We start from the raw sequence: 169855 nt of genomic DNA, 5'->3' as shown, positions 1-169855 counted from the left end.
GCGTAGGTGAGCCCGAGCCGGCGCCGTCCCCGGCTGATCGAGCCGCGGCGGCGGGGGGGGGGGGGGGGGGGGGGGGGCGGCGCCCCCCCCCCCCCCCCCCCCCCCCCCCCCACAAGTCTGGGCCTACGAAGCCGCGGCGTGCCGGTGCGCCGTGGTGGCCACGCCCAGCAGCTCCTCGATCGCCGCCACCGCCAGCACCGCCGCATTGCCTTCGCCGTAAGGGTTTCCCACCTGGGCCGGCCGCAGGTCGCCGTTCAGCAGCCGTGCCGCCGTGTCGGCGATCCGCTCGGTGTCCGTGCCGACCAGCCACGCGCAGCCGGCCGCGATCACCTCGGCCCGCTCGGTGACGTCGCGCAGCACCAGCACCGGGGTGCCGAACGTCGGCGCCTCCTCCTGGATGCCGCCGGAGTCCGTCAGCACCAGTGACGCCAGCCGCAGCGCGCGCACCAGGTCCGGGTACTCCAGCGGATCCGTGACCGTCACCCGCGGCACACCCGCCAACGCGGCCTCCACCTGAGCGCGGACCTGCGGGTTCGGGTGCGCCGGGAACAGCACCTGCACGTCCGGGTGCTCGGCGACGATCAGCTGCACCGCGGCCAGCGTCCGCGCCAGCGGCTCGCCCCAGGACTCCCGGCGGTGGGACGTGACGAGCACCAGCCGCTCGCCCGCCTCCGCGATCTCCATCTCCAGCAACGCCAGCGCCGTGTCCCGGGCCGGCAGGTCCCGCGCCGCGATCTCCAGCACCGCGTCGACGACCGTGTTGCCCGTGACGGCGATGCGTTGCCGCGCAACACCTTCCGAGCGCAACGCGGCCGCCGCGCCGAGCGTCGGCGCCAGGTGCAGCGCGGCCAGCCGCGACACCATCTGCCGCGCGCCCTCCTCCGGGAACGGCGCGGCGAGGTCGTGCGTGCGCAGCCCGGCTTCCAGGTGCACCACCGGGATGCCCAGCCAGAACGCGGCGAGCGCGCCGGCGAGCGCCGTCGTGGTGTCACCCTGGACGACGAGCGCGGCCGGGGCGTGCCGGCGCAGGACGTCGTCGAGCGCGGGCAGCAGGCCGGCCACGAGCTCCGCCTGCCCGCCGGTGACCCGCGGCGGCACGTCCAGCCACACGTCCGCGACCAGGCCGAACGGCGACAGGGCCTGCTCGACCATGCCCGCGTGCTGGCCGCTGTGGACCAGGACCGGCCGCAGGGCCGGGTGTGCGTCCAGCGCCAGTGCCAGCGGCGCGAGCTTCAGCGCTTCCGGGCGAGTCCCGGCCAGCAACATCACGTCCAACGCGCGGTACCCCTTCTCCACGAAGTCCAGTGTCCAGGAAATTTCCCTCTGCGGAGCCGGCGCATCGTCCAGTGTCCAGACTCTGCAATTTCTGTCAGAAGGCCGCCGGCGTGCGAGGGGCACACGCCGACGGCCTCCTTTCTCAGTCCCGCGCCCGGGAGAGGCGGCGGTTGCGGCGGTGGACGGCGATCAGCGCGACGGTCCCGAGCAGGACCAGCAGCACACCGACGGCCAGCCACCACCCGACGTCGGCGCCGGTGGCGGCGAGGGTGCCCACGCCACCCCCGGCCACGCCGACGCCCGCGCCCGGCATCTTGTACATCCGGGCCTCACTCAGGCCGTGCGGCGGTTGCGGAAGATGCGCGTGCCGACCGGTACCGCGATGGCCCCGAGCAGCCCGAGCCCGATCCACAGGCCGGCCCCGGAGGCCAGCGGCATCGGCGGCGCGGCCGGGCCGCAGGTCGCGGACGACACGATCACGTCACCCGAGCCGAGCGCGCCGACCACCCCGCCGAGCAGCTTCACGTGGAGGGCGTTGACCGTGAGGCTGCCGTCCTTGTTCTGGATCTGCTCGTTGAGGATGATCGTCGCGACGTTGACCAGGCCGATGGCCACCTTGACCTGGGTGTTCGGCGCCGGGTTGGCGTCGACCGCGCCGATGCTGCCGAGCTTCGCGTCGGCCAGCGTGCTGCTGCCCTTCACCCCTTCCTGGGTGGCGGTGCAGACGGCTTCGACGGTCTTGACGCCGACGTTGCCGAGCGCCGCCTTGAGCAGCGGCAGGCCGACGTCGGCGGTGGTCGCCTTCGCCGTCACCGCGCCGGAGTTGTCGTCACGCTTGGCCTCGGTGGTGATCACGCCGGCGGTCAGGATGCCGGCCGCGGTCGCACTGGCCAGGGTGTTCGTGGTCGGGCCCGTGGTGCTCGCGGCCGCGAGCGGGCCGACCTTCACCGCGGGCTGGCCGAGCAGCGTCACGTTGACGTCGACGCCGTACGCGGACCCGTCGCCGGGGGCCGCCGAAGCGGGGGCCGCGCCGGCGAGCACAACGCTCGCCACGACCGCGGCGAGCAGTCCGCCACGGCGCACGAGGGAGCTCTTCATCAACTGATCCTCCGAATTCAGTGAGGTTCCCGGGTATTTCGCAAATCGACTATCGCCAAGAGCGGCCCGAATAGCACACAAAATTTCGCGGATCACCGGATCGGGTAGTGCTCGGCGCTGTTTTCGCAGGTCGCTTTCGAGGTCACCCGGACGGCCTAGCAAGTTCGCCGTCCACCCTGCCGAATGGCCGCTTGAACCACGTTCGAAGAATCGACTCCGAGAGGAACGTCGTGGCCGTAGCGAGCGCTCCGAACTCAGGTGCCACCCGGTTGCCACTGGTCATCGCGCTGGGTGCGCTGGCCGCCGCGGGCGCGGTGATCGTGCTGGCCGAGCGGTTCTACCGCGAACTGGAGGTACACCTTGCCGGCGCGATCCTCAACGTCGTCACCTCATCGGGTGTTTATGTTGCAGGTGATCGGGAGTCCGTCTACTTTGGGTTGAGCGGTGCTGCTCCATTCGGGTTGAGAATGACTCCGGAATGCTCTTCGGCGTTTCTTTTGCTCCCTTTGCTCGTTGTGACGATGGCCATGCTCTACTTCCGGCCCGCGAATGCCCGCCGGCTGTTCTTTTCCCTCGGCATTTCCGCACTCGTCGTGGTGCTGGTGAACCAGCTGCGCATTCTCACGATCGTCGGGCTCGTGCACTGGTTCGGCACCGACGAGGGGTACTACTGGGGCCACACGCTGCTCGGCTCGATGGTCAGCGTGTTCGGCGGCGCGGTGTCACTCGTCCTGTTCGTCTGGCTCGCCACGCGGAAGAAGAACGCATGAGCGTCAAGGTCCTGCTGGCGATCACCCAGGCGTTCGCGCTCACGATGAGCGTGGCGTTCCTCGTCTACGTCGTGGTGATCGTGGTGCCGTACCTGCGCCGCAAACCGGGCCCGGTCGGTGATCCGGCGGACTTCACGTGGCACTTCTTCGTGCCGTGCCGCGACGAAGAGTCCGTCATCCGCGAGACCGTCCGCTACCTGCGCACGACGTTCCGCAAGGCGCACGTCTGGGTGGTCGACGACGACTCCGACGACCGCACCGCCCGCGTCGTCCGGATGCTGTGGCGGCGCCACGGCGGGTACGACCCGTACCTGCACCTGGTGCCGCGCGTGCGGCCCGAGGCCAGGACCGGCAAGGGGGACGCGCTCAACGCCGCCTACCGGGCGCTGAACGACTGGATGGGCCCGGAGGCGCGCCGCGACGACGTGGTGGTCGTGGTGGTCGACGCCGACGGCCGCCCGGCGCCGAACTGCCTGGAGGTCTGCGCCGCGGAGCACCTCTTCGGCGACCCGGAGATCGGCGCGGTCCAGCTGGACGTCCGGATGAGCAACGTCGAAACGCCGCCGCCGTCAGGCAACCCGGCCGGCCGGTGGTTCGGCCTCAAGCTCGCGCAGCTGCAGGACCTGGAGTTCCGGACGGCGATCGCGGCGATCCAGACGTCCCGCGGCTTCACCGGCACGATTTCGATGGGCGGCAACGGCCAGTTCACCCGGCTCACCGCACTCGACTCGATCGCGGGCGACGCCGAAGAGCCGTGGCGCGGCTCGCTACTGGAGGACTTCGAACTCGGCGTGCACCTGCTCACCGAGGGCTGGCGCACCGGCTTCACGCCGGATTCCCATGTGGCGCAGGAAGGTCTGTACAGCCTGCGGCGGTTCCTGGTGCAGCGCACGAGGTGGGGGCAGGGCACCATGCAGTGCGCGCGCTACCTGCGGCGGATCTGGGACTCGCCGCACGTCAGCACGCTCGGCGCGGCGGAGATGATGTACTACCTCGCCCAGCCGTGGCTGCAGCTGCTCGGGTCGCTGCTGTACCCGATCCCGTTCATCCTGCTGGTGGTGAGCACCGCGGGTGACCCGGCGCAGATGTGGACGTGGTTCACCGGCGGCGCCTGGATCCTGTTCGCCATCTACGGCTCGTTCGGGCTGCTGCCGTTCCTCGTCTGGGGCCCGGTCTACCAGCTGAAGTGCTTGCGCAGCAGGAACTTCCTGCGCGGGGTGGGGATGGGCTTCGCGTACGCGGCGTACATCTACACGTTCTACGTGACGTCGTGGCGCGCGCTGTTCCGGCTGATCCGCGGCCGCAACGGCTGGGCGAAAACGCGTCGCAACACCGAGCAGTCCGCCGGGGCGAAGGTCGCGCTCGACGCTTGAGCGCGACCTTCGCTTCCGGTCAGAACGCGGGCAGGAACCGGACGTCGTCCGCCTTGACGAAGGCGATCCGGTGCCCGAACTGGATCTGGACGTACTTGAGCTTGCCCTTCACCACCACGTGGTCGGCCACGTCGAACGTGGTCGCCGAGTAGTACTCCGAGCCGACCGTCCCGGCCGAGGAGTACTTCTGCCCGGCGGACAGCGTGTACGGCAGCGGCGTGATCGCCTGCACCGTCACGTTCGCCGGGTAGGCCTCGGGTTCGGGGTAGGCGCGGCCGTACACCGGAATCGTGGCGAGGCCGGGCTTCGGCGTCACGACCAGGCCGATCGCGGGCTTCGCGACGCTCGCCTGGCGCGGGTTGTGGAACCAGCCCTTCTGCCCGAGGTACCAGATCGCCGTCCAGTCGCCGCGCACCTCGGCGACGGCGTACCGCTGCCCGGTGGCGACCCGGCTGCCGACGTCGGAGACGGCCATCGTGGACGGCGAGCCGTCCGGGTGCAGGCCGACGTCCTTCAGCAGCGGCGAAGCGTCATTCGGTTCCGAGTGGAGCACAACGGCTTCGGAACCCCTTGGCGCACAAGGTGTTCCGGCGGTGTCGCAGCCGGTGAAGATCGGCTGGTTCTTCGCGAAGTCCGGGTTGATGGTGACCAGCGACGAGTTCGGCAGCCCGAACCCGCCGAGCGGCGCGCCCAGCAGGTCGAAGTAGTGCGACCAGTCCCAGTAGGGGCCCGGGTCCCAGTGCATGCCGGCGATCGTCGACGGGACGGTGCCCGGCACGTTGTCGTGGCCGATGATGTGCGCCCGGTCGAGCGGGATGTCGTACTTCCGCGCGAGGTAACCGACGAGCTTCGAGCTTGACCGGTACATCGCTTCGGTGTACCAGGTGCCCTTCGCGGCGAAGCCCTCGTGCTCGATGCCGATCGACTTCGCGTTGACGTACCAGTTGCCCGCGTGCCAGGCGACGTCCTTGGTCGGCACGTGCTGCGCGATCAGGCCGTCGTTGGAGCGGATGGTGTAGTGCCAGCTCACGTACGTCGGGTCCTGGGCGAGCTTGAGGACGCTGTCCCAGTAGCCCTCGGTGTCGTGGATGACGATGTGGTCGATCTTCTGGCTGACCGGCCGGTCGGCGAGGTCGTGGTTGCCGTAGTCGTCGTTCGGCAGCTCCTGGTAGGGCGCCGGGACCGACTCGCAGGCGACGGTCCGGGGGCACTCGACGTCCGCCGGGTTCTGCGCGCGCTGCGGGGTCTTCACGTCGGGCGACGCGGCGAGGCTGACCTGCTGGCCGTCGTCGGTCGTCCGGGCGACCCCGGTCTTGATGGTGTCGAAGACTTCGTCGGCGAAGGTCTGCGCGGCGTCTCCGGTGGACCCGCTGTACCGCGCGACGGCGTCGTACCAGCCGGACTGCCCGGCGTGGTACTTCGCGAGCAGCGCGGCCCCGCCCCGGATGTTCTGGGTGGGATCGGTGCGGAGGGTCTCGGCGTTCTGGCCGGTGAGCTGCGCGGCCTCGTCGACGGTCTCCAGCCCCTGCGGCGGCGTGGCGGGCCCGGCCTGCGGGTGCAGCGCGGGGCGGGCGTCGTCACCGCGCGGGTCCTCGGTGCCTTCGTCGTGGTGGGAAGTGGCGACGCCGGCCTCACGCACGTCGGTGAGGTGCATCGGCCCGTACCCGGCGGCGGTGCTGGGCGTCCCGCCGTTGAAGTCCCACCGGGACTCGAGGTAGGAGACGCCGAGCAGGATGTTTTCCGGGACGCCGAACTCGGCGGCGGCCGCGGCGAAGTCCCGCTGGCGTTGACTGGTGGTGTCGGCTTGGGCCGGGGTGGCCAGGCCGGTGAGGAGCGTGACGGCGGCGAGGAGCGCGGCCGCTCTCGGGAGGGAACGGGAAGGCATGGGCATAAACCCCCAGGGTTCAGGTGCCAGACGGTGAGAACCTAACCAGAAACTCACGCCGGGGGTAAGGGGCGGTGACGGCTCCTCGTCTCCGGTGCTGACTGCGGCTGCGACGAGGGGCGGGGCAGGTCCAGGGCGCTCGGTCGGGCGGTGTCCTCGCCTGGTGCGTCCGGCTCCGCAAAGCGGCCGGTCAGAGCGTCGCCGGGGGCATTCCACACGCCAGGGACCACCCTCCTTGCACGACTGGCACTCACGTGGCTAGAGTGCTAATCGCACGGCCCGACAGCCCCGGCACCCGCGACGGCGGGGGTGGTAGAGCCGTAACCACATCCTGCCAACGCTTTCGACGACCGTGGAGGTCAACCCGGTGAGCGTGAACATCAAGCCGCTCGAGGACAAGATCGTTGTCCAGACGAGCGAGGCCGAGGAGACGACCGCTTCCGGCCTCGTCATCCCCGACACCGCCAAGGAGAAGCCCCAGGAGGGCAAGGTTCTGGCCGTGGGCCCGGGCCGGATCGACGACAAGGGCAACCGCGTCCCGCTGGACGTGAACGTCGGCGACGTCGTCATCTACTCGAAGTACGGCGGCACCGAGGTCAAGTACAACGGTGAGGACTACCTGATCCTGTCCGCCCGCGACGTGCTGGCCGTCATCAACTGACGTCCGCTCGCAGCGCATGACGCCCCGGGCCCCGCAAACGCCGGGGAGCGGGGCGTTCTTGCGTTCAACGAAAGGTAAGCGGAACACGCTATGCCCAAGCAGATCAAGTTCGACGAGGACGCTCGTCGCGCGCTGGAGCGCGGGGTGAACAAGCTCGCCGACGCGGTCAAGGTCACCCTCGGCCCGCGCGGTCGCCACGTCGTGCTCGACAAGAAGTTCGGCGGACCGACCATCACCCTCGACGGCGTGACCGTCGCCCGGGAGATCGAGCTCGACGACCCGTTCGAGAACCTCGGCGCCCAGCTCGCCAAGAGCGTCGCCACCAAGACCAACGACGTCGCCGGTGACGGCACCACGACCGCGACCGTGCTCGCGCAGTCGCTGGTGAAGGTCGGCCTGCGCAACGTCGCGGCGGGCGCCAACCCGTCCTCGATCGGCCGTGGCATCGAAGCCGCCGCGGAAAAGGTCATCGAGGTCCTCAAGAGCAAGGCCACCCCGGTCAAGGGCCGCGAGAGCATCGCCCAGGTCGGCACCGTGACCTCGCGTGACGCCAACATCGGCGCCCTGCTCGGCGAAGCCGTCGAGAAGGTCGGCGAGGACGGCGTCATCACCATCGAGGAGTCGTCGACCCTGGCGACCGAGCTGGTGATCACCGAGGGTGTCCAGTTCGACAAGGGCTTCCTCTCGGCGCACTTCGCGACCAACCCGGAGGAGCAGAAGGCGATCCTCGAGGACGCCTACATCCTGCTGGTCCGCGAGAAGATCTCGTCGCTGGCGGACCTGCTGCCGGTGCTCGAGAAGGTCGTCGAGGCCAAGAAGCCGCTGCTCATCATCGCCGAGGACGTCGACGGCGAGGCGCTGTCCACCCTCGTGGTGAACTCGCTGCGCAAGACGATCACCGCCGTCGCGGTCAAGGCGCCGTTCTTCGGCGACCGCCGCAAGGCGTTCCTGGACGACCTCGCGGTCGTCACCGGGGGCGAGGTCATCTCCACCGAGATCGGCATGAAGCTGGCCGACGCGGACCTCGGCTCGCTCGGCAGTGCGCGGCGGATCGTCGTCACCAAGGACGACACCACCATCGTGGACGGCGCCGGCACCAAGGACGCCACCCAGGCGCGGATCGCCCAGATCCGCAAGGAGATCGAGAGCACCGACTCCGACTGGGACCGCGAGAAGCTGCAGGAGCGGCTCGCGAAGCTCGGCGGCGGCGTTGCGGTCATCAAGGTCGGCGCGGCCACCGAGACCGAGCTGAACGAGCGCAAGCACCGCATCGAGGACGCCGTGGCGGCGACCAAGGCGGCCGTCGAAGAGGGCATCCTGCCCGGCGGTGGCTCGGCGCTGGTGCACGCGGTCAAGGAGCTCGAGGGCTTCCTCGGCCTCGAGGGTGACGAAGCGACCGGCGTCAAGATCGTCCGTGACGCGCTGTCCGCCCCGCTGTTCTGGATCGCGACCAACGCGGGCCACGAGGGCGCGGTCATCGTCAACAAGGTGCGCGAGCAGAGCTGGGGGCAGGGCTTCAACGCCGCCACCGGCGAGCTGACCGACCTGCTGGCCGCCGGCATCGTCGACCCGGTCAAGGTGACCCGGTCCGCGGTGGCGAACGCCGCCTCGATCGCGCGTCTCGTGCTGACGACGGAGTCGTCGGTCGTCGAGAAGCCGGCCGAGGAAGAGCCCGCCGCGGCGGGCCACGGCCACTCGCACTGACGCAAGTTCCTGAACGAAGCCGGGCGGCACTCCTGCTGGAGTGCCGCCCGGTTCTTCGTCCGGAGAGCACGGAGGGCGGCACCCCACCCGGTGCCGCCCTCCGATGTTCGTGGGGCGCTCAGCCGCCGGACATGCTGAGCGCGCGCTTGTCGGACTTGATGAGGTGCTCGCGTTCGGACTCCGAGAGCCCGCCCCAGATGCCGTAGGGCTCGTGCACCGCCAGCGCGTGGCTGCGGCACATCTCCAGGACGGGGCAGCTCAGGCAGACCGCCTTCGCCCTGGCCTCCCGCCGTGCCCGCGCCGGGCCGCGCTCGCCGTCCGGGTGAAAGAAGGACGCACTGTCCATCCCCCGGCACGACCCCTCCAGCTGCCAGTCCCACATATCGGCGTTGGGGCCCGGGAGCCTGCGCGTGTCTGCCATCGTGACCCGCCTCCGTCATTCGGTCGATGCCGCTAGCTGCTCTGCTGTGGTGCCGATACTCCATTCGGTGCAACGGCGGTAACGTTAGAAGCGCGCCAATAGTTGTTCAAGCGATTCGGGTCGATTCAGCCGTTAGGCATCCCCCGGATGTGTGAGCAGGGCTTTCGCCTCCGGTTGCCGACGCCGCTGAGTGCCTGGATATTGAGGCTCGTGGGAGCTGGGTCGGGTACCGAAGAACCCACCCTGCCGGTGGCCTCGGTCGCTCGCCGGCTCGGGGTCGCGCCGTCCACCCTCCGAACCTGGGACCGCCGCTACGGCCTCGGCCCCAGCCGGCACACCGACGGCCGCCACCGCCGCTACGGCAGCTCCGACATCGGCCGGCTCGAACTGATGCAGCGGGCCCTCCTCAGCGGCGCGTCGACGGCCGAGGCCGCGCGGTACGCGCTCGAGCAGATCCCGCGCTCCGGCCCGCCCCAGCCGGAAGAGCCCGAGGAGCCTCCCGGGGCCTCGCCCGCCGACGACGGTCACGAAGTCCGCTCCCGCCTCGCCCGCCGGCTGAGCACGGCCGCCCTCGCCATGGACGTCGGCGCGGTGCAGCGCATGCTCGCCGACACGATCGCCGAGCTCGGCGTGCTCCCCGCCTGGACGGGCGTGATCGAGCCGGTGCTTTCGGCGCTCGGAGCCCGCTGGCGCGGCGCCAGCGCGGGCGCGGAGGTCGAGTACCTGCTCGCCGAGTGCGTGTTCGCGGCGCTGGTGCGCGCGACCCCGGTGCTCGACGAGCCGCGCAACACCCGTCCGGTGCTGCTGGGGTGCGTCCCGGAGGAACGGGACACGATGCCGATGTACGCGCTGGCGGCGTCGCTGGCCGGCCGGCGGATCGGGGCGCAGCTGTTCGGCGTCGCGCTGCCGGCCGAGGTGCTGGCGGTCGCGGTGCGCCGGAGCGCGCCGGCGGCGGTGGTGCTGTGGGCCAACCGGCGCGGGGTGGCGGACACGCGGCTGTTCGCCCGGGTGTCGCGGGGCAGGCAGCGGAGCCGGCTGTTCGCCTGCGGGCCGGGCTGGGATCCGGCGGGGCTGCCGGACAAGGTCGAGCTGCTGACGGATCTGCCGGGAGCGGCGGACCGCATCGAGCACGTCCTGGTCGGCGGGCGGGGCTGAGCTTTCCCCGCCGATCAGGCCGGTCGCCGTCAGCGTCATGTCGCCGGCCGCGCGCGAGATGCCGAAGTCGGTGATCTTCGCGGTGCCGGTCGCGTTGTCCACAGCCCGCGCCCGATGTGGACAACTCCGGCGCTCGGGCCGCGATCCGCCGGTCTTGTCGGGCCTCGCCGATACGCTGGAGCGGGGACGCCCCCCAGGGAAGGGCGGGGCGCGCCCGGCCCCAGTTCTTCGAAGGTCCTGATCTTGTCGGGGGTACCCGCTAGAAAGGACGGGTGCACGAACCCGCCCTCCGGGCCGCCGCGTTCGGGAGTGACCCGCTGCCCGATCCCGCCGTCACGCGTGGCTACGGCGGTCCCAGGGCGTGCCTGCTGGCCGCCGTCGTGCTCGGCGCCCAGGGCCGCTACGCCGCCGCCGCGTCCCTCCTGGACGCGCTCAGGCGGCAACCCGACCCCCTCCTCGCCTCGCTCGCCGCGAGCACCCTCGGCGCGCACCGGCGGCAGCTGGGCGGGCACCGGCAGGCCCGCGCCCTCGACGGCGAGGCCTTCGCGAAAGCGGCCGGCCTGAACAGCGATCAAGACCCGGATGGTCTGGACGCCCCGGGCGCCCGCGCCGACGCCCTTCTCGGCCTGGCCGCCGACAACCTCGCCCTCGGGCGGCTGCGAGCCGCGCGAAGGCTCGCCGAGCGGGCTGCCGCCGAGGACGCTGGGTGGCGGGCGGCGGTCCGCAGCGGGTGGGTCGGCGCCGAGATCGAGCTCGCCGCTGGTCAGGGCGCTGCCGCGGTGCCGCACGCCGAGCGCGCATTCGAAACGGCGGTCGCGCGGGGTGCGCGGCGGCACGCGGTGAAATCCGGGATTGTGCTGGCCGTCGCCCTGCGGGCGGCCGGGGCTCCCGATCACCAGAACATTTCGGACGGCCTTGTCGGAAAGGCAATGGCGACGGCCGAGGAATGCGAACTGCTTTCACTTTTGTGGCCGGCTGCCCTCGTCGCGGCCGACCTGCGCCCAGGACACGCCGAGGAGTATCGATTCAGAGTCGCGCAGGTGTTGCACGCAGTGTTACGAAGCGCAGATCCTTGCGGGAGGAGGATCGCGGGGGAATCACCATGGGTCCCGGCCCCGGGTGGTTGAGCCGTCGGAATGGGGTGTTCCGGCATCCGGGCTAAGAAGTTTCAAAAAAAGCCACCGGATCGTGTCAAGGTTCGGGCTAAAGCGTCCGATAGGGGAAGTGGAATGTCACCCGGCTGCAGGAAGGAAACCCCGTGACGACGGTCTTGATCTGCGACGACCGACGCAGTGTCCGTGAAGGGCTCACCCGAGTGATGTCCGCGGTCCCTGGGGTCAGTCGCATCGACTGCGTAGCGCACGGTGACGAGCTGCTGGCCCGGTACTCCCGTCAGCCCGTCGACGTCGTGCTGGTCGGGACGCAACGCGCGGTCCCGACAGGTGTCGAAGCCACTCGGCGGCTCGTCTCCGCGAACCCCCAGGCGAACGTCATCGTGTTCGGCGCCCCGGACGACGCGGGCAGCATCGCCGCGGCGATCGCCGGCGGCGCCCGCGGCTACCTCCGCTGGGACGCGTCCCGGCCGGAGCTGGTCGCCGCACTGGCCCACACCCTCGCGAGCACTTCGGTGCCCGCGCCCCGTCAGCCGTCCGACCCGGGCGTCCAGCTGACCGAGCGCGAGCTTCAGGTGCTCCGCGGGATGAGCCAGGGCAAGAGCAACGGCCAGATCGGCCGCGAGCTGTACCTGTCCGAGGACACGGTCAAGACCCACGCCCGGCGGCTGTTCCGCAAGCTCGGCGTGCGCGACCGCGCGCAGGCCGTGGCGCACGGCTTCCGCCGCGGCCTGGTCAGCTGACCTGCGCCACGGCACTCTCCCCGATCCTGACACGGCCGGAATACAGGTGACAGCGGGCCAGGGCGACGTTTCGCCCTGGCCCGCACCTGTGTGGTCCCCATCACATTCCGGCGCCCTCTGAGGCAGCCCCCGGGGCGGACGACCCGCCCCGGCACCGCCCCTCCGGCGGATCACGTACCCGCGGCCCCGCTCGCTCGTTGGATCGACGAACGTCGACCGCGGGTCCGCAGGACAATCCGTACTTTCGCGGCTCGAGCGGCCGCGGCGCGCCGGGAAACACCGCGCGCGCCGTCCGCTTGCCGGCCGAAGGTACGGTAGCGGTCACCGGCGCGCGGTGGAGGGCAACCACGAACCGGACTCTTTGCACGCCTACACGTAACACTGGGACTGTTGTCTGCGATGGCCAATGTGGGGGATGGACTGGATGAACCGGTCGCCGCTGCTGTCGAGGGAGATCCCCAGGCAGTCGAGCGGCTGCTGGCTGCTATCCGTCCACTGGTAGTGCGGTATTGCCGCGCTCGGGTTGGCAGGCAGGAGCGATCCTTCGCTTCGGCGGACGACGTTGCGCAGGAGGTGTGTCTCGCGGTGCTAACGGCATTGCCCTCGTACCGCGACCAAGGCCGCCCGTTTCTGGCGTTCGTCTACGGGATCGCCCAGCACAAGGTGGCCGACGCGCACCGCGCGGCGGCGCGCAACCGGGCCGAACCGGTGGCCGAGATCCCCGACGAAGTCGAAGTCGGGGTGGGCCCCGAGCAGCGGGCGCTGCAAGGTGAGCTCAACGAGCGAATGTCCCAGTTGTTGCAGGTGCTGCCGGACAAGCAGCGGGAGATCGTGGTGTTGCGCGTGGTCGTCGGCCTGTCGGCGGAGGAGACCGCTGACGCGGTCGGCTCCACGCCCGGTGCCGTCCGCGTCGCCCAGCACCGCGCCCTCGCGCGGCTGAGAAAGGTCCTGGCCGCGGAGGAGGTGATCTGAGTGACTGGTCACGAGAAGGGCTTCGACCCGGACGAGGTGTTCGGCGGTGGCTTGTCGTCGGAGGCGGAGTTCGCTGCCGACCTGTCGGCCGTGCAGGCCGACGACGCGCTGCTCGACGCGCTCGGCGGGTCCGACCCGGCGCTGGCCGACGGCTTCGGCGACCAGGAGCTCAACGCGTTGCTGGTGGCGTGGCGAAGAGACATCGACAGTGAGCCCCTGGCCGAACTTGTCGACGTCGACACCGCCGTGCGCACCGTCACCACCGCCTCGCTCGCGAAGCGGCATTCTTCGAGCGGACGCCGCCGCAGGCTGCTCGTCCCCGTCGCCGTCGCCGCCGCCGTGCTGGCGATCGCGTTCACCGGGACCGGGCTGGCCGCGCGCTCCGCGGAACCCGGCGACACCCTGTGGGGTCTCGCGAAAGTCCTCTACTCCGATCACACCCGCTCGGTCGAGGCGGCCGCGAACGCGAAGCTCGACCTCGAGAAGGCGAACCTCGCCATCGCCGGCGGCAACCTCGACGCCGCCCGCCAGGCCCTCCAGGACGCGCAGACCGCGTTGTCGCAGGTCTCCGACGAGGACAACCGCGACCAGCTGATGGAGCAGCACCGGCAGCTCGCCGCCCAGCTGCAGAACCCGGAAGCGCCGGTCCAGGGCCCGATCCAGACCGCCCAGCCGCAGGTGCCGCCCGGCGTGTCGTCGACGCAGGTGCCGCCGGCCGGCTCGGCGACGTCCATCCCGGGCAGCGGCAGCGGCACCACCAGCCTGCCGGGCAGCGGGACGCCGACCCCGACACCCCCGCCGCCGACCACCGAGACGACGCCGCCGCCGCCGCCGCCGACCACGCCGACCAGCACGGCGGCCAGCGGCAACGACCCGGGCACGAACACCGGGCGCAGCGAGTCCGCGATCGGTGAGCAGAGCGTCGGCGAAGGCCCGTAACCAGACCACGAAAAAGCCCTGGTGAGCAAACTCACCAGGGCTTTTTCGTTGTCTCAGGAGCCTCAGTAGGCGCTTTCGTTGGCCGTCACGCCGTCGGCGAAGCCTCGGCAGTAGTCCCAGCTCACGTAGTCGCCGGGGTTCGGGTCGAAGGCCGGCTCGTGCGGGCGCATCCGCCCGTCGGCCAGCAGCTGCTCCAGGCTGGCCCGCAGCAGGTGCCAGTCGTGGTAGTGCGGCTCGTCGCACTCACCGCAGTCCACGACGATCCCGCGGACCCCGCGGGGCTCGAGGAGTGCCTGGTAGACGGCCAGATCCGAGAGGTCGGCCAGCAGTTCGGTGCGTTCCTGGTCGCTGATCGGCTCGTCCAGCCGGTCTTCGTCGTCACCGAAGGCCCGGGCCGGGTCGTCCGGGTCGTCCGCGAACGGGTCCGGAGGCAATACATCATGCGCCACGGCCAGCACGGTACCGGGCGGTCCCGGCGGCTCGCCCACCGCCCGGGGCGCGGGCCGGACCCGGATATCATGAGGGGAAGGCTCCGAGTCGCCACAGCGACCCCGCTCATCCCGCGCCAGGAAGGCCCTTCACCCGCTATGACCAGCGACGGCATCACCGCCCCCGTGCCGGCCAAGTTCGCCATGCTCGGCCTGACCTTCGACGACGTGCTGCTGCTGCCGGCCGAATCGGACGTCGTGCCCAGCGCGGTGGACACCAGCACGCGGCTGACCCGGAACATCACCCTCGGCATCCCGCTGGTCTCCGCCGCGATGGACACCGTCACCGAAGCGCGGATGGCGATCGCCATGGCCCGCCAGGGCGGCATCGGCGTGCTCCAGCGCAACCTGCCGATCGACGAGCAGGCCGCCGCGGTCGAGGTGGTGAAGCGGTCCGAGGCGGGCATGGTCACCGACCCGGTCACCTGCGCGCCCGACGCCACGCTGGCCGAGGTCGACGCGCTCTGCGCGAAGTTCCGCATCTCCGGGGTCCCGGTGACCGACGCGTCCGGCGCGCTGGTGGGCATCATCACCAACCGCGACATGCGGTTCGAGGTCGACCACAGCCGCCCGGTGTCCGAGGTGATGACCAAGCCGCCGCTGGTCACCGCCCAGGTCGGCGTGTCCGCGGACGCCGCGCTCGGCCTGCTGCGCCGGCACAAGATCGAGAAGCTGCCGATCGTGGACGGCGCGGGCAAGCTGCGCGGGCTGATCACGGTCAAGGACTTCGTGAAGACCGAGCAGTACCCGAAGGCGACGAAGGACCCGGACGGCCGCCTGATCGTCGGCGCCGCGGTCGGCGTCGGCCCGGACGGCCACAAGCGCGCGATGGCGCTGGCGGACGCGGGTGTCGACGTCCTGATGGTCGACACTGCGCACGGGCACTCCCGCGCGGTCGTCGAGACGGTCTCGCTGCTGAAGAAGGAGCTCGGCGAAGCGGTCGACATCGTCGGCGGCAACGTCGCGACCCGCGCGGGCGCGCAGGCCCTGGTCGACGCGGGTGCGGACGGTGTCAAGGTCGGCGTCGGCCCGGGCTCGATCTGCACCACCCGGATCGTCGCGGGGGTCGGCGTCCCGCAGATCTCCGCGATCTTCGAGGCCGACCAGGCGTGCCGCCCGGCGGGCGTCCCGGTGATCGGCGACGGCGGCATCCAGTACTCCGGCGACATCGCGAAGGCGATCGCGTCCGGCGCGTCCACGGTGATGCTGGGCAGCCTGCTGGCCGGCACCGCCGAGTCGCCCGGCGACCTGATCCTGGTCAACGGCAAGCAGTTCAAGGTCTACCGCGGGATGGGCTCGCTCGGCGCGATGCAGTCGCGTGGCCAGGCGAAGTCGTACTCGAAGGACCGCTACGCCCAGGACGACGTGCTGAGCGAGGACAAGCTGGTCCCCGAGGGCATCGAAGGCCGGATCCCGTTCCGCGGGCCGCTGGCCAACGTCGTGCACCAGCTCGTCGGCGGCCTGCGCTCCGGCATGGGGTACGCGGGCGCGAACACGATCGCCGAGCTGCAGGACGCGCAGCTGGTACGGATCACCGCGGCGGGCCTCAAGGAGAGCCACCCGCACGACATCACGATGACCGTCGAGGCCCCGAACTACACAACGCGGTAACTCCGCCGACTACCGGAAGCAGCGGAACCCGCACCTCGGACCGGTCCGAAGTGCGGGTTTCCCGCTGTGTCACGGTGACCCACAGTGCTTACGGTAATCGGCCTATCGCCTTGCGTGGCTGTCGTGGTGTGCACTGAACGGCATGACGGTCAGCCGCTTCACGCGCGTGCTGCGCAAGGTCTTCTTCACGGCCGTCGCGCTCGTGTCCCTGTTCCTCGGCGGAGTCGTCTGCCTGATGTGCCAGGTGCTGGCCGGCCGGGACGCGCCCACCTACCGGGTAGACGGCCACGTCGTGGCCCACGAGCAGGGTGAGCTCCCGGTCGGCGGCGAGGACGCCGTCCGGCACACCGTCGCCGTGGACGCGGCCGACGGGCGCCAGTACCGGATCACCGCCGTCGGCGACGGTCTCGACCTGCCGGCCGGGCAGCCGGTTGTGCTCGACGTGTCAACGGCGGACGGCAGCATCGCCTACCTGCTGGCCGGCGGGAGCGTGGTCGACCTGCGCCCGGGTGTGGTGCGGCCGGTGCTGCTGATCGCCGCCGCCCTGCTCGCGCTGGGCGCGGTGTACTTCGGCGCCGTCCGGCTGAACGTCTATCCACCGGTGGCGACCTGGCTCGCCGTCGCGCTGGGCGCGCTGCTGTCGCCGGTCGCCGTGTTCGTGCGGGTGTGAGCCGTGGACGTCAGACCCGCGCTGTGGGCGGTCGTCGCCGGAGCCGCCCTGACCCTCGGGATGTTCTGGCTGCTCGAGTCGGTCGGTCCGGTCGAACGGGAAGAAGCCACCGTCGAGGCGACAGACCCCAAGCAATGGCCGGTGAGCGACGAGCCGGGCGCGCGTGAGAGTGAGACCAAGCACCTCGTCCTCCGCACGGCATCGGGTGAGCGCTTCGAGGCCTGGGGCAAGGACCGGCACCTCAGCCTGTCGCGGGGGACGTGGCTCCAGGTGGAGATCTCCGTCGTCGGACGAGAGGTCCAGGCCATCGAGGTCTACGGCAGGCGGACCACCGTCGACTCGGGCGGTCTCGGGGCCTTCGTGGCGGGGTTGGTCGGGTTCGGAATGCTGATGACCGCCGGCGCCGCGGCGGTCGAGACGGACCGTCCGGCCCTGGCGGGGCTGAGCGTGCTGGCCGGGCTGGCGGCCGGCGTGGCGCCGGTGTTGCTCCTCTTCTAACCCCCGTGCGCGGGTCACCCACGCGGACTAGCGACAATGGGGCACGGCAGATTGTCGTCGTCGGAGGAGGCTTACGTGCGGGACCTGGTCGAGATCGGGATGGGCCGCACCGCGCGGCGGGCGTATGACCTCGACGACGTCGAGATCGTGCCGTCGCGGCGGACCCGGTCGTCTTCGGTGGTGTCCACCTCCTGGCAGATCGACGCCTACCGCTTCGACCTGCCGCTGGTCACGCACCCGACCGACGCGATCGTCTCGCCCGGCACCGCGGTCGCCGTCGGCGAGCTGGGCGGGCTGGGTGTGCTCAACGCCGAAGGTCTCTGGGCGCGGCACGCGAACGTCGAGGACGCCATCTTCCAGCTGGTCCGCGCGGCCGAGGACCTCGAGGACCCGACCGCGGTCGGCCGGGTGCTGCAGGAGCTGCACGCCGCGCCGATCCGGCTCGACCTGCTGACCGAGGCGATCAAGACGGTCCGCGAATCCGGCGTCACGGTGGCCGCGCGCGTCAGCCCGCAGCACGCCGCCGAGCTGACCCCGGACCTGATCGCGGCCGGTGTCGAAATCCTGGTCGTGCAGGGCACGATCATCTCCGCCGAGCACGTGGTGCGCGACGCGGAACCGCTGAACCTCAAGGACTTCATCGGCCGCCTCGACGTGCCGGTGATCGCCGGCGGTGTCAGCGACTACCGCACGGCGATGCACCTCATGCGCACCGGCGCGGCCGGTGTCATCGTCGGCCACGGCTACACCCCGGGCGTGACGAGCACCGACCGCGTGCTCGGCATCGGCGTCCCGATGGCCACCGCCATCATCGACGCCGCGGCCGCCCGCCGCGACTACCTCGACGAGACGGGCGGCCGTTACGTGCACGTCCTCGCCGACGGCGGCATGACGGTCTCCGGTGACATCGCGAAGGCCATCGCGTGCGGCGCGGACGCCGTCATGCTCGGCTCCCCGCTGGCCGCCGCGTCGGACGCGCCCGGCCAGGGCCTGTACTGGACGGCGGCGGCCGCGCACCCGTCACTGCCGCGCTCGCGCGTGGCAGCCGGGCCGGACTACGCCGTCGACCTGAAGACCCTGCTGTTCGGGCCGTCGTCCGACGCGGAAGGCGTGGTGAACCTCTTCGGGGCGCTTCGCCGGGCAATGGCGAAAACGGGTTACTCGGACCTCAAGGAGTTCCAGCGGGTGGGGCTCACCGTCCGTCGGTGAGCTGCGCGAGGAACGCGCTGAAGGCCTCTTCGGAGTAGACGAGGATCGGGCGGGGCACCGGCTGTTTGGTGTCCCGCACCCCGACGGCGCCCGGCGCGGAACCGATCTCCACGCAGGCGTTCTCCTCGAAGTGGCTGTGGCTCGACTTGCGCCAACCGGTGAGCTGCTGGGGGATCATCGTGGTCCCTCCCGGAAAATCGTGTCCCGCCGGCGGATCTCGCCGACGTGGACATCGAGCACTTTGATAATTACCCACAAACGTCTTGTTGGATGCGCCAGAACGGGTGACTGGTCAGTAACTTACCTCTGGTCAGGACGCGTACCCCGGGTTACGCTCAAGGTGTGACTGCCAGTAACACCACCACCAGCGCAGGTGGCCCCGACTACGACGTCGTCGTGGTGGGGTCGGGGTTCGGCGGCAGCGTCGCGGCGCTGCGGCTCACGGAGAAGGGGTACCGGGTAGCCGTCGTCGAAGCGGGCCGAAGGTTCGCCGACGACGAGTTCGCGAAGACGTCGTGGGACCTCAAGCGGTACCTCTGGGCACCGCAGGTCGGCTGCTACGGCATCCAGCGCATCCACATGCTCAACGACGTCATGGTGCTCGCGGGCGCCGGCGTCGGCGGCGGGTCGCTCGTCTACGCGAACACGCTGTACCGGCCGCTGAAGCCGTTCTACGCGGATCAGCAGTGGTCGCACATCACCGACTGGGAGTCCGAGCTCGCGCCGCACTACGACCAGGCCAGCCGCATGCTCGGCGTGGTCACGAACCCGAGCGTCACCCCGTCCGACGTCGTGATGCGTGACGTCGCGAAGGACATGGGCGTCGCCGAGTCCTTCCACCCGACCCCCGTCGGCGTCTACTTCGGCAAGCCCGGCGCGAAGGCGGCCGACCCGTACTTCGGCGGCGCCGGCCCCGAGCGCGTCGGCTGCACCGAGTGCGGCGCCTGCATGACCGGCTGCCGCGTCGGCGCGAAGAACACGCTGGTCAAGAACTACCTCTACCTCGCGGAGCAGGACGGCGCGAAGGTCATCCCGCTGACCACGGTGACGTCCGTGCGGCCGGTCGACGGCGGTTACGAGGTCGACCTGAAGAAGACCGGGACGACGTCTCGCCGGTTCCGGACCACGATCACGGCCGAGAAGGTCGTCTTCGCCGCCGGCACCTGGGGCACGCAGAACCTGCTGCACAAGATGAAGGACACGGGCACGCTGCCCGCGCTTTCGCGGCGCCTGGGCGAGCTGACCCGGACGAACTCCGAGGCGATCATCGGCGCGGCCCGCACCGACGTCGACGAGAGCCGCAACTTCAGCCGCGGCGTCGCGATCACGTCGTCGATCCACCCGGACGAGAACACCCACATCGAGCCGGTTCGCTACGGCAAGGGCAGCAACGCGATGAGCCTGCTGCAGACCATCGCGACGGACGGCGCTTCGCCGGTGCCGCGCTGGCGGCAGGCCGTCAGCTTCATGGTCAAGCACCCGGTCCAGACGGCGAAGCTGCTCAACGGCTACCGCTGGAGCGAGCGCACGGTGATCCTGCTGGTGATGCAGAGCCTCGACAATTCGATCACGACGTACACGAAGCGCGGCCTGTTCGGCCGGCGCAAGTACACGTCGAAGCAGGGCCACGGCGAGCCGAACCCGAGCTTCATCCCGGCCGGCCACGAAGCCAACGAGCGCACGGCCGACCGCATCGGCGGCATCGCGGGCGGCACGTGGGGCGAGATCTTCGACATCCCGCTGACGGCCCACTTCATCGGCGGCGTCCCGATCGGCGCTTCCGCCGACGAAGGCGTGATCGACCCGTACCACCGGGTGTTCGGTTACCCGGGCCTGTCGGTGGTGGACGGCGCGGCGATCACGGCGAACCTGGGTGTGAACCCGTCGCTGACGATCACGGCCCAGGCGGAGCGGGCGTTCTCACTCTGGCCGAACAAGGGCGAGGCCGACCTACGGCCGGCGCAGGACGCGTCGTATGCGCGGCTCGAGCCGATCGCACCGAAGAACCCAGCGGTCCCGGCGGACGCCCCGGCGGCCCTGCGCCGGTCCTCCTGACCGTCGCCCGTGCCGCGACGGACGACACGCGTACTCGGATGGACGACACGCGTACCTGGGCGGACGACACGGCACCCTGACCCCGGTCCCGTCGTGTCGTCCCCCGGGGTACGCGTGTCGTCCGGCTGGGCACGCGTGTCATCCGGAGCGGTACGCGAGTCGTTCCTGCCGTGAGGGCGGACCTCCTAGACTCGGGGCCGTGACGGCATCCGAGAAGGCACACGCGCTGCTCGACGGGGTACGGAAGCTCGACGACGAATGGGCCCGGGCCATCGGGGGCCTCGGGGAACCCGAACTGCGCGCGCCCAGTGCGTTGCCCGGGTGGACGCGGGCGCACGTCCTGGCCCACATCGCCCGCAACGCCGATGGCCTGCGCAACCTGCTGACCTGGGCGAACACCGGTGTTGAGACGCCGATGTACCCCAGCCCCGAGGCGCGTGACGCCGACATCGAGGCGTCCGCTCAGCACGGGGCCGCCGACCTCCTCGCGGACTTCGTCTCGTCGGCCACTCGCTTCGAGAAGTACGCCGCCGGGATGCCGGACGAAGCCTGGGCGCGGGAGGCTCGCAACCGGCAGGGTGCGCTGGTCACCGGGGCCGTCGTGGCGCGGATGCGGCTGTCCGAGCTGACCATCCACCTCGCCGACCTCGACCGCGGTTACGACCTCGACCGGGCGCTCGGCCTGCTCGGCCCGCTCACCGAGGACATCGTCCAGCACGCGATCACCTCCCGGAGCGCGCACCTTCCGGCGCTGCGGCTGGTCGGCGACGGTTTCGAATGGACAATGGGCGCCGCACCGGGCGAAACGGTCAGTGGCTCCTGCGGTGCGCTGCTGGCCTGGCTCAGCGGCCGGTCCGACGGCTCCGCGCTCGACGGTGACGTCCCGCGGATCCCCGCCTGGTCCTGAACGCCACGCCGCCCGCCGCCGTGTAGATCGTGGGCCCGTCGAGGTGTTGCCGGCGGCCCGCGGACCTAGACTGGGCGTCCCCGGCAGCGAGGAGTCCGATGTGGACAACGTGAGCAGGCCGGCCCGATGACCGGGCAACCCACCGGACGGCCGCACGTCCACGACGGCATGGACCTGGGCAGACGGGCGTTCCTGCGGCTCGCGGGGGTTTCGGCGGCCGGTGCCGTCGTCGCCGCGTGCGGGCCGGACGGCCCTGCGGCGCCCGCCGCCTCGAGCGAGGCTTCGGTCCCGGAGACGTCCGCGGCGCCCATCTCCCGGCCGCCCACCGGGCCGCCGAACTGGGACGACCTGCGCACGAAGCTGGCCGGCGGCCTGCTGCGCCCGGGCGACGACGAGTACGACGCGGCCAAGCGCGGGTTCAACCCGCTCTTCGACGGCAGGAACCCGGTCGCCGTGGCGACGGCGTCGACGCCCCAGGACGTGCAGGCCTGCGTCCAGGCCACCGCCGGGCGCCTGACCCTCGCCGCGCGCAGCGGCGGCCACAGCTACGCCGGCTACTCGGCGCCCGAGGGCGGGCTGGTCGTCGACCTGTCCGCGCTGAAGAAAGTGGAGATCCAGGGCACCCAGGCCGTGATCGGCGCCGGCGCCAAGCTTGCGGACGTCTACGCCGCGCTCGGGGCGGCCGGGCGCGCGCTGCCCGCCGGGTCGTGCCCGACGGTCGGGATCGCCGGGCTGACCCTCGGCGGCGGGATCGGCGTGCTCGCCCGCAAGTACGGCCTGACCTGCGACCACCTCAGTTCCGCGCGGGTCGTCACGGCCGACGGCAAGCTGCTCACCGCGTCCGCGACGTCCGAACCCGACCTGTTCTGGGCCCTGCGCGGCGGGGGCGGCGGCAACTTCGGCATCGTCACCGAGTTCACCTTCGACACCGATCCGGCGCCGAACCTGACGGTGTTCTCGCTGCACTTCCCGGCCGGCTCCGCGGCCAACGTGCTCAACGCGTGGCAGCAGTGGATCGCCGCGATGCCGCCGGAGCTCTGGGCGAACCTGGTGCTGTCGGGCGGTTCGCCGGTGCAGTGCCGGGTCAGCGGCTGTTACGTCGGCAACGCGCCCGCGTTGAACACCTTGCTGAACAACCTGACCACGAACGCCGGCGCGCGGCCGACCCAGCGGACCGTGAAGAGCCTGGACTTCCTCGGCGCCATGAAGTTCTTCGAGGGCAGCTCGGCCCGCCAGACGTTCCTCGGGTCGTCGCGGATCATCACGACCCCGGTCGACGCGGGGAAGATCGTCGCGCTGGCCGAGGGCCGCGCCGGCACGGACCTGCTCATCGACGGCCTCGGCGGGAAGGTCGCCGAACCGGCGAAGAACGCGACGGCGTTCTGGCACCGCGACGCGCTGGCGAGCGTGCAGGTCTACACCCAGGCGACGGCGAAGACCCGGGCCAAGGCGGCCAAGTCGGTCGCCGAAGTGGTCGCCGGGCTCGCCGCGGCCGGCGCGGGCGGCGGGTACGTCAACTACATCGACCCGGGCCTGCCCGACTGGAAGGCCGCCTACTACGGCGACAACGCCAAGCGCCTGCAGGACGTCGCGAAGAAGTACGACCCCTTTAACGTCTTCCGGTTCGGGCAGAGCGTCGTCGCTTAAAGGTCGATGCCCGTGAAGACCGTGACGCGTTCCTCGGTCAGGTCGTGCATCGCCGCGAGCACCCCTTCGCGGCCGACGCCGGAGCCCTTGACGCCGCCGTAGGGCATCTGGTCCGCGCGGTACGACGGCACGTCGCCGATGATCACGCCGCCGACCTCCAGCTCCGCCGACGCGTGGAACGCCAGCTGGACGTCGGTGGTGAAGACGCCGGCCTGCAGGCCGTACGCGGATTCGTTGACCGAGCGGAAGGCCTCGTCGACACCGTCCACAACGGACACCGCGAGCACCGGCCCGAAAATCTCCTCGGACCAGGCCTTCGTGTCCGGCGGGACGTGGGTGAGCAGAGTCGGGGCGACGGTCGCGCCGTCCCGCGTGCCGCCGGTGAGCAGCTTCGCGCCCGCCTCGACGGCCTCGTCGACCCACTTGACGATCCGCTCGGCGGCGGCCTCGTCGACAACCGGGCCGACGTCGGTGTTGCGGTCGTACGGGTCGCCGGTCCGCTGCGACTGCACGGCTTCCAGCAGCTCGGGGACGAACTCGCCGGCGACGGCGGCGTCCACGATCACCCGCTGGACGGCGATGCAGGACTGTCCGGCCTGGTAGTTGCCGAAGGTCGCGATGCGGTGCGCGGCGCCTTCGGGGTCCGGCCAGTCGCGCAGCACGACCGCCGCCGCGTTGCCGCCGAGCTCCAGCACGACGTGCTTGCGCGGTGCCGCATCCTTCAGCGACCAGCCGACCGGGCCGGACCCGGTGAACGACACCACCGGCAGCCGCGGGTCGGCGACCAGCGCCTGCGTCTGTTCGTTCCCCAGCGGCAGCACGGAAAACGCGCCTTCGGGCAGGTCGGTCTCGGCCAGGATCTCGCCGAGGATCAGCGCGGACAACGGCGTTCGCGGCGCCGGCTTGACGATGATCGGCGCACCGATCGCCAGTGCTGGCGCGACCTTGTGCGCCACCAGGTTGAGCGGGAAGTTGAACGGCGCGATGCCGAGCACCGGCCCGCGCGGCACGCGGCGGGTCAGCGCCAGCCGCGCCTCGCCCGCCGGGTCGGTGTCCAGGCGCTGGACGTCGCCGCTGAAGCGGCGGGCCTCCTCGGCGGCGATGCGGAACACCGAAACCGCGCGGTTGACCTCGGCCTCGGACCACTTGAGCGGCTTGCCGTTCTCCGCCGTGATCACCTCGGCGATCTCGTCGGCGCGCGCGGCGAGCACCCGGGAGACGTGCTCGAGCGCGCCGGCGCGGACGTGCGAGGGGGTGCCGCGCAGCTCCTTCGCGACCGACACCGCGGCGGTGACCGCGCGTTCGACCTGCTCCGGCCCGGGCACGGCGACCGTGGCGACCTCGCTGCCGTCGTACGGGTGGTGCACGACGAGGGTGGTGGCGCCCTGCTCCGGGCGGCCGGCGATCCAGGCGGGGCGCGGCTCGGGGGTGATCATGTCCATGTGTACCAACGTAATCCGGGTGGGTGGCTCGCCGTGGGACCCCCACCCGGACGGGTCACGGCTTGATGAGCACCTTCAGCGCCTCGCGGCCGGCCATCGCGCGGTAGCCGTCCGGCACGCCGTCGACGTCGATCGTGCGGTCGAAGACCCGACCGGGCCGGTACTTGCCGTCGAGGACGTCCGGCAGCAGCTCGGGGATGTAGTGCCGCGCCGGGGCGACCCCGCCGGTGACGGTGACGTTGCGGCGGAACACCGACACGCCGACGGGCGCGTCTTCGTACTGCGGCAGGCCGACCCGGCTGACCGCGCCGCCCGGGCGCACGACCCCGAGGCCCATCTCGAAGGCGCCCTTCGTGCCGACGCACTCGAGGACGGCGTGCGTCCCGTGGCCGCCGGTCAGGTCACGCACCTTCTCGATGCCCTCTTCGCCACGCTCGGCGACGACGTCGGTCGCGCCGAACTCGCGGCCGAGGTCGGTGCGGACCTGGTGGCGTCCCATCAGGACGATCCGGTCGGCGCCGAGCCGCTTCGCCGCGAGGACGGCGGAAAGGCCGACGGCGCCGTCGCCGATCACGGTGACGTTCTGGCCCTCGCTCACCCGGGCTTTCACCGCGGCGTGGTGGCCGGTGGAGAAGACGTCCGACAGCGTGAGCATCGACGCGAGCAGGGCGTCGTCCTCGGTGTGGGGCAGCTTGACCAGGGTGCCGTCGGCCTGCGGCACGCGCACGGCCTCGCCCTGACCGCCGTCCACGCCCTTCGCGCCCCAGCCGCCGCCGTGCAGGCAGGACGTCTGGAGGCCCTCGCGGCAGAACTCGCAAGTGTTGTCGGACCAGACGAACGGCGCGACGGCGAGGTCACCCTTCTTGACGGTCGTGACGTCGGCGCCGGTCTCCTCGACGATCCCGAGGAACTCGTGCCCGATCCGGCGGCCGTGCTCGCTGGGCTTCATGTCGGCGTACGGCCAGAGGTCGCTGCCGCAGATGCAGGACCGCGTCACGCGCAGGATGACGTCGGTCGGCTCCACCAGCTTCGGGTCGGGGACGGTCTCCACCCGCACGTCGCCGGCGCCGTAGATGACTGTCGCTCGCATGGCAGGGCCTTCCCGTGGTGGATCGTGACAAACGTCGGGGGTGCGACGGCACCGTCGCGCCTAGATTTTCGGTCATGAGCACTCGCGCCGCAGCCCGCAACCCGTTCGGGGCACTCGCCACCGGCCAGCGGCTGCCGCTGGTCACCGTCACGGTCTTCGTGGTGACACTGGCGTGCGGCATCGCGCAGCTGGCCCACCGGCCGCTGTACGACGCGGTCGTCCGCGACGCCGCGCGCATCACCGACGGCGAGTGGTACCGCCTGGTGACGGGCATGTTCTTCCAGGACGCCTGGGCGTTCGGCCTGGTCTCGAACCTGCTCTGGCTGGCGGTGTTCGGCACGCTCGCCGAGCAGGTCTTCGGTCGCGCGAAGTGGCTGTTGCTCTACTTCGGCTGCGGGCTCTTCGGGCAGTTCATGAGCTACGTCTGGCTCAACCCGGTGGGCGCGGGCAACTCGATGTGCGTCACCGGCCTGATCGGCGGGCTGGCGACGGTGGTCATCGTGGCTTCGCGCCGCTACGGCGTTGTGCTGCCGGCGCAGTTCCGGGTCATGGCGTTCGCGGTGCCGGTGCTGGCCGTGGTCGACACGGTCTTCCACGACAACCACGGCCTGCCGTGCCTGTTGGGTATGGCGCTCGGCTTCCTGCTGCTCCCGCCGCGCCCGTCCGCCGCTCAGTCCGGGTAACGCCCGCCGAGCCGCCGCCAGTGCTCGACCAGGTGCGGCTGCACGGGCACCGCGAGGAGCTCGGCGAGATCCGCTTCGGCCTCGCGAGCCGCTTCCTCGGCGCGTTCCCACTCCTGGTCCGCCGGCCGGGCGGCCGGGCCGGGCACCCCCACCGGCTGCCCGCGCAGCTCCGCCTGGGCCTGGGCGGCGGCGATCCGGTCGCACCGCAGCTCGTCGGCCCGGCCCAGGTCCTCGGTGTGCCGGGCGTCGAGGACGATCCCGCCGCCCGACTGCGCGCCGTAACGCACGGCGATCCGCAGGAGGTCGTTGCTGAACGCACGCGCTTCGGCGGGCAGCCAGGACAGCCGTTCCCAGTCGGGCGGCGGCTGGTCGTCGCGGTGGCAGACCGCGTATCCGGGCACGTCGCACCAGGTCAGGCGGCCTGGCGGGCGGAGTCGGTAGAGCATGCGCGGGTCCCCCTCGGCGGCGGCGGGCTCCCGGTCGGAGCCGCCCTCCATACCCGTTGAGTCGGACCGACGATGACTCGGTGTTACAAGGATCTTCGGTCACCGGCTCCGGTAAAGATCGCGCAGCACGAGGATCTCGGCGCAGTGGTGGATCATCTCCCGGTTGATGTGCAGCACCAGCGTCGCCATCGACTCCTTGGCGTACGGCCCTTCCGCCGGCCCGCACGCCCGCGCCAAACCGTCCGCGTCGAGCGACCGCACCCCGGCGATCCACCGCGCGTAGTACTCGTCGAGCAAGCCCAGCGCTTCGGCGGCCGTCCCCGGGTACGGGTAATCGTCGTAGGTCATCGCCGGGCCACCGAAGTGCGACGCGCTCCGCATGCCCAGGACGCCGACCAGGACGTGGTTGAGCCGCCACGCGATCGTCGTGACCGGCGGCGGGGTCGGCTCCGGGAAGGCGAAGTCGATGGTGAACGGGCCCGTGCCGGGTTCGTCGTCCGACTTCCTGGGCCGCACGGTCCAGCAGCCCGCGACCGGCTCCCACCGGTACTCGTCGTCGGTGAGCCCCTCGAGCTTCGGGCGTGTGTGCACGTTCCAGTGGAAGTCGAGCTGGTCGGTCAGTTCCTTCGTCCAGTTCACAGCCATGCCCCGGACCGTAGAACCCCTCGCGGACAACCGCGGTCCTGAATCGCAGCCGGGGCCGGGGCCCGGGTGACCCGGCCCACCTGGGACGATGGTGGGGAATCCCACCGCTCGCCAGGAGGTTCCCAGGTGCCCAGTCCCACCGGTCCGGTTCTCGTCGTGGACTTCGGGGCGCAGTACGCGCAGCTGATCGCCCGGCGCGTCCGCGAGGCACAGATCTACTCGGAGGTCGTGCCGCACAGCGCGTCCGTCGAGGAGATGCTCGCGAAGAACCCCGCGGCGATCATCCTCTCCGGCGGCCCCTCGAGCGTGTACGCCGAAGGCGCCCCGAGCATGGACCCGAAGCTCACCGAAGCGGGCGTGCCGATCTTCGGCATCTGCTACGGCCACCAGCTGCTCGCCAGCGCGCTCGGCGGTGTGGTCGAGCCGACCGGTGTCCGCGAGTTCGGCCGCACCGAGGTCCGCGTGACCGGTGACGGCGGGGTGCTGCACGCCGGCCTGCCCGCGCACCAGCCCGCCTGGATGAGCCACAACGACAGCGTCACCAAGGCCCCGGAGGGCTCGGTCGTCACGGCCTCCTCCGACGGCGCCGAGGTTGCCGGCTTCGAAGACGTCGAGCGGCGCTTCGCCGGCGTCCAGTACCACCCCGAGGTCGCGCACTCGCCGCACGGCCAGGAGGTGCTGCGCCGCTTCCTGCACGACATCGCCGGCATCAAGCCGCAGTGGACGACGTCGTCGATCGTCGAAGAGCAGGTCAAGCGGATCACCGAGCAGGTCGGTGACGGCCGCGCGATCTGCGGCCTCTCCGGCGGTGTCGACTCCGCCGTCGCGGCCGCGCTGGTGCAGCGCGCCATCGGGGACAGGCTGACCTGTGTGTTCGTCGACCACGGCCTGCTGCGGGCGGGGGAGCGCACCCAGGTCGAGCGCGACTTCGTCGCCGCCACCGGCGTCAACCTGGTCACCGTCGACGCGCGGGACAGGTTCCTCGACGCGCTCGCCGGCGTCACCGACCCGGAGCAGAAGCGCAAGATCATCGGCCGCGAGTTCATCCGCGTCTTCGAGCAGGCCGAGCGTGACCTCAAGGCCGAGGGTGACTACCGCTTCCTCGTCCAGGGCACGCTGTACCCGGACGTCGTCGAGTCCGGCGGCGGCGAGGGCGCGGCCAACATCAAGAGCCACCACAACGTCGGCGGCCTACCGGACGACCTGCAGTTCGAGCTGGTCGAGCCGCTGCGGCTGCTGTTCAAGGACGAGGTCCGGAAGGTCGGCACCGAGCTGGGCCTGCCCGAGACGATCGTGCAGCGCCAGCCGTTCCCCGGCCCCGGCCTGGGCATCCGCATCATCGGCGCGGTCGACGCCGAGCGCCTCGAAACTCTGCGCGCGGCCGACCTGATCGCCCGCGAGGAGCTGACGGCGGCCGGGCTGGACCGCAGCATCTGGCAGTGCCCGGTGGTGCTGCTGGCGGACGTCCGCAGTGTCGGCGTCCAGGGTGACGGCCGCACGTACGGCCACCCGATCGTCTTGCGGCCGGTGTCGTCCGAGGACGCGATGACCGCGGACTGGACACGCCTGCCGTACGAGGTCCTGGAGCGGATCTCGACCCGCATCACCAACGAGGTGGCGGAGGTCAACCGAGTGGTCCTGGACGTCACGTCCAAGCCGCCGGGCACCATCGAGTGGGAGTAAGTCCTTAGACAGGACTCGAGGCCCTGGCGTGGGATCCAGGGCCTCGAGAGTGAGTGGTGGTTGCCGGGTTATCGCCGGCGTTTGCCGAACGACGCGCCCAGGAGCATCAGCCCCACGAACACCGCGCCGCCGGCGACCACCCAGCGGAAGTCGATGTGCGGCAGCCAGCTCGCGCCGTCCGAGAGGACGTAGGCGGAGATCAGCAGCGTCGCGACCCCGACGATCAGGGTGAAGACGTCCACACCGCCGCGCTTGGCGGGCGGGCTGTCGGCCGGGTTGTCGTAGGCGTAAGGGTTCTGGTCAGTCACGCCGCACCTCCACGTTGCCCACACTGTTCGAGACGTGCAGGGTGATCTTCTGGCCGCCGACGCCGTCGGTGCCGTAGTCGGTCCCGGTCAGCGCTTCCTGGCTGATGCCGTCGGTCGAGCGGTCGAAGCACTCGGCCGAGCCGGCGCCGGTGTGGCAGTCGTAGGTCACGTCCGCCGTCTCCGGGACGGTGATCGTGGTGTCGCCGGCGCCGTTGACCACGTTGGTGGTGATCGGCAACCCGGCCGGCAGCTTGGTCAGGTCGAGGTCGATGTCACCTGCCGCGTGCTGGTAGAGCGGCTTCAGGTCGGTCACCGCGCGGGGGGTCTCGTTGAGGTCGCCGACGCCGCCGCGGACGTCGAAGTTCTGGAACGGCACGGTCGTCAGGATCATCCCGGCGATCGCCAGCGGCACCGCGAGCCCGATCAGGCCGCGCCCGCCCCGGACGAACGCGCCGGTGACCAGCCCGATCCCGACCACGCCGAGGACCAGGCCGATGATGTGCTGCGCGGAGAACCACTCGGCGCCGTTGAGGTTCGCCAGCACGCCGCCGCCGGCGGTCAGCACGGCGAGCGCGAAGGTCACCGAGCCCACCTTCGACCGGGGACGCCGGCCGTGGTGCTGCGGCGGCCCGTAGGCGGGCCGCGTGGTGGGCGGCGGCTCGTGCGCCGAGGGCGCCTCGGGCAGGTCCCAGCCGGCCGGGTCGGCGGCGAGGGGGTCCCAGCCCTGCGCCGGCGACTTCGCCTCGGCGGTCGCGGTGTCGGTCATGGTGAAGGCTCCGTTCCCGGTGGAAGCGCCGGACCGCGACCTCGTGACGACCGGCGCGGGCCGGTTCAGGTGGCCGCGGTTGCGGTGCAGCAGGTAGAGGGCGGTGGCGATGAGCGCGAAGCCGATCAGCCCGCCGCCGTCGAACCAGGTGGCGCTGAACGTCCCCCCGGCGCTGACCACGGTGAGGACCGCGAGCACCACGGCGAACGCCGGCGAAACCGACGACCGGCCGCGCCCGACGAGGCCCTCGAAGCCGGACACGTCGTCGCTCTCACCCGGCAGGAACAGCCAGGCGAGCAGGTAGAAGGTCAGGCCGAAGCCGCCGAAGATGGTCGTGACCACCAGCGCGATCCGCACCACGACGGGGTCGATGCCGTACCGGTGGCCGATCCCCGCGGCCACCCCGGCGACCTTCCGCCCGGCGTGCGGCCGCCGCGGCCGGCTGGCCCAGAAGTCCTTGACGGTCTCCTCGAAGCCGTTCAGGGCACCCGGCTTCGGTGCCCGTGTCTCACTCGCACCACTCATACCGAAAATCATGCGGGACGGCCGTCGCCGGGACATCCGGGATGGTCCCTGAGGTTTCCCGGAGGCGGGTGCCGCGGCCACTCGTCCACTGGATCAGGGGTTTCCCCGATGGAACCCCGCGCCCCTGCGTGTGACCATGGACGGCGTGCAGGACTCCCTCGACCACGTCACCACCGAACAGCAGGTGGTACCGGCCGACCAGGCCGCGCCCAAGATGTTCCGGCGCCGGTCCGGCCGGGCGATCGCCGGTGTTGCCGGTGGTCTCGCCGACCACCTCGGTGTGCCGGTCGTCTGGGTGCGGACGGCCTTCGCGCTGCTGGCCGCGCTCAACGGCGCCGGCCTGCTCGCCTACGGCCTCCTCTGGGTGTTCGTCCAGCAGCAGTCCGAAGAGCCCGCGGAAGCGCCGACGCCGAAGGAGCGCCAGCAGGCGTTCGGCCTGATCGCGCTGGGGGTCGGCCTCGCCGTCGCCAGCGGGACGCTCACCGGGTTCATCAGCGGCTGGGTCGCCGTGCCGCTCGCGATCGCCATGATCGGTGCCGCCGTCGTCTGGCGGGAGGCCGACGAGTCGCAGCGCCGCCGCTGGAAGGTCGGCGCGAAGGACGGCTTCGCGGGCGCGTTCCTCGGGGGTGGCGGCTGGTCGGCGGCGATCCGGATCGTCGCCGGTGTCGCGCTGGTGATCGCCGGTGTCGGCGTCGTCGTGCTCCGCAGCGGCAGTCTCGACCAGGTCCAGTTCGCGCTGATCGCCGTCATCGCGACCCTCATCGGGGTCGCCGTGCTGACCGTCCCGTTCTGGCTGCGGCTGGTCCGGGACCTCTCCGACGAGCGCAAGGCCCGCATCCGCACCGACGAGCGCGCCGAGATCGCCGCGCACCTGCACGACTCCGTGCTGCAGACGCTGGCGCTGATCCAGAAGCAGAGTGAGCAGCCGCGCGAGGTCGCGCGGCTGGCCCGCAGCCAGGAACGCGAGCTGCGCGGCTGGCTCTACGGCCCCAACGGGTACGGCAAGCCCGTCGAGAAGACCGAGGAAACCCAGGCCGCCGGGCAGCTGTCCGAAGCGCTCGCGACGGCGTGCGGCGAGGTCGAGGACACCTTCGCGATCTCGGTCGGCCAGGTGGTCGTCGGGGACGCCGAGCTGGACGAAGCGCTGGTCGCGCTGGTCCAGGCCGCCCGCGAGGCGATCGTCAACGCCGCCAAGCACGCCGGGGTCGAAGAGGTCAGCGTCTTCGCCGAGGTCGAGCCGACGTCGGTCACGGTGTTCGTCCGCGACCGCGGCAAGGGCTTCGACCCCGACGTCGTCCCGGAGGACCGCCACGGGCTCGCCGACTCGATCCGCGGCCGGATGACCCGGCACGGCGGCACGTGCAAGGTGCGCACCGCGCCGGGGGAGGGCACCGAAGTGCAGCTCGCCATGCCGGTGAAAGCGGGCAAGGGCGCCGCGTGAGCGGGCTATGCTCGGGGTTCAGGGCTAGCGAGGGAGAGTCGTGACGGAGAACCAGCGGGAACCGGTCAAGGTGTTCCTCGTCGACGACCACGCGCTGTTCCGCGCGGGCGTCCGCACCGAGCTCGACTCGATCACCGACGAAGTCCGCGTGGTCGGCGAGGCCGGTTCGGTCGCCGAGGCGGTCGCCGGGATCGCCCGGACGAAGCCCCAGGTCGTGCTGCTCGACGTCCACATGCCCGACGGCGGCGGCGCCGAGGTGCTGCGCCGCGTCCGCCCGGACCTGCCGGACGTCGTGTTCCTGGCGCTCTCGGTCTCCGACGCGGCCGAGGACGTCATCGCGGTCATCCGCGCCGGCGCACGCGGCTACGTGACGAAGACGATCTCGTCGAAGGAGCTGGTCCGCGCGGTCGTCCGCGTCTCGGACGGCGACGCGGTGTTCTCCCCGCGGCTGGCCGGGTTCGTGCTGGACGCGTTCGCCGACCGCCCCGGCTCGGCCCCGATCAACGACCCCGAGCTGGACCTGCTGACCCCGCGCGAGCGCGACGTCCTGCGGCTCCTGGCGCGCGGGTACGCCTACAAGGAGATCGCGTCGGAGCTGTTCATCTCGGTGAAGACGGTCGAGACGCACGTGTCGAGCGTCCTGCGGAAGACCCAGCTGTCGAACCGCTACGAGCTCTCCCGCTGGGCCTCCGACCGCCGTCTCGTCTAGACGCGCTCGTCCACCAGGGGTGCAGGGGGCGCGGTGACCGCCGCCTTCTGAAGGCGGGTCAGCGCGACCCCGCCGAGCACGACCACCATGCCCGCGATCACCCGCGCGTTCAGCTGCTCACCGAGGAACACCGCGCCCAGCAGCACCGAAACCACCGGCAGCAGATACCCGACGACCGAAGCCGCGACCGCGCCTTCGCTCGCCAGCAGCTGGTAGTTCAGGGCGAACGCGATGCCGGTCGAGCCGATGCCGAGCACCAGGATCGCCAGCAGCGGCCCGAGCTGGAAGTGCACCGGCGTGAACCCGCCCGCCGGCAGCGCCAGCACCAGGAACCCGCTGGCCACCAGCATCTGCCCGGCCGAAAGCGAATACGGCGACAGCGAAGTCCCGGACAGGTACTTGCCCTCGTAGACGAACGCGAAGCCGTAGCTCGCCGCCGCCGCGAGACAGGCCAGCGCGCCCCAGCTCAGCAGCCCCGACGCCTGCCACGGCGCGAAGATCAGCAGGATGCCGCCGAGGCCGACGAGCAGGCCCGCCAGCCGGGTCCCGGTCATCCGCGACGACGTCCCCATCATCGGCGCCGCGAGCAGCACCCACAGCGGCGTGGTCGAGTTCAGCACCCCGGTGATCCCCGAGTCGACGGTCGTCTCGCCGACCGCGAACAGCAGGAACGGCAGCGCGTTGTGGAAGAACGCCGCGACGGTCAGGTGTCCCCACAGCCGCCGGTCACGCGGGAGCCGCGCCCGCTGGATGCGGCACAGGAGCAGCAGCATGGCCGCGCCGAGCACGAGCCGTGCCAGGACCAGCTGCACCGGCGAGAACATCCCCAGCCCCAGCTTGATCCAGAAGAAGCTCGAACCCCACATCAGCGCCAGCGCGGCAATCCTGAGCAGGGTCTTCGTCTCGCCCACCAGTCCTCCTTCGATGATCGAGGCCAGCTTCGCCCCGGAAAGACGTAAGGACAAGCGAAATTAACTGCAGGAACCCTTAAGCTCAGCTGTACAATCGGGGCATGCTCGACGTCCGCCGCATGCAGGTCCTCCGCGCCGTGATCACCAGCGGGTCGATCACCGCCGCCGCCCGCAACCTGGGGTACACGCCGTCCGCGATCAGCCAGCAGCTCTCCGCGCTGGAACGCGAAGCCGGCACCGCGCTGCTCGAACGGGTCGGCCGCGGGGTCCGGGCGACCCCGGCCGGCGCCCTGCTGTCCGAGCACGCCGAGACGCTGAGCACCGAGCTCGCGAAGGCCGAGGCCGCGCTGACGGAGCTCAAGGAGGGCCGCATCGGCCGGGTCGCCATCCGCTACTTCGCGACGGCGGGCGCGTCACTGGTCCCGCCCGCCATCGCCGCGGTCCGGCGTGAGCACCCCGGCGTCCGCCTCGACCTCAAGCTCGTCGAACCCGACGACCCGATGATGGACGTCGAAGCGGGCAACGCCGACGTCGCGATCACCGTCTTCCCGCGCCGGACCCCGCCCGCGAAGGGTGTGGAGCTGGTGCACCTGCTCGACGACCCGTACCGCGCCGTGCTGCCGAAGACCCACCCGCTGGCCCGCAAGCGCGTGCTCGACCTGACGGACTTCGCCGAGGAGCCCTGGGTCGGCGTCGACGGCCTGCCGGGCATCTGCCGCGACATCCTCGACAGCGCCTGCGCGTCCGCCGGGTTCGCGCCGAACATCGTGGTCGAGTCCGAGGACTACCAGACGGCGCAGGGATTTGTCGCCGCCGGCATCGGCGTCGGCCTGATCCCGGAGCTCGGGCTCGGCGCGCAGCACCCCGGCGTGGTCGTCCGCAAGATCCGCAACCCGGAGCCGGCCCGGGCGATCCACGCCGCGATCGCGTCCCGCGCGGCGGGCCACCCGGCCGTCCGCACGCTGCTCGAGGCCATGCGCGCGGCGACCGCCAAGGTGGCCTAGACGAAGAACAGCTCCGAGACCAGGATGCCGACCAGCACCGCCGCGAGGATCGCGGCCACGGTGACCAGCGTCTTCTTCGACACCGGCAGGTTCCACGCGTCGGCCGGCGGCTGGGGGCCCGGCGCGGGCGGCGGCGCGTACTGCGCCGGCGGCGGCACCGGCTGCATCCGCTGGGTCGCCTCCGCCGGACCGTAGCCGGGCGCTCCGATCGGCAGCTGCTGCTGGAACTGCGGTCCCGACGGCGGCATCGGCGGCCCCGCGGGCGCCAGCCCGGGGTTGAAGGGCGGCGGGGGCGGGGGCGGCAGCCCGGGCGCGGTCGGCGGGATGAACGCCGTCTCGCGGCCTTCGGTGATCGCGCTCAGCGAGCGGACCGTGTCGGCCATCGTCGGCCGGGTGGTCGGGTCCGAGCGCAGCATCTTGCTCAGCGCCGCGGTCAGCACTCCCGCGTTCTGCGCCGGCCGCTCGGACGACTGCCCGTCGTCCCCGAACGGCGGCACGCCTTCGACGGAGGTGTAAAGCGTCGCGCCTAGCGAGAAGACGTCGGCGGCCGGCGTCGGCGGCAGCCCGCGCGCGACCTCAGGCGCCACGTACGCCGCGTGGGGCCCGCCGCCGCTGATGCCGATGTCGGTGAGCTTCACCCCGCCGTCGTCGGCCAGCAGCACGGTGCCCGGCTCGAGGGTGCGGTGCACGAACCCGGCCGCGTGGATCGCGGCGAGCGCGTTCCCGAGCTGGATCCCCAGCGCCGCCGCCTGGTCGGGGGTGAGCCGGCCGTGCTCGGCGAGGAACGTCGCCATGCTGCGCGACGGGATGTACTCCATCACCAGCCAGACGTCCTGGCCGTCGGGCAGCACGTCGAACACCTTGATCGCGCTCGGGTGCTCGATCCGCGCCGCGTCCTTGCCCTCCTGCATGGCGGCCGCGCGCGCCTGCTCGGCGCGGTCACCGGCGCCGACGGGCAGGTACATCCGCTTCATCGCGACGGTGCGGAACAGCCGCGTGTCGAACGCCAGCCACACGATGCCCGCGCGGCCACGGCCGATCGGCTGGTCCAGCCGGAACCGGCCGCCGACGATGGTGCCTTCAGAACTCAAAGCTGATCCTCGGTCATCCACCCTGCGCCGAACTGGTCGGCGGATCAGGTGTGGTCTCAGGCACGGAACTTGTCGTCGGAGTCGTTGTCTTCGGAGTCGTCGTCTTGGGCGTCGTAGTCTGCTCCGGCTGAGTCTGCCGCGGCGTCGTGCGCTTCGACGACGACGTGGTCTCCTCCACCGGCGGCGGCACCTCGGCCGTGGTGGTCGGCTCCTCCGTCGTCGACGGCAGCGACTCCGACGTCGCGGCGGGTGTCGGCCGGTTGCTCGACACCGGGGACGCGGGCGCCTCCGGGTTGTTCGGGCTCAGCAGCCAGACGGCCAGCGCGACCAGGCCCACCACCACAACACCGCCGATGATCGCCGGGCGCTTCCAGGCGCCGGGCCGGCCGTCGTCGTCCTCGTCGACCGGGCTGGTCTGCGGACGCCGCGGCGGAGGCGGCGGGGCCGGCTCGTCGTCGTAATCGTCGTAGTCGTCGTCCGCGTACGGGCCTTGCCCGTGCCCCGGCACCGGGACGGCGCGGGTCGCGGCCAGGCCGGGCGGCACACCGTCGGGGTAGTTCCGGTCGTCGTCGGGGTAGCGGTTGTACCCGTCGTAGTCGTCTTCCGGGTAGCCGGTGCCTTCCGGGTAGTCGTCCTCGTCGTAGTACGGCACGGCCTGGGTCGGCGCCGCGTCACCGAGCAGCGTGCCCGAGTGGCCGACGGGGACCTCGTCGAACATCTGGGTCGCGTTCGGGTCGGCGAGGGCGGCCGCGCCGAGGACACCGGCGGACGGCGCCAGCATCGTCTCTTCCGCGGGGGCGCCGAGCGGCGTTTCACCCCGGGCGACGGCGGCGAGCAGCTCTTCGCACTCCTCGGCGGTCGGCCGGTGGTTCGTGTCCGGGTGCAGGAGCACGGCCAGCACGCTCGCCAGCGGCCCGGACTGGCGCGGCGGGATGATCTGCCCGGCCGCGACCGCGTGCAGCAGGCTCAGCGTGTTCTCGGACAGCCCGAACGGCGGCTGGCCTTCGCAGGCCGCGTAGAGGGTGGACCCGAGGGAGAACACGTCGGACTCCGGACCGGGATCACCCCCGATGGCGACCTCGGGGGCCAGGTAGGCGGGGGTGCCGGCGATCATCCCGGTCTTGGTGACCGTGACGTCGTCCTTGGCCCGGGAGATGCCGAAGTCGGTGATCTTCACGGTGCCGTTGCCGGCGAGCAGGATGTTGCCCGGCTTGATGTCGCGGTGCACGATGCCGACCGCGTGCGCCTCGCGCAGCGCCGCGGCGACCTGGGCGCCGATGCGCGCCACCTCGGTCGGCGGCAGCGTGCGGCGTTCCTGCAGCACGGCGGCCAGGCTGGTGGAGTTGAGGTACTCCATGATCAGGCACGGCTGCCCGTTGTCGTCGGTGACGACGTCGAAGACGGAGATCGCGTTCGGGTGGTGCAGCCGGGCCGCGATCCGGCCCTCGCGCATCGTCCGCTGCCGGGCGTCCTCGGCGTCGTGCTCGTCCAGGTGCGAATGGAGCAGGAGCTGCTTGATGGCCACGGTGCGGCCCAGGACTTCGTCGTGCGCCTGCCAGACGGCCCCCATCGCGCCCGTGCCGATCCGGCCGACGATGCGGTATCGATCGGCGACCAGGCGACCCTCGTCGCTCACGCGACCTCCCTTTGGGCTCCGACTTCACCAGGGCGTGAGGATCGGTGCCTGGTGACGCGGCCACGCGCACGCCGCTTCGCTGGAGCGTATGCACATGTCGTGGGCTGTGTGCCGGCTTTTCCGAGACCGACGCGTGACAAGGCTAGGCGCTCACTCTGCGCACACGAATCCGGTACGGGCACTTGAACCACGGGTGAAGGTGTGATCGCCCTGGGCTACATGTACTGGGCCGAGACGAGCTCGGCTTCGGTGATCAGCCCGCCGGTGTCGGCGACCCGGAACAGCTGGGTGACGCGCACCAGGCCGCCGTCCGGCCGGCGCAGTGTCGCGACCGCGAGGATCGAGCCGTCCGGCTTGATCTGCGTGTCGGCCTCCTGGACGTCGATGGCGTCCATCGAGCTCCAGGTGCGGACCAGCTCACCGGCGGCGCCGTCGGCCAGCGACGGGCTCAGCTGGGCCAGCGCACCGGACGGGTTCCGGGCGATCGCGGCGTAGAAGTCCTTGACGGCCTGGATCTTGCGGGCCGCGCTGCGTGCGTCGGCCGCGGCGTCCGGGACCGCGTTCGCCGGGCTCGGCTCCGCCTTGGGCGAGGTGCTGCCGCCGGACGGCTCTTCGGCCGACGGCGTGCCACCGGAGGACAGCGTGCCCGGTGTGGTCGTCCCGTGCTGCTCCGGCGCGCCGCCACCGGCCTGGTGCTGCGGCACGGCGAGGCCGCCGAGCTCCGCGGCCCCGCTGAAGCCCGCCGGGGTCGACTGGCCGCCGGCGGACGCGGCGCGGTGCGCGCTGGTCAGCATCGGCGCGGCGACCACCGCGCCGGCGACGAGCGCACCCGCGGCGACGAGCCCGGCCAGCTTGGCGCGGCGGGCGAACCGGCTCTCCGGCTCACCGTCGTCGTCGGCCAGGTCCGGCTCGCGGACCGGCTCCGGCCGCGGCGGCAGGAACTTCTGCGGGTCCCGGAAAACCTGCTCGAGATAGTCGCGGTCGGCGTCGCCGACGTCGTCGAGCATCTCGGCCGGGATGACGTCCTCGACGCGGACGGCATGAGGTGTCTCACGCCGTGTGCGCTGCCGATCAAGCACGAAAGTCCTCGCTCTGGGGGTCCGGGGCGGTCACTCGGCCGTTCGGCCGGGCTCCCGTTGGTCCGGATGGCCGACTCGTGGCCGGTTCCGGATCCGCTGTCGTCAGGTAACCCTGTGCGGGCGGCCACCACCAGGCTCTGTCGCCGGAATGCCGTCGCGATACGACGAGCGGCAGCTTATGTCACCCACCCGGACCAGGCATAACCGCTCGGCGCACCGCACGTGCATCGGAACGGTCGAACCGCACGTGCAGGCTTGGTTACCGGCCGTCAGAAGCGATCTTGTCGCCGTCCCCGAAGGTCAGCGTGCGCTCTTCGATCGTCTTGGTCCCGTCCGTGTGGGTGACCTCGACGGTGTTCACCGTGACGCCGCGCTCCTGGTCGATGCTGACCTTCTTGACCTCGAAGTACGCGATGCCGGCGTACCGCTCGGAGAGCGCCTGCGGCCCCTGGTCGTGCAGGTCGCCGGTGGTCACCGACGACGCCGTGCCGGGGTCGGTGGTGACGGTGTTGAAGAACTTCTCGGAGTTGTCCCCCATGGTCTGGGCGTCCGGCGGGAAGGAGTACCACCACGGCGCCTTGGCCGGGGTTTCGCGCTGGGCGGGCGTGACCGGCGGCTTCCGCGGCGCGCCGCCCGGCGTGGTCGTGCCGGTCGGCTGCGGGCCGGTGGTGCCGGTGCCGGGTCCGGTGCTCGTGTCCGGGCCGGCGGCGGGCGGCCGGGCGGCACTGTCGACCGGGCCGCCGCCGTCGCTGGTCGTCCCGGCGGAGTTCTCCGGGTGGGCCGAGGTGTCCGGTCCCGCGGCGCCGCCGCCCTCCGAGGGGGGCGGCTCGACGGTCGGGTCGATGACGGCAGGCGCGCCCTGGTAACCGGGCCACGAACCCTGGACGGCCTGGTCCATCGGCGGTTTCCCGACCAGGAACGAGCCCGCGCACAGCAGGCCGACGACCACGGCGCCGGACGCGCCGGTGGCGAACCAGGCCGCCTTCCGCCACGTCTTCGGCGGGGTCACCGACGCCGGCACCGAGCCGATGGTGAAGCCGCCCAGCCCGTCGATGGGGGGCATGGCGTAAACGCGGACGTCGTCGTCCTCCTCGTCGGCGCCGCGCGGCTTCGGGGTGGCCAGCGAAACGCGGGTGCGCCGGGCGGCCTGCTCGGCGCGGGATTCGGGGCCCGGCGGCTCGGCCGGGCCCGGTTCCAGGCCGGCGTCGTCCAGGTCGTCGTCGAAGTCGTCGGCGGGGCCGTCGTCGAGGCCGTTGTCGAGGGGGAGGCTGCCGTGCGCGGCGGGGAACAGCGGCGGCGCGGGCCGCCGGTCGCGCGGCTGGGGCAGCGAAGGCTGGGGCAGGGCGCCGGCCGGCAGCCGCGGCGAAGACGGCTGGGGGAGCAGGAGCGAGCCGGAGACGGGCGGGTCGACCGGCGGCGCCCCGGCCGCGTGGTGCCGCGGCGGGCGGTGCTGCGGCAGGGGCGGGGTCCAGCTTTCCGCGCCACCACGCCGGTGCCGTCCGGGGTGCGCGGGCGCGCCGCCGCGGAACTCCATGCCGTTGCTCATGTGGGATCGACCACCAGGCTGTCCGGTCCTGACGCCGTCCGGCGCCGGATCAACCCGATCGGAGCACCATCCTCACGAGCGAAATCCTGTTCGGAATCCTGCGCAGATGCACGCGCATGCGAGACTGGACGCGCAGGGCCGGTGCCCCCGCGCGTCTCCCGGGCTCCGCCCGACCCAGACGCAAGGGTCCTCACGGCCTCAACCCTAGGAGCATCCGGCGTAGAAAGTCGCCCCCAAACCTGCAAGTTGCAGAGGTTTCACTCGGTCGGGCGCGACCGATCGGGCGAAAGTGACGCTGCGCGATTTCACGCAGCGCCATCAGCCCAGCTCAGCGGGGGTCAGCCGCCGGTGCGATAACGGTCACGTGTGGACTGCAGCGCCTTTGCCGCCACCGCACCGCTACCCGCCGCGACGATGATCGCGAAGATGTCCAGCGTCGGTCCCCCGGCCGTGAGCAACCAGGCGAACAGCGACGCCGCGGTGGTACCGCCGGCAACAGCCCAGCGGCTGCGGACGTACTGCGCGACCGGAGCACCGCCGGCACGTTTACCCGCTGCGTTGTTCAACAGCGCCAGATAACCCACATGGCCCAGCGCGGCCAGCACGCTCACGAGCGCGACGATGACGGCGATGAGGTTCACGAGCCAGTCCATGGACCCAGTCTGCCCTTCCCCGGGGTGCCGGTGCCTCGGGGAAGACCCCGAATTCGGCCAACCGTTACCGGCCGAGCCGCCCGCGCCCCAGGTTCAGCAGCGCCATGGCCAGCTGGCGGCCGTCGGGGCCGAGTTCGCGGTAGCGCGCGAGCACGTCCATCTCGCGGTTGTAGACGATGCGCGTGCCGCCGGCGGCCATCCGCGCGGCCCCGATCGTCTTGGACACCTCGACCCGGCGTTTCACGAGCCGCAGGATCTCCTTGTCCAGCCAGTCGATCTCCTCGCGGAGCGAGGAGATGTCGTCACCCGCGGGGGTGTCCTCGGCGGGCTGGCCGTCGGCGTTGGTCGTCTGCGCGTTCATCGGGACCTCTTCCTCGAAGCCCGGACCCGGCCCCAGGGACGGCGACAGCCCCGGGTCCGTGGACTCCGGGGCTGGCGTGATGGCGGTTCGGGCACTACGCGATCACGGGAGCCGGAGTCCGGATCCCGTAGAAAAATCGCTCTGCGTGGTGCCGCATGTGCTCAGTATGGCACAGCGGTGCGGGCGCTCCCACGGAATGAACGCACCCGCGCGTGGACGAGCAGGCTCACCGCGAGCCAGAACATCGGGAACGCCGGCCAGAAGAACCCGGCGCCCAGCACCGCCCAGCGGACGATCACCAGCACCGCCACCGCGACCACCACGGCGAGGTGGACGCGCAGTGCGGGGTGCTGCCGCAGCGCCGCCCGCGTCAGCGGGAAACCGGGCCGGGGCGGCGCCGGCCGCGGCAGGTCGGCGGTGAGGGCGGTCAGCTCGTCGGTGAACTTCGCGGCGTAGACGTGGGTGAGGCGCTCTTCGACCTCGTCGAGGGTGAGCCGGCCTTCGGAGCCGGCGGTCTGGACGGTGGTGGCGACGCGTTCGCGATCGGCGTCGGCGGCCCGGATGCGGGCGGGGCGGATGTCTTCCATGTCCGTCGATACTCCGCGCGGCGGGCCCCCGGCGCGTCGGGCGCCAGGCGACATCTCCCGCTACGCCTGGCGCGGTAGCCCACCTGCCCGGGGTAGCGTGGACAGACGATGGACACCCTCTTCGATCTCCCCGCCGAGACCCCCGCGCGCAAGCCCGCTTCCGGCGGGCAGGCCGATCTGCTCGAGGACCTCAACCCCGCCCAGCGCGAAGCCGTCACCCACGCCGGTGGCCCGCTGCTGGTGGTCGCGGGTGCCGGCTCGGGCAAGACCCGGGTGCTGACCCGCCGGATCGCCTACCTGCTCGGGCAACGCCGCGTGCACCCGGGCGAAGTCATGGCGATCACCTTCACGAACAAGGCCGCCGCCGAGATGCGCGACCGCGTCGCCGCGCTCGTCGGGCGCCGCGCCAACGCGATGTGGGTGTCCACGTTCCACTCGATGTGCGTGCGGATCCTGCGCCGGGAAGCCAAGACGCTGGACATGTCGTCGAGCTTCTCCATCTACGACTCGGACGACACCAAGCGGCTGATCACGTTGGTGGCGCGGGATCTCGACATCGACCCGAAGCGCTACCCGGCCCGCACGCTCGCCATCCACATCTCGAACCTGAAGAACGAGCTCGTCGACCCGGACGAGGCGTCGGCCAACGCGGCCAACGACCTCGAGCGCCGCGTCGCCGAGGTCTACGTCGAGTACCAGCGGCGGCTGAACCAGGCCAACGCGTTCGACTTCGACGACCTGATCATGCGCACTGTTTCGCTCCTGCAGGCGTTCCCGGCCGTCGCCGAGTACTACCGGCGGCGCTTCCGGCACGTGCTGGTCGACGAGTACCAGGACACGAACCACGCGCAGTACACGCTGGTCCGCGAGCTGGCCGGGACCGCGCCGAACGAGTCCGGCGTCGAGCCGGCCGAGCTGGTCGTCGTCGGTGACGCGGACCAGTCGATCTACGCCTTCCGCGGTGCGACGATCCGCAACATCGAGGAATTCGAGCGGGACTTCCCGAACGCGCACACCATCCTGCTGGAGCAGAACTACCGCTCCACACAGACGATCCTGTCCGCGGCCAACGCCGTCATCGAGCGGAACCCCAACCGCCGCGCGAAGCGGCTGTGGACCGACTCGGGCGACGGCGAGAAGATCGTCGGCTACGTCTCGGACAACGACCACGACGAAGCCGCGTTCGTCGCGAACGAGATCGACGCGCTGGCGGAGAAGGGCGAAGCCGACTACTCCGACGTCGCCGTCTTCTACCGCACCAACAACCAGTCCCGTGTCTTCGAAGAGATCTTCATCCGGCTCGGCCTGCCGTACAAGGTCGTCGGCGGCGTGCGGTTCTACGAGCGGCGCGAAGTCCGCGACATGATCGCTTACCTGCGCGTGCTGGCGAACCCGGAGGACACGGTCAGCCTGCGGCGCGTGCTGAACGTGCCCAAGCGCGGCATCGGCGACCGCGCGGAAGCCGTCGTGGCGACGCACGCCGAGCGTGAGCGGATCTCGTTCGCGGCCGCGCTGCGGGACGCCGTCGAAGGCAAGGTGCCGCTGCTGAACCCGCGCTCGGTCAAGGCGATCGGCGGGTTCGTCGGGATGCTCGACGAGCTCGGCGACCTGATCACCGCCGGCGCCGAGGTGCACGACGTCCTCGAAGCCGTGCTGGAGAAGACCGGCTACCGCGTCGAGCTCGAGGAGTCCGAGGACCCCCAGGACCACACGCGCGTGGAGAACCTGGACGAGCTCATCACGGTGGCCCGGGAGTTCACCGAGATCACCGCCGAGATCGTCGCGGACGAGAACGCCGAGCTGGTCGTGGACGAAGGTGTCCCGGCGCCGGGTTCGCTGCCGGCGTTCCTCGAGCGCGTGTCGCTGGTCGCGGACGCCGACTCGGTGCCCTCACCCGACGGCGGCGAGGACGGCGACGGCGGCGCGGGCGTGGTCACGCTGATGACCGTGCACACCGCGAAGGGCCTGGAGTACCCGGTGGTGTTCTGCACCGGCTGGGAGGACGGCGTCTTCCCGCACATGCGTGCTTTGGGCGACCCGACGGAACTGGCGGAGGAGCGGCGCCTCGCGTACGTCGCGATCACGCGGGCCCGCAAGCGGTTGTACGTCTCGCGCGCGATCACGCGCTCGGCGTGGGGCCAGCCGTCGATGAACCCGGCTTCGCGGTTCCTCGACGAGCTGCCGCCGGACCTCGTCGACTGGCGGCGCCTGGAGCCGTCCAACCGCGGCTTCGGTTCCTTCGGCAGCGGTTCCCGCGGCACGCCGCGCGCGGCGACCACTTGGGGGAGCCGGTCTTCGTCGACTTCTTCGTCTCCTGGCGTGAGCGCCTTCGGCAAGGGCTGGAAGGACACGGTGGCGCTGAAGCTGGACGTCGGCGACCGCGTCAGCCACGACAAGTACGGCCTGGGCACGGTGATTTCGTGCGACGGCGTCGGCCCTCGCGCCACGGCGACGATCGACTTCGGCGCGGCCGGCAAGGTCCGGCTGATGCTGATCGGCAGCGTCCCGATGGTGAAGCTCTAACACCCGTCCGAGTGAACCCGGCGGCGATCTCCCGGATCGCCGCCGGAATCGTCGTACCCCACCGGTAGAACTGACCCCGTAATCGAACACGAGTTCGACCGAGGGGGTAGTGTGGTGTGGACGCGGTGCTGTTTCACCTGTTGGCCGAAGGGGTACAAAAACACTTGCGAGGAGTCCTGGGGACCACGGTTCCGGATCGGGGTCCGGAGCCTTCGGGGGCTTCAGGAAATCCTTCGCGTGCGGGAGCGGAGGCGTGCCGGCTGGCCGCCGCCTGGCGAGCGCTGCTCAGGCAGCACGAGCTCGGCGCGGACGGGCGTTGTGTCACCTGCGGCCGGGGACGCCGCTGGACGACCAGAGCCCGGAGTGCCGCGCGTGTCCGCTCCGCGGGGGGCGCACGGGGCCGCGTCCCGTGGGGCTGGCTGCCGATGCGCCGGTCCGCGGAGCTGTGCACGGTGTGGCAGGTCGCGGTGGCTTACTTCATTCGCCGGCTGCCCGGTGGGCAGCGATAGCCGGTTCCGGGCGCTGAGGGGCTTTTGGACGGCCTTGGCGGGGTCGAGAGTGGTCTCGGGTGCCCTTGCGTGGTGGCGGCGTCCTGGGGAGCTGTCGGCGGGTTGTGATCCGGTGCCCGAGGAGCGTCGTCGGTCCTCGGCGGCGGAACACGGCGCTACGGCCGGGTTCCCGGTGCCGACGGCCGATCACGTGACCGGCGTTGTGGTGCAGCTGGGCGGAGTCGGGCCGGCAGGGTCAGATGACGATGCCGCGCTGGGCCAGCCAGGGGCGGGGGTCGATCTTCTTCGTGCCGTCCTGCCAGACCTCGAAGTGCAGGTGCGGGCCGGTGCTCTGGCCGCGGTTGCCGATCTCGGCGATCTGCTGGCCGCACTTGACCTTCTGGCCCTCCTTGACGGAGAAGCTGTTCATGTGGCCGTAGACCTGGATGGTGCCGTCGTCGAGCTGGACGCGGACCCACAGGCCGAAGCCGCTGGCCGGGCCGGCGTCGATCACGGTGCCGTCGGAGGCGGCGTAGATCGGGGTGCCGATCGAGTTGGCGATGTCGATGCCGAGGTGGCTCGTGCCCCACCGGGCGCCGAAGCCCGAGGTGAAGGTGCCGTGGGCCGGCAGGCAGGTCTTGGGGCGAGCGGCTTCTTCGGCGGCCTTCTTGGCGGCGTCGGCTTCACGCTGCTCGCGGGCCTGCGTGATCGAGGCGCTGTCGGAAAGCTTGGCGGCCTCCGCGGAGGCATCGACGGTCCGGCCGGTCGGCAGGAGCTCCGGGGCGCCCCCGGTGCCCGCACCTCCCGCGGTGAGCGATGCGCTGGCGTCCTGGCTGTTGGCCAGCGGCGTCACGGCCGCGTCGGAGTCGGTGACTGTCTTGAGGGTCGAGCCCGCAGCAGCAGCGGCAAACGCACCGGCCGCAACAGCGGCCACCACGACCCGGCCACGAAGGGCCGAAGAGGGCGGGGCGATGCGGTGCGCACCCCGGACACGAACGACCGCACCTTGCAGTGCGTCCTTCAATGCCGGGGAAGGAGCTTGGCCGCCGGGGGAGCGGTGTGAAGCCAAGACAGGGCCTTCCATCGTCGGGGAGCCGGGCCTAGGACGGCGGGCGGGGGAACCCGGTGAGCCAACCTCGGGGGTGGTTTGCTCGGTGTCCTACTTCGTGACCTGACTGTAATGGGGACCGGGGGACGATAACGAAGGGGCACCGCAGTAAGCAAGATTTGCCCCGCGCGTCGGCCGATCGGGTGGCACCGATCTCGCGCTCACCAGTAACAATTACCCAAAGTTAGAGGGGGTTTACTGCGTTTGGTGTGACTTGGCTTACAGGGTGCAGGGCCGGTGAAGGACCACCGAGGCCGTCTCGGGCCCGGAAGGCCCGGAATAAGGGTTTGCGACGTGATGTTGAAGGACCTTCGACACCTCGCGCGCAGCCTTCTGGGGCCGATTCGGCCCCTCACGGCCGCCTTCCCGCCACTCTTCGGCAGCCACTTCCCATCACGACCGTTGGCCAGGCCGTGCCCGCAGACGCTCGCGGCCTTCGGCGACTCGTGCCGTCAACGATGACCTGCCCAGCTTCCGGCACCGCCAATCGCGGCGAGGGCGCTCTCACGCGATTCGGTGATGGCCCGCCAGCCGTGCCACGGGCGCCCGTTCTGGTGTCTGGTCCCGCCAGTCGCGGAGCGGGTACGACCGATGCCGACATCGCGGTCGGCGGATGCTTCATGCCGCTCGGCGACGGGTGCCGCCGAGCCGAACCCGGCCGTGACCTGCCTCGGCGACCGATGCGGAGTTGCGTGCCGGCCGCTTGCGGCGCCAGCGGCTTGCACCGGCAGCCGCGCATCGGTCACGACCTGCCCGGCGACCATGCCGCCAGCGGCGTCACCAAGTCGCGCGCCGTCTCCTGCGCCGGTGTTCGGCATCGCCAGCCGCGCATCGGTCACGGCCTGCCCGGCGACCATGCCGCCAGCCCCGCCGACGATCTCCCGCCGCTCGACGACCGGCGTCACCAAGTCGCGCGCCACCTCCTGCGCCGGCGGTCGGCATCGTCGGCCGCGCGCCGACCACGATCCCGTCCCAGCGACCTGCGGCAGGCCGCGCCCGCCGACGATCTCCCGCCGCTCGGCGACCTCGCACCCGGATGGCGGGCCTCGGCCGCCCGGGCTTGCTAGCGTCGCGGGCAATGCCCCCACGCTCAGATTCCCCCACCGGGAGCGCCCCCGGCTCCCCGCAGCACCCCGCGGCCCCCCGTTCCACCGGCAAGCGGCAGTCCACCCACGCCTCGGCGGTCCAAGACGACTGGCCCGACACGGACACCGGCAAAAGCCCGCTCCGCGCAGCCCTGGCGCTCGCCGCCCTGGCCGCCGTCGCGCTCACCGCCGCCGCGTTCGTCCCCGTCTCGCCCGCCGCGGAGCCCGGCTTCGCGAGCTGGCCGTGGCTGGCCGTCCTCGCGCTCGCTCCCGCCGTCGCCGCGATCTGGGCCGCGGCCGCCGGGAAGTCCGGGGTCGCCGGCGGGATCGTGCTCGGCCTCGCCGCCCTGGCGCCCGGCCGGCTGGTGCTCGACCTGCAGTTCGCCGTCAACGGCCCGCTCACCATCCGGCCCGAGCTCTACCTGCCCGGCCGGTTCGTCGGCGGTTCGGCCGTGGGCGCCGGGTTCTGGCTGCTCGTCGCCGGGGACGTGCTCTCCGTGGCCGCCGGCGTTGCGGCCTGGCGGGCGAACCGGCAGGACGAGGAACCCGAGCGCCGTCGCTGGCGGCTGCTCGTGCCGCTGCTCGCCGTCACGGCCTCGGTCGGTCTCCTGACCGCTCCCGTCCTGTCCGACAACGGCTTCCTGCTCGCGCGCTCGGCCTTCGAAGGGCCCTGGCCCGCCCTCGGCGGCTACCTGCTGCTCGCCGCCGCGCTGCCGCTGGCCGCCTCGCTCGCGCTCGCCGCGCCGTCCGAACACGTCGCCCGCGGTGCGCTGCTCGGCCTGACCGCCGCCACCTTCGGGATCGCCGCGCCGCCCGTGCTCGCCGGGCTTTACCGCGAAGACCTCCACGTCACCTGGGGGCCGGTCCTCGTGCTCGTCGCGACGGCGATCACCGGCGGCCTCGCCTTCACGCGGCTCGCCGAAAAACCCGCGGAGACCGAAGCCGACCTCAAGCTGCCCGGCCTCTTCTGGTGGCGGCTCACCACCGGCCTGCTCGGCCTCCTCACCGCGCTCGCCGCCGTGATCGGCAGCTTTGCGCCGCAGGTCGCGGTCACCGCGCTGAACCCGGGCGCCGCCGCGCCGGTCAGCGCGGCCGCCGAAAGCCCCGCCCGGTGGTTCCTGCTCACCGCCGCGGTGGTGCTCGCCGTGCTCGCGCTCGGCACCCTCGTGCCGAAGACCGCCGCCGTCGCGCGGCCGGTCCTCGGGCTCGGCTGGGCCGGGATCGTGCTGGCCGGCACCGCCGTCCTCAACACCGCCCTCACCGCCACCCAGGCCGGCAACCTCGCCGGCTTCGGCGGCACCGGCGCCGCCCCGACGTTCACCTACGACCTCGGCGCCGGCGCCGGCTGGACGTTCGCCGCCCTCGTGCTCGCCGTCTTAGCCGCGCTCGCCGCCGCCGGGACCGGGGTCGTCGAACGCGAGGACGCCGGGGACGGCACCCGGCCGGCCGGCAGTGTGCTGACCCCGATCGTCGCCGGTGCGGTGCTGGCCGTCGCCGCGTTCGGGCTGCCGGTCTTCACCACGCCCGGTTACGTCGCGCCCGGGCTCTGGTCGAACTTCGACACCCCGTCGTGGGGCCTGCTCACCGCCGCCGTGGTCGTCCTCGGCGCGGCCGCCCTTGCCCTGCGCTCACGGCCGAAGCCGGCCGCCGCTCTGCTGACCGGCGCCGCCCTGCTCGCCGGCCTTCACGCCGCGGAGCTGCCGCTCGTCGGCGGCACGCTCGGCGGCGCGAGCCCGGCCACCGGCTTCTGGGTAGCGCTCGCCGCGGTGGCCGCGCTGCTCGTCGCGGCGGGCATGTCGGCCGCGGGCGGACGCCGTGCCGCGTGACCGCCTCCGGGTGCTCCTCGTCGAGTTCGCCCGCCCGGATCCCGCCGCCGTCGCGCTGGGCCGGGTCCTGCGCGACGAAGGCATGGAGGTCGTCCACGCCGGCCCGCTGGACACCGTCGAGCAGCTCGTCCGCACCGCCGAGCAGGAGGACCCGGACGCCGTCGGCGTGCTCGGCGAGACGCCGCCACCCGACCTGAAAGCCGAACTGAACGACGTTCGGGTGTTCACGGCAGCCGACTTCGGCACCCCCGAAGAAGCCGCGAAATGGTTGGCCGGTGGGCGGTCTCACACCGCCGGCGCACCGCCTGACCGCGCACGGTGACCGACTTCACCAGGTGCGGAGTCCCCGCCGTTCGCGCAGGTCGCTAACCTCGACTGGTCCGACAGCGCGGTCCGGGTTTACGCGGACCACCACAGTGGCGTGTCGTCAGGAGACTGGAGTAGTGGACCTCTACGAGTACCAGGCGAGGGATCTCTTCGCCGCCCACGGAGTACCGGTTCTGCCGGGCTCGGTGGCTAGCACCCCCGAAGAAGCCAAGGCCGCCGCGGAGCAGATCGGTAACCAGGTCGTCGTCAAGGCGCAGGTGAAGGTCGGCGGCCGCGGTAAGGCGGGCGGCGTCAAGCTGGCCCAGACGCCGGACGAGGCGAAGGAGAAGGCGGAAGCCATCCTCGGCCTCGACATCAAGGGCCACATCACGCGTCGCGTGCTGGTGGCCGAAGCCTCGGACATCTCGTCCGAGTACTACTTCTCCTTCCTGCTGGACCGGTCCAACCGGACCTTCCTGGCGATGGCGTCGTCCGAGGGCGGCATGGAGATCGAGCAGCTCGCCGTCGAGCGCCCCGAGGCGCTCGCCAAGATCCCGGTCGACTCGATCGCCGGCGTTGACAAGGCGAAGGCGCTCGAGATCCTGAAGACCGGCAACTTCCCGGCCGACATCATCGACGAGGCCGCCGACGTCGTCGTGAAGCTCTGGGAGACCTTCGTCTCCGAGGACGCCACCCTGGTCGAGGTCAACCCGCTGGTCCGCGACCCGCAGGACAAGATCATCGCCCTCGACGGCAAGGTCACCCTCGACGAGAACGCGGACTTCCGCCAGCCGGGCCACGAGGCCCTGGTGGACAAGGACGCGGAGAACCCGCTCGAGGCGAAGGCCAAGGCCAAGAACCTCAACTACGTCAAGCTCGACGGCCAGGTCGGCATCATCGGCAACGGCGCGGGCCTCGTGATGTCCACTTTGGACGTCGTGGCGTACGCGGGTGAGAAGCACGGCGGCGTGAAGCCGGCGAACTTCCTCGACATCGGCGGCGGCGCGTCGGCCGAGGTCATGGCGGCCGGGCTGGACGTCATCCTCAACGACACCGACGTGAAGAGCGTCTTCGTCAACGTCTTCGGCGGTATCACCGCCTGCGACGCGGTGGCGACCGGCATCGTCGAGGCCCTGAAGATCCTGGGCGACGAGGCCAGCAAGCCGCTGGTCGTCCGGCTGGACGGCAACAACGTCGTGGAGGGTCGCAAGATCCTGGCCGACGCGAACCACCCGCTGGTCACCGTGGTGGACACAATGGACAACGCGGCCGACAAGGCTGCCGAGCTCGCCGCGGCAGGTGCGTGAGATGTCGATCTTCCTGAACGAGAACAGCAAGGTCATCGTGCAGGGGCTCACCGGCTCCGAGGGCATGAAGCACGCGACCAAGATGCTGAAGTCCGGCACGAACATCGTGGGTGGCGTCAACGCCCGCAAGGCCGGCCAGACCGTCACCATCGAGGGCAAGGACCTCAAGGTCTTCGGCACGGTCGAAGAGGCGATCAAGGAGACCGGCGCCGACGTGTCGGTCATCTTCGTGCCGCCGAAGTTCGCGAAGGACGCGGTCGTCGAGGCGATCGACGCCGAGATCCCGCTGGCCGTCGTCATCACCGAGGGCATCCCGGTGCACGACTCGGCCTACTTCTGGGCGCACGCGGTCGCGAAGGGCGGCACGACCCGGATCATCGGGCCGAACTGCCCCGGCGTGATCAGCCCCGGCAAGTCGAACGCCGGCATCATCCCGGCCGACATCTCCGGCCCGGGCCAGATCGGCCTGGTGTCGAAGTCCGGCACGCTGACCTACCAGATGATGTACGAGCTGCGGGACATCGGCTTCTCCACCGCGGTCGGCATCGGCGGTGACCCCATCATCGGCACCACGCACATCGACGCCCTCGAGGCGTTCGAGGCGGACCCCGAGACCAAGGTCATCGTGATGATCGGCGAGATCGGCGGCGACGCCGAAGAGCGCGCCGCGGCGTACATCAAGGAAAACGTGACGAAGCCGGTCGTCGGTTACGTCGCGGGCTTCACCGCGCCCGAGGGCAAGACCATGGGCCACGCGGGCGCCATCGTGTCGGGCTCCTCCGGCACGGCCGCCGCGAAGAAGGAGGCCCTCGAGGCCGCCGGCGTCAAGGTCGGCAAGACCCCGAGCGAGACCGCCGTCCTCGCGCGTGAGCTGTACAACAACCTCGGCTGAGCACAGCGAGTAACCGCAGGTAGAGCCGGGCGCCAGACAGGTGCCCGGCTCTCTTGCGTTTCACGACGAAACCTCCCGAGGTATTCACACGTCTGATGGGCTGGCGGCCTTGGAGTGCGCTAGCGTTCTGCGCACACAAGCCGCCTCGTCTTCCCCCCGGGTGTCCCTCGTACCCCGGAGTGCCGGTCGAACCGACAGGAGTGCATCCGATGACCTTCCCCAGCGGCGGGCCCGGCTACCCCCAGCAGGGTGGCGGCCAGCAGCCCCCCGGACCGCCGCCCACCGGCGGCTTCCCGCAGCAGCAACACTCGCACCAGGCGCCGTCGGGAGCCGCGGGCCTGCCGCAGAACCTGCCGCTGCTGCTCGCCCTGGTCGTCGCGGTCTTCGGCGTCGTGCAGTACTTCCTCGGTTTCGCCGACAGCGGTGACGTGGGTTTCGGCACGACGTTCCTGCTCGGCGCCGGCCTGCTCGCCGGGCTGCACGCGCTGCCGAAGGGCCCGAAGACGCTGCCGTTCGCCGCGCTGTTCAGCGTGCTCGGCGCGCTCGACGTGCTGGACACGCTGGTCTCGCTGCAGACGACGCCGGGCATCGTCACCGTCATCCTGATCCTGGCGATCCTGCAGATGATCGTCGCGGTCGGCGCGCTGCTGATCGAGCACGACGTCATCAAGCCGCCGGCGCCGAAGCCGGCCGCCGCGCCGCAGTACGGCGCCCAGTACGGCCAGGGCCAGCAGGGTCAGCAGGGCCAGCAGCAGTACGGCCAGCCGGGGCAGCAGTTCGGGCAGCCGGGCCAGCCGGGGCACGGGCCGGGGCCGGTTTCCCAGACGGGAGAGCCGTCGGGGGCGCCGTTCTCGCAGGGCCAGTACGGCTCGCCGAACCCGCCGTCGACCACGCCGCCGCCGGGGCAGCAGGCCACGACGTACGCGCCGCAGCAGGGCTCGTTCTTCCAGCAGCCGCCGTCGGACAACCCGGGCACGCCGCCCGGCGGGTTCGGCAAGTCGAGCTGACGTAGCCGCTCCGCAACACCCGCTGTGACGCTCCGTGTCACGGCGGGTGTTTTGCATGGGGGCGTTACCCGTCCGGGTGGGTTAGCTTCCCCACGCCGGCCGGCGGCGGCGTGGCTCACCCGGACGGACCAGCGCGGATGTCAGGGTGCGGATCATGGACCTGCTCACCGACTCCCCTGAGGAGCCGGTGGGCGACCTCGAACCCGACGTCGAACTCTCCCGGGCGGCGCGGGTGCGGGTGTTGCTCGCCGCCGCCCTCGGCCCGCTGGTCACCGGTTACGCCGTCGTGACCGTGCTGATCCTGGTCACCCTGACCGCCGGCCGCACCGCCTTCTCCGGCGGCGGGGTGCTGCTGGCCGCCGGGCCCGGCTGGCTCGCCGCGCACCAGGTGCAGCTCGGCCTCGGCGGGCACCCGCTCGGCGTCCTGCCGCTGCTGCCGACGCTGGGCGCGGTCGCGCTGGCCGCGCGGACGGCGTCCGGCGCCGCCCAGCGCCTCGGCTGCCGGTCGCCCCGCCAAGCGCTGCCGGTGTTCACCACGATCACCGGCGCGCACGCGCTGTTCGGGCTGGTCATCGCGCTCTGCGCGCAGGGCTCGCCGGTGACGGTGAACCCGCTGCTCGCCTTCGCCATGCCGGGACTGCTGGCCGCGCCGGCCTCGGCCGTCGGCATCTTCCGCACGTGCGGGCTCCCCGTCGTCGTCGCCGAGCGCCTCGACCCGCTGGCACTGCGCGGGGTTCGCGCGGGTGCGGCGGCTCTCGCGGTGCTGGTGGCCTGCGGCGCCGCGGTCTTCACCATCGCGACGGCGCTGTCGTGGTCGACGGTGGCCGACATGTACGAGCCCGCGTTCGGCAGCAGCTTCGGGCTCTTCCTGCTTTCCGTGCTGTACCTGCCGAACGCCGTGACGGCCGCGCTGTCGTTCGTCACCGGGCCCGGCTTCTCGGTCGGCGACCTGAACGTCGGGATGTTCGGCTACCGCGGCGGCGCGGTGCCCGGCATCCCGCTGCTCGGCGGCCTGCCCGAGCACCACTCGGCGTGGTGGCCGGCGCTGCTGATGCTGCCCGCCGCGACCGGGGTGCTGGTCGGCTGGACGCTGCGCAAGGTCGACGCCGACCCGGCGCAGCGCATCCGCACGGTCGCGGTGGCCGGCGTGGTGGTCGCGCTGGGCTGCGTCGTGCTGGGCACGCTGGCCGGCGGACGGCTCGGTGACGGCCCGTTCGACCCGGTGAGCGTCCCGGTCGGGGTCGCCTCGGTGGTCGCCTTCTGCTGGATCGTCATCCCAGGTTCGTTCGTCGCGTTCTTCGCGGGTGAGCACGAGCCGCCCGCGCCGCCGCCCGAAGCGCTCGAAGACAACCAGGCCTTCGAAGACGCCGACGAGGTCGACGCCGAAGAAGCGGCCGAAGCCGTCGAGGAGCTCGAAGAGTCCGAAGAGGACGAAGAGCCTTCGGAGGAAGAACCCGACGAGGACGCGGAGTTCGAAGCCGAGGCCGACGCCGAACTCGGCCTCGACGAAGACGTCCCGCCCGAGGACGAAGCTGTGACCGGAGGCACCGAGACCTGCGGCGACGTCGAGCCGGGCGAGGCCGACCGTTAGGGTTGTCGTGACCTGGTGAAGCGCCGTGCGCACCGGCTGCGCACCGCCCGCGGCAAGGAGCCCGCTCTGTCTCAACGGTTGGAGCTGCCCACTCCGGTGAAGCTCGTCGTGCTCGCGTCGGGCTCCGGCACCCTCCTGCAGGCGGTGCTCGACGCCGCCGGGAAGCCCGGCTTCCCGGCCAAGGTGGTCGCCGTCGGCGCCGACCGCACCGGCATCGAGGCCCTCACCCGCGCCGAGCGGCTGAGCATCCCCGCGTTCACCGTCCGCGTCGCCGACCACCCCGACCGCGCCGCCTGGGACAAGGCGCTGACCGAGGCCGTCGCGGCGTACCAGCCCGACCTCGTCGTCTCGGCCGGGTTCATGAAGATCCTCGGTGCGCAGTTCCTCGGCCGCTTCACGGTGGTCAACACGCACCCGGCGCTGCTCCCGTCGTTCCCCGGGATGCACGCGGTCCGCGACGCGCTCGCGGCCGGGGTCAAGGTCACCGGCTCGACCGTGCACTTCGCGGACGCCGGGGTCGACACCGGGCCGATCATCGCCCAGGAGGCGGTCGTCGTGGAAAGCGACGACGACGAGAACGTCCTGCACGAACGGATCAAGGCCGTCGAACGCAGGCTGCTGGTGGAAACGATCGAGCGACTCGGCCGCGGTGGCTGCACCGTGGACGGACGAAAGGTGACATTTCGTGAGCACTGACCTGGGCCGGCGCCCGGTCCGCCGGGCGCTGATCGGCGTCTCGGACAAGGCGGGCCTCCTGGACCTCGCGACCGGCCTGCACGCGGCCGGCGTCGAGATCGTCTCCACCGGCGGCACGGCGAAGGTCATCGCCGACGCCGGGGTCCCGGTCACGCCGGTCGAAGAGGTCACGGGCTTCCCCGAGTCGCTCGACGGCCGCGTCAAGACGCTGCACCCGCGCGTGCACGCCGGCCTGCTGGCCGACCAGGGCAACCCGGACCACGTCGAGCAGCTGCGGAACCTGGACATCGCGGCGTTCGACCTGCTCGTGGTCAACTTGTACCCGTTCACGCAGACCGTCGCGTCCGGCGCGAGCCCCGAGGACTGCGTCGAGAACATCGACATCGGCGGCCCGGCGATGGTCCGCGGCGCGGCGAAGAACCACGGCAGTGTCGCGGTCGTCGTCGACCCGGCCCGCTACGGCTGGGTGCTCGAGCGCGTCGCCGACGGCGGCTTCGACCTCGCCGACCGCAAGCGCCTCGCCGCGCAGGCGTACGCGCACACGGCGTCGTACGACATCGCCGTCGCGTCGTGGTTCTCCAACGTCTACGCCCCCGATGAGGACGCTGTCGACTCCGGCTTCCCCGAGTTCTCCGGCATCAGCTGGGAGCGCGGTGAGGTGCTGCGCTACGGCGAGAACCCGCACCAGAAGGCCGCGCTGTACCAGGGGCACCGGGCCGGCCTGGCGCACGCCGAGCAGCTGCACGGCAAGGCCATGTCCTACAACAACTACGTCGACACCGACGCCGCCCGCCGCGCCGCGTTCGACTTCGCCGAGCCGGCCGTCGCGATCATCAAGCACGCCAACCCGTGCGGCATCGCGGTCGGCACGGACATCGCCGAGGCGCACCGCAAGGCGCACGCGTGCGACCCGGTTTCGGCCTACGGCGGTGTCATCGCGACGAACCGGCCGGTCAGCCGCGAGGCCGCCGAGCAGATCGCCGAGGTCTTCACCGAGGTCGTGCTGGCGCCGGACTTCGACGCCGAGGCGCTGGAGATCCTGCAGCGCAAGAAGAACATCCGGCTGCTGAAGCTCCCCGAGATCGCGCCGTCGCCGATCGAGTTCCGCCAGATCTCCGGCGGGGTGCTCGTGCAGACCGTCGACGCGATCGACGCTCCCGGCGACGACCCGGCCAACTGGCAGCTGGCCACCGGCACCCCGGCCGACGAGCAGACCCTGCGTGACCTCGAGTTCGCGTGGCGCTCGCTGCGCGCGGTCAAGTCGAACGCGATCCTGCTCGCCGCGGACGGCGCGACCGTCGGCGTCGGCATGGGCCAGGTCAACCGCGTCGACTCCTCGCGGCTGGCGGTCTCGCGCGCAGGGGACCGGGCCAAGGGCTCGGTCGGCGCGTCGGACGCGTTCTTCCCCTTCCCGGACGGCCTGGAAGTGCTGGTCGAGGCGGGCGTGCGGGCTATCGTGCAACCCGGCGGCTCGGTCCGCGACCCCGAGGTGATCGCGGCGGCGGAGAAGGCCGGCGTCACGATGTACCTGACGGGGACGCGCCACTTCGCGCACTGACCGCTTTCGGGGGCTCCGGGTGGCGGAGCCCCCGGCCCCGGGGCGAAGCCCCGGAATGTCACTGACCCGCGCTTCGAGAGGGAGGGCTCGATGCAGCAACCGCCTTACGGCCACGGTCAGCAGGGGTACCCGGGCTACCAGCAGCAGCCCGGGTACCCGCCGCAGCAGGGTCATCCGCAGCACCAGGGGTATCCGCCGCCGGGTTACCCGCCGCCCGGGTACGGCGCGCCGATGCAGCCGCCGAAGAAGAAGCGCACCGGGCTGATCCTCGGCATCGTCGGCGGAGTTGTCGTGCTGCTCGGCGCGGGCATCCCGCTGGGGATCTTCGCGAGCGACTACTTCGCGAGCACCGGCGCGGACCCGGTGTCGTCACCGGCGCCGGCCGAGTGCCAGATCCCGGCGCAGGCGCTGGAGAAGGCCGGGTTCCCCAGCTTCGCCGGCAGCAACCCGGGCGGCGCGGCGTCGTTGCCCGGCCTGAAGCAGATCGGCTGCGGCTTCAAACCGGGGCCCGACGAGAACGTCCGCGACGCCACCATGAACATCCGGGTGGTCGAGTACTCCGGCGAAGACGCCCTGCAGCAGGCGAAGAAGAACTTCATGCCGACAAAGCCGGAAGTGGCCCCGACCGACGTGCCCGGCATCGGTGACAAGGCGGCGCTGGTCCGGCTGGTCACCAAGAGCGCGTTCAGCGGCGCCGAGCTGTACGTGCTCAAGGGGAAGAACGTCTTCACGGTCGAGGTCTCCGGCTGGGACAAGGGGTTCTTCTCGAACTCCCCGATCCCGCAGCAGGAAGCCGACGACGCCGTGAAGACGGTCGGCGCCGAGATCGTCAAGAAGCTGCCGCGCTAGCTCACGCCGGCGCCGGCAGCGTCTTGCAGAGCGCGGCCGGGAACTTCGGCTCGGCCGCCCGGATGTCCGCGCAGCCGGCCGTCTTGACCTGCGCGAACGCCGTCCAGCCCGCGTCACTCCAGCGGAAGACGCTGCGGGACGGCGGCTCGGTCTGGTGCAGCAGCAGGTCGAGGACCAGCCAGTTCGGGTCGCAGGCGCGGGTGGTGCCGGCGCTTTCGGCGCCCGTCGCGGACACCGCCGCGCCGATCCACGCGGGGTCGCAGTGGTCGGCGGGCGGGGCGCAGGTGCCCTGCGGGGCGCAGTGGCCCCAGCCGGCGCCGAGCTTGTGCCAGGCGTTGCCGCCGTCGGCGTTGAGGATCACGGTCCGGTCCGCGATCGGCGCGGTCGTGGTCAGCCGCAGTTCGGCGGGCACCTTGTCCTGGCAGCCGCCGGCCGCGGGCCGCGTCGAGTAGACGACGTCGGCGCGGATGTCGGTCTTCGACTCCACGATCTGCTCGATCCGCGGCTCGCGAACGCAGCCCGGGTCCTTGCCGGGCAGTGCGACCTGCACGAACAGGCCGGTCTCACCGCCGGGCCGGATCCCGGTGACCTCGGCGCGGAACGAGCGCCACTCGGCGCCCATGGTCGTCGGCGCCGGGGCCGCGGCCTTCGCGCCGGGCACCCCGCCGCCGGAGGTGAGCACCACGGTGAGCACGGCGCCCGCCGCGACCAGCGCACCGGCGATCCACAGGACCGGCCGTTTCCGCCCTTCGGTCATCGTCATCCCCCTGGAGTCCACCGGGCAATCTAGCCGACCCCGCAGCGTCAGGCGGGCGGACCGGGGTTTTCGCGCTGTGTGACGTCCTTCTCGAGGTAAACGGCGCCGCGGATGTGGCCGTCGACGGCCGGGGCGTCGACGAGCCGGTAGCCGGCCCGCTGGTACATCGTGATGTTGCGCGTGCTGCGGGCCCCGGTGAACAGCGCGAACCGGCGCACGTCGGCGGGCGCGTGTGCTTCGGCGTGCGCGAGCAGCCGGCGGCCCAGCCCACGCCCGGCGAGATCCGGCGCGACCATCAGCCGGCCGACCTCCCAGCAGTCCCCGTCGAGCCGGGCGCGCACCGCGCCGACCAGCCGGTGCTCCTGCCGCAGCACCCACACCGACCAGGTCTTCGTCCAGTCGCGCAGGTCCTCCAGGGTTTCGTGCAGGGCCGGGATGTCGAGGGTGTTGTTGAGGACGGCCTCCTGGACCCAGCAGCAGCGCTGCAGGACCAGCAGTTCGGGGCAGTCTTCGGGCCGGACTTCGGTGAGCTCCACGCCGGACTGTTTATCGACGGGCCGGGTGCGCGGGCAACTTCATTACCTTGGCGGGGTGACCGATCTGCTTCGCAGTGCTTTCGACGCCCCGGGTTTCCGCCCGCTCCCGCCGCGAGCGCGGGCCCTGCTGGAGTCGCTGGGCGCGCCGCCGCGGCTGGCCGCGCACCTGCGGGTGGTGCACGACGTCGCCGTCACCCTGACCGGCTGGGCCCGTCCGCTGGCCGAGTTCGACGTCACGGCGGTGCTGTTCGGCGCGGCCACGCACGACATCGGGAAGATCCGGCACCCCGCGGAGCTGTCCGGGCCGGGTTCGGCGCACGAGGTCGCGGGTTACCGGCTGCTGGTGGAGCACGGCGTCGAGGAGGCTTCGGCCCGCTTCGCGCGGACGCACGGTTCTTGGGACGCTCCCGGCGTCACGCTCGAAGACCTGCTCGTCAGCCTGGCGGACAAGGTGTGGAAGGCCAAGCGGGTGCCGGATCTGGAAGAGCGGGCCGCGTCGTCCCTGGCCGCCGGCCGGCCGCTCTGGGAGGCGTTCATGTCCCTGGACGACGAGCTCGAGCGCATCGCCGCGGGCGCCGACGCGCGGCTGGCTTTCCAGGCGTCGTACCCCACTACCGGGTGACTTGACACCTCGGGTGGTTCGCGGTTGACTGGTCTTCGTCGAACAAGTGTTCGACGTGGAACCGCCGCCTTCCCCGCGGCGAACAAGCGCTGTCGGTCGCGTTCTTTGGGAGAGGCTCGACCGCCGGCCTGGTCCGTGGTGGGGAGGTGCGTGCGGTGACCGCTGTGGTGGAGCCGCCGGTGGCCCGGCTGGCGGCCCTGCCCGGGGTCAGCACGGCGAGCCGGGTGGCGGCCCAGGCCGACCAGGCGCGGGTGACGGGAAGGGTGCTCCCGGTCGCTCCGGCGCTGGCCGGGCTGCTGCCCGCCGCCGGGCTCCGCCGCGGCAGCACGGTGGCGGTCCACGGCGCGACGTCACTGGTGCTCGCCCTGCTCGCGGAGGCCACCGCCGCCGGGTCGTGGGCAGCCGTGGTCGGCATGCCGTCGCTGGGGCTGGCGGCGGCGGCCGAGTACGGCGTCGACCTCGCCCGGGTGGCGCTGGTCCCGCGTCCGGGCCCGGAGCTGCCGGCGGTCGTCGCGGCGTTGCTCGACGGCGTCGACGTGGTGGCGGTCCACTCGGAGACGGTGCAGGCAGCCGTGGCGCGGCGGCTGTCGGCCCGGGCCCGGCACCGCGGAACGGTCCTGCTGGCGTCCGGCGCCTGGCCGGGCGCGGACGTCGAGCTGTCGTGCAGCCCGTCGTCGTGGTCGGGTCCGTCCGACGGGTACGGGCACCTCCGCGAGCGCCGGGTCGTGGTGCGCGCCCGCGGCCGCGGTGCGGCGGCCCGTCCGGTCTCGGCGCAGCTCTGCCTCCCCGGCCCGTCCGGCAAGGTCACTTCCGCCGCCACCTCCACCTCCGCGGCACCGAACCTGGCCCTCCACAAGGAGGCCACAGCATGACCCCAACACCCCCACCCACCCGCACCCCGCTCACCCGCCACCCGCGCCCCGCCGAACGCGCGTGTCGTCCATCCAGGCATACGTGTCGTCCAGCTGAGTACGCGTGTCGTCCGGCCGGGTGCGTGTGTCGTCCGTTCAATCACGCGAGTCGACCCTCGGATCACGTGAGCCGACCCTCTGGGTACGCGAGCCGACCCTCTGGGTACGCGAGCCGACCCTCCAGGTACACCAGCCGACTCCTTGGGTACGCGAGCCGACCTTCCGGCGGCGCGAGTCGAACTCTCGGGTGCGCGGGCCGACGCTCCAGGTACGCGAGCCGACCCTCTGGGTACGCCAGCCGACTCTCTGGGTGCGCGAGCCGACCCTGCGGGTACGCGAGTCGACCCTCTGGGTGCGCGAGCCGACCCTGCGGGTACGCGAGTCGACCCTCTGGGTACGTGAGCCGACCCTCTGGGTACGCGTGTCGACCCTCGGATCACGCGAGTCGACCTCTCTGTCACCTCGGCCCCGCCCGCGCCCGGCTGCGGGAGGCGACATGACCGTCCCCGCCCAACGCACCACCCCCGACGGCCCCACCCGGATGCTGGTCCTGTGGTGCCCGGACTGGCCCGTGGTCGCCGCGTCGGCTGTTGGTGGGGTTCCCGTGGTCCAGCCTGCCGCCGTCTTCACCGCGAACCGGGTTGTCGCCTGCAACGCCGGGGCGCGGCGGGACGGGGTCCGGCGGGGCATGCGGCGGCGGGAGGCGCAGTCGCGCTGTCCGGACCTGGCCGTCTTCGCCGCCGATGACGGGCGGGACGCTCGGCTCTTCGAAGCCGTCGCGCGGGCGGTCGAGGCACTTGTTGTCGGGGTCGAGGTGGTGCGGCCCGGGCTTGTCGCGGTGCCCGTCGCCGGCGCCGCGGGCTACTTCGGCGGTGAGCACGTCCTCGTCGAGCGGCTCGTCGACGAGGTGTCGGCCGCGGCGGGCGTGGAGTGCCAGGTCGGCGTCGCCGAAGGGCTCTTCGCCGCGACGCTCGCCGCCCGGTGCGGTGAGTTCGTCGAACCCGGGCGCGTTGCCGACTTCCTCGCTCCGCTGCCGGTCACCGAGCTCGACCAGCCCGGCGCCGACCGCGCGGAGCTCGTCGACCTGCTGCGCCGGCTCGGGCTGAAGACGCTCGGCGCGTTCGCTGCGCTGTCGGAACGCGATGTTGTCAACCGCTTCGGCGCGGACGGCGTGCTCGCCCACCGGCTGGCGCGGGGCCGGTCCGAACGGCCGCCACTGCGCCGACGCCCACCGCCGGAACTGACGCTGACCGAGGAGTTCGACCCGGTTGTCGAGCGGGTCGACGTCGCGGCGTTCCTCGCCAAGGGCCTCGCGACGCGCTTCTGCACGGACCTCGCCGGGCACGGCCTGGCCTGCACGCGGCTCGGCATCTACGCGGTCACCGAAGAGGGTGAGCACCTCGGCCGGGTCTGGCGGTGCGCCGAACCGCTGACGCCCGCCGGCGTCGCCGACCGCGTGCGCTGGCAGTTCGAAGGCTGGCTGCGCGCGGCGCCGGGTGCGCGCCCGACGTCCGGCGTGGTGCGGCTGCGGCTGGAGCCGGAGGAGATCGTCGAAGGCCGGTCGCTGCAGCTCGACCTGTGGCAGAGCGGCCGTTCGGAAGAGGACGACGAACGCGCGGCGCGGGCGTTCGTGCGGGTCCAGGGCCTGCTCGGCCCGGAGGGTGTGCTCACCCCGCTGCTCGACGGCGGCCGCGACCCCGCCGGCCGGATCCGCCTGGTGCCCTGGGGTGACCCGCGCGACCGGACGACGCCGGCGGACGCGACCTGGCCGGGACGGCTACCGGCACCGTCCCCGGCGACGGTCCTCGATCGCCCGGTGCCCGCGCAGGTTTTCGACGCCGAGGGCCGGGCGGTGGGCATCACGGCCCGCGCGCAGGTGTCGGGCACCCCACGACGGCTGAGCATCGCCGGCGGTGTGCGCCGGGAGATCGTCGGCTGGGCGGGGCCGTGGCCCCTGGCGGGCGATCGCCGGCGGCCGGGCCCGCAGCGCGCGCGGCTGCAGCTGGTGCTCGCCGGCGAGGGGGACGAGCCACCCGAGGCGGTGCTGGTGCACTGCGCGGGTACGGAAAATCCACTGTGGACGGTCGAGGGAGTGTACGACTGAGCATGGACAAGCACTACGCACGACGGATGCGAGCCTGGCTACGCGCCGACTTCGACCCCACCCGCCACCCGGCCGCCGAAGAGGAACGGCCGCCTGCCTCGGACGAGGTCAGGCCACCCCGCCGACACCCGGCGCCCAACGCCGGGCGGCCGGTTCACGAACGCGCCCCGGAGGTTCCGATGCGACGGGAGGACTCGGGCGAGGTATGGCCGATTGGTCAGCGACGTCCGGCGCCGCAGGCCGAGTTCGACGAAGCCTGGACGGTTCGCCGCGGTGAGCTGATCATCCCGGTGCCCGACGAAGCTCAACTCCCGGACGTACTCATGCCGATTCCTCGCTCCTCCCGGGAGAACGGGGTCCGCATGAGTCCGGCCGAGGAACGCAGCCGCCGGAATCACCCTTCCAACTGGCACCGCCTGCGCCGTGAAGAGGCAGCAGAACAGCGGCGCCGGGACCAGCCCGGGGGCCGGTGAATGGGCTGGAGCAACCCACCCGTCCGCTGGAAGGACCTCGCCCGCACGCTCGCCGGCGACCTCCCGCCCGGTGATCACGGTGACAGTCCCGCCTGGGGCCGGCACCGCGAGAGCTACCAGCGGCCCGAAGACCTCCCCGCGCGCGGCAGTGACGACGGCGGTGAAGCCGTCCGCGTGCCCTACGCCGAACTGCACTGCCACTCCAACTTCAGCTTTCTCGACGGCGCCAGCCACCCCGAGGAGCTGGTCGAGGAGGCCGCGAGGCTCAAGCTGGACGCCATCGCGCTCACCGATCACGACGGCATGTACGGCGTTGTGCGCTTTGCCGAGGCCGCGCGGGAACTCGGCGTCAGCACCGTCTTCGGCACCGAGCTCAGCTTCGGCCTGAACGCCCCGCAGAACGGCGTCGCCGACCCCGAAGGTGAGCACCTCCTGCTGCTCGCCCGTGGTGATCAGGGCTACCGCGCCCTGTGCCGCGCCATCACCGCCGGGCAGCTGCACGGCTTCGACAACCAGGACAAGACCAAAGCCCAGAAGGGCCGGCCGATCTACGACCTCGGTGCGGTTGCCGAGGAGGTCGCCGGGCAGTGTGTGGTGCTGACGGGCTGCCGCAAGGGCGCGGTGCGCTCCGCCCTCGTCACGCGTGGCCCGGCGGCCGCCGCGGAGGAGATCCAGCTCCTCGTCGACCGCTTCGGGCGGGACAACGTCTACGTCGAGCTGACCGACCACCGGCAGCCGCTCGACAGCACGCACAACGACCTGCTGACAAGAATCGCGGAAGAGCTGAAGCTGCCGACCGTGGCCACCACCGCCGCGCACTACGCGCGGCCCGAACGCGCCCCGCTGGCCGACGCGCTCGCCGCGATCCGCGCGCGGCGGGGGATCGACGAGCTGGAGGGCTGGCTGCCCGCCGCCGGGACGGCGTTCCTGCGCAGTGGCGCCGAAATGGACGTGCTGTTCCGGCGCTTTCCCGGTGCGGTGCGGCGAAGTGCGTTGCTGGGTATGGAATGCGCGTTCCCGCTCAAGCTGATCGCCCCGAAACTGCCGCCCTTCGACGTCCCCGAGGGCCACAACGAGACGACCTACCTGCGAGAACTCACGAAGAAAGGCGCCGAGGAGCGTTTCGGCGGCAAGGAGCACGAAGAAAAGGCGAACGAACAGATCAACCACGAACTCGCCATCATCGAGGAGCTCGGCTTCCCCGGTTATTTCCTGATCGTGTGGGACATCGTGCGGTTCTGCAACGACAACAAGATCCTCTGCCAGGGCCGCGGCTCGGCCGCAAACTCCGCCGTCTGTTACGCCCTCGGCATCACGAAGGTCGACTCGGTGGCCAACAAGCTGCTCTTCGAACGTTTCCTCGCCCCGGACCGCGACGGTTATCCCGACATCGACCTCGACATCGAGTCCGACCGCCGCGAAGAGGCCATCCAGTACGTCTTCGAAAAGCACGGCCGCCTCCGGACCGCCCAGGTTGCGAACGTGATCACCTACCGCGCGCGCTCGGCGGTCCGTGACGCCGCACGGGCGCTGGGCTATTCGCCGGGTCAGCAGGACGCCTGGAGCAAGCAGATCGACCGCTGGGGTTCCTTGCGCAGCACCGAAAAGGACCACGACCACGACATCCCGGACGACGTGGTGCAGCTCGCGTTCGCGCTCGAGGACTTCCCGCGGCACCTGGGCATCCACTCCGGCGGGATGGTCATGTGCCACGAGCCGGTGAGCCAGGTCGTGCCGGTCGAGTGGGCGCGGATGGCCGATCGCAGCGTGATCCAGTGGGAGAAGGAGGACTGCGCGGCCGCCGGGCTCGTCAAGTTCGACCTGCTCGGCCTCGGCATGCTTTCGGCGCTGCACTACATGCTCGACCTCGTCGCGGACCACAAGGACGAGAAGATCGACCTCGCGGAGCTGGACCTCACCGACCAGAACATCTACGGCATGCTCTGCCGCGCCGACGCGATCGGCGTGTTCCAGGTCGAGAGCCGCGCGCAGCTGGCCACGCTGCCGCGGCTGCGGCCCACGGAGTTCTACGACCTCGCGGTCGAGGTGGCGCTGATCCGGCCCGGCCCGATCCAGGGCGGTTCGGTGCACCCGTACATCCGCCGCAAGCAGGGGATCGAGGAGTGGGACTACGACCACCCGCTGCTGAAGAACGCGCTGCGCAAGACCAAGGGTGTGCCGCTGTTCCAGGAGCAGATGATGCAGATCGCGCTGGACGTCGCGAACTTCACCGCCGCGGAGGCCGACCAGCTGCGGCACGCGATGGGGTCGAAGCGGTCGGACCGGAAGATGAACCGGCTGCGGGAGCGGTTCCTCGAAGGCGCCGCCGCGAACGGCGTCGAGGAGGAACTCGCGGAGAAGATCTTCCTGAAGCTCAAGGCCTTTGCGAACTTCGGCTTCCCGGAGAGCCACGCGCTGAGCTTCGCGCACCTGGTGTTTTCCAGCGCCTACTTCAAGTACTACCACCCGGACGCGTTCCTGGCCGGCTTGCTGCGCGCGCAGCCGATGGGCTTCTATTCACCGCAGTCGCTGGTCGCCGACGCCCGCCGCCACGGCGTCACCGTGCACGGCCCGGACATCAACCGCAGCCTGCCCCACGCCACCCTGGAACCCTTGCCGGACAAGGGAGATCTCCACGCTGTACGCACCGGGCTGAGCACCGTCCGGATGATCGGGGAGGACCTGGCGAAACGGATCGTCGCCGAGCGAGAGGCGAACGGCGCCTTCACCGACATGGCCGACGTCGCCCGCCGGGTCCGGCTGAAGACACCACAGATCGAGGCATTGGCCACGGCCGGCGCGTTTGCCGGTTTCGGCGGCGACCGGCGGCAGGCGTTGTGGACCGCGGGCGCGGTCGCCGGGGAGCGGGCGGAGAAGCTGCCGGGCCTGACCCTCGCGCAGGCCCCGGTGCTGCCCGGGATGGACGGCCTCGACGTCGCGGCGGCGGACGTCTGGGCGACCGGGGTGTCACCCGACAGCTACCCGACCGAGTTCATCCGCGACCGCCTCGACGCGCTCGGCGTGGTGCCGGCGAGCGGGCTGGCCGACCTCGAAGACGGCGCCCGCGTGCTGATCGGCGGCGCCGTCACCCATCGCCAGCGGCCGGCGACCGCGGGCGGGGTCACCTTCCTGAACATCGAGGACGAAACGGGGATGGTCAACGTGATCTGCACGCTCGGCCTGTGGCAGCGCTACCACCGTGTGGCGCGCGCCAGCTCGGCGCTGCTGATCCGCGGAGTCGTGGAGAAGTACGACGGCGTGGTCAGCGTCCTCGCCGACCGCGTCGAGGCGCTTCCCATGCGCATCAAGGCGAAGTCCCGCGACTTCCAGTGAGTCAGGGACGACGCACGATCGTGATGATCTCGGGGCTGGTCGCCGTCACCGGGCTGCGGTCCCAGTAGCCGTACTGCTCGTCGACGGCCAACCCGGCCTCGGACACGAATGCGCCGAGCGAAGGAACATCGAGGAACCGCAGCGTGCTCCGGCTGAACTTCGGTGCGTCCCAGTCCGGGCTTTCGTACGTGGTCTTGAAGGTGACGTACCCGTTCTCGAACGGCCCGCCGTCGTTCCACGTCCGCACGGCGCCGACTTCCCGCACGTTCTGCGGGGTCCAGCGCTCCCAGCCGCGAGCCGCGGGGTTGCGGGTGTCGAACCCGAACCGGCCGCCCGGGCGCAACGCGCGCCGGATCGCCGCGAAGGCCGTCCGCAGCTCGTCGTCGGTCAGCAGCACCTGGAACGCGTGCCCGGTCATCACCGCGAAGTCGAACTCGTCTTCCCACGAAACAGTCGACAAATCGCCGAGCACCCATTCGACGTCGTCGCGCCGCCGGGCCTGGGCGAGCATGCCTTCGGCCGGGTCGAGTCCGACGAGCCGTCCCTCGTGGCCGGACTCGCGCGCCCAGTGCAGCAGCGACCCCGTGCCGCAGCCGACGTCGAGCACCGATTCCGCGGCCATGATCATCGGGAGGTAGAAGTTGTGGTCGCCACTGCTCTCCCGTGGGTTCAGGGCGTCGTACAGCGCGGCGAGCTCATGGTCGGCAAAAGCGTGGTCCGGCACGGGCGCCACCGTAGTGGGCGGCCGCGGAAAGATCACGGGGTTTTCGGCGCCAGCCCCAGCAATTCCGGGTGGCTCGCCAGCTCCTGCCAGTACGCGCCGGGGTCGGGCAGCAGCCGCCGGCGGTCCAGGTCCAGCAGGCCGGACACGCTCGAAACCTCGGCGACCAGGGTGCCGTCCGGCACGCGGAACTCCTGCACCACCCGGGAAGTCTTGCCCGTGCCCCAGTGGAACACGCAGCTGACTTCGACCTCGCCGCGCCGGAGCTCGTGGTGGAACCGCACCGTCGTCTCCAGGTTCACCGGGCCGATCCGGCGGGTGGTCAGCTCGGCCGGGTCGATCCCGGCGGCCTGCACGCACGACCAGCGCGCGTGATCGGCGTAGGCGAGGTAGGCCGGGCCGCGGACGTGCCCGTTGGTGTCGATGTCGTCAGCGCGCACCACGATGGTGACTCGGAACATGCGGCCGATCATGGCGCGGGGAAACGGCGGCCGTCTGGAACTTTTCGGCCACCCGGACGAGCGCCGCGGGGGAGGAGCCGGACAGGCGGCGGCATTCACGGCCGAGGTGGGACTGGTCGGCGTACCCGAGGTCGGCGGCAACACCGGCCAGCGACGCCTGCCCGGCCGCGAGCGTCTCCAACGAACGCAGGAACCGCTGGAACCGCCGGACGCGGTGCAGCTGCTTCGGCCCGGCGCCGACCGCGTGGACGAAGTGCCGCCGCAACGTGCGTTCGCTGATCCCCACGGCGACCTCGGACGTCCGCGTGGTCACGCCGAGAGCTTGAACGGCAGCCAGCACCCGCCGGTCCGGCGTCGCGCTCCGGCGGGCGACGAGCGTCTCGAGGATTCCGCGCTGGGCCTCGGGATCCGCGGTCGCCGCCAGGACTTCCTCGGCGCGGCGGGCGTCCGCGCCCCAGAGGTCGCTCAGCCTCGTCACGGCCGGCAGTTCCGGCATTGCCGTGCCCAGGACGGCGGCCGCGGCGCCGCACCGCAGCCGCACGCCGACACGCGAGGCCGACGCCGGCACCCACAGTCGCAGCGGCGCGCCGACGGTGACGACCACTGTGAGCGTGTCGCCGTCCCAGACCAGGTCCGCGCAGCCGTCCGGGAGCACGCGCAGCGGCCGCGCCCAGCCCGTGTGCCCGTGCCAGCCGCACGCCAGGACTCCGGTCAACGCGGCGGGCGGCGGGACTTCGCGGTACACCGACCGCGCCCCGGCGACCGCCAGCGGCCGCAGCGGAACTCCCATGCGCCCAGTATGCAGCGGTCAGGACCTGTCCTATTTCGATCTTATGGTCGTGGCCACACCGACCGAGGAGGAAACATGGTTCCCGAGGGCTACACGACGGTCACCCCGTGGATCATCGGCCACCACACCGCCGGTCTGCTCGACTTCCTGAAGCGCGCGTTCGACGCCGAGGAGCTCGGCCGGGTCGTCGGCGAGGACGGGAAGATCGGCCACGCGGAGGTCCGCATCGGCGACGCGGTCGTGATGGCGTTCGACTCGCCCGGCGACTGGGCCGCGACTCCGGCGTTCCTGCGGCTTTACGTGCCGGACAGCGAAGAAACCCAGCGACGCGCGATCGAAGCGGGAGCGAGCGAGGTGACCCGCCAGACGGTCTTGTTCTTCGGCGACCGCGTCGGGCGCGTGCGTGACCCCTTCGGCAACCTGTGGTGGATCCAGACCCGCCTGGAGAACCTGGACGAAGCCGAAATGACACGGCGCGCGCAGCTGCCCGAGTACATCGAGGCGATGAACTACGTCCAGGGTGCGAAGCTCTAGCCGCCGGCGTGTGTGGCACCCTGGGGCCGTGCTGGAGACGGGGGAGGACTACCGCGAAGCGGTGTTGTCCGGGCAGTGGTGGGAAAAACGGCAGTTCACCGGCTGCGACTTCACCGGGGCGGACCTGAGCGGGCTGCGAACCCGCGGCTGCACCTTCGACGACTGCGTGTTCAGCAAGGCCGATCTGTCCCGTTCGCGGCACGACGCGTCCGCCTTCCGCTCCTGCACCTTCGACCGCACAGTGCTCGCCGAGAGCCGCTGGACGGGGTGCTCGCTGCTCGGCACGTCGTTCGCCGACAGCGGGTTCGGCGGCATCGCGCTCACCGACTGCGACCTTTCGCTGGCGTCCCTGGCGAAGGCGCGGCTGCGCCGGCTCGGGCTGTCCGGGCTCCGGCTGCGCGAAGCCAACCTGATGGAGGCCGACCTCACCGGCGCCGACCTCCGCGGCAGTGACCTGACCGGCGCCCGCCTCCAGGGCGCGAAGTTCGACGGCGCGGACCTGCGCGGTGCGCGTCTCGACGCGAACGCGCTCGTCCAGGCCGATCTGCGGGGCGCCGAGGTCGACGTCGAGACGGCCATCGCCTTCGCCGCCGCCCACGGGCTCGTCATCCGCTAGAACGCAAAACCGGCGGCGGGCCCGAAGGCCTGCCGCCGGTCCGCGAACACCGTCAGTCGATCGGCGGTTCGCCCGGGTCGAGCTCGATCAGGTCGCCCTCGGCGACCAGTTCCTCGATCGACGCCGGCAGCAGGTACGCCGACCCGCCGCCCGGCTGGTTGAACCACGGGATCGCGACACCGGCCAGCGCCTCGAGCGGCCGCTGCACGCGGTAGACGTGGTACGGGCGGTTCACCCACTCCGGCACCAGCGAGCGCTCGGCGAACGGCGTGCCCGCCGCGTACGTCAGGTTGCCGTTCGGGCCGCCGAAGCGGTCCAGCTCGCTGCCCGCCGGCAGCTCCCGCAGCTCCTTGCCGCGGAACAGCGTCAGCGGCGGCTCACCGGCCATCGGCCCGATCGGCCACTGCTGCTGGCCACCGCCACCACCGCCGTTGACGGCCGGCCGCACCGGCTCCTCACGACGCGGCGGCGCCGGTGGCGCCGGCGGCTGGACCGGCGGAGCGGCCTGTACCGCGGGAGCCAGGACGGTCGGCGCGGACGGCGGCGGCTCACGACGCGGCGGCGCCGGGGCGACCGGCGGCGGGCCGGCCTGCTGCTGCGCCGACTGGGGCCCGGGTCCGGCCGGCACCGGGGCCGGCGGGGCGGGCTGGCGCGGCGGGGCCGGCGGCTCGTCGTCATCGAGGTCGCCGAACAGCTCGTCGGCGCTGGTGAACGCCGTCTGCTCCTGGGCGGGCACCGGCTCCGGCTTGCGGACCGGGTACGACCCGGTCGCGACCTCCGGCGACAGCGTGACCCGCTGCGGCGCCGGCTCGGGCTCAGGCTCGGGTTCCGGTTCGGGTTCCGGCGCGGGCGGCTCCTCCGGCACGTGGCCTTCCGGGTTGAGCAGCAGCTTGCCGAGCATGAACGCGGCCGCGTCCTCGGCGTCGCCGAAGACCGCCGGGTTGCTGAGCTTGCCGTCATACCAGCCGACCCGCCAGCCGTCGTCGACCTGCTCGACGCTCCAGCCGTGTTCGGCGGGCTCGCCCAGCTTGTAGCCGCTTTCCGGCACTTCGAGCTCGTCCAGCTTCTCCTGCAGCCCGGCGAGCACCGGGTGGTCCGGCGTCTCGCGGCGCAGCGCCCGGCGGCCCGATCGGGGCGGCTCGGCCGGGGCCGCGGGCTGGGGCGCCGGGGCCGGCGGCTCCGGCACCGGCAGCACGCCGGGCACCTCGGGCTGGGTGATCATGGTCGGCGGCCCGGGGTCGAACGCGGGCGGCTCCTCGTGCCGGGGCGGCTGCGGCGGCTCGAACGCGTGCGCGGGCTCGGCGTCCTCCTCGTCGTGGCGGGGCTGGAACGCGGAGTGCGCCGGCTCGTCCTCGTGCCGCGGCTCGAACCCGGCGTGCGCCGGCTCGGCGGGCTGGAAGCTCTGCGCCGGTTCGTCGTCGTGGAGGCCGGCGAAGGGCTCGCCGTCCCGCGGCGGCTCCGCCTCGTGCCCGATCGGCTGGTCGGGGACGTACTCCGCGGTCTCGTCGAGGTCGGGCACCCGGCCCGGCTCCGGCGACGAGCCGTTCGAGCCCGCGGCGTGCTCGGCCGGCTGGTCGTACTCCTCCTCGGCGTACTGGTCCTCTTCGGCGAAGCGGTCGTCGAACTCCTGGTCGTCGTAGCCGTCCTCGGGGTACTCGGCCTCTTCGACGTACTCGTGCTCCTCCGCCGGGGCTTCCGGCTCGGCGGGGGTGTGCACCGAAAGCGGGGCCTCGACCGGCGCAGGCGGCTCCTGGTGCTGCGGCGGGAGGACGGGCGGGGCCACGGCGGCCGCGCCCGGTGGCGGGCCCACCGGGGCCTGCTGCGGCGGCACCTGCTGCTGGGGCGGCGGGCCCTGCGGCGGCGGCCCCTGCGGGGGCGGCCCGGCGGGGCGCTGCTGCGGCGGCTGGTTGCCCCGGGTCAGGTACGCGGCGGCGGCCTGCAGCGTCGGCTCGTCGACCGGCGGCAGCTTGAAGCCGACCGCGCGGACGTGCTCGACCAGGTCCGGCTCCGGCGAGACGCCGTACTTGTGCAGGTAGAAGTTGACGGCGGCGGGCCAGACCCACTGGCCGTCACTGTGGAAGGCGACCGGGACGGTGGCCTCCGGCGTCGCGGCCAGCCGGTCGATGTCGTACCCGCGTTCGGGCACGACCAGCGGCGCCTGCCCCAGGTACTCCAGGAGCCGGTCCTGCTCGTCGACCTCGAGGTCGGGGCGGTTGATCACCGGGCGGCCCGCCGGGCCGACGGTGTCGAAGATCCGGGCGATCCGGAAGTGCGGCCCCGGCTGCTCCGGGCCGAGCCCGGACATCCGCCGGATCAGCCATTCGGGGACGTTGTCCTCGGTCCGCGGGAACATCCGCAGCTCGTCGGAGTAGGCCTGCGGCGGCGGCGCGAGGTTCCACACGGGTTCGTCGCGGTTGTACTCGAGGTTGTAGCTGGACGGGTGGTCGAGCTGGTAGCGCGCGTTGAACCAGGTGCCCCGGCCGTCGCGGTACATGCCCCCGCGCAGCCTGCCGAACAACGTGGCGATGTCGTGCGTGGCCAGCCACTCGTGCACCGTGCCGTCCTCGGTGACGATCTCGCCGGTCAGCTCGTGGTACCTCCCGACGGCTCGGTACTCCGCGGAGACCTTGCGCCAGTCGCGAGGGGCGGCACGGAGCAGGGCAAGTCCGATCTGCTTGACCAGGGTGTCCTGCTCGGTCGCGTTCAGCTGCGTCGTCGGTTGTGCCACGGGGACATTTTGACTGTTCGCGCGCGCGAGTGCACCCCGCATGTGGGTTTTGCCGCTCGGCCACCCGATGGCACCCGGTCTGACCTCGTGTGATGCAACGTGCGGTAGATCACAGCTTGATCGCGGCCAACGTCGCGAATGGACCGTGTGGGGGTGACGAACACTCTACGGGCTGCGACGACCCGCGCCTGGAAGCGACGCGCAGGGGCCGCTTTGCCAGAATGGGGTGCGTGACGGCGAAGATTCTCGACGGCAAGGCCACCAAGAACGCCATTTTTGCGGAGCTCGAGCCACGCGTCGCGGCGCTGGCCGCGAAGGGGGTGACGCCGGGTCTCGGCACCGTCCTGGTGGGAGACGACCCCGGGTCGCATTCATACGTGCGGATGAAGCACGCCGACAGCGGCAAGATCGGGGTCAACTCGATTCGCCGCGACCTGCCGGCCGACATCACCCAGGAGAAGCTCGAGGCCGTCGTCGACGACCTCAACGCCGACCCGGCCTGCCACGGCTACATCGTGCAGCTGCCGCTGCCGAAGCACCTGGACGCGAACCGTGTGCTCGAGCGGATCGACCCGGAGAAGGACGCCGACGGCCTCGCGCCGGTCAGCCTCGGCCGGCTCGTGCTCGGCCAGCGGGGCGCGCTGCCGTGCACGCCGTACGGGATCATCGAGCTGCTCAAGCGCCACGGCGTCGAGCTGAACGGCGCGCAGGTCACCGTCGTCGGCCGCGGCATCACCGTCGGCCGCACGCTCGGCCTGCTGCTGACCCGCCGCAGCGAGAACGCCACCGTCACCCTGTGCCACACCGGCACCCGCGACCTCGCCGCCGAGGTCCGCCGCGCCGACATCGTGATCGCCGCGGCGGGGGTGCCCGGGATCATCACGCCGGACATGGTCGCGCCGGGCGCGGCGGTGCTCGACGTCGGCGTGTCCCACGTGGACGGCAAACTCACCGGCGATGTTCACCCGGACGTGGCCGAGGTGGCCGGCTGGATCTCGCCGAATCCCGGCGGTGTCGGCCCGATGACCCGGGCGATGCTGGTGAGCAACGTCGTCGAAGCGGCGGAACGCTCGGTACAGGGCCGATGACGATGACCGAGGACCGGCGGGACGTCCACGACCGCCGGGGCCGGCCGGCGCGGTTCACCCAGCTCCCGTTCGCGGTGGTGCTGCTGGTGGTGGCCGTCGCCGTGCTGCGGATCGTCCAGTACCACTGGCGTGAGGGCGCGGCGCTGATCGGCGCCGCGCTCCTCCTCGCCGGGGTGCTGCGGGCGGTGCTGCCGACGGAGCGCGCCGGCCTGCTGGCGATCCGCGGCAAGGTCGTCGACATCGTGACGTACGCCGCCCTCGCCGTGGCCGTGCTCTACGTGGCGTTGACCATCATCGGCGGCCCGCTCAGCTCCTCTTAGGACGCCATCGCGAGTTCACGCCGTTCGGCGCGAGCTTCGCGACGGTCCAATGTGCCCGAGACGATCGCGAGCGAGAGCCCGAAGACGGCCAGGAGCGCGCCGACCCAGTTGGGGGCGACCAGGCCGAGGCCGCCGGCGATGACCAGGCCGCCGAGGTACGCCCCGATCGAGTTGGCGATGTTGAACGCCGACTGCACCGCGGCCGACACCAGCGACGGGGTGCCGCCGGCCTTCTCCATGATCCGCGCCTGCATCATCGGGCCGATCATGAACCCGGCGACGCCGACGAAGAAGATCGTGATCGCGGCGCCGACCTTGCCCTGCGCGGTGATCGTGAAGATCCCCAGCACGCAGGCCAGCGACAGCAGCGCGGCGTACAGGCCCGGCATCAGCGCGCGGTCGGCCAGGCGGCCGCCGAGCAGGTTGCCGATGGTCATGCCGACCCCGGCCAGCGACAGCAGCAGGGTGACGTTCGACGGCGAGTAGCCGGCGACGTCGGTCAGCATCGGCGTGATGTACGACAGGCAGGCGAACACGCCGCCCAGCCCGAACGTGACGATCGCCAGCGCCAGGTGCACCTGCGGCCGCTTGAACGCGCCGAGCTCGGTGCGCAGCGACGCCTCGGCGGGCTTGCCCTGGTGCGGGACGAGCTTGGCGATGGCGGCCGCGGCGACCAGGCCGATGACCGCGACGACGCCGAAGGTGGCGCGCCAGCCGACCTGTTGGCCGAGCAGCGTCCCGAGCGGCACGCCGATGACGTTCGCCAGGGTCAGCCCCAGGAACATCATCGACACGGCCTTGGCGCGCTGGCCGGGGCCGACGAGGCTGGACGCGACCACCGCGCCGGCGCCGAAGAACGCGCCGTGGGGCAGCCCGGCGAGGAACCGGAACGCGACGCCGAACTCCTGGTTGGGCGACAGCGCGAAGAGGGCGTTGCCCAGCGTGAACAGGCCCATCATGGCCAGCAGCATGGTCTTGCGCGGCAGCCGCACGGCGGCCGCGGTGAGCAGGGGGGCGCCGATGACGACGCCGAGGGCGTAACCGGAGATGAGGTAGCCGGCGGTCGGGATGTCGACGCCGAAGTCGGCGGCCGCCTGGGGCAGCACGCCCATCATGACGAACTCGGTGGTCCCGATGCCGAAAGCTCCGATGGCGAGCGCGAGCAGCGCGACGGGCACGGCACTCCTTCCAGGGTGGGTAAACGATTACTTGGCCGAACTCAGCGTTGGTTACTGGATCGGTTCAGTCAGGGGACAAAAAGGAAGACAGCCATCCGGCCCCAGCGCCGTGAGCTGTCCTACGCACAGTCCAACCGACGAGGGGGGTCGTTGTCATCCCGATATCGGGTGACGATCCACACCCGTGCCGCGGTGATCAGCGCGGAGCGGCGAGGACGCCGTCCAGGAGGCCCGGGAAGAGGGCGTCAAGATCCTTGCGGCGCAACGAGTTGAACCGGGTCGTGCCCTCCTGCCGGCCGGCCACGACCCCGGCCTGGCGCAGGATGCTCAGGTGGTGGGTGATTGTGGACTTCGTCACCGGCACGGTCAGCCCGCCGCAGGCGATCTCGCACCCGGCCGCCGCGAGCTGGCGCACGATGCCCAGCCGCACCGGGTCGGCCAGTGCGCGGAGCACGCCTTCGACGGTGATCTCGTCCCGCGTCGGGTGGACGATCGGCGGCAGCGCAGCGGTCTTCGGCATGGCTCCATAGTACGACGGCGGTCGAAATTGTCAGACCGGCGTAGTACGGTGACTGTCGAACTACGACGTTCGTCGAACCAATCCTCTGTTCCGCTTGGGGGCTCCACCCATGTCCGCACCCTCGTCCTCGAGGATCTCCGTGCTCGCCTTCGGCGCGTTCGGCGTCGGGACCAGCGGCTACATCGTCGCCGGGCTGCTGCCCGCGCTGACCGGTGAGCTGCACGTCTCGGCCACCGCCGCGGCGCAGCTCGTGACCGCCTTCGCCATCGCGTACGCGATCGGCTCGCCGCTCTTCGCCGCCGTCACCGGCACCTGGGAACGCCGGACGCTGCTGGTCGCGGCGCTCGTCGTGACCGCCGCCGGCAACCTGTTCGCCGCGCTCGCGCCCGGCTACGGCACGCTCCTGCTGGCCCGGGTGGTGACCGCGATCGGCGCCGCGGTGTTCACCCCCGCGGCGAGTGCCGTGGCGGCCCAGCTGACCGCCCCGGAACGCCGGGGCCGCGCGATCGCGCTCGTGTTCGGCGGCCTGACCGTCGCGCTCATCTTCGGCGTGCCGCTGGGCAGTCTCATCTCGCAGCACCTGGGCTACCGGGCGGCGTTCGCACTGGTCGCCGTGTTCTCGCTGGCGAGCGCGCTGGCCGTGCGGATGGCGCTGCCGTCGGTCGAGGCACCGCCGCGGGTCAGCCTGGCCGAACGGTTCGCCGCCGGCCGCGACCCGCGTGTGCTCGTCATGCTGGCCGTGACGGTCCTCGGCTGCCTCGCCGCGTTCATGGTCTACACGTTCGTGTCGCCGCTGCTGGCCGCGACCGCGGGTGTGCACGGCACGACCGTGACGATCCTGCTGTTCTGCTACGGCGTCGGCGGCGCGGTCGGCAACTTCGCCGGCGGCCGGGCGGCCGACCGCTGGGGTTCGCGCGCGCCGCTGCTCGTCGTGACGGCCTCGATCACCGTGATCATGGCGCTCCTGCCGATCGCGACGGCGACCCCGATCGCGGCCGGCGTCGCGCTGTTCGTGTGGGGCATGGCGACGTGGTCGTTCAGCCCGCCGGTGCAGCACCGGCTGATCGAGCTGGCCCCGGGCCACGCGGGCCTGGTGCTCTCGCTCAACGCGTCGGCGATCTACCTCGGCGTCGGCCTGTCCGGCGTGGTCGGCGGCGCGGTGCTCGACTCCGGCGGCCCGCTGCTGCTGCCGGAGGTCGCGGCCGGGCTGACCCTGCTCGCCCTGCTGCTCGTGGGAGCGGCGTGGGGCCGGGTCCGCGCCCCGCGGGAAGAGGTCGCCGTCTAGTCGGTGCGGGCCTGGACTTCGCAGTCGGGCCCGGGATGGACGAGGCCTTCGTGCCCGTCGGCGAACCGCACGAGGTAGGGCGGTGCGCCGTCGGGCCCGCGGACCTCGAGGATCTCGCCCCGCTGTCCGGCCGAGCCGACGGTACGGCCGTGCACCTGGATTTTGTCCCCGACGACTGCGCGCATGGGACTTCACCTCCGTGTCCAGAGTAGGAGCACGAACCGGCCCGCGGTCCCGGCGAACGGCGGGAATCGGCGGTAAGAAGGTCCACTATGGACGGAATCGGCCGCGCCGCGGTCGCGGAGAACGCCGCCTGGTGCGCACTCGTCGCCGGCGGCGGGCGGTTCGGCCCGCGCGCCTGGACGAGCCCGCGCCGCACCCCGCAGTACTACCCGGACGCCGTGACGCTCGACCCGCGCGCCACGGTGTCCGACGTGCTCCCGTTCGTCGACGGATCGGCGGGCTGCTCGGTGAAAGACAGCTTCGCGACGCTGGAACTGCCGGGCTTCTCGGTGCTGTTCGAAGCGACGTGGATCGGGTGCGGGCCGGGCATTCCCGAGCCGGGCTGGCAGCGCGCCGCGTCACCGCTGGGGGACTCGGTGGCGTTGCTGTCCCGCGGCGAGAACCAGGTCGTCGCCCACCGCGGTGACGGTGTGGTCGGCCTGTCCAACTTCACTGGCCCGGACGTGGGCTGGCCGGGCGCGGTCGCGGCGGTGTCAGCCGCGTTCCCCGGCGTCCCGGTCGTCGGTTACGAACACGGCGGCGCGCTGGACAACGCCCTCGAACACGGCGCGGAGCCGCTCGGCCCGCTGCGCGTCTGGGTGCGTTAGCTCGACGCGGCCGCGGCCTTGGCGGCCTTCTTGAACGCGCGGACCTCGGCGAGGGTCTCGCCGTTGGTGACGTCGGCGATCGACCGGCGGGAGCCGCGGTCGCCGTAGGAGCCGGCGGTTTCGCGCCAGCCTTTCGGCTGGACGCCGCGCTGCTTGCCAAGCAGCGCCAGGAAGATCTTCGCCTTCTGCTCGCCGAAGCCAGGCAAGGCGCGAAGGCGCTTTAGGACTTCCGGGCCGTCGGGCTTGGGGCGGCCGTCGAGCCAGATGCCCTCGGTGCGGCCGTCGTAGTTCTCGATGATGTGCAGCGCGAGCGCGTGGACGCGGCGGGCCATCGAACCGCCGTAGCGGTGGATGGCCGGCGGCACCACGCACATCTCGACGAACGTTTCGACGTCGGTCGCGGCGATCTTCGCCAGGGAGAAGCCGTCCATCCGGTCGGCGATCTTGCGCGGGCCGGCGAACGCGTGCTCCATCGGGTACTGCTGGTCCAGGAGCATCCCGACGAGCAGGGCGAACGGGTCGTCGTTCAGCAGCTTGTCGGCGGCCGGGTCGCCGGTCAGGTGCAGTTCGCGCAGCATGCCGTCATCTTGACACAGCTTCCTTCGCCGGGAGATGGGCGATGACCAGCGCGACCGTTGCGATGAGGAAGTTCTGCAGCGCCGGCTGGAGGCCGTTCCACTTGTCCGACTGCCACATCTGGAACCACTCACCGCCGATGGCGAGGAAGCCGACCCCGAACAGCAGCACCCACATCACCCAGCCGAGCGTCGAGAGCCGGCGAGCCGTCTCGGTGCGGGCGCGCAGCCACGCGACGAACGCCGCGATCAGCACCAGCGCGGTCAGCGTCTCCCAGACGATGATCACGACGTAGGCGGTGTTCTGCAGGCCCGGGCTGGTGATCGCGCGCCACATCATGTCCGGCGAGCGGAACGTCGTGTCCATCGCGAGCACGTGCTGCACGAACGCCTGGTTGGTGCCGAAGTCGGTGATGTTGCCGAACGCGATGAGCGCCATCTGGAGCGCGGTCATGGCGGTGAGGACGACGACCACGAACCGCAGGCCGCCGATCCTGGCGAGAAACCCCATGTGCGGATCGTAACGACGCTGTCACCGGGTTTTCGAGTACCTCGACGGCGTTGTGCCCAGGTACCGCTTGAAGTGCCGCGTCAGGTGGGCCTGGTCGGTGAACCCGGCGACGGCGGCGACCTCCGCGGCCGGGGAGCCGTCGAGCAGCAGCCGGCGGGCGCGGTCGACCCGGCGGCCGGTCAGGTAGCGGTGCGGGGGCAGCCCGAACCGCGCGCCGAAGCAGCGGACGAGGTACGCGGGGTGCGCGCCGAGCGTCTCGGCGGCTTCGGCCAGCGTCAGCGCCTCGGGCAGGCGAGCGTCGAGAAGGTCGCGCAGGTCGTCCGCGAGGCCGCGCTTCGGCTCGTGGGCCGCCGGCCGGCCGAGGTGGGTGTGCAGCCGTTCGGCGACGAGCGCGAGCCGGCTCTCGGCCTCGAGCGCGTCAGCGGAGTCGGCGAGGGATTCGTGCAGCTGGTGGATGCGGGTGCGCAGCAGCCCGTCGGCGAGGCTCGGCCGGTCGACCGCCGCGCCGATGAGGTCCTCGCCCAGCACCGACGTGTCCAGGTAGAGCACGCGCTTGCGGAAGCCGTGGCTGGTCGCGGCCCGCCCGTCGTGCGCGACGTTCGGCGGCAGCAGCGTCACGGCCGGCCCGAGCGCGCCGTGGTGGTGGCGGTCGAGGTCGTAGCGGATGACACCGTCGTCGACGATCAGCAGCGTCCACGTGTCGTGGGTGTGCAGCGGGTAGGCGTGCGTGATGAACCGCGCGTGGAAGACCTCGGCGATCCCCGGGACCGCCGGCCGCCAAGCCGAGACGCGCGCCTCCATGTCAAGAACGTACAAGACGCGAACGTGGCCGGCGGGTGAGTCTTTCCGGCATGACTTCCTTCGACACGAAGATCGCCGTCCTGCTCCGCGACGACCTGGCGTCCTGGCAGCGGCTCAACGTGACCGCGTTCCTGGTCAGCGGCATCGCCCACGTGACGCCGGAGCTGATGGGCGAGCCCTACTTCGACGCCGACGAGACGGAGTACCTGCCGATGTTCGGCCAGCCCGTGCTGGTGTTCTCGGGCACCGCGGACGTCCTGACCGCGGCGCACACCCGCGCCCTCGGCCGTGGCCTGCGTATTTCGATCTTCACCGACGAGCTGTTCCACACCGGCAACGACGTCGACAACCGCGCGGCGGTGCGCGCGGTGCCGGGGGAGAAGCTGGCCTTGGCGGGCCTGGCGGTGCACGGGCCGAAGAACGCGGTGGACAAGATCCTCAAGGGCGCGTCCCTGCACCGTTGAGGTCAGGGGGCCGTCGCGTGCACCACGAAGACGCTCCGCACCCGGTCCTCGCCGGTCACCGTGAAAGTCCGGGCCGAAACGTCCACGAACCCGGCCGACGAAGCCAGCGCGGCCGCCTCGGTGTTGTCGGTCGGGAACGTGATGTCCCTCGGCACGAACTCCGCGAAGGCCCCTGAAGGCCGGAACCGCGCGCCCGACACCACCGAGAACGCCAGCCGCCCGCCCGGCCGCAGCACGCGCAGCCAGTCCGCGAACGCGACCGCTCCCAGGAAGTGCAGCGAGGACGCGCACAGCACGACGTCGGCGGACCCGTCCGGCGACGGCATCGGCACCGCCGGCGCGACCTGCCACGTGATCAGTCCCGACGGATCCAGCGACGACGCCTTCGCCTCGGCCTTCGCGACCATCGCCGGCGACAGATCGACGGCCAGCACTCGGGAAGGCTTCAGCCGCAAAGCCGCGTACGCCGCGAAGCCCGTTCCGGTCGCGACGTCCAGCACGAGCCCCGGGCCGGTCGGCAGGGGCGCGACCAGCGCGTCCGCCACCTGGGCGTGGAAGGTGTCTTCGTCGTAGTGTTCGGCCGTGCCGTCGAAGACGGCGGCCCGCGCGTCGTGGTCCACGGACCCCAACCTAACCGGGGCCACCAGCGGTTTTCAGCGGACGGCGCCCCGCGAACCCCAGGTCGGCGCGGTGGTACCAGCCCAGCTCCCGGTCACCTTCGAGCCAGCACAGCAGCACGTCGGTGCCGTCGAGTTCGGCCGGGAAGTCGACCAGCAGCGGCGCGAACCCCTTGAGCTCGGCGCCGGTGCGCTGGACCGTCGTCATCAGGTCGTCGAGCCGGGCCTGCGCGGCCTTCCACTCGGGCAGGCCGCCCAGCTCGGTGGCGCGGCCGCCCGGGCGCAGCGACGCCGCGAGCTCGGCCGCGTCGGCGCGCACCCGCACCAGTTCGGCGAGGACCGGCCGCAGCCGCGCCAGTTCGTCTCGGGCTTCGGCGACGGTGAACAGTCCCATCCGCCGATTTTGCCATCGGCCCGCGTCAGGCTTCGCGCCGCCGCCGCACCAGCGCGTTGGCCAGTCCGCTCCCGACGAGCAGGAAGCCCACGCCGAGCAGCCCGCCGATGAAGAGGAAGTCCATGACGCCGTACGCGATGTCGCTCTTCGGCATCAGGTTCACCAGCCGGAAGCCCCATTCCGGCATGGCCATCGCGGCGACGCCCGGCAGCACGCCGTAGATCAGCCCGCCCAGGATCGGGCCGACCGCCGACAGCGCCCCGAGCGCGGCGACCACCAGCAGCAGGATCGCGCCGCCGGCCAGCAGCGCGATGCCCAGCGCGTCGCGGTTGGTGCTGAGCGTGGCCTGGATCAGCTGTTGCTGGCGCAGCCCGCCCCAGCTCAGGAGGCCCAGCGCGACCGGGGTGAGCACGAGCCCGCCCAGCGCGCTGACGACGTGGGCGCCACCTCTGCGCGGCCGCTCGTCGAGCACGTCCGGAGTGTCGTCGTAGTCCTCGTAATCGTCTTCGTATTCGGTGTACCGATGGGTCGACATGGCCGTCACCTCCCGCATGATGAGTTCACGGGTGGCATCGTGCCTTGGTTCACCCGCCGAGCGCGACGCTCGCTCGGCGAGCGGTCGGATCGGCCGAACGGCAGGTCGTGCCCGGTGAGCCGCGCCACATTCCGCGGGTGGAGACTTGATACCGACCACTACTGGAACCATCCAGCTCGGTCAAGCAGTACGCTTGTACCGCTACCGGCGAGACTTAAAAGAAGAACGCGAAGATCCGCGGAAGGAGCACCGCTGCTCATGGCCAAGATCAAGGTCCAGGGCACCGTCGTCGAACTCGACGGCGATGAGATGACCCGCATCATCTGGCAGTTCATCAAGGACAAGCTGATCCACCCGTACCTGGACGTGAACCTGGACTACTACGACCTGGGTATCGAGGAGCGGGACCGCACCGACGACCAGGTCACGGTCGACTCCGCGAACGCGATCAAGCGGCACGGCGTGGGCGTCAAGTGCGCCACGATCACCCCCGACGAGGCCCGCGTCGAAGAGTTCGGCCTGAAGAAGATGTGGCTGTCCCCGAACGGGACGATCCGCAACATCCTCGGCGGCGTGATCTTCCGCGAGCCGATCGTCATTCAGAACATCCCGCGGCTGGTGCCGACGTGGACCAAGCCGATCATCATCGGCCGCCACGCCCACGGCGACCAGTACAAGGCGACCAACTTCAAGGTCCCCGGCCCGGGCACGCTGACCATCAGCTACACCCCGGACGACGGCTCCGAGCCGATGGAGTTCGAGGTCGCGAAGTTCCCCGAGGGCGGCGGCGTCGCGATGGGGATGTACAACTTCAAGAAGTCCATCGAGGACTTCGCGCGCGCCTCGCTCCAGTACGGCCTCGACCGCGGCCTGCCGGTGTACCTCTCCACCAAGAACACCATCCTCAAGGCCTACGACGGCCAGTTCAAGGACGTGTTCGAGGAGATCTTCCAGGCCGAGTTCAAGGCCGACTTCGACGCCAAGGGCATCTCCTACGAGCACCGCCTGATCGACGACATGGTCGCCGCGGCGATGAAGTGGGAGGGCGGCTACGTCTGGGCGTGCAAGAACTACGACGGTGACGTCCAGTCCGACACGGTCGCGCAGGGCTTCGGCTCGCTCGGCCTGATGACGTCGGTCCTGCGCACCCCGGACGGCAAGACCGTCGAGGCCGAGGCCGCGCACGGCACGGTCACCCGGCACTACCGCCAGCACCAGCAGGGCAAGCCGACGTCGACGAACCCGATCGCGTCGATCTACGCCTGGACCCGCGGCCTCGAGCACCGCGGCAAGCTGGACGGCAACTCCGAGCTCATCGGCTTCGCCAACAAGCTGGAAGAGGTCGTCGTCGAGACGGTCGAGTCCGGTCAGATGACGAAGGACCTGGCGCTGCTCATCAGCAAGGACCAGCCGTTCCAGACGACCGAGGAGTTCCTCGCGACGCTGGACGACAACCTGGCCAAGAAGATCGCCCAGGGCTGATCCGGTCGTGAAGCCCCCTTCCCGGAATGCCGGGAAGGGGGCTTTCGCGTGTTCACGGCGAGTGACCGCACTGGCGCCTCCGGGTGGTTGCGGCGTACGGCGCTGTCCGACCGGGTAAAGGATTGCCTACCCTTGGCGTGGGACGGGCTCGCGGTTGGAGGAAGGCATGTCGAAGAAGACTCTGCTCATCTTGGGCGCCATCGTCCTGGTCGTCATCGTCTACGTGATGAACACGGACAAGCAGGCTTCGGGGGCTTCGGCGACCGGCTGCAAGGTGACCGTGACCGCGGACGTCCTCAACGCCCGCGAGACCGCCGACGGCAACGCGAAGGTCGTCGGCAAGTACCTGCGCGACGCCCAGTTTGACGCGCTGCCAGGCGTGCAGAACGGCTTCCGCAAGGTGGCCGACGACAAGTGGGTGGCCGCCGCGTTCACCGAGCCGGTCGCCGGGTCCGCCTGCTGATCAGACTCCCAGCAGGTCGGTGCCGAGGGTGATGATGCCGCACAGCGCGGCGGTCAGCCCGAGCAGCCGCGCGCGTTTCGGGTCGCGCTTCGCCGCTGCGCGCCAGTAGAGGCCGATGCCGATCACCAACATGAGCAGTTCGACAACGGCCGAGACGGCGGGCAGTCGCCAGAGCCCGAAGCCGAACGTCGGCAGGTCGCCGGCGTTGCCGGGCAGGATCGGCAGGTCGGCGCGGTGCACGACGAGGTCGAGCAGCCAGTGTGAGAACACGACGCCGCCGAGGATGAGCCCGGCTTCGCGGCCTAGCCAATGACTCGCGACCGCGCCGAACAGGGCGGCGAGGACAAGCGCGCCGACGAGCGAGTGCGTGTAGTCGGCGTGGATGACGCCGCCGCCGTAGCCCGCGCCGTCGACCGTCTCGATGCCGCTGAGGTAGAGCGGGACGAAGACGACGTCGAGCCAGGCCGTGGCCAGCATGAGCGTCCAGATCGGGATGGCCGGCCGGCCCGCCTTGACGGCGGCCGCGAGCCCGAAGTGCCCGGCGATCATCTGCGCGCCTCCGTCCAGGGGAAGCGGGCGTCGAGCACACCGAGCCCGACGGTGAAGAGGAGGACGGCGAGGATGAAGCTCATGGTTTCTCCGCGTAGTTCGTGAGGCCTTGGACGAGCATGGTTTTGAGGACTTCGAAGCTCTGGGCGACGTCTTCGGGGCGCCCGAAGCCCCCGGACGCTTCGAGCCCGGCGAAGCCGTGGACGGCCGCGCGGATGCAGCGGGTCGCGTGCACGGCCTGGACGTGGTCGAAGCCGAACGGCCTGAGCGCGGCGAAGACGACTTCCGCGACGGCGTGGGTGGCGGTGCTGAGCTCGGTGTCCGTTTCGTCGGGGGCGGTGGACAGGGCGTTGGTGCGGTGCGGGTGGCGCCGCAGGTAGGCGCGGTAGGCGTCGGCGAGGGCGCTGACCGCTGCTGCGCCTTCGCGTCCGGTGGCGGCGGTTCTCAGTGCGTCGGCCATCTCCTGGACGACTTTGAGGTCGATGAGCCGGCGCAGGTCGGCGAGGCTCTTGACGTGCTTGTAGAGCGAGGGGGCGGCAACCCCGGCGCGTGCGGCGACCTTGGCGAGGGTGAGGGCGTCGGCGCCTTCGTCGTCGACGATCTCGAGGGCCAGGTCGACCACCGCTGGGGCGGTCAGCCCCGCTCTAGGGGACATCGAGTTGGCTACTTGGCATAGCTTTAAAGCTAATGGTCGTAGCTTCGGGCGTCAAGGAGCCGTTTTTGTCGGTGGTCGCTGATAGAACTCGGTGCGTCCGAAAACGCAGGTGAGCGGAGGTGTGGTGACGTCCCGGGGGCGGGCGACAACTGAATGCGGCTGAGGCGAGGTGTCCGCGGGGTCTCCAGGGGGAGTTCCGCGGGCGCGAGGGCCGAGGGTGTGCGGCTTGGCGGGGGCCGGAGGAGTGGAGCCCGGGGACCGCGCTCGGACGGGGGTCGGAGCGCGGCGGCGAGATTCCTCCGGGCTGCCGGACGGCGGGCGGCAGCGCGGCAGGCGGATGTGCTCGGCCGTGGGCTGCGGGCGGCGGGCGGGTGTGCTCGGCCGTGGGCTGCGGGCGGCGGGCGGGTGTGCTCGGCCGTGGGCTGAGGCCGGGTTTCGTCGGGCTGCACTCGGGCGCGAGGTCCGAGCGCGAAGGCGAGTCTCTTCCGGACCCCGCGGCCGTCAGAGTGCGACCGTGAGGTCCTCTTCCGCGACCAGCACCTCACCGCCGAACTCGGCACGTGCCTCGGCGGCCGCTGCCGCGCGGTCGGTGCCGGGCCAGAAGTGGGTCAGCATGAGCCGGCGCGCGCCGGCCCGCTCGGCCCAGTGGCCCGCCTCCGCCGCGGTCATCAGAAAGCGGGGCTCTCCCTCCGCCGGTGGGGTGCGGAGGGTGGCGTCGCAGATGAACAGGTCCGCGTCACGGCCGAGGTCCGCCAACACCGGCGACGGTCCCGTGTCCCCGGTGTACGCCACCGTGAGCCCGGGCGCGCTGAGGCGCACGCCGAAGTTCGGCAGGTAGTGCGGCAGCTCGTAGGTCTTGAGCCGGAACGGCCCGAGGTCGGCCGGTGCGCCGAGGTCGTGCACGTCGAACAGCTCCGCCGGGTGCGGCCGCGGCTCCATCGCCGCCAGGCGCCGGAGGGTGCCGGGCGTGCAGTGCAGCGGCAGCCGCGGCCGGTCCCGCGACGGCTCCTGGACCGTGTAGTACCAGGCCCGTCCGAGCGCGCTCACGTCCGCGCAGTGGTCGGGGTGCTCGTGCGTCACCACCACGGCGTCGGGCAGCCCATGCGCGAACAGGCGCGACGCCGCGCCGTACCCGAGGTCGAGGACGACGCGGAACCCGTTGTGCGACAACAGGAATCCCGCGCACGCTCGCCCGGGCTCGGGAAACGCGCCGCAGCTGCCGAGCACTGTCAGCTCACCCATGCCCGGCAGTCTGGCAGAGCGGCCACCGGTCCGGCAGACACGAGCCGGTAGCGTGCAGCGAGTGCTGACCGTCTCCACCGTGAACGTCAACGGCCTCCGCGCCGCCGCCAAAAAAGGTTTCGTCGAGTGGCTCGCCGCCACGAAGGCCGACGTCGTCTGCTGCCAGGAGGTGCGCGCCACCGCCGAACAGCTGCCCGCGGAGGTTGTCGAACCCGACGGGTGGTTCGCGGTGCACGCCCCCTCGGTGGTCAAGGGGCGCAACGGCGTCGCCGTCTACAGCCGCGTCGAGCCCGAAGAGGTCCGCATCGGCTTCGGGGAGCCCGAGTTCGAAGACAGCGGGCGGTACCTCGAAGTGCACCTGCCGAACGTCGTCGTCGCGAGCCTCTACCTGCCCAGCGGTGACGTCGGCACCGAACGCCAGGCCGAAAAGGAACGCTTCATGGCCGCGTTCCTGCCCTACCTCGTCGAGCTGCGGGCGAAGGCCGCCGCGGCCGGGCGAGAGGTCGTCGTGGTGGGGGACTGGAACATCGCCTACGACAACGTCGACCTCAAGAACTGGCGCGGCAACCGCAAGAACTCCGGCTTCCTGCCCGAAGAGCGCGAGTGGCTCGGCCGCGTCTACACCGAGGCCGGCTACACCGACGTCCAGCGCCGCCTCGACCCCGAAGGCCCCGGCCCGTACACCTGGTGGTCCTACCGCGGCCAGGCCTTCGACAACGACTCCGGCTGGCGCATCGACTGCCAGCTCGCCACCCCCGGCCTCGCCGAGAAGGTCGTCGACGTCGTGGTCGAGCGCGCCGCCGCCTACGACCAGCGCTGGTCCGACCACGCACCGGTCACCGCCACCTACGACATCTAGGCGGCCCGGGCGGCGCGCCAGGCTGCGCTGTCCACGAAGTGGTTGTCGTAGCGCTCCTGCGTCGCCAGGATCTCCGCCGGCGCCGCCTCGCCACGCCGGATCCGGTCGATCATCCGGAAGTACTCGAAGCGCTCGACGCCGGGTGTGAACACGATCAGCACGTCCGCGCCGGACCGTGCCGTCGCGCCGAACGCGTGGGTCGTCCGCGGCGGCACGAACAGCATGTCGCCCGTCCGCACGGTCACGACCTCCTCGCCGGTCAGCACCTCCAGCTCGCCGTCGAGCATGAAGAACATCTCCGCCGACGCCGTGTGGAAGTGCGGCGTCGCGCCGTCGTGCCCGCGGCCCAGCGACGCGCGGTTGGTGCTCAGGTGCCCGCCGGTCTGGGAGACGTCGGCGAGCAGGGTCATCGTGTCCGGCGTCGAGCCGAGCTGCTCGGCTTCGTCGTGGTGTACCAGCAAAGTTGTCATGCCAGAGATGGTTCCACGCCTGATAGTTCGCTGTCAAACTATCTGGCGACGAATAGTGCTGCCGTCGAATAGACTCGGGACGTGACTGACGAAGACGCCGTCGACACCGTCGTGTCGGCCTGGCGGCGCGAACGCCCCGATCTCGACCTCACCGCCATCGGCGTCGCCGGCCGACTCGGCCGGCTGAGCCTGGTGCTCGGGCCCGCCCAGGAGCGCGTTTTTGACAAGTTCGGCCTGCAACGCGGGGAGTTCGACGTCCTGGCCGCGCTTCGCCGGTCCGGGCCGCCCTACACGCTGATCCCGTCCGAGCTGTCCGCGACGCTGATGATGTCCCGCGCCGGCATGACGAGCCGCCTCGACCGGCTGGAGAACGCCGGGTTCGTCGAGCGCACACTCGACCCGAACGACCGCCGCAGCTTCCGCATCCGCCTGACCGACCAGGGTTTCGAGGCGGTCGACGCCGCGATGACCGAGCACACCGCGAACGTCAGCGAACTGCTGTCCTCGCTGGAGAAAACCGAAATCGGCCTGCTCGACGACGTCCTGCGCAAGCTGCTCCGGATGCTCGACACCCCGTAGGACGCACTCTGCAGGACCAAAAAGGGCCTTCCCGCACCGGATGCCGGGAAGGCCCTTCTCGCCGCGCCTGGCTCAGCAGGACAGGTTGTCACCCGTCGGGACCCCGAGGATCCCGGTGATCTGCGTGTACTTGTCGATCCGGCTCTGCACCTGCGCCGGGTTGCCGCCGTTGCACTCGATCGAGCCGTTGATGCTGCGGATCGTCTCGCCGAAGCCGCGCTGGTTCACCATCGCGTCGTGCGGCGTCATCGTGCCCGGGCCGGTCTGGGTGTTCCAGTACCAGAGGCCGGTCTTCCAGGCGACGGCCGCGTCCTGCTCGACCAGGTACGGGTTGTTGAGCAGGTCGATGCCGAGGTTGTCACCGGCGGCCTTGTAGTTGAAGTTCCAGCTCAGCTGGATCGGCCCGCGCCCGTAGTAGGCGGCCTGGCCGGCGGGGCAGCCGTAGGACTGGCCGGCGTCGCAGTAGTGCGGGTAGTTCGCGGTGTTCTGCTCGACGATGTAGACGAGGCCGCCGGTCTCGTGGTTGACGTTGGCCAGGAAGGCCGCGGCTTCCTGCTTCTTCACCGTGTCGTCACCGGTGTTCGCGAACCCGGGGTACGCGTCGAGGGCCGCGGTCAGGCCGCTGTAGGTGTAGAAGCTGTTGCGGCCCGGGAAGATCTGGTCGAACTGCGCTTCGCTGACGACGAAGGACGCATCGGGCGCGGCGGACGCGGTCGTGGCGGGGAGCACGATGGCGCCGGCAGCGGCCGCGAGTGCGCTCACCGCCACTCCGGCGCGCTTCAGGAACCGGGGGATCGACATGCGGGACTCCTCTGGGGTCATGCCGGTCGTGCGCGGTCCGACCAAGCCGTGAATTTCTTTCGGAGTTACGCCAAGAGGTATAGACCAATCACCAACGAGTGAAACAGGGCTGAGCGGAAGTGGCCGCGATCGGAGCAGTGTGAACTGCGACGAATGGCAGAGCGTGTGCCGGTCTTGGGGTCAACGGGTGACGAACGGCCGGACACGAATCGGTCACGCTCTACTCTGGGTACGAGCGTTCCGCCTTGCGCAACACCCACTCGGGTGGCGCACTGAACCGTGGGGGTGCCCGGATCGTGTTCCTGGTTGGGCGCTAGTCTCGGCCCCCGAGCCGATCGGACCGACAGGTCTTGACACGCTCGGTAGTTTTTTGACCAGTAGCACGCAGCGTCTCACTCGTATGGGTGAGACCTTGGGTGAAGACACTGCGCTCGTCACTCGCGGGAGGCACTCCGGTGCGCAACCCAGGTCAAACCCTGATGCGGTCCTCGCTGCGCGTTTTTCGCGCGGCGGCGGTGGTCGCCCTCGTCCCGGCCGGCCTCCTGCTGGCCGGCGGCGCGAGCGCGTTCGCCGACGTCACGACGACCGCACAGGCCGACACCAACGCGGAGAGCTTCGGCGTGCTGGGCCCGGTCGGGCTGGTCGCCGTCGCGCTCGGCATCGTCGGGATGACGCTGGGCGTGCTGCGCCAGCGCCGCAAGACCCGCGTCGCCGAGGCTGCCCCGGCCGTGCCGGAGGTCCCCGACCCGGTCACGGCGATGGCCGAAGCCGTTCTCGGCGAGCCCGACGCCACGCCGACCCGCCCGTTCCTCACCCAGCGCCCGCACGCCTGAGGGCCCTCGCGCCCGCTGCGCGTCCCGGCCTGAAAGAATCCTGACGTGTCCGAAGAGCAGACCGTCGCCGCGCGCCGTCCGCGGGTCCTGTCCGGGATCCAGCCCACCGCCGACTCGTTCCACCTCGGCAACTACCTCGGCGCGCTGCGCCAGTGGGTGCGGATGCAGGACACGCACGAGACGTTCTACTGCGTGGTCGACCTGCACGCGATCACCGTCGAGCAGGATCCGAAGGTGCTGCGGCAGCGCACCCGCGTCTCGGCCGCGCAGCTGCTGGCCATCGGCATCGACCCGAGCCGCAGCGCCCTGTTCGTGCAGAGCCACGTGCCGGAGCACGCCCAGCTGAGCTGGGTCCTGGAGTGCCAGACCGGCTTCGGCGAGGCCGGCCGGATGACGCAGTTCAAGGACAAGTCCGCGAAGCAGGGCTCCGACCGCTCCAGCGTCGGCCTGTTCACCTACCCGATCCTGCAGGCCGCGGACATCCTGCTCTACCAGGCCGACGCCGTCCCGGTCGGCGAGGACCAGCGCCAGCACCTGGAGCTGACGCGCGACCTCGCGCAGCGCTTCAACAACCGGCTGGGCAAGACGTTCGTCGTCCCCGAGCCGTACATCATCAAGGACACGGCGAAGATCTACGACCTGCAGGACCCGACGAGCAAGATGAGCAAGTCGGCGTCCGCCGCGAACGGCCTCGTGGAGTTGCTGGAGGACCCGAAGCGTTCGGCGAAGAAGATCCGCTCGGCGGTCACCGACACCGGCCGCGAGGTCGTGTTCGACGCCGAAAACAAGGCGGGCGTCTCGAACCTGCTGACGATCTTCTCGGCGCTCACCGAGCGCACGATCCCCGACCTCGAAGCCGCGTACGAGGGCAAGGGTTACGGCGACCTGAAGAAGGACCTCGGCGAGGCGTTCATCGAGTGGGTCACCCCGATCCAGGACCGCGTCAAGTCCTATTTGGACGACGTGACCGAGCTGGACAAGGTCCTCGCGGCGGGTGCCGAGCGCGCGCGTGAGGTGGCGTCGAAGACGCTGGCCAAGACGTACCAGCGGATCGGGTTCCTGCCGCCCGTCCGCTGACGCGTGAAGCTGATCCTGCTCAACGGCCCGCCGGGCAGCGGCAAGTCGACGCTCGCCCGGCGCTACACCGCGGACCACCCACCGGCGCTGGCCCTGGACATCGACCACCTCCGCGCGATGATCGGCGGCTGGCGCGCGGCGCCGGGTGCGGCCGGCTTGCTGGCCCGGGACCTCGCGGTGGCGGCGGCCCGGACGCACCTGACCGCCGGGCACGACGTCGTGGTGCCGCAGCTGCTGGCCCGGCCGGGGTTCGCCGAGCGGCTCGAAGCGCTGGCTCGTGAATGCGGCGCGAGCTTCCACGAGGTTGTGCTCCTGCCCGGCCGCGAAGTGGCGCGACGCCGCTTCGCCGAGCGTGGACCGTCCGAGGTGGAGACGGTCGCGCCGCTCACCGACGCCGAGTTGACGACGGCGTATGACCGCGTGGCGGCGTCCGCCGCCGCACGGCCGGAGGTCCCGATCGTCTCGGACGGGACGCTCGAAGAGACCTACCGGGCGCTCCTCGCCGCGCTCGGCTGAGGCGCCCGGGTGCCTGAGCCCGAACCGGCAACAACCGCAGCGCTGCCGGATCCTTCGCGATCCACCGGCAACCCCACCCCCGCCCTCTCCTGGGGGGCTGCCCCTGTCCAGTTTATCGGTGGGCACCGACGGTTCGGGTTTTCGTGGCCGGTGCACGCCCGGTTGTCCACAAGTGGCGAGGGCTGTGGATGACTTCGCGGAAGCGGCCACCTGGTGAGTCCGCGAACGGTTGCGGAGGGTAGACGTGCGGACGGGCGCGTCCCCCGCACAGGCCGCTCGCGTTGCGGGAGTCACCCGGCGTGGTTAGCGTTTCACAGTGGCGAACGAAGAAGAGAAGGAAAAGCTCCTGCCGCGGCTGCGGCGGAAGTACCCGTGGCTCGATCACCTGATCCGGGCGAACGAGGCCTTCACCGAGCGGTACGGCAACCACTACGCGGCCGCCATCACCTACTTCAGCGTGCTGTCCGTCATCCCGATCCTGATGGTCGCCTTCGCCGTGGTCGGGCTGGTCGTCAACCACGACCCGAACGTCATCGGTCAGATCAAGGACAGCATCAACAACTCCGTGCCCTCGGGCCTGCGCAGCCTCGTCCAGGGCATCGTGGACGCCGCGATCGGCGCCGGCAGCGGCATCGGGATCTTCGGTCTGCTCATCGCCCTCTACTCCGGCATCGGCTGGATGGCGAACCTGCGTGACGCGCTCACCGCGCAGTGGGGCCAGGAGAAACAGCCGCAGCCGTTCGTCAAGCAGACGCTCAAGGACCTCGTTGCGCTGGTCGGGCTGGGTGTTGCGCTCGTCGTCTCGTTCGCGCTGACCGCGATCGGCGGCGGTGTCGGGAACTTCCTCCTCGGGCTCGTCGGGCTGGCGGACGAGACCTGGGCGAAGGTCCTGCTCCGCATCGCGACCATCGTGCTCGGCCTGGCCGCCAACACCCTCGTCTTCCTCTGGGTCATCGCGCGCCTGCCGCGCGAACGCGTCGCGCTGCGCAGCGCCGTCAAGGGTGCGGTGTTCGCTTCCATCGGGTTTGTCATCCTGCAGCAAGCCGCCACGTTCTACCTGGCCAGCGTCACGAAGTCGCCGGCGTTCGCGCTGTTCGGCCCGGTCATCGGCCTGCTCGTGTTCGCCAACTTCGTCTCGCGCTTCCTCCTGCTCGTCACGGCCTGGACCGCGACAGCCAAGGAGAACCAGCGCAAGGTCATCGCGCCGCCGGTGCCGGTGCGGCTGGAGCAGAACGTCACCGTGCAGCGTGGGCCGGGCTTCGGCGCCGTCGCCGGTGCCTTCAGCGCCGGGGCGCTGCTCGCCTGGCTGGGTGGCCGCCGCAAGTCTTGACAGCGGGCGGGTCGGTAAAGAAACTGAACCGGTAAGAATTCTGAACCGGAGGTTTCATGCTGGACGCCGCCCGCGAGTGTGCCGCCCTCGCCAAGACGCTCGCGCCGGTCACCGAGCAGAACCGTGCGCTGCCGGCCGAGCTCGTCGCGAAGCTGACCGACGCCCAGCTCCTGCGCAGCGGCGTCCCCGGTTACCTCGGCGGCCCCGAAGCGTCGCCCGCCGTCAGCCTCGAGACCGCCGAGACGGTCGCGCGCGGGGACGCGTCGGCCGGCTGGTGCGTCTCGATCGCCGTGACGAGCAGCCTGCTTTCGGCCTATGCCCCGCGGAAGTGCGCCGAGGAGGTCTTCGGCGACCCTCGAACCGTGGCCGCAGGCGTCTGGGCGCCGCGCGGGACCGGCCGAAAGGTCGACGGCGGGTACGTGGTCTCCGGCCGCTGGCCGTTCTGCAGCGGAATTCCGCACTGTGACTGGCTTTTTGCCGGGTTCGTGCACGAGAGCGAGCTGTACGTCGCCGCGTTGCCAAAGGCCGAGATCGAGGTGCTCGACACCTGGCACACGAACGGCCTCCGCGGCACCGGCAGCCACGACTGCGTCGCCGAGAACCTGTTCGTCCCGGACCACCGCGTCTTCTCGGTCATGGGCGGGCCACCCGAGGAAGCCGTTGCGCTGCACCGGTTCCCGCTCTTCGGCTACTTCGCGTTGTCCGTCGCGGCGGCCGCGATGGGCAACGCGCGCGGCGCGATCGACGACCTCGTCGAGCTGGCCTCGACGCGCAAGCCGCTCGGCTCCAGCCGCTCGCTGGCCGAGCGGTCGCAGACCCAGGGCGCCGTCGCGGAGGCCGAAGCCGCCCTGCGCGCGGCGCGCCTGTTCTACTACGCGAGCATCAACGACGCCTGGCAAGCCGCGCAGGGCACCGAACCGGTGTCCGACCAGCTCAAACTCGGTCTCCGGCTGGCCGCCACACACGCGACGCGCACGGCCGCGAAGGTCGCCGACAGCATGTACGACCTCGCCGGCGGCGCGGCGATCTACGAGACGTCGCCGCTGCAGCGCCGGTTCCGCGACGCGCACACGGCCACCGCGCACTTCCAGGTCAACCCGGCCAGTTACGAGCTGTCCGGCAAGCTGCTGCTGGGCGTCCCGGCCCGCACCGAACAGTTCTGAGGAGACCCGTGCCCGTCAACGCCCAGTACCGCCTCGCCGCCCGGCCGTCCGGCCTGCCGAAGGACTCGGACTGGCAGTACACCGAGGACGCCGTGCCGTCGCCCGGCGAAGGGGAGTTCCTCGTCGAGGTCCAGTACCTTTCGCTGGACCCGGCCATGCGCACGTGGATGAACCCGGGCCGCTCCTACGTGCCGCCGGTCGGGATCGGCGAGGTCATGCGCGCCGGCGGGATCGGCCAGGTCGTCGAGTCGCGCCACCCCGGGTTCACGGCCGGCCAGAGCGTGTTCGGAACCTTCGGCGTGCAGAACTACGCCGTCTCGGACGGCAAGGACGTCCAGGTCGTCGACACGGCCCTCGCCCCGGCGCCGGTCTTCCTCGGGACGCTCGGGATCAGCGGGATCACCGCGTACTTCGGGCTGTTCGACGTCGGCAGGCCGGAGCCGGGCCAGACCGTGGTGGTGTCCGCCGCGGCCGGGTCGGTCGGCATCGTCGTCGGCCAGCTCGCGAAGATCCACGGCTGCCGCGTCGTCGGCATCGCCGGCGGGACGGAGAAGTGCCGGACCCTGGTCGAGGAGTACGGCTTCGACGCCGCCGTCGACCACCGCGCCGGGAACCTCCGCGCGGACCTGAAGGAGCACGCGCCGGACGGGATCGACGTCTTCTTCGACAACGTCGGCGGCGACGTCCTCGAAGCGGCGCTCGCCCGGCTCGCGCGCGGCGCCCGGATCGTGCTGAGCGGCGCCGTTTCGCAGTACAACAGCACCGAGGGCCCGCGCGGCCCGGCCAACTACATGCAGCTGCTGGTGCGGCGCGCGTCGATGACCGGGTTCGTCTTCTCCGACTACGCCGACCGGTACCCGGAGGCGATCAAGGCGCTCGCGGGCTGGGTGGGCGACGGCTCGCTGAAGCCCCGCGAAGACGTTGTCCCGGGCGGGATCTCGAAGTTCCCGGAGACGCTGCTCAAGCTGTTCCGCGGTGAGAACACCGGCAAGCTGGTGCTGGCGCTGTGACCGACCTGCGGCACCGGTTCACGGCGGACTCGGTCGGCCGGGCGCTCGACCTGGTCGGGGAGCGGTGGAGCCTGCTCATCCTGCGCGAATCGTTCTTCGGTGTGCGGCGCTACGGCGAGTTCGCGCGCAACCTGTCGATCCCGCGCCCGACGCTGTCCGCGCGCCTGAAAACGCTGGTCGACGCGGGTGTGCTCACCCGCGTCGAGGTCGCCCCCGACCGGCCCGAATACCAGCTGACGCAGGCCGGGCGGGACCTCTTCGGCGCCGTCGTAACGCTCATGCAGTGGGGTGACAAGCACCTGGCCGGGCCGGCCGGGCCGCCGATCCTGTTGCGGCACAAGGACTGCGGCGAGATCGCCGAGACCTACGTCGCGTGTGGACACTGCGGTGGCACGATGACCACCGACAAGGTGACCCCGGAGCCCGGTCCCGCCTTCCGCTAGTTCGCGGCCTTCTTGCGCTGGTGCCCGACGACGAAGGCGCCGACGATGATCAGGAACACGATCAACGTGATGATCCAGCCGGTGACGCCGAACGGGTCATCCTTGGCGGCGGCTGCGGTGGACGTTCCGCTGCTGACACTGCCGTCGGGGAGCACGGTCGGCGTGCTGCCGGTGTCCGTTGCGGCCGGCGCCTGGTAGGTGATCTGGCCGACCGGCTCGGCGCGGTCGGCTTCCAGCGCGAAGCCGTAGTCGAGCAGCTTCGCCGCCTGGTCGACGACCTTCGTCGGCTTCTGCTCGGCGCGCAGCATGACCACCGCGAGCCGCTTGCCCTTGCGCTGCGCCGCGCCGACGTAGGTGTGGCGGGCGTCGTCGGTGAAGCCGGTCTTGCCGCCGAGGAAGCCGGGGTAGACGCCGAGCAGCTTGTTGTCGTTGTAGACCGGGATCGCCGGCTTGCCGCCGGTCGCCGGGATCTCGAAGTTCTTCGTCGAGACGGTCTTCGCGAACTCAGGCTGCTTCATCGCGTAGTGGAAGATCAGGCTGAGGTCGTAGGCCGAGGTCGACATGCCCGGCCCGTCCAGCCCCGACGGCGTCGCGGCGCGGGTGTCGAGCGCGCCGATGCGGGCCGCCAGCGCGTTCATCTTCGCGACCGCGGAGTCGACCCCGCCGAGGACCGTGGCGAACGCGTGCGCGACGTCGTTGCCCGAGTGCATCAGCAGGCCGTGCAGCAGCTGGTCGACGGTGTAGCTGCCGCCGGCGACGAGGCCGACGCAGGTGCACTCCTGCTCGGCGTCCTCCTTCGTCGCGATGATCACCTGCTGCGGGTCCAGCTGGGTGACGGCGACGAGCGCGAGCAGTGTCTTGATCAGCGACGCGGGCCGCTGCCGGGCGTGCGGGTCCTTCGCCGCGACGATCGCGCCGCTGTCGAGGTCCTGCACCACCCACGACGCGGCGGTGTTGCCGTCCGGCGGGTTGAGCGCGCCCGCCGGGGTGACCAGGCCGCACTCGGCCATCCGCGGGCCGCCGACCGGGACCGCGGGCACGGCCAGCGGAGCCGGGGCCTGCGCGCCCGGCGCGGGCCTCTCCGACGTGTCGACCGGGGCCGGCGGGGCCTGGCGGTTCGCGCACTGGCCCGGCTGCGGCGCCGCGGCCGCGAGGACCGGGGTGCTCAGGGCCAGGAGGGCGGCGGCGAGCGTCGTCGTGAGGACCTTGAGCGACCGGGAGACAGCGGAGTGCACCCACGCAATCTAGCGCCGCGGCCCGCGTCGCATACTCAGGGGCATGCGCATTTCGCGAGGCACCTCGCTGTTCCTGCTGGCCTTCGGCGTGTGGTCGTGGATCATCTGGATCACGTTCGCCAAGAACCTCTGGGCGAGCGACCAGGCCTGGACCCCCGACGGCTCGCCGACCGCGTACTTCATCGTGCACGCGGTGCTCACGGTCGTGTCGTTCGTGCTGGGCACGATCATCGGCGTGCTGGGCTGGCGTGGGTTCCGCGCGTCCCGGGTGGCCTCCTGACTTTGGTCGGTGGCGCGGTCTCCGGGGCCGGTTTAGGTTGACGCCACTGACTCTGGAGGTGGAATGTCCCGTTTACGCCGAATGGCGGCCCCGCTCGTGCTGGCCGTCGGGGGCGGCCTGTTCGCCGCGGCGCCGGCTGCCGAAGCCGCGCCGGTCGCCTGTGACACGACGAGCACGCCGTACACCTACGTGGTGACCTACCAGCCGGGCACGCGCGCTTCGGCCGTCGACAAGGAGCTGGCGGCCAAGTGCGGCACGAAGGTGGCGTACTACGGCGAGATCGGCGTCGCGATCGCCAGCTCGCGCAACGCGGACTTCCAGCAGAAGATCGGCGTCTACCGGGCCTATTCGGGCGGCAAGGACGTGGCTTCTTCGGCTTCGGCCCGGACTTCGCTGGGCGCGGTCAAGACGCTGGAGGACACGCAGTCGGTGGCGGCTGCGGGTGACCTGTCGGCGCAGCAGTGGGACATGAAGGCGATCCACGCGCCCGAGGCGAACAAGAAGTACCAGGGCAGTTCTTCGGTGACGGTCGGCGTGCTCGACTCGGGCATCGACGCGACGCACCCGGCGCTCAAGGCCGCCGTCTCGCCTTCGGAGTCCGCGGGCTGCATCACGGGTGCTGCGGACACTTCGCCGGCTTCGTGGGCCCCGACGACGTCCGACCACGGAACGCACGTGGCGGGCACGATCGCGGGCAAGGACCCGGCGGCGGGCTTCACGGGCATCGCGCCGGGGGTCAAGCTGGCGTCGGTGAAGGTCGTCAACGACGACGGCTACATCTTCCCGGAGTCGGCGGTCTGCGGCTTCGTGTGGGCGGCCAAGCACGGCTTCCCGGTGACGAACAACAGCTACTACATCGACCCGGGCATGTTCTTCTGCTCCCGCGAGCCCGGAGACGCCGCGGCTTACGAGGCGGTCCGGCGCGCGATCCAGTACTCGACGCACCACGGAGTCCTGAACGTGTCGGCGGCGGGCAACTCGGGCTTCGACACGACTGCACAGACGACGGACCCGAACCGCCCGCACCCGGTGGATTCGTCGTGCGGCATCCTGCCGAAGGCGATCGACGGCGTGGTGACGGTGTCGTCGGTGGGCTACGCGGGCACGAAGTCGTCGTTCAGCAACTACGGCGAGATCGACGTGACGGCGCCCGGTGGGGACTTCTCGCAGACACCTCCGGCTGGCGCTGGCCCGGCTTGCCCGCTTTCGACGACGGTCTTCGGCGGCCTGTACGGCTCGAAGTGCGGCACGTCGATGGCGTCCCCGCACGCGGCCGGGGTGGCGGCGCTGCTGGCTTCTCGCTTCCGCGGGATCCCGCCGCAGCTGCTGTCCCGCTTCCTGACGGGCGAGGCCGACCCGGTGAAGTGCGCCTCGGCCGAGACGGAGTGCACGGGCCCGGCGAGGGACAACTCGTACTACGGCCACGGCCTGGTAAACGCCCTGGACGCAGTCCGCTGACGACGACGCAACGCGCAACCGAAGAGCAGGGTGGTCATCCCGTCGCCTGAGGCCGTGAAATCACTTTGAGCCGGGCCCGCAACCCACAGCGCAAGGCGAGACAGCGACGCAAGCTTGCGGGCCCGGCTCAAAGTGATAGGCCTCGTTCAGGCGACGGGATGACCACCCAGCGGCCCACCTCACAGAGGTGAGAAGACAGCGGGACAGGTGGTCATCCCGGAGCCTGCCGGTCCGGCGAGGACAATCTTTTTGTTCTGCCGCGGCAGAACAACGGGTCCGACCTCCCCCGCCCCTCCGGTGGGATTCTCAGCCCCGATCGTCGACTGAAGAGCGGCTTGGATGAGGGGCGGGGGAGGTCTGGTGACCTCGTGGTCGGCTTGCGTTGCCGGCCGCCTGTTGCGGAAACTCAGACGCGCTTGAAGAGCAGTGCTCGCTTCACTTCCTGGATCGCCTTGGTCACCTGGATCCCGCGCGGGCAAGCATCCGTGCAGTTGAACGTCGTGCGGCAGCGCCACACACCCTCGCCGTCGTTGAGGATGTCCAGCCGCTCCTCGGCCCCCTCATCCCGGGAGTCGAAGATGAACCGGTGGGCGTTGACGATCGCCGCCGGGCCGAAGTACGACCCGTCGTTCCAGTACACCGGGCACGACGAAGTGCAGCAGGCGCAAAGGATGCACTTCGTGGTGTCGTCGAAGCGGTCCCGGTCGGCCTGGGACTGGAGACGCTCGCGGGTGGGCTCGGGGCTGTAGTTGATCAGGTACGGCTTGATCGCCCGGTAAGCCTCGAAGAACGGGTCCATGTCGACGTAGAGGTCCTTCAACGTCGTCAGGCCCTTGATCGGCGCGATCGTGATCACCGTCGGCTTGCCGGACGTCGACAGCAGGTCCTTCATCAGGACCTTGCACGCCAGCCGGTTGATGCCGTTGATCTGCATCGCGTCCGAACCGCACACGCCGTGGGCGCACGAGCGGCGGAACGAGAACGTGCCGTCGATGTAGTCCTTGACGTAGAACAGCAGGTTCAGCAGGCGGTCGGTGCGCTGCGCCGGGACGTCGTAGGACTCCCAGTGCGGCTCCGAATCGACCTCCGGGTTGAACCGCAGGATCTTCAGCGTGACGGTGATCGGCGTGTGCTCGTCGGAAACAGAAGCGGCCGGAGCTTCAGCAACAGAGGTCATCAGTACTTCCGCTCCATCGGTTCGTAGCGGGTGAAGGTAACCGGCTTGTAGTCGAGCCGGATGTCGGACGACAGACCGGCGCCCTGCTTGTACGCCATGGTGTGCCGCATGAAGTTCGTGTCGTCGCGGGTCGGGTAGTCCTCGCGGGCGTGGCCGCCGCGGGACTCCTTGCGGGCCAGCGCGCCCACCACCAGCACCTCGGCGAGCTCCAGCAGGAAGCCCAGCTCGACGGCCTCGAGCAGGTCGGTGTTGTACCGCTTGCCCTTGTCCGCCACGGTGATCCGCTGGTAACGCGCCTTCAGCGCCTGGACGTCGGTCAGCGCCTGCTTCAGCGTGTCCTCGGTCCGGTACACCGACGCGTGCGAGTCCATCGTCTGCTGCATTTCCTTGCGGATGTCGGCGACACGCTCGTCGCCGTGCTCGGACAGCAGGCCCGCCAGCTGCTCTTCCACCAGCACGGTCGGGTTCGAAGGCAGCTCGACGTGCTCGTGCGCCAGCGCGTACTCCGCCGCGGCGATGCCGGCGCGGCGGCCGAACACGTTGATGTCCAGCAGCGAGTTCGTGCCCAGGCGGTTCGAGCCGTGCACGGACACGCACGCGACCTCGCCCGCGGCGTACAGGCCGGGGATGACGTTCTCGTTGTCCCGCAGCGCTTCGCCGTGGATGTTGGTCGGGATGCCGCCCATCACGTAGTGGCAGGTCGGGAACACCGGCACCGGCTCCTTCACCGGGTCGACGCCCAGGTAGGTGCGCGAGAACTCGGTGATGTCCGGCAGCTTGGTCTCGAGGACCTCGACCGGCAGGTGCGTGACGTCGAGGACGACGTAGTCCTTGTTCGGCCCGCAGCCGCGGCCCTGCAGCACTTCCTGCACCATCGAGCGCGCCACGATGTCGCGCGGCGCGAGGTCCTTGATGGTGGGGGCGTAGCGCTCCATGAACCGCTCGCCGTCGGCGTTGCGCAGGATCCCGCCCTCGCCGCGGACGGCTTCGGAAATGAGGATCCCCAGGCCCGCGAGGCCGGTCGGGTGGAACTGGAAGAACTCCATGTCCTCCAGCGGCAGGCCCTTGCGGAAGATGATGCCGAGGCCGTCACCGGTGAGGGTGTGCGCGTTCGACGTCGTCTTGAAGATCTTGCCGGCGCCGCCGGTGGCGAACACGATCGACTTCGCCTGGAAGACGTGCAGCTCGCCGGTGGCCAGCTCGTAGGCGACGACGCCGGAGGCGATCGGGTTGCCGTTCTCGTCTTCGCTGGTGATCAGGTCGAGCACGTAGAACTCGTTGAAGAACTCCGTGCCGTACTTGACGCAGTTTTGGTACAGCGTCTGGAGGATCATGTGGCCGGTGCGGTCCGCGGCGTAGCAGGCGCGGCGCACCGCGGCCTTGCCGTGGTCACGCGTGTGCCCGCCGAAGCGCCGCTGGTCGATCTTGCCCTCGGGCGTGCGGTTGAACGGCAGGCCCATCTTCTCCAGGTCGAGCACCGCGTCGATGGCCTCCTTGGCCATGATCTCCGCGGCGTCCTGGTCGACGAGGTAGTCGCCGCCCTTGACCGTGTCGAAGGTGTGCCATTCCCAGTTGTCCTCTTCGACGTTCGCCAGCGCGGCGCACATGCCGCCCTGGGCCGCGCCGGTGTGGGACCGGGTCGGGTAGAGCTTGGTGAGGACCGCGGTGCGGGCGCGCTGGCCGGACTCGATGGCCGCGCGCATCCCGGCGCCGCCGGCGCCGACGATCACCACGTCGTACTTGTGGAACTGCATGGTGGGAGGTCTCCGGGCTTCAGTTCGCGGGCATGTTCGGGTCGAACGTGAAGATCACCATCGTGCCGACGGCCAGGATCAGCGCCATGGACACGTACAGCAGGATCTTCAGCCAGAACCGGGTGCTGTCCTTGCGGGCGTAGTCGTCGATGATGGTGCGCAGCCCGTTGCCGCCGTGGATCTCGGCGAGCCACAGCATCGACAGGTCCCAGAACTGCCAGAACGGCGAGGCCCAGCGGCCGGCGACGAAGCCCCAGTTGATCCGGTGCACACCGCCGTCGAGGATGTTCATGATCAGCAGGTGGCCGAGCACCAGGATGATCAGCGCCAGGCCGGAGATCCGCATGAACAGCCAGCTGTAGAGCTCGAAGTTGCTCCGGCGGGCGGCGGGACGCTTCGGCGCGCGGGGGTTCGCGAAGGCGAGGTCGGCCATGTCAGTTACCCCCGAAGAGCGTTTCGACGGTGCGCTTCAGCATGAAGAACGCACCGGGGACCATCACCACGACCCAGACCACGCCGATCACCCACAGCATCGCCTTCTGCAGCTTCGGGCCCTTCGACCAGAAGTCGACCAGCATGACGCGGATGCCGTTGAGCGCGTGGAACAGCACCGCGCCGACCAGGCCGACCTCGAGGAGGTTGACGATCGGGGTCTTGTACGTCTCGATGACCTGGTCGTAGGTGTTCGGCGACACGCGCACCAGCGCGGTGTCGAGCACGTGCACGAACAGGAAGAAGAATGTGAGCACGCCGGTGATGCGGTGCAGCACCCAGGACCACATGCCGGGGTCGCCCCGGTAGAAGGTCCCCTGCCGGCGTGAGGCACCCGCCCGATCGCTCGCCCCTGCATCAGGTGCAGTGCTCGCCGTGGTGGACATCGGTGAACGGCCTCCAACGTCTGACTTGTGCCCGGTGGCCGTGAGTCCGCAGTCGCCGTGTGCGGCGGCAATGCCGAGATCAACGTCATCGAGCCTGGATGAATCGGATGCTAGACCCGCACCCGGCACCCGGCTCACCTCCGGGTTCCCCTCTGTGATGGACCAGACACCGGTACTCCCGTGCCGCCACCCGGAGGTGTGGCGCAGCGCACTCGGCCGTGCGGTGCCGCGGCTCGCTGCGGTCACTGGAGATCTGACCTCTGGAACATCTGATATCTGATGCACTAGACCAAAAGGCTGGTGCGTCCGGTTTGTTGTTGACCAACCGACACGCTGTTCCTACTGTCGCGGCCAGATACATCGGATCTCTCACGATGGGGTGACGTTCTGGTGAGACGACTCGGCCTGGTGATCGCCGTCGCGGCACTGCTTCCCGTGGCGGTGGTCACGCCCGCCCAAGCACTGCCCGACGGACTGGCGCTCACCCCTCCGATGGGCTTCAACAACTGGAACACCACCGGCTGCGCGGTCGACGAGCGGATCATCCGCGACACCGCGGACATCTTCGTCGCCCAGGGCCTGAAGGCCGCCGGTTACCAGTACGTCAACGTCGACGACTGCTGGGCCGAGCCGGCGCGTGACGCCGAGGGCCGGATGCAGGCGAACAAGGCCCGCTTCCCGAACGGGATCAAGGCACTGGCCGACTACGTCCACTCGAAGGGCCTCAAGTTCGGCATCTACACCAGCGCGGGCACGCTGACCTGCGCGAAGACCCAACCCGGCGCGCTCGACCACGAGGACGTCGACGCGCAGACGTTCGCGGACTGGGGTGTCGACTACCTCAAGTACGACAACTGCAACAACGCGGGACGGCCCGCGCTCGAGCGCTACACGAAGATGCGCGACGCACTGGCGAAGACCGGTCGCCCGATCGTGTACTCCCTCTGCGAGTGGGGCGAGAACAAACCGTGGGAGTGGGGCGCGGCCGTCGGCCACCTGTGGCGCACCACCGGCGACATCAAGGACAACTGGGCGAAGATGGTCCAGATCCTCAAGGCGAACGCGCCGCTCGCGCCGTACGCCGGTCCGGGCCACTGGAACGATCCCGACATGCTCGAGGTGGGCAACGGCGGCATGACGACCGCGGAGTACCAGTCCCACTTCTCGCTGTGGGCCATGATGGCCGCCCCGCTGCTCATCGGCGCCGACCTGCGCAAGGTGTCGCCGGCGAACTTCGACGTCCTGCGCAACGCCGAGGTCATCGCCCTCGACCAGGACCGCCGCGGGGTCCAGGCGCGCGTGCTGTCCAACCAGGACGGTCACTGGGTCTTCGCCAAGCCCCTGGCGAACGGCGACGTCGCGGTCGCGCTCTTCAACGAAACGACCTCCAACGCGACCATCGGCACCACCGCGGCCGCCGTGGGCCTCCCGAAGGCCGCCGGGTACTCCGCCCGTGACCTCTGGGCCCGCCGCGACCTCCAGACCGCCGGCCGGATCTCCGCGGTCGTCCCGCCGCACGCGACGGTCGTGTACCGGGTCCACGCGGGCGGCTCCTGGCTGCGGAACGCGCCGCTCGTGAGCACCGGTGTCGAGCTGGCCGCGCCGGTGCCCGGCGTGCCGGGTGAGATCACCCCGGCCGGGAAGCCGTTCGAGGTCACGGTGTCCGCGACCGACGAGGCCCGCGTCCCGGTGTTCGACCCCCGCGTGACGCTGACCGCGCCCGCCGGCTGGGGCGTCGACCAGCTGTCCCGGCCGCGGGCGTTCGTGCTCGGCACCGGCGACACCGTTGCAGCACGCTGGCGGGTCATCCCGCCGGCCGGAACCGAAGGCACGACGGCGGTCCTGCGCGGCGGCGTCAGCTACCGCACGATCGGGTTCGGTCAGGTCAGCTGGGCCGGTGACCAGCAGCTGACGGTGCCCGCGGCGCCACCGGTCGCCCCGGCCTGGGCCAGCGACCTGCGCTGGGCGGCGGAGAAGAACGGCTACGGCCCGGTCGAGCGGGACATGTCCAACGGCAGCATCCCGGCAGGCGACGGAAAGCCGCTGACGATCAACGGCGCCGTCTACCCGAAGGGCCTCGGCGCCCACGCCCCGAGTGAGGTCGTCTTCTACCTGGGCGGCCGCTGCACGGCGTTCACCGCGGACGTCGGCGTCGACGACGAACGCGAGGCGACGAACAAGCAGGGCTCGGCGACGTTCGAGGTCTACGCGGACGGCGCCCGGGCCGCCGCGACCGGCGTCCGGACGTGGCAGGACCCGGCGGTGGCGCTGACGGCCGACCTCCACGGCGCCCAGTACCTGCGCCTGGTGGTCACCGACGGCGGTGACGGCAACTCCTACGACCGCAGTGACTGGGCCGCGGCGCGGCTCACCTGCGCCTGAATGGCCGTCATCTCACAGAGTGACTGGACTGGTTCACCTTTCGGTCAGTCCGGCACACTGAGTGACACGAAATGGCATTTCGGCCGTCCCCGAGACGTCGCACCCGCCGAAAGTGGGTCTCCTGCAGTCCGATGATCACGGGCGGTGCACGTCCGGTCGCGCGTGCGACTCGTGAGTAAACGTTTGTGTTACGTAGCGTGCCGTTCCTATGGCGCTTTCCTGTCCGTTGGGTACGGTCTGGCGGTCGACCCGGCAGTTGGGCCGGGACGCGCCCTTGACCATCCGCTGGATCAGCGGGGAGGGAGACACACGTTGCGTCGCATGCGTGGAACCGCGCTGGCCGCCGTGGCCATGGCCGGGGTGCTCACCCTGGCCGGGTGCGCCAAGGACTCGAGCGGTGGTAGCAGCAACAACAGCGCCGCGCCTTCGTCGGGCGGTTCGGACTGCGTGACCGCGCAGAAGCCGCCCGCCGCGCCCGCCGCCGCCTCCAGCAGCACCGCTGCCACCGGCAAGGTCGACGGCAGCAAGCTGAAGATCGGCCTGGCCTTCGACGTCGGCGGCCGGGGTGACGCGTCGTTCAACGACGCCGCCGCCGCGGGCACCGACAAGGCGAAGTCCGAGCTGGGCGTGACGACGGTCAACGAGAGCACCGCGTCCGCCAGCGAGGCCGAGTCGGCCAAGCAGCAGCGCCTCGACCAGATGGCCGCCTCGGGCCTGAACCCGATCATCGCGGTCGGCTTCGCCTACGCGGACTCGGTCAAGGCCGTCGCGGCCAAGTACCCGAACACCAAGTTCGCGATCGTCGACGACGACTCGATCACGCTCCCGAACGTCACGCCGCTGGTCTTCGCCGAGGAGCAGGGCTCGTTCCTGGCCGGCGTCGCCGCCGCGTACAAGAGCAAGAGCTGCCACATCGGCTTCGTCGGCGGTGTCAACACCCCGCTGATCCAGAAGTTCGAGGCCGGCTTCCTGCAGGGCGCGAAGACGGTTTCGAGCAAGATCAAGATCGAGGACGAGTACCTCACCCCGGCCGGTGACTTCTCCGGGTTCCAGGACCCGCCGAAGGGCAACGCCAAGGCCGCGGCCGAGATCGCCAAGGGCGCGGACGTGATCTACCACGCCGCCGGCGCCTCCGGTAAGGGCGTGTTCGACGCCGCCAAGGCGAAGAACGTGCTGGCCATCGGTGTCGACTCCGACCAGTACAACCAGAAGACCGTCGAGGCCGACAAGGACGTCATCATCACGTCCATGCTCAAGCGCGTCGACGTCGCGGTGTTCGACTACGTCACCGCGCTGGCCAAGGGTGACCTGACGACCCTGCCGAAGCGGTTCGACCTCAAGGTCGACGGCGTCGGTTACGCCACCTCCGGTGGCAAGGTCGACGACATCAAGGACGTCCTGGACGGTTACAAGGCCCAGATCATCTCGGGCGCGATCACCGTTTCGGACAAGCCGCAGAAGTAACTGACAACGCGGACAGGGCTCGGAGGGGTTGGTCCCCTCCGAGCCCTCACGTGTTTTGACAGAGATGGAATTCTCCCGCCCATGAGCACTGCCGAGGCCCCGGCCGAGGCCGTCCCCGACCGGGGCGTGCCCGCCGTCCAGCTGACCGGGATCACCAAACGTTTCCCTGGCGTGGTGGCCAACTCCGACGTCAACCTCACCGTCGCCGCCGGTGAGGTGCACGCCATCTGTGGCGAGAACGGCGCCGGCAAGTCCACCCTGATGAAGATCCTCTACGGCATGCAGCCGCCGGACGAGGGCACCATCACGATCAACGGCGACGAGGTGAAGCTGCGCAACCCGCAGGACGCCATCCGCGCCGGCATCGGCATGGTGCACCAGCACTTCATGCTCGCCGACAACCTCACCGTCGGCGAGAACGTCTTCCTCGGCGCCGAGGGCCTGCACGGCATCGGCCGCGCCGCCCGCGCCCGGCTGGCGGAGCTCGCCGAGCGGACCGGGCTGCACGCCAAGCCCGACACCCTGCTCGAGGAGCTGGGTGTCGCCGACCGCCAGCGGGTCGAGATCGTCAAGGTGCTCTACCGCGGGGCGAAGATCATCATCCTGGACGAGCCGACCGCGGTGCTCGTGCCGCAGGAGGTCGACGCGCTGTTCGCGACCGTCCGGGAGATGAAGGCCGACGGTTACACCTTCCTCTTCATCTCGCACAAGCTCGACGAGGTGCGCGCGATCGCCGACACCGTCACGGTGATCCGGCGCGGCACCACCGTCGGCACGGCCGACCCGAAGACCATCACCTCGCGCCAGCTCGCCGAGATGATGGTCGGCTCCGAGCTGCCCAGTCCGGAGACCCGCGAGTCCACCGTCACCGACCGGGCCGTGCTGCGGCTGACCGGGCTGACGCTGGGCGCCGAGGGCTCCGACCGCAACGCGCTCGACGACATCACCTTCACCGTGCGCGCGGGCGAGGTGCTCGGCGTCGCCGGCGTCGAGGGCAACGGCCAGACCGAGCTCGTCGAGACCATCATGGGCATGCGCAAGGCGTCCGGCGGCACCATCGAGCTGGTCGACGCCGAGGGCAAGGCGCGCGACCTGACCAAGGCCGGCACGCTGGCGCGGCGCGAGGCCGGCATCGGCTACATCGCCGAGGACCGCACCCGGCACAGCCTGCTGCTCACACAACCGTTGTGGGTCAACCGGATGCTGGGGTACCAGACCCGCGAACCGGTCTCCAAAGGACAGCTGCTCGACATCGCGGGCACGCGCGCGGACACCGAGCGGATCGTGCGCGAGTACGACGTCCGCACGCCGGGGATCGACGTCCCGGCCGCGGCGCTCTCCGGCGGCAACCAGCAGAAGCTGATTGTCGGACGCGAGCTGTCCGGCAACCCGGTGCTGCTCATCGCGTCACACCCGACGCGGGGGGTCGACGTCGGCGCGCAGGCGCTGATCTGGGAGAACATCCGCCAGGCCCGCGCCGCCGGCCTCGCCGTGCTGCTGATCTCGGCCGACCTCGACGAGCTCATCGGCCTGTCCGACACGATCCGGGTCATGCTGCGCGGGCGCCTCGTGAGCGAGGCCGACCCCGCCACCGTGACGCCGCAGGAACTGGGTTCGGCGATGACCGGCGCCGGAGAGGATGAAGAAGCGTGACCTCCTGGCGCACCAAACTGCTGCCGCCGCTGCTGGCGATCGTCTTCGCCGTGCTGCTGTCGGCCATCGCGCTGATCATCTCCGGGGCCGACCCGCTCGAGGCGTACGGCACCATGATCGGCCAGATGTTCAAGGGCTCGACCGCGGTCGACACCGCGAACCTCGCGACCGTCTACTACCTGTCGGGGCTCGCGGTCGCCATCGGCTTCCAGATGAACCTCTTCAACATCGGGGTCGAGGGCCAGTACCGGTTCGCCGCGGTCGTCGCGGCCATCGCCGGTGGTGCGCTCCAGCTGCCGCCGGTGATCCACACGCTGGTGATCCTCATCGTCGCGGTCGTCGCCGGTGCGGCTTACGCGGCCATCCCGGCGATCCTCAAGGTCACCCGCGGGGTGAGCGAGGTGATCGCGACGATCATGCTGAACTCGATCGTCGGCGGGATCATCGCCTTCCTCATCAACGCCGACCAGTTCGGCGTGCAGCGGGGCAACAACATCGGCACCCGGGAGATCGCGCCGTCCGGCCGGATCCCGGGCATCCCGCTCGGTTCGGGCACGCTCTTCGGGTTCGTCGTCATCGCCGCGATCATCGGCGCCGCCTACTGGTTCATGCTCAACCGCACGCGGTTCGGCTTCGAGCTCAAGGCGTCCGGCGAGTCGACCACCGCGGCCGCCGCGGGTGGTGTCAACGCCAAGAAGATGACGCTGATCGCGATGGTGCTCTCGGGCGGCGTCGCCGGTCTGGTCGCGATGCCCGAGCTGCTCGGCCGCGACTACACCTACGGCATCACCTCGACCCAGATGTACGGCTTCACCGGCATCGCGGTCGCGCTGCTGGGCCGCAACCACCCCGGCGGCATCGCGCTCGGCGCGCTGCTGTGGGCGTTCCTGGACACCTCGGCGGTGTCGCTGGAGCAGATCAACGTGTCCAAGGAGATCGCGACGATCATGCAGGGCATCATCGTGCTGTCGGTCGTCGTGGCGTACGAGGTCGTGCGCCGCGCCGACCTCGCGGCCGAACAACGCAGGGTCGGCCGGGCACTGAGCGGCAACGGCCGCAAGGGCGCTTCGGTCGCCGAAGGAGGTGCGGTCTGATGGCCGTCACCGACGTTTCCCGGCCCGACGCGGGCAGCCCCGGCGCCATGCCGGTGCACCGCAAGCGGTCCCGCATCCCCGGCTGGCTCCGCGGGGTCATCTGGGCCGTCATCGCCATCGCCGTCGTCTCGACGGCGTCGTACTCCACCGGCGTCGCCGCGCTGACGTCGTCCAACACCGCGTCGACGGCGTTGCGCCTGGCGTTGCCGATCCTGCTCTGCGCGCTCGGCGGGCTCTGGGCCGAACGCGCTGGCGTCGTGAACATCGGCCTCGAGGGCATGATGATCCTCGGGACCTGGGGCGCCGCCTGGGGTTCGTACTACGGCGGTGCGTGGGTCGGCCTGCTGGCCGCGCTCGTCTTCGGCGCGCTGGGCGGGCTGCTGCACGCGGTGGCGACGGTGACGTTCAACGTCAACCACATCGTCTCCGGCGTCGCGATCAACCTGCTCGGCCTCGGTGTCACGAAGTACCTGGCGAACCTGATCTTCGAGCCGCTGTCGGGCAACCCGCGGCAGTCGCCGGTGGTGCCGAAGTTCGACACCTACTCGGCGAGCGGCCTCTCCGACTGGCTCGGTGACCTCGAGAAGGAGCAGCGTGTCGGGATCTCCGACGTCGCGGGCATCCTGCGCGGGCTCGTCACCGAGGTCGCGCCGCTGACGATGATCGCGATCATCCTGGTGCCGGTGAGCTTCTGGGTGCTCTGGCGCACGCGCTTCGGCCTGCGGCTGCGCTCGTGCGGCGAGAACCCGGTGGCCGCGGAGTCCCTCGGTGTCAACGTCTACCGGCACAAGTACATCGCGATGCTGATCTCCGGCGCGCTGGCCGGCATGGGTGGCGCTTCGCTGGTGCTGCTGCGCGGCGGCGCGGACTACCTGGAGAACCAGACGAACGGCCGCGGGTACATCGGCCTCGCGGCGATGATCTTCGGCAACTGGCGGCCGGGCGGCCTGCTCGGCGGCGCGGCACTGTTCGGTTACGCGGACGGCCTGCAGCTCGCCGGCGGCGGCGAAGCGGTGCTCGCGCTGTTGTACGGCGCGGTGATCCTGCTCGCCGTGATCGTCGCCGTCCAGCTGTTCCGCAAGCAGTGGATCGCGGCCGGGCTCGGCGTGGTCGGCGCCGGGGTGCTGTACTTGATCTACTGGTCCAACGACACGCTGCCGTCCGACCTGATCCCGTACACCGCGCACTTCGTGACGCTGATCGTGCTGGCGGTGGCTTCGCAGCGGCTGCGGCCGCCGAAGGCCGACGGGCAGCCTTACCGGCGAGGTGAAGACTAGTGTCTACAGTGGACTGGGATGCGCTGCGTTCGCAGGCGATCGAGGCCGCTTCCCATGCGTACGCGCCTTATTCGGGGCTGCACGTGGGTGTCGCCGGGATCGTCGACGACGGCCGCGTGGTGGTGGGTTGCAACGTCGAGAACGCGTCCTACGGGCTCGGGCTCTGCGCGGAGTGCACGATGGCCGGGCAGCTGCGGCTGTCCGGCGGCGGCCGCCTGGTCGCCGTCGCGTGCCGCAGCGGTGCCGGTGACCTGCTGATGCCGTGCGGGCGGTGCCGCCAGATCCTGTTCGAGCTGGGCGGGTCCGCGTGCCTGGTGGACACGCCCAGCGGCATCCTGCCGATGTCGGACGTCCTGCCGGACGCCTTCGGCCCGGACGACCTGCCGTGACGGGGTTCGCGGCGGTCGACGTCATCCGCACGAAGCGGGACGGCGGCCGGCTTTCCGACGAGCAGATCGACTGGGTCGTCGACGCGTACACGCGCGGAGACGTCGCCGAAGAGCAGATGTCCGCGCTCGCGATGGCGATCTTCTTGCGGGGCATGGATTCCGCGGAGATCTCGCGCTGGACCGGCGCGATGATCGAGTCGGGGGAGCGGCTCTCGTTGCGCGTCTCGCGGCCGACGGTGGACAAGCACTCGACCGGCGGGGTCGGCGACAAGATCACGCTGCCGCTGGCGCCGTTGGTGGCCGCGTGCGGCTCGGCCGTGCCGCAGCTGTCCGGCCGCGGGCTCGGGCACACCGGCGGCACGCTCGACAAGCTGGAGTCCATCCCCGGCTGGCGGGCTTCCCTGTCCACGGCCGAGATCCAGGCTCAGCTGGAGGACGTCGGCGCGGTGGTCTGCGCGGCGACGTCCGGGCTGGCCCCGGCGGACAAGAAGCTGTACGCGCTGCGGGACGTCACTTCGACGGTGGAGTCGATCCCGCTCATCGCCAGCTCGATCATGAGCAAGAAGATCGCGGAAGGCGCGTCCGGGCTGGTCCTGGACGTGAAGTTCGGGTCGGGCGCGTTCATGAAGACGCTGGACCAGGCGCGTTCGCTGGCCTCGACGTTGACGTCGATCGGTGTTGCGCACGGCGTCCCCACCACGGCGCTGCTGACCGACATGAACGTCCCGCTGGGGCGTGCGGTCGGGAACGCGGTCGAGGTCGCGGAGTCGGTTGAGGTGCTGCAGGGCGGCGGGCCGTCGGACGTCGTTTCGCTCACCTTGGCGCTGGCGCGGGAGATGCTGGCGCTGGCCGGTATTTCCACGGACCCGGCCGAGGTGCTCGCGTCCGGCGAGGCGTACGAGACGTGGTGCCGGATGATTTCGGCCCAGGGCGGCGACCCTTCGGCGCCGCTGCCGACGCCGTCGCACGTCCACACGGTTCACGCTCCGGCGTCGGGTGTGCTGGCTTCGCTGGACGCCTACGCGGTGGGCGTCGCGGCGTGGCGGCTGGGCGCGGGCCGGGCCCGCAAGGAGGACCCGGTCCAGGCCGCGGCGGGCATCCTGTGCCTGGCCAAGCCCGGGGACGCCGTCACCGAGGGTGAGCCGCTGCTGGAACTGCACACGGACACTCCGGAAGCGGTCCCGGCGGCGCTGGCGGCCCTCGAGGGAAGCTTCTCGGTGGCTTCGGCGGCTTCCGCGCCGGAGCCGATCGTGCGGGAGACGATCCGCGGCACGGTGTGATGATCATCGCGAAGATGATCACCCGACTGAGTGACGCCCGAGGTTGTATCCCGCGTGATTGAGGCCGGAAGTCGCGTGCTCAGAGCCGTCACGGCTCCAGTCACGCGAGTTCCGTCTCCAGTCACGCGAGATCCGGGCTGAAACACGAGAAAGCCCCCGCCGGTTCGTCCGGCGGGGGCCTCTTCGTCTGGCTGGGTTACTCCGCGGTCTCTTCCGAGCCTTCGCCCGGCTTGGCCTTGGCGTCGGCCGGCTTCGGCGCGCGGCCGTTGCGCGAGCTGCGACGCGGCTGGCGCGGGGCCGGGGGCGGCGGGGAGATCTGCTGCACCGCGGGGCCGCCGCCGAGCATCAGCTCCGCGAACGTCGCCATCGCCTCGTCGAGCTGGCCGCCGATGCGGCGGACGCTCTCGTCGTTGCTCTTGCGGACCAGCGTGTCGACCGAGTCGGTGTCCGGCTGCTTCGAGAGCGTGCCCTCGACCTTGGACAGCCCGGCCTTGAGCGCGCCGTCGAGGTCGCCGATGCCGGAGAGGAAGCCGTCCTCCACCTTGTCGAGGCGGCCGGCCATGTCGTCGAGGCGGGTGGTGACCGCTTCGAGGCGGTTGCCGAGCTTCTCCAGGCGGTCCGAGGCGTCGATCATCTCGCCGGTCTCGGTCAGCGCCGTCTTGAGCGCCTCGGTGTTCGCGCCGATCCGCTCGCCGGTGACGCGGTCCAGCTCGCCGATGCGTTCCTGCGTGACCCGGCTCAGCTCGTCGACCTTGCCCCGCAGCTCGTGGTCGGCGTGGTCGACGCGGTCGCGCAGCGACGTCTCGGACTGCTCGATCCGCTCGCGGACCGGGCCGAGCACCGACTGCGGGATCGAGTCGAGCTTCGCGTCCTGCTTGTCCAGGTGGCCGCCCAGCTCGTCGAGCCGGCGGTGGATGTTCTGGAGCTTGTCCTCGAGCCCGTCCATCCGGCCGCCGACGCCCTCGAGGCGCGCCGCCATGCCGTCGAGCCTGCCGTCGAGCTGCGCGAACGGCTTGGCCAGCTTGTCGACGATGCTCTCGACCGCGCGAGTCAGCGCCGAGAGGGCGTTGTCCTGGGCCTCGAGGCGGGACATCGTCTCGTCGAGGCGCTCGGCCAGCACGCCGACCTCGGTGCGGTCGGGGAGCTCGGACAGCCGCTTGCGGACCGCGCCCAGCGAGTCCACCGGCGCGAGGCGGGCGTAGATGTCGTCGAGCGCGTCGAAGATCTGCTGCTGCTCGCTCTCACGCACTTCGGCCGCGCGCACCAGCATGTTGCGCATCCGGTCGAAGGACGGGGCGGCAATGTGGTTGTCAGTGGTCACTGCTGTGTGTCCTTCGTCGGCGGGGAAATGGAGGGACGTGCCACGAAGCTTAACGATTGCGAAATTGCTGTGCGTATGGCCCCCGTGAAGTGCCTATTGCGGAGGCTGCCCCCGGATGGCCGATTCGGGACCCGATCCTCGACGCTGAGGGTTAGCCCGAGGCTGAGGGTTACGGCCATGTAGGGGAATGACAACGAGGTTACCGTTGGGGGATGCCTGACGAAAGCCCCGTTCTGCCCAGCGAGACGCTCCGCCGCGCGCCCAAGGTGCTGCTGCACGACCACCTCGACGGCGGCCTCCGCCCCGCCACCGTCGCCGAGCTCGCCGACGCCACCGGTTATGCCGGTCTGCCCACCACCGACCCGGCCGAGCTGGGCACCTGGTTCCGCCGGGCGGCCGACTCCGGCTCACTCGTGTCCTACCTCGAGACCTTCGCGCACACCTGCGGAGTGATGCAAACGGAGGAATCGCTGGTCAGGGTCGCCGCGGAAGCGGTCGAGGACCTGGCCGCCGACGGCGTCGTCTACGCCGAGGTGCGCTACGCACCGGAGTTGTTCGTCGAACGCGGTCTGTCACTCGATGCGGTGGTCGAGGCTGTCCAGGCGGGGTTCACGGAGGGCACACGGCGCGTGGCCGCGAACGGCCGCAGCATCCGCGTCGGGACGTTGCTCTGCGCGATGCGCCAGCACGCCCGGGCGCTCGAGATCGCGAACCTGGCCGTCCGCTACCGCGACGCCGGCGTCGTCGGCTTCGACATCGCCGGACCCGAGGACGGATTCCCGCCGACCCGCAATCTCGACGCTTTCGAGTATTTGCGGCAGAACAATGCGCATTTCACCATTCATGCGGGCGAAGCGTTCGGACTTCCGTCCATTTGGGAGGCGATTCAGCACTGTGGGGCCGAGCGGCTCGGGCACGGCGTGCGGATCGTCGAGGACATCAAGAGCGACGCCGACGGCACGGTCCACCTTGGACGGTTGGCCGCCTATGTCCGTGACCGCCGCATCCCGCTGGAGATCTGCCCGACGTCGAACGTCCAAACAGGCACCGTGCGCTCGATCGCCGAGCACCCGCTCGCCCTGCTCAAGCGGCTGCGCTTCCGGGTGACCGTGAACACGGACAACCGGCTGATGAGCGGATGCACGATGACCAGCGAATTCGCCGCGCTGCACGAGACCTTCGGCTATGGCCTGGACGACTTCCGCTGGTTCACGATCAACGCGATGAAATCCGCGTTCATCGATTTCGACGCCCGGCTGGCGCTGATCGACGACGTGATCAAGCCCGGGTACGCCGCGCTGAGCTGACGCCCCGCCGGGTGGTTGCGGTCCTTAGCCATGCCAACTATCGTTCACCATATAGGAAGTTGTTCTCAGATATTGAGACGGTGACGACGATGGCGCAGGTCGCGGACGGTTCGGTCGAGCAGGTGCAGGCGAGTTCACGGCGGTGGCTCATCCTCGCGCTCGGCCTCGCCGCGCAGACCGCGAGCTGCTCGTTCCTCTACGGCATCCCGTTCCTGGTCCCGGTCATGCGGGACGCCGAGGGGTTGACGCTGGCGCAGGCCGGCACGGTCGTCGCGGCGCCGAGCATCGGGCTGCTGTTCACCCTGATCGTGTGGGGCGCGGCTGCGGACCGTTACGGAGAGCGTCTGATCATGGCCCTCGGACTGGGGGCCTCGGGGTTACTCCTGGTGTACGCCGGGGTAGGAACTCACCCGGTCGGGCTTCTCTTTGGTGTGTTCCTGGCGGCCGGAGCGTGTACGGCTTCGGTGAACGCGGCGAGCGGTCGGGTCGTGATGGGCTGGTTCGCGAAGTCCGAGCGCGGCGTCGCGATGGGGATCCGCCAGACGGCCCAGCCGCTGGGTGTCGGCGTCGCCGCGCTCGGGCTGCCGCCGCTGGCCGCGCACTTCGGGTTCCGCGCGGCCGTGCTGCTGCCGGCCGGGCTGGCGATCGTGGTCGCGCTGCTGGTGGCGTGGCTCGTCACGGACCCGCCGCGGCCGCCTCGACCGGCGGGCGGTGTCAAGCCACCGTCGCCGTACCGGCACTCGACGCTGTGGCGGGTGCACGGCGCGAGCGCGCTGCTGGTGGTGCCGCAGTTCGCGGTGTCGGCGTTCGCGCCGGTCTACCTGGTGGCCGTGCAGCACTGGAGCCCGCTGTCCGCGGGCTGGTACCTGGCGGTGGTCCAGGTGCTGGGCGCGCTGGGGCGGCTCGGGTCGGGCTGGTGGTCCGACCGGGTCGGCAGCCGGCTGGGCCCGATGCGGCAGCTCGCGGTGTTGAGTTGCTTCGTCATGCTCTTGGTGGCGCTGGGAGACGCTTCGGGGCTCTGGCTGGTGCTGCTGGCGCTGGCGCTGGCGGGGGTGGTGACGGTTGCCGACAACGGCCTCGGCTTCACGGCGTCGGCCGAGCTGGCCGGCCTGGCGTGGTCGGGCCGCGCGATGGGCGTGCAGAACACCGGCCAGAACATCGCGGCCTCGCTGACCCCGCCGCTGCTGGGCTTGGTGATCGGCGACAGCCGGTACGCACTGGCGTTCTGCGTGGCGGCGATCTTCCCGGCGCTGGCGGTGCTGGTGGTCCCGGTCCGCGGCGAGCGAACCTCGGCCGACTGACGGGGCCGTCCGGGCACGGACATGCCGAAGGCCGCCTCCCCAACCCCGCGGGAGGCGGCCTTCGGGTCAAAAGATCAAGCCACCGTCAGGCGGTTCTCGAACGTCTCCACGAGCTTCCGCCAGGCACCCTGCTCGGCGTCGAACGGCGCCGAAGGCTCGAGGCGCGTCGGGTCCGGGCGCAGGACGAACGACACCAGCCAGCCGAGGCTTTCGTTGCCCGCCAGCGCCGTGTCGGCCGTGTCGTCGCCGGCCCACTCGGCCGCGTCCGTGATCAGCTCGACGGCCAGCTCCAGCTGCGTCGGGTCGATCGCCTCCGGGCCTTCGGCGATGTCGGCGTCGAGGCCGGTGAGCACGTACGTGTTCTCCTGGTCCACCTCGACCTCGAGCTCGCCGGCCGTCGCCTTCGCCAGGACCTCGTCCCACGTGGACACGTCGGCGAGGTCGGTGTCGGCGAGGTCCTTGCCGTCGGCCAGGGCCCGCGCCAGCGCCTTCTCCGACGTGAAGACGTCGATCTCGCCCTCGCTGCCGAGGAACACCGGCGCGTCGTCGAGGTAGCAGCGCAGGGTGTAGTACTCCGCGCCGGACGTGATGATCTTGATCGGGTCGATGCCGACCTCGGCCCAGAAGCCGACCGGAGCGTCGTCTTCCTCGTCCTCGTCGTCATCCGAGTCGGCGGAGTCGATGGCTTCGAGGTCCTCTTCACCCTCGGCGCCGGCCTCGGCCTCGGCGGACTCCTCGTGGAACGCCGCCAGCTCCTCGGCGGTCTGCTCGAGGATCTTCTCGTCGACGTCGGGTGCGGTCACCAGGCCGTCGATCGCGTCGAGCACGGTGTCCCACTTCTGCGACACCGTCTCGGACAGGTCGTTCCAGATCTGCACGCCGGTGCTCCCGGTGAACGGGAGCGTGCCCTGGTCGAGCAGCGAGAAGCCCTCGGTCGAGTCGAGGATCTCGTGGACCTCTTCGAGGTCGCAGACGTCGGCGAGCGAGCGGACGATGCCGACGATCTCGGCGAGCTCCGCGATGTGCCACATGTCCGGCTCTTCGGCGACGAGCTCGGGCACGCCGACGAGGTCGTACGTGTGGTCCTCGTCCGGGATCAGCTCCGGCACGTTCAGCGAGGGAACGGCGTCCCAGGCCGGGTGGTCCAGCAGGTCGTGCCGCTCGGACGTGCGGACGAAGGCAGCCAGGTGTGCGGCGTCCGGGAAGGCGTACAGGTCGTCCTCGTCGCCGAGGAACGCTTCCCACTCCTCGCCGTCTTCCCGCCAGCGCGGCGCCCACAGGGTGACGACGTCCCCCTGCGGCAGGCCGAGTTCGATCGGGATGATGTCCTGTGCCATTCCTAAGCCCTCCGGATTACCGCCCGTGTGCGCGCGAGACCGAAAGTATGCCCCGGTCGGTGCGCGGTACCGCGAAGCCTACGGGTTTACCACGCGCGACGCGATTGCCCCTGCCGACTTTGCGACGAGCGGATGGCACGATGGACGTCTGATGACTCTCACAGACCTCCTGCCTGCGGATCCCGACCCCGACGCCCTCTTCGAAGCGTTCACGACCTGGACGGCCGATCGGGGCATCGAGCTGTACCCGGCGCAGGAGGAGGCGGTGATGGAGGTCGTCTCCGGATCCAACGTCATCCTCTCGACGCCGACCGGCTCCGGGAAGAGCCTCGTCGCCGTCGGCGCGCACTTCACCGCGCTCGCCCAGGGCCGCCGCAGCTACTACACCGCGCCCATCAAGGCACTGGTGTCGGAGAAGTTCTTCCAGCTCATCGAGATCTTCGGCGCGGACAACGTCGGGATGATGACCGGCGACTCGAGTGTCAACCCGGACGCCCCGATCATCTGCTGCACGGCCGAAATCCTGGCGAACATCGCGTTGCGGTTCGGTGCCGAGGCGCCGGTCGGGCAGGTCGTGGCCGACGAGTTCCACTTCTACTCCGAGCCCGACCGCGGCTGGGCGTGGCAGGTGCCGATCCTCGAGCTGCCGAAGGCCCAGTTCGTCCTGATGTCGGCGACCCTGGGCGACGTGTCCTTCTTCGAGAAGGACCTCACCCGCCGCACCGGTAAGCCGACCGCGGTGGTCACGTCGGCGCAGCGCCCGGTGCCGCTGACCTTCCGGTACGCGCTCACCCCGCTGCACGAGACCATGTCCGAGCTGCTCAACGGCGGCCAGGCGCCGGTCTACGTCGTGCACTTCTCGCAGGCCGCGGCCATCGAGCGGGCGCAGACGCTGATGAGCATCAACGTCACGACCAAGGCGGAGAAGGAGGCCATCGCCGAGCTGATCGGCGACTTCCGGTTCTCCGCCGGCTTCGGCAAGACGCTCTCGCGGCTGGTCCGCCACGGCATCGGCGTGCACCACGCCGGGATGCTGCCGAAGTACCGCCGATTGGTCGAGACGTTGGCCCAGTCGGGGCTGCTCAAGGTGATCTGCGGGACGGACACCCTCGGCGTCGGCATCAACGTACCAATCAGGACAGTGGTCTTCTCCGCGCTGACGAAGTACGACGGCGTCCGCCAGCGCCACCTCAAGGCCCGCGAGTTCCACCAGATCGCCGGCCGTGCCGGGCGCGCGGGCTACGACACCGACGGTTACGTCGTCGTGCAGGCGCCCGACCACGTCGTCGAGAACGCGAAGGCGCTGGAGAAGGCGGGCGACGACCCGAAGAAGAAAAAGAAGATCGTCCGGAAGAAGGCGCCCGAGGGCTTTGTCAACTGGACCGAGAGCACGTTCGACCGGCTGATCGCGGCCGAGCCCGAACCGCTGACCTCCAGCTTCAAGGTCACGCACTCGATGCTGCTGAACGTGATCTCGCGGCCGGGCAACGCGTTCGACTCCATGCGCCACCTGCTGGAGGACAACCACGAGGACCGCGCGTCCCAGCGCAAGCTGATCCTGCGTGCCATCGCGATCTACCGCGCGCTGCTCGCCGCCGGTGTGGTCGAACGGCTGCCCGAGCCGGACGAGCAGGGCCGGATCATCCGCCTGACCGTCGACCTGCAGTTCGACTTCGCGCTCAACCAGCCGCTTTCGCCCTTCGCGCTGGCCGCGATCGAGCTGTTCGACCTCGAGTCGCCGAGCTACGCGCTCGACGTCGTGTCCACTGTGGAATCCACTGTGGACAACCCGCGGCCGGTGCTGTCGCAGCAGCAGTTCAAGGCGCGCGGCGAGGCCGTGAACGCGATGAAGGCCGAGGGCATCGAGTACGACGAGCGGATGGAGCTGCTCGAGAACGTCAGCTACCCGAAGCCGCTGGAGGAGCTGCTGCAGGGCGCCTACCACAGCTACCGGCAGGGCCACCCGTGGGTCGACGACTACGAGCTGTCGCCGAAGTCGGTCGTGCGCGACATGTACGAGCGCGCGATGAACTTCGTCGAGTACATCGGCTTCTACCAGCTGGCCCGCTCGGAAGGGCTGGTGCTGCGCTACCTCACCGACGTCTACGACTCGTTGCGCCACACGGTGCCGGACGAGGCGAAGACCGAGCCGCTGCAGGACCTCATCGAGTGGCTCGGTGAGCTCGTCCGGCAGGTCGACTCCAGCCTGCTCGACGAGTGGGAAGCCTTGCGGCACCCCGACGAAGAAGGCCCGGTTTCGAAGCGGCCGCCGTCCGAACCGCCGGCCGTCACGCGCAACGAGCGCGCGTTCCGCGTCCTGGTGCGCAACGAGCTGTTCCGCCGGGTCGAGCTGTTCGGGCGGCGGGCGTGGAACGTGCTCGGCGAGCTGGACGCGGAGTCCGGCTGGGACGCGGACGCGTGGGCCGAAGCGATCGAGGACTACTTCGAGGAGTACGACACGCTGGGCACCGGCCCGGACGCGCGCGGCCCGGCGCTGCTGATGATCGAGCAGCTGCCGGACGTCTGGAAGGTGCGGCAGATCTTCGACGACCCGGCCGGCGACCACGACTGGGGCATCAGCGCCGAGGTCGACCTGGCCGCGTCCGACGAGGCCGGGGTGGCCGTGGTGCGGGTGACCGAGGTCGGCGCGCACTAGTCGTTGCCTTTTCCCGACTGCTCGGTCATCGTGATCACATGGTGGCGACAGTCGGGGAGCACCGGATCGGCGACGTGCGCTGGACGGTCGTCAGCGGTCCCCGGGAAGCCGCTTTCCGGGCGCTCGGGGAGTACGCCGCCGCGGACATCCGGACCGTCCTCGACGGACTGTCGTCCTGGCCGGTGACCGAGCGGGCGCGCCGGTCGCCGGTGCTGTTCCGGGCGATCGAGTCGGCGTGCCAGGTCGAGCACCCGGACGCCTACGCCGAGCTGACGGCGCTGGCCGCCGGCGCCGGAGTGCCGTTCGACGACCTGCTGCTGGCCAACCTGCGTGGTGACCTCGGCACCGGCGACGGCACCGGCTGCACCGACCTGGCGTGGGTCGGTTCGCCGAGCCTGGTCGGGCACAACGAGGACGGCGCGCCGGTGTTCGACGGCGTCGGCCGGCTGCTGACCCTGCTGATCGACGGCGAACCCGGCGTCTGCGTCTGGTGGTACCCGGGGTTCCTGCCGGCCAACACGTTCACGCTCACCACGCACGGGCTGGTGTGGGGGATCGACAGCGTCGGCGTGGTCGCGCCTTCGCCGTACTCGGGCCGGCACTTCGTGGCGCGCTCGGCGCAGCGGGCCGTCACGGTGGCGGAGGCGGTGTCGCTGCTGCGCTCGCACGCGTCGGCGGGCGGGTTCGCGTACACGATGGGTCAGGTCGGCGAGCCGGCGGTGACGGTGGTCGAGAAGGCCGGGCACGAGACCGCGGTGACCACTGTGGGCAGTGGGCTTCACTGGCACACCAACCACTTCCGCCAGCTCCCGCCGAACCTCGACGCGGCTCCGGAGGAGAGCCTGAACCGGGCCGAGGTGTGCGCGCACCTGGCGCCGGTCGCGCCGGACGCGAAGTGGCTGGTCTCGACGTTGACCGGCGAGATGTACCGCAGCGCGTCCGGCGACGACCCGCTGATGACGTTGAGCACGGTGGTGACCGACCTGGCCGACGGCACGGTGACGGTGGTGCCGCGGGGCGGGGCGCCGCTGCGGGCCACGGTGGCGGACCTGGCGGCGGGCGACGTGGACGCAGTGGGTGCGCTCAATGGCGCAACCGCGCCAGGCGGTTCCGGGGTTAACGTGGAGGCTCGCCCAACCTGGGAGGGACCATGATGAAGCGTTTGCTGGCCGGGATCTTCGTCGCCGCTGCGGTGGTCGTGGGCCTGGGGCCGGCCGCGTCGGCCGCCTCGATGGTGGAGTACGCGCTGGCGCCCACCCCGGTCGGGTACGGCACCGACGCGACCGCCATCGAGTACGGCCTCTGACCGCTCAGCTCGCCGGAACCAGGATCGCCCGGGCGTCCTCACCCGCGAACCACAGACCGATGGCGAACGCCGCCGTCGCCTCCAGCAGGTGCGCCCGGTCGAGGCCGCCGCCGAGCACCGGCCGGCAGCCGACGTCGCGGACCAGCGTGCGGACCGCGTCGAGGGCCGCCGGGTCGTCACCGCAGAGCGGGACCGCGAGCGTCGCGGGCGGCTTCCGCCAGACGTCGGCCGGGGCCAGGTTGAACGCCTTGACAACGTGCGCGTCCGGGGCGCAGACGGCGATCCGGGTCGCGACGGGGGTGCCCGGCGGGGGCTCGGTGCCGGTCGGGCCGGGCTGGTTGGTGCAGTCCACCAGGACCTTGCCGCGCAGCGGTCCCGCTGCCGGCAGGACTTCGAAGACGGCGTCCGCGGGGATCGCCAGGAGCACGACGTCCGCGAACGCCGCCACCTCGGCCCAGGTTCCGGTGCGGCGGCCGGCCACCCTCAGTTCGTGGCCGGCGTCCGCCCAGTGCGCGCCCAGCGCCGTCGCCATCGCGCCGGTGCCGAAGATCCCGATCCGCATCCGTCCTCCTTGTGCTTGGCTGGTACCAGCACGACGGTAGGAACCCGGGAAGGAACCGAACGGTAACCATGGACTTTCTCGCCGACTGCCGGACGCGGCTCGCGTTCGACCTGGTCGCCAACACGTGGAACCCGGTGGTGCTGTGGGCGTTGCGGCTCGGCCCGCGCCGGCACGGCGAGCTCCGGCGCACGATCGGCGGGATCAGCGCGAAGGTGCTCACGGAAACGGTGCGGCGCCTGGAGTTCGACGGGCTCATCGAGCGACGCGAAGGCGCGTACACCCTTACGCCGCTGGGGGAGACGCTGCTGGCGCCGATCGAGGGCTTCGGGCGGTGGGCGGCTGAGCACGGCGACGACGTCGTCGCCGCTCAAGACCGAGCACGATCAGCGTGACCAGCGACAACGCGGGCAGCGGGTAGCCGGTCAGGATCCCGGCGCCGACGTCGACGGTGGGCGCGACGATTCCGGCGCCGAACACCCAGGTCGGCGCGGTCGGCGGCTTCGCGGCGGGTGACCACGGGGTCTTCTTCCACGGCTTCGCGATCGAAAGCCACGCCTGGAAGGAAAGCGCGCTCGCCATGAGCGACGCCCCGGCGATCTGCGCCCAGCTCGCGGAGCCGGTGTCCGCGGAGTCGCGCAGCGCGGGGGAGAGCAGGAAGATCCCGGCGTAGAGCTGGATCAGCGTCAGGGCGAACTTCGTGAGCACCCACCAGTACCGGGTGTAGCCCCAGGCGGTCGCGCCGGCGAGCAGCAGGCCGGTGAACGCCGAGACGTTCGCCATCGGGGCGAGGAGAACGGAGTCGAGCCGATCGGCCATCGACGTCGCGGCCGGGCTCGGAGCCGTCAGGGCCAGGCTCATCAGCACAACGAGGGCGAGGGCCTGGCTCATCCAGGCGACCGAGGACACGACGTGCAGCCAGACCACGGCCTGCCGCCAGCGCGGGGAAGTCTTCACGCCTCCAGGCTCGCCGAGCGGCCCGGTCGGCACATCGGGCGCGACCCGGGTTTCGCCCCGGAGCCGCCGGGGCTCCCGCTGCACCCGCCGGAGTACGAAGCCGGCGGAGCCGTACCACCGCGGGAGTAGTGCCGGAACCCGGAACTCGCGTGATCAGCGGCGGAACTCGCGTGATTGAGCGCGGAACTCGCGTGATTGGGCGCGCATCTCGCGTGATCAGAGGGGCATCTCGCGTGATGGGAGGGGCGACACGGTCAGCGGGGTGGGTTTTTGGCGGCCAGGGCCAGGAGGGGGACGGCGGCGGCGGCGTCGGTGATCAACGTCGAGACCATGCCGGACCGCAGGACCGCGTCCACCGCCGAAGCCTTCGGCTTGCTGTAGCCCAGGGCGATCACCTCCGGCACGGCCGTCAGCTCCTCGTGGCTGATCGCCAGCACGTGGTGGGCCAGGCCGGTCGACAAAGCGTTTCCGGACGCGTCGAACAGCCGGGCCGCGACCTCCGCCGTCGCGCCGCGGGCCGCGATCGCCGCGCGCTCGGCTTCGTCCAGCGCGTCGTAGACCGTCGACTCGCCGGGCTGCCACGCGCCGATGCTGACCACCGCCTTGGTCAGGTGCTTGAACTGGCCGAACGTCTCCGCGATGCCGGGCTGGCGCCGCAGCGTCTCGGTCGTGCGGCGGTCGGGGAGCACCAGCGGCCCGAAGATCGGGTAGGCGTCGCCGCCGGACACCGACGTCACGCGGCTGACCGTCTCGACCGAGCGGCCGCGCATGTCCATCCCGGCCTGCACCCCGCAGAGCTGGACGACCGGGCAGCGCGGCAGCGTCCGGATCGCCTCGGTCATCGCGTTCACCGACCGCGCCCAGGAGAGCCCGACGACGTCGTCGGACCGCACGACCTCCTCGAGCAGCCGGGCCGCCAGCGTGCCGATCTTCGCCCGGACGACCTCCTTCGGCTCCCGCTCGGTTGAGCGTTCCAGGACCAGCGCGCGCTCGAGGCCGTAGGCCGAGCGCACCTCGTCCGACAGCGCCAGGTCCACCGGCGCGGGCAGCGAGAACTCCACCCTGACCAGGCCGGACTCCATGGCGGTGTCAAGCATCCGCGCAACCTTGAACCGGCTGACGCCGAACTCGTCGGCGATCTCCAGCTTGGAGCGTCCCTGCACGTAGAAGCGCCGGGCGACGGTCGCGAGCAGCATAGCTTCGGTCAGCGAGCCCTGCTTCTTAGACGTGCTCATATGAGCACTATAGCTAGAAATCCGCCCGAAAGGTTGACGTAACACCGACGTCAGACCTCTAATGCCTTCACAAGTACTCGACGCCATAGGTCAACGCCGCTCATATGAGCGCGAGGAAGGGGCTTGGCATGCGTGCCGCCATCATCGACCGGCCCGGGCAGATCCGGGTCGGCGAGGTGCCCGATCCGAAACCGGGGGAACGGCAGGTCGTCGTCAAGGTCGGTGCGTGCGGCATCTGCGGCACCGACCTGCACATCGCGGACGGGCACTTCCCGCCCACCCCGTACCCCATCGTCCCCGGTCACGAGTTCGCCGGGGAGATCGTCGAGCTCGGCGCCGACGTCCAGGGCGGCTGGCAGGTCGGCGACCGCGTGGCCGTCGACCCGTCGCTGTTCTGCGGCTACTGCGGCCCGTGCCGCTCCGGCCACGGGAACCTGTGCGCGAACTGGAACGCCACCGGCGACACCGTCGACGGCGCCTTCGCCGAGTACGTCGCCGTCCCGACGGCCAACTGCTACCGCATGCCCGACACGATGACCTGGGAGCAGGGCGCGCTGGTCGAGCCCGTCTCCTGCGCGGTGCACGGCGTGCGCCGCGTCGGTGTCGAAGCCGGCGAGCGCTTCCTCGTCGTCGGCGCCGGCACGATGGGCCTGATCATGCAGCAGCTGCTGCAGCGTTCGGGCGCGGAAGTCACGGTGGTCGACCGGAACAAGGACCGGCTGCCGCGCGCCACGAGCCTCGGCGCCGTCGCCACCGCGGCCGACGTCGACGAGCTGAACGGCGAGAAGTTCGACGTCGCCGTCGACTGCACCGGCGCCGCCCCGGCCATCGAAGCGGCCTTCGACTCGATCCGCCGCGGCGGCCGCCTGCTCGTCTTCGGCGTCGCCCCGGCCGAAGCCCGCGTCGCGCTTTCGCCGTTCCGCATCTACAACGACGAGATCACCATCGTCGGCTCGATGGCCGTGCTCAACAGCTACGGCGCCGCGCTCGACCTCGTCGCGAGCGGCGCGATCGACACCGGCGCGCTGCTCACCGACACGCTGCCGCTGGAGCAGTACCCCGAGGCGCTCGCCAAGATGCGCAGCGGCTCGGGCCTCAAGGTGCAGGTACTCCCCGGAGGTGGCCGTGCGTAAGCTCCTCACCCTCTTCGCCGCGACGTCCTTGCTGGCCACCGGCTGTGCGGGCGCCGGCTCGGTCGGCACCGGCAACTCGACGCTCGTCATCGCCATCGTGTCCAACCCGCAGATGAAGGACGCGATCTCCCTGGCCCCGGAGTTCGAGAAGGCCACGGGGATCAACCTCAAGTTCGTGTCGCTGCCGGAGAACCAGGCCCGCGCGAAGATCACCGCGTCGACCGCCACCGAGGGCGGCGAGTTCGACGTCGTGATGATCAGCAACTACGAGGCGCCGCAGTGGGCGGCCAACGGCTGGCTCGAGAACCTCGAGCCGCACATGAAGGCCACCCCGACCTACGACGAAAGCGACTTCATCCCCAGCATCAAGCAGTCGCTGTCGTACCAGGACCAGATGTACGCGGTGCCGTTCTACGGCGAGTCGTCGTTCCTGGCCTACCGCAAGGACCTCTTCGAGAAGGCCGGGATCACCATGCCGGCCAAGCCGACCTGGCAGCAGATCGCCGAGTACGCGGCGAAGCTCGACGACAAGGCCAACGGTGTCGCGGGCATCTGCCTGCGTGGCAAGCCGGGCTGGGGCGAGAGCCTCGCGCCGTTCACCACGGTGGCCAACACCTTCGGCGCGCAGTGGTTCGACAAGGACTGGAACGCCAAGCTGACGTCGCCGGAGTTCAAGGAAGCCGCGAACTTCTACGTCAACCTGATCCGCGAGCACGGTGAGGTCGGCGCCTCCAGCGCCGGGTTCTCCGAGTGCGGCACGCGCTACACGCAGGGCAACGCGGCGATGTGGTACGACGCGACGGTCATGGCGGGCACCAACGAGGACCCGTCGAGCAGCAAGATCGTCGGCAAGTCCGGGTACGCGCCGGCGCCGGTGGTCAAGACGCAGGCCAGCGGCTGGCTCTACACCTGGGCGCTGGGCATCCCGAAGGTCGCCAAGGACAAGGACGCGGCCTGGAAGTTCATGGCCTGGATGACCGACAAGGCGTACGTGCAGAAGGTCGGCCAGACCTACGGCTGGAACCGCGTCCCGCCGGGTGTGCGCCAGTCCACCTACGACATTCCCGACTACGCCAAGGCCGCGCAGGCCTACGCGAAGCCCACGTTGGACGGCATCGCGGACGCGAACCAGCAGAAGGCCATGGCCAACCCGGTGCCCTACCCCGGCATCCAGTTCGTCGGCATCCCCGAGTTCCAGGACCTGGGCACCCGGGTGAGCCAGCAGCTGTCGGCGGCCATCGCCGGCCGCGAGTCCGTCGACGACGCCCTGAAGCAGTCCCAGGAATACGCCCAGACGGTGGGCGACTCCTACAAGGCGGTGCAGTGATGTCCACGCTCTCCGTAGACAAGCCCAAGACCCACACGCACTCGAAGGCCGAGGAAAAGAAAGGCCTGAGCACCGCGGCCAAGCGGCGGCTGCCGCTGCTGCCGGCGTTGATCTTCGTCATCGCCGTGACGCAGCTGCCGTTCCTGCTGACCGTGTTCTACTCGTTCCAGTCCTGGAACCTGGTCCGGCCGGGCTCGCGCCACTTCGTCGGCCTGGACAACTACATCGACGTCTTCAGTGACACGACGTTCCTGGTCGCACTGCTGAACACGGTGCTGCTGACCGTGGTCTGCGTGCTCGTCGCGCTGCTGCTCGGCCTCGGCCTGGCGATCCTGCTGGACCGGAAGTTCTTCGGCCGGGGTGTGGTCCGGACGCTGCTGATCACGCCGTTCCTGATCCTGCCGGCAGCCGGCGCGCTGCTGTGGAAGACGACGATGTTCGACCCGACCTACGGGCTGCTGCACTTCGTCTTCGGCACCGACGTCGACTGGCTTTCGGAGTTCCCGCTGGCCTCGGTGATGGCCCAGATCGTGTGGCAGTGGACGCCGTTCATGATGCTGCTGATCCTGGCCGGGCTGCAGAGCCAGTCCAAGGAGGTCCTGGAGGCCGCTTCGGTGGACGGCGCGAGCCGCTGGCGGACGTTCGCGTCGATCACGCTGCCGCACCTGTCCCGGTTCCTGCAGCTGGCGACGCTGCTGGGCGCGATCTACATCGTGAACAGCTTCGACGCGATCTTCCTGATGACGCAGGGCGGGCCGGGCGTGGCCAGCACCAACCTGCCGTACTACATCTACCAGCGTGCGTTCGAAGGCTTCGACGTCGGCCAGTCCTCGGCGATGGGTGTCATCGTCGTGATCCTGACGATGATCGTCGCCACCTTCGCCCTGCGCTTGATGTTCCGGACCTTCTCGGTGGACGGAGGCATCAAATGACCACCGTCGAAACCCGCCCCTCGACCGCCACCGCTGCACCGCCGGCCCGCAAGCCGAAGCGCAAACTCGGCCCGGGCGCGCTCACGATCGTCACCTGGGTGATCGCGATCCTGTTCGTCTTCCCGCTGCTGTGGATGATCCTCACGGCGTTCAAGCAGGAGGCCGACGCCTACACCGACCCGCCGAAGCTGTTCTTCAGCCCGACGTTCGACCAGATCGCGAACGTGCTGAAGGGCGGGTTCCTGCCGTACGTGTCGAACTCGGCGTTCGTCACGGTGCTCTCGACGCTGCTGGTGCTGCTGCTCGGCATCCCGGCCGCGTACGCGCTGTCGCTGGCGCCGGTGAAGAAGACGTCCAACGCGCTGGGCTTCTTCCTCTCGACGAAGATGCTGCCGATCGTGGCGGCGATCATCCCGCTGTACATCATCTCCCAGAACACCGAGCTGCTGGACACGGTGTGGGCGCTGGTCATCCTCTACACGTCGATGAACCTGCCGCTGGCCATCTGGATGATGCGGTCGTTCTTCCTGGAAGTGCCGCACGAGATGATCGAAGCCGGGCGGATCGACGGCGCGAACCTGCCGACGCTGCTGCGCAAGATCATCATGCCGGTGGTCGCGCCCGGGATCGCGGCGACCGCGCTGATCTGCGTGATCTTCTCCTGGACCGAGTTCTTCTACGCGGTCAACCTGACGGCGGCGCGGGCCGGCACGGTGCCGGTGTTCCTCGTCGGGTTCATCACGAGTGAGGGCCTGTACTGGGCCCAGCTGTCCGCCGCCGCGTTGCTGGCCTCGCTGCCGGTGATGATCGTCGGCTGGTTCGCGCAGAACCACCTCGTCCGGGGTCTGTCGATGGGAGCGGTGAAGTAGTCATGGCGGGAGTCAGTTACGAACAGGCGTCACGGATCTACCCCGGCACGCACGAGGTGCGGGCGGTCGACAAGCTCGACCTGGCGGTGCCGGACGGCGAGTTCCTGGTCCTGGTCGGGCCGTCGGGCTCCGGCAAGTCGACGGCGCTGCGGATGCTCGCCGGGCTGGAGGACGTCGACGAGGGCGCCATCCACATCGGCGAGCGCGACGTCACGAACCTGCCGCCGAAGGACCGCGACATCGCGATGGTGTTCCAGTCCTACGCGCTGTACCCGCACATGACGGTCGCCGACAACATGGGCTTCGCGCTCAAGCTGCGTGGACTGTCCAAAGCGGACATCGACGCGAAGGTGGCCGAGGCCGCCAAGATGCTGGACCTGACGAAGTTCCTGGACCGCAAGCCGAAGGCGCTGTCCGGCGGCCAGCGGCAGCGCGTCGCGATGGGCCGGGCGATCGTGCGCGAGCCCAGCGTGTTCCTGATGGACGAGCCACTGTCCAACCTGGACGCGAAGCTGCGGGTGGAGACCCGGGCGAACATCGCCCAGCTGCAACGCCGGCTCCGGACGACGACCATCTACGTCACGCACGACCAGGTCGAGGCGATGACCATGGGCGACCGGGTGGCGGTGCTCAAGGACGGTGTCCTGCAGCAGTGCGCGTCGCCGCGGGAGCTGTACGAGAACCCGACGAACTCGTTCGTGGCGGGGTTCATCGGGTCGCCGGCGATGAACCTGGCGACGTTGCCGCTGGCCGAAGGCGGCGTCAAGCTGGGCGACGTGGTGCTGCCGCTGCCGCGGTCGGTGGTCTCGGCGGCGTCGTCGCAGGACCTGAAGGAGGTCACCTTCGGGGTCCGGCCGGAGTCGCTGGAGCTGGTCTCCGAAGGCGGCTTCGAGCTGGTGGTGGAGCTGGTCGAGGAGCTCGGCGCGGACGCCTACCTGCACGGCAAGGTCGGCGACGACCGGTTTGTCGTCCGGGTCGACGGCCGCACGCCGCCGCGCATGGGTGACAACGTGCGCGTCGGCCTGCGCGGCGAAGGCGAGACGCACGCCTTCAACCCGGAGACGACCCTGCGCCTCTCCTGAAGAAAAGAGCCACGGCCACCTCGCGAGAACCCCTTACCCGCGAGGTGGCCGTTCTCATCACTCCTGGAGCGAGAGGGCCTGGCTCGGGCAGACGTGCACCGCTTCGCGGGCCTTCTCGACCAGCTCACCTTCGGGCGTCTCGTTCAGGACGATGACCGTGCCGTCGTCCTCGCTCTGGTCGAACAGCTCGGGCTCGGTCAGCACGCACTGCCCGGCGCCGACACACTTGCCGGTGTCCGCGATGATCTTCATGGTTCTTCTCCTGTGGTGGGCGGGCCGTCCGGTCGATCTCTACCAGGTCACCGGCAGCCGGTACAGGCCGTAGATGTTCGCGTCGTCCTTGAACGGCAGCTGTTCCGCCGGTGCTCCCAGCTCCAGCGTCGGGATGCGGCGGAAGAGCGTGTCGAAGACGATCTGCAGCTCCATCCGGGCCAGGTTCTGGCCGAGGCACTGGTGCGGGCCGAAGCCGAAGGCGACGTGGTGACGTGCGCCGCGCTCGATGTCCAGCTCGTCGGCGTTCTCGAACGCGCGCGGGTCCCGGTTCGCCGCGTACCCCAGCGCCAGCACGCCCTCACCCGCCCGGATGAGCTGGCCGCCGACCTCGACGTCCCCGACGCACAGGCGTGCGGTGGCCGCGTCGACGATCGTCCAGTAGCGCAGCATCTCCTCGACGGCGTCGAGCGTCTTGCCCGGGTCGGCCTTGATCGCCGCGAGCTGCTCCGGGTTGCGGAGGAACCCCACGGTGGACAGCGAGATCATGTTCGCCGTCGTCTCGTGCCCGGCCACCAGCAGCAGGAAGCCGGTCGCGGCCAGCGAAGCTCGCCGGTAGGTGCCGTCTTCGCGGAGCTTGACGATCTGCCGGCCGAGCAGGTCGTCCGGCGGGTTCTCCTCCTTCGCCGCGATCAGGTCTTCCATGTAGCCGCGGATGGTGTCGAACGCCGCCCGCCGCTCCTCCGGCGTGGTCGAGCGCTTGATCAGCTTCGCCGTGTGTTCCTGGAAGAAGCCGTGGTCGGCGTAGGGCACGCCGAGCATCTCGCAGATCACCAGCGACGGCACCGGCAGCGACAGCGCCTCGACCAGGTCACCCTGCTTCGGCCCGGTCAGCAGCGCGTCGATCCGCGTGTCCACGATCTCCTGGATCCGCGGCCGCAGCGCCTCCATCCGGCGCACGGTGAACTCGCCGAGCACGGCCTTGCGGGCCGGCCCGTGCTCGGGCGCGTCCATGGTGATCATGGTGCGCTCGTCACCCCGCCGCCGGAACCCGCCCTTGACCAGCTGCGGGAAGTCCGGGTGCTGCCGGTCGGCGCTGAACCGCCGGTCGTTGAGCACCGCGCGGACGTCTTCCAGCCGGGTGACCACCCAGGCCTCGCCGCCGTCGGGCAGCCGCACCCGCGCGACGGAATCCTCCTCGCGGATCTCCTCGTACGCCGGCGGCGGCGAGAACGGGCACGTGCGGGTCATCGGGAATTCGTGCTTCTCGGCAGTCGTCATGGTGTTCTCCTCACCAGGTGACGGGCAGGCAGTAGAGGCCGAAGATCGACGAGTCGTGCTTGAACGGCAGCTGGTCCACGGGCGCGGCCAGCTTCAGCTCCGGGAGCCGGCGGAAGAGCGTGTCGAAGACGATCTGCAGCTCCATCCGGGCCAGGTTCTGGCCGAGGCACTGGTGCGGGCCGAAGCCGAAGGCGACGTGGTGACGCGCGCCGCGCTCCAGGTCCAGCTCGTCCGGGTTGTCGAACGCCTCCGGGTCGCGGTTGCCGGAGTAGCTCAGGCCGAGCACGCCCTCACCTTCGCGGATCAGCTGCCCGGCGATCTCGAGGTCCTCGGTGGCGACGCGCGAGGTCGCGAACTCGGCGATCGTGAAGTACCGCAGCAGCTCCTCGACGGCGTCGAGCGTCTTGCCGGGGTCGTTCTTGATGATCGCGAGCTGGTCCGGGTTCTCCAGCAGTGCGACGGTGCCGAGCGAGATCATGTTCGCCGTCGTCTCGTGGCCCGCGATGAGCAGCAGGAACGCCAGCGAGACGAGCGAGTCGTGGTCGGCGTCGCCGTGCTCTTCGCGCTGCTTGGCGATCTGGCGGCTGAGCAGGTCGTCGGCCGGTTCGGTCTCCTTGGTGGTGACCAGCTGGTCGAGGTAGGACTGCAGCTCGTCGACGGCCTTGACGCGGGTGTCCTGGTCGACGTCCCGGTTGAGCAGGGTCGAGCTGCGGACCTGGAAGAACTCGTGGTCGGCGTACGGGACGCCGAGCAGCTCGCAGATGACCAGCGACGGCACCGGCAGGCTGAGCGCGGTGACCAGGTCGGCGGGCTTCGGGCCGGCCAGGATCGCGTCGATGTGCTCGTCGACGATCTGCTGGATCCGCGGCTGCAGCGCCTTCATCCGCTTGACCGTGAATTCGCCGACGACCTCGCGCCGGGCCGCGCCGTGCTGCGGCGGGTCCATGTTGATCAGCGACGCGGTGAAGTTGGTCCGCCGCACCGGGCGCCCCTGCTTGGTCAGGAACGGGAAGCCGGGGTTGAACCGGTCGGAGCTGAAGCGCGGGTCGGTCAGCATCTGCCGGACGTCTTCGAGGCGGGTGATCGCCCAGGCCTCCTGGCCGGACTGCAGCTCGACGCGCTGGACGGGGCCGGCTTCACGCAGCTTTTCGTAGGCCGGCGGCGGTGCGAACGGGCAACTGCGCTCGAGCGGGAAGACCTGGTCCGTGGTGGTGGGATCGGCAACTTCGGTCATATCGGGCCCCCTAAATCGGACGTAAAGTATGCGGAGGATTACATTCCGGTTCCATCACCCAACGTACCGAAGCGGAAGGAAGTCGTCCACTAGCTAACGGGTGACTCCCTGTGGATGCAGTGTGTGGCCGCTTGACCATGCGAGAATCGGCGCGCGCGATCCAGCGAGAGGCGAACGGCATGACGGCAGACCCCGAGACCACCCTGCGGGCGGACGCGCGGCGCAACCGCGACCAGATCCTGGCCGCCGCGAAGAGCATCTTCGCCACCTCGGGTCCCGAGGTGCCGATGGAGGAGATCGCGCGCGCGGCCGGCGTCGGCGTCGGCACGCTCTACCGGCGCTTCCCGGACCGCGACGCGCTGGTCCGCGCCGTCGCGATGGACAACTTCGAGCGTGTGCTGATCGACGCGAAGATGATCGCCGCCGAGGAGACGTCGTCGTGGCGCGCGCTGGAGCGGCTGCTCCGGCAGTCGGTGGAACTGCAGCTGGTCGTCCAGCTGGCCATGGTGTCGCACCGGGCACTGGTGATCCTGAAGGGCGACCCGGAGGTCCGCCGGCTGCGGGACGAGATCCTCACGGTCCTGGACGGCTTCGTCGCCGGCGCCCAGTCCGAGGGCAAGCTCCGCACGGACGTCGGCGCGGGCGACATCGCGATCCTGTTCGCGACCCTCCTGCGTCAGATGCGCGCGAAGTCCGCGGACGTGGCGGAGCTGGCGGCGCGCCGGTGCGTCGGGATCATGATCGACGGGCTCAGCGCCCGGCCGGGCACCGCCCTGCCGGGCCGCCCGATCACCGCCCAGGATCTCGAACCCGAGGAATGATTTTCCGCGATTTTCGGGGTAGTGTCGATGGTTGCCGTAAGAATTGCGACCGCGGGCGGGAAAAAAATGCGAGCTGTGCTGTTGGTCATTTCCGTGCTCCTGCTCGCCGGGTGCAGTGCCGCCCCGGCGCCGGTCGCGGCTCCCGCCGCGGGGACTTCGGCGTCCGCGCCTGCGCCTAGTACTCCTGCGGCAACGGCGGCGCCGAGCTGCGTGACGCCGGAGTTCACCACGAGCGAGACCGACGGCGGCTGGGACGACGGCGGATACTACGTCCACAACAACATGTGGAATTCCGACGAAGCGGGCCCGGAAACGTTGTACGCGTGCGCGTACAACAACTGGTACGTCGAATCGACACAGCCGTCCACGACGTCGGTGAAAACCTATCCGAACGTGCACAAGGACATCAACAACCTGGACGGAAAACCGTTCAACGACTATTCGGTCATCAAATCCACGTTCGCCGGCCGCGGCCCGGGTGTCGGCATCTACGACGTCGCGTACGACCTGTGGCTCAACGGAGTGGGCGACGGCGACGGTGTCACCGAGCTGATGGTGTGGACGGAGAACCTCAAGCAGGTCCCGTCGGGCGACAAGCTGACGACGTACACGGCGGGCGGAGCCACGTACGACGTCTGGGTGAAGGACGGGTACGTGGCATTCGTGTCGCAGGCAACGCAGTACTCGGGCAGCCTCGACCTGAAGGCGATGGTCGCGTGGTCGATCGGCCAGGGCTTCATCCCGGCCAACCCGACGGTGAACCAGATCGGCTACGGCATCGAGTTCTGTTCGACGGACGGCGGGAAGGCGCGGTTCACGCTGACGGACTTCTCGGTGACGATGAGCTAGCGGGCGTACCGCTGGATGGTGCGCTGGGACGGGCGGAAGGTGCGGGCAACTCCCAGGTCGACCACGTGGAGCTGACGTAGAAGACGAGCGACGTCCTGAGGCCAGCTTCGGCGGGCACCGCGAGCGCGCCGATCGCCAAGCCTGATTTCCGCCGGTCGAGGACGTACCCTGCGGAACGGCCGACACCTAGCCGCGGCCAAGACCATCGTCGTGCCGGATACCAGCAGGAAGAACCCCGGTGCTGACCGTCCACGTGTGCACCGCGCCCGTCCCGATCGGGAGCAGGAAACCGCGATCGGGATCCCGGCTCGACACCCTGGCGTCGCCGGACGCGACGGAGGCCACCACCCGGGCTCGTCCGGGTGGTGGCCTCCGTGCGCGAACTCAGACGCCCAGCGGGTGCCAGACCGTCTTCGCCTCCAGGTACCTCCGCAGCCGCGAAAGGTCCGGGGCCGCCGTCCAGTCCGGCTCCGCCTCGGGGACCGTCAACACCCGCTTCACCGTGTTAGCCGCTTCGCGTGCCAACTCCGGGCGATCCGATGGCAGCGCTCCGGTCGGGTCCAGCGCGTTGACGTCGCCGTGGGAAGCCAGCCACGAACCCAGCTCGGACGCGCGGCCCGTGAGGATGTTCGCCACGCCGCCCGGGACGTCCGACGTCGCCAGGACCTCCGACAGCGTGATCGCCGGCAACGGACGTTCCGCGCTCGAGACCACCACCGCCGTCGAGCCCGTCGCCAGGACCGGGGCCAGCACGCTGACCAGGCCCAGCAGGGACGACTGCTGCGGCGCCAGGATGCCCACCACGCCGGTCGGCTCCGGGACCGTGAACGAGAAGTACGGGCCCGCCACCGGGTTCGCCGCGCCGAGGACCGTCGCGATCTTGTCCGTCCAGCCCGCGTACCAGACCCAGCGGTCGATCGCCGCGTCCACAATGGACTCGGCTTTCTTCGCCGCCAGGCCCTCCGAGGCGGAGACTTCGGCGATGAACTGGTCGCGACGGCCTTCCAGCACCTCCGCCACCCGGTACAGGACCTGGCCGCGGTTGTACGCCGTCGCCGCCGACCAGCCCGGGAACGCCTTGCGGGCCGCGACCACCGCGTCGCGGACGTCCTTGCGGGACGCGTGCGCCGCGTTGGCCAGGAACTTGCCCTTCGCGTCCGTCACCGGGTAGACCCGGCCGGACTCCGAACGCGGGAACTTGCCGCCCACGTACAGCTTGTACGTCTTGGCGACGGAAATCCGATCAGACATCGAGGTAAGCCTCCAGCCCGGTGCGGCCGCCTTCGCGCCCGAAGCCGGATTCCTGGTAGCCGCCGAACGGGGCGGTCGGGTCGAAGCGGTTGAAGGTGTTGGCCCAGACCACGCCGGCGCGCAGCTGGTTCGCCATCCACAGGATCCGGGAGCCCTTTTCGGTCCAGATGCCGGCCGAAAGCCCGTACGGCGTGTTGTTCGCCTTCGCGACGGCCTCGTCCGGCGTGCGGAACGTCAGCACCGACAGCACCGGTCCGAAGATCTCCTCGCGCGCGATCCGCATCGACTGGTGGACGTTCGCGAACACCGTGGGGGCGAAGAAGAAGCCGCGGTCCGGCACCGGGCACGGGCTGGTCCAGCGCTGCGCGCCCTCGGCGTCACCCGACTCGACGAGCCCGCGGATCTTGGCCAGCTGCTCGGCGGAGTTGATCGCGCCGACGTCGGTGTTCTTGTCCAGCGGGTCGCCGATGCGCAGCGTCGAGACGCGGTAGCGCAGCTTCTCCAGCACCTCTTCGGCGATGGACTCCTGCACCAGCAGCCGCGAGCCCGCGCAGCAGACGTGGCCCTGGTTGAAGAAGATGCCGTTGACGATGCCTTCGATGGCCTGGTCGAGCGGCGCGTCCTCGAACACGATGTTCGCCGCCTTGCCGCCCAGCTCCAGCGTCAGCTTCTTCGGTGTGCCCGCGACCTGCCGCTGGATCGCCTTGCCGACCTCGGTCGAGCCGGTGAACGCGATCTTGTTGATGTCGGCGTGCTCCACAATGGACGCACCGATGTCACCCGCGCCGGGCAGGATGTTCACCACGCCCGGCGGCAGCTCGGCCTGCTGGCAGATCTCGGCGAACACCAGCGCGGTCAACGGCGTGGTCTCGGCCGGCTTCAGCACCACGGTGTTGCCGGTGGCCAGCGCGGGCGCGATCTTCCAGGCCAGCATCAGCAGCGGGAAGTTCCACGGGATGATCTGCCCGGCAACGCCCAGGGGCTGCGGATTCGGCCCGTAACCTGCGTATTCCAGCTTGTCCGCCCAGCCCGCGTGGTAGAAGAAGTGCGCCGCCGCGGTCGGGACGTCGGAGTCGCGCGACTCCTTGATCGGCTTGCCGTTGTCCAGGCTCTCCAGCACCGCCAGCTCGCGCGAGCGCTCCTGGATCAGCCGTGCGATGCGGAAGAGGTACTTCGCGCGCTCGCTGCCCGGCATCTTGGCCCAGACACTCGTGTAAGCCTTGCGCGCGGCCTTGACCGCGGTGTCCACATCGGACTTCGACGCGGTGCCGACCTCGGCCAGCACCTCTTCGGTGGCCGGGTTGATCGTCTTGAGCGGCTCACCCGAGCCGTCGACGAACTCGCCGTTGACGAACGGCTTGTAGTGGTCCTTCAGGTTCGCGATGGCGCGCGACTCGGGCGCCGGTGCGTACTCGAAAACAGGCATCAGTCCACCGTCACGTAGTCGGGGCCGCTGTAGTGGCCGTCCACCTGGGTGCGGCGCTGCAGCAGCAGGTCGTTGAGCAGGCTGGACGCGCCGAAGCGGAACAGGTCCGGGGTCAGCCACTGCTCGCCGGCGACCTCGTGCACCGCGACCAGGTACTTGATCGCGTCCTTCGTGGTCCGGATGCCGCCCGCGGGCTTGACACCGCGCAGCTCGCCGGTCTGGACGTGCCAGTCGTGCACGGCCTGCAGCATGATGTGCGTGACCGGCAGCGTCGCGGCGGGGGAGACCTTGCCGGTGGACGTCTTGATGAAGTCGCCGCCGGCCAGCAGCGCCAGCCACGACGCGCGCCGCACGTTGTCGTAGGTCGCCAGCTCGCCGGTCTCGAGGATGACCTTCAGGTGGGCGTCGCCGCAGGCGGCCTTGATGGCCTGGATCTCCTCGAAGACGTCCATGTAGCGGCCTTCGAGGAAGGCGCCGCGGTCGATCACCATGTCGACCTCGTGCGCGCCCGCGTCGACGGCGATCTTCGTGTCGGCCAGCTTGATCTCGCGGCTCGTGCGCCCGGCCGGGAAGCCGGTCGCGACGCTGGCGACGTGCACGCCGCTGCCCTTGAGGGCTTCGACGGCCGTCTCGACCATGTCCGGGTACACGCAGACGGCGGCGACGCGCGGGGTGTCCTGGCGTTCGGGGTCGGGGCGGACCGCCTTAGCGGCGAGCGCCCGGACCTTGCCGCGGGTGTCGGCGCCCTCCAGCGTGGTCAGGTCGACCATGGAGATGGCGGTGTCGATGGCCCACCGCTTGGCGTCCTTCTTGATGCTGCGCGTGCCGAGGCCCGCCGCGCGCTGCTCGACGCCGACCTGGTCGACACCGGGCAGCCCGAGCAGGAAGCGGCGCAGGCTCGCTTCGTCGCGAGTCGCGTCCGCCAGTGGCGCCGGGGTGGCCGGCGCCGCTGACGTGCTGGTCGTGGCTGTCATGGGCCTGAGTCTAGGCGGCCGGTCCGGCACCGCGCGGCGTCCGGCGGCGGGTCACCCTGTGTGACACTCCAGGCGAGTCATGTCACGTGCCGATCAGTACCGCCGGCAGATGTCGGTGCCGGGATTCAGGCACCAGCCGTCCGGAGTGGCCGCGGAAGCGGGGACCGCGGTCAGGACAACGGTCAAGACGAAGAAGCCGGCCGTGACGATCCGAGTGAAAGCGCGCATCAAGCCAAGCTAGCCGCTGAGAACCCCGTCAGCCTTCGATTTGCGGAGGTTCGCTGCGCCGGGCCGGCTTGCGGTAGATGACGACGCCGCCCCAGAAGCCGAGGCCGTTGATCTTCACCGTCGGGGCCGTCGGCGGGGCCGGGGGTGCGCCCGACTTGTCCTCCAGCACGAACCCGCCCATGAAGCCGATGCCGGTGACGTCCACGTTGATGTCGTCCGGGACCGTGATCTGGATGCCGCCCATGATCGCGACCGCGGTGATCGTGCAGTGCTTCTCGGCGAAGCGGGCCTGGCGCAGGTCGATCTCCGCGCCGCCCCAGAACGCGAAGCTGTTGTGCTGCGGGGGCAGGACCCAGCTGCCCTTGCGGACCGCGCCGGACAGGACGCCGATCGACACCGGGGAGCCCGGGTAGCCGCCGACCCGCTGGTCGGGGAAGCCCAGCGCCCGGGTGGTCGCCGGCTCGACCGCGGCGTTCGAGGACGGCAGGTCGACCGTCACCGGTTTGAGCTCCCCGATCGTCTTCGCCGCGTACACCGTCGTGAGCCGCTCTTCCAGCTCGTTCACCGTGATCCGCCCTTCGGAGAGGGCGTTGTGCAGCACCTGGGCGACGCGCTCACGATCGGCGTCGGAGGCCCGCATCTGGTCGGGCGTCAGTTCGCTCACCCGGGGCAGCCTAGCGGCGAAAACCACCCTGCGTGTCCACCTTTCAGAGGACACTGGGCCGATGGGGTCGACAACTGTGGAGTTCCCGGACGGCGTCCGGGTCCGCGGCCGCGGGCTGGGCCGCCCGCGGCCGGACGAGCCGGAGCCGGACTTCGGGCTGTACCTGGGGACGAGCCGGCTGCGGCGCAAGCACGGCGGCGGCCTCACCTGGCCGCACGAATGGGTCACCTGGCCGGACTTCCTGCTGCCCGTCAAGCCCGCGGAAGCCCGCCGGCAGATCGAAGCGCTCCACAACCGAGCGAAGACCGAGAGCGTCGAAGTCGCTTGTTACGGCGGAGCCGGGCGGACCGGCACGGTGATGGCCTGCCTGGCCATCCTCTCCGGTGTCCCCGCGGACCAAGCCGTCGCCTGGGTGCGGGAGCACTACAACGAACGCGCCGTCGAAACACCCTGGCAGCGCGGCTGGGTGAAAAGGTTCGGGGGACGGCTAGATTGACCCGCATGGATGTGCACGTCGTCGACCACCCCCTCGCGAAGGCCCGGCTCTCCACGATGCGCGACGCGCGCACCGACAGCGCCGCGTTCCGGGCCGCGCTGCACGAGCTGACCGTCATGCTGGTTTACGAAGCCACGCGCAACGTGCCGGTGCAGACCACGCCGATCCACACGCCGGTCGCCCGCACCGAGGGGTACACGCTGGCCAAGCCGCCGCTGCTGGTCCCGGTGCTGCGCGCCGGGCTGGGCATGGCCGACCAGGCGCACAAGCTGATCCCGGACGCGCAGATGGGCTTCGTCGGCCTCGCGCGCGACGAGGAGACGCTGAAGCCGACGCCGTACCTCGAGTCGCTGCCGGAGTCGCTGGCCGACCGGCCGGTGCTGGTGCTCGACCCGATGCTCGCCACCGGCGGCTCGATGGAGTACACGATCCGGCTGCTCACCGACCGCGGCGCCGACGACGTCACGGCCATCTGCGCGCTGGCCGCGCCGGAAGGCCTGGCGCACCTGGAGAAGACCGGTCTGCCGGTGCGGGTGGTCACCGCCAGCATCGACGAGCGCCTCAACGACTCGGGCTTCATCGTGCCGGGCCTCGGTGACGCCGGTGACCGCCAGTACGGCGCCGTCTAGCGCGTTGCCGGTCCTGAAGTGGCGGTGGGTCGCCGTGACCGCCGCCGTGGTCGCGGTCGTCACGGCCGGGCTGCTGTGGCTGCTGCTGGCCTGGTCCGGCGAGCCGAACGCGCCGGTGCGCATCGACGCGGTCAAGACGGCGTTCGGCATCGGCGCGGGCATCGGCGGCGTGTTCGCGCTCTGGCTGGCGACGCGCCACCAGCGCACGCTGGAGCTGCAGCTGGCCGAGACGACCCGCATGGCCGGCGTGACCGAACGAGACCTCGAAGAACGGCGCGTCACCGAGCTCTACACGAAAGCCGTCGAGCAGCTCGGCAACGACAAGGCGCCGGTGCGCTTCGGCGGGCTCTACGCGCTGGAGCGGCTCGGGCAGGACAACCCGAAGCAGCGCCAGACGATCGTGAACGTGCTGTGCGCCTACCTGCGGATGCCGTTCCAGGGCCCGGCCGCCGGACTCCGGGGCAGCGCGGCCCCGGAGAAGGTCGACTACGACGAGAGTGAGATCCAGGTCCGCCTGGCCGCGCAGGAACTGCTCAAAACGCACCTGAGCCACGGCGAACCGGGCTACTGGCCGGGCATGTCGGTCGACCTGCAGCGGGCCACGCTGGTCGACTTCCGGCTGAGCGGCTGCACGCTCGAAGCCGCCGACTTCAGCCGCGCCCGGTTCGTCGGCGCGGTCCACATCCGCGGCACGACCTTCGCGCGCCAGGCGGGGTTCTTCGGCTCGGTGTTCACCGCGCCCGCGAACTTCGACCGGACGGCCTTCGAGGAAGGCGCGTTCTTCTCCTACGCGCGCTTCGGCGGCGACGTCCGCTTCACCCGGACGCGGTCGGGCGGCCAGTTCCTCTTCTCCCACACGGTTTTCGAGGCGGAGGCCGACTTCGAGGGCGGGCGGCACGAGGAGATCGACCTGTCCGAAGCGGAGTTCGGAGCCACAACACCCGGAGCGGTGCCGGCCACAGACGGGGTGTGAGCAGCCAAACGGAGGTGCCGGTGGAGCAGGCCGGTGACCGGGAACTGTGGGACCGGGCAGCCGGGGGTGACGAAGGCGCGTTCGCCGAGCTCTTCGAGCGGCACGCCGCGGCCGTCTGGAACCACGCCTACCGGCTGACCGGCTCGTGGTCCGGCGCCGAAGACCTGACGTCCACGACGTTCTTGACCGCTTGGCGCCGCCGCGCCGACGTGACCCTGGTGCGGGACAGCGCGCTGCCGTGGCTCTACACGGTGGCCGGCAACGCCGCCCGGGACGAGTATCGCGGCGCCAGACGGCGGTTGCGGCTCCTGCGGAAGATCCACGACCCGCCGGTGGTGTCCGACCACGCCGACGCGGTGGCCGAGCAGCTCGACGGTGAACAGCGGCTGCGGCAGGTCGTCGAGGCCGTCCGGACGCTGCCGAAGGCGCAGCGCGAGGTGGTCGAACTCTGCCTGCTCGGCGAGCTGAGCATCGCCGACGCGGCCGCGCTGCTGACCGTCGCGGAGGTCACCGTCCGCTCCCACCTGTCCCGGGCCCGCGCCCGGCTGCGTTCCCTGCTGGAGGAGAAATGAGCGACGACCTGCGAGAGCTTCCGCCGCGGCGCACGCTGCCGGACGACGTCCGAGACCGCCTGCGCGCCGAAGTCCGCCAAGGCCTCGCGAAGCCGCGGCAAAAGACCCACGTCTGGTACGCCGCCGCGGCCGCGGTGCTGGTCCTGGCCGCGGGCGCGGTCGTCGTGACGCGGCAGCTGCGGCAGCCCGCCGAGACGCCGCCCGCGGTCACCGGCGGCCTGACGCTCGACGCCGAGCTCGCGACGTCGTCCCTGGACCGCTGCTGGGCCGCGGTCCAGGCGGCGGGCAAGACCGACCGGGTGCCCCCGCGGGCGGACTGGGTCCCGCTGTTCACCGAGGAGGCGGCGGGCGACGCGGTGGTCGCGGCCACCGCCGCGGGCAAGCCGATGTTCTGCGAGACGACCGGGACGACCGTGACGCTGTCGGACCCGGGCGCCACGCCCGCGTACGCGGTCGGCACGCGGTCCGGGCTGCTGCTGCACAGCGCGACCGGGCTGGCCGCCGGGGTGGTCGACCCGGCCTGGCCGAAGGCGAGCCTGGCGGCGTCGACGCTCCGCTCGTCGAGCGGGACCGACCTCGAGTTCTCCCCGGTCAGCCACCAGTTCGTGACGCTCACCCGCACCGCCCCGGACCGGACGCGGCTCGCGCTCATCGACGGCGGGTCGGGCCCGCCCCGGAAGGCGGACCTGCCGCCCGCCCCGGCGCCCCTCCTCTCGGTGACCGACCGCCCGGACGCGGCCGACCGGACCTCCCCGGCGGGCCGGGCGCTGGGTGACTGCCTCGCCGATGCCGAGGAAGTCGTCCCGGACGCCGCGGCCTACCGGCCGGGACCGCTGGTGACCGAAGACGGCTACCAGGTCGTGATGGGCCGCCGGGGTGACCGGGTGCTCGTCTGCACGCGGGAACCGGACTACCAGCGGCCGGGGCGGACGCAGGCCCGTGTTTACCCCGACCTCGTGGAAAACCGGCAGGTCCCGGCGCGCGTCCTGTTGGTGAGCACACTCGGCGGCACCGAGTCGGGCGCGGCGCCGGGGAAGGCCCGCACGCCGTTCCCCGTGGTGCTGCCCGCGTCGGCGACCTCGGCGGGCTTCGAGTTCGGCGCCGGCGGCGGCGCCGACCTGGTGGTCACCGACGGCATGGCCCTCGCCTGGGTGCCGAGGAGCGTCGCCGCGACGCCCGGCGTGAAGGTGCACGTCCGGGCGTGGGACGCGAAGGACAACCTCGTCTACGACGGGTGGTTGCCGTTGTTCTGAGGCCGCAGCCAGCCGGAGGCGTTCGCCCGCAGGGCCGTTTTGTACGAGCCGGTGACGTCGAACTCCTCCGGCAGGTTGCCGGTCAGTTCGAGCGAGACGAGCCCGTGCACGAAGGCCCAGCAGCCGACCGCGATCGTCTCCGGGGGCACGTCGAGGAAAACGCCGTCGGTGATCGCCTGGCGGATGATCAGCTCGAGTGGCTCGAGCGTCTGGCGGGCGAGCTTCTCGGCGTCTTCGTTGGGCTCGAACCCGGGGACGGACCTGGTGAACATGATCCCGTAGAGGTTCGGGTCGGCCAGCGCGCTCGTGCGGTAGGCGCTGCCGAGCGCGACGAGGTCGTCGACGGGGTCGCCGGTCAGCGGTGTGCCGGCCATCCGGGCGCCGAAGCGGCGGAAGCCCTCGGTGTAGAGGGCGTTCACCAGATCGGGTTTGCTGCCGAAGAGGGAGTACACGGCGGTGGTCGACGTCCCGGCGTCGGCGGCGAGCTTCCGCAGGGAAAGCGCCTTCGGCCCGTCCTCGGCGATCAGCTCACCGGCGCGGTCGAGGAGCTTGAGCCGGAGCGCTTCGTCGTGCGTGCGGGGTCGAGCCATCTACGCAGCGTATCGCAACGCTGTTATTTATAGGAGAGCCAGGAGTTGACCTGGAGTGCACTCCAGGTCGTACTGTCGAGGTCATGAGCTACTCGATAGCGGAAGCCGCTCGACGTAGCGGGCTGTCCATCGACACCCTCCGGTACTACGAGCGCATCAAACTGCTCGACCCGCCCGCCCGGGACACCGCGGGCCGCCGGGCCTACTCCGACGACGACCTCGGCTGGCTGGGGTTCCTGACCAAGCTGCGCACCACCGGCATGCCCATCAAGAGCATGCGCGAGTACGCGGCCCTGCGCCACCACGGCGTCGCCAGCGCCGGCCGGCGCAAGGCGCTGCTGGTGGAGCAGCGCCGGTCGGTCGCCGAGCGGATCGCCGAGCTGCAGGGCTGCCTCGACGTCCTCGACTACAAGATCGACAACTACGCGCAGGTCGAACGGAACGCGTTCGGCGTCGAACCCGACCGGGAGGGAATTTCCGCGTGAAGACCAGGAAGCTCGGCGAACTGGAAGTGGGTGCCCAGGGGCTGGGCTGCATGGGGATGAGCCAGGCCTACGGCGTCTTCGACAACGAAGACGAGTCGGTCGCGACGGTCCACCGGGCCCTCGACCTCGGCGTCACCCTGCTGGACACGGCGAACGTCTACGGCGGCGGCGCCAACGAAGAGCTCGTCGGCCGCGCGATCGCCGGCCGGCGCGACGAGGTCGTGCTGGCGACGAAGTTCGGCATCGTCTGGACCGACGGTTCGATGGGCGCCCGCGGTGACGCCGAGTACGTCAAGCAGTCCTGCGACGAGTCGCTGCGGCGCCTCGGGGTCGACCACATCGACCTCTACTACCAGCACCGCGTCGACCCGGACACGCCGATCGAGGAGACCTGGGGCGCGCTCGCTTCCCTCGTCGAAGCGGGCAAGATCCGCTACGCGGGCATCTCCGAGGCGAGCGCCGCGACGATCCGGGCCGCGCACGCCGTGCACCCGGTGACGGCGCTGCAGAGCGAGTGGTCGCTGTGGACCCGGGTCCTCGAAGGCGAAATCCTCGACACCTGCCGCGAGCTCGGCATCGGGGTCGTGCCGTTCTCGCCGCTGGGCCGTGGTTTCCTCACCGGCGCCGTGACGTCGATGAAGGACCTCCCCGAAGGCGACATGCGCCGCGGCCTGCCGCGCTTCGCCGACGGCAACTTCGAGCGCAACATGGCGATCGTCGACGCGCTGCGCAAGCTCGCCGAGGAGAAGGGCGTCACCGCCGGGCAGCTCGCGCTGGCCTGGGTGCAGGCCAAGGGCGAGGACGTCGTGCCGATCCCGGGCACCAAGCGCCGCAAGTACCTCGAGGAGAACGTCGCGGCGGCTTCGCTGGAGCTGACCGCGGCCGACGTCGAAGCGATCGAGGCGGCCGCTCCCGTCGACGCGATCGCCGGGGAGCGTTACCCCGAACGGCTCGCGCGCGCCGCCGGCCGGTGACCAAAAGACTGGCGGCGTGCCAGTGCTCCGCACGTCGTCAGGTGCTTCTGAGCCTTTTCTGAGATCTCCGGAGCAGGCTCGGCGCCGATCATGCGGTCGGTGCCGAGCTCCTGGAGGTCGTCGTGGCGGAAGAAGTGCTCGATTATCTGGTGGTCGGGGCCGGGCCGGCCGGGCTGCAGCTGGGGCAGTTCCTCGGCCGGGCCGGGCACCGGTACCTGGTGCTGGAGGCCGGATCCGCGCCGGGCACCTTCTTCGCCACCTTCCCGCGGCACCGGACGCTCATCTCCATCAACAAGAAGCACACCGGCTGGACCGACCCGGAGCTGAACCTCCGGATGGACTGGAACTCGATCCTCGCCGACGGTGACGACGACCCGGTGCTCTTCACGAACTACAGCGAACTGCTCTTTCCGGACGCCGAAGACCTCCTCCGCTACCTCGCCGACTACGCGGAGAAGTACCAGGTCCAGGTCCGTTACGACACCCGGGTGACGCGCATCCGACGCGATCCGGAAAGCGCTCTCTTCGTGCTCACCGCCGGTGACACCGAGTTCCGCGCGCGCCGGCTGGTCATGGCGACCGGCGTGACGAAGCCGTTCGTCCCGCAGTTCCCCGGCGTCGAGCTGATCGACCAGTACCCCGACGTCTCCGTCGACCCGGACGAGTTCACCGACCAGCGGGTCCTGGTGCTGGGCAAGGGGAACTCCGCCTTCGAGACCGCGGACAACCTCATCGAGAAGGCCGCCGTGGTGCACGTCGGCGGCCCGCGGCCGGTGAAGCTCGCCTGGCGCACCCACTTCGTCGGCCACCTCCGCGCGTACAACGCCGGAATCCTCGACATGTACCAGCTCAAGCTGCAGCACGCGATCCTCGACGGCGACGTGCGCGAGATCCGCAAGGACGCCGACGGGTACCACGTCAAGTTCTCCTTCGCCCGCGCCGACGAGGTCATCAAGGAGATCCGCTACGACCGCGTGATCGGCTGCACCGGCTTCCGGTTCGACGCTTCGATGTTCGACGACGACTGCCGTCCCGAGCTGGTCATCGACGACCGCTTCCCGGCGCAGACCCCGGACTGGGAGTCGGTGAACGTGCCCGGCCTCTACTTCGCCGGCACGCTCACCCAGGTCCGCGGGTTCAAGAAGGCCACCAACCCGTTCATCCACGGCTTCCGCTACGGCGTCCGCGCGCTGGCCAAGATCCTGAACGAGCGGCACCACGAAAAGCCGTGGCCCAGCACCGAGCTACCGGCCAAACCGGACGCGCTGACCGACGCCGTGATCACCCGGATCAACCGGACTTCCGCGCTGTACCAGCAGTTCGGCTTCCTCGGGGACGTCCTCACGATCGACGGCGACACCGCCCGCTACCTCGAAGAGGTGCCGGTGGACCGGGTGCTGGCCGACCCGCCGGAAGACGCCTTCGTCGTCACCCTCGACTACGGCCCCGACCACGACAAGATCGACCCGTTCGACTTCGTCGCCCGCGCCAGCCAGGACCAGGCCAACGACCACGGTGAAGGCCACTACCTGCACCCGATCGTCCGGCACTACCGCCGCGGTGAGCTGGTCGCGACCCACCACGTCACCGAGAACCTCGAGAACGAATGGGACAAAGAGGTGCACGTCGAGCCGCTGACCGCGTTCTTCTCGCGGGAGCTGTGATGCGCACGATCGCGGAGTTCGAGGCGGCGGCCCGGGAACGCCTCGACCCGGTGCACTACGACTACTTCGCGGGCGGCGCGCAGGACGAGATCACCGTGGCGGAGAACGAAGCCGCGTTCAGGAAACTGCGGCTGCTGCCCCGGGTGCTGCGCGGCAGTGACAAACGGGACCTGAGCATCGAGCTGCTCGGCACGCCGTCCTCGATGCCGATCCTCGTTGCGCCCACGGCGTTCCACCGGCTCGCGCACCTCGACGGTGAGCTCGCCACCGCCCGCGCGGCGGCCCGCGCGGGCACGATCCTGATCGTCAGCATGGCCGCCACCACGGCGGTCGAGGACATCGCCGCGGCGGCCCGCGAGGTGGCGCCGGACCCGGGTCTGTGGTTCCAGCTGTATCTGCAGCCGGACCTGGAGTTCACCGAGGCGATCGTGCGACGCGCCGAGGCGGCGGGCGTCAAGGCGTTCGTCGTCACCGTCGACTCGCCCGTGCTCGGCCGCCGTGAGCGCGACGACCGGAACGACTTCCACGACCTGCCGTCGGGGCTGGTCGTGGAAAACCTCCGCAACATCGGGGAGAACCGCAGCGGCGGCAATGCCAGCCACGTCCGCGAGATCGTCATGTCCGCCGGGCTGAACTGGGACCACATCGCGTGGCTGCAGGGCAAGACGAAACTGCCGGTGCTGATCAAGGGGGTGCTGCACGCCGAGGACGCGCGGCTGGCGGTGCACCACGGCGTCGCCGGGATCGTCGTGTCCAACCACGGCGGCCGGCAGCTCGACACCGTGCCCGCCACGATCGACGTGCTGCCCGAGATCGCGGCCGCGGTGGGCGGGGCGCTGCCGGTGCTGCTCGACGGCGGGATCCGCCGCGGCACCGACGTGGTCAAGGCCCTCGCCCTCGGCGCGGACGCGGTCGGCGTCGGCCGCCCGGTCGTGTGGGGCCTGGCCGCGGGAGGCAGCGAAGGCGTGTCGCAGGTGCTCGAACTGCTGCGGGACGACTTCGACCAGGCGCTCGCCATGTGCGGCGGGCGGCACCCGGCCGATCTCACCCCGGACCAGGTGCGGCGATGATCGGGAAAGCGCTTGCGGCGGCAGCACTGGCTACTGCGCCCGCCTGGCTGCCCGGCCGGGTCGTCGCGCTGCGGGTGAAGATCTTCTCGCTGGTCAACGGCGAGGACACGGTGACGATCCCGGGTGAGCGGGTCGGCGTCGAGGACTTCCGGCGGGTCTACACCGACCCGGCGGCGAACGGCCGCAGCAAGGGTGCGGCGCTGTCCGACCTGTTCTGGTACTGGCTCGCGCCCGGCCCCGAGGTGCACCAGGAGCACCTCGAACCCGGGCCGCGCTACGACGAGGTCGCCAAGTGCACCCGGCACATCCTGGTCAAGTCCAAAAAGGACTCCGAGGTGCTGACCCGGCGCGTCGCGGCCCACGTGCTGGACCGGCTGGACGTCGGCGCCGGCGGCCTCGTCCGGCTGCGGGACGAGATGATGCCGATCTGGGCCGAGCTCTACTACGAGCTGGTCTTCGACGAACCGTGCCCGCCCGAGGCGCGCGACCTCATCGTGGCGAACGCCGACGACGTCGTCTCGGCGCTGAAGTGCGTGCGGCCGCGGAACATGCGCCGCCGGGCGCGGCTGACGAAGTACCTGCGGCGGCGCCTCGCCGACGTCCCGCACCCGCTGCCGGCGGCGCTGACCCCGGAGGAGCAGGTCTACTACCTGCAGGGCACGTTCTTCAACACCGCCGTCGTCCAGATGTCCGAGGCGATGGCGCACCTGCTGATGATCGTCGCGCAGCACGAAGACGTGCAGCGCCGGCTCGCGGAGAACCCCGGCGACGACGCCTACCTCGACCGCGTGATCGACGAAGGCCTGCGCACCTACCCGCTGTTCGGCATCGCGCACCGGATCTCCACCGCCGACATCGAGCTGGCGGACCTCACGATCCCGGCGGGAACGGTGCTGTGCTTCAGCTACCCGGACTTCCACCACGCGGGGTTCGAGCGTCCGGACGAGTTCGACCCGGAGCGGTGGTGTTCCCACGCGACGCAGGCCAAAAAGGACGTCAACTTCATCCCGTTCGGCGTCGCGCAGAACCGCGCGTGCCCGGCACGCGGGCTGGCCCCGCTGACCATGCGGGTGGTGGCACGCGAGGTGCTGCGCCGGTTCAGCCTCGCGTCGACGGCGGGCCACACCCGCTCGATCCCCAACCGCGGCCCGGTGCTGCTGACCCCGCGCGGTGCTCGTCGCAAGGTCCTGCCGCTGGCCTGGCTCGCGGTGCGTGACCGCTGGGAAGACGTCTGGCGCAGCCTCGCCCAGCTCGTCTTCGGCACATACATGGTGCTCGACGCCCGGAAGAAAGCCCTCTGCTCGACCTACTTCGCCGGAGGAAACTCATGAGCCCCTCGGTTGCGGCCCCGACGTTCTTCCTCGCCGTGGCGGTCATCCTGGTGGTCTGCCGGGTGGTCTGCATGATCGCGGTGCGGCTGGGCCAGCCACCCGTGGTCGGCGAGATGATCGCCGGCGTGCTGCTGGGCCCGTCGCTGCTGGGGCTGGTCGCCCCGGCGGTGCAGACGTTCCTGTTCCCCGACGGCATCCGCGCGCTGCTCTACGTCGGCGGTCAGATCGGCCTGGTCATCTACATGTTCGGCGCGGGGTACGAGTTCAGCGTGCGCAGCATCCGCGGGTCGGTGAAGTCGGTCGCGGCGGTGTCGGCGGCGGGCACGGTGGTGCCGCTGGTGCTCGGCGTCGGGGTCGCCGTGCTCGGCACGAGCTGGGCGGACATCGGCAAGGACGGCGTCTCGCTGGTGACCTCGGCGGCGTTCGTCGGGGTGGCGCTGGCGATCACGGCGTTCCCGATGCTCGCCCGGATCATCACCGAGCGCGGGCTCGGCGGCACCCGGTTCGGCTCGCTCGCGCTGGCCTGCGGCGCCCTCGACGACGTGCTGGCGTGGATCCTGCTGGCCGTGGTGCTCGGCATGCACGCGGACTCGGCCGGCCCGGTGGCGATCGCGGTCGGCGGCGGGCTGCTGTTCGCGTTGCTGCTGGTGCTCGTCGGCCGGCGGCTGCTGGCGAAGGCGATGGGCAGCGACCGCCTCACGACCGACCACAAGATGCTGATCACGGCGCTGACCCTGTTCGCGGCCGCGTGGTTCACCGACATCATCGGGCTCTACGCGGTGTTCGGGGCTTTCTGCGTCGGAATCGCGTTTCCCCGGGTTCCGGCCGCCGAAGCCGTGCTCGCGAAGCTGATGCCGCTCGGGCAGATCGTGTTCCTTCCGCTCTTCTTCACCTATTCCGGCCTGAACACCCGGTTCGCGCTGCTCGCCGACCCGAACCTGCTGCTGTTCGCGCTGGTGTGCGTCGTGGTGGCGGTGATCGGCAAGCTCGGCGCCTGCTGGGGCGCGGCCCGGCTGGTGGGGGAGCCGCAGCCGATCGCGCTGCGCGTCGGCGTGCTGATCAACGCACGCGGGCTGATGCAGCTGATCGCGCTCAACGTGGGGCTGGCCGCGGGGATCGTCTCGCCGGCGCTGTTCACGGTGCTGGTGCTGGTCGCGCTGGTGACCACGATCATGACCGCGCCGGTGCTCAGCTGGCTCGACCGGCGGGATGCCCGCAAGGGGACCACCGAGGTGCTCTTGATGGTGGAACCGGTCCCGGTCACCGGGAAAAGTTGAGGGTTCGATCCCGGAAAATAACTGCCAGTATGGACTCGTGCACGATGCGACGATCAAGGCGAGAGTGCTGTTGGTCGAGGACGACCGGGAACTGGCGGGCATGCTCGGTGAGCTGCTCGGCGACGAAGGCTACGAGATCGAGTCGGCGCACGACGGGCAGCGGGGTCTGCACCTCGGGCTCACCGGACGGTACGACGTGATGATCATCGACCGCCGCCTCCCGGTGCTGGACGGGCTCGAGCTGCTCGCCCGGCTCCGGGCGCGCGCGGTGACCACCCGGGTCCTGATGCTCTCGGCGCTGGGTGAGCTCGCCGACCGCGTCAGCGGGCTCGACGCCGGTGCCGACGACTACCTCGTCAAGCCGTTCGAGGCCGAGGAGCTGCTGGCGCGGCTGCGCGCGCTGAGCCGTCGTGACCTCGAAGGCGCGGAGTGCCTTCCGGTCGGCGCGGCGGCCCTCGACCTGCAGCGGCACGAGGTCGTCCTGCCGAGGGGGGAGCGGATCACGTTGTCCGGACGGGAGTTCGAACTGCTGCGGACGCTGGCGCAGCGGCCGAAGGCGATCCACCCGCGGGCGGCGCTGCGCACCCGGGTGTTCGCCGACTCGACCGGTGAGTCCATTGTGGACACCTATGTCTACTACCTGCGTCGCAAGCTCGGCCGGGACGTCGTGCGGACCGTGCACGGGCTCGGCTACCAGATCGGCGTGGTGTGAGACCCCGCGGCGACCCCGAGGAGCGCGCGCTGCGGCGGGCGCGGTGGGCGATCACGGCGCAGATCGCCGTGGTGGTGTCGCTGCTGGTGGCCGTGGCGGGCGGGATCGCCTACGGGATGCTGCTGTCCGGGCAGCACGCGGACGCCGACCGCACGCTGGCCAGGACGATCGAGCTGGGCCCGGCGACGACCCCGCCCGGCTGCGTCTGGCTGTTCACCCCGGCGCTGCACGCGCCCGCGGGCCCGCCGCCGGCCGGGATGCCGATCCCCGCGCTGACCGCGTCGGTGCCCTCGCCCGGTGACGTCCACACGGAACGGCGCTCGATCGGCGGGATGACGTACACGATCCGCGTGCAGAACCGCGGCGGCATCGTCTCGCAGGCGTTCTTCGAGGAGGTCTACCAGATCCAGGACCGCTCGTCGCTGGTGTTCGGGCTCGGCGTCGCCGAGGTGCTCGCGCTGGTGGCGGCCGTGCTGTGTGGACGGCTGCTGGCGTGCCGGGCGATCCGGCCCCTCGCCGACGCACTGCGGCGGCAGCGGACGTTCGTCGCGGACGCGTCCCACGAACTGCGCGCCCCGCTGACCCGGCTGCACACCCGGGCCCAGCTGCTGGCCCGGCGTTCCACCGGCCGCGACGCCGACGACCTCGACCAGCTGGTGCGCGGCACGCGGGAGCTCGGTGAGGTCGTCGAAGACCTGCTGCTGTCCGCGCAGGCGTGCGGCGACCGGCCGGAGCTGGTGCCGGTCGAGCTGGGCGTGCTCGCCGAGGAAGCGGTTGCGGCGGAGGCGGTGCGTGCGGGAGCGAGCCAGGTCCGGCTCGCGGTGACGCGCGAACGGCGTCCGTACGTCGTCCAAGGTGTGCCGACGGCGTTGCGTCGGGTGCTGTCGGCGTTGCTGGACAACGCCCTCGGCCACACCCCGCCGGGCGGCTCGATCGAGGTGTGGCTCGGCGTGCCGGACGAGCGGCACGTGGAGCTGCGCGTCCGCGACACCGGCGTCGGCTTCCCGACCGCCGACGCGGACCGCATCTTCGAGCGCTTCGCCCGCGGCTCCGACGGCGACGGCCGCCGGTTCGGCCTCGGCCTGGCCCTGGTCCGCGAAGTGGTGACGGGCCACGGCGGCACGATCGCGGCAGCCGGCCGTCCCGGCGCCGGAGCGACGTTCACCCTCCGGCTGCTGCGCGCCGATCTCGTGTGATCAGCGCCGGAACTCGCGTGATCGAAGCCGGAACTCGCGAGTTACGGGCCTGATCACGCGAGTTACGTCCTCAAGCACGCGAGTTCCGGGTTTGGGGCAGGGCGAAGCGGATCTCGCGGGCGGCCACCGGCGGTGCCAGCGGGAGCAGCGACTCGATTTGTGCGGCCAGCGCCGGGGACGGGGTTGTGTACCTCGCCGCCGAGTGCTGCAGCCAGACATGGAGGTCCTGCTGGGCGTCGGCGACCAGGGCCGGGTCGCGCAGCAGCGTGAGGTCGGTGTGCAGGCGCAGCCAGGTGTCCCGGTCGCGCAGCAGGGCCGCGCCCGCTCGTCGCGTGTGGAGCGGGTGTTCCGCCGCGAGCAAGCCTTGCAACGCCGGCACGTCGACCAGCGCGGGCTTGCCGCGCAGGAACGCCACCACCTGGCGGGTCACCGCGGGGGACGGGTCGGTCAGCAACGGCCGCACCGCCGTCGACTCCGGTGCGACCCGGCGCAGACCCCGGACGGCGAGCGCCCGGAACCGGGGCCGGTCGTCGATGAGGTGCCGCTCCAGTCGTCCGGCGTCGGCAGCGGTTCCGGTCTCGCCGAGTCCCGCGAGCACACCGGAGGAGACCGTCGTCGTGCGGTAGTGCGCGGCCGGGTCGCCGCCCGCCTTGAGCACCAGTGCCTGGGCCATCGAGCGCACCGCTGATGCCCGGTCGGCCAGGCGTGCCACCGCGACGTCGTGGCCGAGCAGCGTCAAAGCCCGCATCCGGACCTTCGGCGCCCCGGTCGCGAGCAGCTCTTCGACGCACTCGCCGCGGTCGAGCAACACGTTGCCGCACAGCGCGCGGACCACGAAGTCGTTGTCGCGCAACGCGATGTCGAGCAAGCGCTCGCGCGAAAGCAGCTCGAGCGCCTCACGGTGCGCCCAGCGGCGGCTTTCCCGGTCGTTCAGGGCCAGCACCGCGTCCAGCAGCCGCGGGGTCAGCGCCTGCCGGAACAGCGTGGTCATCCACTCGTCGACCTGCCGCCGCCGCAGCACGCCGATCAGCGGCAGCATCTCCCGCAGCGCGGGCTCGTCCAGTTTGGACAGCACCAGCGGCCGGGCGCGGTCCCGGATCGTTCGCACCCAGTCCACGCACCGGACCAGCAGCAACGGCAGGGCCTCGGGGTCGGTGCTGACGGCCAGCCGCTCGACGGCGGTCTCCCGCATGTGCCCGTTACCGTGGCACGCGGCTTCGGCCAGCACTTCGCGCGCCGGGTTCCGGCCGAGGTCGCGGGATTCGTGGCCGCGGAAGCGGTACCAAGACTGGTTGGTCCACGAGGCGCTGCGCACGACCTGGTCGAACTCCGCCCAGCGGGCGGTGTCCCCCGCGGCCGCGAACGCGTCGAGATCCTCGACGGTCAGCGGTGTCTCGAACATCGGCATCTCCCCCTCGGCACCCAGGATGCCCGGGCGCCGAGGGGGAGGCGAGCCGATTTCAGGACAGCAGCGCCTGGACCGCCGCGGGGGCGTCCGCGATCGCGACCGGGTTCTGCTCGCGCGTGGCGAGGCTGCGGACCGTGACGTTCCCGGCGGCCCAGTCCTCCTGGCCGACGATCACCACCGCGACCGCACCCGCCTTGTCCGCGCGCGTCAGCTCCTTGCCCAGCTTGCGGTGCTCGATCGGCGTCGACGTCCGGAGCCCGGTGGCCCGCAGCGACGCGGCCACCGAGCGGGCGGCGTCCGAAAGGTCCTCGGTCACCGGGATCACCATGACGTCGACCTCGCTGCGCGGCGCCGGGGTCAGGCCGTGCGTGTCGAGGAAGTCGATCAGCGTGACGTCACCCATGCCGAACCCGATGCCCGGGATCTGCTGCGGGGTGAACATCGACGCGAGGTCGCTGTACCGGCCGCCGCCGAACAGGGCGCGGCGGTTCTCCGGTGAGGTGTCGAAGACCTCGAACACGGTCGACGTGTAGTACGCCAGCCCGCGGACGATGATCGGCTCGTACTTCACCAGGCTGCCCGCGCTGCTGTTCAGCACCTTCACCAGGTTGGACTGCTCGCGCACCTCCGCCGGCAGCTCGTCCAGCAGCGCCTCGCCCATGTCGAGCGTCTCGGCCAGCTTCTCGAACTGCTTGTCCGACAGGCCGATCTCCCCGGCGTTTTCGGCCAGCTTCTCGCGCGGGTACTTCTCCCAGCGGTCGACCAGCGCGAACACCTGGGACAGGTGGTCCTCGGACACCCCGGCGACGTCGGTGAGCGCCGACGTCAGCAGGTTCCGGTCGTTGACCCGCAGCACGAACATGTCCGGCGTCGCGCCCAGCGCGGCCATCAGGTCGTGCACCAGCTCGAAGATCTCGATCTCGCAGTTGGCGCTGTCCGAGCCGAAGATGTCCGCGTTGATCTGCCAGTGCTCACGCACGCGGCCGCGCTGCGGCGCCTCGTACCGGTGGCAGTTGGGGTGGCTGTACCAGCGGACGGGGAACGACAGCGACTTCGCGCTGCCGGCGATCATCCGCGCCACCGACGGCGTCATCTCCGGGCGCAGTGCCAGCCGCCGCCCGCCCTTGTCGGTCAGCGTGTACAGCTGCTTGTCCGCGAGCTCCTGGCCGGACTTCCGCTCGTAGATCTCGGCCGATTCGAGGATCGGGCCGTCGTAACGGAGGAAGCCGCGGCGCTCGAGGACGTCGTAGAGATGACCGAAGACCTGCGTGCGGACGGACATTTCGGCGGGCAGGAAGTCCCGGGTCCCCTTGTAGGGCGCGGTCGGCAGGTATTCAGGCACGTCACCCAGCTTAACGACCGGCGCTCAGGCGAAGGCGACCCCGTACGCCGTGAGCAGCGTGGCGGCGGCCAGGAGCACCGCGCCGGCCGACGTCACGCGCCCGCCGAGCCGGCCCCGGTCCGGGAGCAGGTGCACGAAGAACCCGCCGGACTGGGCGAGCACCCCGAACAGCAGCAGGAAGCAGGTGATCCACAGCGTGGTGTCGGACAGCGTCGTGCGGCTGAGGATCTGCAGCGCGACCAGCGCGAGGATCAGCAGGACGCCGGCGTGGGCGTGGCCGGCGCGGAACATCGTGCGCTGGTGTTCGGTGAGCTTGCGGTCGCGCAGGACGCCCATCAGCGCGTAGCCGCCGTACATCACGGTCGGCAGCGAGACCAGGGCGATCACCGTGAACAGCTGGGTCGGTCCGTGCATCGGAGGGACTCCTTCGAGGTGGGGTGGCGCTACAGTAACACTGTTTTAAAACGGTGTCACCAAACCAGGCATTCCCCGATCGTGGAATCAGGCGACGCGGCCCTGGGCCAGCACCAGCAGCGGGTTGCGGAGCGCGGCGAGCGACGCCAGCGGGTCACCTTCGACAACCAGGACGTCCGCCGCGAGCCCGGCTTCGAGCCGCCCGGTCACCTCGGCGAGACCCAGCCCGGCCGCGCTGTCCTCGGTGGCGATCTCGAGGATCCGGCGGCGCCCGAAGCCGAGCCATTCGTACAGCTCCAGCGCGCCGGCCGGGTCGTCGAACACCGACCCGGCCAAGCCCGCGTCGGTCCCGGAGAGCAGCCGGACGCCGTGCTCCTCCAGCCAGGGCAGCCGGCCGTACATCGCCTGCGCGACCTCGTCGCCGAGCTTCTCGACGATCACCCGCCAGTTGCGGCTGCTCGTCGAGCACGCCGAGATGCCGTCGGCGGCCATCCGCTTCGCCACCGGCTCGCGCCGGTCGAACTCGCGCGGCCCGGTCAGGAAGCTGCAGTGCTCGATCGTCGACACCCCGGCCTCGACGGCGGCTTCGATCGCGTCGGCGCCGTGGGCGTGCGCGGCGACCGGCAGCCGGTGCGTGGCCGCGTGCCCGGTGACGACGCGCAGCTGCCGGGCGTCGAACTGCGACTCCCACATGTTCGCGCCGCCCGGGGTGATCTGGCCGCCGCTCGCCATCACCTTGATCACGTCCGCGCCCGCGGCGGCGTTCGCGTCGATGAGGGACCGGATGTCGTTGTCGGACGCGGTTTCGCCGCCGAAGAAGTGGCAGTGCCCGCCCGGCACGGTGATCGGCGGCCCGGACACCAGCAGCCGCGGCGCCGTCTCACCCTCGAACGAGCGGCGCACGGCCGCCCCGAGGTGGCCGCGGTCCCCGAGGTCCCGCACGGTCGTCACGCCGCTGCGCAACAGCTGGTGAACTCGCGAACGGGCGTCCGCGAGCAGCTTCTCGGCAGCACTCGACTCGAGGTTCGTGAGCATCTCGAGCGTCGTGTCGAATGCCAGGTGCACGTGGACGTTGAACAGCCCGGCCAGCGCGGTGCCGGTGGGGAAGTCGTGCCGGGAAGCGTCCTGCGCGGCCTGCGCGAGCACGTCCGCCCGCGGCCCGGCCGCCACGATCACGCCGTCGCGCACCAGCACGGCGCCGTCTTCGACCGGTGCCGACGGCCGCGGCAGCACCCGGCCGGCGGTGATCACGGTGTCCACGTCACGCCCCGTTCCCCATCGCGGCCGACAGCGCGAGCAGTGGCCGGACGTCGGATTCGATGTCGTCCGCCCGGGCGGGCAGGACCTGCTTGGCGCGGCCGTCCATCTCCTCGCCCGCCGCGTGCCGCCGCAGCGCCGTCTTCAACGCGGCCGCCGCGGCGCCGGGATCGGCGGCGACCACCTCGCCGAAGTCCGCGTCCAGGTACGGCGACAGCTGCACCAGGCCGTCCCGGATCTCGATCACCCGGCGGTAGTAGACGCGGTGGATGCTGCGCGGCGAAAGGAGCTCGGTGCGCCGGCGCGGCGGCGTCCGCAGCACGATGCTGGGGAACGCCTGGACCAGGACCGTCCACAACGGACCCAGCGCCTGGTGCTCGCGCCGGTGCTGCCGCCGCCGCCGCAACGCCGAGACCCGCGCCCGCACGCCGGGGTAGGTGACGCCGACCAGGAACAGCAGACCGCCGACGATCACGAACGGCACGCCGAGCAGCAGCAGGATCTTCACCACCGGGCCGAACGCCCACGCCACCACGATGTACAGCGCGCGGAAGATGCTGCCGATCGCCGCGCTGGCCATGCCGACCGCGCTCAGCTTCAGCCCGATCCGCAGGTCCCGGTCGGCCACCCGCAGGTACCGCACGATCCACGCGGTGCAGGCGACCAGGCCGTAGATCAGGTACAGCCCGGCGCCGAGGTAGAACAGCGCGATCCCGCTGTCGTGGATCGTCGCGGGCCCCAGCGGGAGCCCGCGCAGCTCCGGCGGGGTCAGGTCCATCACGACGACCATCAGCGCGATCACCGCGCCCAGCGGGATCAGCTCGACGGCCACCCGGCCGTACCGGCGGACGGGACCCAGCGCCGAGCCGAGGAAGAAGATCACCAGCGCGCAGACCGCGCACGCCAGCAGCGCGTTGTTCGCCACCCGCGCCGCGCCGCGGCCGATGACCGCGTCCACCTCGTCGGAGATCACCGGCTGCTGCAGCAGGAAGGCCAGCGCGAACCCGGCGACGCACGCCGTCACGGCCCAGTTCGGCACCGTCGGCGCCCGCTGCAGCTGGTAGATCCGCCACGCCAGGGCAGCGGCGAACAGCACCATCGCGATCAGGTTCACGGGGCTGAAAAGTGTGCTCACAACCACCCTTGGTGATCGCCGAGCGCCCCCTGGATCCGGCGAAGATCCCGGTCAGCGGCGCGCCGGGGGATCGTGTAGTTCAGGACCGACGCCCATTCGAGGATGATCGTCGCGACCGTTTCGGCTTCCCACTCGTGCGCGTCATCGTAGGACGAACGACGCAGTGCGCGGTGTACGGCATCCGGGTCGAGATCGGGTGCCGGGCCACGCAGGAAGTCGGCCGGCTCGGCGTCGCCGTGCGGGTGGTGGTCGGCCAGCATGTGGCCCAGCTCGTGCAGGATGATGTGATCTTGGTGCGACTTCGTGGTCTCGGCCTGGTAGAAGATGTAGTCGGCCGACGACGTCGCGATCCAGCAGCCGAACGGGCCCGGCACCTCCAGCGGGTACGCCATCAGCCGGATCGGCTTCCCGCGTTGTTCACCCAGCCGGGCGCACAGCACCTCGACGTCCAGCGGCGGCCCGATGTCCAGCTGCTTGAGCAGCTTCCGGCAGCGGCGGCGCAGCTCGCGTTCCTTCATCGCGGCGCGTCCTCCGGGTTCCGGCCTTCACGTTCGGCCCGTTCGTAGCGTTCCACCAGCTCCAGCAGGTCCATCACCTGCCGGCGGCCCTGCGGCGAGAGCTCCTGCGCCCGCATCGCCATCAGCTGCACTTCGCCCGCCGGCGCCGTCGCGGCCTCTTCGTCGAAGAAGTACGTCACCGGCACCCCGAAGAGTCTCGCCAGCGCCTCGACGTAGTGGATCTTCGGGTTCACCCGCTTGCCCGTCGCGAGCTGCTGCAGGTAGGCGGGCGACATCGCCGGGCCACCCGCCCGCTCGACGGCGGCCGAAATCTCCCGGTAGCTGTGCGGCGCGCGGCCGTCCACCCGAGCAGCCTCGATCAGGGCGCTCAGGCGCTCCGCGAAGGTGCGTTCCCGTGCCATATCCGCCCCCTACGTTTCCACCGTGAAAATTCTAACCGGGAAACCACTGTACGCACATGTTGACAGCTATCGTATGCAGTGGTTTACAGTTGGTCCGCCTCTCGCCGGGGCGATCCGTACCCTGGGGGTGTACGGAACCGCCCGGGCGAGAGGTTGTCGCGCCTCCGGCTCGTCATGATCGGCCGTCTGTAGTACGCTTTGGAGGCCAAGGTCGATCGCCCTCGTGGCGAACCCTTGGTTACGGCCTGTCGCCGGAGGTCGACCCCCAGGGCTTCCGGTGACAGGCTCTCTACTTTTCTAGATCATCAGCGTGGCGGCCAGGGTGCCGCCCAGCTCGGTGCACGCCTCCAGGGTCTTCTTGTCCGGCTCACCCGTCGTGATGACCGGCTCCGCCGCCTTCGCCCAGGCCAGGCCGGTCGTGATGGCCAGCAGCTGGCGTTCGGTCCCCGACGTGTCGCTGTTGCCGTGGATCCAGTACCCGAACGGGCGACCTCGGGTCGAGTCCAGGCACGGGTAATAAACCGTGTCGAAGAAGTGCTTCAAGGCGCCGCTCATGCTGCCCAGGTTCGCCGGGGTGCCCAGCAGGTAGCCGTCCGCTTCGAGGACGTCGGAGACGGTGGCCGCCAGCGCCGCCCGGCGGACCACCTCCACCCCCTCGACGTCCGGGTGCGTTGCGCCCGCGAGCACCGCTTCGAACAGCGCCTGCGTCGACGGCGACGGCGTGTGGTGCACGATCAGCAGCCTCGGCATCAGGCGAGCAGCTCCTCGACGTCGGCCCGCAGCGCCGTCAGCCGCTCCTGCGCCGCCGCGCGCGCGTCCGCCAGTGCGTCCGGCACCGGGGCCACCACCTGCAGGTACGCCTTCAGCTTCGGCTCGGTGCCGGACGGCCGCACGACCACCCGCACCCCCTCGCCCGTCAGGCGCAGGACGTCCGCGTCCGGCAGCAGGTCTTCGAGCGTCACGTCGACGCCGCCGAGGCGTGACGGCGGCGTCTCGCGCACCTTCGTCATGAGCTGTCCGCGGACGGCGAGGTCGGTGACCCGCAGCGAAACCTGGTCGGTCAGGTGGACACCGTGCCGGTGGGCCAGCTCGTCCAGCACGTCCAGCGGCGTGCGGCCCTCGGCCTTGAGCCGCGCGGTGAGCCCGGCCGCCAGCGTCGCGGCGGCGATGCCGTCCTTGTCCCGGACGAACCCCGGGTTGACGCACAGCCCGAGTGCCTCCTCGTAGGCGAACACGAGCCCCTCGCCGGCGCGTACCAGCCACTTGAAGCCGGTCAGCGTCTCGGCGTAGCGGGCGCCCTCGGCCTTCGCGATCTCGCCCAGCATCGACGACGACACGATCGTCGTGGCCACCAGCGGATCCGGCAGCAGCGTGCGGTCCACTGTGGACAACACGGTCGAGCCGAGCAGCACGCCGGTCTCGTCGCCGCGCAGCATCCGCCACGAACCATCCCGCTCCCGCACGCCCAGCGCGCAGCGGTCGGCGTCCGGGTCGAGCGCGATCGCCAGGTCGGCGTCCACATCGGACGCCAGCGCCAGCAGCAGGTCGGTCGCGCCCGGCTCTTCCGGGTTCGGGAACGACACCGTCGGGAAGTCGGGGTCCGGCGAAGCCTGGGCGGCCACCAGGTGCAGGTCGGTGAACCCGGCCCGCTCGAACGCCGCCTGCAGCGTGTCGGCGCCGACACCGTGCAACGCCGTCGCGGCCACGCGCACCGCGCGTTCCTGGCCGAGCGGCAGCGCCGCGACCTCGGCCAGGTAGGCGTCCAGCAGGTCGACCACCTCGGCGCCGCCGGCCCGCGGCACGTCCACCGCGGCGGGCGCGGCCTGGATGGCACGTTCGATCTCGCCGTCGGAAGGCGGCACGATCTGGCCGCCGGTCGCGTCGTAGAGCTTGTACCCGTTGTCCGCCGGGGGGTTGTGCGACGCGGTGATCTGGATCCCGGCCACCGCGCCGAGCCGGCCGACGGCGAACGCGAGCACCGGCGTCGGCAGCGGCTTCGGGAACACCTTGACGTCGAAGCCGGCCGCGCGGAGCACCTCGGCGGCCGCAGTAGCGAAGGCCTCCGAGCCGTGCCGCGCGTCCCGGCCGATGACGACCAGCGCGCCGGCGTGCCCGTGGGCCGTCAGCCACTCCGCGACCCCCGCGGTGGTGCGGGTGACAACGGCGACGTTCATCCCGTTCGGCCCGGCGCGCACCGGCCCGCGCAGCCCCGCGGTGCCGAACTCCAGCGGCCCGGCCATCCGGTCGGCCAGCTCGCCGGCCGCGCCGGGCTCGCAGCCCAGCGCGCGGGCGAGCACGTCCTGCAGCTCGGCGCGAGTGCCCTCGTCCGGGTCGTCGGCGATCCAGCGGTAGGCGGCGTCCCGCAGCGTGGAGGTCAAAGTCACCGCGTCAGCCTACGGGCTAGGGTCGGGTGGGTGCGCTTGCTCTTCACCTCACTGGGGTCCTTCGGTCACACGTTCCCGCTCGTCCCGCTGGCGATCGCCGCGCGCGACGCGGGCCACGACGTCGTCTTCGCCACCTCGGAAGACTTCCTGCCACAGCTGACAAAAGCCGGGCTCGAGACGGCGGCGGCCGGGCTCGCCATCAAGGACGCCTTCGGGCAGGCGTTCGCCGCGGCCGGGCCGGCCGGCCCGCGGCGCCCGCCCGGCGAAATCCCGCCGGAGGTGCTGGGGCCGATCGTCGCGAAGGTCTTCGGCGAGCTGATGCCCGCCCGGTTCACGGCCGACCTGCTGCCGCTGTTCTCGCGGTTCCGGCCCGACCTCGTCGTGAGCGAAACCGGCAACTCGGGCGGCGCGTTCGCTGCGATGAAGGCCGGGATCCCGGTGGTGGCCCACGGGTTCGGCCGGGTTTCGAGCGATGACCCGATGGTGACCCGCATCCGCGACGCGATCCGCGAGCACGGCGCGTCGCTGGGCATCGAGGTGGGCGAAGACCTGGCGTTCCACGGGCCGTTCATCGACATCTGCCCGGAATCGGTGCAGGAGCCGGGTTTCCTGGCGCGCACCACGCGCGTCCCGCTGCGGCCGGTCGGCTGGAGCGAGCCGGGTGAGCTGCCTTCGGGGGTGCTGGAGCGATCGCGGCCGCTGGTCTACCTGACCCTAGGCACGGCGATGGGCCACGCGGGCGTGCTGGGCGCGGCGATCGCCGGTCTGTCCGGTTTGGACGTCGACGTCCTGGTCGCCACCGGCCCGACGGTCGACCCGGCGGCGCTCGGCGAGGTGCCGGCCAACGTCCGGCTCGAAGCGTGGGTTCCGCAGTCGAAGCTGCTGCCGCACGTGGACGTGGTGGTCCACCACGGCGGCAGCGGCACCACGCTCGGCGCGTTCGGCGCGGGCCTCCCGCAGCTGCTGCTCCCGCAGGGCGCGGACCAGTTCAGCAACGCGGACGCGGTCCTCGCGGCCGGCGTCGGCTCGCGGTTGCTCGCCGCCGAAGTGACCGCCGACGCCGTCGCCTCGAAGGTTCGCACCTTGCTCACGGACACGTCGGTCCACGACGCGGCCCGCGCGCTGGCGACCGAAGTCGCGGCCATGCCGTCCCCGGCCGAGGTCGCCACCCAGCTCCCCACCCTGGCCTGAAGCGCCCCAATGTGGCCTTCGGTGCGTCAGACGCACCGAAGGCCGCCTTGGGTGCGTCAGACGCAACCAAGGCCGCCTTGGGGCGCTCGGGTCAGGCGCGGGTGACGAGTTCGCGCAGCAGGGAGCCCATGCGGGTCGCCGCTTCGCGGCCGGCCTGCAGGACCTCTTCGTGGTTCAGCGGCTCGCCGGTCATGCCCGCGGCCAGGTTCGTCACCAGCGACAGCCCGAACACCTCGACACCCGCCGCGCGGGCCGCGATGGCCTCCAGGACCGTCGACATGCCCACCAGGTCCGCGCCCAGCGTGCGCAGCATCCGGATCTCCGCCGGCGTCTCGAAGTGCGGCCCGGTCAGGCCCGCGTAGACGCCTTCCTCGAGCGACGGGTCGATCTCCTGCGCGATCTTCCGCAGCCGCGCCGAGTACAGGTCGGTCAGGTCGACGAAGTTCGCGCCGACGATCGGCGAGCGCGCCGTCAGGTTGAGGTGGTCGGCGATCAGCACCGGCTGCCCCACCTGGAACCCCTCGCGCAGCCCGCCCGCCGCGTTCGTCAGCAGCACCGACCGGACGCCGGCCGCCGCGGCGGTGCGCACGTTGTGCACCACCGGGTCGATGCCCTTGCCCTCGTAGAAGTGCGTGCGCCCCAGCATCACCAGGACGTTCTTGTCGCCGATCTTCAGCGAGCGGATGGTGCCGCCGTGGCCCACCGCGCCGGGCGTGGTGAAGCCGGGCAGGTCGGCGAACGGGATCTCCGTCTCGCACTCCCCGATGACGTCCGCCGCCGGGCGCCAGCCCGACCCCAGGACCACCGCGATGTCGTGCGCGTCCACGCCGGTGCGCTTGGCGATGGCGGCCGCGGCCTCGTGTTCAGTCATGCGAGGGAGCGTATCCGGATGCTCCTGGCCACCAGGAACGCCACCAGCCCGAACGGCGACAGGAAGATCGTCAGCACCAGGATCGGGCTCACGACCCACGGCGAAAGCCCCGCCGAACGGCCTTCGAAGTACATCCACCGCGCGATGAACAGGTCGAACGCGATGAGGTGCGCCCAGACGAGGCCGGTGCCCCACGGCGTTGCCAGCAGCCCCTGCAGGACACCGAGGTCGGGGGAGAGCATCGCCCGCCCCCACTCGGCGAAGTGCGGCACCGCGAGCGCGAAGTAGCAGACGAGCGGCAGCAGCGGCACCCACGGCGACTTCATGATCCGCGCCGTCCAACGCCACTTCGGCGCCAGGATCAGCACCGCCCAGAACGGCGTCGCCAGCGGGAACGCCCAGCCGAAGAGCGCCTCGGTCATCGGACCGCCGTCCGGGCCGGGGCGCGGACGACGGCGAACGCGCCCAGCCCGACCGCCGCCACCAGCAGCGCGGCCGAGTCGGGGGTGCCGGTCGCGACCGTCAAGTACTACCTGCGCGAAGGCCTGCTGCCGCCCGGTGAGCGCACCAGCCCGAACCAGGCCCGCTACTCCCCGGCGCACGTCCAGCGGCTGCGGCTGATCAAGGCGCTCACCGAGGTGGGCGGGCTGCCGCTGGCCTCGGTCGGCGCCGTGCTGGGCGCGATCGACGACCACGAGACCCCGCACCAGACGATGGGTGTCGTCCAGCAGGAGCTGGCCGGGGAACCGCCCAAGGTGTCCGACGAGGCCGCCGAGTGGGCGACCAAGCTGCTCAAGGACGTCGCGCTGCGCACCGGCTGGAAGTGGCACGAGCCGGAGAGCCGGGAGGTCGGCAACCTCGTCGCCGCGCTGGCCACGGCCAAGGAGCTCGGGCACGAGAAGCTGGCCGACCGGCTCGACGAGTACGTCGGCCTGGCGATGCGCGTCGCGGAGCTGGACGTCGAAGTGGTGACCGGCCTGACGTCGTTCGACCGGATCATCGAAGCCGGCCTGGTCGCGACGGTGCTCGGCGACCGGATCTTCGCCGGGCTGCGCCACCTCGCCCAGGAACAGCTGTCCCGCGAGGTGCTCGGCCGCCCGCCCGGCGACTAGTCGGAGACGCTCAGGGTGGCCGCGACCCGGTCGAAGACGTCCTGCCGGGCCGCGTCCTCCTGCTCGACCGGCGCGGTGACCGACAGGATCCACAGGCTGGTGCCCGACCGGATCAGGTCCGCGAACGTCACCCGGGTGCCCCCGCCGTCACCGCCGGGCAGCGTGCCGCGCTCGGCCAGCCGGTAGGTCAGCCTGGTGCCCTTGTCGTCCGGCAGCGCCTCCGGCGGGAAGAGCTCGAACGCCTCTTCCGGGTAGGACTGCCGCAGGTAGTCGAGGTACTCGTCGGTGCTGTGCTTGGGGAGGTACTGCTCCATCCGCTCCAGCCGCAGCGACCGGCGGCCGTCCGGCGAGACGTACTGGACGACCGTGCTCACCCCGAACCGGGTGTTGTGCGGGGCGACGAACTTCTGCCAGCCGTCCGGCACGTCGAGGCCGAACTGCCCGCCGCTGCCGGTTGCGTAGCTCGCGTCGCCGGTCTGGTGGACCAGCACCGGCGGCGGCACCTGGGTCGGCCCGTTCGACGTGCCCCGCGGCTCGACGTCCGGCGGCAGCAGCGACTCCCCGCCGACCGTCCTGGCCAGCGCGAACCCGCCGCCGGCGGCGACGACGAAGAGCAGGATCGCCACGGCGAGGAGCACCGCGGTGGCCCGTGCGCCACGCCGCCCGGGGCGGGACAGCTGCGGCGGCGGGACGAACACCGTCGCCGGCTCGGCCGCCGGAGCGGGCGGAGGCTCGGGCGGGCGCAGGAACGGCAGCGGGCCGGGGTCGGACGCGAGCTCGCTGCTCGACCCCTCGGCCTTCTTCTCCGCCTTGTCCTTGGCGGGCAGGACGGTCTTGATCACCTGGGTGTCGGTGGCGTCCGGCTGCGCGGACGTCTTCTTGCCGTCCGGGGTGTGGAACAGCTCGGGTCCGAACAGGTCCAGCGGCGTCTTCGACTGCAGCGGGTAGAGCCGGTGCCGGACCTCGCGCAGCGTGATCCGCTTGCCCGGCTCCTTCTTCATCAGCGCGCCGATGACGTCGGCGAGCGGCCCGGCCGTGGGCTTGGGCACCTTCCCGTTGACCACCTTGCCGACGGTCTCCAGCGGGTCGCCGTCGGCGTCGTACGGCGGTGCGCCCTCGACCGCGGCGAACAGCGTCGCGCCGAGGCCCCAGAGGTCGGCGGCCGGGATGACGGCGCCGCCGGAGGCGACCTCGGGCGCGATGTAGGCGGGCGAGCCGAGCATGATCCCGGTGCGGGTCATGGTGGCTTCGGAGACGTTGCGGGCGATGCCGAAGTCCGTCAGCTTGATCCGGCCGTCGCTGGCGACCAGGACGTTGCCCGGCTTGACGTCGCGGTGGGTGATCCCGGCGGCGTGCGCGGCCTCCAGCGCCGAGGCGACGGCGATGCCGACCGCGGCGGCCTGCTCGACGGTCAGCGGCCCGTGGTCCCGCAGGATGTGCGCCAGGCTGCGCGAGGGCAGCAGCTCCATCACCACGAACGGCTGGTCGTTCTCGCGGGCGACGTCGTGCAGGATGATCACGTTCGGGTGAGACAGCACGGCGATCGCGCGGGCCTCGCGGAGCGTGCGTTCGCGCAGCTCGTCCGCCTGCGACGACGGGATGCCCGGCGGCACCTTCATCTCCTTGACGGCCACTTGCCGGTGGAGGAACTCGTCGTAGGCCGACCAGACGGTGCCCATCGAGCCGGAGCCGAGCACTGATCGCAGCCGGTAGCGACCGGCGACCAGTCGTGTCTCTTCGCTGGAGGGGGGCACGCGCCAATTGTGGCGTACGCGACCGGGCGGCCCCTAACCTGCACTGGGTGAACCCCTAGCGCGACCAGACTCACAGGTCGGACGCGGCGAGTGCCTCTACCATCACTGGGTATGACTGAAGTGGCCGGTCCGGAGTCAGCGCCGATCTCCGAGCTCGACCTCGCGGGCGAGTTTCCCCAGGCGACGCGCGCGCAGTGGCAGGAGCTCGTTGCGGGCGTGCTCCGCAAGAGTGGCAAGCTGCCCGAGGACTTCACGGGCGCCCCGGAGAGCAAGCTCGTCACCCGGACCTACGACGGCATCGAGATCCAACCGCTGTACACGGCCGAAGACGCGCCGGGGGAGAGCGGCTTTCCCGGGCTGTCGCCGTTCGTGCGCGGCGCGCGGCCGGAAGGCCACGTCAGCACCGGCTGGGACGTCCGGGCCCGGTTCAGCGGGGAGGACGCCCGCGCCGTGAACACCGCGATCCTCGCCGACCTCGAAGGCGGCGTGACGTCGATCTGGCTGTCCGTCCCGCCCGGATCGCTGGCCGACGCGCTCAACGAGGTCTACCTCGACCTGGCGCCGGTCGTGCTGGACGCGGGCGCTGAGTACGAAGCGGCGTCGGACGCGCTGTTCGAGCTGTTCGCCGAGCGGGAGATCCCGGCCAGTGAAGCCACCGCCGTGCTGGGCGCGGACCCGATCGGGCTGGCCGCGCGATCCGGCTCGGCCGTCGACCTCGAACCGGCTGCCGCGCTCGCCGTGCGTGTCGCCGGGAAGTACCCGAAGGTGCGCACGATCGTCGCCGACGGCCTGCCGTTCCACGAAGCCGGCGGGTCGGACGCGCAGGAGCTGGGCGCGCTGGTCGCCGCCGGCGTCACCTACCTGCGGGCCCTGACCGAGGCCGGCCTCGACGCCGAAACCGCGGCCGGGCAGCTCGAGTTCCGGCTGGCCGCGACCGCCGACCAGTTCTCCACGATCGCCAAACTGCGCGCGGCGCGCCGCCTCTGGGCCCGCGTCGCCGAGGTGTGCGGCTTCTCCTCACCGATGCGCCAGCACGCCGTGACGTCGCCGGCGATGCTCACCCAGCGCGACCCGTGGGTGAACATGCTGCGCACGACCGTCGCGTGCTTCGGCGCGGGCGTCGGTGGCGCGGACGCCGTCACGGTGCTGCCGTTCGACGCGGCGATCGGCCGTCCCGACGCGTTCTCCGCGCGGATCGCCCGCAACACCCACGCCGTGCTGCTGGAGGAGTCCAAGCTGGCCGGTGTGATCGACCCGGCGGGCGGCTCCTGGTACGTCGAGAAGCTCACCGACGACCTCGCGCACGCCGCCTGGACCGAGTTCACCACGATCGAAGCGGCGGGCGGCCTGGTCGCGGAGCTGGCGTCCGGGGCACTGGCCGAGCGGCTGGCGTCGACCTGGGACAAGCGTGCGAAGCGGCTCGCCACCCGGCGTGACCCGCTCACCGGCGTCAGCGAGTTCCCGAACCTGGCCGAGAAGCCGGTGGTCCGCGAGCCAGTCGAGTCCACTGTGGAAGGTGGCCTGCCGCGGCACCGGTACGCCGAAGGCTTCGAGGCGCTGCGAGACGCGTCCGACGCGTACCTCGCGTCGACCGGCGCGCGGCCGAAGATCTTCCTCGCCACCCTCGGCCCGGTCGCCGCGCACACCGCGCGTGCCGGTTTCGCCGCCAACCTGTTCCAGGCGGGCGGCGTCGAAGCCGTCAACCCGGGTGCGACCGACGATCTGCCCGGCGCGTTCCGGGAGAGCGGCGCGAAGGTCGCCTGCCTCTGCGGCACCGACGACGCCTACGAGGCACAAGCGGCCGACGTCGCCGCCTCGCTCGGCGCGGAGTACATGTTCCTGGCGGGTAAGGGGAAGTACGAAGGTGTGGACGAAAACGTCTTCGCCGGGTGTGACGCCCTCGAAGTCCTGACCGGTCTGCACGGCAAGCTGGGAGTTGCGCGATGACCATCCCGAACTTCGCCGACGTCGGCCTCGGCACCCCTGCGCCGGGTGACCGCGACGCCTGGGCCAAGGCCGTCCACGAAGCCACCGGCAAGGGCCCGGACGCGCTGGCCTGGGAGACGCCCGAAGGCATCGGCGTCAAGCCCGTCTACACCGCCGCCGATCTGTCCGATGTGGACTTCCTGGCGACGTACCCCGGGGTGGCGCCGTTCCTGCGCGGGCCGTACCCGACGATGTACGTCAACCAGCCCTGGACCATCCGCCAGTACGCCGGGTTCTCCACCGCCGAGGAGTCCAACGCCTTCTACCGGCGCAACCTCGCGGCCGGGCAGAAGGGCCTGTCGGTCGCCTTCGACCTGGCCACGCACCGCGGTTACGACTCCGACCACCCGCGAGTCTCCGGCGACGTCGGCATGGCGGGCGTCGCGATCGACTCCATCTACGACATGCGGCAGCTGTTCGACGGGATTCCGCTGGACAAGATGTCCGTGTCGATGACGATGAACGGCGCGGTGCTGCCGGTGCTCGCGCTGTACGTCGTCGCGGCCGAGGAGCAGGGGGTGAAGCCGGAGCAGCTCGCGGGGACCATCCAGAACGACATCCTCAAGGAGTTCATGGTCCGCAACACCTACATCTACCCGCCGCAGCCGTCGATGCGGGTCATTTCGGACATCTTCTCCTTCACTTCGCAGCACATGCCGAAGTACAACTCGATCTCCATCTCCGGCTACCACATGCAGGAAGCCGGGGCGACGGCCGATCTGGAGCTGGCCTACACGCTCGCCGACGGTGTCGAGTACATCCGCGCCGGTGTCGACGCCGGGCTGGGCGTCGACAAGTTCGCGCCCCGGCTGTCGTTCTTCTGGGCGATCGGCATGAACTTCTTCATGGAGGTCGCGAAGCTGCGCGCGGCGCGGCTGATCTGGGCGAAGCTGGTGAAGGGCTTCGACCCGAAGTCGCAGAAGTCCCTTTCGCTGCGTACGCACTCCCAGACGTCGGGCTGGTCGCTGACCGCGCAGGACGTCTACAACAACGTCGTGCGCACGTGTGTCGAGGCGATGGCCGCGACCCAGGGGCACACGCAGTCGCTGCACACCAACGCCCTCGACGAGGCTCTCGCGCTGCCGACTGACTTCTCCGCGCGCATCGCCCGCAACACGCAGCTGCTGCTGCAGCAGGAGTCCGGCACGACGCGCGTGATCGACCCGTGGGGCGGCAGTGCGTTTGTCGAGAAGCTGACCTACGACCTCGCGCGCAAGGCGTGGGGCCACATCAGCGAGGTCGAGCAGGCCGGCGGCATGGCCAAGGCGATCGACGCGGGCATCCCCAAGCTGCGCATCGAGGAAGCCGCGGCGCGCACCCAGGCGCGGATCGACTCCGGGCGGCAGCCGGTGATCGGCGTCAACAAGTACCAGGTCACCGGCGACGAAGACATCGAAGTGCTCAAAGTGGACAACGCCGGCGTCCGGACGCAGCAGCTCGAGAAGCTGCGGCGGCTGCGTTCCGAACGCGACTCCGGCGCCACCGAGGACGCGTTGCGACGGCTCACCGAGGGCGCCGGAAACGGCGGCAACCTGCTGGAGCTGGCCATCAACGCGGCCCGCGCGAAGGCCACGGTCGGCGAGATCTCGGACGCGCTCGAGAAGCTCTGGGGCCGGCACGCCGGGCAGATCCGCACGATCTCGGGCGTCTACCGCGAGGAGGTGGGGAAGTCGCAGAACGTCGAAAAGGCCCGTTCGCTGGTCGAAGAGTTCGCCGCGGAGGAAGGCCGGCGGCCCCGGATCCTCGTGGCGAAGATGGGCCAGGACGGCCACGACCGCGGCCAGAAGGTGATCGCCACCGGTTTCGCCGACATCGGCTTCGACGTCGACGTCGGCCCGCTGTTCTCCACCCCCGCCGAGGTCGCCCGCCAGGCGATCGAAGCGGACGTGCACGTCGTCGGGGTGTCCTCGCTGGCCGCCGGGCACCTTTCGCTGGTGCCCGCGCTGCGCCACGAGCTCGCCGAGCTGGGCCGCGAGGACATCATGGTCGTCGTCGGCGGGGTGATCCCGCCGCAGGACTACCCGGCGCTGCGCGAAGCCGGCGCGGCGGCGATCTTCGGCCCCGGCACGGTGCTCGCGGACGCCGCCATCGACCTGCTCGGCCAGCTGACGGCGCAGGAGTCCTGACCGTTGCCGCGCAAGATCGACGTCACCGCCTACGCCAAGGGTGTGCTGGCGGGGGACCGCGGGACGCTCTCGAAGGCGATCACGCTGGTCGAGTCGCAGCGGGAGGACCACCGGGCTTGGGCGCAGGAGCTCTTGGTCGAGCTGCTGCCCTCGTCGGGTGGGGCTCGGCGGATCGGGATCACCGGCGTGCCCGGTGTCGGCAAGTCGACATTCATCGACCAGCTGGGCACCGACCTGACTTCGGCTGGGCACCGGGTGGCGGTGCTGGCCGTCGACCCGTCGTCAACACGAACCGGCGGGTCGATCCTCGGTGACAAGACCCGGATGGCGCGCCTGGCGGTCGACGAACGGGCGTTCATCCGGCCGTCACCGACGTCCGGGACCTTGGGCGGCGTCGCGCGGGCGACGCGCGAGACGATCGTGCTGATGGAAGCCGCCGGCTACGACACCGTGCTGGTCGAGACCGTCGGGGTCGGACAGTCCGAAGTGACCGTCGCGAACATGGTCGACTGCTTCCTCTTCCTGACGCTGGCGCGCACCGGTGACCAGCTCCAGGGCATCAAGAAGGGTGTGCTGGAGCTCGCCGACGTCATCGCCGTCAACAAGGCCGACGGTGACCACGAGCGCGACGCAAAACGGGCGGCCCGGGAGCTTTCCGGCGCGTTGCGGATGATCTACGGGCCCGAAGCGTCGTGGACGCCGCCGGTGCTGACCTGCAGCGGCCTGCACAACCTGCGGCTCGACGAGGTCTGGGGCGCGGTCGAGCAGCACCGCGACACGCTCTCGGCGTCCGGTGAGCTGGAGGGCCGTCGCCGTCAGCAACAGGTCGACTGGACGTGGGCGATGGTTCGCGAACAGTTGCTGAGTCGCTTGGCGGCGCATCCGGACGTGCGAACGGTCGTTCCCGACGTCGAACGGGCGGTGCGGGACGGTGAACTGACGGCTACCCTCGGTGCTCAGCGGATCCTCGACGCGTTCAATCCACCGCGCGGGGGCTGACGCACCGGGCGTTCCGCGGGACAATGCCTGGTCGTGGCGAAGGGATGACATGGCGAAACTGCGGGGTCTGGTCCTGGCCGGAGTGCTGGGCGCGGTGCTGTTCACCGCGTCGCCTGCGCTCGCTTCACCGGCGTTCGCGCCGGCAGCGCGTCCAGTGGCCGTGACGGTGACGGTCGCGCACGCGTCGGCCCCGGCCCCGGCGCAGACCCAGCCGCCCGGACCGGTGCTGGACCCGTCCCAGACCGACAAGGCGAACAGCGAAAAGACCAAGAACAAGCTGATCGCGGGCCTGGTCGCGGTCGTCCTGCTCGCCATCGTGATCTGGGGCCGGCGGGTCCGGTCGAAGAAGGCCAAGAAGTCCTGAAGGGTGAGCTGCACCACGCGTTCACCTAGACCGAAGTCCTGCACGCCGTTCAACGCAGATCCGGTACCGGCCATCTAGGACGGCGGTTTTCGAGGCGCGCGTTGCCGCCTGCATGGTGCACGATCGTCTGCAAATGCGTACGACAGATCGATCGGCACGTTGCGTGACCCCAGCCGCTGCCCGGGTTACCCGTGTTGCGGGAGGAGGTGCGGCGTGACGGTGTTGGACTCACGGCCGGACGTTCCAGGCGACCCCCACGGGCGCATCATCAACCCCATGGAGGGGTCCGAGGCGCTCATTTCCGAAGTCGGCGTAAGCATGGCTCCCGTGGAGGACCTTGGTGCGGGCCGCGGCCCGTTCTGGCTCGACGACTGGCTCCGCGCCAACGCGACCGACGTGCTCGCCTGGCGGCGGCACATCCACGCGCACCCGGAGCTGTCGCGGCACGAATTCGCGACCACGGAACTGGTCGTCACGCTGCTGCGCGCCGTCGGCCTGAAGCCGTGGGTGCTGCCCGGCGGCACCGGCGTCGTCTGCGACATCGGCAGCGGCGAGCGGTGCGTGGCGCTGCGCGCGGAC

168 protein-coding genes and 1 pseudogene (1 of these 169 cut by a window edge) are annotated in these 169855 nt (G+C 71.0%); 95 read left to right on the top strand and 74 right to left on the bottom strand.

The genetic code is table 11. From position 1 onward, the window contains the following. Nucleotides 1-123: 123 nt before the first annotated feature. The 3 genes from wecB to ACIA5G_RS38075 all read right to left on the bottom strand — a co-directional run bounded on the left by wecB (nucleotide 124) and on the right by ACIA5G_RS38075 (nucleotide 2373). A complete protein-coding gene (gene wecB / locus ACIA5G_RS38085) occupies nucleotides 124-1275 on the bottom strand; it encodes a non-hydrolyzing UDP-N-acetylglucosamine 2-epimerase (RefSeq protein WP_395932305.1) in 1152 nt (383 codons plus the stop codon). Nucleotides 1276-1417: 142 nt separating this feature from the next. After that, a complete protein-coding gene (locus ACIA5G_RS38080; protein WP_284745445.1) occupies nucleotides 1418-1597 on the bottom strand; it encodes an LPXTG cell wall anchor domain-containing protein in 180 nt (59 codons plus the stop codon). Nucleotides 1598-1608: 11 nt separating this feature from the next. Next, on the bottom strand, nucleotides 1609-2373 hold the full coding sequence (locus ACIA5G_RS38075) for a choice-of-anchor P family protein (RefSeq protein WP_395932251.1): 765 nt from the start codon (nucleotides 2371-2373) through the stop codon (nucleotides 1609-1611). 281 nt (nucleotides 2374-2654) lie between these two features. Between ACIA5G_RS38075 and xrtP the strand changes: the two genes are divergently transcribed. Together xrtP and ACIA5G_RS38065 are read left to right on the top strand one after the other, a co-directional pair. Then, nucleotides 2655-3143, top strand: a complete 489-nt coding sequence (gene xrtP / locus ACIA5G_RS38070) for an exosortase P (RefSeq protein WP_395932303.1) — start codon at nucleotides 2655-2657, stop codon at nucleotides 3141-3143. Next, complete coding sequence (locus ACIA5G_RS38065) at nucleotides 3140-4516, top strand: glycosyltransferase (RefSeq protein WP_395932249.1); 1377 nt, start codon at nucleotides 3140-3142, stop codon at nucleotides 4514-4516. Before xrtP ends, ACIA5G_RS38065 begins: the two co-directional genes overlap by 4 nt. A 19-nt stretch (nucleotides 4517-4535) precedes the next feature. Here ACIA5G_RS38065 and ACIA5G_RS38060 read toward each other — a convergent pair whose 3' ends face one another. Then, the gene (locus ACIA5G_RS38060; RefSeq protein WP_395932247.1) at nucleotides 4536-6407 is read right to left on the bottom strand and encodes an N-acetylmuramoyl-L-alanine amidase; all 1872 of its coding nucleotides are present in this window, start codon (nucleotides 6405-6407) and stop codon (nucleotides 4536-4538) included. Between the two features lie 361 nt (nucleotides 6408-6768). On the opposite strand from ACIA5G_RS38060, the gene groES reads away from it, so the two are divergent. Next, entirely contained in the window at nucleotides 6769-7062 is a 294-nt protein-coding gene (gene groES, locus ACIA5G_RS38055; RefSeq protein WP_004559922.1) for a co-chaperone GroES, read from the top strand. A gap of 90 nt (nucleotides 7063-7152) precedes the next feature. Beyond that, nucleotides 7153-8766 (top strand): chaperonin GroEL, encoded by a 1614-nt coding sequence (groL, locus tag ACIA5G_RS38050; protein ID WP_395932244.1) that lies wholly within the window; start codon nucleotides 7153-7155, stop codon nucleotides 8764-8766. A gap of 118 nt (nucleotides 8767-8884) precedes the next feature. Here the strand turns inward: groL and ACIA5G_RS38045 are convergent, their stop codons facing one another. After that, complete coding sequence (locus ACIA5G_RS38045; RefSeq protein WP_043792619.1) at nucleotides 8885-9187, bottom strand: WhiB family transcriptional regulator; 303 nt, start codon at nucleotides 9185-9187, stop codon at nucleotides 8885-8887. A gap of 249 nt (nucleotides 9188-9436) precedes the next feature. Here ACIA5G_RS38045 and ACIA5G_RS38040 point away from each other — a divergent pair, with 249 nt between their 5' ends. The 5 genes from ACIA5G_RS38040 (at nucleotide 9437) to ACIA5G_RS38020 (ending at nucleotide 14108) form a co-directional block, all read left to right on the top strand. Continuing rightward, nucleotides 9437-10342 carry a MerR family transcriptional regulator gene (locus ACIA5G_RS38040; protein WP_395932301.1) on the top strand — a complete coding sequence of 302 codons (906 nt, stop codon included), beginning with the start codon at nucleotides 9437-9439 and terminating at the stop codon, nucleotides 10340-10342. A gap of 272 nt (nucleotides 10343-10614) precedes the next feature. Further along, nucleotides 10615-11469 (top strand): hypothetical protein, encoded by an 855-nt coding sequence (locus ACIA5G_RS38035; RefSeq protein WP_395932242.1) that lies wholly within the window; start codon nucleotides 10615-10617, stop codon nucleotides 11467-11469. Between the two features lie 131 nt (nucleotides 11470-11600). Next, a complete protein-coding gene (locus ACIA5G_RS38030; RefSeq protein ID WP_003073605.1) occupies nucleotides 11601-12197 on the top strand; it encodes a response regulator transcription factor in 597 nt (198 codons plus the stop codon). A gap of 399 nt (nucleotides 12198-12596) precedes the next feature. Next, a complete protein-coding gene (locus ACIA5G_RS38025) occupies nucleotides 12597-13169 on the top strand; it encodes a sigma-70 family RNA polymerase sigma factor (RefSeq protein WP_043786628.1) in 573 nt (190 codons plus the stop codon). After that, nucleotides 13170-14108 carry an anti-sigma-D factor RsdA gene (locus tag ACIA5G_RS38020; protein WP_395932240.1) on the top strand — a complete coding sequence of 313 codons (939 nt, stop codon included), beginning with the start codon at nucleotides 13170-13172 and terminating at the stop codon, nucleotides 14106-14108. A 62-nt stretch (nucleotides 14109-14170) separates the two neighbouring features. Here ACIA5G_RS38020 and ACIA5G_RS38015 read toward each other — a convergent pair whose 3' ends face one another. Continuing rightward, nucleotides 14171-14566 (bottom strand): DUF5319 domain-containing protein, encoded by a 396-nt coding sequence (locus tag ACIA5G_RS38015; protein WP_395932238.1) that lies wholly within the window; start codon nucleotides 14564-14566, stop codon nucleotides 14171-14173. A gap of 129 nt (nucleotides 14567-14695) precedes the next feature. Here ACIA5G_RS38015 and guaB point away from each other — a divergent pair, with 129 nt between their 5' ends. The 4 genes from guaB (at nucleotide 14696) to ACIA5G_RS37995 (ending at nucleotide 18584) form a co-directional block, all read left to right on the top strand. Continuing rightward, a complete protein-coding gene (guaB, locus tag ACIA5G_RS38010; RefSeq protein WP_395932236.1) occupies nucleotides 14696-16207 on the top strand; it encodes an IMP dehydrogenase in 1512 nt (503 codons plus the stop codon). Nucleotides 16208-16349: 142 nt separating this feature from the next. Further along, the gene (locus ACIA5G_RS38005; RefSeq protein ID WP_395932234.1) at nucleotides 16350-16877 is read left to right on the top strand and encodes a hypothetical protein; all 528 of its coding nucleotides are present in this window, start codon (nucleotides 16350-16352) and stop codon (nucleotides 16875-16877) included. 3 nt (nucleotides 16878-16880) lie between these two features. Further along, complete coding sequence (locus ACIA5G_RS38000; protein WP_395932232.1) at nucleotides 16881-17375, top strand: hypothetical protein; 495 nt, start codon at nucleotides 16881-16883, stop codon at nucleotides 17373-17375. 75 nt (nucleotides 17376-17450) lie between these two features. After that, the gene (locus ACIA5G_RS37995) at nucleotides 17451-18584 is read left to right on the top strand and encodes a GuaB3 family IMP dehydrogenase-related protein (protein WP_284745457.1); all 1134 of its coding nucleotides are present in this window, start codon (nucleotides 17451-17453) and stop codon (nucleotides 18582-18584) included. Here ACIA5G_RS37995 and ACIA5G_RS37990 read toward each other — a convergent pair. Continuing rightward, on the bottom strand, nucleotides 18568-18762 hold the full coding sequence (locus tag ACIA5G_RS37990; protein ID WP_395932230.1) for a DUF397 domain-containing protein: 195 nt from the start codon (nucleotides 18760-18762) through the stop codon (nucleotides 18568-18570). The two genes, ACIA5G_RS37995 and ACIA5G_RS37990, sit on opposite strands and share 17 nt — an antisense overlap. A gap of 164 nt (nucleotides 18763-18926) precedes the next feature. On the opposite strand from ACIA5G_RS37990, the gene ACIA5G_RS37985 reads away from it, so the two are divergent. The 3 genes from ACIA5G_RS37985 to ACIA5G_RS37975 all read left to right on the top strand — a co-directional run bounded on the left by ACIA5G_RS37985 (nucleotide 18927) and on the right by ACIA5G_RS37975 (nucleotide 23193). Then, entirely contained in the window at nucleotides 18927-20639 is a 1713-nt protein-coding gene (locus ACIA5G_RS37985; protein ID WP_395932228.1) for an FAD-dependent oxidoreductase, read from the top strand. Nucleotides 20640-20838: 199 nt separating this feature from the next. Then, on the top strand, nucleotides 20839-21546 hold the full coding sequence (locus ACIA5G_RS37980; protein ID WP_395932226.1) for a maleylpyruvate isomerase N-terminal domain-containing protein: 708 nt from the start codon (nucleotides 20839-20841) through the stop codon (nucleotides 21544-21546). A 126-nt stretch (nucleotides 21547-21672) separates the two neighbouring features. Then, nucleotides 21673-23193 carry an FAD-dependent oxidoreductase gene (locus ACIA5G_RS37975; RefSeq protein WP_395932224.1) on the top strand — a complete coding sequence of 507 codons (1521 nt, stop codon included), beginning with the start codon at nucleotides 21673-21675 and terminating at the stop codon, nucleotides 23191-23193. Here ACIA5G_RS37975 and ACIA5G_RS37970 read toward each other — a convergent pair. Together ACIA5G_RS37970 and ACIA5G_RS37965 are read right to left on the bottom strand one after the other, a co-directional pair. Beyond that, on the bottom strand, nucleotides 23190-24635 hold the full coding sequence (locus tag ACIA5G_RS37970) for an aldehyde dehydrogenase family protein (RefSeq protein ID WP_395932222.1): 1446 nt from the start codon (nucleotides 24633-24635) through the stop codon (nucleotides 23190-23192). The genes ACIA5G_RS37975 and ACIA5G_RS37970 overlap by 4 nt on opposite strands. Before the next feature lie 55 nt (nucleotides 24636-24690). Next, nucleotides 24691-25725, bottom strand: a complete 1035-nt coding sequence (locus ACIA5G_RS37965; RefSeq protein WP_395932220.1) for a zinc-dependent alcohol dehydrogenase family protein — start codon at nucleotides 25723-25725, stop codon at nucleotides 24691-24693. Between the two features lie 74 nt (nucleotides 25726-25799). Between ACIA5G_RS37965 and ACIA5G_RS37960 the strand changes: the two genes are divergently transcribed. Beyond that, nucleotides 25800-26408, top strand: coding sequence for a rhomboid family intramembrane serine protease (locus ACIA5G_RS37960; protein WP_395932218.1), 609 nt, complete (start codon nucleotides 25800-25802; stop codon nucleotides 26406-26408). On the opposite strand, the gene ACIA5G_RS37955 is transcribed toward ACIA5G_RS37960, so the two are convergent. Next, entirely contained in the window at nucleotides 26396-26854 is a 459-nt protein-coding gene (locus ACIA5G_RS37955; protein WP_395932216.1) for a hypothetical protein, read from the bottom strand. The genes ACIA5G_RS37960 and ACIA5G_RS37955 overlap by 13 nt on opposite strands. A 99-nt stretch (nucleotides 26855-26953) precedes the next feature. Continuing rightward, nucleotides 26954-27499 (bottom strand): DinB family protein, encoded by a 546-nt coding sequence (locus tag ACIA5G_RS37950; protein WP_395932214.1) that lies wholly within the window; start codon nucleotides 27497-27499, stop codon nucleotides 26954-26956. A gap of 126 nt (nucleotides 27500-27625) precedes the next feature. Between ACIA5G_RS37950 and guaA the strand changes: the two genes are divergently transcribed. Beyond that, nucleotides 27626-29182: a glutamine-hydrolyzing GMP synthase gene (gene guaA, locus ACIA5G_RS37945; RefSeq protein WP_395932212.1), complete on the top strand. Its 1557-nt coding sequence runs from the start codon at nucleotides 27626-27628 to the stop codon at nucleotides 29180-29182. 68 nt (nucleotides 29183-29250) lie between these two features. On the opposite strand, the gene ACIA5G_RS37940 is transcribed toward guaA, so the two are convergent. Beyond that, the gene (locus ACIA5G_RS37940; RefSeq protein ID WP_395932210.1) at nucleotides 29251-29490 is read right to left on the bottom strand and encodes a hypothetical protein; all 240 of its coding nucleotides are present in this window, start codon (nucleotides 29488-29490) and stop codon (nucleotides 29251-29253) included. Beyond that, nucleotides 29483-30781, bottom strand: a complete 1299-nt coding sequence (locus tag ACIA5G_RS37935) for a PspC domain-containing protein (protein WP_395932208.1) — start codon at nucleotides 30779-30781, stop codon at nucleotides 29483-29485. Before ACIA5G_RS37935 ends, ACIA5G_RS37940 begins: the two co-directional genes overlap by 8 nt. 136 nt (nucleotides 30782-30917) lie before the next feature. Here ACIA5G_RS37935 and ACIA5G_RS37930 point away from each other — a divergent pair, with 136 nt between their 5' ends. Together ACIA5G_RS37930 and ACIA5G_RS37925 are read left to right on the top strand one after the other, a co-directional pair. Next, nucleotides 30918-32222: a PspC domain-containing protein gene (locus ACIA5G_RS37930; protein WP_395932206.1), complete on the top strand. Its 1305-nt coding sequence runs from the start codon at nucleotides 30918-30920 to the stop codon at nucleotides 32220-32222. Between the two features lie 40 nt (nucleotides 32223-32262). Further along, nucleotides 32263-32931 carry a response regulator transcription factor gene (locus ACIA5G_RS37925; protein ID WP_360675993.1) on the top strand — a complete coding sequence of 223 codons (669 nt, stop codon included), beginning with the start codon at nucleotides 32263-32265 and terminating at the stop codon, nucleotides 32929-32931. Here the strand turns inward: ACIA5G_RS37925 and ACIA5G_RS37920 are convergent. Continuing rightward, on the bottom strand, nucleotides 32928-33842 hold the full coding sequence (locus ACIA5G_RS37920) for a DMT family transporter (RefSeq protein ID WP_395932204.1): 915 nt from the start codon (nucleotides 33840-33842) through the stop codon (nucleotides 32928-32930). The two genes, ACIA5G_RS37925 and ACIA5G_RS37920, sit on opposite strands and share 4 nt — an antisense overlap. A 101-nt stretch (nucleotides 33843-33943) precedes the next feature. Between ACIA5G_RS37920 and ACIA5G_RS37915 the strand changes: the two genes are divergently transcribed. After that, nucleotides 33944-34846, top strand: coding sequence for a LysR family transcriptional regulator (locus tag ACIA5G_RS37915; protein WP_395932202.1), 903 nt, complete (start codon nucleotides 33944-33946; stop codon nucleotides 34844-34846). On the opposite strand, the gene ACIA5G_RS37910 is transcribed toward ACIA5G_RS37915, so the two are convergent. The 7 genes from ACIA5G_RS37910 to ACIA5G_RS37880 all read right to left on the bottom strand — a co-directional run bounded on the left by ACIA5G_RS37910 (nucleotide 34843) and on the right by ACIA5G_RS37880 (nucleotide 41799). Next, nucleotides 34843-35937: a serine/threonine-protein kinase gene (locus tag ACIA5G_RS37910; protein WP_395932200.1), complete on the bottom strand. Its 1095-nt coding sequence runs from the start codon at nucleotides 35935-35937 to the stop codon at nucleotides 34843-34845. The genes ACIA5G_RS37915 and ACIA5G_RS37910 overlap by 4 nt on opposite strands. Nucleotides 35938-35950: 13 nt before the next feature. After that, a complete protein-coding gene (locus tag ACIA5G_RS37905) occupies nucleotides 35951-37573 on the bottom strand; it encodes a serine/threonine-protein kinase (protein ID WP_395932198.1) in 1623 nt (540 codons plus the stop codon). Nucleotides 37574-37788: 215 nt separating this feature from the next. Next, entirely contained in the window at nucleotides 37789-38652 is an 864-nt protein-coding gene (locus ACIA5G_RS37900; RefSeq protein WP_395932196.1) for a hypothetical protein, read from the bottom strand. 259 nt (nucleotides 38653-38911) lie between these two features. Then, the gene (locus tag ACIA5G_RS37895) at nucleotides 38912-40198 is read right to left on the bottom strand and encodes a hypothetical protein (protein ID WP_395932194.1); all 1287 of its coding nucleotides are present in this window, start codon (nucleotides 40196-40198) and stop codon (nucleotides 38912-38914) included. A 338-nt stretch (nucleotides 40199-40536) separates the two neighbouring features. Next, complete coding sequence (locus ACIA5G_RS37890) at nucleotides 40537-40851, bottom strand: hypothetical protein (protein WP_395932192.1); 315 nt, start codon at nucleotides 40849-40851, stop codon at nucleotides 40537-40539. A 64-nt stretch (nucleotides 40852-40915) separates the two neighbouring features. Further along, nucleotides 40916-41212 (bottom strand): chorismate mutase, encoded by a 297-nt coding sequence (locus ACIA5G_RS37885; RefSeq protein ID WP_395932190.1) that lies wholly within the window; start codon nucleotides 41210-41212, stop codon nucleotides 40916-40918. Between the two features lie 161 nt (nucleotides 41213-41373). After that, nucleotides 41374-41799 (bottom strand): DUF1707 domain-containing protein, encoded by a 426-nt coding sequence (locus ACIA5G_RS37880; protein ID WP_395932188.1) that lies wholly within the window; start codon nucleotides 41797-41799, stop codon nucleotides 41374-41376. Nucleotides 41800-41907: 108 nt separating this feature from the next. Between ACIA5G_RS37880 and pcrA the strand changes: the two genes are divergently transcribed. Then, nucleotides 41908-44322: a DNA helicase PcrA gene (pcrA, locus tag ACIA5G_RS37875; protein WP_395932186.1), complete on the top strand. Its 2415-nt coding sequence runs from the start codon at nucleotides 41908-41910 to the stop codon at nucleotides 44320-44322. A 744-nt stretch (nucleotides 44323-45066) separates the two neighbouring features. On the opposite strand, the gene ACIA5G_RS37870 is transcribed toward pcrA, so the two are convergent. Continuing rightward, nucleotides 45067-45747 carry a M23 family metallopeptidase gene (locus tag ACIA5G_RS37870; RefSeq protein ID WP_395932184.1) on the bottom strand — a complete coding sequence of 227 codons (681 nt, stop codon included), beginning with the start codon at nucleotides 45745-45747 and terminating at the stop codon, nucleotides 45067-45069. A 623-nt stretch (nucleotides 45748-46370) separates the two neighbouring features. Then, nucleotides 46371-46838, bottom strand: coding sequence for a hypothetical protein (locus ACIA5G_RS37865; protein WP_395932182.1), 468 nt, complete (start codon nucleotides 46836-46838; stop codon nucleotides 46371-46373). A 158-nt stretch (nucleotides 46839-46996) separates the two neighbouring features. Here ACIA5G_RS37865 and ACIA5G_RS37860 point away from each other — a divergent pair, with 158 nt between their 5' ends. The 9 genes from ACIA5G_RS37860 to ACIA5G_RS37820 all read left to right on the top strand — a co-directional run bounded on the left by ACIA5G_RS37860 (nucleotide 46997) and on the right by ACIA5G_RS37820 (nucleotide 57035). After that, entirely contained in the window at nucleotides 46997-48829 is a 1833-nt protein-coding gene (locus tag ACIA5G_RS37860) for a hypothetical protein (RefSeq protein ID WP_395932180.1), read from the top strand. After that, nucleotides 48819-49151, top strand: coding sequence for a hypothetical protein (locus tag ACIA5G_RS37855; protein ID WP_395932178.1), 333 nt, complete (start codon nucleotides 48819-48821; stop codon nucleotides 49149-49151). The genes ACIA5G_RS37860 and ACIA5G_RS37855 overlap by 11 nt, the downstream gene beginning before the upstream one ends. 121 nt (nucleotides 49152-49272) lie before the next feature. Further along, nucleotides 49273-50442 (top strand): ADP-forming succinate--CoA ligase subunit beta, encoded by a 1170-nt coding sequence (gene sucC / locus ACIA5G_RS37850; RefSeq protein ID WP_395932176.1) that lies wholly within the window; start codon nucleotides 49273-49275, stop codon nucleotides 50440-50442. A 1-nt stretch (nucleotide 50443) separates the two neighbouring features. Next, the gene (gene sucD / locus ACIA5G_RS37845) at nucleotides 50444-51334 is read left to right on the top strand and encodes a succinate--CoA ligase subunit alpha (protein ID WP_103353387.1); all 891 of its coding nucleotides are present in this window, start codon (nucleotides 50444-50446) and stop codon (nucleotides 51332-51334) included. Nucleotides 51335-51543: 209 nt separating this feature from the next. Beyond that, on the top strand, nucleotides 51544-52341 hold the full coding sequence (locus ACIA5G_RS37840; protein WP_395932173.1) for a DUF5336 domain-containing protein: 798 nt from the start codon (nucleotides 51544-51546) through the stop codon (nucleotides 52339-52341). A 145-nt stretch (nucleotides 52342-52486) separates the two neighbouring features. Beyond that, entirely contained in the window at nucleotides 52487-53932 is a 1446-nt protein-coding gene (locus ACIA5G_RS37835; protein WP_395932171.1) for a DUF6350 family protein, read from the top strand. A 78-nt stretch (nucleotides 53933-54010) separates the two neighbouring features. Next, entirely contained in the window at nucleotides 54011-54628 is a 618-nt protein-coding gene (gene purN, locus ACIA5G_RS37830; protein WP_395932298.1) for a phosphoribosylglycinamide formyltransferase, read from the top strand. Continuing rightward, the gene (purH, locus tag ACIA5G_RS37825) at nucleotides 54618-56186 is read left to right on the top strand and encodes a bifunctional phosphoribosylaminoimidazolecarboxamide formyltransferase/IMP cyclohydrolase (protein ID WP_395932169.1); all 1569 of its coding nucleotides are present in this window, start codon (nucleotides 54618-54620) and stop codon (nucleotides 56184-56186) included. Before purN ends, purH begins: the two co-directional genes overlap by 11 nt. A gap of 90 nt (nucleotides 56187-56276) precedes the next feature. Continuing rightward, nucleotides 56277-57035: a hypothetical protein gene (locus ACIA5G_RS37820; protein ID WP_395932167.1), complete on the top strand. Its 759-nt coding sequence runs from the start codon at nucleotides 56277-56279 to the stop codon at nucleotides 57033-57035. 1 nt (nucleotide 57036) lies between these two features. Here ACIA5G_RS37820 and ACIA5G_RS37815 read toward each other — a convergent pair whose 3' ends face one another. Continuing rightward, entirely contained in the window at nucleotides 57037-57792 is a 756-nt protein-coding gene (locus tag ACIA5G_RS37815) for a hypothetical protein (RefSeq protein ID WP_395932165.1), read from the bottom strand. Between the two features lie 47 nt (nucleotides 57793-57839). Continuing rightward, complete coding sequence (locus ACIA5G_RS37810; protein WP_395932163.1) at nucleotides 57840-58328, bottom strand: GNAT family N-acetyltransferase; 489 nt, start codon at nucleotides 58326-58328, stop codon at nucleotides 57840-57842. Between the two features lie 55 nt (nucleotides 58329-58383). On the opposite strand from ACIA5G_RS37810, the gene ACIA5G_RS37805 reads away from it, so the two are divergent. The 4 genes from ACIA5G_RS37805 (at nucleotide 58384) to ACIA5G_RS37790 (ending at nucleotide 65771) form a co-directional block, all read left to right on the top strand. Further along, nucleotides 58384-58950, top strand: coding sequence for an HD domain-containing protein (locus ACIA5G_RS37805; protein ID WP_395932161.1), 567 nt, complete (start codon nucleotides 58384-58386; stop codon nucleotides 58948-58950). Between the two features lie 155 nt (nucleotides 58951-59105). After that, complete coding sequence (locus tag ACIA5G_RS37800) at nucleotides 59106-59822, top strand: hypothetical protein (protein ID WP_395932159.1); 717 nt, start codon at nucleotides 59106-59108, stop codon at nucleotides 59820-59822. 580 nt (nucleotides 59823-60402) lie between these two features. Next, nucleotides 60403-61965 carry a DNA polymerase Y family protein gene (locus ACIA5G_RS37795; RefSeq protein ID WP_395932296.1) on the top strand — a complete coding sequence of 521 codons (1563 nt, stop codon included), beginning with the start codon at nucleotides 60403-60405 and terminating at the stop codon, nucleotides 61963-61965. A gap of 473 nt (nucleotides 61966-62438) precedes the next feature. Then, a complete protein-coding gene (locus ACIA5G_RS37790; RefSeq protein WP_395932157.1) occupies nucleotides 62439-65771 on the top strand; it encodes an error-prone DNA polymerase in 3333 nt (1110 codons plus the stop codon). A 1-nt stretch (nucleotide 65772) separates the two neighbouring features. On the opposite strand, the gene ACIA5G_RS37785 is transcribed toward ACIA5G_RS37790, so the two are convergent. Genes ACIA5G_RS37785 through ACIA5G_RS37775 form a run of 3 tightly spaced genes read right to left on the bottom strand, consistent with a single transcriptional unit; the run spans nucleotide 65773 to nucleotide 67743 of the window. Beyond that, nucleotides 65773-66495, bottom strand: coding sequence for a class I SAM-dependent methyltransferase (locus ACIA5G_RS37785; RefSeq protein WP_395932155.1), 723 nt, complete (start codon nucleotides 66493-66495; stop codon nucleotides 65773-65775). Nucleotides 66496-66527: 32 nt separating this feature from the next. Further along, entirely contained in the window at nucleotides 66528-66953 is a 426-nt protein-coding gene (locus ACIA5G_RS37780; protein WP_395932153.1) for an acyl-CoA thioesterase, read from the bottom strand. After that, on the bottom strand, nucleotides 66922-67743 hold the full coding sequence (locus ACIA5G_RS37775) for a helix-turn-helix domain-containing protein (protein ID WP_395932151.1): 822 nt from the start codon (nucleotides 67741-67743) through the stop codon (nucleotides 66922-66924). The genes ACIA5G_RS37780 and ACIA5G_RS37775 overlap by 32 nt, the downstream gene beginning before the upstream one ends. A 75-nt stretch (nucleotides 67744-67818) precedes the next feature. On the opposite strand from ACIA5G_RS37775, the gene ACIA5G_RS37770 reads away from it, so the two are divergent. Continuing rightward, nucleotides 67819-68277, top strand: coding sequence for a VOC family protein (locus tag ACIA5G_RS37770; RefSeq protein ID WP_395932149.1), 459 nt, complete (start codon nucleotides 67819-67821; stop codon nucleotides 68275-68277). A 28-nt stretch (nucleotides 68278-68305) separates the two neighbouring features. Continuing rightward, nucleotides 68306-68893 carry a pentapeptide repeat-containing protein gene (locus tag ACIA5G_RS37765; protein WP_395932147.1) on the top strand — a complete coding sequence of 196 codons (588 nt, stop codon included), beginning with the start codon at nucleotides 68306-68308 and terminating at the stop codon, nucleotides 68891-68893. A 52-nt stretch (nucleotides 68894-68945) separates the two neighbouring features. Here the strand turns inward: ACIA5G_RS37765 and ACIA5G_RS37760 are convergent, their stop codons facing one another. After that, on the bottom strand, nucleotides 68946-71663 hold the full coding sequence (locus ACIA5G_RS37760; protein ID WP_395932145.1) for a glycohydrolase toxin TNT-related protein: 2718 nt from the start codon (nucleotides 71661-71663) through the stop codon (nucleotides 68946-68948). A 188-nt stretch (nucleotides 71664-71851) separates the two neighbouring features. Between ACIA5G_RS37760 and ACIA5G_RS37755 the strand changes: the two genes are divergently transcribed. After that, on the top strand, nucleotides 71852-72709 hold the full coding sequence (locus ACIA5G_RS37755; protein WP_395932143.1) for a bifunctional methylenetetrahydrofolate dehydrogenase/methenyltetrahydrofolate cyclohydrolase: 858 nt from the start codon (nucleotides 71852-71854) through the stop codon (nucleotides 72707-72709). Beyond that, nucleotides 72706-73029, top strand: coding sequence for a DUF3017 domain-containing protein (locus ACIA5G_RS37750; protein ID WP_395932141.1), 324 nt, complete (start codon nucleotides 72706-72708; stop codon nucleotides 73027-73029). Before ACIA5G_RS37755 ends, ACIA5G_RS37750 begins: the two co-directional genes overlap by 4 nt. Here ACIA5G_RS37750 and ACIA5G_RS37745 read toward each other — a convergent pair. Both ACIA5G_RS37745 and ACIA5G_RS37740 read right to left on the bottom strand, forming a co-directional pair. Then, nucleotides 73026-74207: an MFS transporter gene (locus ACIA5G_RS37745; RefSeq protein WP_395932139.1), complete on the bottom strand. Its 1182-nt coding sequence runs from the start codon at nucleotides 74205-74207 to the stop codon at nucleotides 73026-73028. The genes ACIA5G_RS37750 and ACIA5G_RS37745 overlap by 4 nt on opposite strands. A gap of 196 nt (nucleotides 74208-74403) precedes the next feature. Further along, entirely contained in the window at nucleotides 74404-74727 is a 324-nt protein-coding gene (locus ACIA5G_RS37740) for an ArsR/SmtB family transcription factor (RefSeq protein ID WP_395932137.1), read from the bottom strand. A gap of 109 nt (nucleotides 74728-74836) precedes the next feature. Between ACIA5G_RS37740 and ACIA5G_RS37735 the strand changes: the two genes are divergently transcribed. Continuing rightward, complete coding sequence (locus ACIA5G_RS37735; RefSeq protein ID WP_395932135.1) at nucleotides 74837-76012, top strand: MFS transporter; 1176 nt, start codon at nucleotides 74837-74839, stop codon at nucleotides 76010-76012. On the opposite strand, the gene ACIA5G_RS37730 is transcribed toward ACIA5G_RS37735, so the two are convergent. After that, nucleotides 76009-76197, bottom strand: coding sequence for a DUF1918 domain-containing protein (locus tag ACIA5G_RS37730; RefSeq protein ID WP_395932133.1), 189 nt, complete (start codon nucleotides 76195-76197; stop codon nucleotides 76009-76011). The genes ACIA5G_RS37735 and ACIA5G_RS37730 overlap by 4 nt on opposite strands. A gap of 87 nt (nucleotides 76198-76284) precedes the next feature. Between ACIA5G_RS37730 and ACIA5G_RS37725 the strand changes: the two genes are divergently transcribed. After that, the gene (locus ACIA5G_RS37725; protein WP_395932131.1) at nucleotides 76285-76842 is read left to right on the top strand and encodes a hypothetical protein; all 558 of its coding nucleotides are present in this window, start codon (nucleotides 76285-76287) and stop codon (nucleotides 76840-76842) included. Here ACIA5G_RS37725 and ACIA5G_RS37720 read toward each other — a convergent pair. From ACIA5G_RS37720 to ACIA5G_RS37710, 3 genes are read right to left on the bottom strand one after another with little or no spacing between them, the layout of a single operon-like run. After that, nucleotides 76839-77420: an HhH-GPD-type base excision DNA repair protein gene (locus ACIA5G_RS37720; RefSeq protein ID WP_395932129.1), complete on the bottom strand. Its 582-nt coding sequence runs from the start codon at nucleotides 77418-77420 to the stop codon at nucleotides 76839-76841. The genes ACIA5G_RS37725 and ACIA5G_RS37720 overlap by 4 nt on opposite strands. A 4-nt stretch (nucleotides 77421-77424) precedes the next feature. Continuing rightward, nucleotides 77425-77928, bottom strand: coding sequence for a DUF2165 domain-containing protein (locus tag ACIA5G_RS37715; protein WP_395932127.1), 504 nt, complete (start codon nucleotides 77926-77928; stop codon nucleotides 77425-77427). A 21-nt stretch (nucleotides 77929-77949) separates the two neighbouring features. Further along, on the bottom strand, nucleotides 77950-78729 hold the full coding sequence (locus tag ACIA5G_RS37710; protein ID WP_395932125.1) for a helix-turn-helix domain-containing protein: 780 nt from the start codon (nucleotides 78727-78729) through the stop codon (nucleotides 77950-77952). A 50-nt stretch (nucleotides 78730-78779) separates the two neighbouring features. On the opposite strand from ACIA5G_RS37710, the gene ACIA5G_RS37705 reads away from it, so the two are divergent. After that, entirely contained in the window at nucleotides 78780-79193 is a 414-nt protein-coding gene (locus ACIA5G_RS37705) for a DUF2000 family protein (protein ID WP_395932123.1), read from the top strand. A 2-nt stretch (nucleotides 79194-79195) separates the two neighbouring features. Here ACIA5G_RS37705 and ACIA5G_RS37700 read toward each other — a convergent pair whose 3' ends face one another. Genes ACIA5G_RS37700 through ACIA5G_RS37690 form a run of 3 tightly spaced genes read right to left on the bottom strand, consistent with a single transcriptional unit; the run spans nucleotide 79196 to nucleotide 80739 of the window. Continuing rightward, nucleotides 79196-79813 (bottom strand): class I SAM-dependent methyltransferase, encoded by a 618-nt coding sequence (locus ACIA5G_RS37700; RefSeq protein WP_395932121.1) that lies wholly within the window; start codon nucleotides 79811-79813, stop codon nucleotides 79196-79198. A gap of 10 nt (nucleotides 79814-79823) precedes the next feature. Continuing rightward, the gene (locus ACIA5G_RS37695) at nucleotides 79824-80204 is read right to left on the bottom strand and encodes a DUF2203 domain-containing protein (RefSeq protein ID WP_395932119.1); all 381 of its coding nucleotides are present in this window, start codon (nucleotides 80202-80204) and stop codon (nucleotides 79824-79826) included. Between the two features lie 25 nt (nucleotides 80205-80229). Continuing rightward, nucleotides 80230-80739 (bottom strand): hypothetical protein, encoded by a 510-nt coding sequence (locus ACIA5G_RS37690; RefSeq protein ID WP_395932117.1) that lies wholly within the window; start codon nucleotides 80737-80739, stop codon nucleotides 80230-80232. A 258-nt stretch (nucleotides 80740-80997) separates the two neighbouring features. On the opposite strand from ACIA5G_RS37690, the gene ACIA5G_RS37685 reads away from it, so the two are divergent. Together ACIA5G_RS37685 and ACIA5G_RS37680 are read left to right on the top strand one after the other, a co-directional pair. Further along, a complete protein-coding gene (locus ACIA5G_RS37685; protein ID WP_395932115.1) occupies nucleotides 80998-82221 on the top strand; it encodes an NADP-dependent isocitrate dehydrogenase in 1224 nt (407 codons plus the stop codon). A 166-nt stretch (nucleotides 82222-82387) separates the two neighbouring features. Then, on the top strand, nucleotides 82388-82684 hold the full coding sequence (locus ACIA5G_RS37680; RefSeq protein WP_284745521.1) for an SH3 domain-containing protein: 297 nt from the start codon (nucleotides 82388-82390) through the stop codon (nucleotides 82682-82684). Here ACIA5G_RS37680 and ACIA5G_RS37675 read toward each other — a convergent pair whose 3' ends face one another. The 3 genes from ACIA5G_RS37675 to ACIA5G_RS37665 form a co-directional block, all read right to left on the bottom strand. Next, entirely contained in the window at nucleotides 82685-83233 is a 549-nt protein-coding gene (locus ACIA5G_RS37675) for a permease (RefSeq protein WP_395932112.1), read from the bottom strand. A 79-nt stretch (nucleotides 83234-83312) separates the two neighbouring features. After that, a complete protein-coding gene (locus tag ACIA5G_RS37670) occupies nucleotides 83313-83888 on the bottom strand; it encodes a TetR/AcrR family transcriptional regulator (protein WP_395932110.1) in 576 nt (191 codons plus the stop codon). 501 nt (nucleotides 83889-84389) lie between these two features. Continuing rightward, entirely contained in the window at nucleotides 84390-85130 is a 741-nt protein-coding gene (locus ACIA5G_RS37665; RefSeq protein WP_395932108.1) for an MBL fold metallo-hydrolase, read from the bottom strand. A gap of 52 nt (nucleotides 85131-85182) precedes the next feature. Between ACIA5G_RS37665 and ACIA5G_RS37660 the strand changes: the two genes are divergently transcribed. Then, the gene (locus ACIA5G_RS37660; RefSeq protein WP_395932106.1) at nucleotides 85183-85989 is read left to right on the top strand and encodes an exodeoxyribonuclease III; all 807 of its coding nucleotides are present in this window, start codon (nucleotides 85183-85185) and stop codon (nucleotides 85987-85989) included. Here ACIA5G_RS37660 and ACIA5G_RS37655 read toward each other — a convergent pair. Next, nucleotides 85986-86459 (bottom strand): cupin domain-containing protein, encoded by a 474-nt coding sequence (locus ACIA5G_RS37655; protein ID WP_395932104.1) that lies wholly within the window; start codon nucleotides 86457-86459, stop codon nucleotides 85986-85988. The genes ACIA5G_RS37660 and ACIA5G_RS37655 overlap by 4 nt on opposite strands. Nucleotides 86460-86540: 81 nt before the next feature. Here ACIA5G_RS37655 and ACIA5G_RS37650 point away from each other — a divergent pair, with 81 nt between their 5' ends. Further along, the gene (locus ACIA5G_RS37650; protein WP_395932102.1) at nucleotides 86541-87038 is read left to right on the top strand and encodes a MarR family winged helix-turn-helix transcriptional regulator; all 498 of its coding nucleotides are present in this window, start codon (nucleotides 86541-86543) and stop codon (nucleotides 87036-87038) included. Between the two features lie 72 nt (nucleotides 87039-87110). Here ACIA5G_RS37650 and ACIA5G_RS37645 read toward each other — a convergent pair. After that, nucleotides 87111-87745, bottom strand: a pseudogene (locus ACIA5G_RS37645) (chitinase); the annotation flags it as partial. A 573-nt stretch (nucleotides 87746-88318) separates the two neighbouring features. On the opposite strand from ACIA5G_RS37645, the gene ACIA5G_RS37640 reads away from it, so the two are divergent. From ACIA5G_RS37640 to ACIA5G_RS37610, 7 genes are all read left to right on the top strand, one after another. After that, nucleotides 88319-88672, top strand: coding sequence for a hypothetical protein (locus ACIA5G_RS37640; RefSeq protein WP_395932100.1), 354 nt, complete (start codon nucleotides 88319-88321; stop codon nucleotides 88670-88672). A gap of 45 nt (nucleotides 88673-88717) precedes the next feature. Beyond that, complete coding sequence (trpS, locus tag ACIA5G_RS37635; protein ID WP_395932098.1) at nucleotides 88718-89749, top strand: tryptophan--tRNA ligase; 1032 nt, start codon at nucleotides 88718-88720, stop codon at nucleotides 89747-89749. A 3-nt stretch (nucleotides 89750-89752) separates the two neighbouring features. Next, a complete protein-coding gene (locus ACIA5G_RS37630) occupies nucleotides 89753-90265 on the top strand; it encodes an AAA family ATPase (protein ID WP_395932096.1) in 513 nt (170 codons plus the stop codon). 316 nt (nucleotides 90266-90581) lie between these two features. Next, nucleotides 90582-91595, top strand: coding sequence for an inner membrane protein YhjD (gene yhjD, locus ACIA5G_RS37625; protein WP_395932094.1), 1014 nt, complete (start codon nucleotides 90582-90584; stop codon nucleotides 91593-91595). 56 nt (nucleotides 91596-91651) lie between these two features. Then, complete coding sequence (locus ACIA5G_RS37620) at nucleotides 91652-92758, top strand: acyl-CoA dehydrogenase family protein (RefSeq protein WP_395932092.1); 1107 nt, start codon at nucleotides 91652-91654, stop codon at nucleotides 92756-92758. Nucleotides 92759-92766: 8 nt separating this feature from the next. After that, complete coding sequence (locus ACIA5G_RS37615; protein WP_395932090.1) at nucleotides 92767-93768, top strand: NADP-dependent oxidoreductase; 1002 nt, start codon at nucleotides 92767-92769, stop codon at nucleotides 93766-93768. Further along, on the top strand, nucleotides 93765-94211 hold the full coding sequence (locus tag ACIA5G_RS37610) for a winged helix-turn-helix transcriptional regulator (protein WP_395932088.1): 447 nt from the start codon (nucleotides 93765-93767) through the stop codon (nucleotides 94209-94211). Before ACIA5G_RS37615 ends, ACIA5G_RS37610 begins: the two co-directional genes overlap by 4 nt. Here the strand turns inward: ACIA5G_RS37610 and ACIA5G_RS37605 are convergent. After that, nucleotides 94208-95446, bottom strand: coding sequence for a D-alanyl-D-alanine carboxypeptidase family protein (locus ACIA5G_RS37605; protein ID WP_395932086.1), 1239 nt, complete (start codon nucleotides 95444-95446; stop codon nucleotides 94208-94210). The genes ACIA5G_RS37610 and ACIA5G_RS37605 overlap by 4 nt on opposite strands. 43 nt (nucleotides 95447-95489) lie before the next feature. Between ACIA5G_RS37605 and ACIA5G_RS37600 the strand changes: the two genes are divergently transcribed. Then, nucleotides 95490-95726 (top strand): SCO4848 family membrane protein, encoded by a 237-nt coding sequence (locus tag ACIA5G_RS37600; RefSeq protein ID WP_395932084.1) that lies wholly within the window; start codon nucleotides 95490-95492, stop codon nucleotides 95724-95726. A gap of 63 nt (nucleotides 95727-95789) precedes the next feature. After that, on the top strand, nucleotides 95790-97184 hold the full coding sequence (locus ACIA5G_RS37595; protein WP_395932082.1) for a S8 family peptidase: 1395 nt from the start codon (nucleotides 95790-95792) through the stop codon (nucleotides 97182-97184). Nucleotides 97185-97590: 406 nt separating this feature from the next. On the opposite strand, the gene ACIA5G_RS37590 is transcribed toward ACIA5G_RS37595, so the two are convergent. The 4 genes from ACIA5G_RS37590 to sdhC are packed head-to-tail and all read right to left on the bottom strand — an operon-like array spanning nucleotide 97591 to nucleotide 100993. Beyond that, nucleotides 97591-98361, bottom strand: a complete 771-nt coding sequence (locus tag ACIA5G_RS37590) for a succinate dehydrogenase iron-sulfur subunit (protein ID WP_395932080.1) — start codon at nucleotides 98359-98361, stop codon at nucleotides 97591-97593. Then, entirely contained in the window at nucleotides 98361-100115 is a 1755-nt protein-coding gene (gene sdhA / locus ACIA5G_RS37585; RefSeq protein ID WP_395932078.1) for a succinate dehydrogenase flavoprotein subunit, read from the bottom strand. Before sdhA ends, ACIA5G_RS37590 begins: the two co-directional genes overlap by 1 nt. Before the next feature lie 19 nt (nucleotides 100116-100134). Continuing rightward, nucleotides 100135-100548, bottom strand: a complete 414-nt coding sequence (locus ACIA5G_RS37580; protein WP_395932076.1) for a succinate dehydrogenase hydrophobic membrane anchor subunit — start codon at nucleotides 100546-100548, stop codon at nucleotides 100135-100137. Nucleotide 100549: 1 nt separating this feature from the next. Continuing rightward, a complete protein-coding gene (sdhC, locus tag ACIA5G_RS37575) occupies nucleotides 100550-100993 on the bottom strand; it encodes a succinate dehydrogenase, cytochrome b556 subunit (protein ID WP_395932074.1) in 444 nt (147 codons plus the stop codon). 390 nt (nucleotides 100994-101383) lie between these two features. Between sdhC and ACIA5G_RS37570 the strand changes: the two genes are divergently transcribed. The 7 genes from ACIA5G_RS37570 to ACIA5G_RS37540 all read left to right on the top strand — a co-directional run bounded on the left by ACIA5G_RS37570 (nucleotide 101384) and on the right by ACIA5G_RS37540 (nucleotide 110532). Continuing rightward, nucleotides 101384-103375, top strand: coding sequence for an NPCBM/NEW2 domain-containing protein (locus ACIA5G_RS37570; protein ID WP_395932072.1), 1992 nt, complete (start codon nucleotides 101384-101386; stop codon nucleotides 103373-103375). A gap of 321 nt (nucleotides 103376-103696) precedes the next feature. Further along, nucleotides 103697-104839 carry a BMP family protein gene (locus tag ACIA5G_RS37565; RefSeq protein ID WP_395932070.1) on the top strand — a complete coding sequence of 381 codons (1143 nt, stop codon included), beginning with the start codon at nucleotides 103697-103699 and terminating at the stop codon, nucleotides 104837-104839. 81 nt (nucleotides 104840-104920) lie between these two features. Continuing rightward, nucleotides 104921-106492, top strand: coding sequence for an ABC transporter ATP-binding protein (locus ACIA5G_RS37560; RefSeq protein WP_395932068.1), 1572 nt, complete (start codon nucleotides 104921-104923; stop codon nucleotides 106490-106492). Beyond that, nucleotides 106489-107586, top strand: coding sequence for an ABC transporter permease (locus ACIA5G_RS37555; protein WP_395932066.1), 1098 nt, complete (start codon nucleotides 106489-106491; stop codon nucleotides 107584-107586). The genes ACIA5G_RS37560 and ACIA5G_RS37555 overlap by 4 nt, the downstream gene beginning before the upstream one ends. Continuing rightward, nucleotides 107586-108863, top strand: a complete 1278-nt coding sequence (locus tag ACIA5G_RS37550) for an ABC transporter permease (protein WP_395932064.1) — start codon at nucleotides 107586-107588, stop codon at nucleotides 108861-108863. The genes ACIA5G_RS37555 and ACIA5G_RS37550 overlap by 1 nt, the downstream gene beginning before the upstream one ends. Next, nucleotides 108863-109252 carry a cytidine deaminase gene (locus ACIA5G_RS37545; RefSeq protein ID WP_395932062.1) on the top strand — a complete coding sequence of 130 codons (390 nt, stop codon included), beginning with the start codon at nucleotides 108863-108865 and terminating at the stop codon, nucleotides 109250-109252. The genes ACIA5G_RS37550 and ACIA5G_RS37545 overlap by 1 nt, the downstream gene beginning before the upstream one ends. Then, a complete protein-coding gene (locus tag ACIA5G_RS37540) occupies nucleotides 109249-110532 on the top strand; it encodes a thymidine phosphorylase (RefSeq protein WP_395932060.1) in 1284 nt (427 codons plus the stop codon). Before ACIA5G_RS37545 ends, ACIA5G_RS37540 begins: the two co-directional genes overlap by 4 nt. Nucleotides 110533-110728: 196 nt before the next feature. On the opposite strand, the gene ACIA5G_RS37535 is transcribed toward ACIA5G_RS37540, so the two are convergent. Continuing rightward, a complete protein-coding gene (locus tag ACIA5G_RS37535; protein ID WP_395932058.1) occupies nucleotides 110729-111853 on the bottom strand; it encodes a PA containing protein in 1125 nt (374 codons plus the stop codon). 212 nt (nucleotides 111854-112065) lie between these two features. Here ACIA5G_RS37535 and ACIA5G_RS37530 point away from each other — a divergent pair, with 212 nt between their 5' ends. After that, nucleotides 112066-113160, top strand: coding sequence for an adenosine deaminase (locus ACIA5G_RS37530; protein ID WP_395932056.1), 1095 nt, complete (start codon nucleotides 112066-112068; stop codon nucleotides 113158-113160). A gap of 89 nt (nucleotides 113161-113249) precedes the next feature. Beyond that, nucleotides 113250-114461, top strand: a complete 1212-nt coding sequence (locus ACIA5G_RS37525; RefSeq protein WP_395932294.1) for an MFS transporter — start codon at nucleotides 113250-113252, stop codon at nucleotides 114459-114461. A 74-nt stretch (nucleotides 114462-114535) separates the two neighbouring features. Here ACIA5G_RS37525 and ACIA5G_RS37520 read toward each other — a convergent pair whose 3' ends face one another. After that, the gene (locus tag ACIA5G_RS37520; RefSeq protein ID WP_395932054.1) at nucleotides 114536-115798 is read right to left on the bottom strand and encodes a primosomal protein; all 1263 of its coding nucleotides are present in this window, start codon (nucleotides 115796-115798) and stop codon (nucleotides 114536-114538) included. Nucleotides 115799-115949: 151 nt separating this feature from the next. On the opposite strand from ACIA5G_RS37520, the gene ACIA5G_RS37515 reads away from it, so the two are divergent. From ACIA5G_RS37515 to ACIA5G_RS37505, 3 genes are read left to right on the top strand one after another with little or no spacing between them, the layout of a single operon-like run. Next, on the top strand, nucleotides 115950-118454 hold the full coding sequence (locus ACIA5G_RS37515; protein WP_395932052.1) for a DEAD/DEAH box helicase: 2505 nt from the start codon (nucleotides 115950-115952) through the stop codon (nucleotides 118452-118454). A gap of 38 nt (nucleotides 118455-118492) precedes the next feature. Beyond that, nucleotides 118493-119608: a C45 family autoproteolytic acyltransferase/hydolase gene (locus ACIA5G_RS37510; protein WP_395932050.1), complete on the top strand. Its 1116-nt coding sequence runs from the start codon at nucleotides 118493-118495 to the stop codon at nucleotides 119606-119608. Then, nucleotides 119605-119760 (top strand): hypothetical protein, encoded by a 156-nt coding sequence (locus tag ACIA5G_RS37505; RefSeq protein ID WP_395932048.1) that lies wholly within the window; start codon nucleotides 119605-119607, stop codon nucleotides 119758-119760. The genes ACIA5G_RS37510 and ACIA5G_RS37505 overlap by 4 nt, the downstream gene beginning before the upstream one ends. Nucleotides 119761-119764: 4 nt before the next feature. Here ACIA5G_RS37505 and ACIA5G_RS37500 read toward each other — a convergent pair whose 3' ends face one another. Continuing rightward, nucleotides 119765-120322 carry an NADPH-dependent F420 reductase gene (locus tag ACIA5G_RS37500; RefSeq protein WP_395932046.1) on the bottom strand — a complete coding sequence of 186 codons (558 nt, stop codon included), beginning with the start codon at nucleotides 120320-120322 and terminating at the stop codon, nucleotides 119765-119767. 68 nt (nucleotides 120323-120390) lie between these two features. On the opposite strand from ACIA5G_RS37500, the gene ACIA5G_RS37495 reads away from it, so the two are divergent. Further along, the gene (locus tag ACIA5G_RS37495; protein ID WP_395932044.1) at nucleotides 120391-120714 is read left to right on the top strand and encodes a winged helix-turn-helix transcriptional regulator; all 324 of its coding nucleotides are present in this window, start codon (nucleotides 120391-120393) and stop codon (nucleotides 120712-120714) included. On the opposite strand, the gene ACIA5G_RS37490 is transcribed toward ACIA5G_RS37495, so the two are convergent. Next, nucleotides 120605-121276 (bottom strand): hypothetical protein, encoded by a 672-nt coding sequence (locus ACIA5G_RS37490; protein ID WP_395932042.1) that lies wholly within the window; start codon nucleotides 121274-121276, stop codon nucleotides 120605-120607. The genes ACIA5G_RS37495 and ACIA5G_RS37490 overlap by 110 nt on opposite strands. 254 nt (nucleotides 121277-121530) lie before the next feature. Beyond that, nucleotides 121531-122511: a sugar-binding transcriptional regulator gene (locus tag ACIA5G_RS37485; RefSeq protein ID WP_395932040.1), complete on the bottom strand. Its 981-nt coding sequence runs from the start codon at nucleotides 122509-122511 to the stop codon at nucleotides 121531-121533. A 128-nt stretch (nucleotides 122512-122639) separates the two neighbouring features. Here ACIA5G_RS37485 and ACIA5G_RS37480 point away from each other — a divergent pair, with 128 nt between their 5' ends. From ACIA5G_RS37480 to ACIA5G_RS37460, 5 genes are read left to right on the top strand one after another with little or no spacing between them, the layout of a single operon-like run. Further along, entirely contained in the window at nucleotides 122640-123644 is a 1005-nt protein-coding gene (locus ACIA5G_RS37480) for a zinc-dependent alcohol dehydrogenase family protein (protein WP_395932038.1), read from the top strand. Next, the gene (locus ACIA5G_RS37475) at nucleotides 123631-124971 is read left to right on the top strand and encodes an ABC transporter substrate-binding protein (protein ID WP_395932036.1); all 1341 of its coding nucleotides are present in this window, start codon (nucleotides 123631-123633) and stop codon (nucleotides 124969-124971) included. The genes ACIA5G_RS37480 and ACIA5G_RS37475 overlap by 14 nt, the downstream gene beginning before the upstream one ends. Next, nucleotides 124971-125903, top strand: a complete 933-nt coding sequence (locus ACIA5G_RS37470; RefSeq protein ID WP_395932034.1) for a carbohydrate ABC transporter permease — start codon at nucleotides 124971-124973, stop codon at nucleotides 125901-125903. The genes ACIA5G_RS37475 and ACIA5G_RS37470 overlap by 1 nt, the downstream gene beginning before the upstream one ends. Continuing rightward, complete coding sequence (locus ACIA5G_RS37465; protein WP_395932032.1) at nucleotides 125900-126772, top strand: carbohydrate ABC transporter permease; 873 nt, start codon at nucleotides 125900-125902, stop codon at nucleotides 126770-126772. Before ACIA5G_RS37470 ends, ACIA5G_RS37465 begins: the two co-directional genes overlap by 4 nt. Nucleotides 126773-126774: 2 nt before the next feature. Beyond that, the gene (locus ACIA5G_RS37460) at nucleotides 126775-127854 is read left to right on the top strand and encodes an ABC transporter ATP-binding protein (protein WP_395932030.1); all 1080 of its coding nucleotides are present in this window, start codon (nucleotides 126775-126777) and stop codon (nucleotides 127852-127854) included. A gap of 57 nt (nucleotides 127855-127911) precedes the next feature. Here the strand turns inward: ACIA5G_RS37460 and ACIA5G_RS37455 are convergent, their stop codons facing one another. From ACIA5G_RS37455 to ACIA5G_RS37445, 3 genes are read right to left on the bottom strand one after another with little or no spacing between them, the layout of a single operon-like run. Further along, nucleotides 127912-128106 (bottom strand): ferredoxin, encoded by a 195-nt coding sequence (locus tag ACIA5G_RS37455; protein ID WP_086858280.1) that lies wholly within the window; start codon nucleotides 128104-128106, stop codon nucleotides 127912-127914. A 39-nt stretch (nucleotides 128107-128145) separates the two neighbouring features. After that, the gene (locus tag ACIA5G_RS37450; RefSeq protein ID WP_395932027.1) at nucleotides 128146-129345 is read right to left on the bottom strand and encodes a cytochrome P450; all 1200 of its coding nucleotides are present in this window, start codon (nucleotides 129343-129345) and stop codon (nucleotides 128146-128148) included. Nucleotides 129346-129355: 10 nt separating this feature from the next. Next, complete coding sequence (locus tag ACIA5G_RS37445; RefSeq protein ID WP_395932025.1) at nucleotides 129356-130579, bottom strand: cytochrome P450; 1224 nt, start codon at nucleotides 130577-130579, stop codon at nucleotides 129356-129358. Nucleotides 130580-130758: 179 nt separating this feature from the next. Here ACIA5G_RS37445 and ACIA5G_RS37440 point away from each other — a divergent pair, with 179 nt between their 5' ends. Both ACIA5G_RS37440 and ACIA5G_RS37435 read left to right on the top strand, forming a co-directional pair. Beyond that, nucleotides 130759-131400 carry a TetR/AcrR family transcriptional regulator gene (locus tag ACIA5G_RS37440; RefSeq protein ID WP_395932023.1) on the top strand — a complete coding sequence of 214 codons (642 nt, stop codon included), beginning with the start codon at nucleotides 130759-130761 and terminating at the stop codon, nucleotides 131398-131400. A 66-nt stretch (nucleotides 131401-131466) separates the two neighbouring features. After that, complete coding sequence (locus ACIA5G_RS37435; protein WP_395932021.1) at nucleotides 131467-132249, top strand: hypothetical protein; 783 nt, start codon at nucleotides 131467-131469, stop codon at nucleotides 132247-132249. Nucleotides 132250-132633: 384 nt separating this feature from the next. On the opposite strand, the gene ACIA5G_RS37430 is transcribed toward ACIA5G_RS37435, so the two are convergent. The 5 genes from ACIA5G_RS37430 to ACIA5G_RS37410 form a co-directional block, all read right to left on the bottom strand. Beyond that, nucleotides 132634-133500, bottom strand: a complete 867-nt coding sequence (locus tag ACIA5G_RS37430; protein ID WP_395932019.1) for an aldehyde dehydrogenase family protein — start codon at nucleotides 133498-133500, stop codon at nucleotides 132634-132636. Continuing rightward, a complete protein-coding gene (locus ACIA5G_RS37425; RefSeq protein ID WP_395932017.1) occupies nucleotides 133493-134926 on the bottom strand; it encodes an aldehyde dehydrogenase family protein in 1434 nt (477 codons plus the stop codon). Before ACIA5G_RS37425 ends, ACIA5G_RS37430 begins: the two co-directional genes overlap by 8 nt. Beyond that, the gene (gene deoC / locus ACIA5G_RS37420; protein WP_395932015.1) at nucleotides 134926-135900 is read right to left on the bottom strand and encodes a deoxyribose-phosphate aldolase; all 975 of its coding nucleotides are present in this window, start codon (nucleotides 135898-135900) and stop codon (nucleotides 134926-134928) included. Before deoC ends, ACIA5G_RS37425 begins: the two co-directional genes overlap by 1 nt. Before the next feature lie 93 nt (nucleotides 135901-135993). Continuing rightward, entirely contained in the window at nucleotides 135994-136128 is a 135-nt protein-coding gene (locus ACIA5G_RS37415; RefSeq protein WP_395932013.1) for a hypothetical protein, read from the bottom strand. Nucleotides 136129-136156: 28 nt separating this feature from the next. Then, a complete protein-coding gene (locus tag ACIA5G_RS37410) occupies nucleotides 136157-136768 on the bottom strand; it encodes a DUF1707 domain-containing protein (RefSeq protein ID WP_395932292.1) in 612 nt (203 codons plus the stop codon). Between the two features lie 85 nt (nucleotides 136769-136853). On the opposite strand from ACIA5G_RS37410, the gene ACIA5G_RS37405 reads away from it, so the two are divergent. The 5 genes from ACIA5G_RS37405 to ACIA5G_RS37385 are packed head-to-tail and all read left to right on the top strand — an operon-like array spanning nucleotide 136854 to nucleotide 140715. Further along, complete coding sequence (locus ACIA5G_RS37405) at nucleotides 136854-137288, top strand: protein-tyrosine phosphatase family protein (protein WP_395932011.1); 435 nt, start codon at nucleotides 136854-136856, stop codon at nucleotides 137286-137288. Between the two features lie 5 nt (nucleotides 137289-137293). Continuing rightward, nucleotides 137294-137917: a uracil phosphoribosyltransferase gene (gene upp, locus ACIA5G_RS37400; protein WP_395932009.1), complete on the top strand. Its 624-nt coding sequence runs from the start codon at nucleotides 137294-137296 to the stop codon at nucleotides 137915-137917. A 34-nt stretch (nucleotides 137918-137951) separates the two neighbouring features. Continuing rightward, on the top strand, nucleotides 137952-138890 hold the full coding sequence (locus tag ACIA5G_RS37395; RefSeq protein WP_395932007.1) for a pentapeptide repeat-containing protein: 939 nt from the start codon (nucleotides 137952-137954) through the stop codon (nucleotides 138888-138890). After that, nucleotides 138887-139462 (top strand): RNA polymerase sigma factor, encoded by a 576-nt coding sequence (locus ACIA5G_RS37390; RefSeq protein WP_395932005.1) that lies wholly within the window; start codon nucleotides 138887-138889, stop codon nucleotides 139460-139462. Before ACIA5G_RS37395 ends, ACIA5G_RS37390 begins: the two co-directional genes overlap by 4 nt. Further along, nucleotides 139459-140715, top strand: coding sequence for a hypothetical protein (locus tag ACIA5G_RS37385; protein ID WP_395932003.1), 1257 nt, complete (start codon nucleotides 139459-139461; stop codon nucleotides 140713-140715). Before ACIA5G_RS37390 ends, ACIA5G_RS37385 begins: the two co-directional genes overlap by 4 nt. Here the strand turns inward: ACIA5G_RS37385 and ACIA5G_RS37380 are convergent. Then, entirely contained in the window at nucleotides 140688-141305 is a 618-nt protein-coding gene (locus ACIA5G_RS37380; RefSeq protein ID WP_395932001.1) for a TetR/AcrR family transcriptional regulator, read from the bottom strand. The genes ACIA5G_RS37385 and ACIA5G_RS37380 overlap by 28 nt on opposite strands. Nucleotides 141306-141388: 83 nt before the next feature. Here ACIA5G_RS37380 and ACIA5G_RS37375 point away from each other — a divergent pair, with 83 nt between their 5' ends. From ACIA5G_RS37375 to ACIA5G_RS37340, 8 genes are all read left to right on the top strand, one after another. Then, nucleotides 141389-141790: a MerR family transcriptional regulator gene (locus ACIA5G_RS37375; protein WP_395931999.1), complete on the top strand. Its 402-nt coding sequence runs from the start codon at nucleotides 141389-141391 to the stop codon at nucleotides 141788-141790. Nucleotides 141791-141840: 50 nt separating this feature from the next. Further along, nucleotides 141841-142764 carry an aldo/keto reductase gene (locus ACIA5G_RS37370; RefSeq protein WP_395932290.1) on the top strand — a complete coding sequence of 308 codons (924 nt, stop codon included), beginning with the start codon at nucleotides 141841-141843 and terminating at the stop codon, nucleotides 142762-142764. Nucleotides 142765-142886: 122 nt separating this feature from the next. Continuing rightward, the gene (locus ACIA5G_RS37365; RefSeq protein ID WP_395931997.1) at nucleotides 142887-144428 is read left to right on the top strand and encodes an NAD(P)-binding domain-containing protein; all 1542 of its coding nucleotides are present in this window, start codon (nucleotides 142887-142889) and stop codon (nucleotides 144426-144428) included. Then, the gene (locus ACIA5G_RS37360) at nucleotides 144428-145498 is read left to right on the top strand and encodes an alpha-hydroxy acid oxidase (RefSeq protein WP_395931995.1); all 1071 of its coding nucleotides are present in this window, start codon (nucleotides 144428-144430) and stop codon (nucleotides 145496-145498) included. The genes ACIA5G_RS37365 and ACIA5G_RS37360 overlap by 1 nt, the downstream gene beginning before the upstream one ends. After that, nucleotides 145495-146829: a cytochrome P450 gene (locus ACIA5G_RS37355; RefSeq protein ID WP_395931993.1), complete on the top strand. Its 1335-nt coding sequence runs from the start codon at nucleotides 145495-145497 to the stop codon at nucleotides 146827-146829. Before ACIA5G_RS37360 ends, ACIA5G_RS37355 begins: the two co-directional genes overlap by 4 nt. Continuing rightward, nucleotides 146826-148106: a cation:proton antiporter gene (locus ACIA5G_RS37350; protein WP_395931991.1), complete on the top strand. Its 1281-nt coding sequence runs from the start codon at nucleotides 146826-146828 to the stop codon at nucleotides 148104-148106. The genes ACIA5G_RS37355 and ACIA5G_RS37350 overlap by 4 nt, the downstream gene beginning before the upstream one ends. Before the next feature lie 64 nt (nucleotides 148107-148170). Next, nucleotides 148171-148818, top strand: coding sequence for a response regulator transcription factor (locus ACIA5G_RS37345; protein ID WP_395932288.1), 648 nt, complete (start codon nucleotides 148171-148173; stop codon nucleotides 148816-148818). Next, the gene (locus ACIA5G_RS37340) at nucleotides 148815-150014 is read left to right on the top strand and encodes a sensor histidine kinase (protein ID WP_395931989.1); all 1200 of its coding nucleotides are present in this window, start codon (nucleotides 148815-148817) and stop codon (nucleotides 150012-150014) included. The genes ACIA5G_RS37345 and ACIA5G_RS37340 overlap by 4 nt, the downstream gene beginning before the upstream one ends. Nucleotides 150015-150084: 70 nt before the next feature. On the opposite strand, the gene ACIA5G_RS37335 is transcribed toward ACIA5G_RS37340, so the two are convergent. The 9 genes from ACIA5G_RS37335 to ACIA5G_RS37295 all read right to left on the bottom strand — a co-directional run bounded on the left by ACIA5G_RS37335 (nucleotide 150085) and on the right by ACIA5G_RS37295 (nucleotide 158873). Next, nucleotides 150085-151416: a hypothetical protein gene (locus ACIA5G_RS37335; RefSeq protein WP_395931987.1), complete on the bottom strand. Its 1332-nt coding sequence runs from the start codon at nucleotides 151414-151416 to the stop codon at nucleotides 150085-150087. Between the two features lie 58 nt (nucleotides 151417-151474). Beyond that, complete coding sequence (gene hisS / locus ACIA5G_RS37330) at nucleotides 151475-152764, bottom strand: histidine--tRNA ligase (protein WP_395931985.1); 1290 nt, start codon at nucleotides 152762-152764, stop codon at nucleotides 151475-151477. A 24-nt stretch (nucleotides 152765-152788) separates the two neighbouring features. Continuing rightward, nucleotides 152789-153178, bottom strand: coding sequence for a hypothetical protein (locus tag ACIA5G_RS37325; RefSeq protein ID WP_395931983.1), 390 nt, complete (start codon nucleotides 153176-153178; stop codon nucleotides 152789-152791). A gap of 87 nt (nucleotides 153179-153265) precedes the next feature. Beyond that, the gene (locus ACIA5G_RS37320) at nucleotides 153266-154438 is read right to left on the bottom strand and encodes an amidohydrolase family protein (RefSeq protein ID WP_395931981.1); all 1173 of its coding nucleotides are present in this window, start codon (nucleotides 154436-154438) and stop codon (nucleotides 153266-153268) included. A 1-nt stretch (nucleotide 154439) separates the two neighbouring features. Then, complete coding sequence (locus ACIA5G_RS37315; RefSeq protein WP_395931979.1) at nucleotides 154440-155570, bottom strand: MAB_1171c family putative transporter; 1131 nt, start codon at nucleotides 155568-155570, stop codon at nucleotides 154440-154442. Next, nucleotides 155567-156088 (bottom strand): hypothetical protein, encoded by a 522-nt coding sequence (locus tag ACIA5G_RS37310; protein ID WP_285455959.1) that lies wholly within the window; start codon nucleotides 156086-156088, stop codon nucleotides 155567-155569. The genes ACIA5G_RS37315 and ACIA5G_RS37310 overlap by 4 nt, the downstream gene beginning before the upstream one ends. Then, nucleotides 156085-156489, bottom strand: coding sequence for an XRE family transcriptional regulator (locus ACIA5G_RS37305; RefSeq protein WP_395931977.1), 405 nt, complete (start codon nucleotides 156487-156489; stop codon nucleotides 156085-156087). Before ACIA5G_RS37305 ends, ACIA5G_RS37310 begins: the two co-directional genes overlap by 4 nt. 297 nt (nucleotides 156490-156786) lie before the next feature. Then, nucleotides 156787-157239, bottom strand: coding sequence for a flavodoxin family protein (locus ACIA5G_RS37300; protein ID WP_395931975.1), 453 nt, complete (start codon nucleotides 157237-157239; stop codon nucleotides 156787-156789). After that, nucleotides 157239-158873 (bottom strand): phospho-sugar mutase, encoded by a 1635-nt coding sequence (locus ACIA5G_RS37295; RefSeq protein ID WP_395931973.1) that lies wholly within the window; start codon nucleotides 158871-158873, stop codon nucleotides 157239-157241. Before ACIA5G_RS37295 ends, ACIA5G_RS37300 begins: the two co-directional genes overlap by 1 nt. Nucleotides 158874-158903: 30 nt before the next feature. Here ACIA5G_RS37295 and ACIA5G_RS37290 point away from each other — a divergent pair, with 30 nt between their 5' ends. Further along, on the top strand, nucleotides 158904-160064 hold the full coding sequence (locus tag ACIA5G_RS37290) for a glycosyltransferase (RefSeq protein ID WP_395931971.1): 1161 nt from the start codon (nucleotides 158904-158906) through the stop codon (nucleotides 160062-160064). Nucleotides 160065-160155: 91 nt separating this feature from the next. On the opposite strand, the gene ACIA5G_RS37285 is transcribed toward ACIA5G_RS37290, so the two are convergent. Together ACIA5G_RS37285 and ACIA5G_RS37280 are read right to left on the bottom strand one after the other, a co-directional pair. Next, complete coding sequence (locus ACIA5G_RS37285) at nucleotides 160156-160935, bottom strand: purine-nucleoside phosphorylase (protein WP_395931969.1); 780 nt, start codon at nucleotides 160933-160935, stop codon at nucleotides 160156-160158. Beyond that, nucleotides 160932-161357, bottom strand: a complete 426-nt coding sequence (locus tag ACIA5G_RS37280) for an ABA4-like family protein (RefSeq protein WP_395931967.1) — start codon at nucleotides 161355-161357, stop codon at nucleotides 160932-160934. The genes ACIA5G_RS37285 and ACIA5G_RS37280 overlap by 4 nt, the downstream gene beginning before the upstream one ends. Nucleotides 161358-161441: 84 nt before the next feature. Between ACIA5G_RS37280 and ACIA5G_RS37275 the strand changes: the two genes are divergently transcribed. Beyond that, entirely contained in the window at nucleotides 161442-162047 is a 606-nt protein-coding gene (locus ACIA5G_RS37275; protein WP_395931965.1) for a MerR family transcriptional regulator, read from the top strand. Here ACIA5G_RS37275 and ACIA5G_RS37270 read toward each other — a convergent pair. Beyond that, a complete protein-coding gene (locus ACIA5G_RS37270) occupies nucleotides 162044-163801 on the bottom strand; it encodes a serine/threonine-protein kinase (protein ID WP_395931963.1) in 1758 nt (585 codons plus the stop codon). The genes ACIA5G_RS37275 and ACIA5G_RS37270 overlap by 4 nt on opposite strands. 111 nt (nucleotides 163802-163912) lie before the next feature. Between ACIA5G_RS37270 and ACIA5G_RS37265 the strand changes: the two genes are divergently transcribed. The 5 genes from ACIA5G_RS37265 to ACIA5G_RS37245 all read left to right on the top strand — a co-directional run. Further along, nucleotides 163913-165748: a methylmalonyl-CoA mutase family protein gene (locus ACIA5G_RS37265; RefSeq protein ID WP_395931961.1), complete on the top strand. Its 1836-nt coding sequence runs from the start codon at nucleotides 163913-163915 to the stop codon at nucleotides 165746-165748. Then, entirely contained in the window at nucleotides 165745-167913 is a 2169-nt protein-coding gene (gene scpA / locus ACIA5G_RS37260) for a methylmalonyl-CoA mutase (protein ID WP_395931959.1), read from the top strand. The genes ACIA5G_RS37265 and scpA overlap by 4 nt, the downstream gene beginning before the upstream one ends. 3 nt (nucleotides 167914-167916) lie before the next feature. Further along, nucleotides 167917-168912 carry a methylmalonyl Co-A mutase-associated GTPase MeaB gene (meaB, locus tag ACIA5G_RS37255; RefSeq protein ID WP_395931957.1) on the top strand — a complete coding sequence of 332 codons (996 nt, stop codon included), beginning with the start codon at nucleotides 167917-167919 and terminating at the stop codon, nucleotides 168910-168912. Between the two features lie 49 nt (nucleotides 168913-168961). Then, nucleotides 168962-169276, top strand: a complete 315-nt coding sequence (locus ACIA5G_RS37250) for a hypothetical protein (RefSeq protein WP_395931955.1) — start codon at nucleotides 168962-168964, stop codon at nucleotides 169274-169276. 213 nt (nucleotides 169277-169489) lie between these two features. Then, nucleotides 169490-169855, top strand: the 5' portion of a protein-coding gene (locus ACIA5G_RS37245; protein ID WP_395931953.1) for an amidohydrolase. It continues 936 nt past the right edge of the window; 366 of the gene's 1302 nt are visible here — the first part of the coding sequence; the start codon lies at nucleotides 169490-169492; its stop codon lies beyond the right edge, outside the window.

This window comes from Amycolatopsis sp. NPDC051758 (assembly GCF_044453095.1).
GTDB lineage: Bacteria > Actinomycetota > Actinomycetes > Mycobacteriales > Pseudonocardiaceae > Amycolatopsis.
Note: the sequence above shows the minus strand (reverse complement) of the source record. Positions and strands in the feature narration are given on the sequence as shown.

Excerpts from the sequence above, each read along its gene's own strand:
- ACIA5G_RS38080 (WP_284745445.1), bottom strand. The coding sequence starts at position 1,597 with ATGTACAAGATGCCGGGCGCGGGCGTCGGCGTGGCCGGGGGTGGCGTG.
- ACIA5G_RS38075 (WP_395932251.1), bottom strand. The coding sequence starts at position 2,373 with ATGAAGAGCTCCCTCGTGCGCCGTGGCGGACTGCTCGCCGCGGTCGTG.
- ACIA5G_RS38065 (WP_395932249.1), top strand. The coding sequence starts at position 3,140 with ATGAGCGTCAAGGTCCTGCTGGCGATCACCCAGGCGTTCGCGCTCACG.
- ACIA5G_RS38060 (WP_395932247.1), bottom strand. The coding sequence starts at position 6,407 with ATGCCCATGCCTTCCCGTTCCCTCCCGAGAGCGGCCGCGCTCCTCGCC.
- groL (WP_395932244.1), top strand. The coding sequence starts at position 7,153 with ATGCCCAAGCAGATCAAGTTCGACGAGGACGCTCGTCGCGCGCTGGAG.
- ACIA5G_RS38045 (WP_043792619.1), bottom strand. The coding sequence starts at position 9,187 with ATGGCAGACACGCGCAGGCTCCCGGGCCCCAACGCCGATATGTGGGAC.
- ACIA5G_RS38025 (WP_043786628.1), top strand. The coding sequence starts at position 12,597 with ATGGCCAATGTGGGGGATGGACTGGATGAACCGGTCGCCGCTGCTGTC.
- guaB (WP_395932236.1), top strand. The coding sequence starts at position 14,696 with ATGACCAGCGACGGCATCACCGCCCCCGTGCCGGCCAAGTTCGCCATG.
- ACIA5G_RS38005 (WP_395932234.1), top strand. The coding sequence starts at position 16,350 with ATGACGGTCAGCCGCTTCACGCGCGTGCTGCGCAAGGTCTTCTTCACG.
- ACIA5G_RS37990 (WP_395932230.1), bottom strand. The coding sequence starts at position 18,762 with ATGATCCCCCAGCAGCTCACCGGTTGGCGCAAGTCGAGCCACAGCCAC.
- ACIA5G_RS37975 (WP_395932224.1), top strand. The coding sequence starts at position 21,673 with ATGACCGGGCAACCCACCGGACGGCCGCACGTCCACGACGGCATGGAC.
- ACIA5G_RS37970 (WP_395932222.1), bottom strand. The coding sequence starts at position 24,635 with ATGGACATGATCACCCCCGAGCCGCGCCCCGCCTGGATCGCCGGCCGC.
- ACIA5G_RS37965 (WP_395932220.1), bottom strand. The coding sequence starts at position 25,725 with ATGCGAGCGACAGTCATCTACGGCGCCGGCGACGTGCGGGTGGAGACC.
- ACIA5G_RS37960 (WP_395932218.1), top strand. The coding sequence starts at position 25,800 with ATGAGCACTCGCGCCGCAGCCCGCAACCCGTTCGGGGCACTCGCCACC.
- ACIA5G_RS37955 (WP_395932216.1), bottom strand. The coding sequence starts at position 26,854 with ATGCTCTACCGACTCCGCCCGCCAGGCCGCCTGACCTGGTGCGACGTG.
- ACIA5G_RS37950 (WP_395932214.1), bottom strand. The coding sequence starts at position 27,499 with ATGGCTGTGAACTGGACGAAGGAACTGACCGACCAGCTCGACTTCCAC.
- ACIA5G_RS37935 (WP_395932208.1), bottom strand. The coding sequence starts at position 30,781 with ATGAGTGGTGCGAGTGAGACACGGGCACCGAAGCCGGGTGCCCTGAAC.
- ACIA5G_RS37930 (WP_395932206.1), top strand. The coding sequence starts at position 30,918 with ATGGACGGCGTGCAGGACTCCCTCGACCACGTCACCACCGAACAGCAG.
- ACIA5G_RS37915 (WP_395932202.1), top strand. The coding sequence starts at position 33,944 with ATGCTCGACGTCCGCCGCATGCAGGTCCTCCGCGCCGTGATCACCAGC.
- ACIA5G_RS37895 (WP_395932194.1), bottom strand. The coding sequence starts at position 40,198 with ATGAGCAACGGCATGGAGTTCCGCGGCGGCGCGCCCGCGCACCCCGGA.
- ACIA5G_RS37890 (WP_395932192.1), bottom strand. The coding sequence starts at position 40,851 with ATGGACTGGCTCGTGAACCTCATCGCCGTCATCGTCGCGCTCGTGAGC.
- ACIA5G_RS37885 (WP_395932190.1), bottom strand. The coding sequence starts at position 41,212 with ATGAACGCGCAGACGACCAACGCCGACGGCCAGCCCGCCGAGGACACC.
- ACIA5G_RS37880 (WP_395932188.1), bottom strand. The coding sequence starts at position 41,799 with ATGGAAGACATCCGCCCCGCCCGCATCCGGGCCGCCGACGCCGATCGC.
- pcrA (WP_395932186.1), top strand. The coding sequence starts at position 41,908 with ATGGACACCCTCTTCGATCTCCCCGCCGAGACCCCCGCGCGCAAGCCC.
- ACIA5G_RS37860 (WP_395932180.1), top strand. The coding sequence starts at position 46,997 with ATGCCCCCACGCTCAGATTCCCCCACCGGGAGCGCCCCCGGCTCCCCG.
- sucD (WP_103353387.1), top strand. The coding sequence starts at position 50,444 with ATGTCGATCTTCCTGAACGAGAACAGCAAGGTCATCGTGCAGGGGCTC.
- ACIA5G_RS37840 (WP_395932173.1), top strand. The coding sequence starts at position 51,544 with ATGACCTTCCCCAGCGGCGGGCCCGGCTACCCCCAGCAGGGTGGCGGC.
- ACIA5G_RS37820 (WP_395932167.1), top strand. The coding sequence starts at position 56,277 with ATGCAGCAACCGCCTTACGGCCACGGTCAGCAGGGGTACCCGGGCTAC.
- ACIA5G_RS37815 (WP_395932165.1), bottom strand. The coding sequence starts at position 57,792 with ATGACCGAAGGGCGGAAACGGCCGGTCCTGTGGATCGCCGGTGCGCTG.
- ACIA5G_RS37795 (WP_395932296.1), top strand. The coding sequence starts at position 60,403 with ATGCTGGTCCTGTGGTGCCCGGACTGGCCCGTGGTCGCCGCGTCGGCT.
- ACIA5G_RS37790 (WP_395932157.1), top strand. The coding sequence starts at position 62,439 with ATGGGCTGGAGCAACCCACCCGTCCGCTGGAAGGACCTCGCCCGCACG.
- ACIA5G_RS37780 (WP_395932153.1), bottom strand. The coding sequence starts at position 66,953 with ATGTTCCGAGTCACCATCGTGGTGCGCGCTGACGACATCGACACCAAC.
- ACIA5G_RS37775 (WP_395932151.1), bottom strand. The coding sequence starts at position 67,743 with ATGGGAGTTCCGCTGCGGCCGCTGGCGGTCGCCGGGGCGCGGTCGGTG.
- ACIA5G_RS37770 (WP_395932149.1), top strand. The coding sequence starts at position 67,819 with ATGGTTCCCGAGGGCTACACGACGGTCACCCCGTGGATCATCGGCCAC.
- ACIA5G_RS37760 (WP_395932145.1), bottom strand. The coding sequence starts at position 71,663 with ATGCGGGGTGCACTCGCGCGCGCGAACAGTCAAAATGTCCCCGTGGCA.
- ACIA5G_RS37750 (WP_395932141.1), top strand. The coding sequence starts at position 72,706 with ATGACGATGACCGAGGACCGGCGGGACGTCCACGACCGCCGGGGCCGG.
- ACIA5G_RS37740 (WP_395932137.1), bottom strand. The coding sequence starts at position 74,727 with ATGCCGAAGACCGCTGCGCTGCCGCCGATCGTCCACCCGACGCGGGAC.
- ACIA5G_RS37735 (WP_395932135.1), top strand. The coding sequence starts at position 74,837 with ATGTCCGCACCCTCGTCCTCGAGGATCTCCGTGCTCGCCTTCGGCGCG.
- ACIA5G_RS37730 (WP_395932133.1), bottom strand. The coding sequence starts at position 76,197 with ATGCGCGCAGTCGTCGGGGACAAAATCCAGGTGCACGGCCGTACCGTC.
- ACIA5G_RS37725 (WP_395932131.1), top strand. The coding sequence starts at position 76,285 with ATGGACGGAATCGGCCGCGCCGCGGTCGCGGAGAACGCCGCCTGGTGC.
- ACIA5G_RS37720 (WP_395932129.1), bottom strand. The coding sequence starts at position 77,420 with ATGCTGCGCGAACTGCACCTGACCGGCGACCCGGCCGCCGACAAGCTG.
- ACIA5G_RS37715 (WP_395932127.1), bottom strand. The coding sequence starts at position 77,928 with ATGGGGTTTCTCGCCAGGATCGGCGGCCTGCGGTTCGTGGTCGTCGTC.
- ACIA5G_RS37710 (WP_395932125.1), bottom strand. The coding sequence starts at position 78,729 with ATGGAGGCGCGCGTCTCGGCTTGGCGGCCGGCGGTCCCGGGGATCGCC.
- ACIA5G_RS37705 (WP_395932123.1), top strand. The coding sequence starts at position 78,780 with ATGACTTCCTTCGACACGAAGATCGCCGTCCTGCTCCGCGACGACCTG.
- ACIA5G_RS37695 (WP_395932119.1), bottom strand. The coding sequence starts at position 80,204 with ATGGGACTGTTCACCGTCGCCGAAGCCCGAGACGAACTGGCGCGGCTG.
- ACIA5G_RS37690 (WP_395932117.1), bottom strand. The coding sequence starts at position 80,739 with ATGTCGACCCATCGGTACACCGAATACGAAGACGATTACGAGGACTAC.
- ACIA5G_RS37685 (WP_395932115.1), top strand. The coding sequence starts at position 80,998 with ATGGCCAAGATCAAGGTCCAGGGCACCGTCGTCGAACTCGACGGCGAT.
- ACIA5G_RS37680 (WP_284745521.1), top strand. The coding sequence starts at position 82,388 with ATGTCGAAGAAGACTCTGCTCATCTTGGGCGCCATCGTCCTGGTCGTC.
- ACIA5G_RS37675 (WP_395932112.1), bottom strand. The coding sequence starts at position 83,233 with ATGATCGCCGGGCACTTCGGGCTCGCGGCCGCCGTCAAGGCGGGCCGG.
- ACIA5G_RS37670 (WP_395932110.1), bottom strand. The coding sequence starts at position 83,888 with ATGTCCCCTAGAGCGGGGCTGACCGCCCCAGCGGTGGTCGACCTGGCC.
- ACIA5G_RS37665 (WP_395932108.1), bottom strand. The coding sequence starts at position 85,130 with ATGGGTGAGCTGACAGTGCTCGGCAGCTGCGGCGCGTTTCCCGAGCCC.
- ACIA5G_RS37655 (WP_395932104.1), bottom strand. The coding sequence starts at position 86,459 with ATGACAACTTTGCTGGTACACCACGACGAAGCCGAGCAGCTCGGCTCG.
- ACIA5G_RS37640 (WP_395932100.1), top strand. The coding sequence starts at position 88,319 with ATGCGGTCCTCGCTGCGCGTTTTTCGCGCGGCGGCGGTGGTCGCCCTC.
- ACIA5G_RS37620 (WP_395932092.1), top strand. The coding sequence starts at position 91,652 with ATGCTGGACGCCGCCCGCGAGTGTGCCGCCCTCGCCAAGACGCTCGCG.
- ACIA5G_RS37600 (WP_395932084.1), top strand. The coding sequence starts at position 95,490 with ATGCGCATTTCGCGAGGCACCTCGCTGTTCCTGCTGGCCTTCGGCGTG.
- ACIA5G_RS37595 (WP_395932082.1), top strand. The coding sequence starts at position 95,790 with ATGTCCCGTTTACGCCGAATGGCGGCCCCGCTCGTGCTGGCCGTCGGG.
- ACIA5G_RS37590 (WP_395932080.1), bottom strand. The coding sequence starts at position 98,361 with ATGACCTCTGTTGCTGAAGCTCCGGCCGCTTCTGTTTCCGACGAGCAC.
- sdhA (WP_395932078.1), bottom strand. The coding sequence starts at position 100,115 with ATGCAGTTCCACAAGTACGACGTGGTGATCGTCGGCGCCGGCGGCGCC.
- ACIA5G_RS37580 (WP_395932076.1), bottom strand. The coding sequence starts at position 100,548 with ATGGCCGACCTCGCCTTCGCGAACCCCCGCGCGCCGAAGCGTCCCGCC.
- sdhC (WP_395932074.1), bottom strand. The coding sequence starts at position 100,993 with ATGTCCACCACGGCGAGCACTGCACCTGATGCAGGGGCGAGCGATCGG.
- ACIA5G_RS37565 (WP_395932070.1), top strand. The coding sequence starts at position 103,697 with ATGCGTGGAACCGCGCTGGCCGCCGTGGCCATGGCCGGGGTGCTCACC.
- ACIA5G_RS37560 (WP_395932068.1), top strand. The coding sequence starts at position 104,921 with ATGAGCACTGCCGAGGCCCCGGCCGAGGCCGTCCCCGACCGGGGCGTG.
- ACIA5G_RS37550 (WP_395932064.1), top strand. The coding sequence starts at position 107,586 with ATGGCCGTCACCGACGTTTCCCGGCCCGACGCGGGCAGCCCCGGCGCC.
- ACIA5G_RS37530 (WP_395932056.1), top strand. The coding sequence starts at position 112,066 with ATGCCTGACGAAAGCCCCGTTCTGCCCAGCGAGACGCTCCGCCGCGCG.
- ACIA5G_RS37525 (WP_395932294.1), top strand. The coding sequence starts at position 113,250 with ATGGCGCAGGTCGCGGACGGTTCGGTCGAGCAGGTGCAGGCGAGTTCA.
- ACIA5G_RS37520 (WP_395932054.1), bottom strand. The coding sequence starts at position 115,798 with ATGGCACAGGACATCATCCCGATCGAACTCGGCCTGCCGCAGGGGGAC.
- ACIA5G_RS37515 (WP_395932052.1), top strand. The coding sequence starts at position 115,950 with ATGACTCTCACAGACCTCCTGCCTGCGGATCCCGACCCCGACGCCCTC.
- ACIA5G_RS37510 (WP_395932050.1), top strand. The coding sequence starts at position 118,493 with ATGGTGGCGACAGTCGGGGAGCACCGGATCGGCGACGTGCGCTGGACG.
- ACIA5G_RS37505 (WP_395932048.1), top strand. The coding sequence starts at position 119,605 with ATGATGAAGCGTTTGCTGGCCGGGATCTTCGTCGCCGCTGCGGTGGTC.
- ACIA5G_RS37500 (WP_395932046.1), bottom strand. The coding sequence starts at position 120,322 with ATGCGGATCGGGATCTTCGGCACCGGCGCGATGGCGACGGCGCTGGGC.
- ACIA5G_RS37495 (WP_395932044.1), top strand. The coding sequence starts at position 120,391 with ATGGACTTTCTCGCCGACTGCCGGACGCGGCTCGCGTTCGACCTGGTC.
- ACIA5G_RS37485 (WP_395932040.1), bottom strand. The coding sequence starts at position 122,511 with ATGAGCACGTCTAAGAAGCAGGGCTCGCTGACCGAAGCTATGCTGCTC.
- ACIA5G_RS37480 (WP_395932038.1), top strand. The coding sequence starts at position 122,640 with ATGCGTGCCGCCATCATCGACCGGCCCGGGCAGATCCGGGTCGGCGAG.
- ACIA5G_RS37470 (WP_395932034.1), top strand. The coding sequence starts at position 124,971 with ATGTCCACGCTCTCCGTAGACAAGCCCAAGACCCACACGCACTCGAAG.
- ACIA5G_RS37465 (WP_395932032.1), top strand. The coding sequence starts at position 125,900 with ATGACCACCGTCGAAACCCGCCCCTCGACCGCCACCGCTGCACCGCCG.
- ACIA5G_RS37460 (WP_395932030.1), top strand. The coding sequence starts at position 126,775 with ATGGCGGGAGTCAGTTACGAACAGGCGTCACGGATCTACCCCGGCACG.
- ACIA5G_RS37455 (WP_086858280.1), bottom strand. The coding sequence starts at position 128,106 with ATGAAGATCATCGCGGACACCGGCAAGTGTGTCGGCGCCGGGCAGTGC.
- ACIA5G_RS37450 (WP_395932027.1), bottom strand. The coding sequence starts at position 129,345 with ATGACGACTGCCGAGAAGCACGAATTCCCGATGACCCGCACGTGCCCG.
- ACIA5G_RS37445 (WP_395932025.1), bottom strand. The coding sequence starts at position 130,579 with ATGACCGAAGTTGCCGATCCCACCACCACGGACCAGGTCTTCCCGCTC.
- ACIA5G_RS37440 (WP_395932023.1), top strand. The coding sequence starts at position 130,759 with ATGACGGCAGACCCCGAGACCACCCTGCGGGCGGACGCGCGGCGCAAC.
- ACIA5G_RS37435 (WP_395932021.1), top strand. The coding sequence starts at position 131,467 with ATGCGAGCTGTGCTGTTGGTCATTTCCGTGCTCCTGCTCGCCGGGTGC.
- ACIA5G_RS37430 (WP_395932019.1), bottom strand. The coding sequence starts at position 133,500 with ATGTCTGATCGGATTTCCGTCGCCAAGACGTACAAGCTGTACGTGGGC.
- ACIA5G_RS37425 (WP_395932017.1), bottom strand. The coding sequence starts at position 134,926 with ATGCCTGTTTTCGAGTACGCACCGGCGCCCGAGTCGCGCGCCATCGCG.
- deoC (WP_395932015.1), bottom strand. The coding sequence starts at position 135,900 with ATGACAGCCACGACCAGCACGTCAGCGGCGCCGGCCACCCCGGCGCCA.
- ACIA5G_RS37415 (WP_395932013.1), bottom strand. The coding sequence starts at position 136,128 with ATGCGCGCTTTCACTCGGATCGTCACGGCCGGCTTCTTCGTCTTGACC.
- ACIA5G_RS37410 (WP_395932292.1), bottom strand. The coding sequence starts at position 136,768 with ATGCGGGCCTCCGACGCCGATCGTGAGCGCGTCGCCCAGGTGCTGCAC.
- ACIA5G_RS37405 (WP_395932011.1), top strand. The coding sequence starts at position 136,854 with ATGGGGTCGACAACTGTGGAGTTCCCGGACGGCGTCCGGGTCCGCGGC.
- upp (WP_395932009.1), top strand. The coding sequence starts at position 137,294 with ATGGATGTGCACGTCGTCGACCACCCCCTCGCGAAGGCCCGGCTCTCC.
- ACIA5G_RS37385 (WP_395932003.1), top strand. The coding sequence starts at position 139,459 with ATGAGCGACGACCTGCGAGAGCTTCCGCCGCGGCGCACGCTGCCGGAC.
- ACIA5G_RS37380 (WP_395932001.1), bottom strand. The coding sequence starts at position 141,305 with ATGGCTCGACCCCGCACGCACGACGAAGCGCTCCGGCTCAAGCTCCTC.
- ACIA5G_RS37375 (WP_395931999.1), top strand. The coding sequence starts at position 141,389 with ATGAGCTACTCGATAGCGGAAGCCGCTCGACGTAGCGGGCTGTCCATC.
- ACIA5G_RS37370 (WP_395932290.1), top strand. The coding sequence starts at position 141,841 with ATGGGGATGAGCCAGGCCTACGGCGTCTTCGACAACGAAGACGAGTCG.
- ACIA5G_RS37360 (WP_395931995.1), top strand. The coding sequence starts at position 144,428 with ATGCGCACGATCGCGGAGTTCGAGGCGGCGGCCCGGGAACGCCTCGAC.
- ACIA5G_RS37355 (WP_395931993.1), top strand. The coding sequence starts at position 145,495 with ATGATCGGGAAAGCGCTTGCGGCGGCAGCACTGGCTACTGCGCCCGCC.
- ACIA5G_RS37350 (WP_395931991.1), top strand. The coding sequence starts at position 146,826 with ATGAGCCCCTCGGTTGCGGCCCCGACGTTCTTCCTCGCCGTGGCGGTC.
- ACIA5G_RS37335 (WP_395931987.1), bottom strand. The coding sequence starts at position 151,416 with ATGTTCGAGACACCGCTGACCGTCGAGGATCTCGACGCGTTCGCGGCC.
- ACIA5G_RS37325 (WP_395931983.1), bottom strand. The coding sequence starts at position 153,178 with ATGCACGGACCGACCCAGCTGTTCACGGTGATCGCCCTGGTCTCGCTG.
- ACIA5G_RS37310 (WP_285455959.1), bottom strand. The coding sequence starts at position 156,088 with ATGAAGGAACGCGAGCTGCGCCGCCGCTGCCGGAAGCTGCTCAAGCAG.
- ACIA5G_RS37305 (WP_395931977.1), bottom strand. The coding sequence starts at position 156,489 with ATGGCACGGGAACGCACCTTCGCGGAGCGCCTGAGCGCCCTGATCGAG.
- ACIA5G_RS37300 (WP_395931975.1), bottom strand. The coding sequence starts at position 157,239 with ATGCCGAGGCTGCTGATCGTGCACCACACGCCGTCGCCGTCGACGCAG.
- ACIA5G_RS37285 (WP_395931969.1), bottom strand. The coding sequence starts at position 160,935 with ATGACTGAACACGAGGCCGCGGCCGCCATCGCCAAGCGCACCGGCGTG.
- ACIA5G_RS37280 (WP_395931967.1), bottom strand. The coding sequence starts at position 161,357 with ATGACCGAGGCGCTCTTCGGCTGGGCGTTCCCGCTGGCGACGCCGTTC.
- ACIA5G_RS37265 (WP_395931961.1), top strand. The coding sequence starts at position 163,913 with ATGACTGAAGTGGCCGGTCCGGAGTCAGCGCCGATCTCCGAGCTCGAC.
- scpA (WP_395931959.1), top strand. The coding sequence starts at position 165,745 with ATGACCATCCCGAACTTCGCCGACGTCGGCCTCGGCACCCCTGCGCCG.
- ACIA5G_RS37250 (WP_395931955.1), top strand. The coding sequence starts at position 168,962 with ATGGCGAAACTGCGGGGTCTGGTCCTGGCCGGAGTGCTGGGCGCGGTG.